The sequence below is a fragment of the Sorangium sp. So ce1153 genome, assembly GCF_051521595.1.
Classification (GTDB): domain Bacteria; phylum Myxococcota_A; class Polyangia; order Polyangiales; family Polyangiaceae; genus Sorangium.
The window spans coordinates 12,277,672-12,508,357 of the sequence record NZ_CP150361.1 but is presented as its reverse complement, the minus strand read 5'-3'; the positions used below and the strand labels follow the sequence as shown (position 1 = coordinate 12,508,357).

Below are 230,686 nucleotides of genomic sequence, written 5' to 3'. Positions count from 1 at the left end.
GGAGCGCCGCCGTGTCGCCGCGCTCCGCCGCGCTGCGCCCGTCGCGCACGAGCTTCTGCGCCCGGACCAGATCCGACGCCTGGTGCGCCTCGGAGGCGGCCTCCTCGAACATCCAGGCCCACGCCTTCGGGTGCCGCTGGAACGCCGCGCTGCTCAGGTTGCGGACGAGGCGGAGCTGCCGCTGCAGCTCGACCTGGTTCTTCTCGGCGCGCGCCCGCGCCACCCCCTGCGCGGCCTCCTCGAGGAGCGCCTTCTCGGTGGCCGAGCCGAGCTGCGAGATCCAGAGCGACGCGTTCGCGACGGCGGCCTGCGCCTCGGCCTCGAGCTCTGGCCAGCGCTTGTCGGCCTCGGCCTCCTCGAGCAGGACGTCGAGCTCGAGCAGCGCGCGCCGCGCCTTCTGCCCGGCGTCGGCGTCGCCGCCGCGCGCCGCGGCCACGTCGCGCTCCACCTCGACGAGCGCGCACTCGACGTAGGTGACCTTGCCGAGCGCGTGCGGCGCGTTCCTGCGCAGGGCGCTCTCGCGCACCGAGGCGAGCCGCTCGCGCATGGCGGCGAGCGAGGCGTCGAGCACCTCGGGCGCCGCCTCGGGGACGAGGAGGTGCGCGACGCGCTCGAACACGAGCCCCTGCGACGGGATCAGCGCGCGCGCCGAGAGGTGCCCGCCCCGGTCGAGCTCCAGCGTGAGCTCGATGGCCGAGCCCGCGGGCAGGGTCGCGGTGAGCCCGCTCCCGTCGATCTCGAGCGTCCCGACCACGCGGCAGAGGTGGGCGACGTCGAGCTCGCCCTGCACGATCGGGATCTTGAGCACGCACGCGCTCGATCCCCTCGGGACGCTCTCCACGCTGTGGTGCACGAACGTCCGCCGGGCCGGCAGCGGCGCGCCGCGCTCGAAGTAGACCCGCACGGTGTTGTCCGCGAGCGCGACCCCGATCGTGCGCGACAGCGGCGGATCGCTGATCGTGAGCCCCTGGACGATGGTGATCGCCTGCGGGTGCACCGGCACCCTCGCGCCGCCGGCCGAGGTCGCCTCGACGCGGAAGACGTTCGGCCGTCGCGGGAGCAGGTCCACGGTGACCACGAACGCCCCTTCGTCGTCGAGCGGGGCGTCGGCGCTCGTCCAGCCGTCGCCCTCCCGCGCGAGCCGGATCCGCTCGGGCGCGGGCCCCGGCCCCTCCACGACGCGGCCCACGACGTGCGGCGTCAGGTCGCTCGACATGGCCGGATACTGGAGCCATAGCCGGCGGCCTTCCTCCTTGGCCCGCGGAGCGGGCCGCGCGTCGAGCCCGGCCGTGGCCGCGTAGATCGCGGCCCCTTGCGCGACGAGGGTCATCGGATCGAGCCCCTCGCCGAACGGGGCGCCGAGCGCGTCCCGCACGCGCGCCCGGAGCGCCGGCATCACCGTCGGGCCGCCGACCAGCACGACGCGCGCGAGCTGCGACGCGTCGAGGCCGTGCGCGGCGAGCAGCCGCCGGCAGACCTCGATCGAGCGGTCGATGATCGGCGCGCAGAGCGCCTCGAGCGTCGACCTCTGCAGGACCAGGTCGACGTCGATCGGCTTGCCATCCACCTCGAACGCGGCGGGGAGCGCGAGCGCCGCTTCGTCGGCGCGGGTGAGCTCGATCTTGATGTCCTCGACGGCGAGCTTGAGCTTGCGGAGCGCGGCGGCGTGCCGCGGGTCGGCGCGGCTCACGGCGGCGCCCTGGGTGCGCGCGATCTCGGCGAGCGCCCAGTCGACGATGGCCCAGTCGAAGTCGCGCCCGCCGAGGAAGTTGTCGCCGTCGTGCCCGACCACGCGGAGCAGCCCGTCCCGCGTCTCGAGCAGCGACACGTCGAAGGTCCCGCCGCCGAGGTCGTAGACGAGCCAGCTGCCCGTGGACTCCTCGGCCGTCCAGCCGGCCGCGAGCGCCGAGGCCACCGGCTCCTGGATCAGCTCGACGCGCTCGAAGCCGGCGCGCCGCGCCGCCTCCGACGTCGCGGAGCTCTGGGGCAGCTCGAACAGCGCTGGCACGGAGATCACCGCGGCGGCCGGCAGGGCCCCGAGGTGCTCGGCCACGTCGGCGCGCAGCGAGCGGAGCACCTCGGCGGCGAGCTCCTCGGGCTTCTTCGTCACCTTCGCCGCCGCGAACTCGATCGGCTGGGCTGTCCCCATCAGCCGCTTGAACTCCGCGCGGGTGTTCTGCGGATCGCTCTCGAGGAACCGGCGCGCGCGCGCGCCGACCGTGACCGTCCCGCGCGCGTCGATCCGCACCACGCTCGGGGTGAGCGTCGCGCCCTGGGAGTTCCTGACGAGGGTGACCTTCTCGCCGTCAAAGGCGGCCGCGGTCGAGTTGGTGGTGCCGAGGTCGATGCCGACGTAAAGCGGGCGTGCAGCCATCGCGTGGAAGAATACACGCGCGGAACGGCGGCCGCCCGGACGAGCCCACAGAAGGCCCAGGGGCCGCGGACAGCGGCCGATCGTGAGGCCCTGGGCGCCTGCTCGCCGAGGGGGTGCGCAGGAGCTCGAATCGCGCCCGCGAGGAAGACGCCCGCGCCCGCGATCACCCCGCGAACAGCTGCGTCACCCAGACCCGCCCGCTCGGGTCGCGCACCACCGCCACGCCGGCCCTGCCGTAGCGCCGGTCGAGCAGGTTGCCCCGGTGCGACGGGCTCGCCCAGATCGCGCGGTGCGCGCCCTCGGTCGTGCTCGAGCTGGCCACGTTCTCCCCCGCGATCGTCGCCTTGTAGCCGACCGCCTTGAGGCGCACCGACGGGTCGCCCGAGCCCACGTCGTGCCCCACCATCTTCGCCTTGATCATCTCCTCGCAGTGCGCCCGCGCCAGCGCGCTGAGCGCCGCGTCGCGCGCGAGCGCCGGCGCGTCGTCCGACGCCCGCGCGGCGTTCATCATCCGCAGCATCGCGTCCTCGTCGTCCTTCGCCCCCTTCGCGGCTTCCTCCCCCGGCGCCGTCGCGCGGACGTACCGCCCCGGCGGCGCGCTCCCCGCGAAGATCATCGCCTCCAGCACGGGCCTCGGCCCGGTCGACACCGTGGCCAGCACCTGCACCAGCCAGCTCCCCGGCTGGTCGACCGCGAAGCTCGAGCGGAGCCGCGCGCCTGATCGCGCGCCTGATAGCGAGCTCACCACCGTCTTGGGCGCGCCCCGCGGCCCCAGCAGCACCACCTTCGCCGCGCTCGCGGGGACCCGCATCGTCCCCTCGAGGGTCACCCACTGCCCCACCCGCGCGGTCGTCGGCAGCGGCGACATGTCCGCGAGCGCGTCCACCCCGACCGCGGCCACGATCACCGTCCCGTCCGGCTTCTTCGCCTGGGCCACCCCACATCGCCGCACCCCGAGGGTGGGCCATCCCGACACCCACCCATCGATCCGCGCCCCGATCTCCGCCGGCCCGAGCCCCCGGCCGGAGATGGACCAGCCCCGCGGCCAGGCGTGCGGCGCGCCCGCGGCGCGCAGGGTGAAGGCGAGCTCGTCGGGAGGCATGATCTCCCCGCCCTGGAGCTGCCGCTCGACGTTGCGCCGGGCGACGGCGGCGAGCGCCGCGTCCGCGCTCCCGCAGTGCGCCCCGAGCGCGGCGACCTCCGGCGCGACCGCCGCAGCTTGCTGCGGCGATCGCGTGGTGGCCTCCCACGTGAGCGCCGGCGGCTCCGCTGCTGCCGCCCCGGCGAGGGTGAGCGCCGCGCCAGCTGCCCCAGTGGCCCACCACGACCGCATGCGCCTCGGCTAGCAGGTTTCCCGGCCGCGCGCTCGTTTTCGCCTGCCCACGGCCGCGAGCGTCGACGTGCGACGTGCGCCTCCCCGCATTCCCGCTTCGACGAGAAAGCCGCGAGGTCCCGCCGTCAGCTCGTGCTACCGTGGCCGTCGCGCAGGATGGCTGAGGTTTCCAAGGCCGCGAAGGTCGGCGTGATGACGATCGTGCTCGCAGGCGCGGCCTACGGCGGGTACCGCTTCGTGTCGCGCGATGTGGGCGGCGGGAGCGGCTACCGGGTCTGGGCCACGCTGCCGGACGCGATCGGCGTCTCCCCGCAGTCGCGGGTGATGATCTCGGGCATCCAGGTCGGCGTCGTCGACAAGATCTCGCTCTACAACGGCCAGGCGCGCATCGACATCAAGATGAGCCCCGACGTCCCGCTCTACGAGGACGCGGCCGTGGGCAAGCGCGCCACGAGCCTCATCGGCGAGTCGTTCGTCGTGCTCTCGCCCGGCACCGAGGGCAAACCGCGCATCCCCGACGAGGGGAGGATCACGTACTACATCGACGAGCCGACGATCCAGTCGATGCAGGGGCAGGTCGCCGAGATCCTGAAGGACGTCAAGACGGTCACCGAGACGCTGAGGAACACCGTCGGCTCCGAGAGCGGCCAGGAGCGGCTCGCGCAGATCCTCGACAACCTCGCGGACGTCACGGAGCAGATGAACGCGACCGTGCGCGAGAACCGCGCGGGCGTCACGCAGACGATCAACAACATCAACCAGATCACGGGCGAGTCGGGCCCGCGCCTGCGGGAGATCCTGCGCAACGTCGAGCAGGTGAGCCGCGACATCCGCACGATGACGGCCGCGGCCGAGGTGCCCGGCCGGAACGGGCAGCCCGGCGAGCTCCGCAGCGCCGCGGAGCGGGTGGGCCGCGCGACCGAGAGCCTCGAGTCGGCGCTGAAGCACGTCGACAGCGTCGCCGCGCGCATCGACCGCGGGGAGGGGACGCTCGGCCGCATCACCAAGGACGAGACGCTGATCAACGAGGTCGAGACGGTCGTCGAGGACGTCGGCGAGCTCGTCGGCGGGATCAGCCGGTTCCAGACCGTCGTCGGGCTCCGGACCGACTACAACTTCCTCGCGAACACGATCAAGAGCTACGTCGAGCTCAGGCTCCAGCCGACCGAGGACAAGTACTACGTCGTCGAGCTGGTGAACGACCCGCGCGGCAAGACGGACTTCCAGCAGATCGACATCGACACGACCAACCCGAACGAGCCGGCGCACTACCGGGAAGTCCGCACGATCACGACGAACGCCTTCCGCTTCTCGTTCCAGTTCGCGAAGCGGCTCGGCCCGTTCACGGGCCGGTTCGGCATCAAGGAGTCGACGGGCGGCCTCGGCCTCGACCTTCACCTGCTCGACGACCGCTTCGAGCTCCGCCAGGACCTGTTCGGGTTCGGCGAGGAGCTGTCGCCGCGCTGGCGCGTCGCGCTCGCGTACGAGTTCATCCGCAAGCTGTGGCTGCTCGGCGGCATGGACGACATCCTGAACACCGATCGCCGGGATTACTTCATCGGCCTGCAGCTCCGGTTCAACGACGCCGACCTGAAGACGGTCCTGCCCTTCGCGCCGTCGAGCTTCTGACGCCGCCGGCGCGGCCCGCGCCGGTCCGCCCGAGCGCCTGTGCTATAGCGCGGGCATGAGGCGCTCGCTTCCTCGCGGAGTGCGTCGGGGATACGCACTCGTGATTCCTTTCCTCGCGATCGCCGCGGCGGCTGGCGCCGCGGCCTGCCAGGGGTGCAAGGTCCCGGCGACGGGCGCCGTCGTCGCGGACGCGGACACGGAGGCGCCCGCGACGACGCCGACGGTGCGGCTCTACGTGCTCAGCACCGTCGCTGGCGCGCTGGAGCCGTGCGGGTGCACGAAGGATCAGCTCGGGGGCATCGATCACCTCGCCGCCCTCATCGAGAGCCAGCGCGACGAGGCGCCGAACCGCCTCGTGGTCGGCGCCGGGCCGCTGCTCTTCGCGGACCCCGAGGTGAAGGCGGAGCGCGCCACCCAGGACGCCTGGAAGGCCGAGGCGATGGCGCTGGCGGCGAAGGAGATCGGGCTCTCGGCGTGGGCGCCCGGCGAGAACGACTGGGCGCTCGGCGCCGAGGCGCTCGGCAAGTACAAGGAGCAGGCGGGGGCGCCGCCGCTCGCGAAGAACGTGGAGGGCGCGCAGGGCGTCGTGGTGCGCGACGTCTCGGGCGTGAAGGTGGGGCTCGTCGGCGTGAGCGAGCCGAAGGGTCGCACCGGCGCGTACCCGGCGGGTGTCAAGGCCGGCCCCGCGATCGAGGCGATGAAGGCGGGCATCGAGGAGGCGAAGAAGCAGGGCGCGAAGGTGCTGGTCGGGCTCGCGGCCTTGCCGAGGGGCGAGGCGCTGCGGCTCGCGGACAACGTGCCGGAACTGAACGTGCTGGTGCTGGGCAAGCCCAGCGAGCGCGGGGACATCAACGACGGCCAGAAGCCGCCTGTGGTGATCGGGTCGACGCTGGTCGTGGAGACGCCGAACCACCTGCAGTCCGTGGCGGTGGTGGATCTCTTCATCCGGGGCAGCGGCGACGGCCCGCTCGTGTTCGCCGACGCGGGCGGCGTCGCGAAGGCCGATGAGCTCATCAGCCTGTCGGCGCGGATCCGGGAGCTCGAGATCCGCCTCAACGCCTGGGAGGGCGACAAGCGGGTCGCGCCGAAGGACGTCGCCGACCGGAAGGCCGATCTGGAGAAGCTCCGCGCCGAGAAGGCGCAGCTCGAGGCGGCGGAGACGAAGGTGAGCGGCAGCTTCTTCCGCTACAGCGCGGTGGAGGTGCGCGAGAAGCTCGGCGCCGACAAGGACGTCGCCGGGCAGCTCCTCGCCTATTACAAGCGGGTCAACGCCCACAACAAGGAGGCCTTCGCGGATCGCGTCCCCGAGAAGCCCGCGAAGGGCGAGGCCAGCTACATCGGCATCGACGCGTGCACGAACTGCCACGACGAGGAGCGCAAGGTCTTCGACGGCACCGCGCACGCGCGGGCCTACGCGACGCTGCAGCAGGACTTCAAGGAGTTCAACCTGGACTGCGTGAGCTGTCACGTGACCGGCTACGGCAAGCCGGGCGGCTCCACGGTGACGCACAACGCCTCGCTGCAGAACGTGCAGTGCGAGGAGTGTCACGGCCCTGGCTCGCTCCACGCGAAGGACCCCGAGAAGAAGGGGCTCATCGTGCTCTCGCCCCCGCCCGAGAGCTGCGTCTCGCAGTGCCACCACCCGCCGCACGTCGAGGGGTTCGAGCCCATGTCCAAGATGCAGCTCATCCTCGGGCCGGGGCACGGCAGGGACTGACGCGCGGTGCGCCGCGCGGCGGTCGCCCGGCGGGCTGCAGCATTCGGGTGTCGACGGAGCAGGGCGCCGCGCGGCGGTAGTCCAGCCGGATGCATTTCCGCGCCGTATCGATCGCGCTACGGGAGGCGCCTGTGACGAATGTCCACGCCGTCGTCTCCCGTCTGGGCCCGGCCGAGAGCGCGATCCTCGCGGAGCTCGCCGCGGGCGCGCCCCCGTTCGCGGTGCACCGCCGCCCCGCGCTGAGCTCGACGCTGCGCTACCTGGACGGCGGCAGCGGCTCGCCGGTGGTCCTCCTGCACGGCCGCGGGAACGCCGCGACCACGTGGTTCCCGCTGCTCCCCGAGCTCGCGCGGCGCCACCGCGTCGTCGCCCTGGATCTGCCGGGCTTCGGTCACGCTTCGTCGCCCCCGTTCGAGGGCGGCGGCTTCGAGGAGGGCCTCCGCTTCTTCGTCGATCCGGTCGAGGAGCTCCTCCTGGAGATGGACCTCGGCCACGCCGCGCTCGTCGGCCACTCCCTCGGCGGGCTCGTCGCGCTCGAGATCGCGCTGCGCAAGCGCGCGCGCCCGCGGAAGCTCGCGCTCCTCGGCGCGATGGGGGTCGGGCCCGTCATGACCGCCTGGAGCCGCGCCTACTTCCGCGCCCCGCCGGAGCGCCTCGTCCGGGTGCTCGGCGCCGCGCTCTTCCGCCGCGTCCGCCCGCCGCAGCCCACGCCGCTCGGCGAGCGACTCGCCGCCCTGCACAGCGAGCTCTACGCCGTGCCCGACGGCCGGGTCGCGCCCGTCGCCGCGTTCAACGCGCTGTTCCCCGCCCTCGGCCCCGTTCCTCACCGCCTCGCGCGGCTCGGCGAGATCGACGTCGAGACCCTGGTCCTCTGGGGCGAGCGCGACGACGTGTTCCCGGCGCCGCTCGGCATCGCCGCGGCCGCCGCGATCCCCCGCGCCGCGCTGCGCGTCCTGCCGCTCGGGCACGCGCCCCACCTGGAGGATCCGGCGCTCGTCCTCCCGGAGCTCACCGCCTTCCTCTCGCCCGGAGCAACCCCGTCCCCGTAGCCCTCGCGCGGCGCCGTGACACAGCCGTGCCGTCCAGGCAGGGAGGACGGGTCGTCCAGGAAGGGAGGACGGGTCGTCCAGGCAGGGAGGACGGGTCGTCAGGCAAGGGAGGACGGGTCGTCCAGGCAGGGAGGACGGGTCGTCCAGGCAGGGAGGACGGGTCGTCCAGGCAGGGAGGACGGGTCGTCCAGGAAGGGAGGACGGGTCGTCAGGAAGGGGAGGGCCGCCGGCCCAGGAAAGAAGAAGAGGCTCGGCCCGGCCGCGAGCGCCCTCTACCCTCTCGATGTTGCTGCTGCATTGTCGACCAGAGGGTGAAATTTCGGGGAGGGTTCGCGCGAACTGTCTGGGTCCGTCATGATTCCAGCCACCACGCCGCGCTCTCCCCAGGCACCCGACGGGCTGGCCGCGGCGTCGCTCGTGACGGCGTCGCTCGACGAGACCGCCGCCCTGCGGTCGGTGGTTCGCGCGGCGATCGCCTGCGTGCTGGGTGAGCGGGCGGACCACCCCGACGTCGAGGATTGCACGCACGAGGCGCTCGCCCGGGCCCTCGAGGGGCGCAGCCGCCTCCGGGACGGCGAGCCGCTGCGCCCGTGGGTGCTCGGGATCGCGCGTCACGTGGCGCTCGACGTGCTGCGCCGGCGCCGCCGCACGCGGCGCGCCGAGGCGCCGCCGGCGGAGGACGCGGAGGAGCGGGGCGAGCTCCTCGAGTCGGTGGAGGACCCGGCGCCCGGGCCGGAGGAGCGCGCGGCCCAGACCGAGCGCGCCCGCCGGATCGATCTCGCTCTGCAGAAGCTGCCGGAGCCGCAGCGCCGCGCGCTCCTGGCCTTCCATGTCGAAGGGCTCAACTACCAGCAGATCTCGCGCCGGCTCGACATCCCGCTCGGGACGGTGGCGACGTGGATCGCGCGAGGCAGGCGCTGCCTGGCCGAGGCGCTCGGAGAGTGATCGATGCAAAACGACGACAAGCTCTCGCCGGATCTCGTTTGGCAGGCAGACGGCCACCTCACCGAGATCGCGCTCACGGCGCTGGGCGACGGCGAGGAGGCCCTCCTGCCCGAGGGCGCGTCCGCGCACGTCGCTCGCTGCGCGGCCTGCTCCTCGGAGCTCGGCCGGACGGCGCTCCTGTCGCTCCGCGCGGGGGAGCTGCTGCGCGCGCACCCCGCGCCGAGCGGCGCGCGCGAGCCCGCCGCGCTGCGCGACCCGCTGCCGATCCCCGCGATCGCCGTCGCCCTGGCGCTCTCGACGCTCGGCGCGGCGCCTTCGCTCGTGGCCGGGGCGGGCGGCTTGCGGGAACGCCTGGCGGCGCTCTGGCACGCCTGCGCGGTCGTGGTGCGGACCAGCTGCGCGGTCGCCGGGAGCGGGGCGCTGTCCGGGTGGCTCACGGCGCTGCCGTGGCTCTCGGCGGCGCTCCTCGTGATCGTGGGGGTGGGTGTCGCGTGGACCCGGGAAAAGCAGCTCTCGCTGCGCGGAGGGATGTGATGCGCATCGTCTCGACTGGTCTCTTCAGCTCCTCGCGCCTCGGCGCCGCGGCCCTTGGGGCCGCGGTCGGGATCTCGGTCAGCGGCGCCGCCACGGCGGAGGTCATCCGCAAGGGGTCCTGGCCAGAGGTCGAGCCGAAGGTGAGCCTCGAGGTGCGCGGGGAGCCGCGCAACGAAGCGCTCAGGCGCGTCGCGCGGGAGGCCGGGTGGAGCCTCGTGCTCAACATGCCGCCCGGCGAGGTCGTCGAGCTCCACGTCCAGGGCCAGCCGGCGGACAAGGTGCTGGAGCTCCTGCTGGCGGACGGAAGCTACGTGGCGACCCGCGACGGCGACCTGATCGCGATCGCCCCGGCTCCGGCGGCGCTGCGGTCGGCCGGGCCGCTGCCCGGGCTCCCGGCGCCGCCCGGGCTCCCGGCGCTACCCGGGCTCCCGGCGCCGCCTGGGCCACCAGCGCCGCCCGGGCCACCGGCGCTGCACGATGACGCAGAGGACGAGGACGAGCAGGCCCGGCCTGATGACGCACCTGATGACGGAAACGATGAGGACGAGCAGGCCCGCCCTGCGTCGCGTGGCCGCGATCGGTTCGTGACCGGCGGTAGTCTCCGGATCGAGCGGGGCGAGGTCGTTCACGACGTCTCGGTGATCGGCGGCTCGCTCGACGTATGGGGCACGGTCACCGGCGACATCGACGTGATGGGCGGCTCCACGCACCTCCACGAGGGCGCGCGCGTGCGCGGCGACGTGTCGACGGTGGGCGGACCGCTCACCGTGGCCGACGGGGCCCGCGTCGACGGCGACGTCGACGTCGTGGGCGGTCCGCTGCACCGGGGCGAGCGCGCGCGCATCAAGGGCGACGTGAACAACGAGGTCAGCCCGGTGGGCGGCGACGGAGCGAGCGCGAAGGGCTCGTCCACCCTCGCGCGCAGGGCCGGCAACGCGGTGACGCGCGCGGCGCTCCTGTTCGCCTTCGGCGCGGTGATGCTGGCGCTCTGGCCGCGGCGCATGGAGGCGCTCAAGGTCGAGATCGCCGCCCGGCCCATGAGGTCGTTCGCGCTCGGCGTGATGGGCGTCCTCGGCGCCCTCGCGGTCGCCGTCGCCCTCTGCGTCACGCTGATCGGCGTGCCGTTCGCGGTGATCGGCCTGCTGCTCGCCGTCATCGCCGTGGTCGCGGGCGGCTGCGCCGTGCTCGAGACCGCCGGCGCGGGGCTCTTCGGTCACCGGACCAAGAACCCCTATGTTCACCTCGCGATCGGCTGCATCGGCCTGCTGCTCGTCAGCGGTATCCCCTATGTCGGCCCCGCGCTCTGCGCGGCCGTCTCGCTGATCGGCGCCGGGGCGCTCGTCGCGACCCGGCTCGCGGGCCTCATCCGCCCGAGGCCGCGGGGCGACGCGGCGGCGGGCCCGTACCGCACCTCCCCCTGAAGCCTCGCCCAGCGTACCGCGGCCCGATGTAGAGCGTCTCTCCCCCCCGCGGATACGAGCGTCGCAGAGCGGCGGTCACCCGCACAGGAGACGGGCCCAGATCGGCGTTTTCGGCGCGCAAGCGCACTCCAGTGCGCTGAGCACCGAAAACGTCGAGATGGGCCCGTATCCGAAGCGGGTGCCCGCCGCTCTAGTGCACGCCGCCGACGAGCCACGCTTGCGCCGGGACGAGCACCTCTTCCGGTGAGCCTCCCCCCTGCGATGCGGGGCCGGTCGCGCTGCCGTCCCCCGTCATGCGGAACCCGTGGTCGCCGAACACGAGCAGCAGGGTCCGCGGCGGCAGGCTGTCCATGAAGCGCGCGACCACGTCGGCGACCTCCTCCGCGATGGCCTCGATCCGCTCGGCGAAGGGCGGCCCCGCGGCGCGCAGGCGCGCCTCCACGAGATCGAGCTTCATCAGCTCGCGCGACCCGACCCGCTCGCGCCGCAGCGTCGCCACGGCGCGCCCGCGGGCGATGGCCGGCTCCGCCTCGCTCGGGGGCATCGTCTCGCGGAGCCCGTCCGGCCCGCGGGCGAGCAGCGAGAGCTGCGCCGTCGTCGTGGGTGGCAGCGCCGCCCACAGGAGCGAGCGCTCCACCAGGATGGCCCGATCCGTCATGACCTCCTTGAGGTGCGCGGCGACCCGCTCGCCGAGGTCGAAGCGCATCGCGTCCACGAGCAGGAGCTTCACCCCGCGCGCGCCGTTGAGCCGGGCGAGACGGGCGGCGATGTCCGGCGCGTCGAACACCATCGGCGGCCGCTTGCCGGTCACGCGCAGCGCGGAGAACGCCTCCCGGTAGCTGTGCTCGAAGCTGGTCCTCCAGCTGTCGACGACGCCGCGCACGGCCGCGTCCGTCTCGCCCGCGAGCGTCGCGCCGAGCAGCGGCGTGTAGTGGGTCGCGAACAGCTGCTCGATGACCCGGACCGGCTTCGGACCGCGGGCGTTATCGAGCTCGAGGGCGAGCGCGCGCCACTCGGCCGCGCTCAGGATCCGGTTGCGCGGCACCTTCCGCTCCCGCCGCGTCGGCGGCAGCGCGTCGGCGTCCGCCTGCGCGGCCTCTGCGATCGGCGCGGCGTCGTGCGCAGCGCGCGGCGGCCTGAGCGTGGCTCCCGCGCCGCGATCCTCGGGATCCGCGCTGGCCGGGGCCACCGCGAGCGCCTCGTTCGCGGCGGGCGGCGCGCCTGCTCCCGGCGCTGGCGCCGCGCCGGGGCCTCTCGCCGCGGCGAAGGTGCCCGACGGTGCTTCCGGTCGGCGGAGCTTCGAGGAGCGCGGGGGCAGCACGCCACGCGGCCGCCCGTCGCTGCGTCCCTCGCTCGCGGCGGGCGACGGCGCCGCCCCGGGCGCCTCGGTCGCTCTCGCCTCCGGCGGGAGCGCCTCGTCCGGCGCCGCGGCGCTCGGCTGCGTTGGCCTGACGGGGCGCTCCGGCTCGCGCGGCGCGGCCAGCTCGCGCGGGGCGGCCAGCTCGCGCGCGGGCAGGCTGCGCACCTGCCCGCGCGGGGACGCGGCGCTGTGCGCCTCGGCCGCGCTCCTCTCGACGAGGTCCGAGAGGGGCACCGGCGCGAGCACCTGCGCGGACCTGTCGCCCTCGTCGAAGACGAGCGCCACGGGCGCCTCGCGCGCCGCGCCGAGCCAGGCGAGGAGCGTCGCGCTGTCCTCGGGGTGGAGCGCGCCCCGCGCCCCGCCCGTGAGCCTCGGCAGGGCGACGGCGAGCCCCGCGGCGCCGAGCGCCCTCGCGCGGAACACCTGATCGGCGATCACCGCCTCGAGCGCCGCGCCGTCCTGGACCCGCGGCGGCAGCGCGCCGCGCAGGGCCAGCGCGAGCTCGACGGCCTCCTCGAGGGCCGCGCGGAGCTGCCCTTCCGGCGCCGCCGGGGCGCTTGCCCACAGGAAGCGGCGCCCCCTGAGGTCGCGCTCGGAGTCGGCGCCTTGCCCGCTCGGGGCGAAGCGGGCCATGCCGGACGGGGGCACAGGGGGAGACGGCGGTCGGCCCTCCTCGGAGGCGGAGTCGAGGCGGGAGACAGGATCGAGGCGCATCGCGCGGCAACCTCGCAGAGCTCGCGGAAATGGGCCAAGTTTCGGCGCGCTCGCGCCCGCGCCCGCCCGCGCCTGCGCCCGCCCCCGGGCCGGGCGCCGGGCTCAGCGGGATTCGCGCGCGCTCTCGGCCATGAGCGCGAGCAGCGCGCAGGCGATGGCGAACCGGGCGTCGATCCTCCCCTGGTTCATCGACAGGTCGAGCGTGAACTCCTTCACGAAGAACCGGAACACCTGGGTCACCTTCGCGACTTCCTGCTGGTGGAGCTCGATGTGCCACTTGCCGATGAGGAGCGGGAACATGCGGCGGAGCATCGCGGCGCCGTCCTCTTGCATCAGCCCGACCGGCTGGTCGGCGGGGTCGAGGATGTCCCACGTATCGCGGAGGATCGACTTGAGACCCCGCGAGCGGATGGTCCCGACCCGCTCGCCCGTGCGCGCGTCGAGGACGTCCAGACACCGATTGAGGGCGACGACCTGCCTTGATCGGATCGTGAGCAGCGGCTGCGACTCCGATTCATCCGTGAAGAGGGTGAACTCCTGACGGAGCTTGAGCAGCGGGTGCTTGACGAAGCACACGAGGGAGCCGTCGGGCGCGAAGACATGAAATTTGCGGCCGAGGAGCGACCAGAAAGGCCGCTTGATGGTGTAGGTAGGATGCGCGAAGGGCTGAACCGCGAGGCCGCCATACGCGGCGGGGACCATGGGGCTGGCAGTCTGCATTGCAGCCGAGTAGGCCGGAGCGGGGCGCCTCGGTCAAGCGGCGTCTGGCGGCGTGTCCCGCTAGAGCGACCGATTTTCGCCGCCCGTGCTCGCCACGATGGCCTTCACGAGCTCTGGTTTGACGACCTTGCCCATCGCGTTGCGCGGCAGGCCGGGGACGATAACCGACTCACGGGGGACCTTGTAAGGCGCGAGTCGCTCCTTGGCCCAGGCGCGGAGCGGCGCGGTCGCGCACTCCGCCTCTCGCCCCGGCGCCGGGACGACGACCGCGACGACGCGCTCGCCCCACGCCTCGTCCGGGACGCCGATCACCGCGACCTCGGCGATCGCGCCGTGCTCCCGCAGCGCCTCCTCGATCTCGAGGGCGGACAGCTTGTATCCGCCGCTCTTCAGGATGTCGACGGAGGTCCGCCCGAGCAGCCGGAAGCACCCGTCGCTGGAGCGCTCCGCGACGTCTCCGGTGCGGAACCAGCCGTCCTGGAAGGCCGCGGCGGTGGCTTCCTCGCGCCCCAGGTACCCCTTGAAGACGCTCGGCCCGCGGATCCAGAGCTCGCCTCGCGCGACGGCGGCGCCGCCGTGCTGCGCCGGCGGCTCGCCCGGCGCCCACGCCGACGTGTTGCCCGCGTCGTCCGTGATGCGGGCCTCGACGGTCGGCAGCGGGAAGCCGACCCAGCCCGCCCGCCGCGCGCCTGGATCGAGCGGATTGCTCATGCCGACGCCGATCTCGGTCATCCCGAAGCGCTCGAGCGGGATCGTGCCCGTGAGGTCGCGCCAGCGCTCGGCCAGCGTCACCGGCAGCGCCGCCGAGCCGCTCGTGGCGAGCCGGAGCGCCCGCGCCCCCGCGGCGAAGTCCGGCGCTCCGCCGCGGTCGACGTGCTCGAACAGCCGCTGGTACATGGTCGGCACCGCCATCAGCGCCGTGGCCGAGCGGCGCGCGATCTCGGCGGCGACGCGCTGGGCGTCGAAGCGCGGCAGCATCTTCGTCGCGCTGCCCGCGAGCAGCGACGTCGTGAGCGCGATGACGACGCCGTGGAGGTGGTGCAGCGGCAGCGCGTGCAGCAGCACGTCCTGCTCGGAGAAGCCCCAGGCGGCGCGCAGGAGGTCCGTCTGAACGGCCAGGTTGCGGTGGGTGAGGAGCGCACCCTTCGGCTTGCCGGTCGTACCGCTCGTGTAGAGCAGGAGCGCCGGGTCGTCCGCGGCGATGTCGGTCACGGCCGACTCCGGCCCCGGGGCGGCGCGCTCGATGTCCTCCACGCGGAGCACGGCGCGGCCGTGCGCGATCGGGGCGGCCACGGCGGCGAGCTCGTCTCCGACCAGGATCCGCCGCACGCCGGCGTCGGTCGCGAGCCACTCGAGCTCTGCCGGCGGATACAGGCCCGACAGCGGCAGCGCGATCCCGCCGGCGAGGATGACGCCGAGGAAGGCCGAGACCCACGCCGCTCCGGGCGGCACGAGGAGCAGGATCCGCTCCCCCTCGAGCGAGGTCGAGCTCGCGCGCGCCTCCGCGCCCCGCGGCGCAGCCGAGTGCGTGAGCAGCGCGCCGCGGACGCGGAGGGCGCGCTCGACGAGCTCCGCGAACGTGGTCCGCCCCCGCTCGTCCTCGACGGCGGTCCGGGCGGAGGATCGGAGCTGCGCGAGCCGTTCGGTGAGCGGGGAGGCCATCGCGCGAACTCTCGCACGGCGGAGGTGCGCGGAGCCAGGCCGGTTGGTTACACTGCCGCGCCATGCGAGCTTCCTCTTTCCGGTCCAGCGCCTTGCCCCGCCTCGCGCTCCTCGTCGGCTCGATCCTGGCGGCCCCGGCCTGCGAGAGCGCGCCGAAGCCGCCCGAGCCCGGCGCCGCCGCCACGGCGGCCTCGGTCGCGGAGGCGCCCGCCGAGCCGCCGAAGCCGAAGGGCATGCCCGAGCTGCTGGTCGACTCCATGGGCCCCTACCTCGGCGGCCAGCGCGTCGATCTGGCGCAGAAGGAGGGGCCCGAGAAGCTCGCGAAGGCGATCCGGGCGCTTCCGATCGAGGGCAAGCCGGTCACGCTGATCGCCGACAAGAAGGCGAAGCCGAGCGCTGTCGCGGCCGTCGTGACGGAGCTCGGCGCGGCTGGCGCGCCGCAGGTCATCATCAAGACCGACGGGCGCGACGACCTCCCGAAGGAGATCACGGTGGTCCCCGAGGGGCGCGTGTCGAAGCCCCCCGCGTGCGCGGTCAGCACGATGGTGATGAAGGACCTCGCGACGGCGATCTGGCCGTTCGGCGGCGGCATGGGCAAGCGCCAGCGCAAGGGGCTCGCTGGTCCGGATCTGTCGAACACCGGCGAGCAGCTCACGAAGGACATCGCCGCGTGCAGCGCGTCGGTGGCCTTCTTCTCGGCCGATGACGAGGTGCCCTGGGAGATGGCGCACAACCTGGCGGGCACGGTCATCGCTTCGGACGCGAAGAAGAAGCTCAGCACCCTCGTCCTGCTCCGCGCTGCCCCGGTCGCGGGGCGGCCGGTCCAGCTGGGTGGCGGCTGACGTGCGCGGCGTCGGGGGGATCACCGCCCTGGATCGCTGCCGGCTCGGGGGCGCGCCCGCCGGGGAGGTGCCAGGGCGCGTCGTCTGGAACGGCGTCCGGCGCGCTCGCCGCGAGTGTGCTGTCAATTTCCAGCAGAGCGGGACACCATGCTCTCCTGTCGAGCGAGGGCATGGCCAGCCAGGGCAATACGGCACGATCCGGCACACGGGACAGCGCCACGAGCGCACGGAAATGCGCGGATGGGCGCTCGCCGTCGGCGCCGGCCTGGATCATGAATAGGGCGAGTCGCCGGTCCCCTGCGCCATCGGGGGCGTGACGATCACGGGAGGATGGTTCGGACATGTCGAAGCGACTTCTTGCATCGGCCCGCGCGAACAGGGGCCGCAGTCTCCGTCCCCGGGCCTCCCAGCCCCGCGTGTCGGCGGCGCCCGAGGCGCCGGACCTCGATACCCGTGATTCCGCGCCGCCGGTCGCGAGCGGCCCGGACGTTCACGACGAGGCGGTCGCGGCGCCGTCCGCTGCGCCTGCGCGGGCCGTCGAGCGAGCCGTCGATCCCGATGTCGCGTCGCCTGCTGCCCCGCCGGTCGGGGCGCCCTCGGCCGCGCTGCGGGCTACTGGCGCGCCTGCTGCGCCGGCTGTCGCGGCGGCGGCCGCTGCGCCGGCTGTCGCGGCGGCGGCCGCTGCGCCGGCTGTCGGGGCGACGGCTGCTGCGCCGGCTGTCGCGGCGGCGGCCGCTGCGCCGGCTGTCGCGGACAGGCCGGCCGCGCCGCTCGCCGCTCCGGGCAGCGCCAGCGACGCGACGCCGGTCGAGGCACTGGAGTCCGACCCGTCGAACGCCTCTCGGCGCGCCGGCGCTGACGATCAGCCGGCCGGCCTCGCGTCCGAGCCCGAGGAGCCGGCGCCTGACTCGGACGCGCTCGACCTCATCGATCCTTCTTCGCCCACTGCAGCGTTCTTCCGGCGCGAGGAGGAGTCGTTTCCGCCGCTCACCGATGTGGCCAGCGAGCCCGACGATCACGCCGACGAGCGCCTCGTGGTGGTGCATCAGCTGTCGCCCGAGACGCTCGCCCGCCGGGCACGCCTTCGTCGGATCGTCGCGGCGGTCGCGGGGCTCGCCGGGGTGATCTCCGTGGCGGTGGTCGCCAAATCGGTGCTCTCGAGCAAGCCGTCCTCGCCGGCGCCGGTCGCGATGGCGGCGCCTGCTCGGAAGTCGGCGCACATGGAGGCGCAGCTCTCGGCCATGGCGGGGCACCCTTCTCCTGCACGGGAGAAGGCGCCTTCGCCGGCCGAGCCCGCGCCGGCGGCTGCAAAGGCGGCGGAAGCCGCTCCCGACGCGGTGAAGGCGGCTGCCGAGGCGGAGAAGGCTGCGGCGGAGAAGGCCGAGGCGGAGAAGGCTGCGGCGGAGAAGGCCGAGGCGGAGAAGGCTGCGGCGGAGAAGGCCGAGGCGGAGAGGGCTGCGGCGGAGAAGGCCGAGGCGGAGAAAGAGACGGCCGAGGCGCCCGCGGCAAGCGCCGAGGACGCGAGCAAGCTGAAGAAGGAGGCGCTCAGCTTCCTCAACCGCGGCCGGTACAAGGACGCGATCGAGGTCTCCCGCGCGGCCATCGCGGCCGACCCTGCAGACGCGCTGCCGTATCTCTATCTGGGCTCGGCGCTCCAGGACACGGGGAAGTGGAAGGACGGCCTCGCGGCGTACAGCGAGTGCGTTCGCAACGCCACGAAGGGCCCCGTCCACGAGTGCAGGGCCATGGGCGGTCGCAAGTAGCGCTCAGCCCGGCCGGCGCGCGAGCTGCGCGACGAAGGCCGCGGCCACGGCGTAGCCGAAGGCCAGGCCCGTGGCGAGGCGGGTCGCGTGCCAGACGGGGCGCAGCCCGAGGTCCTGGGTCGCCACGTCGACCACCATCAGCGCGCTGATGGCGATGAGGATCGGGCGCCACGCCGCCATCTCCAGGCGGGGCCGCGCGAGCACGGCGCCCGCCGCGACGCCCGCGAAGATGCCAGCGCAGCGGCTGCAGAGCGGCATCATGACCCCTTCGAGCGCGAGGGACCGCTCGGGCAAGCGGTGGCACATCGGCACGAAGAAGCGGTCGAGCGCTGCGCCGAGCTCTCCGAGCGGCAGGCGGCTCCGCGCCAGCGGGATGCACCAGGGCAGGGCGCCGAGGAGCACAAGCGCGCAGCGCACGGCCCGGAGCGGCGCGGGCGGCCCCGCCGGTTCCGACGCCTTCGACGGACCCCGCGGCTGCGTCGGGGCGCCGGCGCGGAGGGGGGCGGGCGCCGGCGCGGCGGGGCTACCGCGTCCGGAGGCGGACGCGGTCACGTCAGCCTCTGTCGGGCGCGCTCTTGCCGAGGTGGCGCATCACCTCTTTCAGGTCGCTCCAGACCTCTCGCTTCGCGCTCGGCTGGCGCAGCAGGTAGGCCGGGTGGAACGTGGGCATGATCGGGATCGAGCCCTTGTAGAGCTTCCACGTCCCGCGGAGCTTCGTGATCCCCTCGTTCGTGCCGATCAGCCCCTGCACCGCGGTGGCGCCGAGCGCCACGATCACCTTCGGCTTGATCAGCGCGAGCTGAGAGGCGAGGTAGGGGCTGCAGGCCGCCATCTCGGCCGGCTCCGGCTTCCGGTTCTTCGGCGGCCGGCACTTCACGATGTTGCAGATGTAGACGTCGTCGCGGTGGTACCCCATCGCGACGATCATCTTGTCGAGCAGCTGCCCCGCCGGGCCGACGAACGGCTCCCCCTGCAGGTCCTCTTCCGCCCCCGGCCCCTCGCCGACGAACACGACCTCGGAGAGCGGGCTGCCGCGCGAGAACACCGTGTGGGTGCGGCCCTCGTGGAGCGGGCACTTCTCGCAGGTGCGGACCTCTTCCGCGATGAGCGCGAGCCTCGTCACGCGCTCCTCCGGCGTACCCGGCGGCGGTGCGTTCGCGCGTGCAGCCGTATCGGCCCGGGGCGCGGCGGCGGCGCTCACGGCAGGCCGCGGCGGCGGCTCGGGACCCCGCGGCGCCTGCGCCGGCGGCCGCATCGCCTGCGGCTCGGCGGCGCGCGGCTCCGGATGCGGCCCGGCGGCGGTGCGCGGCTCCGGAGGGCGGGGCGCGGAGGCGCTCGCAGCGGCGCTGCGCTGCTCTGGAGCATGGGGCGCCGGTGCGCTCGCAGCGGCGGTGCGCTGCTCTGGATGGTGGGGCGCGGGTGCGCCCGCAGCGGCGCTGCCTCCGCGCGGCACCGGCGGCGATGGCGCTTCCGGCCCGGGGAAGCCGCGATCCGCCCGCCGCGGGGCCAGCGCGCCTTCGGAGGGGGACGCGCCCAGCGCCTCGTGGAGCGCCGCGGGGTGGCCCGGCAGCCCGTCGGCGCCGGCCCCTGCGTGCCATTCCAGGAACGCTCGGACCGAGGCGGTCAGATCGGCGAGCTCTTCACGCAGCGCTTCGACCATCGTCGTCCCTCAGTGGCCGCCCTGCTGCGCGAGCCAGCGCTCCGCGTCGAGCGCGGCCATGCAGCCCGTGCCGGCGGCCGTCACGGCCTGGCGGTAGTTCCAGTCCTGGACGTCGCCCGCGGCGAAGACGCCAGGGATGTTCGTGCGCGTCGAGCCCGGCACCGTCTTCAGGTACCCGTTCGGGTGCGTCTCGAGCTGCCCGACGAAGAGGTCGGTCATCGGCGTGTGTCCGATCGCGACGAACATGGCGGCCGCCGGCACGAGGTGGCTGTCGCCCGTCCTCGTGTTCTTGACGCGGACGCCCGTCACCTGATCGGCCTTCACGTCGAGCACCTCCTCCACGACGTGGCTGTAGAGGATCTTGATCTTCGGGTTCTCGACCACGCGCTGGACCATCGCCTTCGACGCCCGGAACTCGTCGCGGCGGTGCACCAGCGTGACGCTGCTGCAGAGCCCGGAGAGGTACGAGGCCTCCTCCATCGCCGTGTCGCCGCCGCCGATGACCACGACGTCCTGGCCGCGGTAGAGCGCGCCGTCGCAGACGGCGCAGGCGCTCACGCCCTTGTTCTTGAGCTTCTCCTCGCTCTCCAGGCCGAGGTAGTTGGCGCGGGCGCCCGTCGCGACCACCACGGACTTCGCCAGGTACAGCGTGTCCTCCACCCACACCTTGAACGGGTGGCCCGTGAGCTCGACCTTGGTCACGTCCGCCGTCACGATCTCCGTGCCCTGATGGGCGGCCTGGTCGCGAAAGCGCTGCATCAGCTCCTGGCCCGTGACCTTCTCGGGGAAGCCGGGGTAGTTCTCGACGTCGGTCGTGAACATGAGCTGGCCCCCCGGGATCAGGCCGCCGGCGCTGAAGCCCTCGATGAGGAGCGGCTTCAGGTTGGCGCGCGCCGCGTAGATGGCGGCGGTGAGCCCGGCAGGACCGGAGCCGATGATGACCAGGTTGCGGACGTTCGATTCACTCATGGTGGAGCCATCTTATAGGCGCGACAGCCTTCCGCGTCGACCGCCCCGGCGCTCCGCCGCGGGCGCTGCGCCGCGCGGCGCACCCTTCCGGGCTGTGCGCCCGATCGGCCTGCATTCCCCTGACGGCGGTGCGTGTTCCCGCTGCGCTGCATTCCCCCGAGCTGCGCGGCAGCCCCGCGCTTCTGCTGCCCCACGTGGAGTGCCCCACGTCGAGCAGCCGCTCGCTCAGAAGCGCATCGTTCCGCTCATACCGAACTCGTCCAGGCTGCTTTCGAAGCGGCCGCCGTTCACGCTCTGGATGCTGCGGTAGCCGCTCGGCGCGGAGCCGGAGACGGCCTTGATGCGCCCCTCCCCGCCGTTGTCCAGCGGACCGAAGAACGTGTGCTGAAACGCAGCCGACACGTCGACCGGGCCCACGCGCGCGGTCACGCCGGCCCCGACGCCCACCCGGTAGCCGAGGTGGAAGTCGAGGTTCAGATCGGCGTCGTCCTGCCCCTTCTTCTCGAAGAAGCCGCCCGCCCTCAGCGCAAGGAGATTCTGGAGCACGACGAAATCGCCGCCGAGGCGGACTCCCAGGACGTCCCTCCAGCGGTGCGGGACATCGGCGTTGGTCGGCACCGTGCCGACGACCGTGCCGCGCACCGGAATGCCCTCGCGGAACCGGACCTTGATCGCGTCGACGGCGCTGTTGTTGGCCCACGTGAAGTCGAGCTCCACGTCGAAGAGGTCGTCGACCATCGGGTCGCGGACGCGGGGCTCGTCCGCCGCCGACCGCGCTGATCGCGCGGGCCGCGCGGCGCCGGCCCGGGGCCGGTGGTAGCGGAGGCCGAGCTTCGCCTCCATCGGGATCTGCATCTCGAGCTCGCCGGCGCCCTTCTCGTCGGTGACGTTACAGCCCGGCGCCTCGCCCTTGCAGGGGTCCTCGTTCTTGACCCCCGCCGCCGTCCAGTAGCGCGACTCGATGCGGAGATCGGTCTCCGCGCGCACGGCGTCCTGCCACTTGAACCACGCGCCCAGGTCGAGGTGATCCGTCGCCGCCCAGCGCGCGCCCAGGACGAAGCCTGGAATGAAGAAATCGTCCGCCCGCGCGCGGGTTCGCAGATCGTTGTGCGCGTTGAAGTCGTCGCCCCCCTCGGCCGAGGTCGCCTCGCTGAAGTTGACGAAATCGATGATCGCCGTGCCCCAGATGAGCCCGGCGCCGACCGATACCCCCTCCGCGGGCGTGAAGCCGACCGAGAGCGTTGGCATCAGCATCAGGGCGTCGAGCGACGTGAGCAGGTACCGCTGCGGCGACGGCTGCGTCATCGCGCCGAAGGTCGGGTGCGTGTACGAGAGCGACTCGGGCCAGGCGCGCTCGCCGACGCCGTGCGGGCCGAGCACCGCGACGCCGACGGCGAGCGCGTCGTTCACGCGGAAGGTCGCGCCGATCTGCGGGTTCGGGAACAGGCCGCTCTCCGCGCACACCTCCGCGTCGGGGCCGCCCTTGCTGCCGGGCGCCGGGATCGCGGTCGTGTAGCTGGGCGGGACGGGTTGTCCGTCGGGGCCGAGGCGCGTGAAGCACTGCGACAGCTGGATGAGGTGGACCCCGCCGTGCGCGCTGGTCCGCTGCGAGGCGAGCCCCGCAGGGTTGAAGTAAGCCGCGAGCGGATCGTCCGCCCGCGCCACCCACGCGCCGCCGCGACCGAGCTGGAGCACGCCGATGTCCGGCGAGTCGAGCCCCGACGACGCGCTCGCCGCGCCGGCGGCGACCATCGCAGCGAGCGCGGCGCCGGCGGCGCCGGCAGATCCTCGTTTCATGGAGTCTCTGTCCTCGCGCCGCGGCGCCCGCGGCTCACTTCACCGGCGACGCCTTGAGCGCCGCCTTGCCGTCCTTCACGTAGACCGTGAAGCGCACCCGCGAGCAGTTGTGGCGCGCCACGAGCGCGTCCTTGTTGCGCTGCAGCGTCCCCTTGAACTTCTCGAAGGTGAGGGCGTTCGTCGGCTCCCCGCACTGCTGCTTGACCGACATGAACTCCTCGTAGACGGCGTTCCACTCGGTGAGCTCGTCCGGGTCCCCCGCGCCGTCCTGCCGCGCGGCCGGCGCGCTCGTCGCGTCCGGGACCGCGCTCGTCGCCTCGGGGAGCGGGTTCGACGGGGCGGGCGCGCCCGGCGCCCGGGGCGGCGGCGGCGGCGGCGGACGCCGCGGCGGCGGGCGCCCGGGAGCGCCCGTCGGGCCCTGGGCGGAGAGCGCGATCCCCGCGTCCGAGACCTCCTCGATCGCCTCCACCGGCTCCTCGGACTCGCGAGGCGGCGGCGGCCCGCTGAGCGGGTGCGAGCCAGGCCGCCGCGTCGGGCCGCGCGGGCTCACCATGGGCTTCGGGTACGACGGGCGCGAGTCGGGGCGCGGCTCGCCGGGGCCGAGCGGCACCGAGAAGGCGCTCATCGCGGGCTGCGCCGGGATGGGGCCGAGCACCTGCTCGAGGTCGGCCGCCTTGCGGGGCGCGCCGCCCTTCGCGGCCACCTTCTCGACGCCGTCGTTGATGTCGGCCGCGATCTTCCGGTAGGGGCCGCGGAACCGGCTCGGCGCCAGCACGTCGACGTCGCCCTTGGCGAAGCGCGCCGCCTCGTTGCGGAAGACCTGGAGCGGCCGCGTGTGCTCCAGGAACGAGAACACCAGACCGATCGCGGCCACGGCGAGGACGCCGGCCAGGATCAGCGCCGTGGGCACCTGGCTCTTGTCCTCGTTGTTCGCCTTGTCGAGGAAGTTGAACGGCGATTCGACCGACGCCGCGAGCCGGCCGACCGCGTAGCCGGCGCCGAGCTCCCACGCCTCGCCGGGCAGCCGCGCGTAGACCACGCCGAGGTGCTCGCCGATGACGCGGACCTCCGAGCGCCCCTTCTCGAGGTAGTCCTTGTTGTCGTCGAGCAGCTTCAGATCTTGCGTGATCTGGTCGAGGTTCGCCTTGTCGAACCCCTCGGGCGCGCCGGACGCGACGCGCGAGCCCTCGGCGTAGAAGCCGACGGCGGCGCCGGTGCGCTTCGTGACCGCGCGGGCGAAGTTGTCGTCGATGATCTTGGCGCCGACCACGGCCCCGACCGGCTCGCCGTTGCCGTCCTGCTCGACCGGGCGCGCCACGACGCGCAGGATGCGGCCCTTCCAGACCCAGGCGTCGTCGCGGATCCAGCCGTGGAGGGCGTCGGCGACGACCGGGTAGCCGCCGAGCTCCCAGTCCTCGCGGTGCTCGAAGCCCACCGACGCGATCACGCGGCCGCTCGCGTCGACCGCCCACACGTGATCGAACTTGAGGTCGGCGGGCACCTCCTCGGCCGCGCTGCGCAGCGCGCCGCGGGCCTTCTCGCGCAGCTCGGCGCCCGGCTTGGCCTCGGTCGACGACTTGGCGAGCGCCCCCCGCAGGGCGGGGTTCAGCGCGACGCGGATGAGCGCGCTGGAGCGCTTCCGCGCGTCGTCGTTGAGGAACCACTCGACGGCGCTGGAGTCGGCACTGAGCGACTCGCTCATCGCGCGGTGGCTCGAGCGGTTGTACAGCTGCGCGGCCACGAAGAGGATGAAGATCGCGGCGCCGAGCGCGAGCGCGAGCACCCCGTACCAGAAGCGCGACAGCAGCATGGCCTACTTTCCTGGCTCCGCGTTCGGCCCGCCGGCCTCGCCCACGACGACAGCCTCCTTGATGAACTGCTCGTCCGGGCCGGGCTTCACGACCACCTCGAGGGGCTTTCCGACCGGCTCGCCGCTGAAGTAGCCCTGCAGCGTGTACTTGCCGGCCTCGACCTCGACCGCGAAGCTCCCCTGACGGTCCGGGTAGGCGATGGCCACGGCCCTCGGCTCGACGACGATCCACGACCGGATGCTCGGGGCGAGCTGGTCGCGGATCTCGTACTTGCCCGGCCCTGGCGGCGTCCAGGCGCGGCTCTTGGAGGCGGCGATCTCGACCGGCTGCAGCCCCTTGTTGCCGACGTCGTAGAGCTTGTGCGGGAACGGATCCTGGTTGTCGAACTGGAGCTGCTGGCCCTCGGCGACGACGAGGGTCACCGGCGAGGTGCGGCCGCCGGCGACGACGATCGTGCGCGGCGTCTTGAGCGGCGCCCCCTTCTCGCCGAGCACGGCCACGCACAGCTCCTTCGGGGCGTAGCCGACGAGCGTGCGGACATCAGCGCGGACGGTCGGCGACGGCTCGCGGAACGTGTACCGGTTCGCCTTCGGGTCCTTGGCCTCGTTCCAGACCGGGTTCAGGAGCTTGGGCATGCCCGTGGTCCTGCCCTTGATGGTCACCGCGGCGAGGGCCGCCCCGGGCACCGTGAGGATCGCGAGCGTCAGGGCGAGGCGCCGGACGAAGCGCGAGCCGCCAGGGACGCCACGCCTGAGGTGGCCTGATGACCCAAACCGCACTGCGCCGGCGAGCGGACGCTGCTCGTCGTGCTGCGCTCCTGCAGATCGAGGGGATCTCGTATCCATCGCAGGCCCGAAGCTACCGGAAGGGGGATGAGAACGGAAACAAAAGCCGGGCCGTCGTCCGCGCCCGGATGCCGCGCGCCGCGTTTCGCTGCTCGGCCCCCGGGCATCACCGGCGCGCGACCTTCGCCCTGGCGGCGCCGCGGTGCGGCAGACGCGGCGCGACGCCTCGGCGCACAAAAAAACTGCGGGCCGCGTGGGCGGCCCGCAGGGGAGAGATGTTCCGTACCGCCGAGGACGTGGGCCGAAGGACTTGAACCCCTAGCATAGCTGCTAGGTGGGAGCCTAAGTACCGCTTCAGGCTTCCCGGTGAATGGTTCCGGGCCTAGCTCACCACGGTATCGTTGTTGGCTCCCTGGTTCTCGCTTACTCGGGATTCAATCGTCCAGCGCCTCACGAAGTCGGCAGAGGGAACGACCCTAGAATAGTTCCCGCGGCGGCTCAGTCAACCACTCTTCGTCTCGGTCTCGTCGGTCTCGCTCTCGCGTTCACGCAAGGAGGGATCGCGCCATCGGGCTCGCCCTGAGCTTGTCGCCGCGACACGCCTAGGACACCGAACAGGTTGAAACCCCGAGAAAATGAACCACAGAGGCACAGAGGGCACAGAGTTTTTTTGTTGTTCCTCTGTGTCCTCTGTGCCTCTGTGGTTCAAATCTCTTCGTTCCCTGGCGTTTCAAGCTGATCGATGCTCTAGCGGACGGGCGGGCTTGCGTGGGAGAAGAGCGCGACGATGGGGGCGTGGACGAGCCCGTTGGACGCCACGATGTTGCCTACGTGGTAGTCCGGTGGACCGCCGTCGAGCGAGGTGATGACGCCGCCGGCGCCGCGAACGATCGCGCTTCCGGCCGCGACGTCCCAGGCGTGCAGCCGGCGCTCCCAGTAGGCGTCGTACGTCCCGTCGGCGACCATGCAGAGATCCATCGCCGCGCTGCCGCAGCGACGCACGGCCTGGGCGTTGCGCTTGACGGTGATGAAGGCGTCGAAGTTGTTGTCCGGAGCCCGATCGCGCACCGTCGGGAAGCCGGTCGCGATCATCGCGCGCTGCAGCGACGCCGTGGCGCTGACCGCGCAGCGCTCGCCGTTGCGGCGCGCCTCGCCGGCGGTCGACGGCGGCTCCGGCCCGGCGCCGGGCGGCTGCGGATCGCGGGGCCTGAAGCCGGTCCAGCGGAGCCCGAGCGCGGGCGCGACGACGGCGCCGGCGACGGGCGTGTCGTCGTCCATCAGGCCGATGGAGACGCACCAGAACGGGTGGCCATGGACGAAGTTCGTGGTGCCGTCGATCGGATCGACGTACCAGACGAGGCCGCCGCGCGCCGAGGTCGCGCCCGAGGCGCTCTGCTCCTCGCCGACGACGGCGATGCCGGGCGTGAGCGCGCCGAGCCGCGCGATGATCAGCGCCTCGCTCGCCCGGTCGAACTCGGTCACGAGGTCGTGCGGTCCCTTCTCCTCCACGCGCGCCCCCGCGCGGAACCCGGTCTGCGTGAGCGCCGCCGCCTCCTCGGCGACGCGCAGCGCGACGCCGGAGAGCTCGGCCAGCTCCGCGGGGCCGCGGCCGCTCACCGCGACCTCGCCGACAGCGCGCCGCGGAGCTTCTCGTAGATGCCGCCGAACGCCCCGTTGGACAGCAGCGCCACCGTGTCGCCCTCCCGCGCGTCGCGCGCGATCGCGGCGACGATCGCGTCCACCGAGGCCGCCGCCTCGGCGCGCTTGCCCGTCTCCTCGAGCTCGCGCACCAGCCGGTCGAGGTCGAGCCGCTCGCCCGCGGCGATGTCCGGCCGCCCGAGCGGCGCGAGCACGACGCGATCGGCCGCGCCGAAGGCGCGCGCGTAGGGCTCCTGGTGGAGCGCGCGGCACGCGGTCGCGCTGCGCGGCTCGAACACCGCCCACAGCGCGCCCTCCGGGTGCCGGGACCGGAGCGCGCGCAGCGTCTCGTCCACGGCGGTCGGGTGGTGCGCGAAGTCGTCGTAGACGCGCACGCCGCGCGCCTCGAAGAGGAGATCCTGGCGGCGCCGCACGCCCTCGAAGCTCGCGAGCGCCGCGGTCGCGGTCGAGAGCGGCACGCCGAAGCCCTGCGCCGCGGCCGCGATCGCGGCGACCGCGTTGCGCACGTTGTGGTGTCCCGGCATCTGCAGGGCGACGCGCCCGGCCATGACGCCGCCGGCGTACAGATCGAACGACTGGCCAGTTGCGCCGGCCTCCGCGGGGGCGGCGAGCCAGTGCGGCGGCCTCCCGTGCGTGTCGTCGCCCTCGAGCGCGAACCAGGCGACCTCGGCGCGCGCCGATCGCGTCACCACGTCGACGACCCTCGGATCGTGCGCGGCCGCCACGAGGAGCCCCGTCTCCGGGATCCGCTCGACGAACCCGCGGAACGCCGCCTCGTACGACGCAGCGTCGGGGTAGATGTCGATGTGGTCGTGCTCCATCGAGGTCACGATGCCCACCTCGGGCCGGTAGTGCCAGAACTTCGGCGTCTTCTCGAAGAAGGCGGTGTCGTACTCGTCGCCCTCGACGACGAACGGCGTCCTGCGCAGACCCGAGCCCGCCTCGTTGAGGAGCGGGAGGCCGCGGCGGTCGCTCGCCGAGGAGGCGCTCCGGGGGAGCCGGAAGCTTCCCTCGAAGTTCTTCGGCAGGCCGCCGATGAGGAACCCGGGGTCCCTGCCTGCCTCGTGGAGGAGCCACGCGCACATCGAGCTCGTCGTCGTCTTGCCGTGCGTGCCGGCCACGACGAGCGGAGAGCGGCCGGCGAGCATGTGGTCCGCGAGCGCGTGCGCCATCGTGGTCACCCGCAGGCCGCCGTCGATCGCGGCGCGCGCCTCCGGGTTCGTCGGGCGGCAGACGTTGCCGATCACGACGAGGTCGGGGCGCGGATCGAGGTGCGCGGGATCGAACCCGGTCATGAGGCGGATGCCCCACCGCTCGAGGGCCGGCCCCATGGGCGGGTAGAAGGAGACGTCGGAGCCCGAGACCTCGTGCCCCGCGGCCTTGAAGAGCCCCGCCAGCGCACCCATGCCGGTGCCCGCGACGGCGACGAAGTGGACGTGCATCGCGGCGCAGTGTGCCCGAGCGCCCCCGGAGGGCAAGGGGGCTCCCGCGGCGGGCTGTCGGGCCGGAAGGCGCCGCGTCGCCGGGCCGCGGCGCCTTCCGGCCCGACAGCCCGCAGGACGAGCAGACGATCGCCGCGGACTCGCGGACTCGCGGACTCGCGGACTCGCGGACTTCGACCGATCGGTGATCCCTGATCGGCACCGGGCCTTCAGGGACCCTCCGGCGACCCGCAGACACCATATCTGCACGGCCCGCCGAGCGTGCATGTCGTGAGCTGGAGGCGGCCCAGGGGGGGCTGGCCGCAGCGCCGCACGCTCCCCCCGAGGCGCTCTCCGCTCCTGCACAGCGCTCTCTCTGGACAGCGTGCCGCGCGGCGGCTCGAGCGAGAGGACTCGAGGCAGCTCGGCGCGCGACGCGCCCTCAGGGCGGATCCACGAGCACGAGCGGTCTCAGCCGTTTCAGCGACCGCCGGCCGAGCCCCTTGACCCGGAGCAGATCGTCGACCTTCCGGAATCGCTTGATCCTGGCGCGGAGCGCCAGGATCGCGGCCGCCTTGGCCGGGCCGACGCCAGGAAGGCGCATGAGGTCTGCCTCGGTCGCGAGGTTCAGCACGACCTTGCCGTCGGCGGTCACGCCGCCGCCCGGCGGGGCGCCCGCGCCGCCATCGCTGGGCGACGGTGGCTCTGCTGCTGCGGCCCCTGCGTCGGCGATCGGCGCGGCCGTGGGGTGCGCCGGCGCGCTGCCGGCGTCCCCGGCGTCCCCGGCGGCGCCGAACGGCGACGGATCGCCGGCGACCATCGCCAGCTCGGCGGCGGATGGATCCGCGCGACGTCCCGGGAGCAGGCTCTGCGCGTGGCCGGAGCCCACGAGCGCAAGCGCGAGGAACCCCGCGCCGTAGGCCACCACCTTGCCGCCCAGCGCGGTCCACGCCGACTCCCTCAGCGCCTCCTGCGCCCGTTCGCGCCACGAGCGCCTTGCCTCCGTGGCGTGTCCTGCGTCCGCCATGGCTTGCCCTTCACCAGCTTCATCAGCCCGCTCGGCGAGCGAGCCCTTCCGTTTCGATGTCGCTTCCACGTGCCGCGCCTCCTCGCGCAAAGGACGTCGCCTCCGCGCCCCAGCGCGCGGCGTTCGTCTCCCCGCGCTGCCGCCAAGCGAGCGGCATGCCGGCGCGCGCTGGCCTGAAGACCCGCGCCAATCGTGGGTACCCGGCGCGCCCGGGCGCGGCGCCGCCATGGCGGATCCGGCTTCGCCGACGAGCCCGCCACCCGCGCGGTCCGGTCGCCGTGTCTCGAGCGAGAAGCTCGGCTACCATCACCCCCCCGGGCGCCCGGCGACCCGGCGGCATTCCACCCGCCCCAGGGCGCTCACCACGAGGTCTTATGCCCCACGATCCCCGTCGCTTTGTTGATCCCGGCCCCTCGGGTCGCTCGCGCCGAGCCTTTCTGGGCGGGCTCGCCGCCGGCGCCGCGGGCGCCGCGTTCCTCGGCCCGCGCGCGGCGTTCGCGGAGGAGATCCCGAGCCTCGCGGCCATGCCGCCCCCCGGCTTCACGCCGCTCTCCATCCCCGGGAAGATCGTGAAGGTCACGAAGTCGAACTCGCTGCAGCCGAACGGCCTCTGGCCCGAGGCGTCCGCCGCGAAGGCGATGCTCGAGCGCGCCATGGAGGAGCTCACCGGGAAGGCCGACCTCGGCGCCGCCTTCGGGCGGTTCGTCCACAAGGACGACCGCGTGGCGATCAAGGCCAACGGGATCGCCGGCCAGAAGGGCGCGACCATGGCCACCAACAAGGAGCTCGTGCTCGAGATCGTGCGCGGCGTGATCGCGGCGGGCGTCCCCGCCGAGAACGTCATGATCTTCGAGCAGTACCCGTCCTTCCTCGCCGGCACCCGCTGCGCCGACCGCACCGCCAAGCCGGCCGCCGAGTTCCCCGCCGGGATCCGCGCCGCGGTGCACGAGAACAAGGACGCCGTGATGCCGAGCATCTCGGTCTGCGGCATCCCCACCAAGTTCGTGCGCCCCTTCACCGACGCGACCGCCGTGATCAACGTTTCGCTGATCAAGGACCACTCGATCTGCGGTTACACGGGGTGTCTCAAGAACATCACCCACGGCTCGACCATCAACCCGCATTCGTTCCACGAGCACACGGCGAGCCCGCAGATCGCCGAGCTCTACGCTCAGGACGTCGTGAAGAGCCGAGTCCGCCTGCACATCACGGACGGCTTCAAGCTCATCTACGACCAGGGCCCGCTCGACAAGAACCCGAAGCGGCGCGTCCTCCACGAGTCGGTCTACGCCACGACCGATCCGGTCGCCATGGATGTGATCGGCTGGGGCGTGGTCGAGACGTGGCGCAAGGAGAACGGGCTGCCCACGCTGAAGGAGGCGAGCCGGGAGCCGTCGTACATCCGCATCGCGGGTGAGCTCGGGCTCGGGGTCTTCGACAAGAATAAAATCGCGATGCGCGAGGTCCGATTGTAGCGGCGCCGCGGGATCCGCTCGCGGGGCTTTCGTCGATGAGAACCGCCAGCCAAGGCTCGTGTTGCCCATGCCCTGCTCCACGCCGATAGCGCGCTCGTCCACGCGCGCGGGGACCGCGTCGGCGGTCCCCCTCCTCGTCCCGCTCGCGATCGCGTCCCTCGCGCTCACGGCGTGCAGCGGTAGCCCGCCGGCGCGGGCGCCCGGGTTGCCGCCGACGCCGGCCTCCGTCACCCGCGAGAACCCGGGCGGCGACGCGGCCGACCCGGAGCGCGCCGCGCTCGAGCGGCTGCTCAGCGAGCCGTGGGGGCGACGCCGGGACCGGTTCGAGACGCTCGACGTGCCCCTGGTCGACTGGCAAAGCTGGCGCCGGGTGCGGATCTGGAGCCACCCGACGCGCGCGACCTTCCAGTACGGCGACGAGCACTACGCCGCCCTGGCGGTCCTCTACACGAACACGACCGGGCCGAGCGATCCCGACAGCTGCCTCGACGAGTTCTGGGCGAAGCACGCGCCGCTCGCCGACGGCTATGGCGTGCGGCTCGGGGAGGCGCAGCTCATCCGGACGACGCAGGAGATCGACGGCGAGGTGCGGCCGCTCGTGTTCAAGGTCCTCCAGGGCAACATCGAGTCGGTGTTCGCCAGCGACGAGTACGCTGGCGCGATCGCGGCCTATGAGTCATGGCCGGGGACATGCCTCGTGTCCGTGCTGGCCGTGAAGGCGGGCCAGCACCCCGACCTCGCGCGCCGCGTGCGCGACCGCTGGATCGACGAGGGCGCCCCGAAGCTCAGGTGGATCTCCGGCGTCACCGAGGCGCCCAGGCCCGAGGCGCGCTAGGCCCTGCCTGGCGGCGCCGCTGCCCAGCCGCGCGGCGCAGGCGAGGTGATCGCCGTGAGGAGGCGCCGCGGCGGTGCCGGATCAGGGGTCGCTCGGCGCCGGGCTCTCCGCGGCCTCCGGCGCCCAGAGCGCCCCCTGGGCCATGCCGTGGCAGACGACGGACGCGGCGGCGAGGAGCAGCGCGATCGCGACCAGCCACGGAACACGGAGCGGCGGCAGGACGCGGCTGTCCAGCACGACCTCGCCCTGCTGATCGCCCAGGTCGGGCTCGGGGGCCGCGGCCGCCCGGTGCGCGCCGCCGAGGTCGTTCGCTGGCGGCGGCGCCAGCATGTCGGTCATGGTCGTCTCATCCATCCCGTAGCGAGGCGGGGCCGCGGGCAGGCCCAGCGCGCCGCGCTTCACGATGATCGCGCTCTGCTCGAACTGCGCCGGGCCGGGGATAGCGCGCGGCGGCTGCTGGGCGGCGTGCGGCTGCGCGATCGCCGAGAACGCCTCCATCATCTCCTTGCCCGACTGGAACCGCGCGTTGGGATCGAACTCGAACGCCCGGGAGAAGAACGCGTCGAGCCCGGGCGGGAGCTCGGGCGCGACCTCGGACGCCCTGGGGAACGAGGTCTGGCAGATGCGCCGGACCATCTCATTGATGTTGTCGCCGGCGAAGGGGCACTGGCCGGTGATCGCGCGGTACAGGATCACCGCCATCGACCAGAGGTCGCTCCGGTAGTCGACCTGCCTGGGCGCCATGGTCTGCTCGGGGCTCATGTACCGCGGCGTCCCGAGGACCATGCCCGTCTTCGTGATCCGGTCGCGCGAGCAGGACGACTTCGCGACGCCGAAGTCGAGCACCTTCACCAGCTCCTCGCCGCCCGAGGACGTGATGAAGATGTTCCCGGGCTTCAGGTCCCGGTGGATCACCCCCGCGGCGTGGACCGCGTCGAGGGCCTTGCCGAGCTGCGTGAACAGGGCCATCGCCTGCGCGAGGGACAGCTTCTGCTCGCGGTCGAGGCGGCGATTCATGTCCTCGCCCTCGAGGTACTCCATGACGATGAACGCGCAGCCGCGGTCGACGCCGTAATCGTAGGTCTCGATGACGTAGGGGCTCCGGACCCGCGCGGAAGCGCGAGCCTCGCGCTCGAAGCGGGCGATCAGCTCGGGCTCCGTCGCCGCGAAGCTCCGGATGAACTTGATGACCACCCGCCGTCTGAGCTTGATGTCGAAGCCCAGCCACAGGTCGCCCATGCCACCGCCGCCGAGCCTGCGCTCGAGGCGGTATTTATCCATGACGGCCCGACCTTCAGCAGTCTCCTTCATGGCTCCGCACCTGCCACCCAACGCCCGAGCCTGGGACAAGTGATCACCCGATTCCTGTCGAAGGGTTCACGCCAATGGTACGCCCAAACGATATATATCGCAATCCGTCCGGACCGTGATTCGAAATCCGCACGAAACAGGGCGCCCACTACAGGCGATCAGCGAGATCCCGATGGAGATGCATGGGGCGCTGTATCCCGCGATATGCCTTGATGTCCTTCGGTGTCCCTCGGCGTCCCTGGATGTCAGCCGAGGTGAGGCGGGCTGCGATTACAGGATATCGAACGGGTAGGCGCGATCCGCATAGGCTCGCACCGCGACGGCCTTGCGCAGCTCGTCGTCGTTCTTCTGGAAGTCCGAAACATGCTGCCTGAGCCGCTTTTGTGCCATGCCGATGAACACCGTCGTGAGATCGATCTCCCGCCGCGCCCCGTCCTCGCCGCGCCGCTCGATGGCGCGGGTCGTGCGTGAGATGCACGCGGCCATACAATAGAGGTCGATGGCCATCTCCGCGATGCGGCGCTGCGCGTACTGCATCTCGGCGATCTCTCGCCCGTGCTTCCGGAGCATGTCCTCGCTGTGGGTGGCGAGCTCGGCGGTGTAGTCCTCGAAAATTACCGCTTCCCGGCTGAGCAGCGGGTGCGCCTTCGACATCCGCTCGCGCCCGAGCACCGACCGTGCCTTGCGGATCGCGAAATCGCTGAGCAGCCCGAAGCCCTTGATGGGCTCCCGCATCGCCTTCGCCACGTCCGCGAGCGCCTTGCCCGGGCCGCTCATCCCGGAGAGCGCCATGAAACAGCGCAGGATCTCGTTCGTCCCCTCGAAGATCATGTTGATCCGGGCGTCGCGCAGGTGCCGCTCGTAGGGGTAGTCCTGCATGTAGCCGATGCCGGCCGCGATCTGGAGCGTCTCGTTGACCACGAACCACAGGGTCTCGCTCCCCATGACCTTGCAGATCGCGCTCTCGATCGAGAAGTCCGGGACCTTGGCGTCGACGAGGCTCGCCGTCAGGTACGTGATGGACTCGAGCGCGTACGTGTGCGCCAGCATCGTCGCGATCTTGTCCTTGATGAGCCCGAAGTCGCCGATGCTCCGGCCGAACGCGCGCCGCTCCTGGACCCTGTCGAGCGCCAGCCGGATCAGCGTGTTGCACGAGCCCACGCACCCCGCCGAGAGCCCCAGCCGCCCGTTGTTGAGCACCTCGACGGCGACCTTGAAGCCCTTGCCGACCTCGCCGAGCACGTTCTCGCGCGGCACCTTCACGTCGTCGAAGAAGAGCTCCGTCGTCGAGGAGCCCCGGATCCCGAGCTTGTGCTCGCTCGGCCCGCTCTTCACGCCCATGCCCCGCTCCACGATGAAGGCCGTGAGCTTCGGCTTGCTCCCCTCCTCGAGCGCGGACGTCCGCGCGAACACCGTGAACACGTCGGCGAAGCCGCCGTTCGTGATCCAGATCTTCGCCCCGTTCAGCGTGTAGTACGAGCCGTCGGGCGACACCTCGGCGCGGGTCCTGATCGCCGCGGCGTCGGAGCCGGCGCCCGGCTCCGTCAGCGCGAAGGCGGCCATCCACTCGCCGGTCGCGAGCTTCGGGAGGTAGCGCTGCTTCTGCTCCTCCGTCCCGAAGAGCTGGATCGCCTTGAAGCCGATCGACTGGTGCGCGCCGAGCGTGACGGCGATCGACGCGTCGAGCCCGCCGACCTCCTGCATCACGCGCGCGTACGCCATGTTGCTGAGGTTGATGCCGCCGTGCTCGGCCGGGATCTGCAGGCCCATCAGGCCGAGCCCCTTCATCTGGTCGATCAGGCCGGGATCGATGGCGTGCTCTCGGTCGATCTTGTCGCTGTCGACGCTCGAGGCGAAGAACCTCCGCACGCTGTCGAGGATCATCGACGTCGTCTCCCGGTCCTCGGCGGGCATCTCGGGGTACGGGAAGATGATGTCCTCGGCGATGATGCCGTGGAAGAGGGCCTTCATGAAGCTCTGCTCGATCGTCGGGGGCATCGGACCGTCCTTTCAGGGGCAGGCCGCTGCTTGAGTGCGCGGCCAGCTCAGTGCGTCTTCTTCGGCGTCCGCGCGGACTCCGCTGGGCCCTCGTCCTTCGCGGCCCCCCCGCTGTCGTCAATCGTCACGGGCGTCGTCACGGGCGTCGCGGGCGCCGCCGCGGCTGAGCCCCGCGCGGTCGAGGCGGGCGGCGGGACGGCGCTCCCGTCGCGCCCCGCGACGCCGGACGGCGGCACGGGCGTGGGCGTGGCAGGGCGCAGCGGGTGCGGCGTGACCGTCGGCGGCGGCGGCGTGTGCCCGGCGCGATCGCTCTCGCGCTGCCACGGGTACTTGATGCGCCCGTGGTACATGTTGACCAGCGTCGAGGCCATCCGGCTCGTCATGATGCGCAGATCCTCGATCGTCAGCCCCGACTGATCGAGCTGGCCAGACGCGAGCTTCGAGAACATCACGCGCTGGATCATCTCCTCGAACTTCTTGTGCTCGGGCGGCCAGATGGTCCGCGACGCCGCCTCGATGGAGTCGACGAGCATCAGGATCGCCGTCTCCTTCGTCTGCGGCTTCATGCCGGGGTAGCGGAAGTGCTCCTGCGTCAGGTCCTTCGGGTTCCCGTGCTCGACGCACTTGTGCCAGAAGTACTCGACGACCTGCGTGCCGTGGTGGGTGTACGCGAACTCGACCACAGGCTCGGGGATGTTGCCCTCGCGCAGGATCTTCGTGCCCATCACGACGTGCGCCATGATGGCGTCGGCGCTCACCTCCGGCTCGAGGTCCTCGTGCGGCGAGCGCTCGCCGGGCGCGAGGTTCTCGATGAAGTACTTGGGCTGCACCGTCTTGCCGAGGTCGTGGTAGTAGGCGCCCACGCGCGTCAGCAGGGCGTCGGCGCCGATCGCCGCGGCCGACGCCTCGGCGAGGTTCGCCATCGCGCGCGCGTGCTCCCAGCTGCCCGGCGCCTCCGCCGCCATCTTCTTGAGCAGCGGCTGCTCCAGGTCGGTCAGGTCGAGCAGCTTGTCGCGGGGCACGTGCCCCATCGCCCGCTCGGCGGGCTCGCGCAGGCTCCGCCCGAGCAGGCCGACGAGCAGCCCCCCGCCGACGCAGGCCAGCACGTTGGACCCGAGCCAGCGCTTCAGATCGGCGCCCAGGTCGAAGCTGCCCTCGAACAGCACGGTCAGCGCGATGAACCCGATCGCGCCGGCGATGCCCGCGAGGCTCCCCGCGACGAGCAGCTGCCGCGAGCCCTTGCGCTTGAAGAAGAACATCGTCGCCGCGATGCCGCGCACGAGCAGCACCGACAGGAGCACCACGTCGAACCGGAGCAGCGACGCGGCGATGAACGCGACGCCCACCTCGACGAGGAACGCGGTCCGCCGGTCGAACGCGATCGCGACCCAGAGCGGGAGCGCCGCGACCGGGATCCAGAACTCGGGCAGCGCCGTGAAGAGCAGGAGGAGCTTCGCGACGAGGAACGAGCCCGTCATCAGGACGAACATGCCCACCTGGGTGCGGAGCAGCCGCACCCGGTTCTGCCCGAACCGGCGCAGGTAGACCGTCAGCATCAGGCAGACGATCAGGTAGATGACGTACGTGCTCGCGATCCGGGCGCCGAGCCCGGGGCGCCGCATGCGCCGCACCGTCTCGTACGCCATGGCGGCGTCGTGATCCTCGTTGCGCTCCGAGAGCACCGTGCCGCGCGGCACGATCACGCGCCTGTGCTCGTACGACAGCGAGAAGCCGCCGTCGTGCGAGTCGCGCACGATCCGCGGCCCGTACGGGACCCGCAGCGTCACGGGCGCAGGCTTGCCCATCTCCGGGCTGAGCGCGGGGATGAAGAGCTCGCCCACGCTGATCACGGCGAAGAGCGCCGAGAAGAGGACGCTCAAGACGAAGCCGGCGAGGGGACCTGCCCGGATACGCGTGCGCAGCATGGAACCGCTCGGTCTCGTCCGCTGGATGCAGCTTGAGAAACGGTTGACGGGGCACGCTCGCGCGTCACCCCGGCGCCACCGGCCGGCCGCGGGCGGCCACCGATGTCAAGGTGTGGTCGGGACCCTAGCAAAGAAGCGCGGCCGAGTCAGCGGCGCGCAGAGGGGCCACCCCGGCGGCGCGCTCCCGCCCGAACGAGGGGCAGCCTGCGGAGGCCGAGCCCGAGGCCGAATGTCGACATCGGCGCGCCGTCCAACGCTGGCGCGCGCTCGCCGGCCCCTCCCTTCAACCCTCCCCGCCGGCCCCGCCCACGGGGGCCGCCGCGCGCGGCGGCGCGTCACGTGGCCCCCCGCGATGTTCCAATTGCTCCCGGAAAACATCGATTGGAGCAGACAATTGCCGTTCGGCGCAAAAGTTGCTACCCACAGGAAATGTCCCCGCTGCGCATGCTGCTCGAACGCCGCAGGAGCGTGGTGATCATGGGGGTCCTCAACCGCACACCGGACTCTTTCTCCGACGGCGGTCGCTTCGCGGATGAAGACACGGCGCTCGCGCAGATCGATGCGATGCTCTCCGAGGGGGCGGACATGATCGACATCGGCGCGGAATCGACGAGGCCGGGCGCGCAGCCAGTGCCGGACGACGAGCAGATCGCGCGCATCGGCGGGAGCGTCCGCGACGCGGTGAAGAGGGGCGCGGTCGTCTCCATCGACACGACCTCCCCCGTCGTCGCGGCGCGCGCGCTCGACGACGGCGCGGCGGTGGTCAACACGATCTCGCTCGACAGCGCGGCTGAGCTCGGCGCCCTGTGCGCGCGGCGGGGGGCGTCGCTCGTGCTCATGCACAGCCGCGGGTCGATGTCGGCGATGGCCGGTTTCTCCGCGTATCCCGACGACGCCTACGGCGACGTCGTCGCCGACGTGGCGCGCGAGTGGTCGAGCGCGGCCGAGCGGGCGCTCGAGGCGGGCTTGCCCAGGGGCGAGCTCGTGCTCGACCCGGGCCTCGGCTTCGCCAAGAACGCGCGGCAGTCGCTCGATCTGTGCGCCCGGCTGGACGAGCTGTGCGCGCTCGGCTTTCCGGTGCTCGTCGGGCCGAGCCGCAAGTCGTTCCTCGCGCGCGCCGCGGCCTCGGAGCGCGGCGAGGGCGCGGCGCTCGCGCCGCCCTCCGAGCGCCTCGGCGGCACCGTCGCGGCCGCGCTCGCGTGCGCCGCGCGCGGCGCCGCGGCGGTGCGCGTCCACGACGTCGGCCCGGTGCGCCAGGCGCTCGACGTGATGCGCGCGATCGAGCGCGCGCTCGATCGCGTCGGCGGCCCCGATCGCGCGGGCGACCGGCGCCCCGGCGCCCCCCTCGCCCAGGGGGCGCGACGCGATGCTTGACGGGTTCCTCCGCCTCTTCGCGGCGCGGCCGGCGGCGCAGGTCCTCCGGGACCTGTTCGACATCTTCATCGTCGCCTACGTCGTCTACCGCGCGCTGCTCGTGCTGCGCGGCACCCGCGCGATGCAGATGGGCCTCGGGCTCGGCATCGTCTTTCTCATCTATCTCGGGGCGAAGATCTTCGGCCTGACCACGCTCCTCAACCTGCTCTCGTGGCTCCTCTCGTCCATCATCCTCATCGTCGTCGTCGTCTTCCAGAACGACATCCGCCGCGCCCTCATCCGCGTCGGCGGCAGCAACTGGTTCACGAGCGGCCGCGAGCAGCAGTCGCGCGTCATCGACGAGGTGGTCGCGGCCGCGACCGAGCTCGCCCGCCACCGCATGGGCGCGATCATCGCCTTCGAGCAGGACGCGAACGTGCTGGAGTTCGTCAAGAGCGACGGCATCCACATCGACTCGGTCGTGACCCGGGAGCTGCTCGTGTCGCTCTTCGTCCCCGAGTCGGTCAACAAGCTGCACGACGGCGCGGTGCTGATCCGCGACCTCAAGATCGCGCGCGCCGGCGTCTTCTTCCCGATGCCCGAGACCAAGATCCTCGACGCGAGCCTCGGCTCCCGGCACCGCGCCGCGCTCGGGATCACCGAGGAGACCGACGCGGTCGTGGTCGTGGTCAGCGAGGAGCGCGGCACGATCAGCTTCTGCTTCAGCGGCAACATCGTCTCGAACCTCGACGGCCAGTCGCTGCGCCACGCGCTGCTCGGGCTCTTCGGCCGCTCGTCGCGCCGGCGGCGCTTCGCCAAGAAGGTGGCTCAGGGCGGCCGCACGAGCCTCCCGACGCCGCCGCTGCGCAGCCCCGGGGTGGGCGCCGCGCCGGCCGCCGCGCCGGCCGCCGCCGGCCAGGGCCACGAGCCCGCGAAGCTCCCCGCCGCGAAGCCCGCGCCGATCGAGGCCAAGCCGGCGACCCCGGTCACGAAGACCTCCTCGATGATCAAGCCGGCCGCGGAGATGATCAAGCCGGCCACGGAGGTTGAGGCGCGGCCGATGTCGAGGATGTCGACCTCCACGCCGATGCGCTCCGGCGCCGAGGCGCGCGCCGCGCTGGGATCCAGCGCCGACATGCGGAGCCCTGCGGGCTCGCCCGCCCCGCAGGACGGCGATCGCCCCTCGTCCGAGCGCGGCCGGCAGGCCATGGTTGATGTCGCGGCGGGCGCGACCGACTCGCCGGTGCCGTCGCAGCGCACCTTCGTCCCGACGGGGCAGGCCGCGGCGACCGCCGCATCCAAGGGGAGCGCGGAGGGGATGCCCCCGCGAGATGAGCCATGACGCTGGCTGCCCTCCGCGAGGCGCTCCGCTCGGCGCTGCTCGACAACCTCGGCCTCAAGCTCCTCTCGATCACGTTCGCGCTGTGCCTCTACGCCTTCATCCACGGGGCGGAGAACGCGCAGCGCACCTTCTCGCTCGACATCGTCACGATCATCCCGCCCGACTCGAGCAACCGGCAGCTGATGACCCAGGTCCCGCAGGCTGTATCGGTGACGGTGCGGGGCTCCCGGACCCAGCTCGACGATCTCCGCGCCGACGACCTCGGGACGCTGCAGCTCGATCTACGGAACGGCACGGTGACGCGCATCGAGCTCGACAAGTCGATGTTCCACGTCCCGGCCGGGCTGACGGTCGAGCAGATCTACCCGCCGACGATCGACCTCCGCTGGGACGACGTCGTCGTGCGCCCCATCCCGGTGCAGGTGCCGCGCACGGGAGACGCGGCGCAGGGGTTCCTCGTGAAGGGGATGGTCTCGATCGATCCGGCCATGGTCAACGCCCGCGGGCCGCGCTCGGTCGTCGACGTGATGCAGCTCGCGCGCACGGCGCCGTTCGACATCAGCGGGCTCACCGAGGGCACCTACCAGCGACAGCTCGCCCTCGACCGGCCGCCGAAGCTCGTGACGTACGACGTCGACAGCGTGATGGCGACGCTCGAGATCGGGCGCGAGCTCGCCACGCGGACCTTCGATCGGAGGATCGAGGTGGTCGGGATCCCGCGCGCGACCGTGACGCCGGCCATCGTGCAGGTGAGGATCACCGGGACGCCGGAGGACGTGAGCGCCGTCAACCCCGACGCCATCCTGGCGCGCGTGGAGCCCAAGGCGGCGAACCTGGATCTCAGCCAGCCGGGCAGCGATTTCCTCGACGTCCTCGTCGAGGTCCCGCGCGTCACGGCCGAGGTCAACCCGCCGAAGGTCATGGTGAAGTGGTGAGCGCGCCGCGCTGACGCGCCGCCGCCCGCCGGGTGAATCGGCGGGCGGGCTCGCGCCGCACGGTCGGTCAGCCGGGCGGGCGCTCGCCGCCGTCGTCCCCGGACAGCCCGAGCTCACCGAGCAGCGCCCGCAGCTTCTCGGGCCCGCGCTTCGGATCGGCAAGCTTGAAGAGCGCGTAGCGCTCCTCCTCGTTCAGCTCCGCCAGCCGGCCGAGCGCGCCGCCGTCGAGCGCGCCGTCCGGGCCGAGCCGGTCGCGCAGCCGCGCGCTCACGGCGCCTGCGTCCCAGGCGGCGCGGCGCACCGGCGCTTCCGCGAGGGGGGTGAGGGGAACCCCGGCGCGGGCCGCGAAGCCGCGGAGCACCTCGGCGTACACCGCGACGTCGTCGTCCGTGTCCACCGGCAGGTGACACAGGGCGAGCCGCTCGGCGCGCGACAGCGTCTGCCACCCCGCGAGCGAGATCTTGAGCTCTGCGAGGTCGAGCTTCCGCCGCACCGCGAGCGGCACGCAGTCGAGCACAACGTGAACCTCGCCCTCGAGCGCGAACTGCCTGTACATATCCCCATCCTATCGCCGCGACCGAGCCGTCCGCGAGCTGTCGTTGCGCCTGGGACGCGCGGCGCTGTTGCGCTAGCCTGCCGCTGTGCGCCGCCTCGGGCTCCTCACGACGCTGCTCGCGCTGCTCGCGCTCGCGTCGCCGATCCGCGGCGCCCGCGCCCAGGACGCTCAGGTCGCGCCCTCGGCGCCCGTGCCGCTCGATCGTGTCGTCGTGCGCTGGCACTCGCCGGAGACGGGCGGCGTCGGGCGCCCTCAGTTCATCTTCGAGCGGGAGCTCGCCTTCGAGGCGCGCGTCGAGGCGCTCGCCGACCCGGATGCGGAGCCCGGGCTCTATCGGGACCGGCACATCCGCGCCGCGCTCGACCGGCACGTCGCGGAGACGTTGCTTGCGAGCCTGCCGATCTCGCCTGCGCCGACGTCGACCGAGGTGGCGCAGCGGGCCGAGGGGGCCCGCATCGCGCTGGAGCAGCGCGCCCGCGGCCGCGCGCGCCTCCTCGCCGCGGCGGCCGCCGAGGGGATGAGCTCCGACGAGCTCGACGCGCTCTTGCGCCGTCAGGCGCGCGCGAGCCTGTACCTGGACCGCATGGTCGCGCCGATGCTCGAGCCCAGCGACTTCGAGCTCAAGATCGTCCTGCGCTCGGGCGTCACGCCGTTCAAGGATCAGCGCTACGAGGACGTCGCGCCGGCGCTGAAGCGCTGGTACGTCGCGAAGCGGCTCGCCGAGGCGCTCGACGCGTACTACCAGAACGCGCGCGCCCGGGTCTCGCTGAGCATCGTGGCCGCGCGCTGAGCATCGTGGCCGCGCGCTGAGCATCGTGGCCGCGCGCTGAGCACCACCGTGGCCGCGCGCTGAGCATCGTGGCCGCGCGCCGAGCGCGTGAGGGCGCTGCGAGCGCGGCTCGGGCGAAGGGGCGCCGCTCGCGCGCCGCGCGCCACCTGGAGCCGAGTGAAGGAGATCCGCGCCAAACCTCCGATGGTGAGTCCCCGTGTGGTGCCGCTCTCCGCGACGGCCTCAGCCCGCGCGCGGCCTGCCAGCTGCTGCATGGCGGGCACGACCGCGCTGATGCTGATACCGAGCCGACACCGAGCTGAGCCACACAAACGACACAAATGACGCGAACCACGCGAACCACGCGAACCACGCGAACCACGCGAACGGCAACAGCGCTGGTGATTCTGACTCTTGATATCGAGGGATGATCAAGCAATACTACTTCGTTGCCTGGTGTTCACTCCAGGCAGCTTGGAGCGCGGGCGCTCCCGCGCTGGTCGCGCGGGAGGGGGGTCCAGTGCGCCGTATCCGTATGGGTATTCGCCGGTAGTACATGCCGGCGATCGGCGTTGGAGGACGCGTTCCAGGAGTCATGGGATAGAGCACCGGGCGCCGGGCGCGGCTCTCTTGCACGTACAGGCGCCCGGGATCGCGCTGCCGCCTCAGCGCCGCTCGAGGGGTCTTCCGGGATCGCGACGCGCTCACGCGCGCGGGCATCGATGTGTCGAGGCGCCGCTCGCTCAGGTCGCGCTCGCGCGCGGCGCCCCGTGTCGGGCGCGCGGCGGCCGCCCCCCGCGTCCGGGAGAGATCGGTGGGAGATCATGCGTTCGCCCCGCGGCGGCGTCAGCGACAGGCATCGTGCAAGGACCTCGCAAGGAGTTGTTGACATGGATACTGGAGATCGTTCCCTTCATCGCAGGCACCTGCTGCGGGGACTCGGTGGCATCGCGACGCTCACCGCCGTCGCGCCTGCGGTGCTCGGCAGCTCGTCGGCGGGCGCGATGACGTCGACCGTGCTCGCCTCCGGCATCCCGGAGGTCGTGGGCATGCACTCGGAGATCATCGAGGATGTCTTCGCGCGCGTGCAGCGCCGGGTGAACGACGGCCTCTTCCCGGGCGCGACCGCGCTCATCGCGCGGCGAGGGCTCATCGTGGGTCACCGGGCCTTCGGCAACAAGGTCGCCGGCTGCACCGAGCCGGTCACGCTCGACACGATGTTCGACGTCCTGTCGCTCACGAAGGTGCTGGCGACGGCGACGGCGATCATGGTGCTCGTCCAGCAGGGGAGGCTGAAGCTCTCCGACCCGGTGGCGCTGTACCTGCCGCGCTTCGCCACGAACGGGAAGGCGAGCATCACCCTCCTCGACATGCTCCGGTACTCGGCCGGGCTGCCCGTCGACAACCAGCGCCTCGACGAGCTCGACGACAAGGCGGTCTGGCACGCGATGGCCGAGACGCCGCTCGAGTACACGCCGGGCTCGTCCGTGCTCTACAGCGATCTCACGTACCGGTTGCTCGGTCGGGTGGTCGAGATCGTCTCCGGCACCGATCTGAGCACGTTCGCGCACGCCCACATCTGGGGCCCGCTCGGCATGCACGACACGATGTTCAAGCCGCCGCCGGAGCTCGCGCCGCGCGTCGCGGCGACCGGCGCCTCGAGCCGGCGCGGCCGCCTCGTGCGCGGCGAGGTGCAGGACGAGCAGGACCACGCGCTCGGCGGGGTCACGGGCTGCGACGGCGTGTTCTCGACCGCGATGGACATCGCGATCTTCTGTCAGATGATCATGAGCGGGGGCAGCTACGGCGGCGCCCGGGTGCTCACCCCGCAGTCCGTCTACAAGCTGACACGGAGCCAGACTCCTCAGGTCACCGCCGCGGCGACAGACACCTCGCCCCTCAACAACCTCCTCCTCACGCCGAAGGGCCTCGGCTGGGAGATCTGGACGCCGCGCTTCTCGCACGGCGGAACGCGGCTGTCGCCCGGGTCCTTCGGCAAGGCGGGGGGGACGGGCTCGTTCGTGTGGATCGACCCGGCACGCGAGCTCTTTGGCGTCTTCTTGACGAACCACGGTCTGCCAGAGCCCTTCGACGAGCCGGGCTGGAACCGCCTGATCGACAGCACAGGCGTGGTCGAGTTCTTCGACGGGATGATCGGCGCAGTCGCAAACGAGCGCTGAGCGCGCGGCGCACCCCGCTCCGCGCGGCTCCGGACATCGGGCCGCCTCAACGCGCCTCGCGCGCTCGGGGCCACGCCTGCCGGCGGGCACCGCGCGCGGCGCGCGCGAGGACATGCGGTGTGCCGAGGCGACCGCGTGACGCCTTCCCTGGACAAGAACCTGTCCACCCCGCAGTGCACTGCAGTCGAGACTAGGTCGCTCGGAGACTGCGTCGTCCATTACGCTCTGCAACGCGTCGCGTTATCTTGCCGTTCGGCGAGCAGGTTTCTCACGCGGTCGCGTCTTGCCTCCCGGCCCTGCGCGCGCGCGCAGGTCCTCTCCGCGTGCGTCCGCGCGCGGCGCCCCCCGCGGCGCGCCCCCGAGCGTCAATGACGCTCCCCGGACGCGGGGGCTCGCCAGGAGCTCAACCCCGGAGAGGGCGCTGGCGCTGCGGCGGATCCACGGCCTCGGCGCGGAACGAAGCGGAACGAAGCGGAACGAAGCGGAACGAAGCGGAACGAAAAACCGAGTTCGAGGTCCTGAAACACTCCGCGCTCTGTCGCTCGCCGCGGCCCCGACGCGGCACGAAAGCCCGCGCGGCCCTGGCTCGCCAATGCACCCTTGCAGTCCGCGGCACGCGTTCGGTGCACTCCCGGCAACGCACGAGGCACGCGCGTGGATTCTTTCGGCAACACTTTAGCCGGTACGAGCTGGTTTTGGTGCGACGCGTTATGAGCGCCCTGCTGTTCCCCAGCAGGGCGACCGAGGTCTATCTAAATCGAGTAATTCCGGTCACTTAATCATGACGCGACGCAGAAAGCAACAAACTGCTGTAGGTGCTTCGGAGACCTTTGACATGAACAGAACGTTCCTGTTAACTGTGCCCCCCGCAAGCCCCGCGAGTGTGGCAGCGGGCGGCTCCTTCGCAGAGAGCCAAACCTTAGATTCTCTTTACAAGCCGCTTCCTCTGCCGCGCTTGGCCACCTGGCCAGATCACCTCCCACCACCCAAGTACACTCCAAAGAATGGATAGGAGCGTCGTTCGATGACATCACTTAAGAGAGACAGGTCGTCGGTTCCCAGCAAGCGATTCGCGGGTCGGCGCGCCGCAGTCCGAGCCCTCGGGCTGGTTTCCGTCTCCGCCCTTTGCCTCACGGCGGCGCCGCGGTCGGCCCACGCCGTGTCGGGCGAGAACTTTGAGTGGCACTGGTACTCGCGCCTCGGCATGGCGTGGTCGGTCTACGGGCAGAACATCCAGGGCGCGTCGATGAACCTGCTCGGGTTCGGCATCGGCGGTCGCTACGAAGAGGACGACTACTCCGAGCCGTCGCTGGTCGCGCACGTGGTGAAGGGCGCGACGCCGGATGACTTCTACGTGAAGTCCGAGATGACCTTCGCCATCTGGCGTCAGTACGGCGGCGTGTTCATGCAGCCGTCCTCGAACGGCGGCCAGTCGATCACGATGCAGTTCAACCAGGCCTACATCGAGGCAGGCAACTTCCTCGTCCCGGGCCTCAGCGTCTGGGGCGGCGCGAAGTTCTTCCGCGATCAGTACGCGCCCATCGGCGACTACTTCTACCTCGACGACCTCAGCGGCCAGGGCGGCGGCCTCAAGTACGAGAACCTGAACCTCGCGATCCTCGGCTATCGCGGGTTCGGCGACACCCTCCCCGCGTACAACCTGGACACGAACGCGGATGGGAACGTCGACGTCGAGCGGTTCCGCACCGTCTTCGCCGGCAACTACAAGTTCGAGTTCGGCGGTGAGGCCAAGCACCACGTCAAGATCCACGCCGAGGCGCACGTCCTCCAGGCGGCGAAGCGGGGCGAGGGCTTCGCGGTGCCCGACAACGGCAAGGCCGACTTCGGCGGCGTCATCGGCGCGAAGCTCCACGTCGGCCTCGGCCAGGGCAACTGGAGCGACACGGCCGTGCGCTTCGGCACCGGCATCGCCAACGGCGCCGCCGGCGGCGCCAAGACGTACCAGACCTGGGGCCTCCCGAACGATGAGGGCACGTACGCGGGCTCCTTCGCCATCGAGGCCGTCGAGCACGCCGGCTTCCGGATCGGCGACGTCGCCGCCCTCGAAGGCCTCGCCACCTTCCACTACACCAAGGCGGCGTACGAGGCCCCCGCGGGCGCCGTCCCGACCCCCGCTGGCCCGCACGAGAAGCAGATGGACTTCTCGGTCCAGGCGAACGCCGCGATCTTCGCGCACAAGAACTTCCACCCCGTCATCGAGGCCTCGTTCCAGGGCCGGAAGGACGGCGAGAACGAGCTCGGGACCGCGGTCAAGGTCTCCGTCGTCCCGACCCTCGTCCCGACGGGCGAGCTGAGCACCGGCGCGCGGCCGCACTTCAAGCTCATCTACACGGCGGCCTTCTACAACGACGCCGCGAAGAATCAGGCGCTGTCTGCCTACCTCCAGAGGACGGGCGCCGGGTCGAACGTCGGCCACTACATCGGCGCGCGCACCGACTGGTACTTCTAGAGACCTGCGGCGACCGACTCCGCCGCTCCCCTCCGTTCCACCCTCAGGCCAGCGCCCCGGCGCCGCGATCGCGGCGCCGGCGGCGCGACCTCACGCCGTGTCGCTGCGCGACTCGCTCGCGATCTCCTGCGAGGCGGGCCCGGACTCCTCGTCGGACGGCCCCTGCGCCTCCTGGTAGTGGTGCGCGAACGACCGCGCCGCGCGGCGCGCCTTCAGGAACTCCGCGAACGCCGTCAGCGTGTCGAGGTCCCGCGGGCCGAGCGCCTCGGCGATGTCGCGGAGGTTCTTGCGCAGGCTCTCCACGCTCCTGCCGCCGCGGCGGGGCTCCCGCACCTCCTCGCGCTCCCGCTCTCGCTCGCGCTCGCGCACCGGCGCCTCGACCGCGGGCGCCGCCGGGGCGGCCTCCGGGCGGGCCGGCACCTCCGGCACCCACAGCGGGCGGGGGACCGGGTTCAGGGCGTGGGCGCTCAGCCACGCCTCCATGAAGATCCGCAGCCGCTCGCTCCGGAAGGCGAACCAGCGCTCCCGCTCCGGACCGTAGGACATCAACACATCCTTGAAGCGACGGAACGCGCCCTTGCCGTCGATGGCCTGGCTGAGCTTCGCCTGGAGCTCCATGTCTTCCACCATCGGGATGTAGCGCTCCATCCAGCGGTACTGCTCGCGCGAGCTCACCGGATCGATCCGGAGGTAGTTGGCATCGGCCGCGATGCGCGCGTGCATCTGCGGATCGGCCACGCCGTCGACCACCCGCAGCACGTCGCCCGTGCCGAGGTGCAGGTACGAGTGCACCTCTGGGGCGTTGTTCTCGAAGGCGTCCTCCAGCGCCTCCCAGTCGATCGGGATGTCGCGAACGGCCGTCCCGCCGGCTGAAGCATTCTCGGTAGTCGGCATGTCCTCCTCGTCTCCATCGAAAGCAGCGAGGCGGCGGTGGGCTGGCCGCGCGCCTCGGTTCAAGTGCACCAAGTTTGAACGGAAATGCGCCGTCGTCATAGCACTCTACGCTGGTTGGGGGCTTCTGGGCCTAACTCTCGCAACCTAGGGTTGATTCCTTGATCCGGAAGCCCGTTCGGCCGCCGAGCCGCGGCGCGATGACGACTCGGGAGAGAGCTTCGGGAGACCTGGGTTCAAGCGGAAAACAGCGTGGAAATTCAGGGGAATCGGCGAGTGCTCAGCTGCGCTGCGAGCGCGCGCGGGCCACGGCGTCGGCCCAGCGGTGGAGGTGGGCGGATCGATCCGCTTCGCTCATCGCGACCTGGAAGCTCTGCCCTACACGGGAGATGCGGGCCGAGTCCTCCTTCGTGCGGAAGAGGCCGGCCCCGACGCCGGCGAGCATTGCGGCGCCGCGCGCCGTTGTCTCCAGGTCCGTGGGGCGCTCGATAGCGACGTTCGCCACGTCCGCCTGGAACTGCATGAGCAGATCGTTCGCGGCGGCGCCGCCGTCCACGCGCATCCGGCGCAGCGGGTGGCCCAGGTCGTCGGCCATCGCCTGCACGAGATCCGTCACCGAGAGCGCGATTCCCTCGAGCGTCGCGCGGGCGAGGTGCGCCGCGGTCGTGCCGCGCGTGACCCCGGAGATGATCCCGCGAGCGTCCGGATCCCAGTAGGGCGCGCCGAGGCCGGAGAGCGCCGGGACGAACGTGACGCCCTCGCTCGACGGCACGCTGCGGGCGAGCGCCTCGATCTCCGCCGCGGTCTTGATCAGGCCCAGGCCGTCGCGGAGCCACTGCACCGCGGCGCCCGCGATAAAGGCGCTCCCCTCGAGCGCAAAGACCACCTCCGAGCCGATCTTCCACCCCACGGAGGTGAGCAGGCCGAAGCGGCTCCGGAGCGGGCGACCGCCGATGTTCGCCAGCACGAACGCGCCGGTGCCATAGGTGCACTTGGCGTCGCCCGCCGCGAAGCAGGCCTGCCCGAAGAGGGCCGCCTGCTGGTCGCCGGCGATGCCGGCGATCGGGATGCCGTCGGGCAGGTGAGGGAAGCCGCGAGTCGCCGCGATGCGGCCCGCCGAGGCGACGATCTCCGGCAGGAGCTGGCGCGGGATCCCGAGCACCGCGAGCATCGCGTCGTCCCAGCCCAGCGTCGCGAGGCTCATGAGCAGGGTGCGCGACGCGTTGGTGACGTCGGTCGCGTGCACCGGCGAGCCGCCGGCCACGTCGCCCGAGAGGCGCCAGACGAGGAAGCTGTCGACCGTGCCGAAGCACAGCTCGCCGCGCTCCGCGCGCGCGCGCGCGCCGGGCACGTTGTCCAGGATCCACGCGAGCTTGGTGCCGCTGAAGTACGGATCGAGCACGAGGCCGGTCGTCTCCTCGACCGCCTGCTCGTGGCCCGCGGCGCGGAGCTCGGCACAGCGCGCCGCCGTCCGGCGGTCCTGCCACACGATCGCGCGGTGGATGGGGCGGCCCGTCGCGCGCTCCCAGACGAGCGTCGTCTCGCGCTGGTTCGTGATGCCGATCGCCTTGATCGCGCTGCCGGCCACGCCCGCCGCCCGGAGCGTCTCGCCCACGGCGTCCTGAACGCTCTGCCAGATCTCCTCCGGGTCGTGCTCGACGAGCCCCGGCTCCGGGAAATGCTGGCGAAACTCGCGCGTGGCGCGGCCCAGCGTCGCGCCAGCCGTGTCCATGAGGAGGGATGTCGTTCCGGTGGTGCCCTGATCGATGGCGAGGAGGTACGCGGAATCCATGCGGCCGACTAACGCGGCGGGGTGTGGGCGCATAGCAGTTCCACGCGCCACGTCCACATGGACCGTGGACGAAATACTGATCTTATGATCAGGTGTACTTCTGTCGGGCCCTGGGGAGCGGCCGGTTCGGTCCGGGCGCCTCGGCCGGGGCCAGGGGCTCGTTTTTCTGCGGTCGGCGCGGCTCCTTACCTTGGCCAGCCCCGGACTTCGGCCGGAAAGATTGTCGGTCCGAGCCGGGCTGGGTAATCTCCCAGAACCGATGGCCCGCCTCATCCTGCAGACCGCCGAGGGCCAGCAGGCGATCGAGCTGCGGCCCGTGAACTCGCTGGGGCGCCACCCGAACAACTCCATCCAGCTGCTCGACAAGATCGTCTCGAAGGAGCACTGCATCATCGAGCAGCGGGGCGATCACTTCGTCCTGCGCGATCTCGGCAGCCTGAACGGCACGTTCGTCAACAGCGAGCGTGTCCGGGGCGAAGCGCCGCTGAAGCACGGGGACGAGATCGCCCTCGGGTCCACGCGTGGCCGGTTCGACGACCCGGGCGCCGCGGCGGCTCAGCCGCTCGGCCAGGGCTGGCCCCCCGGGGTCAACCACCCGGGCGCGATGCCGGCGCAGCCGCCGGCCCACGGCTACCCGCCTCGCGACGCCGGCTACCCGGCCCCGCCGCCGCCCCAGTACCAGCGCCCGCAGCAGCAGCCCGCGCCGCTCCCGGGCACGCCGGCGGCGCCGCCGGTGACGCGGCAGCCGCCGTACGCGCCGCCGCCCTCGCCGCCGCTCCCGGGGCCGGGCGGGACGGCGCCGCTGCCGGGGCGCTCGGGGGCGCACGGCGGCTCGTACGTCGCGCAGGGCACGCGCATCGACGTGAACGATCAGGCCCGGCAAATCGGGACGCAGATCGCCGCGGTCGACAAGGGGTTCCTGGCGTTCGACCGGATCGCCAACGACATGAACCAGCTGCGCGCGGACTACGAGCGGCTGCGCCTGTCGCACGAGCTGTCCCGCGAGATCGCCGCCGAGCGCGACACGACGAAGCTGCTCGAGAAGATCCTGACGAGCGTCTTCAAGTTCATCCGCGCCGACCGCGGGGTGATCTTCCTGCGCAACGAGGGCGGCGAGCTCACGCCGCAGGCCATGCAGCGGCGCGACGGGACGACGGCGCCGATCAGCGTGTCGTCGACGATCCTGAACCACGTCGTGCACGAGCGCGCGGCGGTGCTGACGCACGACGCGGCGATGGACTTCGCGGCGTCGAAGGGCAAGAGCATGATCCTGAACCGGATAAGCTCGGCCATCGTCGCGCCGCTCGTCGCCCCGCTGCAGCACAACAACGAGGTGCTCGGGGTGCTCTGGCTCGACTCCGAGACGCTCGCGCAGTTCCAGCCCAAGGACCTCGAGCTCGTGACCGCGATCGCCTACCAGGCGGCGATGTTCATCGAGATCAACATCCTCGGGAAGAAGATCGAGAACGAGATCGTCACGCGGGAGCAGCTCCGCCGGCTGCTCTCGCCGAACATCGCCGAGCGCGTCCTCAGCGGCCAGCTCGCGGTGAAGCAGGGCGGCCAGCACGTCGAGGAGTGCACCGTCTTCAACAGCGACATCCGCGGCTTCACGCGCATGAGCGAGAGCAAGCGGCCGGAGGAGCTCGTCGTCATGCTGAACGAGTACTTCGAGCGGATGGTCGACACGATCTTCCAGTTCGAGGGCACGCTCGACAAGTTCATGGGCGACGGCATCATGGCGCTCTGGGGCGCGCCGGTGGCCCACCGCGACGACGCCGTCCGCAGCGTGGAGTGCGCGCTGAAGATGGGCGAGGTGCTCGGCGAGTTCAACCGCGAGCGGCTCGAGAAGGGCGAGCAGCCGCTCGCGGTCGGCATCGGGATCCACACCGGGCCGCTCGTCGCTGGCTACATCGGGAGCTCGAAGGCGCTCAGCTACACGGTGATCGGCGACGTGGCGAACACGTCGGCGCGGCTCTGCTCCATCGCGCTGGCCGGCCAGATCGTCATCAGCGAGACGACGTACGCGCAGCTCGGGGGCAGGTTCGAGACCGAGGAGCTCCAGCCCGCGCGGGTGAAGGGCAAGGACAAGCCGATCCCGATCTTCAACGTGATCCGGAGCCGGCCGATGGCGCAGGTCCCGGCGAACGCCTTCATGAGCGCCGAGCCGACCAACGCCCTGAACGAGTGAGCGCGGGGGCGCGGGCTGTACGCCTGTCCGCCTACCCGCACGCGAGCGCGTGCGAGCGCGTGCGAGTGCGTGCGAGTGCGTGCGAGTGCGTCAACCGCGCGATGCAGCGCGGCAGCACAGCGCCGTAGCCGTCTGCCCGCTGCGGCGTTAGGGTCCGCGCCGTGGCTGCTTCCATTCTACCCTTTGAGAAACCTGTCGCAGAGCTCATCGAGAAGGTGCGGGAGCTGCGCGCGCTCGCCGCGGCCGACCCGCGGTTCGAGCCGGAGCTCGCCCAGCTCGAGGACAACACGGGCCGGCTGGCGCGCGAGATCTTCGCGGGCCTCACGCCGATGCAGAAGGTGCTGCTCTCGCGGCACGCGAACCGGCCGTACACGCTCGATTACGTCAAGCGGCTCTTCACCGACTGGGTCGAGCTGAAGGGCGACCGGCGCTTCGCCGACGACTGCTCCATCGTCGGCGGGCTCGCGACCTACCACGGGCGGAGCGTCGTGCTGGTGGGCCACCAGAAGGGGCGCGGCGCGAAGGAGAACGTGAAGCGCAACTTCGGGATGCCGCACCCCGAGGGCTACCGGAAGGCGATCCGGCTCTACGAGATGGCCGACAGGTTCGGGCTCCCGATCCTGACGTTCATCGACACGATGGGCGCGTACCCGGGCATCGGCGCCGAGGAGCGCGGCCAGAGCGAGGCGATCGGCGCCGCGCTCGCCGCGATGGCGCGGGTCGGGGTGCCGATCGTGGCGACCGTCATCGGGGAGGGGGGCTCGGGCGGCGCGCTGGCGCTCGGCGTCGCCAACCGGGTGCTGGTGCTCGAGTTCAGCTGCTACTCCGTGATCTCGCCGGAGGGCTGCGCGGCCATCCTCTGGAAGGACGCGGCCCGCGCCGACGAGGCCGCGGCGCGGCTCAAGATCACCGCGCCGGACCTCCTGCAGCTCGGCGTCGTCGACACGGTCGTCGAGGAGCCGACCGGCGGCGCGCACCAGGACCACGACGAGGCCGCGGCGCGGCTCGACAAGGCGCTCTGGGCGACGCTCACGTCGATGGACGGGCTCAGCCCGGAGGAGCTCGTCGACGACCGGTACCGCAGGTTCCGCGGCCTCGGGTCGTTCGTCGGTTAGCTCGCCGGGGGGCGCTGCGGCTGGCTCTCCCCGGGCGCCAGGGCTATACGGCTCGCGGATGGACTACGGCAAGGCGCTGCGGACGCTGCTGCTCGTGGGCACCAGCGCCGTCGCCGCCGGCGTGGTCCTCCGCGTGCAGTCGAGGTTCAACGCCTCGGACCGCAGGGCGGCGCTCGGCATCGTGCAGCAGTACCGCCCGGAAGGCGGCCGCAGCGTGCCGGAGGCGATCGGCGCGCGGCACCCGGCAAAGGCGCCCGCCTGGAGCGCCTCCACCGAGTCGGCCTGCTTCCAGCACGTCCGGGTGCGCGCGACGATCGAGGGAGAGCCGCCGGTGCGCTACGACTTCCTGGTCGACATCAACGGTCCGTCGATCCACCCGGGCAACCGCGAGGGCGAGGCGATCCTCGCCGAGCTGACGCGCGCGCCGGCAGCGGCGGCGGCGGGGGCGCCGTGAGCGTCCGCGTCGCGCTGGTGGGCTGCGGGCGGTGGGGGGAGAAGATCCTCCGCGCGCTGTCGGAGAGCGCGCGGGCGCGCGTCGTCGCGGTGGCGGACGTCGATCGCGGCCGCCTCGCGCGGGCGCGCGCGCTCGCCCCGCGGGCGCGGCTCGTCCGCACGGTGGACGAGGCGCTGGCCGCGCGCGTGGACGCGGTGCTCATCGCGACGCCGGCGGCGAGCCACGCCGAGCTCGCGCTGCGCGCGCTCGAGGCCGGCGCCGATGTGTTCGTGGAGAAGCCGCTGGCCCTCTCCGCGGCGCACGCCGACCGCTGCGCCGCCCGCGCGGCGGCGCTCGGCCGGATCGGCATGGTCGGCCACCTGCTCCGCTACCACCCCTCCGTGGTGCACCTGGTCGCGCTCGCGCGCGAGCGGCGCCTCGGCGATCTCGTGAGCTTCAGCGCCGCGCGCCTGTCCACCGGCGGCGGCGGGGCCGCCTCCGCGCTCTGGACGCTCGGGCCGCACGACCTGTCGGTGCTCGCGGCGCTCGACCCGAGCCCGCTCGCCGAGGCGCGGGCCCACCTCTCGCCGGGCGGCGAGCGCGTCACGCTGGAGGCGCGCCTCGAGAGCGGCCTCGCCGCGCAGATCGAGCTCTGCTCGTCGAGCGCGACCAAGGAGCGGAGGCTCCGCGTCGCCGGCAGCGCGCGCGTCGCGGTCTTCGACGACGTGCGCGCGCCCGACCGGCTGCTGTTCCTGGACGGCCGCGGCGCCGCGGCGGGCGGCGAGCGCGGCGAGCGCGGCGCGCTCGCGCCGGCCGCGCACGAGCTGGAGGTGCCGTGGCGCGAGCCGCTCTCGGTGGAGATCGAGCATTTCCTCCGCTGCGTCGAGGAACGCACGCCGCCGCTGACGCCGCTCGACGAGGGCGCCGCGGTGGTGCGGACCCTCGAGCGCGTCGAGGCGACGCTCGCCCCCGTCGAGGCGCGAGCGGTCGCGGCGGGGTAGCGCCGGGCCGCGATCGGATCCGTGTCGCGGCGGGCCGCGCCCGTGGACGCCGGAGAGACCCCGGAGAGGAGAGCCCGCGGGCGCCTCTCGGCGGGCCTCTCGGCGGGGCGCTGCGGCGCGGCGGGAGCCGGCGGCCGGGCTCCGGAGCGCGGGAGGACGGGAACGCAGGGGAAAGCGGAGGCGCGCGCGGCTGGCGCCCGGCTGCCCTTTGCAGCGCCGGATCGGCGTGGTACTGCCGTCGGCTGGAAGGGTACGATGCCGCAGGATCCGAAGACCACTCCCACCCAGGTCAAGGCGCCGCACGGAGCGCGGGTGATGGAGATCCACTGGGCCGACGGGCACCGCGGCGTCCTTCCGCACGAGATCCTGCGCGGGTACTGCCCGTGCGCGAACTGCCAGGGGCACGGCGGGACGATCAACTTCGTGCCCGGCGGCGACCTGAACCTCCGTGAGATCGAGCAGGTCGGCAACTACGCGCTCCAGTTCACGTGGGGAGACCGGCACGACTCGGGCATCTACACCTTCCGGTACCTGCGCTCGCTCTGTCAGTGCGACGAGTGCAAGCCGCAATTCCAGCCGCCCCACTCCAAGTGACAGCCCGCCGCGCGCCCAAGCCTCAAGCTGCTCCGAAGGCTCAAGCTGCTCCGAAGGCTCAAGCCGCTCCCCCGGCGCGCGCCGAGCGGCAGCTCGATCCGCTCCAGGTCGTCGACTCGTCCTTCGTCGCCGGCGCGGGCTTGCTCGCGTCGCTCCCCCCGCCCGTCAGCGCGGAGGTGGCGTTCGCGGGGCGCTCGAACGTCGGTAAATCGAGCCTCATCAACACGCTCGTCGAGCGCAAGGGCCTCGTCCGGACGAGCTCGAACCCCGGCTCGACGCGGCAGATCAACTTCTATGAGGCCCGGGCGCGCGACGGCGCGGTGTTCCAGCTCGTCGACCTGCCGGGGTACGGCTTCACCCACCGCTCGAAGTCCGAGAAGGCGGCGTGGGCGTCGCTGATCGAGGGATACCTGCGCGGGCGCGTCACGCTCGCCGCGGTGCTGCTCCTGGTCGACGCGCGGCGGGGGCTCGAGGAGGACGATCTCGAGCTCGTCCACTTCATCGAGGCGTCGCGCGACGCGGCCCGCCGGCCCGTGGAGCTGCTCCTCGTCGCGACGAAGGTCGACAAGGTGCCCCGCTCGTCGATCCGGCGCGCGCTGGATCAGCTGTCGTCCGCGGCCCCGCGGACGGCGGAGGGCGCCCTCCGCCGCGCGATCGGCTTCTCGTCGATCACCGGAGAGGGCAGGCGGGATCTGTGGCTCGCGATCCGGCGCGCGACGCAGCTCGGTGGCGTCGCGCCGCCGTCGAGCAGCGGTGCGCCCCCGCCGAGCGGCGGCGAGACGACCGGGGACGGATGAGCTTGCGCGGGTGCGAGACGTGCGCGGGACCAGCGCATCGCACCGCGGATCGGTGCCGATGGAGGTATTGACCCGCCCTCTGGCCCTCCATTAACGTGCGGCTCCTCCGGCTTCGCGGGGGAGTCACCAGAGCCGACAGTCACGCTGTCGCGCGGCGTTCGCAGTGCAGGGCGCGCGCGCCGGTCCAGGTACCCACCGGCTGACCCTACGATGCCCGACTACTCCGGCCAGGTCACGCACGTCCACGCGTCGCTGACGCCGCTCTGGTGGATCCCGCTCCTGCCGCTGCTCGGCGCGGCGGTGAACGCGCTGTTCGGCCGGGCCATGCAGCGGAGCGCGTTCGGTCGCGACGCGTCGAAGCGGCTCCACATCGGGAGCCTCGGCGTCACGCTCGTCGCCGTGGGCGCGATGCTGGGCGCGTTCCTGCTCGGGCTCGCGAACGTCATCCAGCTCGTCGGGCTCGCTCCGGGGGAACGCGCGCTCTACAGCTTCGCCTGGCAGATGGTCCGCATCGGGTCGCTCGACGCGAACTTCGCGTTCGTGATGGACCCGCTGAGCGGCCTCATGACGCTGATCATCACCGGCGTCGGCGCGCTCATCCACGTCTACGCGGCGTCGTACATGGAAGCGGAGCCGGCGTACTGGCGATTCTTCACGTACCTGAACCTCTTCGTCTTCTCGATGTTGCTCCTCGTCCTCGGGGACAACTTCATCGTGATGTTCTTCGGCTGGGAGGGCGTCGGCCTCTGCAGCTACCTGCTCATCGGGTTCTGGTACAGCGACTACAGGAAGGCCTCTGCCGGCATGAAGGCCTTTGTCGTGAACCGGGTCGGCGACTGGGGCTTCCTCTGCGGCCTCGCGCTCCTCTTCTGGGGTCTCGGCGCCAGGTGGCTCGACGACGGCCGGTTCCTCTCCGATTACCGCGCGCGCTTCATCGCGGTGGCCGCGGAGGCGCACGGCGAAGAGGGCGCCCCTGCCGCCCTCGCTGGCGACGGCGGAAGGGGCAAGGCGGGCGAGCGCAGGGCGGCGTCGCGCGCCGGCGCGAAGGGCTATCTCACCTTCACCGGCCACCCCGGCGCGCGCGTGTACCTCGGTATCGCCAGCGCCGCGCAGCTCGCCTCGAGCCCGCCGCCGTTCGCCGTCTCCCCCTTCCTCCGCAAGGAGATCGACGCCGGGGTTCACTCCGTGGTCATCGTGCCGGGCGACGGCGCCGTGGTCGCGGGCGACGGCCTCGAGATCGCGGCGATCGATCGCATGCGCGTCGAGCCGGGCCAGGAGGTCGTGGTGGCGACCGTCGGCTCGACGGTCACGTTCCGCGAGATCCACGACCAGCTCGTGATCAAGGACGCGAGCGGCAAGGCGTTCCTCAGGGATGCCCTCCAGTCGAAGACGGTGTGGGGCGGCGTCGCGCTGGTCACGCTGGCGTGCCTCTTCCTGTTCGTGGGCGCGGCCGGCAAGAGCGCCCAGCTCCCGCTCCATGTCTGGCTGCCCGACGCGATGGCCGGCCCGACCCCCGTCTCCGCGCTGATCCACGCCGCCACCATGGTCACGGCCGGCGTCTACATGATCGCGCGCCTCAGCTTCCTGTTCTCGCTGAGCCCGGCCGCCGGCGGCATCGTCGCGCTCGTCGGGGCCTCGACAGCGCTCTTCGCGGCGACGATCGGGTTCTTCCAGTACGACATCAAGAAGGTGCTCGCCTACAGCACGGTGAGCCAGCTCGGCTTCATGTTCATCGGGGTCGGCGTCGGGGCGTACTGGGCCGCCGTGTTCCACCTGATGACGCACGCCTTCTTCAAGGCCTGCCTCTTCCTCGGCTCGGGCTCGGTGATCCACGGGATGCACGCCGTGGAGCACGACGAGGCGGCGGCGCAGGACATGCGCAACATGGGCGGCCTCCGCCGCGTCATGCCGCGCACGGCGCGGGCCTACCAGGTGGCGTGTCTCGCCATCACCGCCGCGCCCATCCCGTTCTTCGCCGGCTTCTGGTCCAAGGACGAGATCCTCTGGAAGGCGTTCGGCGCCGAGAACACCGGCCCGATCCCGGGGCTGCTCCTCTACGTCATGGGCCTCGCCGCGGCGCTCGGCACCTCGTTCTACATGTGGCGGAGCTACTACCTGACGTTCGAGGGGCCGCACGCGCGCAAGGAGATCAAGAAGAAGGTCCACGAGTCTCCGGCGGCGATCACCTGGGTGCTCGCCGTCCTCGCGGCCCTGTCGGCGCTCTCCGGCGCGGTGTTCGGCTTCTCCAGCCACTTCGTCGGCGGCCACGGCGAGCCGCTGCTCGAGGCGTGGCTCCATCCGGTGTTCGCCCACGCGGAGGTCTCGTTCCAGCGCCACGGGCTGGGGCTCGAGCTCGCGCTGATGGCGCTCTCGGTCGGCGGCGCGATCTTCACCTTCTCGCTCGCCCGCTCTCGTTACGGCGAGCGGCGCTCGCCGCGCTGGGAGGCCGAGGAGCGGGGGCTCCCGGGCTTCCAGCTCCTCTCGAACAAGTACTACGTCGACGAGGTCTACGACGCGACGGTGGTGCGCGCCTTCCTGTCGCTGCGCCTCTTCTTCGCCGACATGGATCGGTGGATCGTCGACGGGCTCGTCAACGCCGTCGCGGTCGCGGCCCGCGCCGCGGCCTGGGTCACCGGCGCCATCGATCGGTACCTCGTCGACGGCGTCGTGAACGTCGTCGCCGAGGGCACGCTGAGCGCGGGAGAGAAGCTCCGCTCCCTGCAGACCGGGCGCATCCAGAGCTACATCTACTTCCTCCTGGGCGGCGTCGCCTTGTTCAGCATCGTTCATTATTTCCTGCGGTGAGCGGCGGATGTCGAACCTCTCCTTCGTCAACGTGCGCCGTGGATTCGCCCTCGCGACCCCGGCCAGGTCCACCTCGATGAAGCTCCTGCTCTCCCTCGTGGCCGCGCTCTCCGTCGTGCTCGGGGCGGCGCTGCCCGCGCTGGCGCAGGCGCTCGAGGCGCCGGGGGCGCTCGAGCCGCGCGGCCAGATCGCGCTGCGCGCGGAGGTCCCCGGCGCGCCGGTCGAGCTCACCGCGAGCGGGCCTGACCACGTCGGCTCGTTCGCGATCGAGAACCGCGGCGACGGCCCGCTCAGGGTGACGCGGGTGATCGTGCGCACGTCGCCCGACGATCCGCGCGTCCCGCCGGGCGTGAGCGCGGAGCTCGAGGGCGGCGGCACCGCGGCGACCGTCCCGCCGGGCGCGAGCCGGAACGTCGTGGTCCGGTGGAGGACCGCGGGCGTGCGCGCGCGCGAGCTCTACGGGCACGTCGTCGTCGAGTCGGACGCTGTCGGGGCCGGCGCGGCCGGCGTGCTGGAGACAGCGCGGACGCTCGCGATGGGCATCCACGCGGAGCGCGGGCGCGGCCTCGGCTTCGTCGGCGACCACATCCTCTCGATCATCACGTTCCTGCCGCTGCTCGGGGTGGTCGCGGTCTTCGTCGCGCACCTCCTGCGCTACCAGGACGACCGGAAGCTCCGGCTGCTGACCGTCGTGCTGATGGGCGTGAACCTCGTCCTCGCGGCCTGGCTCTACGCCCAGTTCGACCGGGGCTTCACCAGCGCCGACGGGAACGACGGCTACCAGTTCATCGAGCACGGCGTGTGGATCCGCTCGCTGAACGTCGAGTACTTCGTCGGGGTCGACGGCGTGTCGATCTCGATGGTGCTCCTGACCGCGCTGATCTCGTTCGTGGGCGCGCTCGCGAGCTACAGCGTCCACGATCAGCTCAAGGGCTATTTCGCCATGTACAACCTCCTCGTCACGGGGATGTTCGGCGTGTTCATCGCCCTCGACCTGTTCCTCTTCTTCGTCTTCTGGGAGGTGATGCTCCTGCCGATGTACTTCCTCATCGGCATCTGGGGCGGGCCGCGGCGCGAGTACGCGGCGATCAAGTTCTTCCTCTACACGCTGGCCGGCAGCGTCTTCATGCTGCTCGCGTTCATCTGGTTCTACCTGAACGCCGGCCACACCTATCTGGTCGACGGCCAGGCGACCGAGCGCATCTTCTCGATCCCGGAGCTCTCGCGCGTCGCCTGGACGGCGCAGGGGCTGGACATCCTCGGCGTCGCCGCGGTGAAGGTGGTCTGGATCTGGCTCTTCATCGGGTTCGCCATCAAGATCCCGATGTTCCCGTTCCACACCTGGCTGCCGGACGCGCACGTGGAGGCGCCGACGGCGATCAGCGTGATCCTCGCGGGGGTGCTCCTCAAGATGGGCACCTACGGCATCCTCCGCATCAACTTCACGCTGCTGCCCGAGGCGACGCAGTGGGCCGCGCCGGCGATGGCGGTGTTCGGGGTGATCAACATCCTCTACGGCGCCTTCTGCGCGATGGCGCAGAGCGACCTGAAGAAGCTCGTGGCCTACTCCTCGGTCAGCCACATGGGCTTCACCTTGCTCGCGCTCGGCGCGATGACGCCGCAGGGCATCCAGGCCTGCCTCGTCCAGATGTTCAACCACGGCCTGATCACCGGGATGCTCTTCACCCTGGTCGGCGTGGTCTACGACCGCGTGCACACCCGCGACATCGACAGGTTCGGCGGCCTCGCCTCGGAGATGCCGCTCTACACGGCGCTCGTGGGTTTTGCGTTCATGGCGTCGCTCGGCCTGCCCGGCCTGTCCGGCTTCTGGGGCGAGGCGATGACGTTCATCGGCGCCTTCCCGCGCTACCGCGGCCTCACGATCCTCGCCGCCGTCGGCGTGATCGTCACCGCGGCGTACCACCTCTGGGCGCTCCAGCGGATGTTCCTCGGCACGTTCCGCGCGTCGTGGCGGCAGAGCAAGTACCTCGAGCCGTTCGGCGGGAAGTTCCCGGAGATCAGCAGGCGAGAGCTCGCGTCCGTCGCGCCGCTCGCGGCGCTGGTCCTCCTCCTCGGCTTCTGGCCGCGCCCGCTGCTCAGCCTCATCGACCGCGGCGCCCTCGAGGTGCACCGCCTCGTCGACAGGCCGGGGCAGTCCCAGATCGCCGGCGTGCCCGGCACGCCCGGCGCGGACAGCGCCGCGTCCGCCCGCGCGGGCGCCCCGAGCGAGGGCGCCGCGGCGGGCCGGGGCGCCCTCGCCAGCGCCAGATAAGCCGTGGAAACCCGCACGCTCGACAACGTCACGCTCGACAACGTGGAGAGCCTCGCGTACTTCGCGCCGGAGCTCGGCCTCATCGCCGCCGTCCTGCTGCTCGTCGCGTGGGACCTCGCGGCGCCGGCGCGCCTGAAGATCGGCGGCCTCGTCGTCCTCAGCCTGGCGGCGCTCGGCTGGTCGGGCGGGGTGGGCGCGTACTTCCTGGCGAGCGACGCCGGCGCGCTCAACCTCTTCCACGGCCTGCTCGCGTTCGATCGCTTCTCGAACCTGTTCCGCGTGCTCTTCGCGCTCGTCACCGCGGCGATCGTCCTCTTCGCGGTGCCGCCCTCGAGGGAGCCGGGGGTCGAGCCCGAGCTCCGGCGCGAGCCGGGCGAGTTCTTCACGCTGATCCTCGTGCTCTCGCTCGGCATGAACCTGATGGCGGCGAGCCGCCACCTGCTGCTCATCTACCTGTCGCTCGAGCTCGTCAGCGTCATCAGCTTCGTGCTCGCGGGGTTCAAGATCAACGACGCGAAGTCGAGCGAGGCGGCGCTCAAGTACGTCATCTTCGGCGGTGTCGCGTCGGGGATCATGCTCTACGGGATGAGCTGGATCTTCGGCATCACGGCGTCGATGCGCCTCGGCGAGTGCGCGGCGCGGATCGCCGCGCTCACGGCGCAGCAGGGCAGGGTGCCCGAGGTCGTCTTCGTCGGCGTGGCCTGCATGCTCGCGGGCTTCGGTTACAAGATCAGCGCGGTCCCGTTCCACATGTGGACGCCGGACGTGTACGAGGGCGCGCCGACGCCGGTGACGGCGTTCCTCTCGGTCGGCCCGAAGGCGGCCGGCCTGGCGGTGCTGGTCCGCTTCTTCTGGGACGCGCTCGGCGCCGGGGGCGCGTCGCCCGCCGTCGAGACGCCGTGGCCGGTGCTCGCCGGGTGCCTGGCGATGGCGACCATGACCGTCGGCAACCTCTCGGCGCTCGGGCAGGAGAACGTGAAGCGCATGCTCGCCTACTCGAGCATCGCGCACGCCGGCTACATGCTGCTCGGCTTCTCGGTGTTCAGCGACGCCGGCGTCGCCGCGATCGTCTTCTACGTCGTCGCGTACTGCTTCATGAACCTCGGCGCGTTCCTCGTGGTGATGGCCGTGGCCGAGAGGAACGGCGGGGACGAGACGCTGGCCGCGTTCCGGGGGCTCGGGCGCCGCGCGCCGCTCGTCGCGGCGGCGATGGCCATGTTCCTCGTCTCGCTCACCGGCCTGCCCCCGATGGCCGGCTTCGTCGGCAAGTTCTACCTCTTCTCGGCGCTGATCTCCGCCGGGGGCACGTGGAACTGGGTCGTCGCGGTCGTCGGCGTGCTGAACAGCGTGATCTCGCTCTTCTATTACGCGCGCGTCCTCCGCGCGATGTACCTCGAGCAGGGCGAGCGCACCGAGACCGCGCCCGTGCGGCGTCTCCTTGGCGCGATGACGTGCGCGCTCGCGATTCCGACCCTGCTGCTCGGGATCTACTGGGGTCCCGTTTACGATCTCGTGGCCAGGTCCCTGACAATCGTGCGTTGACGGCGCGTTGACGGCGCGTTGAGGGCGCGTTGACGGCGCGTTGAGGGCGCGTTGAGGGCGCGTTGACGGCGCATTGACGACATGTTGACGGCACGCCGGCCGAGCGTTGACTGCTTGTTGACCGCGCGTTGCCGCGCGCCGAGCGCGCCCTGCGCTGCCGGCGCCCTCCGGCCGGCGCGCTCGCCGGAACGCACGCGGCGGTATCGATCTCCCGGCGATCCTTGCTAGTGTGCGCGCGCGTGGCCACGACGCAGGACGCGAGCTCTCCAGAGGAACGCTTCACGCGGGGGGTGCGCCTCGTTCCGGGCGGCCTCGACATCGGCGGCAAGCTGGTCCCGCTGTACGCCGGCAGCCTGCACTACTGGCGGCTCGACCCGCCGGACTGGCGCGCCTGCCTGGAGGCCACGCGCGCGCTCGGCGTCCGCCTGATCGACATCTACGTGCCCTGGGCCGTCCACGAGACCGGGCCGGGCCAGTTCGATTTCGGCGCGCTCGATCCGCGCCGCGACGTGGGCGCCTTCCTCCGCCTCGCGCACGAGCTCGGCTTTCACGTCATCGCCCGCCCGGGCCCGCACATCAACGCGGAGCTCACCGGGTTCGGCATCCCCGAGCGCATCCTCTGGGACCCGAGCTGCCAGGCGCGCTCGGCGCGGAACAACCCGGTCGTGCTCCCGATGCTGCCGTACGGGTTCCCGGTGCCGAGCTACGCGAGCGACGCGTTCCACGACGAGGTCGCCCGGTACTTCCACGCGCTCGCCCCGGTGCTGAAGCCGCATCTCTATCCGGACGGGCCGATCGTGCTCGTCCAGATCGACAACGAGGGCGCGCTCTACTTCCGCGACGGGGCGTACGACCAGGATTACCACCCCGACGCGATCTCCCTGTACCGCGGCTTCCTGCGCGAGAAGTACCGCACGATCGAGGCGCTCCAGCGCGCGTACGCGAAGCGGCCGGAGCCCCCGCCGGAGGGCGTCGCGGCCGAGGACGCCGGGGCCGCGCTCCTGCGCGCGGTCGCCCGCGAGCGCGCGCCGGTCGAGGAGGACGACCTGCGGTTCGCGACGATCACGCCGCCGGTCGCCTTCGACGCCGAGACGCCGGCCGACCTCGCGCGCCACCTCGACTGGAGCGAGTTCCACGAGCACCTGCTCGAGGTCGCCATGGGCCGCTTCGCGAAGGCGCTCTCCGCGGCCGGCGTCGACGGCCTGCCCACGATGCACAACTTCCCGATGGGACAGGAGGCGACGCCGCTCAACTCGGCCCGCATCTCGCGCGTCGTCGACCTCGTCGGCCTCGACTACTACAGCGTCGCGAGCCCGAGCAGCCGCCAGATCATCGCTCGCCGCACGAGCGAGCTCGCCGTGCGCTGCGAGGCGCTCTCGCTGCCGCCGTTCGCGTGCGAGATGGGCGCCGGCTTCCCGCCGTTCTTCCCGCCGCTCGAGGAGCGCGACAGCGTCTTCGTGATGATGGCCGCGCTCGCCTACGGGCTGCGCGGGTACAACATCTACATGGCGGTCGAGCGCGATCGCTGGATCGGCGCGCCGATCGATCCGCACGGCCGCCCGCGCCCGTTCGCCGCCTTCTGGCGGAAGCTCGCCGCGGCCCTCGAGGCGACGCAGTTCCACACGCTCCGCCGCCCCGCGCCGGTGCGCATCGTCACGCCGCGCACCGAGCGCCGGCTCACCCGCGTGATGCACGCGTTCGGCCCGCTGACGGGGGCTTTCTTCTCGATCCTGAACTTCGGCGCGCGCGATCGCTGCCTCGAGGACGACCTCGGCCTCGGCTACCCGCTCGCGGTGGAGTCCGACACGTTCGTGCGCGCCTTCGAGGAGGCGCTCGACGCGCGCGGCGTCCCTTACGCTCACGTGGGGGGCGAGGATCGCGACACCTCGCTCGCCGGGGCGCGCTGGATCATCTGCGCCACCTCGGGCGGCCTGAGCCCGGAGCTGTTCGCGCGGCTCGAGTCGGCGGCAGGGCAGGGGACGCTGATCACGCTCGGCCCGCGCGAGCCCGCCTTCGACGGCGCCTTCCGCCAGCTCCCGCAGCCCTACGACCTGAAGCGGCTCCTCGCCCCTGGCCAGAACCTGCCGGCGCTCCTCCAGGACGACCCTGCCGCGGCGGACTCCGCGGTGTCGCGCGCCATCGACGCGCTCGGCCTGCCGACCTTCGCGTGCGATCCCGGCAGCGTGTTCGCCACGCTGCACGAGGACGCCTCCGGCACCCCGCGGGTGCTCTTCCTGCTGAACCCCGAGGACGCGGACGTGGTGGCGCGCGTCACCGTGCGCGCGGCGCGCGGCCGCGATGTGCTGGACGACGCGCAGTTCGAGGCGCGGCGCGGGGCGCTGGAGGTGCGGCTCATGCCGCGCACCGTGCGCATGCTGGCGCTGGAGTAGCGGGCGCGCCGGAGCGCGAGCGTGGCTTTTCTCGATGCCTCCTCGCCGTGTCGAGGGGGCGTCGATCGGGCGCTTGCCTCCTGAGCGTCGGATGGCTTCGATGCAACGGTCTTCAGATGAATTGAACCATCAAGAACGCCAAGAGAAGAATTCTTGGGACCTTGGCGTTCTTAACGGTCTTCAGATGAAGAGGGTTTGAACCGCCAAGGACGCCAAGGACGCCAAGAAGAGATTCCTGGAGGAGCTCTTGGATCCTGGCGACCCAACCTTCATCTCTTGGTGTCTTGGCAGTTCAATCTTTCTCTCTTGGCGCCCTTGGCGCCCTTGGCGGTTCAATCTTCATCTCATGGCACCTCGACGGCCTCCGCCCTCCGGACCGCCGTGCCACGCGCCGCCTCCCGATCAGCGATCGAACCGCAGCGAGTTGCCCTCGGCGTCGCGGAAGCGGCCCATGCCGATCATGAGCATGTCGATCAACGACCAGATCCCGAGCCCGCCGCACGTGAGGAGCTTGGCGATGCCGAGCCCGGTCTGGCCGAGGTAGAAGCGATCGGCCCCCAGGGGCCCCAGGAAATAGGAGAGCAGGAAGAGCGTCGACTGGCTCCTGGTCGGGTAACCGACGGGCGCGTCGCGCTTGAGCACGAGGCCCTGGGCGTCTCGCATGGATCCCGTGCCGATCAGGACCATATCGATGAAGCTCCAGAAGCCGAATCCACCGCACGTGAGCAGCTTCAGGAGACCAAGCCCGGTCTGGCCGAGGTAGAAGCGATCGACGCCGAAGATCCCGAGAAACGTCGCGAGCAGGAAGGCTGTTGCCTGGTCCTTGTCGGAGTAGACCTGCATCGGGCCGGGCTGGGACGGTCCGCCGCCGTAGCCAGGCGGCGGACCCCACCCACCCCCCGGCGGCGCGCCCTGTCCTCCGGGCGGCGGACCCCACCCACCTCCCGGCGGCGCGCCCTGTCCTCCGGGCGGCGGGCCCCATCCACCCCCCGGCGGCGGGTATCCGCCTCCTGGCGGCGGGTATCCGCCTGCCGAGGAAGCACCGCCGCCGGGCGTCACGCCCTGGCCGCCTGGCGGGCTCGACCCCCAGCCCCCGCCGTTGCCCCAGCCTCCGTTCCCCCAGCCGTTGCCTCCGGGCGGGAGCCCGCCACCGCTCGTGCTCATCCTTGCTTCCTCCAGCTGACGTGGCGGCGGCGGCTGCCGTGAGCCTCCGCGGTCGTCGGCCGAGCTTGACTGTATCCCGGAATCCGCACGTTGCGCTCGTGTAACGCGGAAATCGCTGGTGTATGGCGGAGGCGCACCCTACCTTGGGCGCGCAACGAGCCGCCGAGGGCGGCGTGCAGACAAGCGCACACGACAATGCAGGATACCCAGTCCGATCGATGGCTGTCGTTTACCCTCCGGGCGGGGCTCGTCGCGCTGTTCTTCTGGATGGTGAAGGGACTGCTCGTCCCGGTCCTCCTCGGCGGGCTGGTCGCGCTCCTCGTCTCCCCGCTCCAGCGCCGCCTCGCGCCTCGACTCGGCCGCTTCCGCAAGTCCGCGCCGGCGATCTCGACGGTCGGCGTGATCATCCTCGTGTGTATCCCCCTGGCGGTCATCATCATCGAGGCTTCCGCCTCGATCAGCCGCTTCTTCTCCCGGGACTGGTCCAGCACCATCGAGCGCGTCCAGGGCCTCCTCAACGACGGGCGGATCACCGGCCTCCTCAACCGGGCCGGCCTCTCCGGGGATGACGTCCGCAACTACGTGAGCGACCTGTTCCAGCGGGTGGGCAGCTCCATCGCGGGCTTCGCGGGGGGCATGGTCGCCGCGGTGCCGCAGACGATCGTCGACGCCTTCCTGTTCACCGTGGCGCTTTACTACCTGCTCCGCGACGGCGGCCTGCTGCTGCGCTGGCTGCTCACGCAGTCGCCGTTCAGGCACGAGGAGACCGACGTCCTCTTCGCGTCGATCCAGGACACGGTGCACGGCGCGGTCCTCGGCCTGCTCGCGACGTCGGCCGTCCAGGGGATATTGACCACGATCGCGCTCTTCGTCTTCAAGGTGCCGGGCGCGTTCCTGTTCGGCCTCCTCGCCACGCTGCTCTCGCTCGTGCCCATGCTCGGGACCACGCCGGTGACGCTGGGCGCCGCCGTCTACCTGTTCATCGTCGGACGCGTCGGCGGCGGCATCGGCATGTGCGTCGCGGCCGCCCTGATCGGGCTCTCGGACAACGTGATCCGGCCGTGGGTCCAGAGCTCGCACGGCGGGATGCACCCGCTCATCGCCCTGCTCAGCATCTTCGGCGGCCTCGAGCTGTTCGGCGCCGCGGGAATCTTCATCGGTCCGGTCGTCGCCGCCATCGTGCTCTGGGCGGTCAACACCCGCGGGACCATGCCGCCGTCGAGCCTCCCGCCCGGGCTGCTCGCCTCCCAGCCGCCGCCCTCGTTCGGGCCGACCTCGCGGCCGCCGCCGGGCGGCTCGCGGCCGCCGCCGGGCGGCTCGCGACCGCCGCCGGCCTGAGGCGGGGCGCGCGCGCCGCCGGCCTGAGGCGGGGCGCGCGCGCCGCGCTCACCCGGGCGCGGGGCGGCGCGCCGATCGCCCATCGCGCTCACCGGGGCGGCGCGCCGATCGCCCATCGCGCGCCGCGCTCACCAGCGCTCGATCCGGTACCCGCGCCGCTCGGCGACCCGGCGCAGCCTGGGATCGGGGTTCACCGCGACCGGCACCGCGACGAGCTCCAGGAGCGGCAGGTCGCTGATGCTGTCCGTGTAGAACGTCGCGTCCTCCAGCTGGAACCCCTGCGCTTCGGCCAGCGCCCGGGCGCGCGCGACCTTGCCCTCCCCGAAGCAGAGCGGAGGCTCGGCGCGGCCGGTGAAGCGCCCGCGATCGTCGACCTCGAGCACGCTCGAGACGAGGTGCTCGATCCCGAGCCGCCTGGCCAGCGGGTGGGAGGCGTAGCGGGACGCCCCGGTCACGATGGCGCAGAGATCTCCTGCTGCCTTGTGCCGCCTCACGGCCTCGCGCCCCGCGTCGGCGATGTGCGGCTCGACGTGGAGCCGGAACCAGTCGTCGCAGCGGGCCGCGAGGACCGTCTCGGGCATGCCCCGGAACGCGAGCAGCGCCTGCTCGGCGACCTTCGCGGCGTCGAGCACGCCGAGCGTGTATTGCCCGACCCAGTAGAGGGTCTTCAGGAGATCGCGCGTCGTCGCCTCGCCGATCTGGCGCTGGTACTTCACGTAGAGGCTCGCCGTCTCCTTGCGCAGCAGCGTGCGGTCCATGTCGAACAGCGCCGCGCGCCGGCGCGCCGCGCGGCCGTCCCGCGGCGCGCCGCCGTCCTGCCGCCCCGGCGCGGGGTCGCTGCGCGGGCGGCCCGGCGCCGGCTCGTCGGACGAGGTGCTCACGGCGAATGACCGTAACCGGTGGCGAGGGTGAGGGAGAAGAGGTTGCACGCCGCGTGGAACAGGAGCGGCGCCCCGATGCCGCCGGTGCGCGCCCGCAGCCACCCGAAGAGCAGCGCGGGGAAGAAGACGGCGAGCCGGGCGGGGTGCAGGATCGTGAGCACGTGACCGAGCGCGAAGATCGCCGCCGAGATGAGCCATGCCGGGCCGAGCGTCGCGCCGAGGACGCGGACGCGCGGCGGGAAGACGCGGTCGAGGGCGCTCTGGAGGTAGCCGCGGAAGAACGCCTCCTCGGGCAGCGCGATCACGAGCAGCTGCGCGGCGACCTCGTCGGCGGAGGGCGGGCGCAGCACGAACGGCGAGGTCACGCCCCAGTACAGCCGGTAGCCGAGCCAGAACGGCGGGAAGACGATCGCGGCGACCAGGGCCGCCCAGGCGACGGCGCGGAGCGCGGCGCCCGCGAGGCGCGCTGCCGACAGCGGCACGGGCTCGAGGATCCCCCCGAGCGACAGGCCGTGGGCGCGGATCGTCACCTCGTCGTACCGCAGCACGAGCCAGAACGTCGCCGCGAGGAACGTGAGGCCCACGAGGGTGCCGGCGTAGCTCTTCGGGGCCGCGTAGGACACCGCCGTCACCGCCGCGGTGGTGATGGCCGCGGCGAGGAGCGCGCGCGGGGCGGTCGGCTCCGGGGGCCGCGCGCGCTCGCCGTCGAGCGCGCTCGCGTCGCTCGCACCGGGCGCCTCGCCGCCGGATTGGGGGGGCACGTCGCGGCTCGGGTCGATGGGCGTCGGCGGTTGCAAGGCGTGCTCGTCGCGGGGGGGGGCGCGCGCGGGGATCGCGGCGCTGCGGGGATCGCGGCGCTGCGGGTTTCGCGGCCGCGCGCCCAGCGTAGCCGCGACCACGCCGCTCCGCGACGGTCAGCGCTGCGGGGGCGCGCCGCGGGCGCTGCTCACAGGTCCAGCCTCCGCCCGATTTCTAGCCTTCCGACCCGGTCACGTTAGAGTGCGGCCGCTGTGGCGTTTTCCCGTCTTCGCTGCCTCCTGAAGCCGCTGGCCTGCGCGCTGCTCGCGTCCATCGCGACGCTCGGTCCGGCGTCCGCGACGGCCGCGTCGCCGTTCCTCGTGACGCCGGAGGCGAGCATCGCCGAGGCCTCGCCGGCGTACCGCTACGCCAACATGACGGACGACGAGGCGCTGGCCGAGCTGGATCGCCGGAAGATCCTGTACCTCAAGGTCGATCGCGCGCCCGGGGTGCGCGCGCCGATCCGGCTCACGGGCCGGCTGAACGGCGTGAACTTTCATTCGGTGCTCCCGCCCGAGCAGCGCGTGACGAGCGTCTTCGAGATCCTCGACGCGCGCCTCGCGCTGGCGCTCGACGATTTCGCGGCCGTGCTCGCGCGACACGATATCGACGAGGTCGTCCATTACACGATGTATCGGCCCAACGTGCCGATGCCGGGCCGTGAGGGCGCGGACGACGAGGGAGAGCACGGGCACGCGATCGCCCAGGCAGCGGGCGCGGACAGCGCCGTCCGCAAGGAATCGACGAAGCCCGCGACGCCCGTCTCGCTCGGCGAGAAGGGGGAGCTCGACGGGACATCGAAGGCGCCCGAGGAGCCGCCGCGGCGCCTCAAGGAGAAGGGCGCAGCGGAGGCCGCGCCGAAAGAGAAGGGCGCAGCAGCGGAGGCCGCGCCGAAGGGGAAGGGCGCAGCAGCGGAGGCCGCGCCGAAGGAGAAGGGCGCAGCAGCGGAGGCCGCGCCGAAGGGGAAGGGCGCAGCAGCGGAGGCCGCGCCGAAAGAGAAGGGCGCAGCAGCGCAGGGCGCACCGAAGGAGACGGGCGCAGCAGCGGAGGCCGCGCCGAAAGAGAAGGGCGCAGCGGCGCAGGGCGCGCCGAAGGAGACGGGCGCCGCGCAGGCCGCGCCGAAGGAGACGCGCGCCGCGGAGGCCGCGCCGAAGGAGAAAGCCGCCGCTCCCATGACGCCGGGCCCTCGGGCGCGGGTGACCGCGGCGCGCAGCGGCCCGGTAAAGACCGCCGGCAAGGCCGGAGCGCGGCGCGCCGGCCGCCGCAAACCCGCGGGATCGACCGGGGCCTCGGCGTCTCCGGTCAAGCGCCGTGGCGATGTCGCGCTGCGCACCGACGCTGGGCAGAAGCCGCGTGGATACGTCGCCCCGCGCACGGAAGCTGGGCAGAAGCCGCGTGGAGACGTGGCGCTGCGCACTGGCGCGGGACAGAAGCCCCGCGGCACGTGGGCTCCGCCTGGCACGCGTCACCCCGCGGGCCTGGCCATCGACGTCGGCGCGCTCAAGAAGCGCGACGGCACCTGGATCAGCGTGGCGCGCCACTTCCACGGCCGGATCGGGGACAAGACCTGCGGCGACGGGGCGCCCCAGCCCGAGCTCCCCGAGGCGCGTGAGCTCCGGTCGATCGTGTGCGAGGCGGCCGATCTCGGGATTTTTACCTACGTGCTGACGCCCAACTTCAATGCGGCGCACGTCGACCACTACCATATGGAGATCAAGCCGGGCGTCCGGTGGTTCCTCTATCACTGAGCGCAAGCCGCGCGCAGCATTCCGCTGTACAGCCCTGAAACGGCGCGCAGCGCGCGCCACTGCACATCCGTTGATTGCGCGTTTTTTGGTGGGTTGAGCGGTTTGTGCGCGCAACTTTCGCCGTGAGAGCGACGATCCCCTTCCCGAACGAAGGCGCCGGCTCTCCGCCGCGCGCCCCCGCAAGGGAGGTCGACGGACATGGTGCAAAAAAAAGAAGGACAGCCGCTCCCGGGGACCTCGTACCGCCTGCTCCGGAGGATCGGGTCAGGCTCGTGCTCCGAGGTCTTCGAGGTGCTCGGGCGCCGCGGCCAGCTGCGCGCGCTCAAGCTGCTCCGCGCCATGCACGAGGGGTCGAGCGAGATCGGCGCGCGCCTCGTCCAGGAGGGGCGCGCCCTCTCGGCGCTCAGCCACCCGCACATCGTGAAGGTCGAGGAGGTCGGCGTGACGAGCGACGGCCGGCCGTTCCTCGTGATGCCGCGCCTCTTCGGCGAGACGCTGCGCGAGCGGCTCGACGCGCGCGGGCCGCTCGCGACGCCCGCCGCCGTGCGCATCGCCATCCAGGTGCTCGGCGGGCTCGCGGCGACGCACCGGGCCGGCATCATCCACCGCGACATCAAGCCGGCGAACGTGTTCCTCGCGCAGGTGAGCGGCGATGAGCGCGGCGCCGACGACCTGGAGTGCGCGCCGGGCACGCCGGGCGCGCCCGAGATCGAGCACGCGGTGCTGATCGACTTCGGCATCGCGAAGGTGAGCTGCGACGGGCTGGAGCCGTCGACGGGCTCGAACGTCCTCGGCACGCCGCGCTACCTCTCCCCGGAGCAGATCCGCGGCGAGGAGGTCGACGCGCGCACCGACGTGTACGCGGTCGGGCTCTTGCTGTTCGAGGCGATCACGGGGCGCGGCCCGTTCCCGGTGGTCGACTCCATGGCGGTGATGCGGGCGCACCTCCACACGCCGGCGCCGCGGCTCCGCTCGCTCCTCTGGGTACCTCCGGCGCTCGACCACGCGGTCGCGCGCGCCCTCGAGAAGGACCCGGCGCTCCGCTGGCAGACGGCCGACGCGATGGCCGCCGCGCTGGCCGAGGCGCAGGGCGAGAACGGCGGCAGGGAGACGCCGGCCGACGGCGGCGCGGGGCGGCCGGCCCCGCCGGGCGGCGAGCGCAGCGCGCGGGCGCAGCTCGCGGTTGGGGCGGCGCGATGACCTGCTCGCTGGAAGCGCGCTCCGAGGCGGGCACCTTGCTGTACACGCGCGGCACCTTGCTCGCGCCGAGCGCTCCCCTCGCGGGGCAGCGCCGCGCGCTGGTCGAGGGCGAGCCGTCCGGAGACGCGCGGCGCGCGCGGCGCGCGCGGTGCCACGGCGCGCTGGTCGAGGGCGAGCCGCTCCCGGGCACGCCGTACGCCGTGGTGCGCCTGCTCGGTCAGGGCGGCATGGGCGAGGTGTACGAGGTCGAGCACCTCGAGCTCGGCCGGCGGTTCGCGGTGAAGCTGCTGCACCGGAGCCACGCTGGCCGACTCGACCTCTCGGCGCGCATGCGGGCCGAGGCGCGCGCGATCGCCCGGCTGCGCCACCGGAGCCTCCCGGAGGTGTTCGACCTCGGCGCGACCGAGGGCGATCGCCCCTACTTCGCCATGGAGCTCCTCGAGGGGCGCGACCTCCGGACCGAGCTCGCGCGCCTCGGCGTGGTCGCGGTCCCGACCGCGCTCGGCCTGGTCCTGCAGGCGCTGTCCGCGCTGTCGCTCGCGCACGCGGAGGGCATCGTCCACCGCGACCTCAAGCTCGAGAACCTGTTCCTGTGCGACGACGGCACCCTCAAGGTCCTCGACTTCGGCGTCGCGAAGCTCCTCCACGACGGCGCCTCGCTGACCGCCCCGGACGCGGTCATCGGCACGCCGAGGACGATGGCGCCCGAGCAGTGCGCCGCGCAGCCCATCGACCCGCGCGCCGACATCTACGCGATGGGCCTCGTGCTGTACGAGCTCGTCGCCGGGCGAGGCCCGTTCGACGAGCTGCGCGGCCGGCGCGACGCGCTCCGCCTCGCGCATTGCGAGCGCGAGCCGCCCCCGCCGTCGCGCCTCGCGCCGCAGCCGATACCGGCCGCGCTCGAGCGGCTGATCCTGCGCGCGATCGCGAAGGCGCCGGAGCACCGCTTCCAGACGGCCGCCGACATGGAGGCCGCCGTGCGCCGGCTGTACGAGGGCGCGCGATCCAGCGCGGCGCCGGCGCCTTGCCGAGCGCGCGAGCTCACGCCGACGGCGAGCGACGTCCCCGCGGTCGGCTCGAGCGCGGACGGAGAGACGCGCGTCGACGCGTCCGCGCCGCGCCGGCCGTCGCCCGCCCCGCCGAGCCGTGGCAGGGCCGTCGCCGCGCGGCTCGCTCACCGCCCGCGGGCGCGCTCGCGGTGGCGGGCGCGTCCAGCGCCGCGCGCTGCCCGCGCCGCGTCGCGCATCGCCGCGCTCGGGGTGTGCGCGCTCGCCCTCGCGTCCGCGGCGCTCGTGCTCGCGCTCGCGCAGCGCTGGCTTCCCGGGAGCGCAGACCCCGCGTCGGCGCCGCCTCCCGCGCGCGCCGCGGTGCAGGTGCGCTCGGCTGTAAGGTAGCCCCGCCGCGCTCGTTCTCCGGTCGACACCGCACTGCGGAGTGGAGGCACCATGAACCGGACGCGACGAATCGGGCTGGCTTGTTTGGCGATATCGCTCCTCGCGAGCGCTGCCTCGTGCGGCGGCAGCGCCCCGGCGCGCTCCGCGGACTCCGCGCCGACGGGGAGAGGCGCGACCGCGAGCGATCGATCGCCTGGGTTCGCGCCCTCCGGCACCTACGAGCCCTCGGACGGCGTCGCGTCCGACCCCGTCGCGCCCGCCGCGCCGGCGCCGCTCGACGCGTCGCCCGCGGCGCCCCCTTCAGGGTTCGACCAGCCCGCGGCGCCGTCTGCCAGATTCGAGCAGCCCGCCCCTCCGCGCGCCGGCCGCGCCGAGGGAGCGGCGCGCAAGGCGCCGAGCAGCCAGGTCGCGCCGGAGCCGATCGAGCGCCCGGGCCTCGGCACCGAGTGGGGTGAGACGCGCGTGTCCCGCATCTCCACCGCGCCGTTCATCCGGGCCGACGCCGAGCGTCCGTTCGCCGTCTCGAGCCTGTTCTACAACGATGCGGAGGGCGCCCGCGCCATGGCGAGCGCGTCCGGCTTCCGCCGCACGTCGCCGCAGACGTTCACGCTCGCCGGCGGCGGCGTCGCGGTCGGGCTCCGCGGCGAGGACGGCGGCTTCCTCAGCGGCTTCGTCGCGGGCGAGACGAGCCACGTCGTCGGCGAGGCCGGCCAGCGCTACAGCATCGTGCTGCGCAACCTCACGCCGAGCCGCGTCGAGTGCGTCGTCTCCGTCGACGGCCTCGACGTCATGGACGGCCAGCCCGCGGCGTTCGGCAAGCGCGGCTACCTGGTCGACCCGCACGGCGAGATCGAGATCGACGGGTTCCGTCAGACCATGGACACGGTCGCGGCGTTCCGCTTCGGCTCGGTCCGCGGCTCGTACGCGAACCAGAAGCACGGCGACACGAGGAACGTCGGCGTCATCGGCGTGGCCCTCTTCCACGAGCGCGGCACGGCGCCCTGGACGCTCGACGACGTCCGGCGCCGCCGGGAGGCGAACCCGTTCCCCGGGCAATTCGCCACGCCGCCCGGCCTCTGAGCCATTCCCGCGGGCTTCCGGGGCGCCGCTGCGCTCCGGGAAAATCAAGCTCCCGCTCCGGCCTCCTCCGGGCTAGGCCAGGGCAACGTGACGAGCCTATTGAACCCGTCTCAACGTGCGGCCGTCGAGCACGAGCTCGGGCCAATGCTGGTGCTCGCGGGCGCCGGGTCAGGCAAGACGCGCGTGGTGACCACGCGGATCGCCCGCCTGCTCGAGCGCGGCGTCCCGGCGCGCTCCATGCTGGCGATGACCTTCACCAACAAGGCCGCCGCCGAGATGCACGAGCGCGTCGGCAAGCTCGTCGGCTCCAAGGTCGCGCGCGAGCTCAAGGTCTGCACCTTCCACCGCTTCGGCCTCGACGTGCTCGGCGCGGAGACGCGCGCGCTCGGCCTGCGCGGCGGCTCCTTCGCCATCTTCGACCAGTCCGACGCGCTGGGCGTCATCCGCGAGATCCTCCGCGAGCTGCGCGCCGGCAAGAGCTACGACGTCGGCGCGATCCTCTCGCGCATCTCGAACGCCAAGAACGCGTTCCTCGACGCCGAGTCGTGGGCCGAGGCGCAGCGGCAGGGCAAGGGCATCGACGACTACGACGAGATCTCGATGCTCGTCTACCCGCGCTACATGGCGGCGCTGCGCTCGTTCCAGGCGTTCGACTTCGACGACCTCATCTGCGAGGTGGTGCGCCTCTGGCAGGCGCGCGCCGACGTCCTCGAGCGCTGGCGGATGCGCTACCGCTTCGTGATCGTCGACGAGTACCAGGACACGAACCGCGCCCAGCTCGAGCTCTTGCGCCTGCTCTGCGGCGAGCACCGAAACGTGGTCGTCGTCGGCGACGACGACCAGTCGATCTACGCCTGGCGCGGCGCCGACGTGCGCAACATCCTCGATTTCGAGGAGCACTTCTCGGGCGCGAAGGTCGTCAAGCTCGAGCACAACTACCGCTCTCGCAAGCCGATCCTCGACGTCGCCAACGCGGTGCTCGCGAAGTCCGGCGGCCGCAGGCACAAGAAGTCGCTCATCGCCACGCGCATGGAGGGCGACAAGGTGCGCTCCATCATCTGCGCCGACCCCGACGTCGAGGCGAGCTTCGTGGCCACGGAGGCGCAGCGCCTCCTCGAGCGCGAGGCCGCGCGGCCGAAGGACATCGCCGTGCTCTACCGCTCGAACCTCCAGGCGGCCGCGATCGAGTCGGCCCTCAAGGAGCGGCAGATCCCGATCCGGATGATCGGCGGCCAGCAGTTCTTCGAGCGCAAGGAGGTGAAGGACCTCATCGCCTACCTCCGCGTCGCGCTCAACCCGAACGACGAGATGTCGCTGCGGCGCATCCTGAACTACCCGGCGCGCGGCATCGGCGACGTCGCGGTCTCCAAGCTCAGCGCCTACGCGACGGCGCACGACGCCTCGCTCTGGACGGCGGTCTCGCGGCCGCACGCGATCAACGAGCTGAACGCCGCCGCGATCGAGGGGTGCCGCCAGCTGCTCCGGATCATCGAGGGCACGCGCGCGCGGTTCGAGCGCGGCGAGCCCTCCGCGGAGGTCGCCCGCGGGCTCCTCGCCGACGCCGGCTTCAAGGAGGACATCACGGCCGGCTCCTCGACGAACAACGCCGCGGCGCGCCGCTGGGGCAACCTCGAGGGGCTGATCAACGTCTTCGCGCGCCGCGACGAGAAGGGGAAGGGGGACCGCGAGAGCTTCGCCGAGTTCCTGCGGCTGCTCGCCTTGCGGCAGGACTCCGAGGAGGAGGAGGCGACCGACCGCGTGACGCTCACCACGATGCACGGCGCGAAGGGGCTCGAGTTCCCTTACGTCTTCGTGATCGGCCTGGAGGAGGGGCTGATGCCCCACCAGCGCAGCCTCGACGAGCGCGCCACGGACGCCGCCCCGGTCAGCGGCGAGGGGGGCGACACGGGCGGGCACAGCATCGAGGAGGAGCGGCGGCTCTTCTACGTCGCGGTCACGCGGGCCCGCGATCGGCTCTACCTCACGCGGGCGAAGCACCGCGGGTCGCGCGGCAAGATGGTGCCGAGGACGCCGAGCCGGTTCATGCTCGACATCCCCCCCGAGCTCATCGACGAGCGCGAGGAGGTCGCGCCCGTGGCTCCGGGGATGGAGAAGGTCAAGGCGGGCGCGGCGAGCGTGCTGGCCGCCCTGGCGATGAACCCCTTCGCCGGCGAGCCCCCTCTCATCCCGCGCCGCCGGTCCTGAGCGGGGCGCACCCGCTGCGGATACGGGCCCACCTCGACGTTTTCGGTGCTCGGCGTACTGGAGTACGCCTGCGCGCCGAAAACGCCGATCTGGGCCCGTCTCCTGTGCGGGTGAGCCCCGCTCGGCAACGGTAGGCCAGACGCCATAGGAGAGGCTCCTGCTGGCGTCCTGGCGGTCTTCTTTTGCGTTGTTGGGGAAGCGTCAGGAAGAAGGGCGGAAGATCAGATCGCGGCGCCCTGGGCGGCAGCGAAGCCGATGCGGGTGATCTCCGGCGCGCCCTTGCGGGTCACGAAGTCGCGGAAGCTCTCGCCTTCGGCGCGCTCGGCCACGTAGTAGCGCGCGATGGTCGCGATCACCTTGGCCGTCTCCTCCTCGGGGATGCGGCCGTCGAGGCGCTCGCCGATGCGGGCGTTCGGGCCGCAGCCGCCGCCGACCCGGAGCGAGTAGTGCGGGCGCTCGACGCCGTCCTTGCCCTTCACCATCAGCCCCGTCATCCCGATGTCGGCGACGTGGTGCTGCCCGCACGAGTTCGGGCACCCCGAGATCTTGATGTCGAACTCGCCGAGCGCGCTCACGAAGTCGTCGGCCTCCTGGCGGCTGCCGTTCGGCACCAGGTGCTCCCGGATGCGCGCCCCGACCTCCATGCTCTTCGTGATCGCGAGCGTGCAGTAGTCGCCGCCGGGGCAGGTCACCACGTCGGTGATGTGCCCGGCGTCCGCCTCGGCCAGCCCGATCTGCGCGAGCTCGCGGTGCAGGCTGAGGAGCTGCCCTTCCGGCACCCAGCGCAGCACGAAGTTCTGGGTGTTCGTCGCCCGCACCTCGCCGTTGCTGAAGCGCCGGGAGATGTCGGCCAGGCTCTTCAGCTGCTCGCTGGTGATGTCGCCGAGCGGCAGCTTGACCGTCGCCACGCGGTAGCCGGGCTGCGTCTGCGGGATCGTGTTGGTCCGCTTCCAGCGCGCGTAGGCGCCGTCGCCGAGCGTGTCCCGCGAGGGCGCGAGCGGGGGCGGATCGCTCTCCCGGTACTCGGACACGCGGCGCGCGATCTCGGCCGCGAGCGCGTCGCCCCGGGCCGCCTTGATGCGGTCGAACTCCTCGTCGAGCCGGCGCAGGAACTCGGCCTCGCCGATCTTGCGCAGCAGGAACTTGAGCCGCGCCTTCTTGCGGTTCTTCCGCTCGCCGTCCCGGTGGAACACGCTCACCACCGCCTCGCACACGGGCAGCAGGTCGGACACCGGGATGAACTCCCGCCACAGGTGCGCGATCTCGGGCGTCGAGCCGAGCCCGCCGGCCACGTAGACCGCGAAGCCCTGGCCGAGATCCCCGACCTTGGCCAGCAGGCCGATGTCGTTGATCATGATCTGCGCGTGATCGCGCGCGCTGCCCGACAGGCCGATCTTGAACTTCCGCGGCAGGCGCCGGTTGTGCTCGTGGAAGAGGAAGTGATCCGTGAGCGCGTGCGCGTACGGCGTCACGTCGAACACCTCGTCTTCGACCACGCCCGCGAGGTGGGACGAGGTGATGTTGCGCAGCGTGTCCGCGCACGCGCCGACCGTCGTCACCCCAGCGCGCGCGAGCACGCGCTGCAGGTCGATCGTCTCCTCGATCTCCAGGTAGTGGAGCTGGATGTCCTGGCGGGTCGTGACGTGCGCTAGCCCGCGACCCCACCGCTCAGTGACTTCCGCGAGAGCTTCCAGCTGCGCTGCCGTGAGCTGCCCTCCGGGAATCTTGATGCGTTGCATGTGCTTCACGTGCGCGAGCTGCGCGTAGACACCCATGGCCAGCCGCAGGGGGCGGAACTGGTCAGGGGTCAGCTCACCACGTTTGAATTTGGCGACGTTCTCGGCGTGTTCGTCGATGGCCGCCGCAAGGCGCTCGACTCGTTGCGACATGCCCGATGCTATTCCCTATATTTCCGACGCGTCAAGTGCGACAATTATCTGGGCCGGTGACCGAGGTCCCTGGCCCTCCAGCGCCATGAAGATCGACCTGCCGAACTCGACTGATGCTGTGCACGCTGGCGTACTCCGCCGGCGTCCGTCCCACACCCTCGCGCCCGCGATCGCGCAGACGGCGACCTACACGTTTGCGGACACGGCGGATCTCGAGCGCTACTTCGCCGGGGGCGACGACGATCCCGAGCGCCAGGAGTACGGCCGCTACGGCAACCCCACGGTGCGCGAGGTGGAGCAGCGCGTCGCGGCGCTCGACCGCGCCGAGGACGCCGTGCTCTTCGCGAGCGGGATGGCGGCGGTGACGACCACGGCGTTCGCCCTCCTCAAGGCGGGCGACCACGTGATCCTGTTCCGCGACGTCTACCGCCGCACGCGGCAGTTCGTGATCAACGTGCTCGCGCGGCTCGGCGTCGAGCACACGCTGATCGATCCGGGCGCGTTCGACCAGCTCCAGGCGGCCTTCAAGCCGCGCACCCGCTTCGCGCTGAGCGAGTCGCCGACGAACCCGTACCTGCACTGCATCGACCTGTCCCGGTTCGCCGAGATCTGCAAGGCGGCGCGGGTCAAGACGATCGTCGACGCGACGTTCGCGACCCCCTGCAACTCGGACCCGATCGGGCGCGGCATCGACCTCGTGGTCCACAGCGCCAGCAAGTACCTGTCCGGCCACAACGACGTCCTCGGGGGCGCGGTCTCCGGCTCGAGCGCGCTGATCTCGCTGGTCCGCGACATGCGGAGCGTGCTCGGCGGCGTCATCGACCCCCACGCCGCGGCGCTGATCGGCCGCGGGATCAAGACGCTCGCGCTCCGCGTCGAGCGGCAGAACGTGACCGGGCTCGCGGTGGCGCGCGCGCTCGAGGCGCACCCGGCCGTGGAGCGGGTCTTCTACCCGGGGCTCCCGTCGCACCCGGATCACCGGGTCGCGGCCGCGCAGATGCGCGGGTTCGGCGGCGTCGTGAGCTTCATCGTGCGCGGCGGGCGCGAGGCGGCGGCGCGCGTCGTCGACGGCACGCGCATCGCCGCGATCGCCCCGAGCTTCGGCGGCGTCGAGACGCTGATCGAGCAGCCGTGCCTCATGAGCTTCCACGAGCTGAGCGACGAGCAGCTCGCGGCCATCGGCATCTCCCCCGCGCTGATCCGCCTCTCGGTGGGCGTGGAGGAGACGGAGGACGTCGTGAAGGACGTCCTCGGCGCGCTCGACGCGCTCGGCAAGTCCTAGCTCCCCGAGCTCCCGGACGGCCGTCCCCGGCGCGCTCCTCGGCGGGCCCTAGCTCCCGATCTTCCGCAGCTTCCGCTGCAGCGTCCGCCGATCGATCCCGAGCAGCTTCGCCGCGGTGGCCACCACGCCGCCCGACTCCTTGAGCGCGGCGCGGATCGCCTCGCGCTCGAGATCGTCCAGCTTCAGGCTCCCCGGCGGCGGCGTCGGGGCCGCCGAGGGCGGGGGCCGCTGCCGCTCGCGGAGGCTCGCGGCCTCGCGCAGCAGCTTGTCCGCGTCGACGGGCTTGCTGAGCAGCGTGTCCGCGCCCTCGCGCATCGCCGCCACCGCGAGCGGGATGTCCCCGAACCCGGTCAGCATCACGATCGCCGCGTCGGGCTGCAGCTTGCGGTACTGGGCGAGCGCGCTCAGCCCGTCGCCGCGCGGCATGCGGTAGTCGATCACCACGAGGTCGACCGGCTCGTACTCGAGCGCCACGAGCCCCTCGTCGATCGTCGCCGCCGTCCTCGCCACGACGCCGCGGCGGCGCAGCGCGCCCTGCAGGGTCGTGCGGAACGCGTCGTCGTCGTCCACGAGGAGCGCAGTCTCGATCCGTCGCGTCATCTTCACCTCAGGCGGCCCCGGCGCGCTTCAGCGCGGCGGGGAGCTCCGCGTCCGTGGGGCCCGTGGTCCCGTCGAGGCGGAGGCGCAAGGTCGCCTTCGCCCCGCCGGTCTCGACGCTCTCCATGCGCAGCACCGCGCCCATGCGGGAGGCCATCATCGAGCTGATGTAGAGCCCGAGCCCCATCCCTCCCTGCGACATCTTCGTCGTCTGGAACGGCTCCCCGAGCCGCCCGGCGATCTCGGGGCTCAGCCCCGGTCCGCTGTCGGAGACCGCGATCTCGCAGACGTCGCCGCGCTCGACGACGCCCACCTCGATCCGCTGCTCGGCCGCCTCCGCCGTCGCCTCGGCGGCGTTCGCGAGCAGGTTGACGAGCACCTGGCGGAGCGCCGGCCGGAGCACGTTCGCCTGCACGGGCCGCGGCGTGTCGAACGCGAGCTCGCCTCGGTAGCCCAGCCGCGCGAGCTCGACCTTCGCGAGATCGCGCACGTAGCGGGTGAGCTCCATCGGCTCGAGGCGCTGGTCGAGCCGGATCTGGCCGCGCATCAGGCTGATGATGTCGCTCGCCCGGCGCGCCTCGCCGGCCACCGTCTCGGCCATGCGCGCCGCGTCCTCCGAGCCCGTCTCGCGCGCCACGTCGACGAGGTCCTTGCTCGCGAGGAGGATCGTCGCGAGCGGCGTGCTGAGCTCGTGCGACATGCCGCCGACCATGCGCCCGAGCATCGCCAGCCGCTCGTTGCGCTGGCTCTGCTGGCGGAGCTCCTCGAGCCGGTGCGCGTAGACGATGACGAAGAAGCCGAGGAACAGCGTCAGCGACGTGAGCGACACGAGGTCGCCGAGCTGCCGGATGCTGTCGCTGCCGAGCGGCGCGGACCCGAGCGGCAGCGGCGCCGCGTGCGTGAGCACGCCGATCGCGGCCAGCGTCACGAGGCCCACGAGCACCGTCGTGCGCCGCGGGCAGAGCAGGCCGGAGAGGGCGATATGGAAGGCGAGGAAGACGGCGAACGGGTTCTCCAGCCCGCCCGAGAACCAGAGCATCCACGCGCTCGCGATCACGTCGCCCACGAGCTGGGCGCGCGCGAGGTCCTGCGCGGGCTCGCGCGCCGACGGCTCGCCCCCGGCCCGCTGACGCGCCCGCCGCACCCAGAACGTCCACGCGACGTTGGCCAGCGTGATCGCGGCGATCCCGAGGATCAGCGGCCCGAGCCGGAGGTCCGGCACGAGCTTCCGGCTCGCGACCGTCGTCGCGACCATCCCCGCGATCGCCACCCAGCGCAGCTGGATCAGCCACCGATCGGCGGTCTCCCACGACGGGGGCTTCGGCCCGGAAAGCAGCACCGCGAGGCGGCGCCGCGCCGCCGGCGGGGCGCCGCTCTTGGTGGGGTCGGGACCCGCGTCAAGCGACCATGGCTGGAAGGAGGATTGCATCCGCGCGCGGACAGGGGGGCGTTCCAGGGCGCGTTCGACGTGCCCGAGGTTCAGCCCCGGAGCAACCTTCCGACGTTGCCCTTACCCGCTCCCTTGTACCGCGCACGAAAGCCGCGAGCACGCGCGAGGTGCGCCCCGGCCCACACCCGCGAACCGGCAGGCGAAAATTTTCTGGTGTCAGCGACTATGAACTGTTAGCTGGCTCACGTTGAGCCGCTGCGGCGGGGGCGCTCGGGCCCCCGCGGCCGGTCAGTGGACGCCTTCGGTCCCCTGGTGGACCTGCGTGGGCGGCGGGGCCACCTTGTGCGGCCGCTTCACCACCCAGTTGTCGGCGGCGCGCTTGCCGTCGAACGGCGCCTTCAAGTCCGCGGGCCGCTCGGCCTCGATCTGCTCCGCTCGGCCGCGGTTGTTCGTGTCGAACATGGTGAAGCCGATGAAGATCGCCAGGAAGATGAGCGACGACGCGAAGATCAGCAGGTGGAATTTGTGGTCCCACTTGAGGTGCATGAAGATGAGGGCCACGACGCCCGCCTTCACCGTCGCGATGAGGATCGCGATGGCGAGGTTGGCCGCGCCGAGGTCGATGTAGCTCGCCCCCACGGTCACGACCGTGAGCACGAGGAGCGCGAGCCACGTGGCGATGTAGACCTTGAGCGGCAGGACGTGCGGCACGTGGTCTGCGCCGTGGCCGTGCTGCACGTGGTCGTGCGCGCCGATGATTTCTGCTTCTGTCGACATGCTGTCCTCTGCGCCTCAGCCCACCAGGTAGAGGAGGGGGAAGAGATAGATCCAGATCAGGTCGACGAGGTGCCAGTACAGCCCCACCCCTTCGACCGGCGAGTAGTAGCGGCTCGAGAACTCGCCGCGCTGGTTGCGGAGGAGGATCCACGTGATGAGCCCCATCCCGATGATGACGTGCAGGCCGTGGATGCCCGTCATCATGAAGTAGATGGCGAAGAAGGTCCCCGCGTGGGCCGTCGTGAAGCCCTCGGCGGTGAAGTACTTCCCGGGCAGGAGGCCGTCGTGGAACTTGTGCTGGTACTCGAAGTACTTGATGACGAGGAAGATGGCGGCGCAGACGAGGGTCACCGCGAGCAGCGCGGTGGTCTTCTTCTGGTCGTTCTTCTGCGATGACCGGACGGCGAGCGCCATCGTGAGGCTGGAACAGATGAGCACGATCGTGTTGATGCCGCCCATCACCTTGTCGAGGTGGTGGTGGGCCTCGACGAAGGAGTCGAAGAACCAGGTCCGGAAGACCGCGAACGCGCAGAACAGCCCGCCGAAGAGGAGGATCTCGGTGACCAGGAAGAGCCAGATGCCCATCCTTCCGGCGTCGAACTGCGTGTCCGCGGAGTCGAAATGGTGGGCGACGTGGAAGTCGGGGGACAGGACCGGGCCTGCCTTGTTCGGCCGCTCGACGGCCTCGGCGTGCGCGCTCATGTGTTCTCCGTGTTGAAGTCGTATGCGCCCTTGGTCACGATCGGGGTGCGGACGAAGTTCTCGGTGATCGGCGGGGAGGCGGTGGTCCACTCCAGGCTGAGCCCGCCCCAGGGGTTCTTCGGCGCCGGCGCGCCGGAGCGCAGGGAGCGGACGAAGCAGACGAACATCACGATGACGCCGGCGCCGAGGATCCACGAGCCCACGGTCGAGAAGGCGTGCAGCGGCTGGAACTGGTCCAGGTAGTTGTAGTAGCGCCGCGGCATCCCGCGGCTGCCCATGATGAACTGCGAGAAGAACGTGACGTTGAACCCGACGAACACGAGCGCGCAGGCGATGGAGGCGAGCCTCTCGGAGTACATCTTCCCGGTGATCTTGGGCCACCAGTGGTGCAGCCCGCCGAAGTAGGCGATGACGGTGCCGCCCACCATGACGTAGTGGAAGTGCGCGACGACGAAGTACGTGTCGTGCAGGTGCAGGTCGACGCTGAGCATCCCGAGGAAGACGCCGGTGAGGCCGCCGATCGAGAAGAGGACCAGGAACGACAGCGCGTACAGCATCGGGGCGTTGAAGCTGATCGAGCCGCGCCACAGCGTGGCGGTCCAGTTGAAGATCTTCACCCCGCTGGGGATGGCGACGAGGAAGGTCAGGAACGAGAAGATGATCGCCGCGAGCTCGCTCTGGCCGGAGGTGAACATGTGGTGGCCCCACACGAGGAAGCCGACCAGGGCGATGGCGACGCTGGAGAAGGCGATCGCCTTGTAGCCGAAGACCCTGCGCCGCGCGTGGACCGCGATGAGCTCGCTGATGATGCCCATGCCCGGCAGGATCATGATGTAAACGGCCGGGTGGCTGTAGAACCAGAAGAAGTGCTGGTAGAGCACCGGGTCGCCGCCGAGCGCCGGGTCGAAGATGCCGATGTGGAACGCGCGCTCGGCGATGAGCAGGAGGAGCGTGATGGCGAGGACCGGCGTCGCGAGGATCTGGACGATGCTCGTCGCGTAGATCGCCCAGAGCATGAGCGGCATCTTGTACCAGCCCATCCCGGGCGCCCGGAGCTTGTGCATCGTGACGATGAAGTTCAGCCCCGTGAGCACGCTGGAGAAGCCGAGGATGAAGACGCCGAACGTCACGCTGATGACCGACGTCGTGGTCACCGTGCTCGAGTACGGCACGTAGAACGTCCAGCCGGTGTCGATGCCGCCCGTGAGGAGCGACGAGAGCGTGAAGAGGGCGCCGATCCAGTAGAGGTACAGGCTGAGGAGGTTCAGCTTGGGGAAGGCGACGTCCTTCGCGCCGATCATGATCGGCAGGAGGAAGTTGCCGAGCGCGCCGGGGATGCTCGGGATGATGAACAGGAACGTCATCACCGCGCCGTGGAGCGTGAACATCTGGTTGTACGCGTTCGCGCTCATGATCGTCGTCTTCGGCGTCAGGAGCTCGAGGCGGAGGATGAGCGCGAACAGCCCGCCCATCAGGAACGCGACGAAGGTGCTGGCGAGGTACATCAGGCCGATCCGCTTGTGATCGACCGTGGTGAGCCACGACATGATCCCGCTCTTGGCCCGGATGTAATCGGTTCCGTGGCCGGCGTCGGGCGCCGTATTGACGTCGAGGGTGGTTACGGTCTGCGACATGACTGCTTCTCCCCAGCGCTCACTTCACCGTCTTCAGGTAAGCGATGAGCGCATCCACTTCTCTGTCCTTGAGGAGCCCTTTGAAAGACGGCATGACCGGCGGATAGCCGCGGACGATCTGCCCTTGCGGGTTGAACACGCTCTCGCGGAAGTAGTTCTCGTCCACGACGACCTTGGCCCCGCTCGCGAGCTCCTCCTCGCGACCGAAGAGCCCCTTGAGCGACGGGCCCTGGAGGCGCGTGCCGTCGAGCGAGTGGCAGGTGATGCAGCTCCGCTTCGCGAAGAGCGTCTTGCCGAGCTCCTCGGGCGGGAGATCGCTGTTGTTGTTGCCCTCGAGCCACTTCTCGAAATCCGACGGCTCCAGCACCTTCACGGTGGCCATCATGTCGGAGTGGCCGTAGCCGCAGTACTCGGTGCACAGGAGCACCGTCTCCCGCGTCTCCGTCGCCTCGAACCACAGCGACGTGTACGAGCCCGGGACCACGTCCTGCTTCACCCGGAACTCCGGGATGAAGAAGCTGTGGAGGATGTCCTTCGAGCTCATGATGAGCCGCACCGGGCGCCCCCGCGGCACGGCGAGCTCGTTCACGGTCGTCGTCCCGTCGGGGTAGGTGAACGTCCACAGGTACATCTCGCCCGTGACGTTGATCTCGTAGGACTCGGCCGGCGCCACGGAGGCGTGCACGTAGCCGCGCATGCCCACGAAGAAGAGCGCGATCACGATGGCGAGCGGGATCAGCGTCCACACGACCTCGACCGTCGTGCTGTGGTCGATGGGGCTCGTCTTGTCGTGCTCGGTGCGCCGCCTGTACTTGATGGCGAACAGCACGATCGCCCCGGTGACCAGGACGAAGAAGAGGACGGAGACCCAGTAGGCCGCGTCCCAGCCGGCGTCGATGCGCTCAGCGAGCGTCGAGCCCTGGCGGGGCAACCAGAAGGAGCCGAGTTCGATCGGGTTTTTGTTCACCATAGTTGTGGCTCCGCCACCTTGTATCCTAGGAAGCCTCGTTTACTCGCGCCCTCGTGTGGGAGCGTTCAGTCCGCCAGAAGCGCATGAGCCAGAGCCCGAGCAGCACGACGGTGACGGCGCCTGATGCCATCATCAGCCGCTTCGTCGCCAGGACGTACCCACGGGCGTTGGGATCGTAATGGAAACAGAACAGGAGCACCCGATCCCAGGCGCTCCCCACCTTCCCGCTGCCCGCTTCGCGCAGCGCGAGGCCGAAGTTCTTCTGTGGAAAAGCGATGCCGTACAGCGTACGCGACAGGCGTCCGTCTGGTGTGAAGACGAACGCGCCTGCCGCGTGTGCGTACTGCTTCGTTGTCTCGTCCCATCGGTAGCCGAAGCCCACGGTGTTGGCGAGCGTACGCACCGCCGCCTCGTCCCCCACAAGGAAGTCGAAGCCGTCGCCGGTGACCGGCCTGCCGTAGGCCTCAATATAGTTCGCCCGCTTCTTGCGCGCAGCTTCGGGCGTGTCGCGCGGATCGAAGCTCACGACGAGGGCGCGGTACTCCTTGCCCGCGCTCCAGTCGTTCTCCTTCATGGCCTGCAGCACGCCGTTCAGGACCAGCGAACACAGCATCGGGCACTCGAAGTAACCGAGCACCAGGACGAGGGGCTTGTCTCCCGTCGCGTACCGGCCGAGCTCGACCTCTTGCCCTGACTGGTCCCGGAGACGGAGCTCGCGCGGGAGCATGGCCCCCGGCCGCTCCTCGATGTCTATTCCAGTGAGCTCGGGCGGTATGGTTGTGTCCGCCGCCCGCGCGCTCCGCGCCGGGGTGACCGTGGCCACCACGAGCGCGAGAACGGCGAGCAGGGCGGACAGCGGGCGGGACATCACTGCACCGGCGCAGAGGAGGCCGGGCTGGCGGGCTTCGGCGCCGCGCCTCCAGGCTGGGCGGGCTGGGCGGGCTTGGCGGCGTCCGCGGGCTTGGCTGCGTCGGCCGGCTTGGCCGGCTTGGCGGCGTCGGCGGGCTTGGCGGCGTCGGCGGGCTTGGCCGCGTCGGCCGGCTTGGCGGCGTCCGCGGGCTTGTTCGCGTCGGCCGGCTTGGCGGCGTCGGCGGGCTTGTTCGCGGCGTCGGCGGGCTTCGCTGCGTCCTGTCCCTGGAGCGGCGCGCCGCTCTCGGCGTTCGGCGTCGAGGCCTCGTCGGGCTTCGCGCTGCTGCCCTCGGGCTGGGCAGCCTGCGCGCCCTGCTGCCCGGGCGCTGTCGCGCTGGGAGCGACAGCGTTCCCGATGCGCTTCTCCTGGTAAGCCTTCAGCGTGAGCGGGACGGCCTGGTCGAGCGGGATGCGGACGACGCCGTCCTTCTCGCTCGCCCACTGGTAGCGGCTGAGGCGCTCCTGCTCCACGGCCCGCAGGCCGCGCAGCGTGCTGTTCGGCGGCTCGAGCACCTTGCTCGAGATCTCCCGCTCCATCGTCGCCTTGAAGATCTCGTTCACGAACAGGACGGTCACCACGAGGGACGCCAGCGTGGCGATCACGATCACGAAGATGAGCGGGATGTTCGGCCGATCCGCTTCGGCGTGCTCGGTTTCCTCGTGATCGGTCGCTGTGTTGTCGGTCGCTTCGCTCATGGCCGGCTCCTTACGGGTTGTCGATCCGAGCCGCTTCGGCAAGGTGAGGGTCGTTCAGAGGATACAGCGGGCTCTTGGCCGCTTGAAGGGCGAGCACCCAGGCTCCCACCCCCAGCGGGCCGAGCAGGCCGGCGAGGTCGATCCAGCTCAGGTGCAGGTGGTGATCCACGTTCGGCATGACGAGCCAGTAGAGGTCGACATAGTGCATCACGAGGAGGAGCACCGACGCCGCGCCGAGGACGAGCGGGCTCCGCTTCGCGTGCCGCGACAGGAGGACGAGGAACGGAATGATGAAGTGCCCGAACAGCAAGGCCAGGCTCACGACGTGCCACTCGCCTTCCCAGCGGTGGCGGTAGAAGATCGTCTCTTCCGGGATGTTGGCGTACCAGATCAGGATGAACTGCGAGAACGCGATGTAGGCCCAGAAGATCACGAAACCGAAGAGGAGCTTGCCGATGTCGTGCTGGCGCTCGACGTTGCTCACCTTGCGCAGGAGCCCCGCCTTGTGGAGCGCGATCGTGACCAGCGCGAGCGCCGAGAGGGAGCTCGTCGCCGCGCCGGCGAACACGTAGACGCCGAAGATCGTCGAGTACCAGTGCGGGTCGATGCTCATCAGCCAGTCGAAGGCCGCGAACGAGAGCGTGAGGGCGAAGACGATGACGGCCGGGGCGCTGGAGGCGCGCATCCGCGCCGTGGGCCTGAAGTCGGCGCTCTTGTCCTGCTCCCGGGAGGTCTTGATGAACCACACCGACAGGCCCGCCCACGCCGCGAGGAACACCGCGGCGCGGATGTAGAAGAATGTCGGGTTCAGGTACGCCGCCTTCCCGTGGAGCACGTGATCGTTCGCGGCCTCGGGGCCCATCCAGTGGTGGTAGATGTCGTGGGCGAGCACCGCGATCGGCAGGAACAGCACGACACACGCGGGCAGGACGCCGCTCACCCACTCCATGTGGCGGCGCGCGGCCGCCGACCAGCGCGCGCGCGTCAGGTGCTGGATGATCACGAAGAACAGCGCGCCGAGCCCGATCGTCGCGAGCCAGGTGAAGCCGGTGAGGTACGAGAACGCAAAACGCTTCGCGTCGGTGACCGCCGCCGCCGCCGAGAGCACGACGCCGACGATGGCGAGCGCCATGCCCCTCGAGACGAGCCGCTTCGCGACCGCCTTATCGAGGACCTTCGCGTCCTCGGCCAGAGCACTTCCGTGGGACTTCATGGAGTTCCGCTCTCCTTCGCGATGTTGCCCCGCTGAGCCTCCGGGACGTCGTCGATGCGCCCGTGCTGGCTCTGCTGCAGCACGCGCACCCACGTGACGATCGCCCACCGGTCCCGGACCGGGATCTGCTTCCGATAAGAAGGCATGTTCCGCACGCCGTTCGTGATGACGTTGAAGATCTCGCCGTCCGGCAGGCCCCGCGCCCGGTCGCCCGCGAGGTCGATGGGCGGCGGGTACCCGCGCTTCACCACCATGCCCTGCCCGCTCCCGCTCTGGTCGTGGCAGGGCGCGCAGTAGATGTTGAAGCGATCCTGGCCGCGCCGGATCACCGCCTCGTCGACGTTGACGGGCGCCTGGGCCAGGAACGTCTCGCCTTCCTTGCCGGTCCGGTAGGCCTCGCTCTCGTCGAGCGCCCCCTGCGGGACCGTGCCCTGCACGAGCGGCCGCATGGCCCGGCCGTCGGGGAACAGCCGGGTGCCCTCCTCGGGCTGGAACTTCGGCTGCCAGTCCATGTCCCCGAAGACGTGGAGCGGCGGATCGCTGCTCGCCTGTCCGCGGCAGCCCGCCAGGACGACGAGGAGGGGAATACACCAGCGTTTCACGAGTAGACCTCCCTGATGCCCTGCGCGCCCACGCGCTGGAGGAGGTTGCGCGTCTCCGTGGCATCGAACTTCGGGTCGTTCACCTCGACGCTGATGAAGAAGGCGTCGTCGGTCGCCCGCGGGAAATTGGGGTGAGTCATGGTCGGGTGGAAGAAGGACGGCAGGCGCGAGATCACGAAGAGCCCGAAGAAGCACGTGAGCGCCGCGAAGAGGACGGTGAGCTCGAAGAAGATCGGGATGAACGCCTGGTACGAGAAGGACGGCTTGCCGCTGATGATGAGCGGGTAGTCGTACAGCTGCGTGTACCAGGCGAGCAGGATGGCGCTGACGAGCCCCGTGACGCCGCCCACGAGCACGAGCCACGGCATGGGCGACGGCTTGAGCCCCATCGCCTTCTCCAGCCCGTGCACGGGGAACGGCGTGTGCGCGTCGAAGCGGCTGTACCCGGCGTCCCGGAGCGCCTCGCACGCGTGGTAGATGTCCGCCGGGGTCGTGAAGTAGCCCATGAGCGCGAACGGCGGCGACTCGCCTTCCGCCTCCAGCCGGGCTTCCACCTTGGCCTCCGCGAGCCGGTGCTCCACGCGGCGCTCGATCCCGAGCGCGGCCAGGCCGCCGTGCCCCTGGTCGTCGTGCGGGTGGGGCGCGTTCGCGTACTCCTCCTCGGTCGGGTTCTCGGGCACATAGCCCTGCGGCTCGAGGTCGGGCTCCCGGTCGCGGGTGTCGGGCTCGGGGACGTGAACGGCCTTGTGGTGCCCGCCTGCCGTCTCGGCCGGGGCGTGCTCCTCGGAGCGGTCCTTCGCGCTCGGAGGGTCGCTGTCACGCTGCATGGTGAGCCTCCTCTTTGCTGTGCGAGCCGTGCGGATCGGCCGCCGCCGTGATCCCCTTCACCTCGCTGATCGCGACCATCGGGAGGTAGCGAACGAACAGCAGGAAGAGGGTGAAGAAGAGGCCGAACGAGCCGAAGAACGTGGACATGTCCCAGATGGTCGGGCGGAAGTAGGTCCAGCTGGAGGGGAGGAAGTCCCGGTGGAGGCTCGTCACGATGATGACGAAGCGCTCGAACCACATCCCGACGTTGACCAGGATCGAGATCACGAACATCGCCGGGATGCTGGTGCGCACCCGCTTGAACCAGAAGAGCTGCGGGAAGATCACGTTGCAGCTCACCATGGTCCAGTAGGCCCAGGCGTACGGGCCCATGATGCGGTTCGCGAAGGCGAAGCGCTCATAGCCGTTGCCGCTGTACCAGGCGATGAAGAGCTCCATCGCGTACGCGTAGCCGACCATGGTGCCCGTCGCGACGATCACCTTGTTCATGTTCTCGAGGTGCCGGATGGTGATGAGCCCCTCGAGGCCGAACGCCTTGCGCGCGAACACCATCAGCGTGACGACCATCGCGAACCCGCTGAAGATGGCGCCTGCGACGAAGTACGGCGGGAAGATGGTGGTGTGCCAGCCGGGGACGATCGAGACGGCGAAGTCGAACGACACGATCGTGTGCACGCTGAGCACGAGCGGCGTCGAGAGGCCGGCGAAGATGAGGTACGCCTTCTCGTAGTGGAGCCAGTGGCGGTGCGAGCCGCGCCACCCGAGGCTGAAGATCCCGAAGACGATCTGCTTCGTCCGCGTGGTGGCCCGGTCGCGGAGCGTGGCGAGATCGGGGATGAGCCCGATGAACCAGAACAGGGCCGAGACCGTCGCGTACGTCGAGACGGCGAACACGTCCCAGAGCAGCGGGCTCTTGAAGTTCGGCCAGATGCTCATCTGGTTCGGGATCGGGAACAGCCAGTGGGCGAACCAGATCCGGCCGAGGTGGGCCACCGGGTAGATGGCGGCGCACGCGACGGCGAAGATCGTCATCGCCTCCGCCGCGCGGTTGATGCTCGTCCTCCACTTCTGGCGGAAGAGGAAGAGGATGGCGCTGATGAGCGTGCCGGCGTGGCCGATACCGACCCAGAACACGAAGCCGGTGATGTCCCACGCCCAGTTGACCGTGGTGTTCAGCCCCCAGATGCCGATACCGGTCCCGACGAGGTGGACCAGCGAGCCGCCGAGGATGAGCAGGATGCTGATGGCAAGGCACAGCAGGATGAACCACCCCGAGGGCGGCTTGCTGAGCACGATGCCCGAGATCTTGTCGGTGAGCGAACGGAAGTCGTCCTTGCCCTGCACGAGGGGCGCCTCGTCCAAGAGGGCGGCGCGCTCCGTGAGCCGGGGGTGGTCGACCTGGAGGGGTGCTGTGGCGCTCATGCGTCGGCGAGCTCCGGGTTCTTGTTGCGGATCTTCGCGAGGTAGGTGACCCGCGGCTTGGTGTTGATCTCGTCGAGCAGCCGGTAGCCGCGCGGGCTCGCGGACGTCACCGAGACCTGGCTCTGCTGGTCGTTGAGGTCGCCGAAGACGATGGCCCGCGTCGGGCAGGCGCCCTGGCACGCGGTCACGATCTCACCGTCCTTGATGTGCTCCCGTCCCTCTCTCTTGGCCTCGATCTTGGCGTGGTTGATCCGCTGCACGCAGAAGGTGCACTTCTCCATGACGCCCCGCGACCGGACGGTGACGTTGGGGTTGAACTGCATCTTCCGCTGCTCGGAGTCCGGCCGGCCGTATTCGAAGAAGTTGAAGCGACGGACCTTGTACGGGCAGTTGTTGGCGCAGTACTTCGTGCCGACGCACCGGTTGTACGCCATGTCGTTCAGCCCCTCGGGGCTGTGCGTCGTGGCGGCGACCGGGCACACCTGCTCGCACGGCGCGTTCTCGCAGTGCTGGCAGGGGAGCGGCTGCTGGATGCTCTCGGGCTCGTTCGGGTCCGTGCCCTGGTAGTAGCGGTCGATCCTGAGCCAGTGCATCTCGCGGGTCTGGCGCACGCCCTCGGCGCCCACGACCGGGATGTTGTTCTCGGACTGGCAGGCGACCACGCACGCGTTGCAGCCGATGCACGCGTTGAGGTCGATGCTCATGCCCCAGGCGTGCCCCTGCCTGCGGTTCGGCTCCTTGAACAGGCTGAGGAGCGGCGGCACGTGGACCTGCTTCTGGGCGAACGCCGGGTCGCTCTGGAGCTCGGCGAGCGTCCCCTCCCGCGCGAGCGGGCGGCCCTCCATGACGAAGTGCTCCTGGGTGCGCGCGAGCTCCGCCACCTCGCCGGACCTCTCGAGCGAGAAGCCGCCGGCGAGCTCGAAGGCGTCGCTCTTCCGGAGCGGGGTCGTGTCGACGCCCACGCCGCGCCCGACGCGGAGCTGCGCGCGCCGGCCCTGGCCGACGCTGATCGCCACCGAGTCGTCCGCCTGCCCCGGCGCGATGACGACGGGGATCCGGACCGAGGCGCCGCCGCCCGACAGCGTCACGACGTCGCCGTCCTTGACGTTGAGCCGCGCCGCCGTCGACGGCGAGAGGCTCGCGCCGTTGCCCCAGGTGAGCTTGGTCATCGGGTGGGGCAGCTCCTGGAGCCACCCGTTGTTCGCGAACCGCCCGTCCCACGCGTGCACGTCGGGCCGGAAGGTCACCTCCAGGCCCTCGGCCGCTGCCGGGGCGAACGCGCGCAGCGCCTCGATCGCGCCCTGCGGCGCGGCGGCGACCTGCTCGTCCGCGAGCTCGCTCCCGGCCAGGACGCCGTCGTGCAGCGCGCGGCGCAGGTCCTGCTCGGTGCGCTTCGCGCCCTCGGCCGTCAGCCAGGTCGCCCGCACCAGGTCGTAAGCGGTCCGCGAGCCGCCGAGCAGGAGCTCGATGACCTCGGCGTCCGTCCTGCCGCCGAACAGCGGGGCGATGAGCGGCTGCACGATGCTGGCCGTCCCGTCCTCCGCCCGGACGTCGCCCCACGACTCCAGCGGGTGGGCGCGGTTCAGGTGCCAGCGGGAGCGCTCGCTCGTCTCGTCGACGTGCGTCGAGACGTGCACGCTGACGGGCACCTTGGCGAGCGCGTCGGCGAAGCGCGCGTCGGCGGGCGCGTCGAAGGCCGGGTTGCCGCCCAGGATGAGCAGCGTCTCGACCTCGTTGCGCTCGATGGATCGCGCGAGCTCGACGATGGCCTCGGGCCCCTCGCGCGACTCGTCGAACGGCGCCACGAGCCGGACCGCCTTGCCTGTGTTGTCGAGGGCGGCGTTGATGAGGTGCGCGAGGGCGTGGACCTCCTTCGGCTGCGAGCGGCCGGCGACGACGGCGCCCTGCCCGCGGCTCGCCGCGAGGTCGGCGGCGATGGCCGCCGCATACTTGGTCGCCTTGGCGTCGAGCCCGCCCGACTTGCCCTCGATCGCCTTGAGCAGGTCCGCGTCGAGCGCGACCCCGCGCTTGCCGAGCTCGGCGGCGATCGCGAACGTGAAGGCGGGGATCTTGCGGCTCTGGATCCGGAGCCGGTGGTCCGCCGAGGCGCCGGTGATCGTGAAGGTGCTCTCGACGGCGTAGAGGCGGTTCATCGCCTTCGGGTCCTTGTCGACCGGGCGGCCCGCCGCGAACCCGCGCGCCTGCTTGACCGGGCTGCCGTCGGTGCCGAACAGGTCGGCGTCGAGCGCGACGATCACGCGCGCCTTGGTCAGGTCGAGCGCTGTCTCGAGCGGCCTGCCGAACGCGAGGCGCGCGCCCTCCCGGGCGGCGTCGCGCGAGAACGGCTCGTACCGGACGACGCGCGCCTCCGGCAGCGTCTTGCGGAGGTCAGCGAGGCGCGCGGCGAGCGTGGGCGACCGGTGCGCCTCGGTGAGGATCGTGAGGCCCTTGCCGCCGCGGCCGCGGAGCTTGTCGCCCTCGGCGCGCAGGAACGTCGCCGCGTCGTCCCAGGACTTCGCGTTCGCGCCTTCGCGCGGCGTGGTGCTGCGATCCGGATCGTAGAGGTCGAGGACCGCGGCCTGGGTGTAGATGGTGGTCGCGCCGAGGCTCTCGGGGTGCTTCGGGTTGCCCTCGATCTTGGTGGGCCGCCCCTCGTGGCTCTCGACGAGGACGCCGAACGCCGTGCCCATCATCGGCAGCGCCGTCGCGAAGAAGAGCGGCTGGCCGGGGATCACCTCCTCCGGCGCGCGCGAGTACGGCAGGATCTGCTCGACGGGCCGGCGGCAGCCGACGAGGCCGCCGAGCGCGAGCGACGCGCCCATGAGGGAGAGGAACGTGCGCCGACCGACGCCGTCCCCGTCCGCCGGCGGCTCGATCGCGCCCGGAGGGAACTCGCGCCCGAGCGCGTCGACGAAGTCGGGCGAGCCGGCGAGCTCGTTGAGGCTGCGCCAGTAGGTCTTTCCAGAGAGGTCCTGGGCGAGGGGGAGAGGAGTTCGTTTCATCGGTGGCACCCCGAGCAGTGGAGCGGCGCCTGCACCTGCCGCCCGGAGGTAGTGACCGCTGGCACGCGATCTTGATAAGGTTCCGGGCTCGCGGGGACCCCAGCCGCCATGACGGCCGTCGAGGGCGCCATATCCATCTTGGTGACGTCGGCGGGATTGCGGAGGTGGGGACCCGGATTGCGGTGGCAGTCCAGACACCATCCCATCGAGAGCGGCGCGACCTGTCGGACCTTGGGCATCTGGTCGACGCGGCCGTGGCAGCTCACGCAGCCGACCCCTGCAGCCAGATGGGCTGAGTGGTCGAAATAGGCGTAGTCGGGCAGGTTGTGGACGCGCACCCAGGGGATGGGTTGATCGTTCGCCCAGCTCTCCTGCACGAGCAGAAGCTTCTCGCTGTCCCTCCGCACCTTGGCGTGACAGTTCATGCACGTCTCGGTCGGTGGAACGGCGGCAAAGGCCGATACTTCCACGGTGTTGTGGCAGTACCGGCAGTCAATTCCGAGGTCGCCGGCGTGCAGCTTGTGTGAGTAGTCAACCGGTTGTTCCGGTTGATACCCGACCTCGATATGTTTGTTGGTACCGTAGTACCAGAATCCGCCGACCACAGCGGCACCGAGGGGCAGAACTCCGAAGAGGAGCCCCAGCGGGACCACTTTGTTGGCCCATCGTGGGAACAGGAACCGAGCCATAGGGTTTGTGTAGCGTCGGAGCGACGCGCGGGCCCAGTTATGGCCTAGTGGCGGGGTGCGACAAGACGGCAAAGTGCCGCGTGACCGCGGCAGATTGCCGCGGGGGAGGGCGGTAGCCCGGCGGCGCGGCAGATCGCCGCCTGCCGCGGCAAACTGCCGCGGGCGCCGGGGTTCATCCTTACGGTGCGCGGGCGGTACAGCGCCGTCACCGCAGCGAAAAATCGTCGGAACGCAGGGCGGGGGCGGGGCGGGGGCGGACCCGGAGATCGGCGGGGACGGTGTCCGGCGACACCGCGGCGGGCGCCTCTCCCGGGGCGCGCTCAGAACACCGGGGTGAACGCGCGGGGCGCCCTCTTCTTCCGGAGGCAGCGGGTCGCCCTGCTCATGTAACAGATGGTGACCGCGCGCCGCGGCCGGCCGCTCCGGTTCACGGCGGAGCAGTGCCAGAGGTAGTTGTGGATCAGCAGCGCCTCGCCCGCGCGCGCCGGCAGCGCGACCTTGCGGGCATCGGCGTCGGCGCCGCGCACGCGATCGCTGGGGACGACCCCGCCGAGCGGCGTCGCGAGCCCGGCCAGATGGCTGCCCTCGAGCACCTCGACGCAGCCGCCGTCCAGGGGGGCGTCGTCGAGCGCCGTCCAGATCTGCAGCTCGGGGTCGCGATCCAGGCCCCAGTAGCTGCCTCCGTCCTGGTGCCAGGGCAGCGGCGTCCCTCCGGAAGCGGCCTTGTTGAAGAGCACGGCGCGGTAGATCGAGATCTCCCCCTCGATGAGCGACCGCGCGATCCGCTCGAAGAGCGGGTTCTCGATCCAGGCGAGGAACAGCGGGTCCTTCTCGAGCTTCTCGAGCTTGCGGTACGACGTGCTCGGCCCCTGGTAGCCCTTGCCGTACGGCAGGTCCTCGTAGCGGCCCGACCCGGCGTCGTGCTGGAAGAAGAGGCCGGGGTACGTCACGCGCCCGAGCATCAGGTCGTCGGAGCGCGCGCGGAGCGCCGCGAGCCCGGCGTCGCTCATCACGCGGCCGAGCCGCGCGTAGCCGCGGGCGGCGTAGTCGGCGAGGGGGCCCGCGAGGTCGAGCCCCGTGGCCCCGGGCAGCAGGAGGTCCGTCACCGCGCGTAGCTCGCGTCGGTGCCGACGTGGTCGCGGTAGAGCGCATCCATGCGCCGCGCCGCCTCGGGCGACAGCGCCCGCCGGGTCGCATCCGCGGCGGCGTCGAGGTGCTCCGCCCGCACGGGGCCGACGAGGATGGAGTCGACCACGTCCCGCCCCGCCAGCCAGGCATACGACAGCTCGAGCAAGCTCATCCCCTCGTCCGCCGCCACGGCCGCGTAGCTGGCCGCGAGCTCGAACATGCGCCCGCTCCAGTACCGGCGCTGGTAGAGGCGGTTGCCCTCGAAGCGCGAGCCCGCCTGCGGCGCCTCCGGCCCCGCGTGCCGCCCGGCGAGGAGCCCGCCGGCGAGCGGGTTGTACACCGCGGTGGGCACCGAGTACCGCCGCGCGAACGCGGCGTACTCGACGTCGAGCTGGCGGATCAGCGCGTTGTAGAGCACCTGAGACACCGCGGGGCGCGCCTTCTCGCCGGCGTCCCGGCGCGCGATGATCTCCAGGATCTGCCACGAGGCGTGGTTGCTGACCCCGTAGCGCAGGATCTTCCCCTGCTCGAGCAGCGCGTCGATCGCCGAGAGCGTCTCGTCCACGGGCGTCTCCGGATCCGGCGCGTGGAGGTAGTAGACGTCGACGTGGTCGGTGCCGAGGCGCTCGAGGCTCTCTTCGAGGGCGCGGATCACCTGCTGGCGCCCGAGGCCCTCGGCCTTGCCGCGGCTCCGGCGCAGGCCGACCTTGGTGGCGATCTGCACCTCGGCCCGGCGGCCCCGGAGCGCCCGGCCGAGGATCCGCTCGGACGCGCCGTCCGCGTAGAGGTTGGCCGTGTCGAACGCCGTGATCCCTCGCTCGAGCGCGCGGTCGACGATGCGCTCGGCCTCCTCGGGCGGCGTGCGACCGCCGAAGTTCATCGTGCCGACGACGATGCCGGGCGGCGCGCCCGGGCGCCGCTTCGCGGCCATTCCAGCCTTCACGTCAGATCCCACGCCGCGCTCCTCACGCGCGCGCGACGACGAGCGCGAGCACGTACACAATGAGCCACACCAGCCACAGGGTGCTCATCCGCCGCCACCCCTGCCGGAAGCCGTACATCGGCGCGAGCGGCGGCACCACCAGCGCGATGAGCCCGCGCCAGCGGGGCTGGCTCCGGAGCACCAGCCGCGCCGCCAGCGCGACGTGGACGGTCACCCAGGTGGCGAACGCCAGAATGAGCGTCGCGGTCACCGCGATATCCTTCACCGGCACGGGGCGAAGCCTAGCGTCACCGGCGCGCCTCGCCGCTGGAAATCTGCGACCCGGGAGAGCGCGGCGACCTCTCCCCCGCCGCGCCGTCGTCGAGGCGCCCTGGCTCTGTCCCGCTACCAAATCCGGGCTAAGCTGGGCCCGTGCCTCTGCGCGAATCACCGTGTTTTCGTCCGGGTTCCTTCCTCGCCGCGCGCGCCGTCCCGCTCGCGGGCCGCTGCGGGAGAGCGCTCGCGGGCGCCGCCCGCGCCCTCGTCGATAGCGAGGGGCGCCTCATCCCGATGAGCCTGCTCGTCGGCGCCGCGTGCAGCATCGCTGTCGGCCTCGGCACGGCTCAGGCGCTCTCCACCCCGCCCGATACGATGCCCGTCTCCGAGGTGAAGCCGGGCATGAAGGGATACGGCCTGACCGTCTTCTCCGGCACCACGCCCGAGAAGTTCGATGTCGAGGTCATCTCGACCCTCCGCAATTTCCGCCCGAACCAGGACCTCATCCTCATCAAGACGCAGCACCCGCGCCTCGAGGTCGCCCGCACCGTGGCGGGGATGAGCGGCAGCCCGATCTACGTGAACGGCAAGATGATCGGCGCCTACGCGTACGGCTGGCTCTTCGGCGCGGAGGCGATCGCGGGCGTCACCCCGATCAAGTCGATGCTCGACGAGCTCGCGCGGCCGCTGCCGCCGGCGATCGCCCCGCGGGGCCGCGGCCCGCTGCCCGCGCCGGTGGCCAGCGTCAGCGGCGCGCCGCCGCGCGCCGCCGCGCCGGCCCGGCTGCACGGGGGCCGCGGCTTCCTGGGGGCGGTCGACGCCTACGACCTCGCCGGCCACGCCCGCCAGATCGCCGCGCGCGTCGCGCCGGCGATCGCCCCGCCCGAGTCGACGGGGCTCGCGCGCGCCTCGACGCCGGTGATGCTCGGCGGGCTCGGGGGGACGTCGCTGCGCATCGCGAGCGACCTGCTCGGCCCCATGGGGCTCGACCCGATGCAGGCCGGCGGCGGCTCGTCCATGAACCCGGATCCGGGCGCGCCGACGAAGTACGTCGACGGCGGGGCGATCGGCGTCGAGCTCGTGCGCGGCGACATCTCCGCGATGGGCATCGGCACGGTCACGCGGGTGTCGGGCGACAAGCTGGTCGCCTTCGGTCACCCGATGATGAACGGCGGCGTGACCAACCTCCCCACCGCGATCGCCCGGGTCCACTGGATCCTCGCGAGCCAGAACCGGAGCTTCAAGATCGGCGAGGCGGTCCGGTCGGTCGGCACGCTGGTCAACGATCGGCAGGCCGCGATCGTGGTCGACAGCGCGGCGAAGGCGCCGGTCTTCCCGATGCGCATCCAGATCGACGGCGTCGAGGGCGCGCCGCACCCGACGTGGAACGTCGAGGTCGCGCACGATCAGTTCCTGGCGCCTTCCTTCGTGTCGATGGCGATCGGCAACGCCGTCGAGGCGACGACGTCCGAGCGGCGCGACATGACCTGGCGGGCGGTGAGCCAGCTGAAGATCGGGCGCTACGGCACCATCTCCCTCGTCGACTTCGGCGCCGGCAACGGCACCCCGCTCAGCGCCGACGACTTCGTCCGCAGCCGGGTCGTCCGGGCGATGGGCTCGCTCCTCAACAACCCGTGGGAGGACGTCTCGATCGAGCGCGTCGACACCCGCGTGAAGGTCACCTTCGATCGCGAGGTCGTCCTGCTGCGCGGCGCCAAGGTGCTCGAGCCGGAGATCGACGCGGGCGCGCCCGCGCGGATCCGGCTGGACCTCCAGCCGCACCAGGGGCCGATCGAGTCGCGCGTCATCGAGGTGCCGGTGCCGCGCGAGCTCGCCGGCAGCCAGGTGGACATCGATCTCTCGCCCGGCTACGAGGTGGAGCGCCCGATGGCGACGCCGAACAACGTCGCGGAGCTCGTGGCGATGCTCCCGAACCAGAGCCACGATCCGGAGAGCGTCGTCGCGACGTTCAAGCTCCGGGAGAACGGGGCCGCGTACCGCGGCAAGGTCGCCTCGCGGCTCCCGCCCGGCGCGATGGACACGCTGCGCCCGAGCTCCGCGTCCGACGCGCCCGAGGCCTTCGGCGCGCAGGTGCAGGTGCCGGTCTCCCTCAAGCGCTTCCTGGTCGGGAAAGACACCGTGAGCGTCACGGTCCGGCCTATCCTCCGCTGAGCCGCGCCGGCTCGCCGCCTCCCCCCCTCCGCCCTGACCCTCTTCTCCCTGCGATTCCCTGCGATCCCATGAGCACCACGCGCTCTCCTGCCCATCTCCGATCGTCACGCCCTCACGCCCTGCCCTCCCTGCGCCGGTTCCTCGCCGCGGCCGTCGCCGCCGCCGGGCTCGTGGCCGTCCCAGCCCACGCGGTGGGCACACGGACCTTCGAGCTCCGATCGCTCGAGGACCTCAAGGACGGGGATCTCACCGGGGTCAGCGTGGACTCGAACGGCAACGTGCGCGCCGGCCTGACGCTCGGCGCGACGCCGCTGCCGGACGCGACGTCCGTCTGGAGCTCCGCGGTGCTGCCTGACGGGACGGTGCTGCTCGGGACCGGCAACGAGGGGAAGATCTACAGCGTCTCCAACGGCCGGGTGGCGGTCGCGGCCACGACCGGGCAGATGGCGGTCAGCGCGCTCGCGCTCGCGTTCGACGGCGACGTCATCGCGGGGACGTTCCCGGAGGGCAAGCTCTACCGCCTGCCGCGCGGCGCCGGCAGCGGCGGCCCGGCGAAGCTCTTCGCCGAGCTCCCGCAGACAGAGGACGTCTGGGGCCTCGCCTACGACCCCAGGGCCAAGGCGCTCTACGCGGCGACCGGCCCGGACGGGAAGCTGTTCCGCATCGACGCCGCGGGCAAGGCGCAGGTGTACTTCGACAGCGACGAGCCGCACCTCGTGAGCGTCGCGGTCGCGGACGACGGGGCCGTCTACGCCGGCTCGAACGGCAAGGCGCTCCTCTACAAGCTCACGGCGCCCGGGCGCGCGACCGTGCTCCACGACTTCGACGCCGACGACGTGAAGGCCATCGCCATCGCGCCGGGCGCGAAGGGCGGCGCGATCTACGCCATCGCCAACAAGTACGCCGAGGCGTTCGCGCCCCCGAAGCGCAACCGGAGCGGGCCGCCGTCCCCGCAGCCGGCGCGCGCGCAGAAGCCCGGCAAGGGCTTGCTCGTGCGCTTCGATCGGAGTGGCGTCGCGGAGCGGATGATGAGCGACGACGAGACCCACTACGTCTCGCTCGGCCTCGGCGACGACCTGGCGCCGTTCGTCGGCACCGGCGCGGAAGGCCAGCTCTACACCGTGAGCGACAACCACGTGGCGCGGCTCGTCGCCGACACCGACGAGCGCCAGGTCGGCGCCTTCGTGATGGCCGGGCAGCGCAGGTTCGTCGCCACCACCGATCCCGCGGTCTTCCACGAGGTGAAGGGCGTCGGCGGCGCCTCGGCGGTGTGGACGAGCAAGGTGCTCGACGCCGGGCTGCGGGCCACGTACGGGCGCCTGACGTGGCGCTCCGACGGCGCGCTGGAGCTCGAGACCCGCACCGGGAACACCGACGCGCCGGACAGCACCTGGAGCCCCTGGTCCCCGGCGCTCGCCGCGCCGGGAGACACGAAGAGCCCGCCGGCGCGCTTCGTGCAAATCCGCGCGCGCTGGAGCCGGGATCCTGGCGCCGTGCTCCGCGAGGTGAAGCTCGCGTTCGTCACCGACAACGCGCGCGCCGTGGTCACCTCGATCGAGGCCGCGCCGAAGGGGCAGACGAAGCCCCCGCGCGCGAGCCTCCCGCCGTCGGGCGGGGAGGCGCCGAAGCCGGTGAGCTCGCTCCAGCTCACGTGGAAGGTCGACAACCCGGACCAGGACGACCTGCGCTACCGCCTCTCCTACCGGATGGAGGGCCAGAAGACGTGGCGCAACATGCTGAAGCCGGGCGAGAAGGTGACACGCGCCGAGCACGTATGGGACACGACCGCCCTCCCGGAAGGCGAGTACCGCATCCTCGTCGAGGCGAGCGACGAGCTGGCGAACCCGCCGGAGCGCACGCTGCGCCATAGCCTCGAGTCGGGCACCATCCTGGTCGACACGACGCCGCCGGTGTTCCGGACGCTCGCGCTGCAGGGGCGCCGGCTCACGGGCGAGGTCGTCGACGGCCTCGGCCCTGTCGCGCGCGTCGAGGTGTCGATCGCCGGCCTCGAGGAGTGGCGCCCCATCTTCCCGAGCGACGGCATCTTCGACGAGGCGGCCGAGCCGTTCGACGCCGACCTCGCCGCGGTCGTGCCGCCCGGCTCGCACCTGCTCGCGGTCCGCGCCTACGACAGCGCGGGCAACGTGGTCACGCGCGACGTCGAGGCGCGGTAGCCGCCATCGCGCGCCGCTTTGCGCCGGGCGCGCCCGCGCGGCGTCTGGCACGACACCGGCGTCATGCTTGCGCCAGGAGCGCGGGCAAGCGAGGCGTCGCCGCGTCCCGCGTGCGCTCGCGTGGCGCGCATCGCTGCGCCTCACCCAGGTTGATGCCATCCTCCGGATCCGACACACCGGTCCGGCACATTCTGTGGATACCGAAAGGGGACATGATACGTTCACTCCGCTTGCTCTTTTCTAGTGATCCTGGAATGAGCCCCTCCCGTGCCCTGCTGTTTTGTTGTCTCGCGACGATCCCGATCGCCGCGTCCTCCGCGTGTGGGATGGCCGACGCGGACAGCGGCGGCGATGCAGCGTGGATCTCGGAAGACGACGACGGCGGGGTCGTGTCGGCTGGGTCCGGCGGCACCCCTCCGTCCGTGAGCTCCGGCGCCGGCGGCGGCGGCGCCGTGGAGGAGGACTTCAACATCCCCGCGCCCACGGGGGCGCCGGACCCCTACACGCGCTTCGCGCACCTGTGCGGCGAGGGCTGCACGCCAGGGGGCGATCCGACCGAGTGCTCGTCAAGCGGCGGCGCGGACAGCAGCTCGAGCACGGGGGGCACCTCACCACAGACGCTCCATTGCCAGCTCACGCTGGTCGACGGTAAAGCGGCGCCGGGCTGCGGGCCGGTGGGCCGCTTCGGGGCGGGCGGCCCCTGCCATCGGGGCTCGGACTGCGCTTTCGGGCTGGGCTGCGCGGCGCTCGACGGAGAGGGCGGCGTGTGCCGGCAGTACTGCTGCGGGAACGTCGAGAGCTGCGCGCCGGGAACGTACTGCGACGAGCGGCCCATGGCCGAGTCGGTCGTCGAGGGGAGCGATCCGGTCCCGATCCCGGTCTGTGTCCCCGCGGTGAACTGCGAGCTCCTGAACGACAGCGCCTGCCCCGCGGGCCTCACCTGCACGATCGTCCGCGAGGACGGGACGACGAGCTGCGTGGCGCCGGGGGTGGGGCGGGCCGACGAGGTTTGCCCGTGCGCGCCCGGGTTCGTTTGCTCGATGCTGACGAATCAGTGCAAGCAGCTCTGCCGGGTCGACGGCGGGGCGCAGGACTGCGGTACGAACGCCAAGTGTCAGGGCGGCAGCGCGGTCTACCCTGCCGGGTTCGGCGTGTGCGTCAGCACGTCCTAGGGGGCTGCGCGCCGCCGGCCCGCCGCGCCCGCCGCGGCGCTCGTTAAAAATTGTTGGCGAGTCCCGCCCCGTCGTGGATCGGGGCGGCGAGCGCGCGCTGCCGTGGTCATGCTGGAAGCGTGCAGCGTCCCCTCCTCTCGTTCGTCCTTTTCATCGGCATCTTCAGCGCCATCGTGGCCGGCGTTCACTACTACCTCTGGCAGCGCCTGATCCGCGCGCCCGAGCTCGGCCCGGTCTGGCACCGCGTCGGCAGCGTCGCCCTCGTCGTGCTCGCGCTGCTGGTGCCGGTCGGTCTCTTCGTCACCCGCGCGCTCCCCCGGCACATCGGCGGCGTCGTGGCCGGCGTCGTCTACACGTGGGTCGGTCTGGCCGTCCTGCTCTTCTTCCTCCTGCTGACGTCGGAGCTCGTTCGCCTCGGCGCCCACGGCGTCACGGCGCTCCTGAGCCAGCCGCTCGACAGCGGCCGCCGCACGTTCCTGTCGCGCGCCATCGCGGGCGCGGTCGGGGCGCTCGCTGTCGGCCTCGGCTTCGCCGGCGCCGCGAGCGCCCTCGGCGAGGTCGCGGTCCGCCCGGTGCGCGTCCGCCTCCGCCGCCTCCCCGCCGCCCTGTCGGGTTTTCGCGTGGTCCAGTTGACCGATCTGCACATCGGTCCGACGATCGGACGAGAGTGGCTCGAGCGCGTGGTCGCGCGCGTGAACGCCCTGGAGCCGGATCTCATCGCGATCACGGGAGACCTCGTCGACGGCTCCGTGGAAGAGCTCCGCGAGCACACGGCTCCGCTCGCCGCCCTGCGCGCCAGGCACGGGGTCTTCTTCGTGACGGGCAACCACGAGTACTACTCCGGCGCCGAGGCGTGGATGGCGGAGCTCCGCCGGCTCGGCGTGAGGGTGCTGCGCAACGAGCGCGTCTCGATCGGCGACGGCGAGCACAGCTTCGATCTGGCCGGCGTGGACGACTGGAGCTCCCGCGGCATGGGGCGCGGCCACGGCCCCGATCTCGCGCGCGCGCTCGAGGGGCGGGACCCTTCCCGGGAGCTCGTGCTGCTCGCGCACCAGCCCAAGCAGATCCTGGAGGCCGCGGAGAATGGGGTCGGCCTGCAGCTCAGCGGCCACACGCACGGCGGCCAGATCTTCCCCTGGGGCCTCTTCGTGCGGCTCGATCAGCCCTACGTGGCCGGGCTTTCGTCGCACGGTGAGACGCAGATCTACGTGAGCCGCGGCACCGGCTACTGGGGGCCGCCGATGCGCCTCGGCGCGCCGTCCGAGATCTCGCTGATCGAGCTCGAGGGCGACGCCGCGAAGGAAGCCGTGGCATAGCGCGGCCGGGCGATCAAGGGAGCGGGCGCGCTGGGTCCTTGTCGCAGTTGATGACGGGCGCCGGGTAGCTGTCCGGATCGGTGATGCGCTGCATGGCGAACGTCGACCCCTTGAGATTCAGGCTGAGCGGCCTCGTCACGGTGCCGGTCACGTCGCCACAGACGAAGTCGGCGGGCGCGCAGAGGGCGCCGCTCAGCGTGATGGTGGCCTCGAGCTCGCTGCCCGAGATGGGGTTGGCGTTGCCCGGCACCACGATCGTGGGCAGCTCCGCGGTGAACCGCCCGTCGGCGGACACCTCATAAGGACCCACATCGACCGGCGTGCCCGTGGGCGTCTTGCGATCGGCGGCCTCCAGCGCCTGGAAGCTCAGCGAGATGCTCAGGCCGTCGTCGCGCGCCTCGGTGGTCAGCGTGCTCAGGAAGATGATGGGGGCCTGTGGGTTGAGATACGCCGAGAGGCTGAAGAAGAAGTCGCCGTCGGGAGCGCCTGCCTCCGGCAGACAGCTGCCGCCGCCCCCGCCACCACCGCTCCCGTCGCTGCCGCCTTCGCCGCTGGCCTGCTCTTCACGGATCGTTGTGTCGCGAGCCTGGAAGTCATTGAATCTGCCCTCCGGATCGGCGCACCCGAGGAGGAGTGAGGCGAGCGGGAAGGTCGAGAGGAGGGCCAAAGAGGCGAGCGTTGTCCGTAGGGAGCGGGAGAAAAGCATTTGACACCGTGCGAAAGGTGACATTTGACTCGATCGGTCGAACGTCCCGCGCGCTGGCAGGTGATGCCACCCTACCACGCGGGTCTGTCGCAGGCGCCGCATTCCTCCGCCCCGAACCCGAGAACACCCGGCCATGCCCACCCACCGCCACTGTCTCGCGCTCTCCGCCGGCCTCCTCGGCGGCCTTGTCTGGACCGGGACCGCGCTCGCCGGCGGCTTCGCGACCGCGCGCTTCGGCGGCGAGCACGGCAACCCGATCACCAGCAATCCGACCGCCGTTTATTACAATCCCGCAGGCCTCGCCGAGAGCGAGGGGATTCACCTGTTCCTGGACGGAAACATCGCGCTGCGCGCCGCGTCCTACGCGCACGCGCAGGCGGCTTCGGACGACGTGACGGTGCCGGCCGCGAACACGGGTGAGGCGGACCTGCTCAACGTGGCCGCCTCGCCCATGCTGGGCGCGTCGGCGAGGGTCGGCGATCTGGCGTTCGGCGCCGGCGTCTACGTGCCCTTCGGCGGCGCGGCGTCCTGGGACAAGAACGGCGCCTTCGAGGGCAGTCGCGACCTCGCCGGGCCGGTCGACGGCGTGCAGCGCTGGCACTCCATCGAGTCCTCGCTCCAGGCGATGTTCTTCACGCTCGCCGCGGCGACCAGGATCCCGGCGCTCCGCCTCAGCCTGGGCGTCTCGGGGAACCTGATCCGGACTCAGGTGAACACCGTCCGCGCCCGCAACGCCTCCGGCGACAACCTCCTCGCCACCGAGGGGCGCTCGCTGCTCGAGGTGAGCGGGCTGCACGCGAGCTTCGGCGTCGGCGCGCTGATCGAGGCGGTGCCGGAGAAGCTCTGGGTCGGCGCGTCGTACCAGTCGCGCCCGAACGTCACGGGAGGAGAGACGCTCGAAGGCACGCTGACCAACCGCTTCAACGGCGTGTCGAGCGCTCCGGACGACGTCGAGCTCCACCAGGGGCTGCCGGACATCGTGCGCCTCGGCGCCCGCTTCATCCCGGCGGAGCGCCTGGAGGTCCGCCTCTTCGGCGACTGGACGCGGTGGAGCTCGATGGAGAACCAGTGCCTCACCCAGGTGGGCGCGGCGTGCGAGATCAGGAGCGACGGCTCCGCCGCCGATCCGGCCGGCGTGGTGCAGAACATCGCCCGCCGCTGGAACGACACGTTCGGCGTGCGCGGGGGCGTCAGCTACTGGCCGAAGCCCGCGGTCGAGCTCTTCGGCGGCGTCGGTTACGACTCCAACGCTGTCCCTGACGAGACCCTGGACCCGTCGGCCACGGACTTCCACGACGTCTCGTTCGCCGTGGGGGGGCGCTTCGAGCTCGCGAAGCAGCTGCACCTCGGGGCGTCGTACACGCACCTCTTCTACGCCAGCCGGGACACGACCGGGAAGAGCATCACCGCTGGCCTGGCGGGCAACTCGAGGGCTCCAGACTCCGGTGGGCTCTACGCGCAGACGATCGGCGTGCTCAACGTCAACGTGGACGTCGGCTTCTGAGCGCGCCGGGGCCGGCGCGGCGCCGCGTCAGGGGGCGTCGCGCCGGGTGCGGCGGAGCAGGCTGAAGATGCGCGCCCTGAGCTCGGGGGCGCGGAAAGGCTTCACCATGTACTCGTCGGCGCCGCTGGCGAAGGCCTGGACCATGTCCTGCGACGAGGCGTTCGCGGTCAGGAAGAGGACGGGCAGATCGCGGAGCCCTGGCTCCTGCCGCAGCGTCCGGCAGAGCTCGATGCCGGTCATCCTCGGGAGGTTCCAGTCGAGGACCACGAGCTGAAACGCCGAGCCGCGGACGAGCTCCAGCGCTTCCTCCGCGCTCGCGACGGCGACGACGGCGAGCTCGACAGCCTCGAGCATCGCCGACAGCAGCTCGCGGAGGTGCGCCTCGTCGTCGACGACGAGGACCCGCGCTCCCTTGCCGCCCAGCCGCGGCGGCGCTGGCTGTGAGGGCGCCGGGACCGCCGGGCCAGCGCCCTGGTCGCGCGGGGGCGAAGCGGGTCGGGCCTCGCCGGCGGCGAGGGGGAGAGCGGCCGCTTCGGTGTCGGGGATGGACCCCGGGCGGGTCGCCTCCGTCTGGGCGAAATGGGCGAGGCGACGCCAGTCGCGGGGCTCGAACGTGAGCCGCGCGCCCTCCGGCGAGACGGAGGCGCACGCCGCCGCCGACGTGGCGCGGCGGTTTTCGCCCAGCTCGAAGATGGCGAGCACCCACTCGCCGTCGGCGACGACCTCCCCCGCGGGTAGCCCGAGCTCGAGGTCGCCCTCCTCGGGGCTGCACACAATTTGCTCGAACTGTTGCAGATCCGGGAAGCGGTAGAGGACGCTCCGCACGCCGTGACGCTACACCCGCGCTAGCATCTCGCAAAGGGTCCGACTAAGCTCGCGCCGCGATGTCATTCCTGCGCTGGATGCCGCCGCTCCTCGCGCTGTTCTCGATCAGCGTCACGGGCTGTCCTGGGAATTCCGCTTCGAACGAGCCCAAACCGGCCCCGAGCCCGGAGGTATCGGTCTCGCTCGCCGGCGTGGACACCTCCTCGCTCACGCCTCGTGAGCGTCGAGAGTGGGCCGCCCAGGTCTCGGAGCTCCTCTCCCCTTGCCCGGACACGCCCGTGAGCATCGCGCAGTGCGTGAAGGAGCAGCGGCCATGCAAGGCGTGCCTTCCTGCCGCACAGCTCCTGCTCAAGCAGGTCAAGGAAGGCCGGGCGAAGAAGGAGCGCGAGGACGCGTTCCACATGCGCTTCGACGCGAACAAGGTGCGGACGCTCGCCACCGACGGCTCGCCCGACATGGGGCCGCCGGACGCGCCGGTCACGATCGTCGAGTGGGCCGACTTCGAGTGCCCGTTCTGCAAGCTCATGTCGCCGGTGCTCGAGGAGCTCGTGAAGCGCTTCGACGGGCAGGTGCGGCTTGTCTTCAAGTTCTACCCGCTCTCGGCGCACGTCCACGGGGAGCCCGCTGCGCGCGCGGCGGTCGCCGCGCTCAACCAGGGCAAGTTCTGGGAGATGCACCACCTCCTCTTCGACAACCAGGAGCGGCTGGAGCAGGCGGACATCGAGCGCTACGCGCAGCGGCTCAAGCTCGATCCGGTGAAATTCCGCGCCGATCTCGTCTCGACCGAGACCAAGTCGCGCATCGACAAGGACAGGAAGCAGGCGGACGAGGTCGGCCTCGAAGGGACGCCCCTCGTCTTCATCAACGGCCGCGAGGTCAACCTGCAGCTCCTCACGAACCCGCCCGAAGATCTCGAGGAGTGGGTGAAGGTCGAGCTCGAGCTCCTCGGCCAGACGCCGCGTCCTGCGCCGCCGAAGCCGGTCGGCGCCCAGCCGGGCGCGACCGACGCGCCCGCTTCGACCAGCGCGACGCCAGCCGCCAGCGCGGCGCCAGCCGCCGGCAGCGCCGCGGCGCCCGCCGCTGGCAGCAGCGCGGCGCGCCCCGCGCCCTCTGCCGGACCGGCCCAGCCCGCTCAGCCGAGGAAGCCTTGAAGGTCGCCGACCCGTGCGGCTGCTTCCCGACGGGCCGGCACTACCCTGGGATCGCGCACCTGCTCAAGGTGCGCGCCGTCGGCGTCGCCTCCGAGATCGACGCGGGCAGCGCCTGGATCGACCAGCCCATCGCCTTCATCGACGTCGAGACGACGGGGCGCGACCCCGCAGGGGACAGGATCATCGAGCTCGGCATCGTCATCGGCCGCGCCGGGGAGATCTTGACCCGCTACAACTGGCTCATCCATCCGGGGCGGCCGATCCCCGCGGAGAGCACCGCCATCCACGGGATCAAGGACGCGGACGTCGAGGGCAAGCCGTCGTTCGCCGAGGTCGCGGAAGAGATCCTCGCCTGCTTCAAGGGGGCGATCCCCGCGGCATACAACGCTTCATTCGACCGCTCGTTCATCCTCGCCGAGCTCGAGCGCGTGGGCATGCGCCCGCGCGAGCCGCCGCCCGCCATGCGGCGGGAGGTCGACTGGATCGACCCGCTCACGTTCGCCCGCGAGCTCTACAAGAACGAGGAGAGCCGGGCCCTCGGCGACATGGCCGCGCGGCTCGGGATCACGCTGGACAAGGCGCACCGCGCGACGGATGACGCCGAGGCAGCGCTCCAGGTGCTCTACGCGCTGGCGAAGGATCCGCGGGTGCCCCGCGCCTACGGAGGCCTGATCCAGGAGCAGCGGCGGCTCGTCCGCCTGCAGGACGAAGCGCGGAAGCTCTGGCGAAAGGCTCCTGCCGCCGCCGTGCCGCCGACCTCGAAGCCCAGCTGACGTCATGGTCGACGGACCGAAGCGGCGCCTCCCGCTCGCTGGCGGCGGCGCGCCGGGCGCGGCGCCTCCTCGCGGCGCGGCGCCGGGACCGGAGAAGCGCAGGCTCCCCGTGCTGCAGAGCAGCGGCGACGACGAGGGCGAAGACCGCCCGCCGTGGCACTGGATCGCGCTCGGGACGGTGGCGATGTTCATCGCGTGGCTGCCGCTCGCGGGCCTCGTGAACACGCTGCTGCGCCGGATGCTCGAGCGGGCAGGGGACGCCGAGGCGCCGACCTCGGTGCGGTTCGCGATGGTGGGGCTCAACGTGGTCGCGTTCGCGCTCGCCGGCGTCGCCGGGGGCTACCTCGTGGGGCGGTTCGGCGGGCGCGCCGGGCGGCGCGAGGCGGCCGCGAGCGGGGCGGTCGTCGCGACGCTCGCCTGGGCGCTCGCCCTCGCCGAGGGCGCGCCGGCGGGCGCGCTGGGGTGGGCGCTGCTGCTGGTCGTCATGGTCGCGATCGGCAGCGCGGCGTCGTACGCCGGCGGCAGCGCCGGCCTCCGCGCCCGCTCCGCCGGGTCGCCTCGCCCGGGCTGAACGTCGCGCGCCGTTCGGATCGGCGCGCGGCTCGCGCCGTTGAGATCGCCGCGCGGCTCGCGCGGTTCAGATCGCCGCGCGGCTCGCGCGGTTCAGACCGGAGCGCGCCTCGCGCCGTTCAGATCGGATCGAGCCGGTGAATGGGCGCGCTCGCCTCGGGCAGCGAGGCGTACGTGAGGGCCGTGCGCGGGTCGCGCGCGTCAGGCGCCACGTCGAGCAGCGGCCTCAGCGCGAAGACGCGCTCGCAGAGCCGCGGGTGCGGCACCTCGAGATCCGGCTCGGCGACAGCTTCGCCCTCGATCCAGAGCAGATCCAGGTCGATCGTGCGCGGCCCCCACCGCACCGGATCCGGGCGCGTCCGCCCGAGCGCGCGCTCGACGGCGAGCGTGCGATCGAGGATCTGGCGCGCGGGCAGCGACGTGGCGACGAGCACCGCGGCGTTCACGTAGTCGCCTTGCGGCGGGCCGCCTGCAGGCGGCGACTCGTAACGCGACGACTCGCGCACCACATGGAGATCGGGATCGGCGCCGAGCGCCGCGATGGCCGCGCGGATCGTCCCCAGGCGATCGCCCAGGCTCGACCCCAGCCCGATGACCACGCGTCGATGGGACCTCATGGTGGGAACCTACCACGCAAATCGAGGCAGCTCGCGGCGCTCCGTCGCGAGATCAGCGAGCGCCGCGCGGCGAGGATCGCGCTGCGCGAGCCGAGCGCCGCGCGGAGGTCGGCGCGAGCTGCGCGATCACTCCCGCGGATCGGTGGCGCGGCGCCCTGCGCCGAGCCGCCGGCCTTCCGGCCGCGGGGGAAAGACGCGCCGGTCCTCGGGGTTGCGGCGCGCGATCGGAGAGCGGCGCTCGACGGGCGGATCGCCCTGCGCCGGCAGCCCGACGCGCTGGAGCCCGACGAACAGGGCGCGCATCTCCTCGAACGTCTCCGGCATGGCGGCGGCCACGGTCGCCGCGTGCGAGCGGCACAGGCTCAGCGAGCGCCCCTGGATGACGACGCGTGCCATCCGCGTCCTCGCGCGAGCATCCCCGGACGCCCCGGTCTCCCGGCCGTCCAGCTCGCGATCTTCACATACGGCACATCGCTCGAATGACTCGCCCATGGGGGAGCCTTCGCAGAAACCGGACCTCCGGGCCAACTTCCCGACGCCCGGGGGCGACCGGTCACGCGCGCAGGGCCCGGCCGCGCGCCCGGTCCTCGGCCCAGGCGATGACCCTGTCCGCGGGATCCGAGCCGAGGAAGCGCCCGAGCTCCTGGATGCCGGTCGGGCTCGTGACGTTCACCTCGGTCAGGCGCTCGCCGATCACGTCGAGGCCGACGAAGTAGAGGCCGTCGGCGCGCAGGCGAGGCGCGACCGCGCGGACGAGGTCGCGCTCGCGCGCCGTCAGCTCCGTCGAGACCACGCGCCCGCCGACATGGATGTTCGAGCGGTGATCGTCGTCGCGCGGCACCCGGAGGATGGCGCCGAGCGGCTCGCCGTCGAGCAGCAGCACGCGCTTGTCGCCCTCGACGACGGCGGGGAGGTACTCCTGGACCATCGCGAGGCGGTGCCCCTCGCTCGTCATCATGTCCGCGATGGCGCGCGCGTTCTTGTCGCGCTCGCTGATCTGCAGCACGCCGAGGCCGCCCGCGCCGTCGAGCGGCTTGATCACCGCCGTGCCGCCGAGGGAGCGCACGAACGCGTGGATCTGCTCGCGATCGGCGGTGACCAGCGTCTTCGGCGTCCACTCCGGGAAGTTCAGCGCGTAGAGCTTCTCGTTGGCGTCGCGCAGCCCGCGCGGGTCGTTCACGATGAGCGGGCAGCGCCGCGCGCGCTCCAGGAGCAACGTCGCGTAGAGGTAGCTGCGGTCGAACGGCGGGTCCTTGCGGATGAAGATCGCGTCGACGTCCGCGAGGCGGAGCCGGCGCGCGCCCCCCGCGAGGTCGAGCGAGATGAACGGGGGCGCGTCGCCGATGATCACCGGGGTCGCCGAGGCGTGCGCCTCGCCGCCCTCGACCGAGAGGTCGCGCGGCAAGCAGTGGTAGCTCTCGTGTCCGCGCGCCTGCGCTGCGCGGATGAAGGCGAACGACGTGTCCTTGTCGTGCGCCACGCGGCTCAGCGGATCCATGACGAAGACGAAGCGCATGCGGTCTCTCGCGGGTCGTGGGGGGTCGAGGGGAGGGGAGCCTAGGGGAGGGGAGCAGAGGGGAGGGAAGTGGAGCAGAGCGCCCGCTCAGGCGGACGCCGTCACTGCATCGCAGCGAGGACGAGCTGCGTGCTGAGGTCGTCACCGAGGTCCGAGGCGAGCGCGTAACCGACGCCGCTGCGCTCGGCGGCCACGACCGAGTAGCCGTTGATCATGCCCACGTAGACGGGGCGCTCGCGCACGACGCGCGGCTGGAGGATCGGCTGCGCCTTCTGCACGGGGACGGCGCGCGAGTTGAAGAGGTACACCGTCACGCGGTGGTTGCCTCGGACGATGTACTGGAGCAGCGCGGCGCGCCGATCGCGCATCGTGTGCACACGGGCTCCCATGAAGTTCACCGGCATCGACTGGAACTCCGGCCTGCGGACCGGCACGCCGACGAACGGATCGAAGCGCGGGAGGTCCTCCGGGTTGGTCGTCTCCGGCGGCAGCGGCTGCGCGTGCTGCGTGACGAGATCGTCGAGGAGGATCTCGACGCTCTCGGCGCGCGCAGCGTCGAGCTCCACCTTCGCGGTCTCCTTCGGGGCGTCCGGCGCGGCGGCCCGCTGCCGCGTCACGCCCACCATGAACGCCACGCCCGCGGCCACGGCGAGCGCCGCCGCGTACCCCTTGTGCATGAGGCGCGGCCTCGCCTCGAACGACTGCGCCGCCTCGCGCGCCGCCCCGCGCGCGTGCTCGTGCGCGATGGTGGCGGCGATGCGCGCCCGCAGCGCGTTCGGACACTCCGGCGGCTTCGCCCGCCTGAGGCTCGCCCGCAGCGAGCGCAGGAGCTTCACCTGCTCGAAGCACGGCGGGCACTGGACGAGGTGGGACTCGAGGTCGACCGCGTGATCCGGGTCCAGCTCGCCGTCGACGTAGGCCGACAGCGCGTACTCGAACTGCGCGCAGCTCTCGATCGACTTCGCGGCGCTCATGCGACACCCCGCTTCCTCTTGCGGTACGCGTCCAGGTCGGCGGGCGCCTCTTTCGCGGCGTCTTCGCTGACGATCCCCATCAGGACCGCGTGCTCGCGCAGCGTCTTCTGGAGGAGCTTGCGGCCCCGGTGCAGCCGCGACATCACCGTGCCGATCGGGCAGCCCATGGCCTCGGCGATCTCCTTGTAGGAGAGCTCCTCGATGTCCGACAGCACCACCGCCAGGCGGAACTCCTCGGGCAGCTCGTCGAGGGCGCGCTGCACCTCCGCCTCGACGAGCGGCGTGAGCGCCTGGGTCTCCGGATCGCGCATCGCGCGCATCGTCGTCGCCCCGACCCACCCGTCGGTGAGCGGCTCGGCGTCCGGGCCGTCGAAGATGCCTCGCTCGAGGCCCCCGCGCCGGTACCGGTTGATGAACGTGTTCGTGAGGATCCGGAGCAGCCAGGCCTTGAGGTTGGTGCCCGGCTCGAACTGATCCCGGGCGCGCATCGCCTTGACGATGGTGTCCTGGACCAGGTCCTCCGCCTCGGTCGAGCTCTTGGTCATCCGGCAGCTCACGGCGTACAGCGTGTCCAGATGACCGAGCAGCTCGACCTCGAAGGCGTCGGCGCGCCCCCCCTCACTGCTGGATAACGACAGGTCCTGCGCTACGGACGCAGGTTTCTTGCTGAAGAAGAACGGCATGGGATCGACGGGGGAACAGGGGAGCGGTCAGGACTATTCCGGCCTGCTCTCGCCCCCCTGACCCTCGCCAGCGGCTTCATCCGCGACGGAGCCAGCCTGGAGGGGAGCCGTGGCCTCGCTCTGTTCACCCGTGCGTTCCTGGAGCTTCGCCTCCAGCTCGTCAATACGCTGCGAAAGGCGCTTGACATCGGCCTGGAGATCCCGGACGAGCCCGAGGCCCGGCAGGATCGAGAGGACGCGCTCGTCGACCGCCTGCTGCCACTGATCGAGCGTCTGCTTCGAGCTCTCGACGATGCCGCTCAGGCGCCCCTTCGCGTGGCTCGACCTGTCCGCGTCGAGCGCCGGGGGCGGCTGGGACGGCGACGCGGAGGCCGCGGGCTCAGCCGCGGGCGCCTGCGCCGTTCCCGGCGCTACCGCCCCGCCCTCCCCAGGGACCGCGCCAGGGATGAGCCGGCCGATCGGCCCTTCGCGCAGCTGCGACAGCAGCCGCTCGCCGCGCTCCTGGATCAGATCCCTCAGCGTGCCGAGCGGAACCGAGCGCGGCTGCGACTTGAGATCCTCCGAGATGATCAGCGCCAGCGTGACCTCGGTCTTGTCCTCCTTGGTCGCGTTGTCGATGATCTGGACCTCTTCGCCAGCCCGGACCATCTCCCCGATCTGCTGCAGGGTGACGTAACGACTGTCCTTCGTGTCGTAGAGCTTCCGATTGGAGTAGCGCTTAATAACGCGACGCGGTACCTCGCCGCCGCCTCCCAGGGTCTCCTTCGCCGTTTCCATCTCCTCTACGCCTCGAGTCGATTGGACCACTGCCAGAAACCTCGCGCAAGGAAAGATCACTCGATATCACTCGATAAAAAGGGGAGGCGTGCAGGAGCCGGCGATCGAGCTGCGTGACGTGACCGCGAGCTATCCCACCGGGAGGCTGGCGCTGGAGGGGATCTGCCTGGAGGTGCGCGCGGGCGAGCTCTGCGCCGTCCTCGGGCCGAACGGCGCCGGAAAGTCGACGCTGGTCCGGGTCCTCTCCGGGACCCTGCGGCCGGCGCGGGGGGAGGCGACCCTGCTGGGGAGGCCGCTCGGCGGCATGGACCGGCGGGCGATCGCGCGGTGCGTGGCGGTCGTGCCCCAGGGGATCGCCTCGGCGCCCGGGTTCACGGTGCGCGAGGTCGTGCTGATGGGCCGCGCGCCCCACCAGGGGGCCTGGATGCGCGCCTCCGACCGCGACGAGGAGGCGGTCGCCCGCGCCCTCGGCGCCTGCGACCTCGTGGAGCTCTCGGGGCGGCCCGTGGCCGAGCTCTCGGGCGGCGAGCAGAAGCGGGTCGCCATCGCCCGCGCGCTCGCGCAGGAGGCGCAGGTGCTGATCCTCGACGAGCCCGGGGCCCACCTCGACATCCGGCACTCGATCGAGGTCCACGAGGTCGTGCGCCGGGAGGTCGCCGAGCGGCGCCTCGCCTGCGTCGCGGTGCTGCACGACCTCAACGCGGCCGCCCAGTACGCCGACCGCGTGGCGCTCCTCAAGGCCGGGCGGCTGGTCGCGCACGGCACCGTCGAGCAGGTGATGACCTACCGGCGGCTCAAGGACGTGTTCGAGGCAGAGCTCTACGTGGGGGTGAACGAGCTCGACGGAAGCCGGTACTTCCTCCCCGTCCGGCCGCGCGATCCTCCGCAATCTCGACCGCCTGAGCCGCGCGGTTTATAAGCGGCGCCATGCGCGGATCTCCACCCCGGAGAGCTCTCCCTCGCGGCTTGCTGCCGTGCCTCGTGGCCATCCTCGCCCTCCTCGCGCTCCTCGGCGCGGCCGGCTGCGCCCGGAGCAGGACGGCGCCGGAGCTCCTGAGCGTCATCGACGTCGTGCCGCGCGAGGTCGACCTCGGCGACCGCATCGAGATCCTCGGGACCAACCTGCCCACCGCGGAGGCGAAAGAGGCGGTCGTCACGTTCCGCGGGACGCTGAGGCGCCCCGGCCAGGCGCCGCTCACCGATCAGAGCATCGAGATCGACGACGCGCAGGTCAGCAGCAACAAGGTCTCGCTCGTCTTCTCCGAGGGGCTGCAGGCGCGCTTCGCCGGCCGCGGCGACGACGCGGTGCACACGACCTTCCAGGGGGACGTCGTCGTCGAGATCCCCGCGACGACGCAGGGGGCGCTCCCCGTGGCCGGCACGGTGAGGGGCGTCACGATCGACTTCATCCCGCCGACGCCGCGGCGCGCCGTGATCGAGGCGCGCGAGAAGGAGGGGACGCGCGCGCTCGCGTTCTTCGGCGTCGAGGTCGCGGCCGAGTCGCCCCCGGCCGGCGGGCTCGTCGTGACGACCGTGCGCGGCGGGAGCCCCGCGAGCCAGGCGCAGATCCTCCCCGGCGACGTCATCACGAGCTTCGAGGGCGTGAAGGTCCTCTCGCGGGGCGACGTGATCCCGAGCGGCCACGAGCGGCTGTCGACGATCGGGATCAGGCGGGGGGCCGCGGCGCCGTCCGAGCTCCAGCTCTCGACCGAGGGGTTCCACGCGAGCGCGCCGACCGACCTGCTCGGCGCCGGGATCATCCTCGGCGTGGCCGCCGCGATCATCCTGCTCTTCATGGCCCCCACCGCGGGGATCATCACGTGGGTCGAGCGCCGCGTCTCGGCGCGCATGCAGTCGCGCATCGGGCCGAACCGCGCCGGGCCGCAGGGCTTCCTCGTGTGGATCGCCGACGGCATCAAGTCGATCCTCAAGGAGGACGTCATCCCGGCCGAGAGCGACAGGGCGCTCTTCCGGCTCGCGCCCTACCTCGTCTTCGTCGGCGTGTCGGCCACGTTCGTCGTCATGCCGTTCGGCCAGTACCTCATCGCGGCCGACCTCGACATCGGCATCCTCTTCGTCATCGCCGTGACCTCGCTGGTCACCATCGGCCTCATGACCGGCGGCTGGGCGTCGAACAACAAGTGGTCGCTCCTCGGCGGCGTCCGCTCGGCGGCGCAGATCATCAGCTACGAGATCCCCGGCGCTGTCGCGATCGTGTGTATCGTCATGATGACCGGCTCGTTGCGCCTGCAGGACATCATCGGCGCGCAGGGCGGCGCCGGGGCCTCGTTCCTCGACGTGGGCGGCTGGCCTTGGTACTGGTTCGTCTTCCGCAACCCGATCACGTTCGCGCTGTTCTTCCTGTACTTCACGACGGCGCTCGCGGAGGGCAACCGCGCGCCGTTCGACCTGCCCGAGGCGGAGAGCGAGCTCGTCGCCGGCTACTCGACCGAGTACTCGGGGATGCGGTACCTCTTCTTCTTCTTCGCCGAGTGGGCGAACGTCTTCGTGATGTGCGGCATCGCGAGCGCGCTCTTCCTGGGCGGCTGGCAGATCCCCGGCGTCTCGCCGGCGCAGCAGGAGGCGAGCTTCGGGCTCCAGCTCCTCGGCGTCTTCCTCTTCTTGCTGAAGAGCTGGCTCCTCGTGTTCGTCGTCATCTGGATCCGCTGGACGCTGCCGCGCGTCCGGATCGACCAGATGATGAACCTCTGCTGGAAGTGGTTCGTCCCGCTCTCGTTCGGGGCCTTCCTCCTGACGGCGCTCTGGATGGTGATCGGCGTCAGCAAGACGGTCCAGCTCGTCATCAGCGTGGTCACGTTCGCCGTCTGGGCCTACCTGCTCATCCACTTCATCCGCAGGGTCCAGTACAACCTGCGGCAGGCCAAGGTCGCGCTCCACCTGAATCCGTTCCTGTGAGAGCAAACCGCGGTGCCACCTCGGCCCTGCGCTGAGGTATGCTGTCGCCGTGGCGGTTCCGTCGAGCCCGGCCTCCGATTTCTGCGCGGCGTGCGGTTATCCGCTGCGCGGGCCGCGGTGCGAGGCGTGCGGGGTCGACCGGTCGCCGGCGCTCTCGCGCCGGCCGCCCCCCGCCGACGCGGACTGGGACGAGAGCTCGATCGACGCCTGGCGCACGCGGGATCCGGTGCGCTTCGTGGCCCACTGCGCCTCCGCAGAGGCCGGGACGAGCGTCCAGGCGACGACGCTGCAGGACGGCGTGGGGTGGATCGTCCCGCTCGCGGCGGTGACGCTGTTCGTCGCGCTCGACGCGCCGCTCGAGCGGGTGTCGATCGACGTGCCCGTCGCGCGCGTCGCGGAGCGGCACCGCGTGCCGCTGCTCCGGACGGCGCTGGAGCTCTCCGGCGGGCCCGAGCCCTTCCGGCTCTGCCTCCGGGACGATCTGCTGCTGCTCCGCCGCGTCGGTCGCGTCGCCGCGTTCACGCCGGAGGCGCTGCGCCAGGCGCTCCGCGAGAGCGGCGAGGCGGCGCAGCGGCTCGGCGCGACGATGGCGGCGTGGTTCGACGCGCGGCCGCCGTTCTCGGAGGAGCAGCGCGCGAGCCTGACCTGGGCCTCGGCCGGCCGCGCCCGGCCTCTCAAGAGCTTCTCCATTCCGCCGACGCCCGGCCGCTCGCAGGGCGCCCCGTCGGTGCGGGCGGCCGCGCCCCCTTCGCCGATCTCGGCGGTGCGGACGCCGCACGAGGAGCACTCCGCGTGGGCCGCGCCCCCCTTGCCGCGCCTGCCGGAGTCGGTCGCGCGCCCGATCCGCGACGCGGACGCGATCCCCGACATCCTTTCCCCCTCGCTCGCGTCCGTCCCGGCGCCGACGTCCCTCGGCGCCGCGTCGGGCGCGTCGGGGAGGAACGGCGGCGTGCCCGCCGCGAAGGCCGGCATCCTCCCGCCGGCGCACGACGGAGGCGCCGCGTCGAAGGCGATCAGCAGCATGGCGATGCCCGGACCCGACGGCGGCGCCGCGAAGCCGGCCGCGCCGAGCTCGGCGACCGCGGCCCCGCTCTCGGGTGAGCACGCGCCGGCCGCGGACACGCCCCCGCAGATCAGCGATCGCCGCAGCGCGCGCACCGTCCCCTTTCGCCGCTCGACGTCCAGCATGGCCGCCGTGACGACGCCGGTGTCGGTGCGCCCGCCCGCGCTGCCGGAGGTCGAGATCGATCCTCCGTCGCGCCAGAACATCCCGTCCCGCCCCGAGTCGACGAACACGCCGGCCGATCGGTTCTGCCAGCTGCTCCGGGACGCGCAGGTGCTCGGCACGGCGCTCAGCTTCCAGGAGCGGCCGGGCGTCATGGTGCTCCTCATCCGGTGCACCGTGTTCCGCGCGATCTACGAGTACGGCGACACGATGCCGGACGCGGTGGCGCACCTCTACCGGTGCACGGCGGCCGCGACCCGCGAGCTCATCCAGGCCGACGGCGCGCGCCGCGGGAGCACGGGCGGCGTCGCGGAGCCGGCGTTCCTCGCGATGGAGCGCCTCGTCACGCTGCGCGGGCAGGTGCCCGAGGAGAAGCCGCTCCACGTCGACCCGCTCACCACGGCGGCGCTCGCGCGCGAGCACCTCGGCCGCTACCTGCGCGAGATCGAGCGCGCCCCGGCCGACCCGATGCTCCGCCACTTCCTCGCGATCGGCGCGCTGTCGGAGCTGCTCGTGCGCACGAAGCTGCCCCTCAAGACGGAGCAGCGGCTGCGCGACATCGTCGCCTACGCGCAGCGCGACGGCGCCAAGCCCGGCACGATCGATCTGCTGATGACGGCGCTCTCGAGGATCGTCGCCCAATGACGTCGCAGCTCGCGGCGCACGGCGACGGCGATCTGGCCCTGCTCCACGAGCGCGTCGCCCGCGCTCGCCGATCGATCGTGGCGATCCGCGCCGGCGTGCTCGTCACGACCGGCTGGGTGGCGCTCGGCAACGGCGTCGTGGTGACGAGCCGGCGCGGGCTCGGCTACCCGACGGAGGTCGCGCTGACGTTCGAGGACGGGCGGAGCATGGCGGGGCGCGTGATCGTCGCCGACGTGGGCCGGGACGTGGCGCTCGTCGCGCCGGGCGAGCCGCCCGGCGTCGGGGCGCTCGCCGTGCGCGCCCCGGCCGAGCCGCGGCTCGGGGAGCGCGCCGCGGTCCTGAGCTGCCTGCCGGGGCAGAGCCTGCGCCTCGCCGTCGCGAGGGTGTGCCACGTGGCGCGCAAGGTGGACGGGCAGCTCCCCGCGTTCGAGCTCGACGTGGCGGCGCCCCTCGGCGCGCCGGTGCTCGATCCGGAGGGGCGCGTGCTCGGGGTGGTCGCGGCGCCGTCCGGCGTCGGAGGAGAGCTCCCGGGCCACAGCGTCGTGCTCCCGGCGGGCGCGTTCCAGCCGCTGCTCACCTCGGCGGATCGGCCGCTCGGCGAGCTCCGCGACAGGGCGCCGGTCTACCGCTGCCCGGCGTGCGAGGAGCCGTTCGACATCGAGAGCGATCGGTGCCTGGGCTGCGGCCGGCTGCTGCCGCACGCGTTCGCGCCGTCGCCGGCCCGCGCGGGCGTCGAGCGGGTGATCCGCCAGGGCCTGTCGGCGCTCGGGATCATCGCGAACCGGGCGCGCGTCGGCCCGAGGGCCTGGCGCATCGCGCAGCGGCCGTTCCCGGCGGCGGAGACGGCGACGCAGGTCGACGTCGAGATCGACGAGGCGGGGCGCCTCTTGACCCTGCGCGCGCCGGTCGTGGGCTTGCCGGCGGCGAACCACGAGCCGTTCTATCGGTTCTTGCTCACGATGAACGACCAGACCACGGGGGAGTTCCGCGTGTCGATCACGGGCGACGAGGTCTCGGTGTCGTGCGTGGCGTCGCTGGAGGGCTTCTCGGATCACGACGCGGCGCTGCTCATCGACGGGCTCGTTCAGATGGCCGACGAGTACCGCCGCACCCTCGCCGAGACCTTCGAGGCGGCGCCGCGCTTCGAGTCGGGGTCGCGCTGAGGGACGCCGCGCTGGTAGCTTACCCGCGCCAGCACGATGCGTGCGGCCACCCCCGTCCCAGAGGAGATCATGAAGCGAGAAAAGCGACTGACCAAGCGCGAGCGGAAGGCGCTCGCGCCGGCGCGCCCGGCGGCGCCCCATCAGCACAAGCACATCCACTGCGTCGCCTGCGGCAGGCACCTCGATGAGGTGGAGTTCGGCGTGCAAGGGACGGCGACATGGCTCCAGTGCCTGCACCGGTCGCGCTTCGCTTCCTGCGTCGAGTGCGCCGAGATCTCGAAGCGCCTCCTCGCCGAGCACGACCGCACCGGGCAGCCAGTGCAGTCCGCCCAGGCGTGGCACTGAGGGCGGAATCACCGGCCGCGAGCCGCGAGCCTGATCGATAACGCCTCGGAGCTACCGCGCGCAGGCGGACGCTCTGGACAGGTGACTTCATAACCCCGCGCTCCACCGCCCGATGCATTCATCGCAGGCGCGTGGGGCACCCTCGATCACCGGAAATCAGAGGAAGAAGCTCACTGTCTGTACTCCAGGGTACGCTGACGTGTTCGCTTCCGGCGTGCCGCCCACGCGTCACCCTTCACGCCGCTTGCTCATCGCAGCTGTCGTTCTTCGCCGTACACCCGCGCTGGCGCGTGCGGTGTCACACAGCGCTCGCCGTCGCTCACCGCTCCTCGCCGCTCGCCGCGCCAGCGACGCTCAACCTCGCCCGTTCACCCCGCGGCCGTCCACCCCGGATACGCTTGCGCTCGGCGCCCTTTGCGCCAATGGTTTGCGCCCCATTCATCTCGGAGGATCTGCATGACGAAACCAATCCGCCGCGCGGGCGTCATCGGCGCGGGCGTCATGGGCAGCGGCATCGCCGCCCACTTCGCGAACGCCGGCATCGAGGTCTTGCTCCTCGATATCGTGCCCCCGAACCTCAGCGACGCTGAACGGCAGGACCCGGCCGCCCGGAGCCGCTTCGCCGCGGGCGGGCTGGAGAAGGCGCTCAAGGCCAGGCCCGCCGCGTTCTTCCACCCGTCGAACGCCCGCCTCGTGCGCACCGGCAACACCGAAGATCACTTCTCCGAGCTCGCGCAATGCGATCTCGTCATCGAGGCCATCATCGAGAAGATGGAGCCGAAGCGCGCCCTCTTCGCGCGCCTCGAGCAGGTCATGCGGCCGGACGCGATCGCGGCGTCGAACACCTCCGGGCTGCGCATCGAGGAGATGATGCAGGGGCGCTCCGAGGACTTCCGCAAGCGATTCCTCGTCATGCACTTCTTCAACCCCGTCCGGTACATGAAGCTCCTCGAGCTCGTCGCCGGCCCCGATACCGATCCGGCCGTCGTCGCGCGCGTGCGGAGGTTCGGCGAGGACGTGCTCGGCAAGGGCATCGTCTTCGGGAAGGACACCCCGAACTTCGTCGGCAATCGGATCGGCACCCACGCGATGCTCACGGCCATCCACCTCATGGTCGAGGAAGGGCTCGCGCCGGAGGACGTCGACGCCATCACCGGCGTCGCCATGGCCCACCCGAAGAGCGCGAGCTTCAGGACGGGCGATATCGTCGGGCTCGACACCTTCGCCCACGTCGCCGAGAACTGTCACGCGTCGCTCGAGCGCGACGAGGACCGCGAGGTCTTCAAGCTGCCCGCCTACATCCGGAGCATGATCGAGGCGAAGCTCCTCGGCGACAAGACCAAGGGCGGCTTCTACCGCAAGACCAAGGACGGGCTCGAGACGCTCGACCCCGCGAAGCTCCAGTATCGCCCGCACGGCGGCGACGAGGCGATCAAGAAGGCCACCCGGTCGTGCGAGAAGATCGAGGACCCGGCCGCGCGCGTGAAGAAGCTCGCGAGCGACCAGGGCAAGGCAGGGCAGTTCGCCTGGAAGGTGCTCTCGCGCTCGCTCGCGTACACGGCGCGGCGGGTCGGCGAGATCGCCGACAGCATCGTGGCCATCGATGACGCCATGCGCTGGGGGTACAACTGGGAGCTCGGGCCCTTCCAGACGTGGGACGCGCTCGGCTTCGCCGAGACCGTCGAGCGCATGCAGAAGGACGGCCTCAAGCTGCCCGAGTCGATCCTCCGCATGAAGCAGAGCGGCGCGACCTCGTTCTACCGCGCCGATGGAGCGGTGTTCGACCTCCTCAAGGGGGAGTACGTCGCCCAGAAGGTCGATCCGAGGAACGTCACGCTGGCCGGCGCGCGCGCGGCCGCGAAGGGCGTGAAGGCCGTGCTCGCCAACGACGGCGCGGAGGCATGGGACCTCGGCGACGGCGTGCTCGGCGTCACCTTCAAGACCAAGGCGAACAGCCTCGATCCGGACTCGATCGGGATGCTCTCGCTCGCCGCGGAGAAGGCCGAGCAGGACTTCCGCGCGCTCGTGGTCTTCAACCAGGGCGAGCACTTCTGCGTCGGCGCCAACCTGTTCCTCGTGGTGATGGCCGCGGGCAACAAGGACTGGGACGCGATCCGCAAGATGGTGAAGGGGTACCAGGACGCGACGCAGCGGCTGAAGTACGCGAGCGTCCCGGTCGTGGCCGCGCCCTACGGGATGACCCTGGGCGGCGGGCTCGAGCTCTGCTTCGCCTGCGACGCGGTGCAGGCCTCGGCGGAGACGTACGCGGGGCTCGTCGAGGTCGGCGTCGGCCTGATCCCGGGCGGCGCCGGGACGCTCAACATGCTCTGGCGCGCGTTCGAGGGCATCCCGGAGGGCGTGCCGGTGAACTCGTACGACCTCGTGACGCAGGTCTTCAAGAACATCGCCCTCGCCAAGGTCGCGACCAGCGCGGACGAGGCGAAGGCGCTCGGCTTCTTCCGCAAGACCGACGGCGTCTCGTTCGACCGGGCGCGCCAGCTGTACGAGGTGAAGGCGCGCGCCGTCGGGATGGCCGAGGCCGGGTACCACGCGCCCGTGCCGCGCGCCTACAAGCTCCCGGGCGAGAGCGGGATCGCGACGCTGCAGATGATGATCGACACGCTCGTCGCCGGCGGCCACGCCAGCGAGCACGACGCGAAGATCGCGCGCAAGCTCGCCGAGGTGCTCTGCGGCGGCGCCGGGGGCGCGGCGCGCGAGGTGACCGAGGAGGAGATCCTCGAGCTCGAGCGCGAGGCGTTCGTCAGCCTGTGCGGTGAGCCCAAGAGCGCTGAGCGAATGCAGTACATGCTGATGAACAACAAGCCCCTTCGGAACTAGGTGAACGCCATGGTCGACGTCGTAATTGCAGAGGCCGTCCGCTCGGCCGTTGGCCGGGCCCACAAAGGGTCGCTCGCGCAGAAGCGCCCCGACGAGCTCGCGGGCGAGGTCGTCGCCGCGCTGCTCCAGCGCGTCCCCCAGGTGAAGCCGGAGGACGTCGAGGACCTCGTCCTCGGCTGCGCCATGCCGGAAGGCGAGCAGGGGCTCAACGTCGCGCGACCCGTCTCGCTCCTCGGCGGGATGCCGCAGGAGGCGTCCGCGATCACCATCAACCGCTTCTGCTCGAGCGGGCTCCAGGCGATCGCCATGGCCGCGGGTAGCATCGCGATGGGATCGGTCGACATCGCCATCGCCGGCGGCGTCGAGTCGATGACGATGGTCCCGATGACCGGGAACAAGCTCAGCGCGTCGCCGGAGGCGATGGAGCGGTGTCCGACGGTGTACACGCCGATGGGCATCACCGCGGAGAACGTGGCGAACAGGTTCCAGGTCAGCCGCGCCGACCAGGACGCGTTCGCGCTGAAGAGCCACCAGAAGGCGGCGGCCGCGCGCGCGGAGGGGCGGTTCGAGGACGAGATCGTCACCGTGAAGGGGGTGCGCTACGAGAACGGCAAGCGCGCGACGTTCGACTTCCGCACCGATGAGCTGATCCGCAAGGAGACCACCGCGGAGGCGCTCGCCGGGCTGAAGCCGTCGTTCGCGGCGAAGGGGAGCGTCACCCCGGGCAACAGCTCGCCGCTGTCGGACGGCGCCGCCGCCGCGCTCGTGATGAGCAAGGCCAAGGCGGACGCGCTCGGCGTGAAGCCGCTCGGGTTCTTCCGGTCGTTCGTGACCGTCGGCGTCGACCCGGCGATCATGGGCATCGGCCCGGTGCCCGCGGTGCGGAAGCTGCTCGCGAGGACCGGGCTGAAGATCGCCGACATCGACCTCTTCGAGGTCAACGAGGCGTTCGCCTCGCAGGCGGTCTACGTGCAGCGGACGCTCGAGATCCCGGAGGAGAAGCTCAACGTGAACGGCGGCGCGATCGCGCTCGGGCACCCGCTCGGGTGCACCGGCGCGAAGCTCACCGCGACCGCCCTCTACGAGCTGCGCCGTCGCGGCGGCCGGTACGCCATCGTCACGATGTGCATCGGCGGCGGCATGGGCGCAGCCGGCCTCGTCGAGCTGGCCAGCAGGGCCGCGAGCACCTGAGCCCCGCCCGCCGGTTCCGCCCCGCTAATCCCGCCCCGCTAATCCCGCCCCGCTGATCCCTCGTTGCCGGCCGCATTCACGGCGCGCCCCGCCGGGGCCCGAGCCCCGCGCGCCGGCTTTCCCGCGGCGGGGCGATGACCTATAGATCGCCCCATGTCCATCCACCTGACCACCTTTCAAGGGTCGATCCCGGACGCCCTGAAGCGCGCCATCGAAGAGAAGATCGAAGGCTCCACCGCCGAGGTGACCGGCGGCGGAGGGCACTTCAACCTCGTCGTGACCTCGCCGGTGTTCGCCGGCAAGAGCATGCTGGAGAGCCAGCGGCTGGTCTACGGGGCGATCGCGCACCTCATGGCCGGCGACCAGGCGCCCGTCCACGCGATAGACAGCCTGAAAACCCGCACCCCTTGAGCGGGGCGCACCCGGAGCGGGGCGCACCCGCGGCGGATACGGGCCCACCTCGACGTTTTCGGTGCTCGGCGTACGAGAGTACGCCTGCGCGCCGAAAACGCCGATCTGGGCCCGTCTCCTGTGCGGGTGTGCCCCGCTCGGCGAGCGCAGATCAGCGGGTAGGGGACTGGGGCGGGTCGATCAGCGGGCGGGGGACTGGGGCGGGTCGATCAGCGGGCCGGGGACTCGGGCGGGTCGATCGGCGGGCGGGGGACTGGGGCGGGTCGATCAGCGGTGGGGGGCGGAGGGGCGGCCTCGGACGCCATCGCCTTCCGGCTCGCAGGTGCCGCTGCAGCCGTCGCCGTCGAGGGTGTTGCCGTCGTCACAGCCCTCCCCGGCGGTGAGGATGCCGTCGCCGCACACGGGGACGCACGCGCTGGGCTCGCCACTGCAGGTGTAGCCGTAGTTGACGTCGCAATCGACGCTGCAACCGTCAGCGCCGACCGTGTTTCCGTCGTCGCACATCTCGCTGCCGATGAGCAGGCCGTCGCCGCAGAGCGGGCCGCAGGCGCTCGGCTCGCCGTTGCAGTCGTAGCCCGCCTCGATCACGCAGACCGCGCTGCAGCCGTCCTCGTCCTCGACGTCGCCGTCGTCGCAGGACTCGGCGCCGCGCACGAGGCCGTCACCGCACATCGTCGAGCAGATGCTCGGGGCGTCGGCGCAGGTGTAACCCGCCTCGACAGCGCAGTCCGCGTCGCAGCCGTCCTCCGCCGCGGTGTCGCCGTCATCGCACTCCTCGGCGCCGGCCACGACGCCGTCGCCACAGACACCGCCGCCCTCGCCGCCACCGTCACCGCCGCTCCCGCCGCTCCCGCCGCCACCGTCACCGCCGCTCCCGCCACCGCCGCTCCCGCCGCCGCCGTCACCGCCGCTCTTCCCGCCGCCGCCCTCGCCGCCTGCGCTCGTGGTCCCGCCGGCGCTCGCCGACGTCGCGCTCGACACGGAGCTCGCGCCGCCCGTGCCGGAGGCGCCCCCACCGGACCCGCCGCCGCCGTCGGAGCCGCCGCCTCCACACGCCGACAGCCCCATGATCGCGGTCGCCGCGGCCACCCTCGTCCACTTCGCTTGCAGCATCCATCCCCTCCAGGCGCGAGGTCCTCGCGCGACGGTGGCCTCCCCTGAGCGCCCTCCGAGCACCTGTTGCAGCAATCCTTCCACGGAATACCCGCCTCCGATCGGCAGGACAACTCTGGCTCCACGCGCCCCATCGCGCTCGCCGTGCCATCGCCGCCGGCGGCGACGCCGGACGCCAGCCCGCGCTCCCCGCCGACAGGTCCACGATCGCGCCCGCCGAGGGGCGGCGATCGCGCACCGCGCCCTCCACGCCCGCCGCGCCCGCCGGGACGCGCGGCGCGTGGACATTTCTGATCCAGGTATCCGGCCCGCGCCGCCGCGGAGACCCGCCGCGCCGTCTGTTTGACACCGGAATTCACGCGGTGGTACGTGGCGCCAAGCGCCACATCCAGGCGCGCTTGCCCGATCGCGACCTCACGAACCCGAGGACCTTGCCATGATGCCTCGTTCCCCGTTGCTCCCCGCCGCCCCGCCCCCAGGCGGCCCCGGCGCGCCAGACGACCGGCGCGCGCTGCCCGCCCACGGTCGCCCCAGCCGCCCCGGCCGCGTCGGCGTCGGGCTGCTCTCCATGCTCCTCGGCGCGGCGATCACCGCCGCCGCGCCGGACGCCGCCGCGCAGGCCGCGGACAGCACGCGCACGGGCAACGGCGCCAACGGCGACGGCATGGACCTGCACCTGTTCCGGCCGGCCGTCGACTCCAAAGGGCTCTTCTCGGTCAACGGCGCGGACATCCTCGGCGCCAACGACATCAGCCTGGGGCTCGTGCTCGATTACGGGCACAACATCATGCCGCTCGCCGACAACGAACGGCAGACGAAGGTGATGCTGAATCACGCCTTCCAGGGGACATTCCAGTTCAATTACGGCATCGCCAACTTCCTCGTCCTCGGGCTCTCGGTCCCGGTGGTGCTCAACGGGGCGAAGGCTGTCGACGACATCGGCCCAGGGCCCGGCGCGAACTACAACGACAACGCGCTCGACGCCCAGACCCTCGGCAACCTGGCGATCCACGCGAAGCTGCGCCTGCTCCGCCCGGATCAGGACGTGATCGGGCTCTCGCTGATCGCCCAGGCCGGCGTCGGCGTGGGCGGGTCCGAGGATTTCGCCTCGGACCCCGGGTTCTTCTTCTGGCCGCAGATCGTGCTGGAGAAGCGGCTCGGCATCACCAACCCGTTCCGGATCGCGGTGAACGCCGGCTACCGCGGCCACACCGGGAAGAACCCCGCGTTCGGCCTGCGCCAGGACGGCATGACCTTCCAGCTCAAGGAAGGAGACTTCGAGTACTCCGACCTGCTCACCGGCGGGTTCGGGATGAGCTTCCGCGTCCTCACGCCGCTCGATCTCGTGGCCGAGACCTACCTGACGCAGCAGGTCGGCGGCGGCGACAGCAGCAAGCAAAAGCTGTCGGCCGAGGCGCTCGGGGGCATCAAGCTCTTCATCGAGCGGAACAGCTTCCTCATGCTGGGCGCCGGCTTCGGGTACACGCCCGGGTTCCAGTCGGCGGAGCAGCGCGCGACGCTCGGGTTCGTCTTCGAGCCGTCCATCGGCGACCGCGACGGCGACGGGATCAAGGACGACCAGGACGACTGCCCCGACGAGCCGGAGGACTTCGACGGCTTCCAGGACACCAAGGCGGACTCGCCCCCCGGCAAGTACGGTTGCCCGGACCCCGACAACGACGAGGACGGCATCCTCGACGTCGACGATCGCTGCCCCAACAACCCGGAGGACCGCGACGGCGACGAGGACGACGACGGCTGCCCGGAGGGGAGCGACGGCGATCGCGACGGCGACGGCATCCTCGACTCGCGCGACAAGTGCCCGGACGACCCGGAGGACCGCGACGGCTTCCAGGACAAGGACGGCTGCCCCGACCCCGACAACGACAAGGACGGCATCCCCGACAAGTCCGACCAGTGCCCGAACGACCCGGAGGACAAGGACGACTTCGAGGACGAGGACGGCTGCCCCGACCCCGACAACGATCGGGACGGCATCCCGGACGTGGCCGACAAGTGCCCGAACGATCCGGAGACGTTCAACGGCCTCGAGGACGAGGACGGGTGCCCGGACAAGGGCAGTGTCGTGATCGAGGAGAACAACATCGTCATCCTCGAGAAGATCCAGTTCGCGACCGGCAGCGCCGAGATCCTCCCGGAGTCGTTCGGCATCGTGCAGGCCGTCGCCGAGACGCTCAAGCACCACCCGGAGTTCTCGATGATCGAGGTGCAGGGGCACGCCGACGAGCGCTCGGCCGACGCCTACAACCTCAAGCTGACCCAGTCCCGCGCGGACGCTGTCGTCGCGGCGCTCGTGCAGCGCGGGGTCAACAGGAACGCGGTGCGCGCCATGGGCTACGGCGAGTACTGCCCCCTCGACCCGGCCCACAACGCGCCGGCCTGGGAGAAGAACCGGCGCGTCGAGTTCAAGGTCGTGCGCACCGACAAGGGGCCGACGAACGTGGAGCTCGGCTGCGCCCTGGCCCGATCCAAGGGCGTCGTCCCGCCGCCGCCCTGAGCGGAGCTCGCCGCGCGCGCCGCTTGCCACCGGCCCCCAGCCGCGCGCGCGGCGCCGCCGATCTGGACAGGACAGGTCGGCCCGGGAGAGAGTGAGACCACCATGAAGGCCCGCGCCAGGCTCTCCGCCGCCGCAGCGACGCTCGCCGCCGCGGCGAGCGGCTGCATCGACACAGACGCCGCCGTGTTCGTCGCGCCCTCCATCGCCGCGCCCGAGGCGACCGTCTCCGCGGGGGCGCTCGGGACCGGCCTCCAGGCGACCTTCACGCTGCAGCTGCACCTCGGCTCGCGGGCGAGCGGCCCCAGCCGCGTCGCGGTCCGCACCTTCGAGATCGCGAGCGCCGATCAGAAGACCTCGATCGTCGCGCCCCTCACCGTCGAGACCACGACGGCGCTGCCGGTCGAGGTCGCTCCGGGCAGCGACGTCGCCGTGGCGTTCACCGCCGACACGAGCGCCGAGGGCGGGACCCTCCCGAGCGAGGCCGCGGCGGCGCTCTGCGCCGCGGAGGGCATCCGCATCACGGGCTCGATCGAGGACTCGCTGGAAGACGGGGCGACGCCGGTCGCCTCCGACGTGTTCCACGCGCGCTGCCCGTGACGCGCCGCGTGCGCTCCGCGCCGGCGCGCCCGCGGCGGCGTTTCCCGCGTTGCACGGCGCCATCGCGCGCGGGCCGCGCTAGATAGAGTCCATGGCGTACGAAGAGCGCACCCACCCTCCGGAGGCCGAAGCGGACCGCGCGCACAGGTCGCCGGCTCCAGCCGACGAGAGCAGCGCCGACGCGCTCCGTTCCACGAAAGCTTCCACGACAGCTTCCACGAACGGTTCCGCGAACGATTACACGAACGGCGGAGGCGGCGAGGGGCTCGGGCTCGACGAGGGCGGGCTCGCCGCGCTCCGGCGCGCGGTGGCCGCGTGGCGCGAGGGCCCGGTCGCCGAGGCGTCGGCGCGCTTCCCGCCGCGCAGCGAGCGCTTCTCGACCTGGAGCGGCGTCGACGTGCCCGATCTCGTGACGCCCGCCGACGCGCCGCTCGACTACACGAAGGAGCTCGGGCTGCCCGGGGAGTACCCGTTCACGCGGGGCGTCCAGCCGACGATGTACCGCGGCAAGCTCTGGACGATGCGGATGTTCGCCGGCTTCGGCACGCCGGAGCAGACGAACGCGCGGTTCAAATACCTGCTCGCCGAGGGGCAGACGGGCCTCTCCACCGCCTTCGATTTCCCGACGCTCATGGGCTACGACTCCGACTCTCCGCGGTCGCTCGGCGAGGTCGGGATGTGCGGTGTCGCGGTCGACACGCTCCGCGACATGGAGGTGCTCTTCGACGGCATCCCGCTCGACCAGGTGACGACGTCGATGACCATCAACGGCCCGGCCGTCGTGCTGCTCGCGTTCTACATCGCGCTCGCCGACAAGCGCGGGATCCCGCGCAAGCGGATCGGCGGCACCGTGCAGAACGACTGCCTTAAGGAGTTCATCGCCCAGCACGCCTGGCTCGTCCCGCCGCGCCCGGCGATGCGCATCGTGACGGACATGATCGAGTTCTGCGCGCGCGAGGTGCCGCGGTGGAACTCCGTGTCCATCAGCGGCTACCACATCCGCGAGGCGGGCTCGACCGCCGCGCAGGAGCTCGCGTTCACGCTCGCGGACGGGCTCGCGTACGTCGAGAGCTGCATCGAGCGCGGCCTCGACGTCGACTCCTTCGCGCCGCGCCTCTCGTTCTTCTTCGACGTCCACAACGACTTCTTCGAGGAGATCGCGAAGCTCCGCGCCGCGCGCCGCATGTGGGCGCGGTTCCTCAAGGAGCGTTACGGGGCGAAGCGGGCCGAGAGCATGAAGCTGCGGACGCACGCGCAGACGGCCGGCGTCTCGCTGACGGCGCAGCAGCCCTACAACAACGTGGTCCGCGTCTCGCTCCAGGCGCTCGCCGCCGTGCTCGGCGGCACCCAGTCGCTCCACACGAACTCGCTCGACGAGACCTATGCGCTCCCGACCGAGGAGAGCGTGACCATCGCCCTCCGGACGCAGCAGATCATCGCCCACGAGAGCGGCGTCGCGAACACGATCGATCCGCTCGGGGGCAGCTACTACGTCGAGTGGCTGACGGACCGCCTGGAGCAGGAGGCGCTCGCGTACATCCAGCGGATCGACGAGATGGGCGGGATGGTGCCCGCCATCGAGAAGGGGTATCCGCAGCGCGAGATCGCCGCCTCGGCTTACCGCTTCCAGCGAGAGCTGGAGTCGGACGAGCGGATCATGGTGGGCGTCAACCGCTATGCCGCGGCGGGCGAGAAGACGATCCCCCTCCTCCGCATCGACGAGGAGGTGCAGCGCGTGCAGTGCGAGAACCTCGCCCGGGTCAAGGCCGAGCGCGATCAGGACCGGGTGCGGCGCGCGCTGGCCGAGGTGCGAAACAGCGCACGCGGCGGCGACAACCTCATGCCCCCCATCATCGCGGCGGCCAGCGTGTACGCGACCGAGCAGGAGATCTGCGACGTGCTGCGGGACGTCATGGGAACGTACAGCGATCCGGCAGAATTCTGATCTGGCTCGCTCGACTCCGGGGCGCCCGCTCCGGCGTGCGCATCCGATCAGGTCGCGCACCGCACCGGCGGCCCAGGAACCCCCCTCAATTCGTCAGGTTGACACTTCTCTACGTCGGCCGGTAGAGTGCGCCGGCGTCAGGGTGCCGCAGTCGCGGCTCATCCGTGGCGCCGCCGTACGGTCTGCTGTTGTCGCTGCGCTGCGGCGCTGCGTGCTGTCGGTCGAGTGAGAGGATCGTCGCGGGCGACCGAGGTCGCCGCGAGGGAGCAAGCTTATGAAGAGTCGATCCATGTCGCGCCGCATTTTTGCCCTGTCGGCGCTACTTCTGTCCGTCGGCGCCACGGCGGCTTGTGGCAACAAGGAAGGGACCGAGAACGCCGGCAAGGAGCCGGCGGGCGCGAACTCGGCCAATCCCGGGGCCGGGGCCGCGGGGGCGAAGAACGCCGGCTCGAAGTTCGTCACCATCTCCAGGGAGCAGCAGGCGTCCTGGGTGCGCAACTTCAACCCGCTGCTCGGCGAGGGCAGCGTGCGCTTCCCCACCGTCGCCGGCATCTACGAGCCGCTCATCGTTTACAACACGATGAAGGGCGAGTTCATGCCCTGGCTCGCGACGAAGTACGAGTGGAGCGACTCGAACAAGAAGCTCACCTTCACGACCCGCACCGAGGTCAAGTGGTCTGACGGACAGCCCTTCTCGGCGAAGGACGTCGCGTTCACGTTCGGGCTCCTCAAGAAGTTCCCGGCGCTCGATCTCACGGGCGTCTGGAAGCTCGTCGACTCGGTCGAGGCCAAGAACGACACCACGGTCGAGTTCATCTTCAAGGAGCCCTTCGTCCCCGGGCTCAGCTACATCGGCCACCAGCCGATCGTGCCGGAGCACAAGTGGAAGGACGTCGCCGACCCGGTCACGTTCACGAACGAGAACCCCGTCGCGACGGGGCCCTTCACCGAGGTGAAGACGTTCCAGAACCAGATCTACGAGCTCGGCAAGAACCCGCACTACTGGCAGAAGGGCAAGCCGGCTGTCGAAGGGCTGCGGTTCCCGGCATACCCGGGCAACGACCAGGCGAACCTGGCGCTCATCAACGGCGAGGTCGACTGGGCCGGCAACTTCGTCCCGGACATCGACAAGACCTACGTCTCCAAGGACCCTGAGAACAACCACTACTGGTTCCCGCTCGTCGGCGGCACCGTGACGCTCTACCCGAACGCCACGAAGAAGCCGTTCAACGACATCAAGCTGCGCAAGGCCATCAGCATGGCCATCGACCGGGCCCAGATCGCCAAGATCGCGGTCAATGGCTACACGGTCGGCGCGGACGCGACGGGGCTCGACGACGCCTACGCGCGCTGGCGGAACGAGAAGGCGGCGGCGGCGGACTGGACCACCTACGATGTGGCCAAGGCGAACGCCCTCCTCGACGAGGCCGGCTACGCCAAGGGCGCGGACGGCATCCGGGCGAAGGACGGCAAGCCGCTGAAGTTCGACATCAACGTCGTGACCGGCTGGTCCGACTGGGTGCGCGCGGTCCAGATCACCACGCAGAACCTGAAGGCGGTCGGCATCGAGGCGACGCTGAAGACGTACGACTTCAGCGCGTTCTTCGAGGCGCTCCAGAAGGGCACGTTCGACATGTCGATGGGCTGGACGAACACCGAGCCCACGCCGTTCAACTTCTACCGCGATCTCATGGGCACGGAGTTCGTGAAGCCCGTCGGCGAGGCCACGACGCGCAACTGGCACCGCTTCGGCGCCAAGGAGGCCGAGCCGCTGTTCAAGCAGTTCGCGTCCGCGACGGATCCGGCCGATCAGAAGCGCATCATCGACGAGCTGCAGATGATCTACTCGCAGCAGGTGCCGGTCATCCCGCTGTTCAAGAACCCCTCCTGGGGCGAGTACAGCACGAAGCGCTTCGTCGGGTGGCCCAGCAAGGAGAACCCGTACGCCAAGCTGTCGCCGAACAACCCGCCGGACTACCTCATCGTCCTGACCGAGATCAAGCCGAAGTGAAGGCTGCTCGCGCTGCGCGCCGGCTACCCGGCGCGTAGCGCCGTCGCCGCGCGCGCATTGCGTACCTGGCGCGTACCTGGCGCGCACCCGGTGTGTACTTGGTCCGTGCCAGGCGCGCGCAGCGGCGGCTCCCCTCCTCTCGGCATTCAGCACAAACCTTGGCCGTCGCCGGCGCCGGTGCGAAGATCGCGCCGTATGCTCCACTCGGGCGTCCGACTCGCACGCTTCGCTGCGCTCCTCTCCGGAGTCGCCCTCGCCGCTTGCAGCGGTAACCAGCACGCAGGCGCCGCCGCGTTCTGGGAGGGCGGCACCATCGAACCGTCCGCGCGGGTGGATGATCAGCAGGGGGCGAAGCAGAAGGCGCCGCGGCGCGCGGTCGGCACGCCCGACGACTTCAGCGGCGCCCCGAGCGCGCCGCAGGAGCGGGTGTCCTCCTGGGTCGGCGTGCGGCACGACCTCGCGCTCGCGCGCGCCGCGGCGCCGAAGGAGCGCTGCAGCTGCCTGGCGGTGGAGGTGGGGGAGGCCCGGGATCCCAGGTTCCAGTGGGCGGCCGGCGCCCCGGAGACCGGGGCCGACACGCTCGCCGTCGCCCTGAGCGCGCGCGGGGTGTCCTGCCCGGGCGGCCCTGCGGACGAGGAGAGCCGGCGGCCCTCGATCTCCGCGGTCGATCAGGAAGGGAACGACGTGATCGTCGAGGTCGAGGAGCTGCCGCCCGGGCGGCCCCTCGCGACAGGCGCGGTGATCCCGAGGCCGGCGCCGGGCGGGGCGATCTACGTGAAGGCGCGGAGCGCGAAGGTGCCCTATGCGCGCGCCGCCACCGGGGCGCGCTGCAAGGTCTACTGAGCCGGCCGCACCTCAGTCGGCGGGGGCGCCCGCGCAGATCCAGTCGTTGATGGTCTTGATGTCGGCCGCGGGGAGCGGCGTGCCCGGGGGCATCCTGCTCTCGTCGGGGTCGCACAGGCCGGTGTCGTTCAGCTTGTTCATGAGGTAGCTGCTGCTCGGCGAGCCCGGCACGACCAGCGCGTGCTCGCTGGAGCAGGAGCGGGCGTCCTGATCGACGAGCGCGCCGACCGCCATGGCCTGGCGGAGATCGAGCCCCGCCGGAGCGGCGGGGCTACCGTGGCAGCCCGCGCAGCTCCGCGTCAGGATCGGGTGCACATCGGCGAAGGTCGCGGTGTCCGGGCCGCAGGCCGGATCGATCGAGCTCCCGCCGCCCTCGCCGCCCGCGCCGCCGACGCCAGCGGTGGTGGTGCTGCCGGCGCCCTCGCCGCCCGCGCCGCCGACGCCAGCGGTGGTGGCGGTGGTGCCGGCGCCCTCGCCGCCCGCGCCGCCGACGCCAGCGGTGGTGGTGGTGGTGCCGGCGCCCTCGCCGCCCGCGCCGCCGACGCCAGCGGTGGTGGTGGTGGTGGCGCCCTCGCCGCCTGCGCCGCCGACGCCAGCAGTGGTGGTGCTGGTGCCGGCGCCCTCGCCGCCTGCACCAGCGGTGGTGGTGGTGCCGGCGCCCTCGCCGCCTGCACCAGCGGTGGTGGTGCCGGCGCCCTCGCCGCCCGCGCCGGCGGTGGTGACGTCACCTCCCTCGCCGCCCGCGCCGCCGGTCCCCGTGGCGCCGCCCTCTCCACCGCCGCTGCTCGCGGACGTGCTCGAGCTGCTGCTGGAGGAAGCGCTCGTGCTGGTGGTCGAGCCTCCGGGGCCGTTGACCGATACGAGCGCAGGCCTCCCGGTCCCGCTCCCGCAGAACCCCCACACCGTCGAGGCCCCGGGCTTCAGCGTGTTGTAGCTCTCATTGATGGCGGTGAACTGCTCCCCCGACGGGGTGACGCGCACGTTCCATGCGTTGTTCAACGTCGAGCCGTTGAGCCCGATGACCACGCCCCAGCTGGCGGGCGGGACGTCGCGCCCGTCATTTACCGTCGTGTTCTTTACCGTCACGCTCGCGCAGTACCCGTTTCCCCACTGAGCGGGGAGCGTGAGCTCCGCCTGGATCGTGCCATCCGGGCTGCTCAGCGCGGAGTGCAAGGAGTCGCCCTGCTCGTCGCCGCCAGTTCCAGGGCTGCAAGCGAGCAAAAAGCATGCGAACGAAGCGGAGAAGCTGCCAAGTAAGCGAGTGGTACGCATCAAGTCTCTCCAGGTAAGATCGGCGGAATCGCAGGTTCTGTTCTAAGTGAATAAGTGAATAAGGAGACCTGCAAATTCGGCCGATTCATTGGTTTGGGCTCCACATTCCCGGCCGGTGATCTGTTGATCACGGCTGTGTCCGCCATTCATGCCGATTTCTTCGAGTATGTCTGTGTCTGCCACGGTGTACAGGCCTCGTTGAGCAGGACTGTGTCCGTCCCTGTGTACCTACCTCATCAAACATGGTTGTGCTGGCAGGTTTGGTGTCCGGAATGCCCCGCTATCGTTGTCGGAGCGATCCTTGTACACAGGCGCGACAGCGCGCGGTGCGGTCCATGTCATCTGCCGGTGGAGGGCAGACGCGCCTTTCGGAGCTCGTCGAGCTCGCTGTCCCTTCGAGGCGCTCCGGAAGGCACGTTGCTACCGAGCCGGTCGCATCTCAGTCGGCGGGGGCGCCCGCGCAGATCCAGTCGTTGATCTTCTTGATGTCGGCCGCGGGCAGCGGCGCTCCCGGGGGCATGCTGCTCTCGTCGGGGTCGCACAGACCGGCGTCGTTCAGCTTGTTCATGAGGTAGCTGCTGCTCGGCGAGAACGGCACGACGAGGGCGTGCTCGCTGGAGCAGGAGCGGGCGTCCTTACCGACGAGCGCGCCGACCGCCATGGCCTGGCGGAGGTCGAGCCCGGCCGACGGAGCGGTAGGGCTACCGTGGCAGTACTGGTTCGCGCAGCCCTCCAGGACTGGCCGCACATCGGCGAAGGTCGCGGTGTCCGGGCCGCAGGCGGGATCGACCGGAGGCGCGCCGCCGGCGCCGCTGCCGCCCGTGCCGGCGGTGGTGGTGCCGCCGCCCGCGCCGCCCGCGCCGCCCTCGCCGCCCGTGGTGGTGCCGCCGCCCTCGCCGCCCTCGCCGCCCGCGCCGCCCGTGGTGGTGCCGCCGCCCTCGCCGGTGCTGGCGGTGGTGCCGCCGCCCTCGCCGGTGCTGGCGCCGCCGCCCGCGCCGCCCGTGCCGGCGGTGGTGGTGCCGCCGCCCGTGCCGGCGGTGGTGCTGCCCTGGCCGGAGCTGCTGGCGCTGCCGGTCGTGCTGGCGGCGTCGCCGCCGCCCTCGCCGATGTTGTCTTCGATGTAGTCCTTGATCTCGTCAGCGGAGCAGGCCATCGCCGAGAGGCCGATGGTCAGACAAAAGACCAGTCGAAGCGGAGTGTTGAAGTAAAGCAAGGTACCTCTTCCTGGTGTTGGTCGCGCGACGTCCGCCGCGCAAGCGATTCAAGGAGAGGATAGAAAGCATGCCGGCGCTCACGATGCAATGCGTGATGACGGGCGAGCAGGTCGCTTTGTGCATGGAATCACTGCAATGCAATGGCATCGCTGAAATACGATGTCCGTCATGGCCTTGTTTGTGGTGTGTAGACGGGGGTCGCTGTCGTATACCCAGGGACGCCTCGCATCCTGGTGACGTTTGGAAAATGTCAGTCGAGGTTCATCCCTGTGTTCTCGCAACGTGCTCGAATGGCAGCATCGTGCGCAGATGGGATTGAATGACAGGCGAGGATCGAGAAATTCTCTCTCTCGCTTGGCGTCCCGACGGCTTTTTCCTCCGTTCCGCCGCCAAAAGCACGGCCTGGGCCATGATCTGCCTGGCGTATGTCGTCGACATACGCCGCGAGTCCTTCGCGTCTGGAGAGCGAGCGAGGAATCGAGTACTGCAAACTTCCGAGCGGACCCGACTCTCAGCTCGCTCCGTGCAGCAGATCGCCAGCCAGAGCCCAGCTCCGCGTCGCCGTCGCTCTCCGGCCAAGCGCCCCACGGTAGGCCCCCGGAGAGGGAGCTCTCCGCGCGGGGTGGGGGATGGGCCGATGTCTGAGCCCGATAGGCTCTCTCTTCCGGCTCCGCCGGAAGAGAGAGCCTATCGGGCGAGTTCGGCGGGGCCCCCACCCCGCGCGGAGAGCTCCCTCTCCGGGGGCCGGGCAACCCGGCACTACCCCGCGAGCGCCTTGGAGAAGAGCAGCTCCCCCGCGTCGCGCTCCGCGATCTCCGCGAAGCGCGGCAGCTCCGCGAGCCGGCGCGCCGTCGTGGCGGAGGTCTCCGGATCGCGCTCGAACGCGATCGCGCGGCTGAGCCCCTGCTTGGAGACCGCCCTGAGCAGCGCCGGCGAGTGCGTCGTCGCCACGATCTGGCAGACCGACGGCCGCGCCGCCCCCTCGAGGAGCTGCGCGAGCACGCCCGCGCGCTCGGGGTGCAGCCCGGCGTCCGGGTCCTCCACCAGGAGGAGCGAGCCCTCCGGCGCGGTGAGCACGCCGGCGATCTTGCCGAGCGCGCGCAGCGCGCCGTCCGGCAGGCTCGGCGCCGGCACGCGGGCGCCGTCCTTCTCGACGAGCACCATCATCACATCGCCGAGGCCCGTCTCCGCAAACTCGATATCGCTGATCTCGGGCGCGAAGATCGACCGCACCCACCCGAGCACGTCGGCCTTGTGATCGGCCTCCTGGCACAGCCAGCGGAGCACCGCGGAGAGGTTCTGCCCGCCGGCGCCGAGGTTCTCGATCTCGTGCGGCACGTAGCCCCTCATCCGCGAAGGATCGATGTCGAGCGACAGCGTGCTCCGCATCGCGACCTGGAGCGCGTTGCAGAGCGCGATGACGTCCGCGAGGCTCACGTCATCCGCGCGCCCGCGGTGGTGCTCGATCTGGCCGAGCAGGCTGCGCCGCGCGGGGTTGCGATCCATCGAGGCGATCCGCATCGAGCGGCCCTTCTTGGACGCCGCCTTCATCGCGTGGCCCGCGGCGAACCCCTCGAGCCCCTTCAGCGCCGATGTCGGCGTGTCGAAGAGCAGCCCGCCCGCCGACCGCGCCTCGAGCGACTCGTGCTCCACGATCACGTCGGGCTCGACCTGACACGTGATCTTGTGTGTGAGCTCCTCCTTCCCGATCATCCATCGGCTCTCGATGGTGAACGATTTGGCGCCCCTGTGCGTGGCCCCCTGCGTGCCGCCGCGCAGGCCCGGCCAGACCTCGCGCTTGCCGTCGACTCGGCCGCGGAAGATGTCGCACAAGGGGAGGTCCAGCCCGACACCCTGCAGGAAGCGCAGGGCGTCGAGGAAATTGCTCTTGCCGGAGCCGTTCGCCCCGAGCAGCAGCGTGAAGGGGGAGAGCTCCACCGTTTGATCGGCGAAGCTCTTGAAGTTCTTGAGTCGAATGGATGTCAGCATGCCTGGCCGCTCGCATCGTCCATGTAGCCAGGCAGTCGGCCGGATGTAAAGCGCCGGCCGACGTATCAGCGAAAGTCGATGAGCTCGATGTCGAACACGAGCGTGCCGGCGGGTGCGCCGGGGCGCGTCGGCTTCTCGCCGTACGCGAGCTCCGCCGGGATCCAGAAGCGCGTCTTCTCGCCTTTCACCATCAGCTGTACGCCCTCGGTCCACCCCTTGATCACGCCGCCCACCGGGAAGGTGGCCGGCTCGTCGCGCACGATGGAGCTATCGAACATCTTCCCGTCGGTCGTCCATCCCGTGTAGTGCACGGTGACGCGGCTCGTCGGCTTCGGGTGCTCCGTGCCCGTGCCCTTCTGGAGGACCTGGTAGGCGAGCCCCGAGGCGGTCTTCTTGGCGCTCTTGGGCGCCGCCTTCACGTCCTTCGGCGCGGGCGGGGGCTTCGGCGCGGGCGCGAAGTCGAGCAGCTCGACGTCGAACACGAGCATTCCAGCGGGAGCGCCCGGGCGCGTGGGCCGGTCGCCGTAGGCGAGGCTCCCGGGGATCCAGAGGCGGCGCTTCTCGCCCTTGCTCATGAGCTGGAGCGCCTCCGTCCAGCCCTTGATCACGCCGCCCACCGGGAAGGTGGCCGGCTCGTTGCGCACGATCGAGCTGTCGAACATCTTCCCGTCCGTGGTCCACCCCGTGTAGTGAACGGTCACCTTGTCGTCGGGGCCGGGGTGCGCCTGGTCCTTGCCCGGCGTCAGCACCTTGAACGCGAGGCCCGATGCCGTCTTCTGCGCGTCCGCGGGCGGCGCGGCGACGTCGGGCGGCGCGGGCAAGCCGGCGGGCTCGGCAGGCGGCGCCTGCGCCGCGGTGGGATCGTCGGTGGGCGCGGCCGGCGCGGAGGGAGCGGCCGAGGCGGGCGCCGGGGATTCGGCGACCGGCTGGGGGCTTGGCTTCTGGTCGCAAGCCCCGAGAGGGAGGGTGAGGATGGCGAGGAGGATGGCGCAGCGCTTCATGCGACGCTTCATAGCTCGTCCGCCGTCAAAGGCAGGTATTTTTGGCGAGGTGCGGGCTGCGCCACGCGCTTCCGTCGGTCGCGGATCCAACAGGCGCCGCGCGCCGCCCAACAGGCGCCGTGCGCCGTCCTCGCCGCCGTTCGAGGATCTCGACCGGACTGCGCGGACGATCTAGCGTGCGCCCGCCATGGCGAGATCGATTTACTTCTTCGGCGCAGGGCAGGCGGACGGGGACGCACAACAGAAGGACCTGCTCGGCGGCAAGGGGGCGGGCCTCGCGGAGATGACTCGACTCGGCATCCCGGTGCCGCCGGGCTTCACGCTCACCACCGAGGTCTGCAACGCGTATTACGCCGCGGGCAAGGTGCTCCCCGCCGGCGTCGAAGACGAGATCGAGGCGGCGATCGGCCGGCTGGAGTCGCTGCTCGGCGCGAGGTTCGGGAGCCCCGAGGCGCCGCTGCTCGTGTCGGTCCGCTCGGGCGCGCGCGCGTCGATGCCGGGAATGATGGATACCATCCTGAACCTCGGGATGAACGACGAGATCGCGGCCGGGCTCGCGCGGCGCACGGGCAGCGAGCGATTCGCGCTGGACGCTCATCGGCGGTTCATCCTGACATACTCCGATATCGTGCTCGGGGTGCCTCGCGACCGCTTCGAGGAGGCGCTCGGCCGCGCGCGCAGGGACGCTGCGGCGCGGCTCGGCGTCGACGCGACGCGGCTGAACTCCGCGGAGCTCGAGCGCAAGGTGCCCGACTCCCTGCTTGATCCGGCGTCGCTCGCGGCCCTGGTCCAGCGGCAGAAGGAGATCGTCCTCGGGGCCACGGGGAACCCGTTTCCCGATGATCCGCGCGCGCAGCTCGGGGGCGCGATCCGCGCCGTATTCGACAGCTGGAACAACCACCGTGCCCAGGTATACCGGAAGATGCACGATATCCCGGAGGCGTGGGGGACTGCGTGCAACGTCCAGGCGATGGTGTTCGGCAACCTGGGTGACGACTCCGGCACCGGCGTGGCGTTCACGCGCGATCCGTCGACGGGAGAGCGGCGCTTCTACGGCGAGTGGCTCCCCAACGCCCAGGGCGAGGACGTCGTGGCGGGCGTGCGCACGCCGCACCCGCTGTCGAGGGCCGGTTCGGGCGGCGGGGCCGGTTCGGGCGGCGTGGCCACGCCGGGCGGCGGGGCCACGCCGGGCGGCGGGGCGACGTCGGGCGGCGGGGCGACGTCGGACGACGCGCCCACGTCGGACGACGCGAGCTCGCTCGAGGCGCGGATGCCGGAGGCCTACGCGCAGCTCGTCGCGGTGCAGGCCAGGCTCGAGCAGCACTTCCGCGACATGCAAGACCTGGAGTTCACGATCCAGCGGGGCGAGCTCTTCCTGCTCCAGTGTCGCACCGGCAAGCGCACGGGCCGGGCGGCCGTGCGCATCGCGGTCGAGATGGCCAGGGAGGGGCTGATCTGCCAGCGCGAGGCGATCCTGCGGGTGGATCCGGGCTCGATCGATCAGCTGCTCCACCCGAGCATCGACGAGGGCGCGCCGAAGCGGCTGCTCGCGCGGGGCCTGCCGGCGAGCCCCGGGGCGGCGACGGGGCAGGTCGTGTTCAGCGCGGACGAGGCGGAGCGGCGCGCTGGCCAGGGCAAGGCGGTGATCCTCGTGCGCTCCGAGACGTCGCCGGAGGACATCCACGGCATGAAGGCGGCGCGCGGCGTCCTGACGGCCCGCGGCGGCATGACGAGCCACGCGGCCGTGGTGGCGCGCGGGATGGGCAAGAGCTGCGTCGCCGGCTGCTCGGCCGTCAGCGTGAGCCAGGGCCAGATGGCGGTGACGATCTACGACGATCACGGGCACGCGACCGGCTCGATCACGGTGAAGGCGGGCGACCTGATCACGCTCGACGGCGGCACCGGCAGGGTCTACCTCGGGGCGGTGCCGACCGTGCCGGCGGCGCTGAGCGGCGAGTTCGAGGAGCTCATCGGCTGGGCCGACGCGGTCCGGCGCCTGCGCGTGCGGTCGAACGCCGACACGCCCCACGACGCCCGGACGGCGCGCAACTTCGGCGCGGAGGGCATCGGGCTCTGCCGCACCGAGCACATGTTCTTCGACGAGGAGCGCATCCAGGCGGTGCGCGAGATGATCCTCGCCGACGGCGAGGCCGGGCGGCGGCGCGCGCTCGCGAAGCTGCTCCCCTTCCAGCGCGGCGATTTCGTGGGTGTTTTCCGGGAGATGGCCGGTCTGCCCGTCACCATCCGGCTGCTCGATCCGCCGCTGCACGAGTTCCTGCCGCAGGACGAGGCGCAGCTCGAGCAGCTCTCGAAGGCGGTGGGGGTCAGCGCGAAGGAGCTCCGGCGCAAGAGCCAGGAGCTCGCCGAGTACAACCCCATGCTCGGCCACCGCGGCTGCCGGCTCGCGATCACGTCGCCGGAGATCTACGAGATGCAGGCGCGCGCCATCCTCGAGGCGGCGTGCGAGGTCGCGGCGGCGGGCGTCGAGGTCGAGCCCGAGATCATGATCCCGCTCAGCATGACCCGGCGCGAGCTCGCCATCACGCGCGCGCTCGTCGAGGGCGTCGCGGAGCAGGTGTTCGCCGAGAAGGGGCGGAGGGTCGATGTCCGGTTCGGGACGATGATCGAGCTCCCGCGCGCCGCGATCATGGCCGGCGAGCTGGCCGAGGAGGCGGAGTTCTTCAGCTTCGGCACGAACGACCTCACGCAGACGACGCTCGGCATCTCGCGCGACGACGCGGGCCGGTTCCTCGGCGCGTACGTCGAGGCCGGCATCTTCGCGAAGGATCCGTTCCAGTCGCTGGACGTGCCTGGCGTCGGGGCGCTGGTCGAGCTCGCGCGGGATCGCGGGCGCGCGGCGCGGCCGGGGCTGAAGCTCGGTATCTGCGGCGAGCACGGCGGCGACCCGAGCTCGATCGGGTTCTTCGAGCGGGCCGGGCTCGATTACGTCTCGTGCTCTCCTTTCCGCGTCCCGGTCGCCCGGCTCGCCGCCGCGCAAGCCGCGCTCACGGCCGAGTCCGCGAGGGGTCCGCGCGCGACGGACTGAGCGGCTCGGGCGCGAAAACGTCAGCCGACGTCAGCAGACGTCTGCTGACGGCGGCGGGACGGCAGCAGACGTCTCCAGAGGACGCGGTGACATCCGTTCTCACGAGCGTGCATTGACGCGCTCACGAGCGTGCTTTGGAGTCTCTCCGGGTCTGCTAAGACAGGAACCTCGCTGTTGAACGCGGGTGTCTGGCGGGGCGCTCCTCCTGGCCCACGCCGCTCCACCGCGCGCTGGCGACTGGAGGTTTCATGCGTCATCTCGGCGTCTCCTCTGCGCTCCTCGCTGTTCTGGGGGCCGCGGCCTCGGGTGCGTTCGTCGCGGTCGGCTGTAATGCCTCGGGCCCGCGCCCGGATCTCGGCGCCGGCGGCTCATCGTCCGGCGGCGCCGGAGGACAGGGCGGCGCCGGAGGACAGGGCGGCGCGGGGGGCGGCGGGGCCGCTTCTCCGGGGGACGCTCCGGGCGGCGTCATCCCTTCCGGCGGCGACGCGGGGGTCGTCGACGGGGCGGTGAACCCGTGCGGCACCCAGTGCGGCCCCGAGGAGCTCTGTGACGTGAACCACCTCGGCCTCGACGACGACTGCGACGGTCAGGTCGACGAGACGTGCTCCTGCGTCGCGGGTCAGGCGCGCGCGTGCTTCATGGGCGATCCCTCGTACCGCGCGGTGGAGGGGTGTTTTCCGGGCACCGAGCTGTGCAACGAGGTCGGCGTGTGGGGGCCGTGCCTCGGCGGCCGGCACGCGACCGAGAGCTGCTTCAACGAGAGCCCCGCGGGCTGCCACGCGCTGCAGGCGCCCCCGTTCGCCGACGTGGACCTGAAGGAAGGGACAGGCACGTTCAGCGTGGACGCCGAGCCTGGCTCGGAGACCTGGACCGTCGTTTGCCCCACCGGCATCGATCCGTGTCCGTCGGTGTCCGGCACGAGCCCGGCGGATGACTACAAGCCGCTCCAGTCGGGGGAGTACAAGGTTGTTTACACGAAGCGCCTCGCGGACGGCACGACCGACTCGTGCGAGTACGCGCTCTACGTCGGCGCGCCCGGCCTGCGGGTCGAGCTCGAGTGGGAGCACGACCTCGGCGGGAACGGCGTGGATCTCGATCTGCACCTGCACCAGCCGGACGACACGCAGCCGTGGCGGGTGGCCGGCTCGCCGAGCGACTGCGGTTACAACAACTGCACCGTGGACATGCTGGCGGAGGATCCGGAGCTCCGCTGGTTCAGCGACACGGCGGCGCCGCCGGAGCCGGTGAGCTGGTACGCGGACCCGGTGGAGGCCAAGAACACCTGCTACCACGCCCCTCGCGGCGCCGGGCAGGCGTGGCGCGACCTCGGCCGCGGGTGCCATAACCCGCGGCTCGACATCGACAACATCACCTGCGACCCCGGCGTCACGGACCCGAACCGGGACGACTTCTGTGCGCCCGAGAACATCAACATCGACTTCCCGCCGCTCGGGAAGTGGACGCGGATCGGCGTCCATTACTACTCGGGGCACGGGCGTGACTACGCGGTCCACCCGCGGATCAAGATCTTCTGCCATGGCGCCCTCGGGGCGGATCTCGGCCCGGCGGGGTTCCACGACCCGGAGGCGCCCGTCACGTTCGCGTCGAGCGACGGGAGCACGCGGTACTGGCTCGTCGCCGACGTCGCGTTCGTCGACGGGGGCGAGTGCGGCGAGGACACCTGCGTGGTGAGGCCGCTCTACGAGGACGAGGCGACGAGGACCCCGCTGCTGACGACGCGGTCGTCCGTGGAGGCGAGCTTCGGTCCGGCGTACCTGCCGCCGCCCTGATGCCGGTCTTTGCCCTGGGGCCGCGGGCGCTCCGGGGTCGCGGGCGCCCTCCCCGGGGGCGCTCGCGGCCGGGCGCGCGGGCGCTTTACAGGGGCGGCGGGGCGGTGCACGCTACCGGCATGGGCATCTTCGACCGCATGGGGAAGGTCATCTCGAGCAACGTCAACGCGCTCCTCGACAAGGCGGAAGATCCGAAAAAGTCGCTGGATCTCATCGTCGAGGAGATGAAGGACCAGGTCCGCGCGGCGCGGAAGGAGCTGGTCGACGCGGTAGCGGCCGAGAAGGTGCTGCGCAAGAAGGTCGACGAGCTCGACGCTGAGGCGGAGAAGTGGGAGAAGCGCGCGGAGCTCGCGCTGAAGGCGAACGACGAGAAGCTCGCGCGCGAGGCGCTGGTCCAGAAGAAGCGGGTCGTGGGCGAGCGCGACAGGGCCGAGGCGATGCGCGCCGAGCAGCGCTCCGCGGTGATCTCGATGAAGGGTGAGCTCGAGCGCATGGAGGCCAAGCAGGAGGAGTTCCAGGCGCGCAAGGGCACGCTCGCGGCGCAGATCCAGCAGCAGCGCGCGGGCGGCGGCGCCGAGGGGCTCGGGTCGAGGGGCGGCCAGAGCGCCTTCTCCGAGTTCCGGCGGATGGAGGAGCAGGTCGAGGGGCAGGTGGCGCAGGTCGCGGCGTCGCGCGAGGTGGAGGAGGCGATCTCCGGCGGCGGGCTGTCGGCGGCCGAGCTCGAGGCGAAGTTCGCGCAGCTCGAGCACGGCCGAGGCGGCGTGGGCAGCGCCGGCGGCGCGGACAGGCCCGGCGGGTCGGCGGTCGATGATGAGCTCGCCGCGCTGAAGAAGAAGATCCGGATCGGCTAGCTATAGGTTCGTCCTCCGCAACTTCGTCTACGAGGAGCTCTTCTCCGGCACCCGTTCAGCGGTAGTGCTCAAATCTGGCCGGAGAGAGTTCACATGAAGGCGGGAAGACGGGAAGATCATTGATCTTTTCTTCCCGCTTTCCCGCCTTCATGTTCAATTTTGAGCACTACCCGTTCAGCGAGGGGCCTTGACGGGCTGGAGGGACTCGACGTGGAGCTTGCGGGTGGGGGCGGAGCTGCCCTTGTAGCTGCGGGCGGTGGCGGAGATGCGGTAGGTCTTCCCGGCCTGCATCTCGGAGGAGAAGGAGACGGCGGGGCCAGCGCAGAAGCCGCCGTCGAAGAAGGGGGTCCAGCTGCCGAGCGACTCCTTGCTGGTCTTGTGGACCCAGCTTGAGCCGACCTTCTCGAACAGGTCCGCGGCGACGTAGGTGCTCTCGCACCTGGCTTCGTGGCCTTCGTCCTCGAAGGCGGGGAGGCTGTCGGCCCACTCGACGGTGGTGCGACCCGGGAAGACGGAGCCGCTGGGGTTCTGCGCGTAGAGCGAGGAGTAGCTGGAGACGTCGAGGACGACGCCCTTGTAGCAGCTGCTGGTGTTGTAAGTCTGAGGCGAGTTGTAGTTGATGCCGCCGACGAACGTGGCGGTGGCGGCGGCATTGGCGCACTCGACGCCCATGGCCTGCTCGGCCTGGTCCACGTCCTCTTCCACCACGTCGTCGAGGAGCGAGTCGTCGCCGCCGGCGCCGACGGCGCAGCCCGCGAAGGCGAGGGCAGCGACGCTGAAGCAAACAAAAGCGAGCCCGTTGACGATGCGATAGGTATTCATGAGAATCTCCTGATTCTGCCGCTGGGCGCAGCGTGGCTGCCGGGCCGAAGGTGCTCGGACCGGGCGTGCTCGCTGCGCGCCGCGAATGCGTTGCTTTTTCGTCCGGCGGCCTCGTTTGCGCGCCGGACGCCAGCCTGTTGAGCAACCGATGTGCCAGCGAGTCGGCGCGGCGCGCTCGCCCGAAGAGGCCCTGTCCGGCGAGGCGGGCGAGGCGCGTCCTCGCGCGGCGGCGATGTGGCTAAGTATTCGTAATTAAATATATTTTTGAGCCACGCCGGCGGCGCGTCGCGCCTCATCACGGGACGGCGCAGGCACCGGCCCGCCCCGGACCGCGGGCCGCCGCGGCGCATCGTCTGGAGGCGCCGCCCTCTACCTGGAGGCGGCAGCCGCCATGACCCCCGCAGGCCGGTCCCCCCGGGCGCGCCGCCCTCGACCTGCGCCGGGCTCGCCCTCCCGATCGCGAGGACGTCCTGCGCTTCCGGCGCCCCGCCCTCGTGCGTGGCCACGCCGACCTCGACATGGCCGGTCGCGCTCGCGCCCTGCCCGGCTCGCACGCCCACCGCGTCACCCGATCGGGCTGCTCCGCCGCCATATCGCGAGCTCGCGCGCGACAGGCGCGCTCTCGTGTTCGAATGGCGAGAAATCGTCGCCTCAAAAAGGAACGCACACTTCTCCCGCGGGGCCTGTTGCGACTCCAGGGCGGCTGCGGCAAAGCTGCGCCGTGCGCCCTGCCTCGCTCGAGCCGATCCGCTGGAATGCCCCGCAATGTGATGATTACGAGGACCCCGACGCTGTCTGCCGGTACGAGCGTGACGTGCGTGTCTATCGGGCGCACACCGAGCCGTTCAGCGTCACGCCGCTCAGCGGTCGAGTCGACGGCGACTACGAGGTGGCGAGCAAGAGCGGCGGCCGGTACGTCGTCGACCTCGTGGACGGCAGCGCGCGCCACGACACCTGCACCTGCCTTGATTTCCTGGGCAATCAGCTCGGCACGTGCAAGCACCTCGAGGCGGTGCGCCGGGCGGTCGCGGAGCACCCGGCATGGCGCCGCGCGTTCGGCCGGCTCGCCGCGCCGGCGCGGCCGACCCTGACGGTCCACGCCCAGGGGGGCCTGCGCCTGCTCGCGGTCGGGGTGTGGCCCGAGGCGCTCCGCGAGCAGCGCGCGCAGCTCGTGCAGGCGGGCGGTCTGCTGAAGGCCTTGTCGGCGAGGGGCGCCGGGGAGCAGGCGCTCGGGCCGCGCGTCGTCCACGCGGCACTGCCGGCGGCGCGGCGGCTCGCGGAGGCGATCTGGCGCGATCGCCGCCGGCGCGCGCTCGAGGCGCGGGCGGGTCGAGGGAAGGACGCGCTGGAGGAGCTCGGGCTGCCGCTCTTCCCCTACCAGCGCGAGGGCGCGCTGCACCTCTTCCGCCACGGGCGGGCGCTGCTCGCCGACGACATGGGCCTCGGCAAGACGGTCCAGGCCATCGCGGCGTGCGAGCTGCTCCGCCGCCGCGGCGAGGCGCGGCGCCTGCTCATCGTCACGGCGGCGTCGCTCAAGCACCAGTGGGCGCAGGAGATCGCGCGGTGGACCGGCGAGCGCGCGGCGGTGCTCGGCGGGTCTCCGATGAAGCGCACGGGGGCGCTCGCCCTGGGCGCGGCGTACACGGTGCTGAGCTACGAGATCACCTGGCGCGAGCTCTCGCGGCTCCAGGCGCTCGAGGCCGACGTGCTGGTGCTCGACGAGGCGCAGCGCGCGAAGAACTTCCGCACGAAGACGGCCGCGACCCTCCGCGCGCTGCCGTCGCGGTTCCTGTTCATCCTCACGGGGACGCCCGTCGAGAACCGCCTCGACGACCTGTACGCGCTCCTCCAGCTCGTCGATCCCGCGCTCCTCGGGCCGCTCTGGCGGTTCAACCTCGACTTCCAGCGCCAGGACGACAGGGGCCGGGTGGTCGGCTACAAGAACCTCGGCGAGCTGCGGCGCCGCATCGCGCCCGCGGTGCTGCGGCGCGAGCGGGCCGAGGTGCTGCTCGACCTGCCGCCGCTCCTCGAGCAGACGCGGTACACGCCGCTCTCCCGGGAGCAGCGCGAGCTCGACGCGGACTACCGCGCGCAGGCGGGCCGGCTGATCGCGATCTCCGAGCGCCGCCCGCTGCGCAAGGAAGAGCTGGATCGGCTGATGATGCTGCTCCTCAAGGCGCGCCAGGCGTGCAACGCGCTCGAGCTGTGCGATCCGAAGCGCGGCAAGAGGGCCTCGTCGAAGCTGGACGAGCTCGAGGCGGTCGTCGCGGAGATCACGGCGCAGCCCCGGAACAAGGTCATCGTGTTCTCCGAGTGGGTGGGGATGCTCGCCCTGGCCGCGGAGCGGCTCGACCGGCTCGGCGTCGGGTACGTGGTGCTGCACGGCGACGTGCCGACGGAGCGGCGCCCGGCGCTGCTCGACCGGTTCCGCGAGGACGCGGCGGTGCAGGTGCTCCTGAGCACGGACGCGGGCGGCGTGGGGTTGAACCTCCAGGCGGCGAGCTACGTCGTGCACCTCGACCTGCCGTGGAACCCGGCGCGCCTCGATCAGCGCACGGGGCGCGCGCACCGCATGGGGCAGGCGCGCGGCGTCAGCGTGACCTACCTCTGCGCCGAGGAGGGCATCGAGCGAGGCATCGAGGGCATCCTGAACGAGAAGCGCAAGGTGCTGATGGCGTCGCTCCGCGCGGATTGCGAGGTGGAAGAGCTCGCCGCGCCGAGCTTCGCCGTGGTGCTGCGCGAGATGCGGGAGGTCCTCGCGGCGGCGGAGGGGAGCGCGGGCGAGGGAGGGGCCGCGGCGGCGGAGCTGGACGTCGCGCTGCCCGCGGAGGGCGGAGGAGCCGGCGGGCCAGCGCTGCTTTCCGAGGGGCTCGCGAGCGAGGCTGTCCCGGCGAATGACGCCGTGGCGGAGGGCGCCCCGGTAGGCGAGGCCGTGGCGAAGGCGGCGGCCGGCGAGACGGCCGCGGAGGCGAGAGGCGACGGTGGCGGGGACGCGCGCCCGCGAACGGAGGGCCCGCGGGCGATGGCAGCGCGGAGGGCGGCCGAGGAGAGGCTGCGGCTCGCGCGGGTGGTGCTGGAGGCCGGCTTCGCCGCGGACGCCGCGCGTGCGGCCTACGAGGCCCTCGCCGGGACCATCGCGGGCATGCTGGAGGGGCCGGCGCCCGAGTCGCACGCGGCCCTCGTGACGGTCGTGTACCGCGACCTCGTGCCGGCGGGCGGGCTGCCCATCGAGGCCCACGCCGTGCTCGCGCGGCTGCACGATCTCGGCTCCCTCGCGCGCGCGGGCGTGCCGCTCGACGCCGCGCTCGCGCGGTCGGCGGTCGACGAGGCGGCGCGCTGGATCGGCCAGCTCGGGGGCGCGGCGCCCGGCTGACCCTCTGCGGCAGCCGCGGGGCAGGCCTGGCTGCGGCTGGCTCCCCGGATGAGCCGATGGGGGCACGCTGCGCGCGGAGCTCGACGGCCCCGCGCGGAGCGTTCAGCGAGGGGCCTTGACGGGCTGGAGGGACTCGACGTGGAGCTTGCGGGTGGGGGCGGAGCTGCCCTTGTAGCTGCGGGCGGTGGCGGAGATGCGGTAGGTCTTCCCGGCCTGCATCTCGGAGGAGAAGGAGACGGCGGGGCCAGCGCAGAAGCCGCCGTCGAAGAAGGGGGTCCAGCTGCCGAGCGACTCCTTGCTGGTCTTGTGGACCCAGCTTGAGCCGACCTTCTCGAACAGGTCCGCGGCGACGTAGGTGCTCTCGCACCTGGCTTCGTGGCCTTCGTCCTCGAAGGCGGGGAGGCTGTCGGCCCACTCGACGGTGGTGCGGCCCGGGAAGACGGAGCCGCTCGGGTTCTGCGCGTAGAGCGAGGAGTAGCTGGAGACGTCGAGGACGACGCCCTTGTAGCAGCTGGTGGTGTTGTAAGTCTGAGGCGAGCTGTAGTTGATGCCGCCGACGAACGTGGCGGTGGCGGCGGCGCTGGCGCACTCGACGCCCATGGCCTGCTCGGCCTGGTCCACGTCCTCTTCCACCACGTCGTCGAGGAGCGAGTCGTCGTCGCCGGCGCCGACGGCGCAGCCCGCGAAGGCGAGGGCAGCGACGCTGAAGCAAACGAAAGCGAGCCCGTTGACGATGCGATAGGTATTCATGAGGATCTCCTGATTCTGCCGCTGGGCGCAGCGTGGCTGCCGGGCCGAAGGTGCTCGGACCGGGCGTGCTCGCTGCGCACCGCGAATGCGTTGCTTTTTCGTCCGGCGGCCTCGGTTGCGCGCCGGATGCCAGCCTGTTGAGCAACCGATGTGCCAGCGCGTCGGCGAGGAGGAGTCAACGCGTGAGGAGCCTGTGCGGCCAGCCGATCGAGGCGCGCTCCCGGGCGCTGGTTGCGCGCTATCTTGCTGAAACTATTATGATTTGCGACTGCTCCGGCGCGCGTGGCGCGCCCGCACACCTCGGATCGAGGCGCCAGCCGGCGCCGGACCACGGGATGTCGCGGCGCGTCCCCCTGGTGGCGCCGCCCTCGAGGATGGAGGCGGAAACCTCCATGTCTCGAGGGACGTGCCCAGCGCCGCCCTCGACCCGCACCGGCCCCCAGCGCGTCGAGGGCCGGCCCGTCGTCGACGCCGGGCGGTTCGCCTCGATCGGCACGAGCTGCTGGGGGCGGTCCGAGCGCAAGCTCTCGGAGGCCCGTAGCGCAGTCCTCGGCCACGGTTGCGCGCCTCGGGTCGGCGCCTGCCCTCCGGCGGGCTGGAGCGGGTCACGGCCTTGCGCCCGCTCGGGGCCATGAGGTAGCTGACGACCTTCATGGACACGCTCACGCACGGGCTCCTCGGCCTGGCGGTCGGCGCAGCGCGTCGCCCCGACGTGAGGCCCGGCGAGAGGCGCGCGTCGCCGACCGATCGCGCCGTGCTGCTCGCGTGCGTGATCGCCGCCGAGCTGCCGGATCTCGACTACTTCTGGCCGGCGGGGGACGCGGTGCTGCGCACGCTGCGCGCGCACCGCGGGCCTTCGCACGCGCTCCTCTTCGCGCCGGTGGTGGCGGCGGTGGCCGCCGGGATCGCCTGGCTCGTCCTGCGGCGGCGGGCTCGGTTCGGCCCGGTCTACGCGTTCAGCGTTCTCTCGGTCGCCCTCGCGCACCTCTTGCCGGACCTCTGGACCGGGTGGGGGACGCGCCTGCTCCTCCCGTTCTCGGACGCGCGCCTGACGCTCGACTGGACCGGCGTGCTCGACCCGCTGGTCACGCTGCCGCTCGCCCTCGGCGCGCTCGTCGCGCGGCGCCGGCCGGCGCGCTGGCGCCGCGCGATCCTCGCCGGGGCCGCCGTCGCGGCCGTGTACGTCGGCGGTCGGATCGCGACGCAGCAGGTCCTCGTCGCCCGCGTCGCCGCCGCCCATCCCGAAGCGCAGCGCGTCGCCGTCTTCCCCGCGCTGCTCGGCGTGACGACATGGCGCTTCATCGCGGCGCACGAGGACGCTTACGCCGCCGGCACGGTCAGCCTGCTCGGCGGCGCGCCGACCGAGGAGCGCCGGGTCGCGCGCGCGCCCAGCGGCCCTGTCCCCGCCCGCGTCGTGGCGGTCCCCACCGTGCGTGAGGCGCTCGCCTGGGCTCGCTTCCCCGTGGTCCGCCACGCCCCCGCCGGCGACGGCGGGACCACCGTGCGCGTCGCCGACCTCCGCTACCACCTGCGCGGCGACCCGACGCTCGAGTTCATCGTCGACATCGCCCCCGACGGCGCGGTGACGCGCGCCCGCCTCGAGCGCGGCGGCTCCGCCCGCGAGCTCCTCGACCGCTGGCGAGAGTAGCTCCCCGCAGCCGCCATCGCATGGCGGCGGGCTTGCTCGATCTCGTCGGGCTCCGTCGCGAGGTCCAGCACCGCCTCGCCACGCTGTCGCGACTGGCGTCATTCGATGCGCGCTACCTCCGAGAACGTGAGGCGCGGGTTGCGGGGGTAGAGCTTCTCCGGATCGCCGTACCCGAGGTTGACGAGGAAGAGCACCTTCCACGGCAGGTCGCCGAAGAAGGCCTCCTCGACCCTGGCGGCGTCGAAGCCGCCGATCGGGCCGCAATCGAGGCCGAGCGCGCGCGCCGCCAGGATGAGGTACCCGGCCTCGAGCGCGGCGTTCGCCAGGGCATGCCCGGCGCGAACGTCGTCCGGCATCGCCGCGAACTGGGCTCTCTTGTCACCCATCGGGAAGAGCCTGGGCAACCGTTCGTGGAACGTCAGATCATAGGCGAGGAGGACGGTCACCGGCGCGCTCATCGTCTTCTCGACGTTGCCCGGGTAGATCGCCGGCCTCAGCCGCTCTTTCGCGGCGGCGCTCTTCACGAACACGAAGCGCGCCGGGCTGGAGTTGGCGCTGGTCGGGCCCATGCGAACGAGATCGAAGAGCTCGTGCAACACCGCGTCGGGCACGGGCCGGTCCAGCCAGCCGTTGTGCGTACGGGCTTGAAGGAACAGCTGGTCGAGGGCGCTCGGCGGCAGGACGGGCATGTCAGACTCCTTCGTTGATGGCAAAGCCACGGAAGAACGGATAAGATCGGCGCGCCTCTCTCGCCATGCGGCAGCGTCCAGACAAATTGTCGAAGCGTCCAGATAGAGCGGCCGATCCGCTCGATCCGCTCTCGGATCTCATCGATACGCTGCGTCTCTCGACAGAGGTGCAGGGCGCCTTCGAGCTGACGGCCCCCTTCGCGCTCTGCGCCCGGCGGCACGCGGACATCCACGTCCTCCTGCTCGGCGTCGTTCGAGGGAGCGTGACGGTCTCCACCGAGGGAGCGCGCCCGGCGACGCTGACCGCCGGCGACGTGCTCCTTCACACCTCCTCCAGGCCCATCGAGCTGCGTGATTCACCAGGGACGCGAGCGGAGTTGACGCGAGCGTCGAAGTGTCCCTGGCTGTCGCTGGCCACGCTGCGCGACGATGGCGACGAGGCTCGCAGCGCGTTCGTGGGCGTCGGCTTCCGGTTGGCGACGCCGCTCAAGGGGCCGCTCTTGGCCCAGCTGCCGCCGATGCTCGTGGCGTCGCCGGCGGCGAGCCGCACCCTCGACGCGGCGCTGACCTTGTTCCGCGCGGAAGCGACCGCGATCCGCAGCGGCGGTCGCGCGCTCCTGCGTCGCATGGCCGAGGTGCTCTTCATCGAGCTGCTTCGTCAGCAGGGGGAGGCCCCTGACGGCGCCCGCGGCGATCTCAAGGCGCTCACCGATCCGGCGCTCGCTCGCGCCCTCGCGGCCATACACGGTGATCCCGCCGCGGCGTGGACGATCGAGTCGCTCGGCCGGGTGGCGGGCCTCTCGAGATCCGCCCTGGCCGCGCGCTTCGTCGCGAAGGTCGGCGAGACGCCCATGCAGTACCTCACGCGATCGCGCATGACCCGGGCGGCGCAGCTTCTGCTCGAGAGCGAGGGTGGGCTCAACGAGATCGCGGCGCGGGTCGGGTACCGGAGCGAGGCGTCGTTCCACCACGCATTCACGCGCTTCATCGGCGAGACTCCCGGGGCGTTCCGACGCAAGCAGCGCGGAACCCGCGCGCCGTGAGCAGCCACGACCTGCGCATCGTTGCCTGTCGCGCGAAAAAACTAGACGGCAAAAGACGATCTCGGCAGCTTTGCCGGCTTCGCGCCCCCGGGAGGATGACCCACCATGGAAACATCGTTTGCTCCCTCCAAGATCCAGACGAAACAAATCAAACACCCCCGGGCCTGGGACGGAAAGAACCTGACCAAGGACGAAGTTGCCTTCGATCTCGGGCCCAGACACCTGGAGGCCTTTGACCGCGTGATCCAGGAAGCCCGGAAACGCAGCGTCACGCTCGAGAGCGCTTCCGACGAGGATTTTCAGCTCGAGGACATCCAGGACGACGTGCAGCTTATCGCCGACAGAATCCTGAATGGCCGCGGCGTGGTCATCGTTCGCGGATGGCCGATGGACCGCTGTACGGAAGCGGAAATTGCTCTCCTTTACTGGGCATTGGGCAAGCAATGGGGCCAGCCCATCGTCCAAAGCTGGAAAGGGGATCGTCTCGGCTATGTGACCGATGTTCCCCAGCTGGCACCGGGGACGCGGGGCAAAGGTTTCACCTCCGAGAACGCGATGACGATCCATACCGACTACGGTGGCATCATGGGGCTGATGGCCATCCGGCGAGCCAAGTCGGGGGGATTGAGCGGCCTGGTCAGCGGTACAGAAATTCATAACCGCATTGCCGCCGCGCATCCAGAATATCTGGCGCCTCTGTACGAAGGATATTATATTCACTGGACGGGCAACGAGAAGAAGGGTGAACGTCCAATAACACCCGACTACCGCGTGCCCATTTTCAGCGAGCTCGACGGGCAGGTCAGCGTTTCCTTCATGAACAAAAGGGTCGTCGAGCAGGCGGTCGCGGAGCGGAAAGAACCGCTCACGGAGCTGCAGCGCAAGGCGCTCGAATACTTTCATGCCGTCGGCGACGAACTGAAATTCACCTTCATGCTGGAAGCGGGCGAGGCGCTGTTCGTCAACAACTACGCCATTCTGCACGACCGCGCTCCCTTTGAGGACTGGCCGGAACAGGAACGCCGCCGCTTTCTCCTGCGGCTGTGGCTGAGGACTTCCCAGGAAAAGCAGCCGGTCCATTCGAACATCCGTCGCTTTTACGACACAGTTGCTGGAAACTTCTCCCCGTCGCCGGCGAAGGTTATCTAGTGGTCATTGACCCATTGCTCTGCAATACTTCACGCGGGAAATCGACATGTCCAACAGCCTTGCAAGGTACACTGGCCATCCCGGAGCCTGGAAAGCCTCGGACCTGACGAAAGAAAAAATCTCCTTCGATCTCGAACCCCGGCACCTGAGAGCGTTCGAAAGGATCATGGATGAGGCGCGGAAACGCGGCCTCACGCTTCGGACCGCTTCCGAGAGCGATTTCCCCCTCGTCGAGATTCACGACGATATCCGCCGGATCGCCGACGAGGTCCTCCACAAGCGCGGCGTCATCGTCATCCGCGGCTGGCCGGTCGATACCTATACGCCGGAGGAAATGGGACTGTTGTTCTGGGCCGTGGGCAAGCAGCTCGGAGTGCCGGTGGAGCAGAGCCATCACGGCGACCGGCTGAACCAGGTCATCGATCGCGGGGGCGGGCGGGCCTACAACTCCAATATCCCCCTGGACATGCACAGCGACTTCAGCGCGCTGGTCGGTCTTCTGACGATCCGCAAGGCCAAGCTGGGCGGCCATAGCGGAATAGCGAGCGCCCTCGCCATTCATGACAAGATCGTCGAGACCCATCCCGAGTATCTCGCCCCGCTCTATGCCGGCTACTACGTCCATTGGCAGGGAGAGGAGGCGAAGGGCGAGCGGTCGCTGATAACCGATTACCGCGTTCCGGTCTTCAGCGAAGCCGAGGGCCAGCTCAGCGTCTTCATGGTCAAGCCGTTCCTCGAGCAAGCCGCGAGGAACAAGGGAATGACCCAGCTTCAGCGGGACGCGCTCGACTATTTCCAGCAAGTCGCCGACAGCGACGAGTTCGCCTACAAGTTCATCCTGGAACCAGGAGAAGCGTCGTTGATGAGCAACTACACGGTCCTTCATTCGCGCTCCACCTTCGAGGATTGGCCCGAAGTCGAGCGGCGCCGGCTCCTCCTGCGGCTCTGGCTCAAGTTGCACCCCGGGGACCGCCGTCCCCTCCACCCCGGTTTGCAACGCTTGCACACCCATGACGGGTTCTACGTGTCGGCCAAGAACGGCGAAGCGCCGCAGGTGTCGGCCACGTGACGGAACCTCTACCTGAGAGGCGTCGATGATCGACCTGGCAATCGTCGGACTCGGGCGGTGGGGCACCTTCCTCGTGGATGCCGTGCAGGGCGTCAGCCCCAAAGTCCGTTTTGCCGCCGCGGTCAGCCGTACTCCCGGCCGCGTCGAGCAGGCGGCCGCCTCGCGGGGAATCAAGGTCCTCGCCTCGCTGGAAGAAGCGCTGGCCCAACCGACGATCGCGGGCATCGTGCTCGCCACACCTCATTCCCTCCATGCCGCGCAGATCGAGGCCTGCGTCCGCGCGGGGCGCCCCGTCTTCGTCGAAAAGCCGTTCACGCTCACTTCGTCCAGTGCGGTGCAGGCTTCCGCTGCCGCCTCGTCGGCGGGAGTTGTGGTGGCCGCGGGGTTCAACCGTCGGTTCCTTCCCGCGATGCGCAAGCTGAAGAGCATCGTCGGGGAGGGCGGCCTGGGCACCCTTCGTCACATCGAAAGCAACTTTACCGCGAACCTCATCGGGCGATTCTCCCCCGGGCAATGGCGTTTGACAGCGGAGGAAAATCCGGCGGGCGGCTTCGCCGGGGGTGGCATTCATATGATCGACGCGATCATCCATCTCGGCGGTCCCGTCACCGGCGTGTTCGCGGTGGGCTCCTCGCGCATCGCGGCCCTGGCGCCTCTCGAGGACACCGTCTCCGCCCTCCTCACCCTGGCCTCCGGAGCCACGGCCTCGGTGACGACGATGATGGCCACGGCGCCGACATTTCGCCTTCAGGTGTTCGGGACCCAGGGGAGCGCGGAGATTCGTGACCCGAACACGCTCGAAATTGTCGACCTCGCAGGCAAAGGCCGTTCCTTTTCCTTCGAGGCTGCTTCCACGGAGCGCGCCGAGATCGAGGCTTTTGCCGATGCCATCTCCGGAGAGGCCCCGTATCCCATTCCCATGGATGACGTGCTCAACGGCGTGGCGGCTTTCGAGGCCGTCGGCCGATCCCTCTCCACGGGCGGCCCTGTTTCCATTGCTGAGGGTGGATGCCTTGAATTCAGAATGAATCGCCGACACGACCACTACCTGCTCACGCCGGGGCCCCTTACCGTCCCGCCGGAAATCCGTGAGACGATGCTGCTCGACCGGAACCCCTACGCGGGCGACTTCGTCGACATGACCGCCGCGATCCGCCGCTATCTGCTCGAGATCGCCAACGGCACGGAAACGCATGCCTGCGTTCCCCTGCAAGGCAGCGCCAGCTACGCCATCGAAGCGGCCATGCAGACCCTGGTGCCGCATACCGGCACGATCCTGATCGTGCAGAATGGCTTCTACGGAATCCGGCTCAGGGAAATCGCCGAGGGCATTCGCCTCAAGGTCGCGACCCTCGACCTTCCGATGCTGCCGTTACCGACGCGCGAGGATCTCGAAAGAGCCCTCGACGCCGACCCCTCCATCACGCACATCGCCATGTGCCACGCGGAGACCGGCACCGGCGTGCTCAATCCGGTCGAGATGGTAGCGGAAGTGGCCCGGCGCAGGGGCAAGCGCCTCATCGTCGATGCCGTCGCTTCCTTCGGCGGCTTTCCCATCGACGTGGCCGCGCTCGATCTCGAGGCGCTCATCATCTCTCCCAACAAATGCCTGGAAAGCGTCCCGGGCATCGGCCTCGTCCTCGTCAACAAGGACGCCCTGGCCGCCTCGGCGGGCAGGTCCATGTCGCTTTCGCTCGATCTCCATGCCCAGTGGAGCACGATGGAAAAGAGCGGCACCTGGCGCTGGACGCCGCCAACCCACGTTGTCGCGGCCCTGGCCAGCGCCTGCGAACGACACCGGCGGGAAGGCGGCGTGGCCGCCCGCGGGGCACGTTACCGGCGCAATTGGCGCATCCTGATCGATGGCTTCCGCCAATGGGGATTCCGGACCTTGATCCCCGACGAGGTGGCCATCCCCATCATCGCGACCTTCCACGTTCCCGAGCCGTTCGCGCATGACTTCCGGCCCTTTTACGAAGCGCTGGAGCGGCGCGGGATCACCATCTTCCCGGGACGGCTGACCGCCGCTGGAACGTTTCGAATCAGTGTCATGGGCGATCTGGTCGAGTCGGACATCCGCATGATCATGAACGTCATCCGCGAAGTCCTCGGCGAAATCGATTCGCGCTACAAGGACCTGCCGCGGATCAGCTAGGATGTAGTGCCGCCACGATGGCGTCCGCCAACGCATTTGCCGACGCGGGGGCCATGTCGAGATAGAGCGCGGGGTCGATGACCTCAATCTCCATCAGGACGAACTGGCCACCGCGCAGGATGCCGTCGATCCGCGCGTAAACGGGGCGACCAGGGACATGCCGCAAGACCTCCTCCGCGGCCGCCACATGCTCCTTCTCGGGAACAACGGACACCGGAGCAAGCGGGCGGTAGCGCCCGTTCACCCGAAATTCATCGGGATTGGGGCGCTTCCTCACTCCATGGGCGAAACGTCCGTCGATGAACACGAGCGACAATTCGCCTTCGCGGATTTCGGGCATGAATTCCTGGAGCAAGAGCTCGTTCCGGCCCGTCTCGGCGCGCAGGGCCTCGGCCTGCGCGGCCACCTGGCGGCGCTCAACGAGGGTCACGCCCACGCCGCTCTCCCCGATGCAGGGCTTCAAGACGAGCCGATCTCCAGGAATTTCGGACGCCGTGGTTTCTATATCTGGATTCTGGTCGACGATGCGCGTGACCGGGCAGGGTACTCCGTGGGCGATGAGGTCGAGCAGATACCGCTTGTTCGCGTTCCATAGGAGCAGGTTGACCTCATTGATCACGGGGATCGCCTTGTTCCGCAGTCCATGGAGCCATCGGAAGAATTTCTCACTCTGTTCCGTGTAGTCCCACACGGAACGGACCACCACGCCCGCCGTGTGGCCTTTGGCCTCCTCCTGCGGGTTGATCTGGTCCCAGGGACGCAAGACGGTTTCCACCCCCCGATGTTCCAGGGCCTTCTTGAGCGCCAGATCGCAGCCGATTGCCTCGGGAGGGATCTTCGCGCAGGTCGCCAGCAGCAGCTTCACGGCACACCCTGCTCCTGGTCGACGGCGGCGACCACGCCCGTCTCGCTTCCATTGCGTCGCTCAAGAAGTACGGCGTCATAGACCGCCCCGGTATGGATAAGCGGGGTGACGCGCCAGGACCCTGAAAGCTCCTTCTCGAACGGATAATTGCAGAGCGATTTGATGCCGTTGCCGTAGCGAAGGATGATCTTCGCCTGCCCGTGCATCTGGCTGCCTAGTTGCCGAAGAATGGCGGCCTTCTCCTTGACCAGCGCGGCGATGATGAAATGGCTCGCCTGTCTGACACAAGGGATCGCCTCGAGCGGATGGGAGCTACACCGGATCCGCTCCGCTAGACCCTGACGCATCACAAGATTGTTCGCGAGACGGGTCGCTTCAGGATCGATATCGTGACACAGCAACTCCGCCTCGCTTTCCCGGGCGAAGAGCAGGGCCGTGACCGGCAGCGCGCCGGCCCCTATGAAAACAATCCTGGATCTCGGGCCTACCCCGGAAGCCGCCAATTCCACCCGGAACGGCCTCTGGAACTCCGTGTACGTCGCATCCAGGTAGGCTTCCGCAGGCAAGGTCCCCTCTGCCAGTCGCTCGCAAAGGCGGCGGGAATGGTCCTTTTCCAGGTCGCAGAGAGCGCGATCCAGAACATCGCGAAGCACCGTGGCCTCGTGAAGAAGCTCGAGATCGCCTTCCCAGCGCCGCCAGCACGAGGCGTTCTCCGCATCCAGGACGAACTGGCGAACGGCGCCCAGCTTCTTTTCCAAGGGATCGAAATTGCCGCAACGGCCGGCTTCCTGGCGAAGCTCTTCAAGCTCGGAGCTCAGGGCGCGTAATTCGGCCAAGAGAAGATTTTTGTTTGAGCGCATGAACCTTCTCGCCTGAAACCGTGTTGGGGCGATGTGTCGGAGGTTGGCAACAACGATGTGGTCCACGACTGGGGCCAGCTCGGCCCCCATGGGCGTCAACCATGGGTGTCCGGACGAGCTTCGGGTGCGGCTCTTCTCGAATGAGGGCGTTTTGCTCATATCACTCGGCGCAGCTTGGGTCGAGGCGGCGGCAGCGGTGAGGGGACATCGCCCCCCGCATGACGTGCACGGTGCGTTCGGTCATGCTCCTGTCGCAGGTGGAACGCCCAGCAGGCTTCACGCGGTTCGTCCCGAGTTTATGCTGATGGACATGAACGGCAACGCTCGAGTCGACATCGTGGTGACCGAACGCTGCAACGACGACGCGACCGGCACGACGCGCTGGCTGCTCGGACGCCTCCACCTGCAAGTGGGCAGCGAGCCACGGGGCGCTTTACCCGAAGCCGGTATGCTGGGGTGACCGGCTCCGGCTATGTAGGGTGGCTCCCTGCGCTCTCGGTCGAGAGCGGCAGCTCGACGCAGAAGGTCGAGCCCCGGCCGACCTCGCTCGATAGGCCGATTCGCCCGCCGTGCGCCTCGACGATGGTGCGCGCGATATAGAGGCCGAGCCCGAGCCCTCCGTAGTGCCGCGACGAGACGCCGCGGCGAAATCGCTCGAAGAGATGCGCTTGCACCTCAGCCGGGATCCCGATCCCATGGTCCGTCACCGAGAGCCGTGCGACCCGATCTTCCCCGGTGATGGCGATCTCGATCGGCGAGTGTTCCCCGAACTTGATGGCATTGGTGAGGAGGTTGGTCACGACCTGCTCCAGGCGGTACGGGTCCCACCAGCCGATGACCGGCTGCTCCGCGAGCACCGCGAGCGTGCTGCCCGACTGCGCGAGCTGGTCGCCGAGGTGGGCGACCAGCTCGGTGACCAGCTCGCGCAGATCGACGGGCGCCCTGTTCAGATCGAGCCTTCCCGCCTGGATCCGGGAGACGTCGAGGAGCATGTCGATGAGGGTGGCGAGGCGCTTGATCTGGCGGCTGGAGAGGGCGACCGCGGATCGCACGCGCGCGACGTCCATGCCCCGCGAGAGCCTTTGTTCCAGCGATTGAATGGAGAGCTGCAGGCTGGTGAGCGGGGTACGGAGCTCGTGCGAGGCGACGAGGAGGAACTCGTCCCGCAGACGGGTAGCCTCCTCCGCCGCCGCGCGCGAGCGCCGCTCCTCTAGCAGGAGCCGATCGCACTGCTGTTCGGCGTGCACGCGCGCCGTCATGTCGCGGAAGCTCCAGACCCGCCCGACCACGCGCCCGCCGAGGCGTTGGGGCTGCGAATAACGCTCAAAGACCCGCCCGTCCAGGAGCGCGAACGTGTCGACGGCGCTCACCTCGGGCTCGGCACAGAGGTCATGGACGCCCTGCACGAAGCGCTCGGGCTCGCGGAGCTGGCCGCAGGCGAACGCGAGGCACACGTCGGCCGATCCGCTGGCAAGGACGTCGTCGGGGATGCTCCACATCTGCGCGAGCCTGTGGTTATGGCGCACGACGCGCCTCGCGCTGTCGACGACCAGGATGCCGTCCGCCGTCGATTCGAGGGTGGCCTCGAGGAGTGAGTAGGAATGGCGCAGCACGTCCTCGGCGTGCTTGCGGCTGGTGATCTCGGTCGAGATACCGCAGACGCCTTCAGGTTCTCCGGCGGGGCCGCGGAGCGGGAACTTGACAGACAGGTACGTGCGTGCGCCGTCGCGCTGGGGGGCCGCCTCGTCGAGCTCCATGGCCCGATTCTGCTGCAGGACGAGCAAGTCGTTGGCGCGATACCCGTCGGCCTGCTCGCGCGGGAAGAGGTCGTGGTCGGTCTTGCCGATGACCTGCTCGCGGCGCAGGTGGAAGAGCTCCTCGAAGCCGCAGTTGACGAGCATGTAGCGGCCCTCGATGTCCTTCGCGAAGACGACGGCGGTCGTGTTGTCGACGATGGCCTGGAGCAGGTGCTGGCTCTCGCGGAGAGCGGCGTTCGATCTGGCCAGCTCGACCGTGCGCTCTTGCACCCGTTGTTCCAGCTCTTGATGGACGCGGCGCAGCTCCGCGTTCTTTTCTTCGAGCTCCTTTTGCGCCTCGCGCAGGCTCAGGTGCGTCGTGACCCGCGCTATCACCTCTCCAATCTCGAATGGCTTGGTGATGTAATCGACGCCCCCCGCCGTGAACCCCACGAGCTTGTCGGCCGCGTCGTTGAGACAGGTCATGAAGATCACCGGCGTGTCTCGGGTGTCTTCAGCCGCTTTCAGGCGCCGGCACGTCTCGAAACCGTCGATGTCCGGCATCAGCACGTCCAGCAGGATCAGGTCGGGTCTCATGAGGCTGGCCCGCTCCAAGGCCTCTTCACCGTCCTGAGCGATGAGTATCTGATGACCCACGCGTTCCAGGTGGTCCACCAGCACGCCGAGGTTGGCCGGCGTGTCATCCACGATCAGGATCGTGCGGGGGCGAGCGCTGGGGGCCGTGGCTCTGCTCATGGTCGCTGGCCGCCCCCGACGCGCCGCCGCTTCGGGCCCAGCGTCGCGTTCGGCTCGAGTCCATGCAGGTGCTCCTCGGCGAGGTGGCGGATCGCCTTGGACTGATAGCCCTGGGCCAGGCGATGCAGGCGGTCGGCGAAGGGGCGGTAGCGTTCGTCGAGGGTGGTCAGGTAGGCCGCCAGCTGTTGGATGTCGCGCATGTTGCCCTTCAGGGCCAGGGCGTGCAGAGCTTCCATCTGCTCGCGGGGCGGCACCACGAGCTCCGCGGCGTCCCCGTCCCCGGCTTGCTCCTCGGCCGGTCTGCCATAGATCCAGGTCAACCCGAGCTGGGCTCCGATGATCTGAAGCAGACTCTCCCAGTCGATCGGCTTGGTGAGGAAGGCGTCGGCACCGGCGGCGACGCTCTCTGTCTGGTCCTCGTCGCTGGCGCTCGCGGAGACGACGATGAACGGCAGCCGCGCGAGCCCCCGAGCCTGGCGATTGCGACGAATGCAATGGATGGTCTCCAGGCCGCCCATCACCGGCATGACCAGATCCATCACCGCCAGATCCGGCGACGCCGCCATCTCCTGCTCAACGGCCTCCTGGCCATTGGCCGCCTCGCAGACCTCGAAGCCCAGGCCGCTCATCAGGTCCGAGAGCATCGCCCGATTGCCCACCACGTCGTCGGCGACCAGCACCTTCCGTCGCGGCCCCTCGTAGCCGACGGCGACCCGCTCGGAAGGCCGGAGGGGCGCTGCGAGCTCGGTCACCGGCAGCGTCACCTCGAACCAGAACCGGCTGCCTTGATCGGGCCGGCTGTCCACGTGGATCTCGCTGCCCATGAGGTGCACCAGCTGGCGGCTGATCATCAGGCCGAGGCCGGTACCCGCGCGGCGCCGCACATCCCCTACCCGCCCGAAGGGCTGAAAGAGCTTGGCCAGCTGCTCCGGCGTCATTCCGACGCCGGTATCCTCCACCTCGAAGCGCAGGCGCGCCCCGGTCTCGTCCTGGGCGAGCACCTGCACCCCGAAGCGCACCCGCCCCCGATCGGTGAATTTCACCGCGTTGCCCAGGAGGTTGAGCAGCACCTGGCGCAGGCGCTTCTCGTCGGCCAGCACCGCCTGAGGCAGGTGGGGGGTGACCTCGTAGACGAAGTGAAGGCTCTTCTGCTCCGCCCTGACGCGGATGATGTCGGCGACGACCGTCAGGAAGGCCGAGAGATGGATCGGTCTGGGGTAGAGCTCGATCTTGCCCGCCTCGGCCTTGGCCAGGTCCAGAAGGTCGTTGATGAGGGTCAAGAGGTGCTGGCCGCTCTGCTGGATGGTATCCAGCCCCGTCGCCTCGCGGCCATCGAGCCCCGGGGAGCGCTTGAGGATCTGGGCGTAGCCGAGGATGGCGTTGAGCGGCGTGCGCAGCTCGTGGCTCATGTTCCTCAGGAACTCGGTCTTCGCGCGGCTCTCGGCCTCGGCCGTCTTGCGGGCCTGGCGCTCCGCCTCGGCCTGCTTGCGCTCGGTGATGTCGGTGGAGATGCCGCAGACGGCATAGGGCTGCCCCGCCGCGTTGCGCAGGGGATACTTGAGGGAGATATAGGTGTGCAGCCCATCGTCCTGGGGGGCCACCTCCTCGGCCTGCAGCGCCGTGCCGGTGGCCAGCACCGCCCGGTCGACGGCGCGGAAGGCGTCGGCCCGCTCCCTGGGGAAGATGTCGTAGTCGGTCCTGCCGACGATCGCTTGCTCGCTGACGTGGAACACCTCGGCGTGGCGCCGGTTGCTCATCAGGTAGCGACCCTCGAGATCTTTGATGTAGATCACCGCTGTCGAGTTGTCGATGATCGACTGCAGCAGCTCCTTGCTGTCCCGCACGGCCTGCTCCGCTCGCCGGCGCTCGCTGTTCTCCTGGAGCAGGTCGGCGTAGAGCGTGGCGTTGGCGATCGAGATGGCGGCCTGGGCCGAGAGCAGCTCCAGCATTGAGAGCCGCTCCGGGGTGAACGCGCCGGCGATGAGGTCGTTTTCCAGGTAGAGCAGCCCCACGAGCTCCGCCTGCCGCAGGATGGGCAGGCAGAGGGCGGATCTGGGGTAACGATAGAAGTCGCCGCTGGCGATGATGGGACTCTGTGCCGTCCCGTCGTCCAGGATCACCTTCTCCCTGCTGCGCCTGACGTAGTTGAGGAGGGACGCCGGCAGATCCGAAGGGGAGGCCTCGGGCTCGTGAGGAATACGCACCTCGATCTGGGTCCCCTCCGCCCTCGCCTCGGCCGCCAGGAGCAGGGTCTCGGCGCGGGCGAGGAGCAGGCAGCCCCGCCGCGCGCCGGCGTTCTTGACCAGGATGCGCATGAGCGCGTCGAGCAGGCGGTCGAGGACGATCTCGCCCGAGATGGCCTGGGAGGCCTTGAGCACCGAGCCGAGGTCGAGCGCGGTGGTGGCGGGCGCGGCGGCCTCCGGAGGCGTCGCGGCGCGGAGGATCTCGCTGGGGACGAGGTCTGGGTACGCACGCTCGAGGCGCCGCATCGCCTCGGTCGCGCCCCATCGGCCGTAGGCCCTGTGCGCCTCGGTGAGGTAGGCGCGGGCGACGGTGGTCTTGCCGAGGGCGCGGAAGAAGAGGCCAGCGAGCTCGTTGGCGAGCGCCTCGTCGTGGAGGTAGCCGCCGCGCTGCGCGAGGGCGATCGCCTCGTCGTAGCGATCCCCGGCGGCGGCGCGCGCGTCCCCGCGGACGCGCGCGAGCTCGGCGCGGAGCAGGGCGCTGCGGTGCGCCAGGTTCTCCGGGCAGAGGTCCGCCCAGCGCGAGAGTTTTTCAGCAAAGAGCTCCGCGCGGGCGAGGAAGAGCGCGCGCTCGTCCGGGGATACGGTGTCCGCCGCCCGCGTGAACGCGACGCCGGCGTAGAAATGGAACGCGGAGGTGCCGTGCCAGGCCACCCCGTTCGGGATCTCGATGTTCAGCGGGAGCGCGGTGCGCGCCGCTTCCTCGAACACGCCCTGGAAGACGCCGAGGAGAACGACATAGAAGGTGGCGAAGAAGAGCATGCCCTGGCTGTCGATCCGGCGTGCCTCCTCGATCACCTCGTCGATGTCGACCCATGCGCCTTTGAGCTGGGCCGGGCACGCGGTATCGTTCGAGAGCTGGTGCGCGAGCTGCCCGACCGCGCCGACCATCCAGGTGATGGCGTTGAACTTGTCGAGCTTTCGTATCGGCTGGTAGCTCTGCACCTCGGCGAGGAGGTCGGCGAGCGGCAGGCCGCGGAGGAGGCTGTTCGTGACGCAGTTCGCCGAGCTGTAGAACGCCCAGATGTACTGGCCCGCCTCGAGCCCGGCGTGCACCCCTGCGAACAGCGACTCTTTGCAGGCGGCATAGCCTTCTCTCCAGTGCTGCACGAAGGCGCCCCACATGTCGCGGAGCATCGCCTCGGACTTCTTGTCCGGGTAGCGCTCCCAGAGGTCGACGGCGGCGCGGCCGAAGCGGTAGCCGAGCGCGATGTCGCCACGGCCGCAGAGGAACATCCCGAAGTTAAGGCAGCCGTAGAGCGCGTGCTTCGACAGCCCGTGGCGGAACGCGTTTTCGAGGACCTTCGCGACGACGATGCCGAGGTGGTTGGGGCTCAAGAACCAGCAGGGAGAGGAGAGCTCCTCGAGCACGTCCTGCATGGCCCGGATCTCCGGGTCCGCGAGCGGCGGCAGGTCGGGCAGCGCCTCGAGCGTCTTTTCCCGGACGACATCCAGCGTTGCCCGGATCTGGGCGTCGACCATGGCCTGATCGGGGAGCGCGGGCAGGTCGAGCCCGAACGGGCGCAGGGCCGCGAACCCCTCCGCGAGCGCGGCGGGCAGGTCGTTCTTGAGCACCTGCACGTTCATCTTGAGCCGCAGCACCTCGGTGCGATCGAGCCGGCCCACGGCGCGCGCCAGGCCATCGGAGAGGGTCGCGATGGCGTCGTCGTGCTGGCCGCAGATCGAGAGCATGAGCGCGGTCTTCATCGCGTACTTGAGTCGGAGCGGGTACTGCGACGCCCAGGCGTCCTCCGGGAGGCGCAGGAGACCGAGCTTCAGGTAGCGCAGGGCGGCGCCGAAGGCGGCCGAGTCCTCGGCGCGGCAGGCGGCCTCGAGGCTCATGCGGGCCAGGAGCAGGCGCTCCGCGGGGTCCGACACGAGCTCGCCTGCGCTGTTCAGTTGGCCGACGACATCGAAGAGGCTCTGGCTCTCGGAGAGGTCCAGCTTGCCCGCGAGCAGCCGGCCGATCCGGAGGTGGAAGGCGGGCCGGTCCGCCTCCGGGATCATGGCATAGGCGCCCTCCTGGACCTTGTCGTGGGCGAAGCGGTAGCCCTCGCGCCCGGCGCTCACGAGCCCCTCGCACACGGCGGGATCGAGGCGGCCGTACGCCTCTTCCGGCGAGCACTCGCTCACGGTGGCGAGCACGTCGAGCTCGAACCGGTTGCCGATCGCCGCCGCGAGCTTCAGGGCCGCCTGGGTCGTCGCTGGTAGCCGCACGATGGCGCGCACCATGAGGTCGACGACGTTGTCCGTGTACGCGAGCGCGTCGAGCCGGGCGAGGTCCCATCTCCAGCCTGACCCGGCAGCGAAGGTGAGCGCGCCGTGATCGTGCAGCGACCGGACGAACTCCTTGACGAAGAACGGGTTGCCACCGGCCTTCTTCTGCACCGCATCGGCGAGCGGCCCGCAGTCGTCGCGCTTGAGGCTGTCCGAGAGCATCTCGAGGAGGTGCGGGCGCGCGAGCGGGGCGAGGACGATGTCGCGCACGACGAGCCCTGTGTGCTTGAGCTCGTCGATGACACGGACGAGCGGGTGCCCGGGCGACACCTCGTTGTTGCGGTAGGCGCCGCAGAAGAAGAGCGCCTCGAGCGAGTCGTCGGCGAGCAGCGCGCGGAGCAGCCCGAGGCTCGCGGCGTCGATCCACTGGAGATCGTCGAGGAACAGGACGAGCGGGTGCGCAGCGCGCGCGAACACGGAGACGAACAGCAAAAAGCACCGGTTCAGGCGGTTCTGCGCCTCGAGCGGGCCGAGCGCCGGCACGGGCGGCTGGGCGCCGACCACATGACAGAGCGAGGGGATGACGTCGCAGACGACCTGCGCGTTCGGCCCGAGCGCCTCGAGGATCGCGCTGCGCCAGCGCTCGATGCGCGCCTCGCTCTCGGTGAGGATCTGCCGCACCAGGCCGTCGAACGCCTGGATCATCGCGCTGTAGGGCGCGTCGCGGTTGTACTGGTCGTACTTGCCGCTCGTGAAATAGCCCTTCTGCCGCGCGAGCGGCTTCAAGATCTCATGCACGAGCGAGGACTTGCCGATGCCCGAGTAGCCGGAGACGAGGACGCCCTCGCGGCTGCCCTCGCGCGCGCGGGCGAACGCGGCGGTGAGCGCCTCGATGTCCTGCTCGCGGCCGTAGAGCTTCTGGTGGATCCGGAACAGGTCGTGGCGATCGTGCTGGCCCGCGACGAAGGGCTCGATCGTCCCCGCGCCGCGCAGGGCTTCGCGGCAGCGTTCGAGGTCGGCGAGCAGGCCCTCGGCGCTCTGGTAACGGTCCTCTGCGTTCTTCGCGAGCAGCTTGAGCACGACGCCGGAGAGGGCCTCGGGGATGGTCGGGTCGGCGCGGGACGGCGGCGCGGGAGCGAGGGCGAGGTGCGCGTGGATGAGCTCCATCGGGTCCAGGGCCTCGAAGGGGCGCTGACCCGTGAGCATCTGGTAAAGGGTGACGCCGAGCGCGTAGAGATCGGTCCGGTAGTCGACACCGCGGTTCATGCGGCCTGTCTGCTCGGGGGAGACGTAGGGCAGCACGTCGGCGATCACCTCCGGCGCGTAGAGCCGTTCGTGCGCGCGGGTGATCTCGGCGTCAACGCCGAAGCTCGTGATCTTGACCGCGGCGCGCGCGCCGACGAGCACGTTGTGCGGTCGCAGATCGCGGTGGATGAGCCCCGCCGCGTGCACGGCGGCGAGGCCTTCGGCGAGCGCGGCCGTGAGATCGAGCGCCTCGCTGATCGGTACTGTGCGCGACGGGCGCGCGGCGAGGAGCCGCGCGAGATCGCGGCCGGGGAAGTCCTCGAGAACGACAATCAGGGCGCCGGCGCGCTCCTCGACGCCGCGCAGCGCGACGAGGCGGGGTGAGGCGAGCTGCGCGATGCGCTCGTACTGGTGCTTGAAGCGCGCGACCTCGGCGCGGGTCGCTCGTTCCGCGCGCAGGACTTTCAGCAAGACGGGGACACCGTCGCCCTCGCGGCACGCGCGGATCAAGCTGAAATCAGCTTTTTCCTCGATCTTCTCGAGGCGCGAGTAGCCTCTTTCGGCGATCATCGATGGCCTGACCTTGCTCGCCTGCCCGCGAAGGGTCGTGCGTGCAACCGATCATATCTCCGAGGGGCAGGTCTGGCACCGAGCAGTGCCGCCAGGGGGGCCGCCCACGCCCCCCAGCCCGCCAGCACCATGGCAACGAGTTCAGGTGCAGTCGCCGAACGGGGCGACCCACTGGGAGCCCCCGCAGGCGACGCGGCGCCCAGCCAGCCGCTCCGAGCTCGACGCGCTGAGCCAGCACCTATTCGATTGACGAGGACGAGCGGCGGAACGAGCTCCACAGAGGTAGCTTACGAGTCGGCGGACGACGCCAACAACAACCACCGCGCGTCGCCCTGCGGGAGCGGGAGAGCGAGTCCGTCGAATCGACTCAGGACGGAGGAGGGCAGCACAATGTATGTCCGAGCTGCAGTGAGGTGTACTGATGCGCAGTCTGCAGAACCAGGCGACCAGGGGCGTCCCGAGGGCGAGCCGCCGACCGACCCTCGATCTCGCCGAACGCGATGAGCGGGACCACGACCGCCGGCATGTCCTGCTTCGTCAGGAACCAGGCCGGTCGTTCCAGAACCGGAGGTGCCAGCTGCCCGCGGGCAGCTCCGCGACGAGCACGAGGTCGGCCGGGTGCGCCTGCTCCGCGAGGCGCGCCACGCGGGGCCAGAACTCCTCGTCCGGCAGCGTGTGGACCCCCTGCGTGCGGAACAGCGCGGCGCGCTGGATGTGCTCCGCGGCGCGATCGACGGCGCGCTGCACGCCGAGCCCGCAGAGGATCATCACGCCCGCGAAGGCTCTGCTCCTATTCGCTAACCGCCTCCCGTGCGCCGCGGCTCCAGCCCTAGTCTCGCTGTCGGCTCGACCCCCTGCAAGTGCTCCTCGACCAGGCGGCGGATCGCCTTGGATTCGTAGTCCTGCGCCAGGCGACGCAGGCGGTCGGCGAAGGGGCGGTAGCGTTCGTCGAGCGTGATCAGGTAGGCCGCCCGCTTTCGGATGTCGCTCATGTTGCCCTGCAAGGCCAGGGCATGCAGGATTTCCAGCTCCTCCCCGGGCGGCACCACGAGCTCCGCGGCTCCCACGCCCCCGGTTTGCTCCTCGGCCGGTCTGGCATAGACCCAGGTGAGCCCCAGCTGGGCGCCGACGATCCGCAGCAGGCTCTCCTGGTCGATCGGCTTGGCGAGGAAGGCGTCGGCGTCGGCGGCAATGCTCTCCGCCTGGTCCTCCTCGTTGGCGCTCGCGGACACGACGATGACCGGCAGCCGCGCGAGCCCCCGAGCCTGGCGATTGTGACGAATGCAATGGATGGTCTCCAGGCCGCCCATCACCGGCATGACCAGATCCATCACCGCCAGATGCGGCGACGCCGCCATCTCCTGCTCGACGGCCTCCTGGCCATTGGCCGCCTCGCAGACCTCGAAGCCCAGGCCGCTCATCAGGTCCGAGAGCATCGCCCGATTGCCCACCACGTCGTCGGCGACCAGCACCTTCCGTCGCGGCCCCTCGTAGCCGACGGCGACCCGCTCGGAAGGCCGGAGCGGCGCTGCGATCTCGGCCACCGGCAGCGTCACCTCAAACCAGAACCGGCTGCCCTCGCCGGGCCGGCTTTCCACGTGGATCTCGCTGCCCATGAGGTGCACCAGCTGGCGGCTGATCATCAGCCCGAGGCCGGTACCGGCGCGGCGCCGCACCTCCCCCACCCGCCCGAAAGGCTGGAAGAGCTTGGCCAGCTGCTCCGGCGCCATTCCCACGCCGGTATCCTCCACCTCGAAGCGCAGGCGCGCCGCGGTCCCGTCCTGGGAAAGAGCCTGCACCCCGAAGCGCACCCGCCCCCGATCGGTGAATTTCACCGCATTGCCCAGGAGGTTGAGCAGCACCTGACGCAGGCGCTTCTCGTCGGCCAGCGCCGCCCGGGGCAGGTGGGGGGTGACCTCGTAGACGAAGTGAAGGCTCTTCTGCTCCGCCCTGACGCGGATGATGTCGGCGACGACCGTCAGGAAGGCCGAGAGATGGATCGGTCTTGGGTAGAGCTCGATCTTGCCCGCCTCGATCTTGGCCAGGTCCAGAAGGTCGTTGATGAGGGTCAAGAGGTGCTGGCCGCTCTGCTGGATGGTGTTCAGTCCCGTAGCCTGGCGCTCTTCGAGCCCCGGGGAGCGCTTGAGGATCTGGGCGTAGCCGAGGATGGCGTTGAGCGGCGTTCGCAGCTCGTGGCTCATGTTCCTCAGGAACTCGGTCTTTGCACGGTTCTCGGCCTCGGCCGTCTTGCGGGCCTGGCGCTCCGCCTCGGCCTGCTTGCGCTCGGTGATGTCGGTGGAAATGCCGCAGACGGCATAAGGCTGCCCCGCCGCGTTGCACAGGGGGTACTTGAGAGAGATGTAGGTGTGCAGCCCATCGTCCTGGGGGACCTCGTCCTCGGCTTGCAGCGCCGCTCCGGTGGCCACCACCTCGTGGTCGACGGCGCGGAAGGCATCGGCCAGCTCGCTGGGAAAGACATCGGAGTCGGTTCGGCCGACGATCGCTTGCTCGCTGACGTGGAACACCTCGGCGTAGCGCCGGTTGATCATCAGGTAGCGACCCTCGAGGTCCTTGAGGTAGATGACCGCTGTCGAGTTGTCGACGATCGACTGCAGCAGCTCTTTGCTGTCGCGCACGGCCTGCTCCGCTCGCCGGCGTTCGCTGTTCTCCTGGAGCAGGTCGGCGTAGAGCGTGGCATTGGCGATCGAGATGGCGGCCTGGGCCGAGAGCAGCTCCAGCGCGGAGAGCCGCTCCGGGGTGAACGCGCCGGCGACGAGGTCGTTTTCCAGGTAGAGCAGCCCCACGAGCTCCGCCTGGCGCAGGATGGGCAGGCAGAGGGCGGATTTAGGGTACCGATATTTGGGGTACCGATAGAGGTCGTCGCTGGCGACGATGGGGTTCCGTGCCGTCCCGTCGTCCAGGATCACCTTCTCCCGGCTGCGCCGGACGTAGTTGAGCAGGGACGCCGGCAGGTCCGGAAGGGAGGCTTCGGGCTCGCGGGGAATACGCACCTCGATCTGGGGCCCCTCCGCCTTTGCCTCGGCAGCCAAGAACAGGGTCTCGCCGCGGGCGAGGAGCAGGCAGCCTCGCCTCGCGCCGGCGTTCTTGACCAGGATGCGCATGAGCGCGTCGAGCAGGCGGTCGAGGACGATCTCGCCCGAGATGGCCTGGGAGGCCTTGAGCACCGAGCCGAGGTCGAGCGTGGCGCCGGCGGGCGCGGCGGCCTCCGGGCCCGTCGCGCCGCGGAGGATCTCGGTGGGGACGAGGTCGGGGTACGCGCGCTCGAGGCGCCGCATCGCCTCGGTCGCGCCCCATCGGCCGTAGGCCCTGTGCGCCTCGGTCAGGTAGGTGCGGGCGATGGTGGTCTTGCCGAGCGCGCGGAAGGAGAGGCCCGCAAGCTCGTTGGCGAGCGCCTCGTCGTGGAGGTAGCCGCCGCGCTGCGCGAGGGCGATCGCCTCGTCGTAGCGATCCCCGGCGGCGCGCGCGTCGCCGCGGATGCGCTCGAGCTCGGCGCGGAGCAGGGCGCTGCGGTGCGCCATGTTCTCCGGGCAGAGGTCCGCCCAGCGCGAGAGTTTTTCAGCAAAGAGCTCCGCGCGGGCGAGGAAGAGCGCGCGCTCGTCCGGGGAGACCACGTCCGCCGCCCGCGTGAGCGCGACGCCGGCGTAGAAATGGCACGCGGGGATGCCGAGCCAGCCCGCCACGCTCTGGATCTCGACGTCCATCGAGAGCGCGATGCGCGCCGCTTCCTCGAACGCGCCCTGGAAGACGCCGAGGATCACGATGTACGTCTGGGCGGAGGGAGGCGAGACCACGTTGCCCATCCGGCGGGCCTTCTCGATCACCTCGTCGATGTCGATCCACGCGCCCTTGAGCTTGGCCGGGTGCTCGGTCTCGACCGAGAGCTGGTGCGCGATCTGTACGACCGCGTCGACCATCCAGGAGATGGCGTTACCCCTGTCGAGTTTGCACACAGGCTGGTAGCTCTGCGCCTCGGCGAGGAGGTCGGAGAGCGGGAGGCCGCGCAGGAGGCTGTTCATCACGGCGTTGACCGCGGTGTAGAACGCCCAGATGTACTGGCCCGTCTCGAGCCCGGCGTGCATCCCCGCGAGCAGCGACTTCTGGCAGGCGGGGTAACCCTCCCTCCAGTGCTGCACGTAGGAGCCCCACATGTTGCGGAGTATCGCTTCGGACTTCTTGTCCGGGTAGCGTTCCCAGAGGTCGATGGCGGCGCGGCCGAAGCGGTAGCCGAGCGCGATGTCGCCGCGGCCGCAGAGGAACGTTGCGAAGTTGATGCAGCCGAAGATCGCGTGCTTCGATAGCCCGTGGCGGAGCGTGTTCTCGACGAGCTTCGCGACCGTGATGCCGCGGTTGTTGGGGCTCAAGAACCCGCAGGGGAGGAAGAGCGCCTCGAGCACATCCTGCATGGCGCGGATCTCCGGGTCCGCGAGCGGCGGCAGGTCTGGCAGCGCTTCGAGAGTCTTTTCCCGGACGAGATCCACCGTCGCCCGGATCTGGGCGTCGACCATGGCTTCGTCGGGGAACAGGGGCAGGTCGAGCCCGAACGGGCGCAGGGCCGCGAGCCCCTCCGCGAGCGCGGCGGGCAGATCATTCTTGAGCACCTGCACGTTCATCTTGAGCCGCAACACCTCGGTGCGATCGAGCCGGCTCGCGGCCCGCTCCAGGCAGTCGGAGAGGACCGCGAGGGCATCGTCGTGCTGGCCCGAGAGCGAGAGCATGAGGCCAGTCTTCATCGCGTACTCGAGGCGAAGCGGGTACTGCGACGTCCAGGCGTCCTCCGGAAGGCGCAGGAGGCCGAGCTCCAGGTAGCGCAGGGTGGCGCCGAAGGCGGACGCGTCCTCGGCGCGGCAGGCGGCCTCGAGGCTCATGCGGGCGAGGGAAAGCCGCTCCGCGGGGTCCGACACGAGGTCGCCGGCGCTGTTCAGTTGGCCGACGACGTCGAAGAGGCTCTGGCTCTCGGAGAGGTCCAGCTTGCCCGCGAGCAGCCGGCCGATCCGGAGGTGGAAGGCGGCCCGGTCCGCCTGCGGGATCATGGCGTAGGCGCCCTCCTGGACCTTGTCATGGGCGAAGCGGTAGCCCTCGTGCCCGGCGAGCACGAGCCCCTCGCGCACCGCGGGATCGAGGCGGCTGTACGCTTCTTCCAGCGAGCACTCGCTCACGGTGGCGAGCACGTCGAGGTCGAACCGGCTGCCGATCGCCGCGGCGAGCTTGAGCGCCTCCACCGTCGAAGACGGCAGGCGCGCGATGGTGCGCACCATGAGGTCGACGACGTTGTCCGTGTACGCGAGCGCCTCGATCCCGGCGAGGTCCCAGCGCCAGCCTGACCCGGCAGCGAACGTGAGCACGTCGTGAACGTGCAGCGACCGGACGAACTCCTTGACGAAGAACGGGTTGCCGCCGGTCTTCTTCTGCACCGCATCGACGAGCGGCCCGCAGTCGTCGCGCTTGAGGCTGTCCGAGAGCATCTCGAGGAGGTGAGGGCGCGCGAGCGGGGCGAGGACGATGTCGCGCACGACGATCCCTGTGCGCTTGAGCTCCTCGAGGGCACGGAAGAACGGGTGCCCCGGCGACACCTCGTTATCGCGGTAGGCGCCGCAGAAGAAGAGCGCCTCGAGCGAGTCGTCGGCGAGGAGCGCGCGGAGCAGCCCGAGGCTCGCGGGGTCGATCCACTGGAGATCGTCGAGGAACAGGACGAGCGGGTGCGCACCGCGCGCGAACACCGAGACGAACAGCAAGAAGCACCGGTTCAGGCGGTTCTGCGCCTCGAGCGGGTCGAGCGCCGGCAAGGGCGGTTGCGCGCCGACCACATACGAGAGCGAGGGGATGACGTCGCAGACGACCTGCGCGTTCGGCCCGAGCGCCTCGAGGATCGCGCTCCGCCAGCGCTCGATGCGCGCCTCGCTCTCGGTGAGGATCTGCCGCACCAGGCCGTCGAACGCCTGGATCACCCCGCTGTAGGGCGCGTCGCGGTTGTACTGGTCATACTTGCCGCTCGTGAAATAGCCCTTCTGCCGCGCGAGCGGCCGCAGGATCTCCTGCACGAGCGAGGACTTGCCGATGCCCGAGTAGCCGGAGACCAGGACGCTCTCGCGGCTGCCCTCGCGCGCGCGGGCGAACGCGGCGGTCAGCGCCTCGGTGTCCTGCTCGCGGCCGTAGAGCTTCTGGTGGATCCGGAACAGGTCGTGGCGATCGTGCTGGCCCGCGACGAAGGGCTCGATCGTCCCCGCGCCGCGCAGGGCCTCGCGGCAGCGTTCGAGGTCGGCGAGCAGGCCCTCGGCGCTCTGGTAACGGTCCTCTGCGTTCTTCGCGAGCAGCTTGAGCACGACGCCGGAGAGGGCCTCGGGGATGGTCGGGTCGGCGCGGGACGGCGGCGCGGGAGCGAGGGCGAGGTGCGCGTGGATGAGCTCCATCGGGTCCAGGGCCTCGAAGGGGCGCTGACCCGTGAGCATCTGGTAAAGGGTGACGCCGAGCGCGTAGAGATCGGTCCGGTAGTCGACACCGCGGTTCATGCGGCCTGTCTGCTCGGGGGAGACGTAGGGCAGCACGTCGGCGATCACCTCCGGCGCGTAGAGCCGTTCGTGCGCGCGGGTGATCTCGGCGTCGACGCCGAAGCTCGTGATCTTGACCGCGTCGCGCGCGCCGACGAGCACGTTGTGCGGTCGCAGATCGCGGTGGATGAGCCCCGCCGCGTGCACGGCGGCGAGGCCTTCGGCGAGCGCGGCCGCGAGATCGAGCGCCTCACAGATCGGCATTCTGCACGACGGGCGCGCGGCGAGGAGCCGCGCGAGATCGCGGCCCGGGAAGTCCTCGAGAACGACAATCAGGGCGCCGGCGAGCTCCTCGACGCCGCGCAGCGCGACGAGGCGAGGCGAGGCGATCTGCGCGATGCGCTCGCACTGGTGCTTGAAGCGCGCGACCTCGGCGCGGGTCGCTCGTTCCGCGCGCAGGACTTTCAGCAAGACGGGGACACCGTCGCCCTCGCGGCACGCGCGGATCAAGCTGAAATCGGCGTTTTGCTCGATCTTCTCGAGGAGCGCGTAGCCTCTTTCGACGAACATCGATGGCCTAACCTCGCTCGCCTGCCCGTGGGAGGTGGTGCATTCAACCAGTTATATCTCCGCGGGGGAGGTCTGCTCCGAGCTGTGCCGCCAGGGGGTTGGCGCTGCCGACGCCCCCCGGCCCGCCAACATCATAGCGAACCAGGTTCAGGCGCGGTTGCCTCGACCGCCACGATCAGCCGGCCGAGCGGCTCCAGGCCAGCCGGCGCGGAGCCAGGGGCGGTGAGCACGCGCTGGAGCGCCGACTCGGGCAGCCCCAGGCCGAAGCCGACGTCCAGGACCGACAGCTGCACGCCCCGGGGCGCCTCGCGCACCGACACGACCGGGCCGTGGCCAGGGAGCCCGCGGCCCGCGACGTCGGTCAGGAACGCCTCGAGCACCTGCCCGAGCTCGCCGCGGTGCCCGAGGGCGTGAATGTCTCGGCTGCGCGCGGCATCGGAGGGACACGCACCGTATCGATTCGTGGTGCCCGGCGGGGACCCTCGGGCATCGCCTGGGCTCGAGGAGATCGCGATGGGTCGCAGCCGATTCCGCTGGGAGCGCGATCGATCGGGCCGGCCGGTTCGCGCTGGAAGCGCTGTTGATAGACAGGAGCAGGGCGGGGGCGCGCGCGGCGCGCGGTGGGACATCCGGGGGGCTTCGCCTGCAGCCTGGACCATCCCGTCCCGACTAAAATGCGACGACTTACTAAATTGTGTTGCCATAGTCGACTGACCCAACTACAGAGTTAATCGTGGGAGACCGCGCGTCCATGGCGCCTCCGCGTCGCAGGGGTATCAGGGCGTCGGCGGACTCTCATGATCATTGGACCAGTCGCTCGGAGTCCGACCGCGCATGATCCTGCGGTGCTCGGCCAAGGGAATCGCGGAGGCTCACGGCCTGATCTCTGCGGCCTGGCCCATCTCGTCGGACCAAAATGTGCCAAATGCAACTCGCTTACTAAATTGTGTTGCCATAGTCGACTGACCCAACTACAGATTTAATCGTGGGAGATCGCGCGTCCCTGACGCCCCCGCGTCGCAGGGGTATCAGGGCGTCGGCGGACTCTCATGACCATTGGACCAGCCGCTCGCGGTCCGACCGCGCATGATCCTGCGGTGCCCGGCCATGGGAACCGCGGGGGCTCACGGCCTGATCTCTGCGGCCTGGACCATCTTGTCCGGACCAGAATGTGCCGGACCAATTTGCGCTAAATTACTAAATTGTGTTGTCGTGATCGACTGATTCATCTATAGATCTAATCGTGGGGGACTGCGCGCGCATGGCGCTCCCGCGTCGCGGGGGTATCAGGGCGACGGTGGGCTCTCATGACCATTGAACCATTGGCGGAGGGTACGATTTATGGACAAGCACATTCAATATGCTCTATCGACCCTGCTCGTGGCTACGTCGCTGGGCGTGGCGGGAACAGCGCATGCCTACGTGACCATCACAGGGGATGTGTCGCCCGGGAACCCGAGCGACCCGTGGGATCTGGGGTCGGGCACCCTCCGCGTGGGCGGCGCGAGCAACCCCTGGGAGCCCACCTTCAATAGCGGAGAGGTGATCGTCGCGAGCGGCGGGCAGCTGTTCAGCGCGGGCGCGTTGGTAGGAAATGATCGCTGGGGCACAGTTCAGGTCATCGGGTACGGCTCGAAGTGGACCAACAGCGGATCCATCCAGCTCTGCGTCAAGGGCTCCAATGGTCAGGGGCAGCTCGTCGTCCGGAACGGCGCCGAGGTGCTCACCGATGATCTCGTGGTGGGTAATCGAAGCTCCGAGAGCTATGGTGGCAACGTGCTCGTCGAAGGGTATGACGCCACCCTGACGAGCCAGGTGAATACGTACGTCGGCGTCGGAGCGCGCGGTCGGGTCGACATCAAGCAAGGGGCGAGCTTCTTCTCGAACAATGTCTACATCGGCGGCGGCAGCGGCGCGTCGGGCTGCTCGAGCTGCAATGGCCACGTGACCGTGACCGGCTCCGCGACGAGGTGGGTGAGCACGGGAGAATTCATCTTGGGCGTGAACAGTCAGGGCACGCTGGACATCGATCGGGCCGAGGTCTTCACGAACAATGCGAGGATCGGTCGCAGGGAGACCCTGTCGAGAAGCAAGGCCAGCGTGCACGGTTGGGGTGGTACGTGGACCAACCAGGGGCTCTTTCGCGTGGGGACGGTGGAAGGAAGTGGCGAGCTCACCATCGGGGCGTACGGGACCCTCGTGACGGAAGATACCGAGATCCATTCCGAGCTTGGCCACGCCTTCATCAAGGTGAATGACGTCTATGCGTCATGGCTCAACAGCGGCGACGTCACCGTCTTTGCCAGCGGCAATGCGTCTCCGTCGGTGGTGGTCGGCAAGGACGCCTTCGTGAGCATCGGCGGCCTCCTCCGGACCGCGCCGAAGGCCGTCGGCCTCTATCCCTACCTGGGCCCCTCCGTGCGCATCGAGGACGGCGACCTCATCGCGGGCGCCATGGAGATCGAGGCGGGAGACTTCGACTTCGCCGGCGGGCGCCTCGAAACCGGCAGCTTCGTGGGCGATCTCGCCAACATGGAGTCCGGCGAGCTCTCGGTCGGAGAGGCTCACCCGGCGACGGACATCGTCGGCAGCTACAGCCAGGGGCCGGGGGCCACCCTGAGGATCGTCGTCGGGGGAGCGAGCCCCTCGCCGCTCCTCCAGGTCGACGGGGACCTCCTCGTCGATGGGGCGCTGGAGGTCGTGCCGGCCGACAGCTCCGTGTCGTTTCAGGTCGGGGACACCATCGCCCTGCTGGGCTGGGGCGGTGACCTCGAGGGGACGTTCGCCGCAGTGAACGTCGCCGTGCCGCTCGCCCCAGGCCTCGCCTGGGACACCTCGGCGCTCTACACCACCGGCGAGATCACCGTCGTTCCCGCGATCTGAGAACGCGACGCCGGACCCTCACACCCCCACCTCGCCCCCGGACCAGGGCAGCGGCGGCGTTGTCCCAGGTGACGAAGCGATCGAGTCAGCTCGGCTCCACCTCCTCTGGCAGCGTGCACCCGAGCCGCCCCGGTGCGCTCGCGTCCCGGCGCCCGCCCCCTACTTCGGGCTCGCCCTGCCGATCGCGATGACGTTCTGCTGCGCCGCCGGCTTGCCCCCCTCGTGCACGGCCGCGCCGACGCGCGGGTGCGCCCGCAGCAGCGTCACCGTCAGCGTGATCCCCCAGCCGTCGTTCGTCTTCAGCTCCGCCTGACCATGGCTGTCCTCCACCGCCAGGATCAGCCGGCCGAGCGGCTCCAGCCCCGCAGGCGCAGAGCCAGGCGCGGTCAGCACCCGCTGGAGCGCCGACTCCGGCAGCCCCAGGCCGAAGCCGACGTCCAGGATCGACAGCTGCACGCCCTGCGGCGCCTCGCGCACCGACACCACCGGGCCGTGGCCAGGCAGCCCGCGGCTCGCGACGTCGGTCAGGAACGCCTCGAGCACCTGCGCGAGCTCGCCGCGGTGCCCGAGGGCGTGCGTCGCGCCGCGGATCGGCTCGAGCCGCACCGCGCGGCCCGTCGCGCGCGCCGCGCTCGCCACCGCGTCGGCCACGACGTCGCCGAGCTGGAAGGCGCAGAGCGGATCCGTCGCGTCGCGCGCCGCGAGCGGCCGCACGTTCCCGGACACGGGCGCCGGCTGCTTCACCGGGATGAGCGCGGCCACGTAGCCCGCGATCCACGAGGAGCCGTCGGACTCGCGGCGGAGCGGGCGCACCGAGAGCACCGCGGGCTCGGGCGCGGTGACGCTGAGCTCGATGCCCTCGTCGCTCGACATCACGCTGGAGAGCGACACAGCGGCGCCGCTCGCGGACGTGGCGCCGAGCACGTCGCCCAGCGTGAGCGAGCCCGGCGGGAGCGCCGCGCTCGCGCTCTCCACCGGCACCGTGACGTCGCGCGCGCGCAGCCACTTCGCGAACTCCGGCGCCACGAAGCGGACGTCGCCGAACGCGTCCGCGTACAGGAGCCCCACCGGCGCGTTGCGCAGCATCGACCCGAAGAGCTGGAGGTCGTCGAGCGCGACGCGCGCGCCCTCGACCAGATCGTCCGTCGGCGTGTGGCCGGCCCGCGCCTCGCCCGCGCCCGACTCGGCCGTGCGCGCGAGGCGCTTCCTGCGCAGGAGCAGCGCGAGCTCGCGGCCGACGTTCTCCGCCCGCTCCGGCTCGCGCGAGAACGTCTGCTCCGCCACCGGGCCGCAGAAGAACACGTAGCCCTCGATCTCGCCGAACGCGATGAGCGGGACCACGACCGCCGGCATGTCCTGCTTCGTCAGGAACCGGCGCGCCAGGCGGATCGCCGGGACGCCCTGCTCGCTGCTGTACGGCGGGCGGCGGACGTCGTGGCGCCGCTCGGCGACGAGGCTCTCGCCGTCGCGCCTGTCGTTCCAGAACCGGAGGTGCCAGCTGCCCGCGGGCAGCTCCGCGACCAGCACGAGATCGGCCGGGTGCGCCTGCTCCGCGAGGCGCGCCACGCGCGGCCAGAACTCCTCGTCCGGCAGCGTGTGGACCCCCTGCATGCGGAACAGCGCGGCGCGCTGGATGAGCTCCGCGGCGCGATCGACGGCGCGCTGCACGCCGAGCCCGCGGAGGATCATCACGCCCGCGAACGCGATCCCGAGGCCGAAGAGGATGCTCGGCAGCGGCAGGAGGCTCGCCTCCACCCGCGCGGCGAGCGCGCTCTGGCCCGCGGCGAGCGCGAACGTGGCGAGGAACAGCGCGCTCGTGGCGACCAGGCTCCCGTAGCGGCGGCGCGCGAGCCACACGAACCCGCCCGCGAGCAGGACGAACAGCGCCGGCGCCCAGGCCGGGGCCGCGGCGCGCCGCCCGCCGTCGAGCAGCCCGCCGAGCACCGCGGCGACGCCCTTCGCCGGCGGCAGCGCCGACGTGGCGACGGCCTGGGGCGGGACGCCCCCCGAGCCCACCGCGACGACAGCGATGCGGCCGGCGAGCGCGTTCGCCGGCACCTGGCCGTCCGCGAGGTCGCGCAGGCTGACCGCGGGCACGCTCTGCGGCGCCTTCTTGAGGACCCAGGGCGCCGCCGAGACGCCGAGCGCCCCGAGCTCCGCCGCGCGCGCCTCGTTCGTCAGCGCGAAGAAGCCGACGACCTCGCCCGCGCTCAGGCGCAGCAGCCCCGGCGGCAGCCGGACGGCGGGCGCGGCCGCCGTCGCCGGCGCGCGGGCGCGATCCGCCGCGTCGCCGCCGCAGAAGGCGTCGGCCGGCGGGACGAGCAGCGCGCCGCGCGCGCCCCCGCGCTCGAGCAGCCCGGGGAGCGAGCGCTCGCAGAGCCCGTCGCGCAGCGCCTCGGGCGAGGCGGTGACCAGCAGCACCTGCGCGGAGGGCGCGTCGTCGGCGAGCGCCGACGCCGTGAGGCCGCGCGCGACGTAGTCGAACCGCTCGAGCGGCGCCACGGCGGCGAGCAGCGCCCCCGCGGCGATCGACAGCACATCGGGCTTGAGCCACCCGAAGCGCGCCGCCTCGGAGTGCGAGGTCATCGGTCGCGGGATGCGAAAGGGCTTGGGGATCCGCGGACGGTAAGTCTTCGCCATAATCGCTGGAGAACGCAGCGCGCCAGGGGTCGCGAGGCGCCCAGGCAGACTGAGCGTCGCATCGAGGTCGCACCAATACAATTGTCTACCGGGGCGCGCCGCGCCAAAAACGTCTGTTTTTCAAGAAGAAGGACGCCCCCTACAGCCGGTCGCGCAGCGCCTCGGCTGCCAAGCGCGCCGCGCGCGTCGCGTCCGCGGCGCTCCCTCGTCCACGAGAGCGCGCGCCGCCCGCTCGTACACGAGACCGCTCGCCGCGGCGCAGCAGCCGATTCTGTTCGAGACGAGGTGCGATGTGGTGCTCCGCACGCGCCGCCGAGGCGCGTTGTGTTGCGGGCGGCGTGCGTGTCATGCGACGTCGGCGAGCGGTGTCGATTGGGCTGGATCGGCCTGTCGGAAGGGGATTGAATCGATCCTGCATATGCGTCGCTCTTCATCTGTTCTCCGGGTCGCTCCTGTCCTCGGGTTGTTCGCTCTGACCAGCAGCGTCGTCTTCTCGGCCTCGAGCTGTGGCTGCGATTCGGGTGCACAGCTCGCAAATCCGCCGGGCAGCGGCGGGGCCGGCGGGGCCGGCGGCGGCGGGGCCGGGGGCGCGACGGCGAGCGGCACCGGGGGCGCGACGGCGAGCGGCACCGGGGGCGCGGCGGCAGGCGGCGGCGAGGCCGGGGCCGGCGGGGTGCCGCTGCCGGACGAGCTGCCGGACTTCACCGAGGAGGAGCTCGAGCCCACCGAGGCGAAGGACGGCATCCCGAGCCCGCTGCCCGGCGTGTACACCGACAAGGGCGTCGCCGGGGGCGACGAGGTGGTCCGCGCGCTGATGGGCTTCCCCATCCGCAACTCGGGGCGCCTCGAGCAGGCGATCCAGGAGATCTACGACCCGGAGAGCCCGCGGTTCCGCCAGTACCTCACCCCGGAGGCGTGGGTCGCGGCGTACGCGCCGCGCGAGCTCGACGTGCACCTCGTGAAGCTCTGGCTCGAGGAGCAGGGGTTCCAGGTGAACTTCACGGCCTCGAACCGGCTGCTGATCCAGTTCACCGGCACGGTGGCCCAGTTCAACGAGGCGTTCGAGACCGAGCTCAGGGTCTTCGAGCGGGCGAACCCGCAGGCGGGGAACCCGCCGTTCGACGTCTTCGGCTCGCTGGAGCAGCTCACCGTGCCGACGTGGGTGTCCGAGCGCACGACCGGCATCATCACCGCGGATCTCGCGGCGAGCACCAAGCCGCTGCCCGCCGAGGCCGGGGACATCGTGTCGGAGCCGCCCGGCGACGTCGATCGCGGGTTCACCCCCGCGCAGATCGCGGCCGCGTACGACCTCGATGACCTCTACGAGCTCGGGTTCACGGGCCAGGGCGTGAAGCTCGGGGTCACGATCGGCGCCACCTTCAAGCTCAAGGACCTGCAGTCGTTCTGGCGATCGTTCGGCCTGCAGCGGGCGAATCCGGAGATCGTCCTGACCATGGAGCCGGTCTCGACGCGCTACACGGAGTCGACGCTCGACGTCGAGTGGTCGGCGGGCCTGGCCCCGGGCGCAGACGTCGTCGTCTACCAGGGGCCCGACGCGCGCAACACGTCGATGGTCTACACGTTCAACGAGGCGATCGCCCGCGGCGAGGTGTCGGTCATCACGGACTCGTTCGCCCACCGCGAGGACTCCGAGCCGCCGGCCGTGCGGCTCCAGTACCACTACGCGGCGCAGATGGCCGCCGCGCTCGGGATCACGGTGATCGCGGCGACCGGCGACTCCGGGCAGACCGACACGCCCTCGGCGAGCCCGTACGTGACCGGGGTCGGCGGGACGCAGCTCTGGCTGACCGGCAACGGCGAGGTCGAGAGCGAGAACGCGTGGACCTGGTCCGGCTCCGGCCCGACGCTCTCGTTCCCGATCCCCGCGTGGCAGGTCGGCGTCGTGGAGGGGTCCGACGGCAAGCGGGCGGTCGCGGACCTCGCGATGCACGCCTCGAGCTCGCCGAACCCGTACTGGGTCTACTACCTCGGCGAGTGGCAGCGCTACGCCGGGACGTCGTTCTCCTCGCCCGCGTTCGCGGGGATCGTCGCCGTGGTGAACAGCTACCGCGCCGCGCAGGGCCTGCCGCGCGTCGGGTTCCTGAACTCGATCCTCTACACGACCCCCGAGGTGCAGGCGACGTTCCGCGACGTCGTGACCGGCGCGACGGAGATGTTTGCCGCGGGGCCGGGCTGGGACTACCCGACGGGCTGGGGCGCGCCGAGCGCGCTCGGCCTGGCCACCACGCTGCCGTAGCGGCGCGCCACGCCGGGTCGGGCGGCGGCGCGCGCCGACCTGATCCGGCGGACCGCCGCCGTCCGCCGCCGTCCCGCCGCACCGCCGCATGCTCGCCAACCTGCCGCTCTTCCCACCGAACGGGCTCGACCGCAGCCTCCACACCGCGGTCCTGATCGGGCTCGTCTTCGGGACGCTCTTCACCGAGACGCTCGGGTGGACGTACGCGGGGCTCGTCGTGCCCGGCTACCTCGCGACGGTGTTCTTCGCGGCCCCGGTGACCGCGGTGTTCATCATCGCGGAGTCGGTCGTGACGTACCTGTTCGTCGCGCTGATCGGCCGCTGGATCACCCGGACCGGCGCGTGGTCGACCGCCTTCGGGCGCGAGCGGTTCTACCTGTTCATCATCGGCGCGGTCATCGTGCGGCTCTTCGTCGAGGGCTTCGTCGTGCCCGAGGTGGCGGCGCGGTACGACTTCGTGCACTCGCGGGAGCTCTACAGCATCGGGCTCGTGCTCGTGCCGCTCATCGCGAACGCCTTCTGGAACAGCGGCCTCGTGCGCGCGGCGCCGCGGCTCGCGGTGGTCACGGCGCTGACGGCGCTCGTGCTCGGCGTGCTGCTCCGGACCACGAACCTGTCGGTCTCGCGCTTCCAGGTCCTCAACGAGAGCCTGTCGCTCGAGTTCCTCGAGCTGCCGAAGGCCCACATCATCCTGGTCATCGGCGCGCTGATGGGCGCCCGCAACAACGTCCGCTACGGGTGGGACTACAACGGCATCCTCGTGCCGGGCCTGCTCGCGGTGGCCTGGTACGAGCCGACGAAGCTGCTCACGACCACGATCGAGGCGCTGGTCGTCTTCTATCTGTCGCGCTGGATCACGTCGGTGCGCCCCTTCTCCCGGATGCTGCTCGTGGGCCCGAGGCGCATGATCTTCGTGTACGTGCTCGGCTTCCTCGTGAAGATGGCGATCGGCTTCGCCATGGTGCGGTACGCGCCGGGGCTGCAGATGGTCGACTACTTCGGCTTCGGGTACCTGCTCCCGAGCCTGCTCGCCGTGAAGATGTGGAACAAGGAGCACGTCGGCATCGTGATCATGCCGACGATCCAGGTGTCGTTCACGGCGTTCCTCGCGGGCAACGCGGTCGGCTACGCGCTCGTCGCGCTCGGCTGGGGCAGCGCGCCGCCGCCGCCTGCGGCCGAGGCGAGGCCGCCGCCGCGCGTCGAGAGCGCGGCGCTGTCGCTCGTGCTCGCGGACACGGTGCCGCGGCCCGGCCCGCGCCCGCGGGCGGCCGCGATCGCGGCCGACATCGAGTCGCGGCGGGTCGCCTACCGCCTCGCGCGCAGCGTGCTGCGCGACGGCCGGCCGGCGGACGAGCTGCTCGGCGTGGCGGAGCGCGCGCGGATCTCGGTTGTACAGGAGGGCGCGCAGGAGGGCGCGCGGGAGGGCGACGGCGACAGGCCGTGGTACGTGATGACCGCGCGGTTCGAGGACGCGGAGGACGCGCCGAGCGCCCCGCGGGCGGCGCTCCGCAAGCGCGTCGGCCGGAGCCCGACGTCCGCGCCCGAGTGGCTGGTGCTGGCGGCGCCCGCGGAGATCGGCTCCGCGCTGCCGGCGGTGGCGCTCCGGTTGGCGGAGCTCCTCGACGCGTCGGGGGTCGTGCTGCTGTCGCGCCACGGCGCGATCCGGCGCCACGACGAGGCGTTCGCGGCCGCGATGATGGAGGCGATGGAGGACCCGCAGGTGCTGATCGTCGAGCCGGGCGGCGGCGACGGGCCGGAGCTCAGCGTCGTGGGCTCGCCGGCGGGGCTGCCGGTCGTGTCGATCGGCGAGGCGCTCGGCGCCGAGACGGCGATGACGTTCCGCCCGGCGGCCGAGCAGTCGACGCTCCTCGCCGACGCCCCGCGCCTGCGGGTGCCGCGGAAGGTCGCGGAGGCGGTCGGCGCGCGCGTGCTCGGCGTGCCGGAGGTCGTGCGCTGGAGCGGGACGCTGGAGGAGGAGCTCTCGAAGCGGATGGTGTCCCTGACGGAGGTCCAGCCGGGCCGGTTCCGGCCGCCGTCGATCGAGGAGCTCCGGCTGTTCGACAGCGTCGTGGCGCCGCGGCTGATCGCGGCGGCGACGCGCGGCGGAGGCGCCGCCGCCGCGCCGGCGCCGACCGCGTGGGAGCGGGCGATCCTCGGGCGCCTCGGGTACCGCGAGGTGCGCATCGGCGGCACGGACGCCGCGCCGGCGGCGTGGGGCATCGCGGAGCCGGGGCCGGAGGAGGGCGGCCCGGAGCGCCGCGGGAACCCGGCGTGGCTCGTGCTCTCGCACCCGCCCGCGCCCCCGCCGCCGCCCGGGCCGGCGGCGCGCCGCGCGGGGCCCGCGGCCTCCATCGGCGGGATCTTGCCGACGGCGCCCTCGCCGGGCGCGGTGAGGTCGCCGCTCACGGGCGCGATGCTCGTCGAGGTGCCCGCGCCGCGGTGGCAGATCGGGGTGTTCGGCGCGGGGCTCGCGCTCGCGGACGCGCTCTCGGCGCAGTCGCTGCTGCTCGCGGGGGCGGTGCCCACGGCGGAGCCGAGCGGCGCGGCCGACGTGCGGCGCGCGGAGGGGCTGCGCAGCTTCTTCCAGCGGGCGCACGAGGTGTGGGTCGGGGACGGCGGCAATGCGCTGTCGGTCCAGGCGATCGAGGCGGAGCGGAGCTACGAGCGCGACGCGGTGGTCTCGTTCGGGTACGAGGTCGTGCGGCCGGAGCACGTGCCCACCTTCGCGGGGCCGCTGCTGGAGACGCTGCGCGATCTGGAGCTGCGCGTCGGGATCTTCGACGGCACGCGCGAGCAGGTGCCGTTCAGCGGCGCGACGGACATGGCGATGAGCTACGCGAAGCGGTTCGCCGAGGGGCGGTTCGCGATCGTGTATCTGGGCAGCGCGATCCGGCGCTTCTTCGAGCTGCGGCGCTTCGCGGCGCCCGGGCAGGGCGAGACGCGCCTCGAGGCGCGGCTCACGCGGCTCGGGGTGGCGCCCGCGCCGCTCGACGTGGCCGAGCGGGCGCGGGCGCTCGCGACGTGCGCGGCGCCGGGCGCGGGGGCGAGCGGGGACGAGGCGTGCCCGACCCGGGGCGTGGCGGCGGAGTGCGATCTCGCCGCGTCGATGGAGGGCTTCCGGCGCTACACCGTCGAGCGGAACCCGTACTACCTGAGGGCGCACTTCGCGGCGCAGGCGGCGCTGGCCGGGGGCGCGCAGGCGGCTGCGGCCGGGGGCGCGCAGGCGGCTGCGGCCGGGGGCGCGCAGGCGGCTGCGGCGGGGGGCGCGGGCGCGCAGGCGGCGCTGGCGAGGGGCGCGCAGGCGGACGGGCTGCGCGCCGGGGCCGCGACGCGGTGCCATGTGGAGCTCGGGCGCGACGTGATCACGGGGCGACCGTGGGTCATCGCGGCGCGGCCGGGCGAGGCGCAGCTCCTGCCGATCGACGGCGCGCTCGTCGCGGTCCCGGGCCCGGCCGTGCCCGGCGAGCTGCGGCTGCGGCGCGCGGTCACCGTCGGCACGAGCGCCCTCCGGGTCCAGGCGGGCGCGTCGAGCGCGGGGGGCGCGGCGGGCGCGGGGGCGCCGGCGTCCGGGTCGGCGTCGCCCGGCGCGGGGGCGCCGGGGTCGGCGTCGCCTGGCGCGGGGGCGCCGGGGTCCGCGTCGCCCGGCGCGGCCCCGCAGGAGGCGACCCCGTGAGCGCCCCGGCGAAGCGCCGCGAGCCCTCGAGCCACGAGGCGGCCGCGCCGCCGCGCCCCGCGCGGCCGCCGGCGAGGGCGCGCCAGGCGACGGGGGGCTTCCGCGCGCGGGTGAACGCGCCGCGCAAGGGGCTGAACCCGCGCTGGCTGATCGCGATGTCGCTGCTCGGGGTGACGGCGGCGGCGCTCTCGCTCCTGCCGAGCGCGCCGCCGCTCGGCAGCTCGCTGCCGGCCGAGGACGAGATCCTCGCCTACCACATCGAGCCGCAGCGGGATCTCGTGGTCAAGATCCCGGCCGAGATCGACGCCGTCGAGGTGACGACCTGGGGGAGCGTGAAGGCCGACGTCTGCGACTCGGCGAAGCGCTACCCGTACGGGTTCGTCGCGGCGTTCGTGAACGAGCGCGGCAAGGAGGTCGCGCGGCACGTGTACGACCTCGAGAGCCGGGTGAGCTGCGATCCCGATCGCCCGCTCGGCGAGGGCGAGTACGCGGCGCGGCTGGCGGGCGGCGGGGGCGCGGTGACGGATCCGCGCTCGACGCTGCTCATCACGCACGACGTGCTCCCGCAGGGCGGCCAGGTGCGGCTCCGGGCGAAGCCCGCGGTGGGGACCGACGGCGCGCCGATCGAACTGACGATCCTGTCGCGGCTGGAGGGCCGCTACGAGCGCAGCGAGGCGTCGCGCGCCGTCTTCGAGCAGAGCCTCGACGCGGAGGAGCGGCGGCAGCTGGGGCGCCGGGTGTCGGCGCTCGGCTTCGCCGACCTGCCGGAGCCGGCGCGCAAGGAGCTGCTCCGCGGCTGGGCGCGGCGGCTCGAGGCCAGCGGCCGCGAGGGGCTCGACTACGAGATGTCGCGGCTCCTCCTGCGGCGGTTCCGCATGCCGTACCCGCGCGCCGAGGGCCGCGGCGCGTCCGAGTTCGTGGTCGGCGAGCGCCACGCGGCCGCGCTGAACTTCCGCGGCCCGCTGTCGCTCGACATCGAGGGCCCGCCGGGCCGCACGGTGCGGGTCGCGGACGGCGCGAGCTCGTCCGCGAGCGTGGCGCTCGGCCCGCTCGGGCGGGCGACGGTGCGGCTCGCGCGGGAGGACATCCGGACGGTGGTCATCGACGGCGTCGGCCCGGATTTCGGCGTGCGGTTCGGCGCGCCGGAGGCGCAAGCGATGCAGCAGGTCGGCGAGATCGTCCACCCGGCGATGCCTCCGCCCGCGGTCGCGGACGAGGGCGCGGCCGCGCCCGGCGCGGCGGAGGCTGCGCCCGGCGCGGCGGAGGCTGCGCCTGGCGCTGCGTCCGCGACGATCTCGCCGGCCGCGCCGGCGCGGCTCCAGACGCCGCCGGACGTGCGCATCGTGCGCTACCTGGCGCTGGATCCGAGCGACCCGGTGATCGCGCGGATGGCGCCCGGGCAGGAGCTCCTCGGGCTGCTGATCCGGACCGAGATCGAGGCGAGCGGCGGCGCGAACCAGGGCGACGCGACGGTGGTGGCGCGGTGGGGCCCGGGGCCGTCCGAGCGGGCCGAGCTCAAGGTGACGCTCCCGCGATCGCGCTTCGAGTGGTGGAACGACGGGTTCGATTCGTCCGAGCCGCGGCTCGCGATCCTCCGGCCGCCGGCGGGGGTGGAGCGGATCGAGATCACGGGCGACGCGCGGACGCGCGTGCGGCTGCGCACGATCGAGCCGGGGGTGAACGAGACCCTGTACCGGCTGCCGTACCGGGTCGCGCTGGCCGAGGACGAGACGTGGCGTTACGCGCCGTTCGACGTGAGCACGTGGACCGACGTGCGGGCGGTGAACCTCGACGACCTCGAGCGGAAGGAGCGCTTCTCGGACCTGCGCGAGCAGGTGCGGATCGAGCGTTCTGGGGAGGGCGCGAGGTCGGACGCGGATCGGCCGGAGCGCACCCTCACGCCGGAGCACGCGCCGGTGCGCCGGCGGCTGCTCATGCCGGCGTGGCAGTCGGCGGGGGAGCCGTCGCCGGGGGACGCGTGGACGCCGCTGCTCGTGCCGAAGGACGTGCGCGTCGACGGCGAGGGGGCGCGAGCCGGGCGGCTGTCGGTCATCTACCGGGCCGCGCGCGCGTCGCTGGGCAAGGAGGTCGCGGTGCGCGTGGACGGCGAGGTGGCGCTGCAGGAGCCGATCGTGGCGCTGTCGGGCGCGCTGCGCGTGACGGCGCCGGCGGGCACGCGCAAGATCGAGATCGAGGGGCTCGGCGACGCGGGGGCCGCGTACACGGACGCGCCGCCGGCGAACGGCGGGGCGATCGTGCGCCGGCGCGACGTGTTCGAGCTGACGCGCGGCCGGCCGATGACGTACCGCTTCCGGCAGGAGGCGGGCGAGACGCTGCACCTCGTGCTGTTCGTGGTGACGCCCGGGGAGAACGCGGACTACCGCATCCGGTACCGGATCGAGGGCGCGAAGCCCGCGTCGCGCGAGGCGGCGTTCTTCCGGCGCGTGACGCTCCCCGACGGCGTGCTGGCGGGCCGGGGCGGCGATCTCACGCGCGCGACGCTGTGGGAGGCGGCGACCGACCAGCGCGGCACGGACGGGGTGGGGCGCTCGGTGATCCGCCTGGGCGACGACCTCGCGCCGGGCGAGCGCGTTGTGAGGCTATCGCTGCTCGGGCCGCAGGCGGGCGACGCGGGGGAGACGGCGAAGGAGGTCTGGATCGGGGCGGTGCTGGTCGGCCAGAAGGGGCCGGGGCGGGACAGCGGGCCGAGGCTGTGGGTGGAGGACGATCCCTGAGGCGGGCTCGGGTGCCGTGGTCGGCGCCCGGGCGTTCATTCTGGAACGAGCGGTCCAGAACGAGCGGCGTCCGGGCGTGGAGAGGGTCCGATGATAGGCTACGGCGTCGGGCACGAGCCGAGCAAAGCGAACGAGGGGCCGTATGAGCGTCGACGACGTGTACGAACAGCATGTGCGCGGGCTGCCGCTGGCCGATCGCCTCCGCCTGGCCGAGCGCATCGTGGCTCAAGCGGCGGCGGAGGCGCAGGGGAGCAGCCGCGCGGCCGGTGCCAGCGCAGGAGCCGAGGCGCTCGGTAGCACGCTCGGTAGCAGGCTGCGCGCCATCCGGGCGCGCATCGAGCGCTCGGGGGAGCCACTGCTCGACGAGGCTGGTTTGCGCCAGGAGCTGGCCGGTCGCCGGGGCGGCGCCGCGGCGCTGGAGCTGGAGGGCGATGAGGGCGATGCGCACCTTCGTTGATGCGGGGGTCTTGATCGTCGCGGCGCGAGGTACTGGCGAGCACGCAGAGCGCGCTCTCTCCGTTCTCGAGGATCCGAGGCGAGAGTTCGTCGCCAGTGTGCTGTTAAAGCTCGAGGTGCTGCCGAAGCCGCTCTACTTCCGCCGCACGGAAGAGGTCGAGTTCTACGAGACATTCTTCTCGGCGGTATGCGCCTGGACGCCGCTCTCCGCTGAGCTTTCGGAGCAGGCGTTCGCTCTGGCCTCGCGGCATGGCCTTGCTGGTATGGATGCATTGCATGTCGCGGCGGCGCTCTCGCTCGGTGCGGACGAGATGATCACAACCGAGCGCAAAACCAGCCCGCTATTCCGCGTGCGCAGCCTGGCTATCTCCAGCATTTTCGCAGAGCAATCCTGACCGTCGGGAGGTCGTCGAGGGCGCGCCCGGGCGTTCACCCTGCACCTCGCGCCACGGGCGCGGGCGGCGTCATTGCGTGAGCTCGCTCGCGCGACCCCTGGTCTCCGCCCCCCTGGCCGCATCGCCCCCCGAGCTCGCGACCGGGATCTCCAGCGTCGCCGTCGCTCCCTTGCCAGGCCCGTCGCTCTTCAGCGTGAGCGAGCCCCCGAGCACCCTGGCGGCCAGCGCGCTGGAGTGCAGCCCGAAGCCGTGCCCGCCCTCGCGCGTGGTGTAGCCGTGCGAGAAGAGCCGGGGCAGCACCTCCGGCGCGATCCCCACGCCGCTGTCCACCACCTGGATGCGCGCCACCTGCCCGTCGCGCCGGAGCCGCACGACGAGGCGCCGATCGCCCTCGGGGACCCCGGCCACCGCGTCCGTCGCGTTCGCGAGCAGGTTGACGAGGATCTGCAGCACCTTGTGCTTGTCCAGCTGCAGCGCCGGCAGCGCGTCGAGCTCCCGCGCCACCGAGACGCGGTGGCGCCGGAGCGCCGCCTCCTGGATGCGCAGCGCGTTCTCGATGACCTCGCCGAGGCAGCACTCCTCGGCGAACAGCGTGCTCTTCGCGTAGAGCTGCTGCACCTGGATGATCGTGCGGATGTGCTCGATGTGCTGCTGCGTGTACTTCAGGCTGCCGAGCAGCGACTCCTGCTGCCCGGCGAGCTCGCTCGCGAGCGCGGTGAGGTACTCGGTCAGCCGGCTCCCCCGCGGGTCCTTCGTCAGGAAGTGGGCGAGATCTCCGCGGTTGTCCTGGAGCATCGCCGCGATCTGCCTCAGCCGGCCGACGCGTGAGCCGGCCAGCGACTCCTGCATCATCTGCGCGTCCGCGGTGATGCTCGTAAGGACGTTCCCCACGTTGTGCAGCACGTTCGAGGCGATCTCGGCCATGCCTGCCCCGCGCGCGGACTCCGCGATCTGGGACTGCGCTTGCTTGAGCTCCCGCGTCCGCTCCTCCACGCGCTTCTCGAGCTCGTCGTTGGCCTGGCGCAAGGCCGCCTCGGCCCGCTGGACCTCCGCGTAAAGCCGCGCGTTCTCGATCGAGATCGCCGCCTGGGAGGCGATGTGCTCGAGCAGCGCGATGCGGTCCGGCGTGAACGCCTGCGAGGCGAGCCCGTTCTCCAGGTACAGCACCCCGTGGAACTCCCCCTTGCGCATGAGCGGTAAACACAGCACCGACTTCGCCCTGCCGCTCGCGAGGTAGGCGTCCGACGAGAACGGGTGAGGCCCGAGCGCGTCGCCGATGAGCACGTGCTCGTGCGTGCGCCTGACATACGCGACGATGCTCCAGGGCAGCGCCTGGCCGTCGTCGCCCGGGGCGACGACGACGCCGCCCCGCTCTCGCCCGGCGTCGGCGACGGCCTCGACCGCGAGCCGATCGCCCTTCGGCAGCAGCAGGGCGCCGCGCTGCGCCCCCGCGTTCTCGATGGCGACCTGCATCAGCGTGCTCACCAGCCGCTCGATCACGATCTCGCCGGAGACGGCCTGCTGCGCCTTCACCAGCGCGAGCGCGTCGATGTGCGTCACGATCGTATCGCACGTGGCGGTCGCCGGCCGAGCGGCCACGGGAGAGGCGAGCTGAGGCCACTGGGCCTCGAGGTGCCTGACCTTGCCGTCGGCCCCCCACTGCCGGTAGGCGTCCTGCGCCTCGCGCGCGTACGCCGCGGCGATGAAGGGCAGCTTTCGCTCGCGCCAGAAGCGCGCCGCGAGCTCGTTGGCCAGGCCGACGTTCTGGACGAAGCTGTGCTCGCGCGCCGACTGGATCGCCTCCTCGTAAAGGTGCATCGCCTCGTCCTGCCTGCCGCCGACGCGCGCGAGCTCCGCGGAGATGAGCCGCTCGGGCGCGCGGAAATTCTCCGGACAGTGGCTCGCCCACTCCTCGAGCTGCCGCTGGCTCTGCCGCATCGCCTCGAGGTGCTCTCTCTGCTCCTCCGGCGTCGCGTCATGAAAGCAGGCGGCGAGGGTCAGGGAACGATAGAGGTGGAAATCGAGGAGCTGAATGTGGCTGGTAGAGGCCCAGAGCAGCTCCCCGGCCCTCGGCGCGACGCGCCCCGCCTCCTCATAAGCGCCCGCCATGTACCTGGATTGCATCTTGAGGATCCAGTACCAGCACCGCATGGTGCTCATGCGGTCCGGCGTCAGCGCCGCCTCGAACGCGGCCTCGTCGAAGCCGTCGCCGTCCATCGTCTCGAACGATCGCGTGAGCCCGCGCATCTGCTGCACGAACCGCTGCGCAGGGAGCGTGATGTCCTGCACGTCCCGGAACCCCGCATTGCGCTGGAAGTCCAGGCGGGCCACCGATTCGCGGTACACATCGGCCAGGTCGTGCCCGAGGCTGATGCGGTCCGTGACGATGTGGTTGCAGCAGTAGCAGGCGACCTGGAAATCACCGGACAGGACCGCGTGGTGGAAGGCGCTCCGCGCGAGGTCGAGCGAGATGGAGATGGGCCGAGTCCAGTAATTGATGATCTCCATGGTGTAGAGCACCTTGCCCCGGCACGCGGCGTAGTTGTGTCGCTCGACCAGGTCGCAGGCGAGCTTGCCGAAGGCGTAGCCCAGCTGGTACTTGCGGAAGGCGGCGCCGGCCATGACGCCGTACCAGGCGTATCCCGGCGCGGCAGCTTCGGTGTTCCCGTGGCGGAGGGAGAGAGAGACCATCCGGCAGAGGTGGAGCACGAGCAGGTTGCCGTCCGTGAAGAACGCCGGCGCGAACAGCGCCGCGAGCAGGTCCATCGCCGCCTTCACGTCGGTGTCGGCCGCGAGCGGCAGCTCGACGAGGCTGTCGATGGCGCGGTCGCCGAGGAGCGCTGTCACCTCCTCGTTGGCCGCCGCGACTTCGTCCCACGAGGGGCGGGGCGGCATGTGCATGCCAAAGAGATCCAGCCCCGCCAGGATGCTCGCGACGGCCGCCTCGTTCTCGCTGGAGGCGACGTGGAGGTCGCTCTTCAGCCGATGGACCGTCGCCTTGTCGACGCGCGTGCGCGCCCGGTCGAGGAGCTCGTCGGCCAGCCGGCGCGCCTCGGCGGCGTGGCCGAGCATGAACTCGCTGCTCGCGCGGTCGAGGCGCAGCTTGAAGGCGAGCTCGTGGTCGGTCTCCCACGGATCGCCGGGGATGAGCGCGAAGGCCGCGGTGAGGTACGAGATCGCCGACCGGTGCGCGGCGGACGCCTTGGCCTTCCAGCCGGCCTCGGCGTTCAGGCGCGCCGCGCGGTGGCGCTCGGCGCCGTCCTCCATCAGGTCGGCCGCGGCGTTGAGCTGGTTCACCACGTCGAACAGCCGCTCCCGGACCTCCTCCGGCGCCAGGCTCCCGAGCAGCAGGCGGCCGATGCGCAGGTGCACGGCCTTGCGCTCGTCCGCCGGAGTGAGGACGTAAGCCGCCTGATGGATGCGGTCGTGGAGGAACCGGTACTGGTCCGCCGCGCCGCGCACCAGCATCCCTTCCTGGAGCGCGGGATCGAGGTGCCGCTCCACCTCGCCCGTGTCCTGGCCGGAGATGATGGCCAGCGTCTTCAGCGAGAACGTGTTGGCCACGCACGCCGCGAGCCGCAGGAGGTGCTGTGTCTCGACCGGCAAGAGGCGCAGCCTCCCCGCCATGAAGTCGACGACGTTATCGGAGTAGTCCTTCGCCCTCACGCCCTCTGCGTCCCACCGCCAGCCCCCGTCGGGCACGCGGCAGAGGAGCCCGTCCCGGTTGAGCGTCGGCAGCATCTGGACGAGGAAGAACGGGTTGCCGCCGGTCTTCTCGTGGACGAGCGCCGAGAGGGGCGCGACGACGTCCGCGCCCGCGCCCGGGAGCGCGTCGGCGACGAGCTCGCGCGTCTGCTCGGCGCTGAGCGGGCCGAGCTGCACCTCGCTCACCCGCGCGCCCGCCTTGCGCAGCTCGTCGAGCGCGAGCAGGAGCGGGTGGGAGGGCCCGACCTCGTTGTCGCGGTAGGCGCCGATCAGCAGCACCGGCGGGATGTCCGGGTGTGTGGTGAGGTGCTGGATCAGCTTGAGGCTGGCCAGGTCGGCCCACTGCAGGTCGTCGAGGAAGATGGCGAGCGGCTGCTCGGACGTGGCGAGGACGCTGAGGAACTGCTGGAACACGAGGTTGAAGCGGTTCTGGGCCTCGGCGGCCGGCAGCTCCTGGACCTTCGGCTGCTCGCCCACGACGAGCTCGAGCTGCGGCACCAGGTCCACCATCACCTGTCCGTTGTCGCCCCACGCCTCCCGCAGGCGCTGGCGGAAGCTCCCGAGCCTCTCGTCGGTCTCCGCCAGGAGGTGCTGCACGAGCTCGCGGATGGCCTGCGCCATCGTCGCGTAGGGCACGTCTCGCTGGAACTGATCGAACTTGCCGCTCAGGAAGAACCCGCGCCGCGCCAGGACCGGCCGGTGCAGCTCGTGGACGACCGAGGACTTCCCGATCCCCGAGTAGCCGCTGACGAGCAGGAGCTCCGGCCGCCCGCCGCGCGCGGTGCGGCCCCACGCCTCCACCAGGGTGGCGACCGTCGCCTCGCGCCCGTAGAGCCGCTGCGGCATCTGGAGGTGGGTGGAGACGTCGCGCGCGCCGGGCTGGAAATCCTCGATGCTGCCGCGGCGCAGGCCCTCCCGGCACCGCTCGAGGTCGGCCTTCAGGCCCTCGGCGCTCTGGTAGCGCTCGTCGGCGGTCTTGGCGAGGAGCTTCATCACGATGGCGGAGAGCGCGGGCGCGAGCCCGGGGACGAGCTCGTGCGGGAGCCCGGGGACGCGGGCCATGTGGGCGTGGAACCACTCGAGCGCGTCGTCCCCCTGGAACGGCAAGGTGCCAGTCAGGAGCTCGTAGAGCGTGACGCCCAGCGAGTAGAGGTCCGTGCGGTGGTCGATCGCGCGGTTCATGCGCCCGGTCTGCTCGGGTGACATGTACGCCGGCGTGCCCTCGATGAGGTTGGCCGGCATCGCGTCCACGTGCTCCACCTTCTGGGACGCGGCGATGCGGAAATCGATGATCCACGGCTCGCCCGACGGCGCGACGACGATGTTGCCTGGCTTGATGTCCTTGTGGATCACGCCGTGATAATGAATCTGCGCCAGCGTCGCGGTGAGCGGGATGGCCAGGTCGAGCAGCCGGCCGACGTCGAGCGGCTCGCCCGTGAGCTCTTGCAGGGGCTGCCCTTCCACCACGCGCGTGAGGACGAGCGCCGGACGCTCCTGCGAGAGCTCGCACGCGAGCGCGCCGATGACGCCGCGCACGCCCTGGAGTCGCCGCAACGTGCCGTGTTCCCGGCGGTAGCGCTCGCGCTCGCGCGGCCCGGGGCGCGGCGCCGCCGGCGTCTTGACGAGCACGGGGAGCCGGTCCCCGTCGCGCACGGCCTCGTACACCACGTCGGCGTCTGTCGCCCTGATGACGTCGAGAAGCGTGTATCCGTGAACCTCGAGCATGGCGGTGGCCTCGTCCCTGTCGGCTGGGTCACGTTCTGCGGATCGGCGCGTCGCCGCTCCGGTCGAGCAGCCTTTGCACCCGGTCGAGCGGATGACGCGCGCGCCGGCAGTTTCAGCGCTCTGCCGCGACGCGCAGCCTCGAGGATCATTGGAGCTACTTCGTCGATGCCTTGCAACAGCAAACCGCTCATCGCGCTCGCGAGTGCGATGAGGGGACGCGTCGCTCCTCGAGGTCGACGGGTCGATCGACGTCGCACGCCGCACGCCGCACGCCGCACGCCGCGCGCCGCGCGCCGCACGCCGCGCGGAGCGCCGGGAGCGCTGGAGACGGTCGCGTGGTGTGCTCGCGTACCGATTCTGCCGCTGCGCAATCGGCGTGCCGCGGGGTGGGCGCTTTCCTTGCACGGCGTCGGGTGTGCTCGCGTAGCTTTCTTCGCGCGAAGCGCGCAGGCATACTGCGGGCTGAGCTGTAGCGCTCCGCTCCGCCGCGCTGGCGAGCTGCCAGCCGTCATGTCGACATCGGTCTTCATGTGCTCGCATGGGTGCGACGGTGGGAGCCATCCACGATGGGAGATCGCTGAACACAGAGGTCGATGATGTGTGGTCGCTCTCAGGAGGCCCCGAGCCAATGGACGGAGTGAGCGCGAAGAACAGGAGAGTCCTCATCGTCGACGACACCGAGAGCATCCACAGGACGTTCCGGGACGTCCTCGCCCCTGCCGTGAGCGCCGCCGAGCTCGACACGCTGGATGCGTTGATCTTCGGGGGCGGGGACGGCGGGGCGGCTCGCGGGCCGAGCTTCGAGCTGACGTCGGCCTATCAGGGCGAGCAGGCGCTGGCGGCGGTCCGCCGGTCCTTGCAGGCCGGCGCCCCCTTCGCGGTGGCGTTCGTGGACGTCCGCATGCCGCCGGGGTGGGATGGGGTCGAGACGCTCTCTCGCCTGTGGGCGGAGGACCCGCTCCTTCAGGCCGTCCTCTGCACGGCTTACTCGGACTGCTCCTGGGATGACGTGATGGAGCGGTTCGGGCAGACCGATCGCCTGCTCATCCTCAAGAAGCCGTTCGATGTCGTCGAGGTCCGGCAGATCGCCTGTGCGCTCACGGAGAAGTGGAGCCGGGAGCGCGAGCTCGTCGACGCGGTCGCCCGGATGCTGGCGCAGGAGGAGAAGCACCGCCGGCTGATCACGTCATTGCCGGACATGGTCCTGCGCGTGGACAGGGAGGGCAGGTGCCTCGAGGTCAAGCCGCCGCGCGGGCTCGCCCCGGCCGTCCAGCCGGGGTTCTCGCGGGGCGGCCCGGTCGGCGACGCCCTGCCGGACGACGTCGCGCGGCGCTTGCTGCGCGAGCTCGAGCGGGCCCTCGCCGACGACGCGACGCAGGTCTTCGAGTACGGGCAGCAGGTGGGCGGCGAGCTGCGCCATTACGAGGCGCGGATCGTCGGCCTGGACGCGGCGGAGGCGCTGGTGCTGCTCCGCGACATCACCGAGCGCCGGCGCGCCGAGGAGGCGGCGGCCGCGCAGCGGGAGCAGCAGGAGATCATCCGGGAGCAGGCCCGGGCGCTCGAGGCGCTGTCGATGCCGCTCATCCCGATCACCGAGGACATCACCGTGATGCCGCTCATCGGGCACATGGATCGGCGCCGGATGCAGCAGGTACAGGCCACGCTGGCCGAGGGCATCTCCGCCCGGAAGACCCGTGTCACGATCGTCGACTTCACGGGCGTGCCGAGCCTCGGCCCGGACGTGGGCGACGAGATCGTCAAGGTGGCGCAGGCGGCGCGGCTGCTCGGCACCGCCGTCGTCCTGACCGGGATCGGCCCCCGCATCGCGCACGAGCTCACGCGCGTGGGGCGCGATCTGAGCGGCGTGACGACGCGGCTGACGCTGCAGAGCGGGGTCGCCTTCGCCATGGCGCGCTGAGCTGCTGACGTGGCGCCGCGGCGCCGCGACGCCGCGGGGCTGCGGTAGTCCGCTGGTCGTCCGCCTGTTTTTGTGTAGAGTTCCCCCGCGCGCCCCCCGCGGCTCGCCGCACCGGAACGAGCACCATGGCGGACACGGCGGACATGACAACGAGCTTGCCAGGCGAGCACCTCCTCTCGGTGCACAGCACCCATCGCGCCGGCGCGCGCCGCGGCGCTGGTCTCGCGCCGCGCCTGCGCGCTTTCGCCGGGCTCGCGTTCGCCGCGGCGGTCGCTCTCGGCGGCTCGGCGGCGCGCGCGCAGCAGCAGCCACCGCGTGATCCGGTGGCTGCTGAGGCGCTCTTCAAGTCCGCGCGCGCGCTCGTCGACAAGGGCGATTATGCGGCGGGGTGCCCGAAGTTCGAGGCGAGCCTGGAGCTCAACCCCTCCGCGAGCACGATGATCAACATCGCGCGGTGCCACGAGCGCGAGGGCAAGGTGGCGACGGCCTGGCACGATTACAATCGCGCCATCGTCCTGAACCGCGAGACGGCGGGGGAGCAGCGGCGGCGAGGGCTCGAGGAGATCGCGAAGAAGGGGATCGCGGACCTCGACGCGCGCGTGCCGAAGCTCCGCGTCGTGGTGAAGAGCGCGCCCTCCGGCGTCGAGGTGCAGCGCGACGGCACGCCGGTCCCGGCGGCCGCGCTGGGCGAGCCGCTGCCGGTCGATCCGGGCCCTCACGACGTCCGCGCGAGCGCCCCCGGGCACGAGACGGAGACCCGCTCGGTCACGCTGCGGGAGGGCGAGTCGGTGACGGTCGAGCTCACGCTGCGGCCGGTGGCTGGGCCTGTCGCGGCGACCGGGCCCACGGCGGCGACGGGGCCTGACAAGCCGAAGGAGGCGCCGGGCGGGGGCGTGCCGACCTGGGCCTGGGTCTCGGGGGCCGCGGGGCTCGCGCTCGCCGGCGCGTCGGTCGGGTTCTTGATCGACGACCTCTCCGCGATCGGCGCATTGCGAGACAACTGCCGCGAGGTGACGGGCGGGACGTACTGCAACCCCGGCTATGACTTCGCCGCCGACAACGCGCGCAAGAACCTCGATTTCGGCCTCTTCGTGGGCCTCGGCGGCGCCGGGCTCGTCGCGCTCGGGGCGGCGGCGTACGGGATCGCGGGATCGGGCGGCGAGAAGGCGCCGGCGCCGGCGGCCGTCGCGCTGCCCTGGGTCGCGCCTTCCGGCGCTGGCGCCAGCCTCTTCGGGAGCTTCTGATGCGCACAGGTGAGGGCGTGCGAATGCATTGGTCCAGACCTCTCGTCGGGCTCGCGATCTCGCTCGTCGCCGGGAGCGCGTGCGTCCCTGACGTGGAGCCCGACGTGTTCGTCCTGCCGCGCTGCGACCAGGTCGCGCCCGCGTGCGGGCCGGAGGCGGAAGAGAGCTGCTGCGCCGAGAGCAACGTGGTGGGCGGCACGTTCAACCGCCTGAACGACGCGGCGTTTCCGGCCACCGTCGCCGATTTTCGTCTCGATCGTTTCGAGGTGACGGTGGGTCGATTCCGGCAGTTCGTCGCAGGGTATCCGGCGACCAGGCCGAAGGCGGGCGCGGGCGCGCACCCGCTCGCCAAGGACGGCGGGTGGGACCCGGCATGGGACTCGAGCTTGCCTGAGGGGCAGGAGGAGCTGCGCGCCTCGCTGGAGTGCGACGCCAATTTCCGGACGTGGACCGACGAGCCTGCCGGAAACGAAGCGGTGCCGATCAACTGCGCGAGCTGGTATCTCGCGTTCGCCTTCTGTGCCTGGGACGAGGGCCGGCTGCCCACGGAGGCCGAGTGGAACTATGCGGCCGCGGGCGGGAACGAGCACCGAGAGTATCCGTGGGGAGCGGCGGCCCCGAGCCAGGACCTGGCCGTGTTCGAGTGCGAGACGACGACCACGGTGTGCCCGGTCCCGCGCGTCGGGTCGAAGTCCCCGGCGGGGGACAGCAAGTATGGGCAAGCCGACATGGCGGGCAGCTTGTTCGAGTGGGTGCTCGACTATCACGTCGGGCTCTCGGGGAACTGCGACAACTGCGCTGCCCTGGAGGACGGGGACCTCGGGAGGGATGCCCGCGGCGGGGCCTTCTCCCACGGGGCAGAGACGCTGAGCACGGCGTTTCGGGTCGGCGAGCTGCCCGAGAGGCGGCTTTCCTTTTACGGGTTTCGCTGCGCGCGCGACGAGTAGGGGGGTGGAGTCGGCCCGGTGCGGCCGGGCTGTGCGCGACACGCTCCTTGTGGCTCGGCGCCTTCAGGGAGCGTATCATCGCTCCTGTCCGTGCCTGGCTCGATCGCTGACGACCGGGAGGCACCCGGCGCTCGTTGCGCCGATGTGGAGCGTCGGTTCTCGCGGGATCTTGGAGGACGAGACGGAGGATCGCACCCGTTCGGAAGTCGAACCGGTGGCTCTGGACCGTTTGCGGTGCCGGGAGGTGGTCGAACCGGTGGCTCTGGACCGTTTGCGGTGCCGGGAGGTGGTCGAACCGGTCCCTCGGAACCATTTCCGGTTGTGCTGCACTTTGCCCCGAAGTACAGCACTCGCTATTACCGCGCCCTCCCGGAAGTGGAGTTCGTCCCGATCTCGATCCATGTTCGTGATGACTATCTCCTGAGTGGTCCGTGCCCCGCCATCATGGAGTCGGCGCGGACCAGTGAAAGGAAGCCGGCGTGGATGCAGCAGCTCCACCGGTAGCGGCGGCGGCGGCAGCTCCAGCAGCAGCAGCTCCACCGGCAGCGGCGGCGGCAGCTCCAGCAGCAGCAGCTCCACCGGCGGCGGCGGCGACGCTTGTGGCCCCCGCTCATCCATGTATCCTCTTTCTGTAGTCGACCATAGCGTGCCCGAGTGCGGCCTTGTCGCGGCCGCTGGGCGGGCACAGAAGGGTAGGCAAGGATGCGCCGCAAATGGATGGGACTCTGCGCGCCGTTGTGTGTGACGTTAGCCGTTGCAGCTTGCAGCTCGGATGATTTTCCGGCGGGGGTCGAGGCGCCTCGGGGGCAGGATGGCCGAGGGATGCAGCCTGCGACGGGATCGGATCGGATGCCTTCGGATCTGCGCGCGGCGTACATCGCTGCGGTTCAGCGGGATGCTCCGCCGGAATACCACATCGTCAGGGGAGGCGCGCTCGAGGCGCCGAACCAGGCCCAAAGGTTTCTATCGGAGTTCACGAACACGGGCGTCCGCGTCGCCCCGCAGCAAGGTGCGGGCGCGTGGAGCTTCCAAATGTCAGCTTCACGTTACGGATGCTCCGATGTTCTGACGCAGCTTCCGGTGGCCGAACCCGATGCTCGACAAAACCGAGTCGAATATCGTCGTGAGGGAACGGCCTCGAGCGCCCCGGTCGTTGAATGGTATCACAATGGATCGCTCGGGCTCGAGCAAGGTTTCACCTTGGCGTCAGCGCCAGGCTGCCGCCAAAACGGCGGAGGCGAAGTCACCATCGAGATCGCCGTCGGAGGCAATCTATCCGCCGAGCTCGTGAAGGAAGGGACCGAGGTCCATCTGCGCGACGAGACGGGCCATGTCGCGCTCCGGTACACGGATCTCCACGTGAGCGACGCATCGGGCAAGGTGCTCCCTGCGCGCCTCGACACGGGGCCTTCTACCATCACCATCCGCGTGGACGATACCGCCGCTGCGTATCCGATCGTCGTCGATCCGCTGGTATGGGTCGAGCAATCCACCCTGCTGGCGAGCGACGGCATGATGTACGATGCGCTCGGCTACTCGGTGGCGATCGACGGCACGACGGCGCTCGTGGGCGCCATCGGAGGCGACGGCATCGGAGTAAACAGGGGCGCGGCCTATGTGTTCGAGAAAGTCGGCGGCACATGGACGCAGACAGCGAAGCTTTGGGGGAGTGATAGTACAACCCAGGCACAGTTCGGCTGGTCGGTTGGGCTCCGCGGGGACACGGCGCTCATCGGAGCTCGGTACGACAGGCCGCTTGGAATTTCCGTCGGAGCCGCCTACATTTTCGTGCGGAGCGGGGGAACATGGACGCAGGAAATGAAGTTCCAGCCGGTCAACCTGTCTTCAGCCGAGAATTTCGGCTATGCGGTGGCGCTGCCCTCGGCGGACAGGGCGATCGTGGGTGCCCCTGACGCGGATGCGAACAAGGGCGCGGTTTACGTTTTCGCCAAGAGCGGCGGGGTATGGACGCAGGAAGCGAGGTTGTCCGCGAGCGACCCCGGCACCCATGACCGTTTCGGTCATGACCTCGCAGCGGACGGGGACACGATCGCCGTCGCCGCCCCCACGGCCCAAGACTACGGCTATATTCACGGAAAGGCTTATATCTTCGACAAGGTTGGCGGCGTGTGGACGGAAACCAAGAAGCTTCTGCCCGCCGATCTGACCCAAACATCCCATTTTGGCACTGGGATTGCCATGTCCGGCGATACGGTGGCGGTCGGGGCAAGCGCGGATCAAACGCTCGGCTATGCTTCCGGCGCAGTCTACGTCTTCGATCGCAATGGCGGCGCGTGGCCGCAGACTGGCAAGCTGCTTCCCTGGGATACGGCATGGGTCACCAATAACTATTTCGGTACCGCGGTTTCGATGCTCGGGGATACGCTGCTGGTAGGGGCCTACAACAATTCGCAGCAAGCCGCGGGCGCAGGTGCGGCATACGTCTTCGACAAGGTCGGTGGTGCATGGACGCCGAGGCAGAAGCTCCTCCCATCTGCGGGAGAAGCGAACCGCATGTTCGGTTTTTCGGTCGCCATGAGCACGAACACCATGGTCATCGGCGCGCATGGCGATGGCCCTTCAGGGCATGCGCCCGGCCGAGCTCACATATTCGAATCGCAGTTCGCTTTCGCGGACGGCGATGCCTGCGCGCAGAGCGCAGAGTGCGCCAGCGGTTATTGCGTCGACGGCGTCTGCTGCAACAGCGCATGTGGCGGAAACGTCGCCGGCGATTGCCAGGCATGCAGCGTCGCGGCCGGCGCGTCGGAGAGTGGCGTCTGCGCGATCTTCTCCGCCGGGACGCTCTGCCGGGTGGCGACCGACGTATGCGACGTGGCGGAGACCTGCAGCGGGGTCAGCACAGCCTGTCCAGCCAATGGCTGGGCCTCTGCCGGCACGGTCTGCAACACCTCTGCCAATTCGTGTGATGCCGCGGAGACGTGCACGGGCTCGTCGGCCTTGTGCCCACGGGATCTCGGTCCAGTCTTCACCTGCGCTACGCCGTGCGCGGCGCCGAGCTTCGGGTCGGCGACCACCATCTCGACCGGCGCTCATAGCCCGCAGGCGGTCCGATTGGGCGATTTCGACGGTGACGGGGACGTGGACATCGTCACCGCCAATTACAGTGGCAACTACCTCAAGATCTTCCTCGGCAACGGCAGCGGCAATTTCACGGCTTCTAGCACGATTACCGTCACAGGCGCTCCCCGCGAAGTGGTCGTCGCCGATTTCAACGACGATGGCAAGCTCGACCTCGCGACGGCCAACTACGACGGGAACAACGCCGCGGTCCTCCTCGGCAACGGGAACGGCACCTTCGGCGCCCCGACGTATCATGCCGCGAGCGTGAACCCTGCGGACATCGTAGCGGCGGACTTCGACGAGGATGGTCACCTCGACCTCATTACAGCGAACCGAGGGGACAGCAATGCCACCGTCTTTTTCGGCACGGGAACAGGGAGTTTCCCCAGCTCCTCGACCTTCGCGACCGGTGGACTGCCGCGGAGCGTGGCGGCTCGAGACTTCAACGGCGACGGTCGAATCGACGCGGCCACGGCAAATACCTACTCGAGCAACCTCACGATCTTCCAGGGCTCGGGCACGGGAAGCCTGTCGTCCAAGCAGACGATTGCGGTGGGCGCGAACCCGAGGAGCGTCGCGGTACACGATTTCAACAGCGACGGGAGGGTGGACATCGCCACGGCCATCGACAAACAAAATGTCGTCAAGGTGATGTTGGGTAATGGCGATGGCACCTTTGGGTCATCGACGTCGTTTGCGACGGGCACGGCGCCCTACTTCGTGACGCCGGGTGACTACAACGGTGATGGGGTAACGGATTTCGCGATAGCGAACGAGAAGTCGAACGACGTCTCGATCCTGCTCGGGAACGGTGACGGCACCTTTGGCGCGGCCACGAATTTCGCTGTCGGTGCGGCGCCGCATTCCCTCCGAGCGGCGGATTTTGATGGTGATTCGGATCTCGACCTCGTTGTCGCGAACAGCTCTGGCAAGAGCATTTCGGTCTTGCTCAATACCTGTAGCTGCTCTCTCGCCTGCGTGCCCTGAACGATTTGCGCCCCTGCCCTGCCCGCGATTATCGCGACGTAGCACCAAGCGGAAGGCATCCTACCGTATAGCTGTACCCTACTGAGCTCGGGAACGCCGCGGCGACATACGTCTTCTCGACCTTCGGCGACTCGACGCCCAGGATCAGCATGTGCTCGGCCAGCCACCCCTGCTCCCGGCCGAGCACCGAGGCGATGCGCAGCGCGAAGCACTTCTTGCCGAGCAGCGCATTGCCGCCATAGCCGCTCCCGAGCGACCAGACGTGCGGTACGTCGCCGATGCTGTACTCTCCCGCAGGGATCCCGAAATTGTTTCCTTCCGGGAAGACGAGATTGGGCAGCTCCTGGAACGAGATCTGCCCCTCGTCCAAGAGGACCACTCGGTTCTTCACCCGGCGCGGGTAGGCGTCCTGGAACGCGAGGACCTGAAAGGCGCCCACGGAGTGGCCGACGAAGTATGCCCTGCGGATCCGCTCGTAGTCCATGAACTGGCGGATCACCTCGTTCATGAACGGCACCAGGTCGGTGACCACGTCGTGAGCCGACTGACCTTGGTTCAGCGGATCGATGGAAAGGACGCCGTACTTCCTGAACTGTCCCCGAAATAGGCGCCCTCGCGCTCGGTGTACTCCTCGCGCTCCTCCCTCGTGCTCGCGAGCGCGTTGTCCTTCCCCCGGACCGAGATCCTCAGAGCTCATCGCCGCTCCGACCGATCCCGCACAGACCCAGGCCCCCGCACCCGACCCCCGCGAACCCGCCCCCACGCCGGCCACGGCGCCTCCGCCTTCTCCGGCAGCCACGGCTTCTCCGGCAGCCACGGCGCCGGACCTCCCGTCCCCGCGCCCCGACCAGCGCGGGCCCTTCCGCGCCGAGCACGTCCGGCCAGGCGACCCGTGCGAGCTGTCGCATGGGCACCCGGTCTTCTGCCTGCCCAGCGGCGGGCGTGCCTCGGGCGCCCTCTTGCTGGGCGGCGCGGTCGTCGCCTGGGACCCCGCCGTCTCCGAGGCCGGCGCCGGCACCGGGTACCGCCCTGCGCCCGAGGTGCTGCGCGCGCCGCGCGTGGCCGTGGGCAACGTGCCCGATACACCAGGCTGGGTCCCGGGCGCGCCAGCGCTCGCCATCGAGTACGCCGACGCCGACAACGACGAGGCGCGCCTGGCCTGGACGATCGACGATCTCCTCGGCGCAGGGACGCGCTGGGTCTGGGTGGTGCGGCTCGCAGCGCCGCGGCACGTCGAGGTGCACGCGCCCGGCGAGCCGCCGCGGCGCGCTCTCCCGGGAGAGTTGCTGCACGCGCCCGGCGCGCTGCAGAACCCGGTGCAGGTCGAGGCGCTCTACGATCGCGCGGCGGCGCAGCGGGCCATCCTCACCAGCCTGCTGCAGCGCGAAGGGCACTCGAGCCTGGAGTCGCTCCGCGACAGAGGCCTCCGCGAGGGACGCAACGAGGGCCTCCAGCAGGCCGTGCGGGACGTCTGCGACGTGCTCGGCATCGCGCTGTCGACCGACGAGGACGCGTCGCTCCTCGAGCTGGACGGGCCGGCGCTCGCCGCGCTGCTCGAACGGCTGAAGCGCGAGCGGCGCTGGCCGCTCCCGTAGGCCTCGGTGATCCGCCAGTGACGGCTGCGGTGCGCCGTGCTGCCCGAGGCCTCGACGATCCGCCCCTGTGGCGACCGCGGTGCGCCGTGCTGCCGTAGGCCTCTGACGATCCTCCCCTACAGCGGCTGCGGCGCGCCCTGCCCCCGCGAGGGGCGCGGCGCGCCGTCGCCGATCGTGCGCTTGCGCTCGCCACCGGAAATCGGCTAGCCCGATAGCCCACGGCGCACGGGGCGCACGGTGGGCATGGGACAAGGGTAATCGCCGTGGATCTCGACGCCTTCGTCGCATCCGCTGCCCGCCGCGCGCTGCTCGGCGCGGCGCTCGCGCTCGCCCTCGGAGCCGCCCCCGGCCTCCCGGGCGCGCGCGAGGCCGCCGCCGCGACGCCGCTCGCCTGGGTGGCGCCCGACAGCGCGCGGGTCGTCTCGTGGAGCGACGGCCGGCCGCAGGGCGCCTCCGCGCCGGCGGGGACGCGCGCCGCGCCCACCGTAGCCGACCCGACCGCGCCCGTGGCGCTGACCGAGGAGCAGCTGCTCCTCGTGCCCGTGGAGCCCGGCGATCGCCTGGAGGTGCGCGGCGAGGTCGCGGGCATCGGCCTCGGCTCCGGCGTGGGCGACGCGCCCGACGTGATCACCTGGATGCCGCTGCCCCCTCTCGAGGCGGGCGCGCGCGACGTCGCGGTGCCGGCGTGGTCCAGCGCGCGCTTCCTCGCCGTGCGCGCGGCCGTCCCGCGCGGCGCCGAGCGCGCGCCGGTCGCCGTGCGCGTCGCCGTGCGGGAGAGCGCGCCGCTCGCCTGGTACCGCCTCGACGAGGACGTCGCGGCGTGGCTCGGCGGCCGCGCGCCTGCGCCCGCCACCGCGCCGGGCGAGGCGGGCGCGCTGCTCCGGTGGGTCGACGCAGCGCGCGCGGCGCTCTCCGCGCCGGGCGGCGCGGGCGCGGCCTCCACCCGGGGCAACGCGGGCGCGCCGTCCGCGCGGGGCAGCGCGGGCGCGCCGTCCGCGCAGGGCAGCGCGGGCGCTCCCCCCGCGCCGGCCGCCGCGCGTCTCGAGCCCGCCGCGGCCGCCTGGCTCACCGCGCGGTACCTCGAGGAGTCGCTGCTCCTCCGGCCGCTCGTGGAGCCGTACTTCGTCGCGCGGGATGTCGAGGTGCGCGGCGGCCGCGAGGGGCCCGACCTCCCAGCCGTCGAGCGCGCCACGCCCTGGCGCTCGCTCGGGGCCGGGGCGCGGCTCGCGCTCCGCGCGCCCGGCGCGGACGTGCTGCGCATCGCCCTCCGGCCCCGCGCCTTCGGGGCGACGCGCGTCATCGTCCGTGCAGGCGGCGCCGTCGTCCGGGAGCTCGCCTGGCGCACCGGGCCGCGGCTCGCGGACGCCGCGCGCTGGAGAGAGCCGCGCTGGATCCGCGTGCCGCTGCCCGTCGACTCGCGCGAGGCGACCGTCGACGTGGTCGAAGGAGAGCTCGCCGTCACGGCCAGCGGCTACCGGCAGCGCGCCGGCGTCGCCGAGCTCGTCGCGCCCCAGCGGGACCGCGCCGCGCTGCTCGACCGCGCGGCGCAGCGCGATCGCGCCGGCGCGGGCGACCGCGCGCCGGCCCACGCCGAGGCGCCGCGGCTCCTCGCCGCCGCGGACCGCGCCGCCGCCGCCGAGCCCGCGAGGACGGCGCTAGCCTTCGCCGCGCTTCCGGCGGTGTCGCCGCCGCTCCGGGCGCTCTTCCTCGCGGAGTCGGTGCGGTGGGCGCCGTCCCCGGCCGTGGCGTTCACGCGCGCCGCGCGGGCCTATGCGGCGGCGCAGGGCGGGGCGGGAGCGAGCGCCGCGCCCCTCCAGCGCGCCGCCCTCGCGCGGCTCGCCGCCGCGCACGCGGATCCGGGCGCCGCGACCGCGCCCTGGGCCGCGCCCGGCGGGGCTGCGCCGGCTGCCGCCGCGCCCGGCGGGGCCGCGCCGGCTGGAGCCGCGCCGGCTGGAGCCGCGCCGGCTGGAGCCGCGCCGGCTGGGGCCGCGCCGGCTGGAGCCGCGCCGCCGCGCGATGTCGCCGGCGGCCGCGCGCACCCGGACGACCTCGCGGCGGTCTCCGCCCTGGGCGCGGCCCTGTCGCCGGCGATCGATGGCCGCCGGCCGGTCGGGGCGCCGCTCGCGGAGCGCTACGCGCTTGGCCATGGCGACATCGAGAGCGCGGCGCCCCTCGCGCGGACCGCCTGGGCGCGCGAGGCGCCCTGGGACGCGCTCGAGATCCCCGAGGGGGTGACCGCGTGGAGCTCGATCGCGCCGCCGCGCGACGCGCCTCCCCCCGCCGCGGGCAGCGCCGCCCCGCGCGACGCCGCGGACGCGCTCTGCGAGGTGAACGCCGAGTCCGGGCTCCGCTGGACGCTCCTCGACCAGCCGCGCGCAGAGGTCGCGGTCGAGGCGCCGCCGGGCGCCCACGCGCGCGTGCTCCTCCGCAGCGCCTCGACCGAGGTGGTCCCCGAGTCGTCGGTGCTCATCGACGGCACGCCGGCCGCGGTGCACGGCGGCGCCGGGCTCACGTCGGTGGTCGCCGTGGCGCCCGGCGCGCGCACCTTCGAGCGCCGCGCGGGCGCCCCGCCGGTGCTCGCGCGCATCCCGCGCAGCGGGCGCGCGCCCTGCGCCTCGCTGCGCGAGATCATGCAGTGGGCCTGGGTCGACGGCGCCGTCACCTTCGCGCTCCCGGACCCGGAGCGCGCCACGGTGGCGCGCGTCGTCCTGGCGCCCGCCGCCGTGCTCGGCGAGGCAGAAGGCGCCCCGGAGGCCCCCGGCGGGGCCGCGCGCGCTGCGCGGTCCCCTGGCGCGCCGTCCGCCGCGCGCGTGCTCCGCGTGAGCGCCGGCGCCGCCGTCCACGAGGCCTGGGTGAGCGCGGGCGCCACGGGGACGATCGAGATCCCGGTCCCCGCCGGCGCCCGCGAGCTGCGCGTCGAGACCGCCGCGCCGGCGCTGCTGCGCGCCGCCGTGCGGCTGCACCCCGCTCCGCCCTCCGCGCCGCGGGTCGTCACGCCGGCGCGGCCGCCGTCTGGCGCGCCCGTCGACGGCACGCTCGACCAGATCCGGCGCGCCACGCGCGCCCTCCGCGCCGCGCCCGCGCCCGCCCGCGCGGCGCTCCGCGCGCAGCGCGCCGCCGCGCTCGACTCCCTCGGCTTCCCGGCGCTCGCCGCGCTCGACAGCGCCGCCGACGACGACCCCTGGGACGCCGCGCAGCTTCCCGGCGCGTCGAGCGCGGGCGCGCCGCCGTCGACGGTCTTCTCCCTGCCGCCGGGGAGCCCGCCCGCGGTCCCGCTCGGCCTGCCTGCGCGCGTGCCGCCGCTCCCGCTGCCCGCCGACCGCGCGCCCCTCGCCGACGCGCGCGCGGCCCGCATCGCCGGCGACCCGCGCCGCGGCGTCGCGCTGCTCGCCGGCCCGGCGGCCGACAGCGCGGGCGCGGACGCGCTCCTCCTCGGCCTGCTCGCCGAGCGCTCCGGCGACGTGCGGATCGCCGCCGACGCCTTCACCCGGATCGGGCTCGCCCACCGCTCCGCCGCCGCGCTCGCCCGCGCCGCCAACCTCGCGACCGACGTGGCCGCCGGCGCCGAGAAGCCCGATCGGCTGCTCACCCTGCGCGCTCTCGCGCTGGCCGAGCTCGCCGTGCAGACGGCGGTCCGCGAGGCTGCCGGCGGGGACCAGGGCGCCGCGCCCGCAGCTCCCGCGAGCTCCGCGCCCGCAGCGCCAGGCGCTGCTTCTCCGTCCGGCTCCGGCAGCACGCCAGCGGGGTCAGCTCCCTCCGGCTCCGGCAGCACGCCAGCGGGGTCAGTTCCCTCCGGCAGCACGCCGTCCGGGTCCGTGCAGCCGCTCCAGCTCCCGCCGGCCGCCCTCGCGCGGCTGGCTCCGGTGACTGGCTGGGCCGTGCCGCCGCGCGCTGACGCCACGGCCGGCTCCGCCACGCTCGAGCTCCGGGCCAGGGCCGACCGCGACCTGCCGCTCCGCGTGCGCGTGCGCCGCGCGCTCGTCGACGCCCCGGAGGCGGCGCTCCTCATCACCGACGGCGCGCGCGCCGAGTTCCGGCTCGACCGCGCCGCGCCGGGCGCCATCGTGCTCGACGGCTCCTGCCGGGCGCTCGACCGCGACGAGACGCCCTGCGCGTTCTCCGTCGCGCTCGACGGCGCCCCGGTCGCGTGTACCGCCGCGGCCGCGCCCATGACCGACCGCTGCGTCGTGCAGGTGCCGCGGGGCAGCCACCGCGTCGAGGTGCGGCCGCCGGCGGACCAGAGCGTCCTCGGCTGGATCCGCGCGACGGCGGCCGGCGCGGCGCAGCCCTTCTCGGGCCGCGTCCTCTCGACCTGGCACGACATCGACCCTGCCCGCCCCCTGGAGCTCGCGTTCGCCGGTCCGACCGTGGTGCGCATCCGGGCCCACGCCGCCTACGAGTGCGCCGCGTCCCCTCGCGCGCGCGCCGCGCTCGCGAACGGCGACGATCCCACCTGCCACCCCGAGGTCGCCTCCGCCACGCCCGCCGGCGTGCTGCGCTTCTCGGTGTCGCCGCTCGACGGCGCCCCCGGCGCGGCCAGCCCCGGCGCCGGCGCGGCCAGCCCCGGCGCCGGCGCGGCCAGCCCCGGCGCGCCCGGCGCGGTGGAGGAGGGGACGATCGCCCTCGACGCCACCGAGGACCGCGCCGCGCGCCGCCTCGGCGTCACGCGCGAGCCGTTCTTCTGGCTCGGCGGCGAGGTCGAGGCTCGCGTGGCGGTCCTCCCCGAGGGCCCGCACGTGCTGCGCGTCGCCTCGCCGGGCGGCCGCGCGCTGCTCCGCGTCGAGCTCGCCGTCGCCACCGGCGCGCCCCGCCCGCGCGTGCCGCCGCCCGCGCCGCCGCCGCCCGCGCCCGTGTCGCCCGCGGACGAGCTGCTCCGGCCGGCGCCCCCGGTGGGGGAGGACCCGGACGCGGGGCCGCTCTCGATCGGCGCGTACGCGCGCCTCGTCGACAGCGAGCTCACCGAGGAGGACCTGCGCCTGCCGCTCCGCTTCCTCGAGCTCGGCGTCGACGTGCACCGCGAGCTCATCGAGCGCCGCGCCTGGATCTCGGCCGCCGGCTTTGGCCGGCTCCGCGACGGGCCGGAGAGCTTCGGCGCGGAGGCGCGCTTCGATCTGAGCTCGAGCGGCTGGGTGCCCGGCGCGGCGCTGAGCGGCCGCGTCGTGTTCCAGCCGGGCGCCGGGGACGCGGTGGGCGGCAGGGCGAGCGCGAGCGCTTTCTGGTCGATCCCGCTCGGCGGCGAGCTCACGCTTTCGCCCTGGGCGGGCTTCACGCTGCTCGCGGTCGACGAGTCGCTGCGGGGCGTCCCCGGCGCCGACAAGGACATCTTCACGCCGTACGCCGACGAGCACTGGACGCAGGCCTCGCTCGGCGCGCGCCTGCGGCACCGGCCGTTCGTTGACGCGCTCGTCACGGCGGGCACGTCGCTCCGGCTGAGCCCCGTGCCCTCGACGCTCGACCGCCTCGACGCGACGCTCGACCTCGACCTGATCCCGGGCCGCGGCCTGTGGCCGTGGATCCAGCTCGGCTGGCTCGCGAGCTACCGTCCCGTGAACGAGACGCGCGACGAGGCGTTCCTGCGCGACGCGTTCACCGCGGGCCTCACGTTCTGGAGCTGGCTCTCGCGCGGTCACCGGGTCTCGCTCGGCGCCGAAGGGACGTTCCTCTTCGACATCCCGAGCCCGGCCGAGACCTCTCCGCGCCTGTCGGCACTGCTCTTCGCCCGCTACGACTACACCGCCGGCCGCGGCCTCCGCGACTTCCCGCCGCACGCGACGCCGTTCCGCGACAGGCAAGAGGAGGGGAGCGGGGTCATCGAGCGGGAGCGGCCCGCGGTCGAGCCCTCGTGGGAAGACCCGTAGGGCAGGAGAGCGGCTGGCGCCGGCGCGCTCCGCGGAGGGGACGAGCCAGCGCGCGCGGCGCGCGCGAGACGCCAGGGCAAACAGGCCTTCTGGGACATCTCCCAGTCGATGTCGACACGCCCGAGAGATCGTCAGTCGCCACATTGCGATGCGAGAGACGGTGCGTCGCGCGATCCGCTCCGCATGGAAAGCGACGCTATCTCAGCATCATCAACCACGTAGGGACGCGGCTTCCTTCACACCACAGCCACCCTGCGGGTCCCCGCACGGCCCTGCCGATCGTCGCCCCTCCCCAGGCCCCAGGGGTGTCGGGTTTGTCACTCCCCCGCCTGACCTGGGCCACGCTACTCTGCGGAGGTCCACGAGACTTTCTCGTCAAACCTCATGACAGTCGAGCTGATTCACGCCATCGTTCGCCAGACCACTGTCCTCATCGCCCAGCTGGCGACCTCGGGGGGCTGGCGTGCCCCCCTGGCCCAGCTCGCGGACCAGGTGTTCCAGGACCTGGTGACCGAGCTCGAGCGGCAGGGAGTCAGCCGCAAGGTGGGCGCCGACATGTTCGGCATGGGGCTCCGGAGCTATCAGCGCCGGGTCCGGCGGATCACGGAGAGCTCGGTCGAGCGGGGACGCTCGCTCTGGGAGGCCGTGCTGGACCACATCCGCAGCCGGGGGATCACGCCGCGGGCCGAGATCCTGAGGGCGTTCGCCGCCGAGGACGATGTCCTGCTCCGCGGGGTGCTCTTCGACCTCTGCGAGAGCCGCCTGATCTTCCAGGCGGGGCAGGGGGCTCAGGTGGTGTATCGCGCGGTGTCCGACGACGAGCTGGGCGCGCTCCGCGCGCTTCGATCGGGCGAAGGCGTGGACGAGCTCGTCTGGGCGATCATCTATCGAGAAGGCCCGCTCACGCGCGACGAGCTGTTGCAGCGGGCGCACCTCGAGCGCGTGGAGCTCGACTGCGCTCTCGGGCGTCTCGTGGAATCGGCGCGCGTCGAGCGGACCGGAGAAGGCGCCGGAGCGACGTACAGCGCCGCGAGCCTCTACGTGCTCCTGGGCTCGCCCGTGGGGTGGGAGGCGGCGATCTTCGATCACTACCAGGCGATGGTGAAGACCATCCTGTGCCGGTTGCGCGAGGATCGCACCGCGCCCGGCCTCGCGGACCGCGTCGGGGGGAGCACCTACACGCTCGACGTGTGGCCCGGCCACCCGTACGAACAGCGGGCCTCCGAGACGCTGGGGCGCCTGCGCGCCCAGCTGGTCGAGCTGCGCGAGCAGGTCGAGGCCTACAACGCGGCGCACGAGACGCCAGACAGGTACACGCAGGTGGTTCTGTACGTCGGACAGTGCTTGATCCAGCAGGACGTCGAGGGCGGCGATGAGGGCGGCGATGAGGACTAGAGTGGTCGCGACGGCGTGCCTCGTCGCGGGCGTGGCGGGCGCGGCGCTCCTGGCCTCGGCCTGCAGGAACATAGGCCCTCAGACCGGCAGCGAGACCAACTTCCTCAGGACCTGCGATGCCAGCTGCGGGGACGGCCTCGCCTGCATCTGCGGCGTCTGCACGCAGGCCTGCTCGGTCGCCGACGAGTGCGCGGCGCTCGCCTCCGGCGCCGAGTGCGTGGCCGTGACGGCGCGGCCCGCCGAGGCGGCCTGCGCCGCGGCCGACAGCGCCGCGTTCTGCGATCTCTCCTGCAGCGGCGACGCCGACTGCGAGCCGCTCGGCGCGCCGTTCCGCTGCCAGGGCGGCTTCTGCCGAGCGCCCGCCGAGGGCGACACGGCGGCCGTCTGCCCGGTCACCACCCTGGCGCCCGGCGACAACGAGCGAACGGTGACGGTCGGGGACACGACCCGCAGCTACGTCGTTCGCCTCCCTGCGAGCTATACGGGCGGGAGCGCCATGCCCCTGGTGCTCGACTTTCATACGCTCGGCGGGACGCCGGCGGCGGAGGCCGAGGCCTCGGGGTACCGCGAGCTCGCCGAGGCGGAAGGGTTCATCGTCGCGTGGCCGCAGGGCATCGACGGCGCGTGGAACATCGGTCCGTGTTGCACGACGTCGCGCGACGTCGACGACGTGGGGTTCGCGCGCGCCCTGGTCCAGCAGGTCCAGGCGGAGGCGTGCGTCGATGTAAAGCGCGTCTATGCCGTGGGCGTCGCGAACGGCGGCGGGATGGCATACCACCTGGCCTGCAACGCGGCGGACGTCTTTGCGGGGGTCGCTCCAAGCGCCTTCGACCTCCTGGCGGAGTCGGAGCAGCCCTGCGATCCGGTGCGGCCGGTGACCGAGGTCTCGTTCCGGGGCACCGCGGACGTGCTGGTACCCTACGAGGGGGGGCCGCAGCAGGCGCCGAACGGCGAGGACATCACCCTGCTCGGCGCGGTCGGCACCTTCGAGCGGTGGGCCGAGCTGAACCAGTGCACGGGAACCCCGAGCGCGGAGGACAGCAACGGTTGCTCGACCTACTCGAGCTGCGCGGGCGGCGCGGAGGTGACGCTGTGCACCGCGCAGGGCGGCGGCATGGCCTGGGGGAGCCCCGAGATCGGGTGGGCCACGCTGAAGCGGCATTCGCTGCCGTGAGCGCGTGACCAACGAACGCCGTCGTGAGGGCCGGGCGCGGCGCGCGGCGCGCCGTCCTCCTGCGAGCCTCCATCGCGTGTCCGAGCCGCGCCATCCTCGGGCTGCGCGAGCGACGACCATCGCGTTCCGACTGGCGACAGGTCGTGATCGATAGCATGTTGACCAGGGATTGTAGACCGCCAACCTGACGGAACGGTCGAGCTCGCAGGCGTACTCCTGATTTACTTATCTGCCTTAAGCGGAAACCTGCGAATCGATCGGTCCAGATGCGGAGAATTTTGATGCGTATGAATCGCTTGCTTGGGTCCGTATCCCTCTCGCTCGTGTGCGGCCTGCTCGCATGTGCGATGGATCCGGGTGTTCAGGAGGACAGCGACTCCCTCGAGTCCGGGGTGACCAGCCCGGACGGCATGATCGACGCGACGCTCGCGCTCCAGTCGCAGTGGGGCAGCGGGTACTGCGCGAACGTGACGGTCAAGAACCTGAGCCGCACCGCGGCCACGACCTCCTGGGGCATGGTCGTCGATCTCGGCGGCTCGACGGTGGCCAACCTGTGGAGCGCGCGCTCCACGTCATCGGGAGGGCGGCTGAACGTCACCAACGAGGGCTACAACGGGGCGATCGCGCAGGGGGGAACGGCGTCGTGGGGGTTCTGCGCGAACGGCAGCGGGCGGCCCACCATCGTGTCGGCCAGCAGCACGGGAGGCGCGACCAGCTCCTCCTCGAGCAGCAGCGCGAGCTCGTCCTCCAGCTCCTCCTCGAGCAGCAGCAGCGCGAGCTCGTCTTCCAGCTCCTCGACGGGCAGCGGCGGCGGCGCGGGCGGCAGCGGCGGCGCGGGCGGCAGCGGCGCGGGCGGCGGCGCCACGACAGGAACAGGGGGATCGAGCGCGTTCTCGCCGTGCCCGACGAACGGGGATCCTTGCAAGATCCTTCCGCTGGGCGACTCCATCACGGATGGGGTCGGTGTGTCGGGCGGTGGCGGCTATCGGATCGAGCTGTTCAGGAAGGCGCGCGCCGCTGGCCAGAGCATCACGTTCACGGGCTCTCTGCTGAACGGGCCGGCGACGGTCGACGGTGCTCCGTTTCCGCGCAAGCACGAGGGGCACAGCGGCTGGAAGATCAACCAGATGGCGGGGCTCGTGCCGACGCCTTCGATGCAGGAGACCCCGCACATCGTGCTGCTCATGGCGGGGACCAACGACGTGACGCAGGGCGATAACCTCGCCACGGCGCCGCAGCGGCTGGGGTCGCTCCTGGACAAGATCTTCGCCGCGGCCCCCGACGCGCTCGTGGTCGTGGCGAAGCTCATTCCGATCAGCTTCAACGACGCCGCGGTGGTCGCGTACAACAACGCGCTGACGCCTGTCGTGCAAGCCCGGGCGTCGGCGGGGAAGCACGTCGTGCTGGTGGACATGCACACCGGGTTTCCGACGTCGGAGCTCGCGGACGGGGTGCACCCGAACGCGGCCGGCTATGCCCGCATGGCGAACACGTGGTACCAGGCGATCGACGACATGCTGCCGTGAGGCGCTGGCGAGGCAGGTCGTCGAGGGCCGTCGACGACCTGCCTCGGAGCGCCCGGGAGCACCGGCCATAGCGCTCAGCCTGACTTGAGCCCGCCGCAGCCGTTCTCACCTGCTGCGTCGCGAAGCCGACATCGCCGCCCGCAACGTGCTCTTGACGCAGAGCGCCCTGGTGACGGGCAAGCTTGGCGTCCTCCACGTGGTGCTTCACGCCCGCCCACGCCACCTGAAGGCGCATGGCACGCCGTACACCCTGGAGCAGCTGCGCGAACATTCTTGACGCTCGACGGGAAGGTCGGGCCTCTCCTCGGGTTCGCTGAGCTGAACTCCTTCATGCGCGCCTTTCGCGGTTGGGAGCGGACGACGCCGCTGCGCTGGCGTCAAGCGGCGGTCGAGGCGAAGCCGCGCGAGATCTAGCCGAGGTCGACGAGGGGGGATGACAGATCTGTCCACGGGGGGAGACGGCGATCTCGCCGTCTATTCGCGCAAGTCGCAGCGGCGATAGAACAACGACGGTCGGACGCGAGCCGAGAGTCCGCGCAGGTCCTGACCAAACGCCCCCTAACAGAAGGTGACGACGATGAATTATCCTGTTCTTTCCTGCCGAGTGGTGGTCCGCTGCGCCCTTGGGATAGCCGCGCTCTGCCTCGGCGCTTGCGGTTCAGAAAGTGACCCGGTCGACGGTCCGGGGTCGGGAGGCGCCACGAGCGCAGGGACGACGGGCACCGGCAGCTCCACGACCGTAGGTCCGACCGGTGGTGGGACAGGTGGTGGCGCCAGCACGGGCGGTACTACCGTCGGTACTACGGGCGCTACCACCGGCACCGGCGGAGCTGGCACCGGCGGCGCAGGCGCAGGCGGATCGGCGCCGGGGACCACTGCGGGCACGGGCGGCGATGCCGCAACCGGCGGAGGCGATGACGGCCTGCCTCCAACAGGAGACAACTCGGTCGCGTACACTGGCTGCTCGATGGCCAACAACATCGGCACTGGCTACAAGCGCGTCGGCGGCAGGATCATGTGGAACGCGGACAGTTATCAAACGGGCGCCATGGTGGTCCAGAACTGGACGAACCCCACCAGCTCCTCCTGGCAGCTGTTCGACCGGAAGCTGGAGTCGATCGGGGGGAAAGACGTCGTCAAGGCCATCATGGTCCAGATCTGCATCCTGTCCCAGAGGGCGACCGATCAGGAGCTCCGTGACATGGTCAATGCGGCGCGCCAGCACGTCAACCCGGGCACGCATATCTACATCGTGGGCCAGCCGGTGTACAATGAAGGGCACGATTGCTTCATCGCGGGAGCGGGCGGCGCCGACTGGACTGACATGAAGGCGCAAGAGCTGGCCAACGACCCGAGCATCAACGAGAACATGAGCTACCTCGGGAAGTTCATCCTCAACAATGACGCGGGCGAGGTCAGCGACGGCTGCCACGCCAGCAGCCCGAAGGGCGAGGACGTGCTGGGAGAACAGGCAAAGGCGTTCTTCGGGGGCTGATCGGGGCACAGACCCAGCGGAACCGGGCTGCGATGTCGACGGGCGCGCGCCATGCGGAGGGCGCGCGCCCTGGCGGCGAAGCCCGGCGGCGGAGAGGTTGATGATGAGGCACTTGCGCACCATGCGCTGCGTCGGGGCGACGGCTGTGGCGGCTTTGTTGCCGTTCCTCTCGGCAGGTTGCACCTGCGGAAACGATGAAGGGACCGCGGCGGGCGAGACGATCGCGGACGACCGGAGCAGCGGCCACGCGGGCGCCTGGGCTGGAACGGCGCCAAGCTGCGCCGGGCTGCCGGCGGCCTGCGGGCCGTCGGCGAACGAGGACTGCTGCAAGAGCTTGCTGGTCCCCGGCGGAACTTTCGCTCGAAGCTACGACGGCGTGGACTATCTGGACCGGAGCTACCCGGCGACGGTGAGCGACTTCTACCTCGACAGGTACGAGATCACCGTGGGTCGGTTCCGGGCGTTCGTGAACGCAGGCATGGGCACGCAGGCCAGCCCGCCTGGGGATGGCACGGGCGCACATCCGAAGATCCCAGGCTCTGGCTGGGACCCAGCGTGGAACACCAGGTTGCCCCCGAACACGGCTGCGCTGAAGAGCGCCCTGGCTTGCTTTGTCCATCAGAGCTGGACGGACGCGGCGGGGAGCAACGAGACCAAGCCGGTCAACTGCCTGGACTGGTACATGGCGTTCGCGTTCTGTGCGTGGGACGGGGGACGGCTGGCGACAGAGGCGGAGTGGAACTACGCGGCCTCCGGCGGCAGCGAGCACAGGTACTATCCGTGGTCGAAGCCAGCGACCTCCACGACCATCGATGACAGCTACGCGGTCTACTGCGGCGGCACCTGCAGACTCCAGAACGTCGGAACGAGGTCCCCGAAAGGCGACGGGAGGTGGGGGCAGTCCGACCTGGGCGGGAACGCGTGGGAATGGACGCTGGACTGGGACCCGGTCCAGTACCCGATGCCGTGCCATGACTGCGCCGCTGTGACAGCAGGCTCCTACCGGGCTTTCCGGAGCGGCAGCAACGACGATCTCGCCCCGACCCTGCGGTCAGCCACCCGCCACGTCTACTACCCCGAGCACCGAGGCAACATCGGGTCGCGTTGCGCCAGGACCCCTTGGTCCTACACCCGAAACCCGTCGCGCTGATCGGCTTGCTGCTATCTACGACGGGAGATGGGAGCGCCGATTCCGGCTGCGCTCGCGGGCTGCTACCCGGAGCTCTTGCCCCGCGGAGCACCCGTCCCCGTGTTCGACCTCGACGGCGACCGGCGCTCGAGTTCGCCATGAGGGTTGCGGTCGCCGGCCGCGGCGGCCTCTTCCCGGACGCCGCGACCCTGCGTGAGCCCGAGCTCGCCCCGACCTCGCCTGGAAGGTCCTCCAGCGGCATGCGCTTCCGTGGGCGCACGGCGATCTCCGTCAACGGAGCCGCTCGAGCTCGCCCTTCACGGCCTCGAGGCGCGCCTCGCGCTGCGCCTCGAGCTGCTCGACGCGGCGCTGGGCGCCGGAGAGCTCGTCCTCCAGCGCGAGGATGCGCACGACGAGCGGGTTCGCGCCGGCCGGCGAGCCGCTCTTGTCGCCGAGCGCCTCGAGGTGATCGCGCAGCCGCCCGAGATCCTTCTCGAGCCGGCCGATCGTCGACTTCTCGGTCGCCGTCTCCCGGTCGGCCTTCTCCACCTCGTCGAACAGCTTCGCCGCGGCGCCAAGCGTCGCGCGCTCCGCGGCGGACAGCGCGGCGATGTCCGACTTCTCCCGCAGCGCGCGCGCCGAGAGCGAGCGCACGTCGAACGCGTGCAGGAGCGCCTCGTCGATGGTCACCTCGCGCTCCAGCTTGCTCCTCGGCGCGACCCGCAGCACGCCGAGCGGCCGATCGCTCGCCACGTCGAAGTCCACCGCGTCGAAGCCCCGGACGCTGGCGTTCTTCACGATGTCGAGCGCCACGTAGACGCGCCGCTCCTGGCCGCCGCGGTTCTTGACCGCGTACCTGCGCCGGTGCTTGCGGACGAAGTGCTCCGTGAGGTACCCGCTCTGGAAGGCGATCCGCTGCGTGACTTCCTCGGGCTGCTCGCTCGCCGTCCGGAGCTCGACGTCGAGATCGAGGCCGAACAGCAGGAACGCGCGCTCCCTCGGCTTGAGGCGCGGCAGCCCGGTCTCGCCGGCGAAGCCGCTCGCCTCGTAGACGGCGACGGGCCCCGAGGGCAGCGTCTGCGCGGTGGTGTTCGCGAGGCGCGCGCCGCTGCGGCCCCGCTCCTCGTCGCCCTCGAACCACGTGAGACGCTGCGCCTCGACGTCCTGCTGCGTGAAGGGCACGAGCGCCGAGCCGTGGGCCCGCAGGTGGAGCCCCCCGGCCAGCCGGTACGTGAACAGCGCGCCGTTCTCGACGCCGGCCGCCTGCGCGAGCTCCGCGAGGTTGCCGATGCTGAGGGCGTCGCTCTCCTCGGTGCTCCCGCCGCGGGTCGTCGTCCCGTCGCGGAACTGCGGCGGCCGCACGACATGGCTACCTTCCATGCGCCCTTCGCCGCTGCCGAAGCCCATGCCGGTGATCGACCCGTCGGCGTTGTCGCCCCAGAGCTGGTCAGGGGTCCTGTCGGCGAGCTGCGGGACGGTCGAGAGGCTCTCGGCCGGGTGGGCGAGCTCTCGCCGCGCGTAGCGCGGGGCGCTCAGCGGGAACAGGAACGAGTCCGGCCGGCCGTTGACGAGCTCCACGCTGACGCCCGCCCAGGGCTCGTCGGTGTCGTTGTGCAGGAGCGCCCAGCCCTGCAGCCGCGCGCGCCCGCCGTCGAGCAGCAGCCGGTACGTCGAGCGCCACACCGGCGTCTCGGCGATGTAGCCGAGGCGCACCGGCGCCGCGCTCTGCGCCAGCACGCGCAGGCTGCGGCGGAGCTGCGCCGCGCGCCCCGACAGCGCGCCCACGGCGGCGCCGAGGCGATCGGCGACCGCCGGGTCGACCGGGCGCACCTGGTCGACGCGCGAGGCGCGGAGCCGCCGGACCGCGCCGCCCCGCTGGATCAGCGTGAGGTGGAGGTCCCCCTGGGTATCCGGCGCGACGGGGCCGCGCTCCGCGGGGGCGGCCTTCTCCGCGGCCGAGCTCCCGCCGTCTCCGGCGGCCGCAGCCGGGGCGGCCGGCGGCGAGAGGAACATCGGGGGCGCCTCCGTCACCTCGGCGAGCTGACCGATCCACGTCTCGTCGCCGGCCGTGACCTCGACCTCGATGCCGCGCAGGCTCTCCAGCACGTCCCGGTACGTCACCGGCGTGTCCGCATCGGACGGCAGGGCGGCGAGCGAGCGGCTGAGACCACCGCTCAGCACGCTGTCGAACTCGATGCCAGTCACGCGCGCTTTCCCGTCCGAGAGCACGATCAACGTCTTGAGCGCGTCGTCGACGTGGGAGGCGGGGACAGGCAAGGAATCGCTGCTCGAGGAGATATTTCCGCTGCGCTCGAAGTATCCGACGCCGGTCTCGTAGAGCCGCAGCTTCTTCAGGGGGAGCGCCGACGCCGCGGCCGGCGAGGCCGCGGGCGTCACGTGACACCCGGCGCTCAGGGCGAGGATCCCGAGCGCGGCGGCTCGACGGCAAACCAGGGCCAGATCGGGAAGCATTGGAGTCAGGACATCGGGGCTCCCTCGAGGTTCCTGGGCGCCGGGTCGAAGCGCTGTTTCGCCGCGTCCGCGCGGACGCTGACGTCGACACCGCCCGGGCTCGTGCTACGGACGGGCCCCACCCGGGCCAGCGACCGAGAGCGCCTGGGCCTGTGGGGGGATCGCACCGCGCTCACCTGATGACCTTCGTCCCGCTGCAACCTCCCGATCTGCCCCCGATCCGCGCGCGAGGGACGCCGCGCTGCCGGGGCTGCGGCTTGCCGCAGGAGATGTGCCTGTGCGGCGCGCTGCCCCGGCTGTCCGTGCGCACGCGGGTCGTGCTGCTCACCCACCGGATCGAGCGCACCCGGAGCACCAACACGGGTCGGCTCGTCGCCCGCCTGCTCGAGGGCGCGGAGGTGCGCGTCCGCGGCGAGGTCGCGCCGCAGCCGCGCTCGCCGCTGCCCGAGGGGCGCCGGCTGATGCTCTTTCCGTCACCCGGGGCGCGCGCCCTCTCGCCCGACGACGCGCGCGGCGAGCCGGTGGTGCTGCTCGTCCCCGACGGCAACTGGAACCAGGCGCGCCGGGCCTTCCACCGCGACCCCGACGCGCGCGGCGCCGAGCCCGTCACCCTGCCGGAGGGCGCGCCGAGCCGCTATGGCCTGCGGCGCGCCCCGCACGAGGGCGCCCTGTCGACGCTGGAGGCCGTCGCGCGCGCGCTCGGGTTGCTCGAGGGCGCGGCGGTCGAGCGGCGCATGATGGAGGCGTTCGACGTGTGGGTGCACCGCGCGACCTGCGTGCGGCTCACCGGAAAGCTCGACGAGCGGGCGGCGCCCCGGCGCGAGGGAGAAGGCGCGGAGACCGCCCTGGATGGGGAGCTTCGTGGACCCGACGGCCCGTGAGCCGTCGCCGCGGCGATCAGCGGAAGTTCTGCACTGCCCAGACGCTGCCATCCGGGAAGGTGTGGAACCCGCAAGCCACCTTCGTGAACGAGGTGCTGCTCATGTTGATGTAGTGGCCGTGCTTGTTGAAATCCTCGCCGGGCCCCTCGTCCCACATCAGCTGAAGGCAAGAGCCGATCATGGATTCCGGCGGTCCAGGCCAGCCGGGACATTCGTTCTGCGCTCGCTCGTCGCAGGCGCCGAACGCGCCGTGCGCCGTGTTGGTGTTCCCGTCGGACTCGGACTCTTCGTCGGAGCACGACTCCGCCTCGGTCCAGCGCGCCAGGGGCGCCAGGCCGAGCGTGGCGCGGTGCTGGTTGATCGTGTCCACGCACAGCTGCGCCGCGCCCGTCGGGCCGCCGGTGCCGCTGCTGCCACCGGTGCCGGGGCCATCGTCGCCGCCGGCGCCGCCGGTGCCGCCAGCAGGCGAGCCGCCGGAGCCCGCGGTGGTCGCGCCGTCGCTGCCGCCGGCGCCCGCGGTGGTCGCGCCGTCGCTGCCGCCGGCGCCCGCGGTGGTCGCGCCGTCGCTGCCGCCGGAGCCCGCGGTGGTCGTGCCGCCGCTGCCCCCGACGGGTGGGCCGCCGGAGCCATCGCTGCCCCCGGAGCCCGCGGTGGTCGAGCTGCCGCTGCCGGTGCTCGGTCCACTTCCCGGCGCGCCCGTGCCGCTCCCGACGCCAGCGCCGCTCGACGGCCCGCTGGCTTCGCTCTCGATCGGCGCGTCACCCAGCTCGCCAATGCAGCCTGACAGCGCAGGGGTGAACCACGTCGCGGCGAGCGCGATGGCAACTCGGTGAGTCCAGGGGTTAAGCATGAGCCGAGTCTATGGGGCTTTGGACTCGTGCTCAACATCTACCGATCCTGCTGAATTTTTGAATGCATGATCGGTTGTGGCGCAGTCTGTGGACTTGAAGCGTCCCTGTGCGCGGAGAAGTGCGTGTGTCGCACAGAGTTGCGCCCGCCGACTTCGATTTTCACTCGAGCGGGACGGTGCGCTGCGGGCCTTCGAGCGCGCTCGAAGGGTAAAAATCCTCTCTCGGCGTCCTTGGCACCCTCGGCGTCCTTGGCGTCTGGCTCTCTCTTCGTCCCGCGACGCACCTGCCGTGCGGAACCCCGTGCCCCGGGCCCGCGGCGCGGTGGTGGGGTCATTTGAACATGAAGGCGGGAAGGGGGGAAGAAAATCATCAATGATCTTCCCGCCTTCCCGCCTTCCCGCCTTCATGTGACATCTCTCTGGGCAAATGCCCCCACCACGCGCGGCGCGCCCTTGCGGCGCTACGAGGACGACGCCGTCTCCAGCGCCCTGCGCAGCTTGCCGCCGCCGCGCGACCGGATCGAGGAAGCGAGCGGCCGCACGCCGCGGGCTCGACCTGCGGCCATGACGCCGCGGGGGAGCGGCCCGTGGAGCCTGGAGGCCCGCCGCGCCTTCGCCCCGTCCCCCTCCTCGGCGCGCGGCGCCCCGCGCCTCCGCTGGAGATAGACGATCAGCGCGCCGGCGAGGGCGTTCGCGACCATGAGGGAGTTCGTCGCCACGAAGACCCAGTTCTCGACCAGCCAGCTATAGACGACGAACCCGATCGAGGCGGCCAGCTGGCCGATGAAGAGCCATTTCGAGACGCCCTCGCTCGTCCTGGTCTTCCACTGCTTGTAGACCTGCTTGCCGACCGTCAGGACGAGGATGCCCGAGCTGATCCAGCCGATTGCTTCTTCCATGGTCGACCGCCCAGCCGCCGCTCGCGTACCCAGGCCGGCGCGCTCCCGGCGGCGCGTCGCGCGCCCTGCTCATCAAAAAATGAAAGCCACGGGGGCGCGGGGGGCCAGAGATCGCTGTCTCCGCGCCCTCCTCGCCTCCGTGGCTCGAGCCCGTCGTGCGTGCTGCCGCTCGCTCGCGCTCGGGCCCTCGTCAGCCCAGGTTCGCGCCGTTCGCGTGCTTCGCGTGGCTCGTCTTGTCCGCGGACGTCTTCTTGTAGCCCGCGGGGAGGAGCGCCTCGTAGCCCTCGGCCAGCCGCTGCTCGAACTCCGCCTTCAGCTCCTTGCCGAGCTCGGTGAGCCGCTTCTCGTCGACGGCCTCCTCGACCTTGGGGAAGAGCTCTTCTTCCTCCTCCTCGACGTGGTGCTGGATGAGCTCCTTCAGCGTGGTCACGCGCGCCTTGAAGGAGATGTCCTCCGGATCGGTCGCGAGCAGCCGCTTCAGCGCGAGCTCGGCGATGGCGTGCTCCTCGTAGCTCTCGAGGATCAGGTCCTCCTTGATCTGCCGCACGGCGGGATAGAAGCTCTCCTGCTCGATCGCCATGTGCGCGACGAGCTCGTTGGCGAGCTCCGCGAGCAGGGGCGCCGGCTCCGACTTGCCGCTCTCGATCTGCTTGAAGAGGGACTCCACCTTGCGATGCTGCTTCTCGAGCAATGAGGTCGCTTTCATCGTTCTGCCTCCAACGTGCGAGCCGCGCCTTGGCACGGCCGGGGTCTCTGGTTTTCATTGCCGACCGCGGAGCGCCTCGCGCGCAGACCCTCCGGCCAGCTCTCTGCAAGGCGCGCCGAGCGTGGGGGCGAGCGGAACGGCTCGACCCCACGCTCGGTCAACCTGAGCGATTCAGATGCGCTGCGGGCGCGCCAGCCGGGGGCCAGCGCGATCGGCGCGTCAGTCCGTCTTCTCCTCGACCTTGTCCCCCGCCTTCTCGGCTGCGTCGCCCGTCTCCTCGGCCGCGTCCTTCGCCTCGTCCTTGACGTCGGTCGCGGCGTCGTCCACGGCCTCGCCTGCCTTCTCGGCCGGCCCCTGCGGCTCAGGCTTGCTGCCACCACAGCCGACGGCCAGGGCGCCCAGGACCAGCGTCAGATACACTGTTTTCACGGTAACCTCTCCTCCACGTTCCATGGCTCCCGGCGGCGTCCACCCCCGGGCTTGTTCAATGTTCTTCCAATGTGTTCAGCGCTTTGCTTCAGCCCCTCTCGTTCAGCATTCAGCATTCAGCAACGCCCGGGCCAAGCGCGACCATGAGCTCGCGCGTCCTGCTCGACGTCTTGCCCCGGCGCAGGGATCGCCCGGGCTGAGACATATCGCCTCGACCGTGGCGTCCTGCGACGCACAACGGTGCCTGCTCGCGCGCCGCGGAATGGCCGCCCACGGGCGGCCGCCAGGTCGCGCGCCGTGACACGGGCGCATTCGCTTGGCCCCGGTGCAGATCGGAGCAAGAATCCGCCCGGGTAACGCGAGACATGATCCACGACATCGCCAGCGCGCTCAGCGCCATCTTCACGGGCGAGCGAGCCCGCCTGCTGCACGCCGTGGTTCCGGCGCACGTGCACGGTCACACGCTCGCGCTGCTGCGGGCGCTGGGCGAGGCAGGGCCGTCGCCCCGCGCGGTGTGGGTCCTGGCAGATCCTGTGTACGGGCCGAGCCGGGGCTGGGCAGCGCGCGAGCGATCGCTGGCGCGCGAGCTCGGCGCGCGGTCTGCGACGGAGGCCGCGATGGAGGTCGCGACGGGCGCCGCGACGGAGGCTTCGCCCGAGACGCCCGAGCCCGGTCGGATGCGCGAGCCGCTGAGCGCGTTCGCGCGCGCCCTCGCGGCGCACCTCGCCGCCCGCGCGCCGGACTCGGGACCTGTCCTCGTGCTCGCGCCACAGCACATCGACGACCCGCCCGCTTACGCGCGCGACCTCCTCTGGCTCACCCAGCGCGCCGAGCTCGCGCCCGCGCGCTGGGTCCTCGTGGATGCGGTCCACTCGAGCGTCGGCGACCTCTTGGCGCGCGTGGGCGAGGGCGCCTCCCGCGTCCTGTGGCCGGAGGCCGACAGCGCCGCCCTCGTCGAGCTCGACCGCCTTCTCACCGATCTATCGGCGCGCGGACAGCGCCTTCCAGCTGATCTGGAAATGCGCATCGCGGCCGCCTCGCCGCTCCGCGCTCCGGAGCTCCTCCCCCTGCGGCGCCTCCTGCACGAGGCAGACAGGTGTTTTCAGGCGGGACGGCACTCCGAGGCTGCGCAGCTCCAGCAGCAGGCCGAGGAGATGCTGGCGGGCCGCGGGCTGGTCGAGGAGGGGATCCACGTCGCCATGCAGCGCGCGCGCTCGCTGATCGGCGCGGGCGTGGTCGACGAGGGGCACCGGGTGTTCGTCGCGGCGCTGAAGGAGGCCGAGCGGCGCGACCTGCTGGCCGTCGTGCCCGAGGCCTACGCGTCGCTCGGCAGCCTCCACAGCAAGCAGCGCCGCTTCCTGGACGCGTCGGAGGCGTATTCCCGCGCCGGAGAGCTCGCGGACCGCCGCGGCAGCCGCGAGTTCGCGGCGGACATGCACCGCTGCGCCGGGCACGCGGCGCTCAACGCCGACATGCCGGACGCCGCCGCGAAGGCGTGGCGGCGGGCCTTCGAGCTGCTCGGCTCGCTGGCCCCGGCGGTCGGGGCGCTGGAGAAGCCGCAGCAGATCGTCATCCTCGGGCTCGCGCTCGCGGACATCTTCGAGACGCACGGCAACCTCCCCGCGGCCCGCGGGCTGAGGGGACACGCCGAGGCCATCGAGACCCGCAACCCGCGACGCTCGGAGACGTGGAGCTGAGGCGGCGGGCTCGGCGCCAGGAGATGTGGAGTCGGGGCGCCGCGCTCGGCGCCAGGAGATGTGGAGTGGACCGAGCGGGTCATCACCTCGCCCACGCGCGACGACGCCCTGACCGAGCGCTGACGCGCACCGCAGCGAGCGTGTCGCGCCGCTGCCCCAGGTGCCCGGACCGCGTCGCGCGGAGGCCACGACAGCATCGCTGATGTCGGCGCATGTCACCTCGCGATACCGCACCTCCGCCTGCGCCAGCGCGCCGCCCGCTCGGCCGCGCCTCGAGCGCCGCTCGCGTCTTGCGGATCCCGAGGCGATCAGGTACCGCAGGATCCACGGTGAGCTCCCTCGAGACCCCCGTGGACATCGCGACGCGCCCGCCGCGCGGGCTGTTCTCCATCGTCCACACGCCGCCGCCGCTGCGAGGCGCCTCATGAGGGAGCGGCTCGAGAGCCTGCTCCTCGTCCTGGCCGTCGGCTCCGCCGTCGCCATCGGCGCCAAGCGCGTCGCCATTCCCTACAACGTCGCCCTCGTGCTCGTGGGGCTGCTCCTTGTCGTCGTCGACGTGCTCCCGAACGCGCCGATGGACCCGGAGGTCATCCTCATCGCCTTTCTCCCGGTGCTCGTCTTCGAGGGCGCCCTGTTCGCCGACGCCGACAGCCTGAAGGGCGCCAGCCGGCCCATCCTCGCGCTCGCCGTGCCGGGGGTGCTCATCTCCCTGCTCGGCACCGCCGCGGTGGCGACCCTCGTGCTCGACCTGCCGTTCGCCGCGGCGCTCCTCCTCGGCGCGCTGCTCTCGATCACCGACACCGTGAGCGTGCTGCTCGCCTTCCGCAGCGTCCGCGTCCCGCACCGGCTCGCCGCCATCATGGAAGGCGAGAGCCTCTTCAACGACGGCACCGCGCTCGTGCTCGTGGTGCTCGCGTCGCGCGTCGTCGCGAGCGGCACCTTCGACGCCGCCGACACCTTCCGCTCCCTCGCGCTGGCCATGATCGGCGGCGCCGCCCTCGGCGGCGCGTTCGGCGCCGTCGGCGCCGCCTTCCTCCGCCGCACGCCGGACCACCTGACCGCGATCCTCGCGTCCATCGTGCTCGTGTTCGCCACGGCCCTGCTCACCGAGCGGCTCCACGCCTCGCCGGTCATCGCCGTCGTGGTCGTCGGCGTGATCGTCGGCAAGGCCGCGCGCCGCGTCCTCGAGCCCTCCCGCGTGCTCGCGCTCCAGGGCTTCTGGGAGACGAGCGGCTTCGGCCTCAACGTGCTCCTCTTCCTGCTCGTCGGCATGCAGATCCAGGCGGAGATGCTCGTGCGCGAGGCCGCCTCCATCGGCCTCGCCCTCATCGCCCTGCACGCGGGCAGGGCCGTGGCCGTCTACGGCTGCTTCGGCGTGCTCCGGGCCCTCACGGGCGAGGTCGTGCCCCTCCGGTGGCAGCACGTGATGCTGGTCGGCAACATCAAGGGCGCGCTCTCGATGGCCGCCGTCCTCAGCCTCCCGAGCGACCTGCCGTTCCGCGACCGCCTGATCACCATCGTCTTCGGCGTGACCTTCGTCACGCTCGTCGCGCAGGCGCTGCCGTTCGCGCGGCTGCTCAAGTTCCTGCGGGTCGCGACCCCGAGCGCCGACGCCGCGCTCGACGCCGCCAAGGCGACGCTCATCGCCGCGCGGCGCGGCCAGGCGGAGCTCGACGACCTGCTCGCCGCCGGCCTCCTGTCCCGCAAGGAGCACGCCGAGCGCCGCGCCGCCTTCCAGCGGCGGGTCATCCACGCCGAGGCGGCGCTCCAGACCCCGCAGGGCGAGGTGGTCCGCGACCACCTCACGGATCTCGCCCTCCTCACGGCGCAGAAGGCGGCCGTGCTCGACGCGGCGAGGCGCGGCCTCATCGCCGCCGACACCGCCAACGCCCACGCCAACGAGCTCGACCGGGCGATGGTGGAGCTCCCCACCGCGCACGATCACGAAGGAGGAAGCTGACATGCGCGTGCTCATCGCGGGCGCCGGGCGCGCCGGGCTGAGCGTCGCCGTCCACCTCGCGAGGACGGGACACGACGTGACCATCGTCGACCGCGACGAGTCGATCGCCAACAGCGCCTTCGAGCGCCACGGCCTGATCTCGCTCGTCGGGGACGCGACCGACGCCGGGCTCCTCAAGGAGGCCGAGGTGGGGCGCGCCGACGTGGTCGTGGCCATGCTCCGCCGCGACGCCGACAACCTCGCCGTCGCGCTCCTCGCCCAGGCCGCGGGCGCCAAGCGCGTGATGGTGCGCATGCGCGACTCCGACTACCGCGGCGTGTACGTCCGCGCGGGCGTGCACCGGATCCTCTCCGAGATCGACGTCTTCATCGGCGCGATGGCCACCGCCATCGAGCACCCGGGCGTCCGCCACGCGATGGTGCTCGGCACCGGCGAGTCGGTGGCGTTCGAGCTCGACGTCCCCGTCGACTCGGTGGTCGCGGGCCGCTCCGTGAGCGTCATCGCGGGCAGCGCCGGCTTCCCGGCGTCGTGCGTCTTCGCCGGCGTCTACCGCCCGGATGGCCGGGTCGAGGCGCCGCGCGGCTCATCCATCGTCGCGGGGGGCGCCACGGTGCTCCTCGTGGCCGCGCGCGACGAGCTCGCCGGCGTCATCGCGTTCTTCCTCCGGCGCGAGCCGGCGGGCGGCGGGTATCACGACCGGCGCTGACACAAGGCAGGTGTTTCATGGCGAGGTGTGCGGTCGACACGGGCTCGTGGGCATGGCTGGGCGTCGCGCTCGGCGCGTTCATCACCGCGTGCGGCGGCGATGAAGGCGCCGGCGCTGGCGCCGCGTCGAGCGGCGGCCAGGCCGACGCCGTGACGTATTACCGGGACGTCAAGCCCATCTTCGACGCGCGGTGTACCGGGTGCCACAGCGGCACCGGCATCGCGCCTTTCTCTCTCGAGGCCCACGACGCCGCGGCGGCCTGGGCCCCGCACATCAAGCGGGCCGTCGTCGACCGGACGATGCCCCCCTGGCCGGCCGACAGCGCCTGCGCCGAGTACGTGGGCGATCGCTCCCTGTCGGAGCAGCAGATCCAGACGATCGCCGCGTGGGCCGACGGCGGCGCGGCCGCGGGCGACCCGGCCGAGGAGGGCCCGCCGCTCGAGCCGCTGAAGATCAGCGAGCTCGCGCGGGTCGACCTGACCCTCGAGATGCCCGTCGAGTACACCCCGCAGGAGGAGCCCGACGACTACCGCTGCTTCGTGATCGACTGGCCGGAGGAGAGCACCCGCTACGTCACCGGCTTCGGGATCAGGCCCGGCGCGGAGCGCGTCGTCCACCACGTGATCGCCTACGCGGCGGCGCCCGAGCAGCTCGCCGACGTCGAGGCGCTCGACGCGTCGGACCCGGGCCCCGGCTATTCGTGCTTCGGAGGCCCGGGGATCAGGCCGCGCTGGCTGGGCGCCTGGGTCCCTGGCGCGGGGGACACGGGCTTCCCGCCGGGGACGGGCATCCGGATCGAGCCGGGCTCCCAGCTCATCGTGCAGGTCCACTACAACACGCTGGCGGCGGGCAAGCTGCCGGATCGGTCGGCGATCGACCTGATGCTGGAGAGCTCGGTCGAGCGCGAGGGCGCGGTGCAGCCCTGGACGAACCCGGCCTGGCTCAGCGGCGACTCCATGATGATCCCCGCGTTCGAGGGCGACGTCGTCCACCGCTGGGGGGCCGAGCCCGCCCGGGCCCTCGCGGGCGGCGAGCCGATCGAGATCCACATCGCGGGCCTCCACATGCACACGCTCGGCCGCCGCGCGCGCCTCGAGATCGAGCGCGCGGACGGCAGCTCGGAGTGCGTTGTCGACATCCCGCGCTGGAATTTTCACTGGCAAGGAAGCTACAAGTTCGTCGAGCCCAAGGTGCTCAACCCCGGCGACAGGCTGTCGCTCGAGTGCCACTGGGACAACACCCCCGAGAACCAGCCGTTCATCGATGGACAGCCGCGGGTCCCGAGGGATGTGGTCTGGGGCGAGGGCACGAACGACGAGATGTGCCTCAGCACGTTCTACATGACGCCGCGCTGACCGCGCGCTGCGCCGCGCTGCCGCGGTGCGCGAGCCCACGAATCGAGCGCGCGTGCAGTGACGGCGGCAATTGCCCACATGGCGGACATCCTCTGAGCGGCGCTGCGCGCCGCGTCGCGACAGGCGCCCTCGTCGGCGACTTCGCCGCAGAATCTGTCCGCGCCTGAAGGGTATATTCGCCAGGCCACGCTGAGCGAGGCGTGACCCCGTGAAACAGAAGACCGCCCCCACCCTCTCGCAGGCCGTCCTGCGCCCCGGCGCGGCGGACACGCGGGCGGCCGACGCGCCGCCGCCGTCGGCCTCGAGCCCGCCGAGCCTCGACCCGCCGAGCCTCGGCCCGTCGAGCCTCAGCCCGCCGAGCTTCAGCCCGCCGAGCCGGCTCGAGGAGTACCGGCTCGTCCAGAAGCTGGGCAGCGGCGGCATGGGGGACGTCTACCTCGCGCGCGACACGCTGCTCGACCGGATGGTCGCCGTGAAGTTCATCCGCGCGGCGACGACGGACGCCGAGGTGCGCGCGCGGCTGCTCGCCGAGGCGCGCGCGGCCGCCCGCATCCAGCACCCGAACGTCGTCGCCGTCTACCGCGTCGGCGAGCTCCGGGGGCAGCTGTTCATCGTCTCGGAGTTCGTCCGCGGCCAGAGCCTCGACCGCGTCAGCATCCCGATGCCCCCGGAGCGCGTGCTCGAGCTCGGGGCGGGGCTGGCGAGGGGCCTCGCGGCGGCCCACCGCCGGGGGGTGCTGCACCTCGACATCAAGCCGGCCAACGCGGTGCTCACCGAGGAAGGCGAGGCGAAGCTCCTCGACTTCGGCCTCGCCAAGCTCCTCGAGCCGGCCGCGCGGCCCGAGCTTGCCGGGCGCGCGCGCGGGCAGGAAGAGCGCCGCAGGCCCGGCGCGCTCGCCG

General features: G+C 71.6%; 159 protein-coding genes, 1 other RNA gene and 2 pseudogenes (2 of these 162 running past the window's edge). 88 read left to right on the top strand and 74 right to left on the bottom strand.

Annotated features, from left to right (window positions below):
- Positions 1-2,374 carry the 5' portion of an Hsp70 family protein gene (locus WME85_RS45490; RefSeq protein WP_437830608.1) on the bottom strand. It extends 83 nt beyond the left edge of the window, so the window shows 2,374 of its 2,457 coding nt (coding positions 1-2,374); its start codon is at positions 2,372-2,374; its stop codon lies beyond the left edge, outside the window.
- A 163-nt stretch (positions 2,375-2,537) separates the two neighbouring features.
- The gene (locus WME85_RS45485) at positions 2,538-3,707 is read right to left on the bottom strand and encodes a CAP domain-containing protein (protein ID WP_437830605.1); all 1,170 of its coding nucleotides are present in this window, start codon (positions 3,705-3,707) and stop codon (positions 2,538-2,540) included.
- 156 nt (positions 3,708-3,863) lie between these two features.
- Here WME85_RS45485 and WME85_RS45480 point away from each other — a divergent pair, with 156 nt between their 5' ends.
- From WME85_RS45480 to WME85_RS45455, 6 genes are all read left to right on the top strand, one after another.
- Positions 3,864-5,336, top strand: coding sequence for an MlaD family protein (locus tag WME85_RS45480; protein WP_437305325.1), 1,473 nt, complete (start codon positions 3,864-3,866; stop codon positions 5,334-5,336).
- 100 nt (positions 5,337-5,436) lie between these two features.
- On the top strand, positions 5,437-7,053 hold the full coding sequence (locus WME85_RS45475; RefSeq protein WP_437830603.1) for a multiheme c-type cytochrome: 1,617 nt from the start codon (positions 5,437-5,439) through the stop codon (positions 7,051-7,053).
- A gap of 131 nt (positions 7,054-7,184) precedes the next feature.
- Complete coding sequence (locus tag WME85_RS45470) at positions 7,185-8,102, top strand: alpha/beta fold hydrolase (protein WP_437830601.1); 918 nt, start codon at positions 7,185-7,187, stop codon at positions 8,100-8,102.
- 354 nt (positions 8,103-8,456) lie between these two features.
- Positions 8,457-9,047 carry an RNA polymerase sigma factor gene (locus tag WME85_RS45465; RefSeq protein ID WP_437305322.1) on the top strand — a complete coding sequence of 197 codons (591 nt, stop codon included), beginning with the start codon at positions 8,457-8,459 and terminating at the stop codon, positions 9,045-9,047.
- Positions 9,048-9,050: 3 nt separating this feature from the next.
- Positions 9,051-9,581 carry a hypothetical protein gene (locus WME85_RS45460; RefSeq protein ID WP_437830599.1) on the top strand — a complete coding sequence of 177 codons (531 nt, stop codon included), beginning with the start codon at positions 9,051-9,053 and terminating at the stop codon, positions 9,579-9,581.
- Positions 9,581-11,002 (top strand): hypothetical protein, encoded by a 1,422-nt coding sequence (locus WME85_RS45455; protein WP_437830597.1) that lies wholly within the window; start codon positions 9,581-9,583, stop codon positions 11,000-11,002. Before WME85_RS45460 ends, WME85_RS45455 begins: the two co-directional genes overlap by 1 nt.
- A 190-nt stretch (positions 11,003-11,192) precedes the next feature.
- Here WME85_RS45455 and WME85_RS45450 read toward each other — a convergent pair whose 3' ends face one another.
- The 3 genes from WME85_RS45450 to WME85_RS45440 all read right to left on the bottom strand — a co-directional run bounded on the left by WME85_RS45450 (position 11,193) and on the right by WME85_RS45440 (position 15,458).
- Positions 11,193-13,076, bottom strand: a complete 1,884-nt coding sequence (locus tag WME85_RS45450) for a hypothetical protein (RefSeq protein WP_437830595.1) — start codon at positions 13,074-13,076, stop codon at positions 11,193-11,195.
- 102 nt (positions 13,077-13,178) lie between these two features.
- Positions 13,179-13,778, bottom strand: a complete 600-nt coding sequence (locus WME85_RS45445; protein WP_437830593.1) for a hypothetical protein — start codon at positions 13,776-13,778, stop codon at positions 13,179-13,181.
- Between the two features lie 78 nt (positions 13,779-13,856).
- Positions 13,857-15,458, bottom strand: coding sequence for an AMP-binding protein (locus WME85_RS45440; protein WP_437830590.1), 1,602 nt, complete (start codon positions 15,456-15,458; stop codon positions 13,857-13,859).
- A 62-nt stretch (positions 15,459-15,520) separates the two neighbouring features.
- Here WME85_RS45440 and WME85_RS45435 point away from each other — a divergent pair, with 62 nt between their 5' ends.
- Both WME85_RS45435 and WME85_RS45430 read left to right on the top strand, forming a co-directional pair.
- Positions 15,521-16,300 carry an ExbD/TolR family protein gene (locus tag WME85_RS45435; protein WP_437830587.1) on the top strand — a complete coding sequence of 260 codons (780 nt, stop codon included), beginning with the start codon at positions 15,521-15,523 and terminating at the stop codon, positions 16,298-16,300.
- A 341-nt stretch (positions 16,301-16,641) separates the two neighbouring features.
- Positions 16,642-18,063 carry a hypothetical protein gene (locus WME85_RS45430; RefSeq protein ID WP_437830584.1) on the top strand — a complete coding sequence of 474 codons (1,422 nt, stop codon included), beginning with the start codon at positions 16,642-16,644 and terminating at the stop codon, positions 18,061-18,063.
- A 3-nt stretch (positions 18,064-18,066) separates the two neighbouring features.
- Here the strand turns inward: WME85_RS45430 and WME85_RS45425 are convergent, their stop codons facing one another.
- From WME85_RS45425 to WME85_RS45380, 10 genes are all read right to left on the bottom strand, one after another.
- On the bottom strand, positions 18,067-18,480 hold the full coding sequence (locus WME85_RS45425) for a DUF2085 domain-containing protein (protein ID WP_437830581.1): 414 nt from the start codon (positions 18,478-18,480) through the stop codon (positions 18,067-18,069).
- A 136-nt stretch (positions 18,481-18,616) separates the two neighbouring features.
- On the bottom strand, positions 18,617-19,723 hold the full coding sequence (locus tag WME85_RS45420) for a uracil-DNA glycosylase (RefSeq protein ID WP_437830578.1): 1,107 nt from the start codon (positions 19,721-19,723) through the stop codon (positions 18,617-18,619).
- Between the two features lie 9 nt (positions 19,724-19,732).
- Positions 19,733-20,692 carry an NAD(P)/FAD-dependent oxidoreductase gene (gene trxB, locus WME85_RS45415; RefSeq protein ID WP_437305312.1) on the bottom strand — a complete coding sequence of 320 codons (960 nt, stop codon included), beginning with the start codon at positions 20,690-20,692 and terminating at the stop codon, positions 19,733-19,735.
- 225 nt (positions 20,693-20,917) lie between these two features.
- Complete coding sequence (locus tag WME85_RS45410) at positions 20,918-22,489, bottom strand: OmpP1/FadL family transporter (RefSeq protein ID WP_437830574.1); 1,572 nt, start codon at positions 22,487-22,489, stop codon at positions 20,918-20,920.
- 34 nt (positions 22,490-22,523) lie between these two features.
- Positions 22,524-24,299: an MXAN_5187 family protein gene (locus tag WME85_RS45405; protein ID WP_437830571.1), complete on the bottom strand. Its 1,776-nt coding sequence runs from the start codon at positions 24,297-24,299 to the stop codon at positions 22,524-22,526.
- Positions 24,300-24,302: 3 nt separating this feature from the next.
- Positions 24,303-25,145: a hypothetical protein gene (locus tag WME85_RS45400; RefSeq protein WP_437830568.1), complete on the bottom strand. Its 843-nt coding sequence runs from the start codon at positions 25,143-25,145 to the stop codon at positions 24,303-24,305.
- 218 nt (positions 25,146-25,363) lie between these two features.
- Positions 25,364-25,556: non-coding RNA, 6S RNA (gene ssrS, locus WME85_RS45395), on the bottom strand.
- A gap of 276 nt (positions 25,557-25,832) precedes the next feature.
- Positions 25,833-26,702, bottom strand: coding sequence for an inositol monophosphatase family protein (locus WME85_RS45390; RefSeq protein WP_437830565.1), 870 nt, complete (start codon positions 26,700-26,702; stop codon positions 25,833-25,835).
- On the bottom strand, positions 26,699-28,186 hold the full coding sequence (locus WME85_RS45385) for a UDP-N-acetylmuramate--L-alanine ligase (RefSeq protein WP_437830563.1): 1,488 nt from the start codon (positions 28,184-28,186) through the stop codon (positions 26,699-26,701). Before WME85_RS45385 ends, WME85_RS45390 begins: the two co-directional genes overlap by 4 nt.
- A 421-nt stretch (positions 28,187-28,607) precedes the next feature.
- A complete protein-coding gene (locus WME85_RS45380; RefSeq protein WP_437830560.1) occupies positions 28,608-29,192 on the bottom strand; it encodes a ComEA family DNA-binding protein in 585 nt (194 codons plus the stop codon).
- Between the two features lie 374 nt (positions 29,193-29,566).
- Here WME85_RS45380 and WME85_RS45375 point away from each other — a divergent pair, with 374 nt between their 5' ends.
- Together WME85_RS45375 and WME85_RS45370 are read left to right on the top strand one after the other, a co-directional pair.
- Positions 29,567-30,667 (top strand): DUF362 domain-containing protein, encoded by a 1,101-nt coding sequence (locus tag WME85_RS45375; protein ID WP_437830557.1) that lies wholly within the window; start codon positions 29,567-29,569, stop codon positions 30,665-30,667.
- Between the two features lie 67 nt (positions 30,668-30,734).
- The gene (locus WME85_RS45370; protein ID WP_437830555.1) at positions 30,735-31,502 is read left to right on the top strand and encodes a hypothetical protein; all 768 of its coding nucleotides are present in this window, start codon (positions 30,735-30,737) and stop codon (positions 31,500-31,502) included.
- An 81-nt stretch (positions 31,503-31,583) separates the two neighbouring features.
- Here WME85_RS45370 and WME85_RS45365 read toward each other — a convergent pair whose 3' ends face one another.
- The 3 genes from WME85_RS45365 to WME85_RS45355 all read right to left on the bottom strand — a co-directional run bounded on the left by WME85_RS45365 (position 31,584) and on the right by WME85_RS45355 (position 36,736).
- Positions 31,584-32,813 carry a serine/threonine protein kinase gene (locus WME85_RS45365; protein ID WP_437830552.1) on the bottom strand — a complete coding sequence of 410 codons (1,230 nt, stop codon included), beginning with the start codon at positions 32,811-32,813 and terminating at the stop codon, positions 31,584-31,586.
- A 270-nt stretch (positions 32,814-33,083) separates the two neighbouring features.
- On the bottom strand, positions 33,084-34,811 hold the full coding sequence (locus WME85_RS45360; RefSeq protein ID WP_437830549.1) for an acyl-CoA dehydrogenase family protein: 1,728 nt from the start codon (positions 34,809-34,811) through the stop codon (positions 33,084-33,086).
- Between the two features lie 47 nt (positions 34,812-34,858).
- The gene (locus WME85_RS45355; protein ID WP_437830546.1) at positions 34,859-36,736 is read right to left on the bottom strand and encodes an HDIG domain-containing metalloprotein; all 1,878 of its coding nucleotides are present in this window, start codon (positions 36,734-36,736) and stop codon (positions 34,859-34,861) included.
- 444 nt (positions 36,737-37,180) lie between these two features.
- Here WME85_RS45355 and folP point away from each other — a divergent pair, with 444 nt between their 5' ends.
- Genes folP through WME85_RS45340 form a run of 3 tightly spaced genes read left to right on the top strand, consistent with a single transcriptional unit; the run spans position 37,181 to position 40,366 of the window.
- Entirely contained in the window at positions 37,181-38,110 is a 930-nt protein-coding gene (gene folP / locus WME85_RS45350) for a dihydropteroate synthase (RefSeq protein ID WP_437830543.1), read from the top strand.
- Complete coding sequence (cdaA, locus tag WME85_RS45345) at positions 38,103-39,431, top strand: diadenylate cyclase CdaA (protein WP_437830540.1); 1,329 nt, start codon at positions 38,103-38,105, stop codon at positions 39,429-39,431. Before folP ends, cdaA begins: the two co-directional genes overlap by 8 nt.
- Complete coding sequence (locus WME85_RS45340) at positions 39,428-40,366, top strand: CdaR family protein (protein WP_437305298.1); 939 nt, start codon at positions 39,428-39,430, stop codon at positions 40,364-40,366. Before cdaA ends, WME85_RS45340 begins: the two co-directional genes overlap by 4 nt.
- A 67-nt stretch (positions 40,367-40,433) precedes the next feature.
- Here the strand turns inward: WME85_RS45340 and WME85_RS45335 are convergent, their stop codons facing one another.
- A complete protein-coding gene (locus tag WME85_RS45335; protein ID WP_437830537.1) occupies positions 40,434-40,922 on the bottom strand; it encodes a nitrate reductase associated protein in 489 nt (162 codons plus the stop codon).
- Positions 40,923-41,007: 85 nt separating this feature from the next.
- Here WME85_RS45335 and WME85_RS45330 point away from each other — a divergent pair, with 85 nt between their 5' ends.
- From WME85_RS45330 to WME85_RS45320, 3 genes are all read left to right on the top strand, one after another.
- Positions 41,008-41,712, top strand: coding sequence for a hypothetical protein (locus WME85_RS45330; protein ID WP_437830535.1), 705 nt, complete (start codon positions 41,008-41,010; stop codon positions 41,710-41,712).
- A gap of 869 nt (positions 41,713-42,581) precedes the next feature.
- Positions 42,582-43,871, top strand: a complete 1,290-nt coding sequence (locus WME85_RS45325) for a serine hydrolase domain-containing protein (protein ID WP_437830532.1) — start codon at positions 42,582-42,584, stop codon at positions 43,869-43,871.
- Between the two features lie 1,159 nt (positions 43,872-45,030).
- The gene (locus tag WME85_RS45320) at positions 45,031-46,341 is read left to right on the top strand and encodes a carbohydrate porin (RefSeq protein ID WP_437830529.1); all 1,311 of its coding nucleotides are present in this window, start codon (positions 45,031-45,033) and stop codon (positions 46,339-46,341) included.
- Positions 46,342-46,431: 90 nt separating this feature from the next.
- Here the strand turns inward: WME85_RS45320 and WME85_RS45315 are convergent, their stop codons facing one another.
- Positions 46,432-47,235 carry a UPF0158 family protein gene (locus WME85_RS45315; RefSeq protein ID WP_437305293.1) on the bottom strand — a complete coding sequence of 268 codons (804 nt, stop codon included), beginning with the start codon at positions 47,233-47,235 and terminating at the stop codon, positions 46,432-46,434.
- 277 nt (positions 47,236-47,512) lie between these two features.
- Positions 47,513-49,024 carry a glycerol kinase GlpK gene (gene glpK / locus WME85_RS45310; RefSeq protein WP_437830525.1) on the bottom strand — a complete coding sequence of 504 codons (1,512 nt, stop codon included), beginning with the start codon at positions 49,022-49,024 and terminating at the stop codon, positions 47,513-47,515.
- 259 nt (positions 49,025-49,283) lie between these two features.
- On the opposite strand from glpK, the gene WME85_RS45305 reads away from it, so the two are divergent.
- From WME85_RS45305 to WME85_RS45260, 10 genes are all read left to right on the top strand, one after another.
- Positions 49,284-51,212, top strand: coding sequence for an adenylate/guanylate cyclase domain-containing protein (locus WME85_RS45305; RefSeq protein ID WP_437830522.1), 1,929 nt, complete (start codon positions 49,284-49,286; stop codon positions 51,210-51,212).
- Between the two features lie 161 nt (positions 51,213-51,373).
- Positions 51,374-52,327 (top strand): acetyl-CoA carboxylase carboxyltransferase subunit alpha, encoded by a 954-nt coding sequence (locus WME85_RS45300; protein WP_437830519.1) that lies wholly within the window; start codon positions 51,374-51,376, stop codon positions 52,325-52,327.
- Positions 52,328-52,385: 58 nt separating this feature from the next.
- Positions 52,386-52,781, top strand: a complete 396-nt coding sequence (locus WME85_RS45295; protein WP_437830516.1) for a hypothetical protein — start codon at positions 52,386-52,388, stop codon at positions 52,779-52,781.
- Positions 52,778-53,761: a Gfo/Idh/MocA family protein gene (locus WME85_RS45290; RefSeq protein WP_437830513.1), complete on the top strand. Its 984-nt coding sequence runs from the start codon at positions 52,778-52,780 to the stop codon at positions 53,759-53,761. The genes WME85_RS45295 and WME85_RS45290 overlap by 4 nt, the downstream gene beginning before the upstream one ends.
- 255 nt (positions 53,762-54,016) lie before the next feature.
- Complete coding sequence (locus WME85_RS45285) at positions 54,017-54,355, top strand: gamma-butyrobetaine hydroxylase-like domain-containing protein (RefSeq protein ID WP_436620287.1); 339 nt, start codon at positions 54,017-54,019, stop codon at positions 54,353-54,355.
- Positions 54,352-55,152 (top strand): ribosome biogenesis GTP-binding protein YihA/YsxC, encoded by an 801-nt coding sequence (gene yihA / locus WME85_RS45280; RefSeq protein ID WP_437830511.1) that lies wholly within the window; start codon positions 54,352-54,354, stop codon positions 55,150-55,152. The genes WME85_RS45285 and yihA overlap by 4 nt, the downstream gene beginning before the upstream one ends.
- 210 nt (positions 55,153-55,362) lie before the next feature.
- The gene (locus WME85_RS45275; RefSeq protein ID WP_437830508.1) at positions 55,363-57,957 is read left to right on the top strand and encodes an NADH-quinone oxidoreductase subunit L; all 2,595 of its coding nucleotides are present in this window, start codon (positions 55,363-55,365) and stop codon (positions 57,955-57,957) included.
- Between the two features lie 7 nt (positions 57,958-57,964).
- Positions 57,965-60,229, top strand: a complete 2,265-nt coding sequence (locus WME85_RS45270) for a complex I subunit 4 family protein (protein ID WP_437830505.1) — start codon at positions 57,965-57,967, stop codon at positions 60,227-60,229.
- Between the two features lie 3 nt (positions 60,230-60,232).
- Positions 60,233-61,771 (top strand): NADH-quinone oxidoreductase subunit N, encoded by a 1,539-nt coding sequence (locus WME85_RS45265; RefSeq protein WP_437830502.1) that lies wholly within the window; start codon positions 60,233-60,235, stop codon positions 61,769-61,771.
- A 290-nt stretch (positions 61,772-62,061) separates the two neighbouring features.
- The gene (locus WME85_RS45260) at positions 62,062-64,161 is read left to right on the top strand and encodes a beta-galactosidase (RefSeq protein ID WP_437830500.1); all 2,100 of its coding nucleotides are present in this window, start codon (positions 62,062-62,064) and stop codon (positions 64,159-64,161) included.
- Between the two features lie 402 nt (positions 64,162-64,563).
- Here the strand turns inward: WME85_RS45260 and WME85_RS45255 are convergent, their stop codons facing one another.
- The gene (locus WME85_RS45255) at positions 64,564-65,325 is read right to left on the bottom strand and encodes a TM2 domain-containing protein (RefSeq protein ID WP_437830497.1); all 762 of its coding nucleotides are present in this window, start codon (positions 65,323-65,325) and stop codon (positions 64,564-64,566) included.
- Positions 65,326-65,520: 195 nt separating this feature from the next.
- Between WME85_RS45255 and WME85_RS45250 the strand changes: the two genes are divergently transcribed.
- On the top strand, positions 65,521-66,663 hold the full coding sequence (locus WME85_RS45250) for an AI-2E family transporter (protein WP_437830495.1): 1,143 nt from the start codon (positions 65,521-65,523) through the stop codon (positions 66,661-66,663).
- 128 nt (positions 66,664-66,791) lie between these two features.
- Here WME85_RS45250 and WME85_RS45245 read toward each other — a convergent pair whose 3' ends face one another.
- Both WME85_RS45245 and mrtC read right to left on the bottom strand, forming a co-directional pair.
- Positions 66,792-67,544 carry an HAD family hydrolase gene (locus WME85_RS45245; RefSeq protein WP_437830493.1) on the bottom strand — a complete coding sequence of 251 codons (753 nt, stop codon included), beginning with the start codon at positions 67,542-67,544 and terminating at the stop codon, positions 66,792-66,794.
- Complete coding sequence (gene mrtC, locus WME85_RS45240) at positions 67,541-68,341, bottom strand: myxosortase MrtC (protein WP_437830490.1); 801 nt, start codon at positions 68,339-68,341, stop codon at positions 67,541-67,543. Before mrtC ends, WME85_RS45245 begins: the two co-directional genes overlap by 4 nt.
- Before the next feature lie 213 nt (positions 68,342-68,554).
- Between mrtC and WME85_RS45235 the strand changes: the two genes are divergently transcribed.
- The 5 genes from WME85_RS45235 (at position 68,555) to WME85_RS45215 (ending at position 75,969) form a co-directional block, all read left to right on the top strand.
- Positions 68,555-70,090, top strand: coding sequence for an extensin family protein (locus WME85_RS45235; protein ID WP_437830487.1), 1,536 nt, complete (start codon positions 68,555-68,557; stop codon positions 70,088-70,090).
- Between the two features lie 198 nt (positions 70,091-70,288).
- Positions 70,289-71,290: a serine/threonine-protein kinase gene (locus WME85_RS45230; protein WP_437830485.1), complete on the top strand. Its 1,002-nt coding sequence runs from the start codon at positions 70,289-70,291 to the stop codon at positions 71,288-71,290.
- On the top strand, positions 71,287-72,684 hold the full coding sequence (locus tag WME85_RS45225) for a serine/threonine-protein kinase (protein WP_437830484.1): 1,398 nt from the start codon (positions 71,287-71,289) through the stop codon (positions 72,682-72,684). Before WME85_RS45230 ends, WME85_RS45225 begins: the two co-directional genes overlap by 4 nt.
- An 84-nt stretch (positions 72,685-72,768) precedes the next feature.
- A complete protein-coding gene (locus tag WME85_RS45220; protein WP_437830482.1) occupies positions 72,769-73,764 on the top strand; it encodes a hypothetical protein in 996 nt (331 codons plus the stop codon).
- A gap of 87 nt (positions 73,765-73,851) precedes the next feature.
- Positions 73,852-75,969: an ATP-dependent helicase gene (locus tag WME85_RS45215; protein WP_437830480.1), complete on the top strand. Its 2,118-nt coding sequence runs from the start codon at positions 73,852-73,854 to the stop codon at positions 75,967-75,969.
- A gap of 221 nt (positions 75,970-76,190) precedes the next feature.
- Here WME85_RS45215 and WME85_RS45210 read toward each other — a convergent pair whose 3' ends face one another.
- A complete protein-coding gene (locus tag WME85_RS45210) occupies positions 76,191-77,858 on the bottom strand; it encodes a nitrite/sulfite reductase (protein ID WP_437830478.1) in 1,668 nt (555 codons plus the stop codon).
- A 118-nt stretch (positions 77,859-77,976) separates the two neighbouring features.
- Between WME85_RS45210 and WME85_RS45205 the strand changes: the two genes are divergently transcribed.
- A complete protein-coding gene (locus tag WME85_RS45205; RefSeq protein ID WP_437830476.1) occupies positions 77,977-79,140 on the top strand; it encodes a trans-sulfuration enzyme family protein in 1,164 nt (387 codons plus the stop codon).
- Between the two features lie 48 nt (positions 79,141-79,188).
- On the opposite strand, the gene WME85_RS45200 is transcribed toward WME85_RS45205, so the two are convergent.
- The 17 genes from WME85_RS45200 to WME85_RS45120 all read right to left on the bottom strand — a co-directional run bounded on the left by WME85_RS45200 (position 79,189) and on the right by WME85_RS45120 (position 96,913).
- Positions 79,189-79,740 carry a response regulator transcription factor gene (locus WME85_RS45200; RefSeq protein WP_437305271.1) on the bottom strand — a complete coding sequence of 184 codons (552 nt, stop codon included), beginning with the start codon at positions 79,738-79,740 and terminating at the stop codon, positions 79,189-79,191.
- A gap of 7 nt (positions 79,741-79,747) precedes the next feature.
- Positions 79,748-81,166, bottom strand: a complete 1,419-nt coding sequence (locus WME85_RS45195) for a sensor histidine kinase (protein ID WP_437305270.1) — start codon at positions 81,164-81,166, stop codon at positions 79,748-79,750.
- Between the two features lie 249 nt (positions 81,167-81,415).
- Positions 81,416-81,904, bottom strand: coding sequence for a cytochrome C oxidase subunit IV family protein (locus WME85_RS45190; RefSeq protein ID WP_437830474.1), 489 nt, complete (start codon positions 81,902-81,904; stop codon positions 81,416-81,418).
- Positions 81,905-81,919: 15 nt separating this feature from the next.
- Positions 81,920-82,606, bottom strand: a complete 687-nt coding sequence (locus tag WME85_RS45185) for a cytochrome c oxidase subunit 3 family protein (protein ID WP_437830471.1) — start codon at positions 82,604-82,606, stop codon at positions 81,920-81,922.
- Positions 82,603-84,240 carry a cytochrome c oxidase subunit I gene (gene ctaD, locus WME85_RS45180; protein WP_437305267.1) on the bottom strand — a complete coding sequence of 546 codons (1,638 nt, stop codon included), beginning with the start codon at positions 84,238-84,240 and terminating at the stop codon, positions 82,603-82,605. The genes WME85_RS45185 and ctaD overlap by 4 nt, the downstream gene beginning before the upstream one ends.
- A 19-nt stretch (positions 84,241-84,259) precedes the next feature.
- Positions 84,260-85,210 (bottom strand): cytochrome c oxidase subunit II, encoded by a 951-nt coding sequence (gene coxB, locus WME85_RS45175; RefSeq protein ID WP_437305266.1) that lies wholly within the window; start codon positions 85,208-85,210, stop codon positions 84,260-84,262.
- A 25-nt stretch (positions 85,211-85,235) separates the two neighbouring features.
- Complete coding sequence (locus WME85_RS45170; protein WP_437830469.1) at positions 85,236-86,078, bottom strand: SCO family protein; 843 nt, start codon at positions 86,076-86,078, stop codon at positions 85,236-85,238.
- A complete protein-coding gene (locus tag WME85_RS45165; RefSeq protein WP_437830467.1) occupies positions 86,078-86,815 on the bottom strand; it encodes a hypothetical protein in 738 nt (245 codons plus the stop codon). The genes WME85_RS45170 and WME85_RS45165 overlap by 1 nt, the downstream gene beginning before the upstream one ends.
- Before the next feature lie 10 nt (positions 86,816-86,825).
- A complete protein-coding gene (locus WME85_RS45160; RefSeq protein ID WP_437830466.1) occupies positions 86,826-88,028 on the bottom strand; it encodes a hypothetical protein in 1,203 nt (400 codons plus the stop codon).
- Complete coding sequence (locus WME85_RS45155) at positions 88,025-88,630, bottom strand: c-type cytochrome (RefSeq protein ID WP_437830464.1); 606 nt, start codon at positions 88,628-88,630, stop codon at positions 88,025-88,027. Before WME85_RS45155 ends, WME85_RS45160 begins: the two co-directional genes overlap by 4 nt.
- Positions 88,627-89,457, bottom strand: coding sequence for a DUF3341 domain-containing protein (locus tag WME85_RS45150; protein WP_437830462.1), 831 nt, complete (start codon positions 89,455-89,457; stop codon positions 88,627-88,629). Before WME85_RS45150 ends, WME85_RS45155 begins: the two co-directional genes overlap by 4 nt.
- Positions 89,447-90,880 (bottom strand): NrfD/PsrC family molybdoenzyme membrane anchor subunit, encoded by a 1,434-nt coding sequence (gene nrfD, locus WME85_RS45145; RefSeq protein ID WP_437830460.1) that lies wholly within the window; start codon positions 90,878-90,880, stop codon positions 89,447-89,449. Before nrfD ends, WME85_RS45150 begins: the two co-directional genes overlap by 11 nt.
- The gene (locus WME85_RS45140) at positions 90,877-93,882 is read right to left on the bottom strand and encodes a TAT-variant-translocated molybdopterin oxidoreductase (protein WP_437830457.1); all 3,006 of its coding nucleotides are present in this window, start codon (positions 93,880-93,882) and stop codon (positions 90,877-90,879) included. Before WME85_RS45140 ends, nrfD begins: the two co-directional genes overlap by 4 nt.
- A complete protein-coding gene (locus WME85_RS45135) occupies positions 93,879-94,571 on the bottom strand; it encodes a cytochrome c3 family protein (RefSeq protein WP_437830455.1) in 693 nt (230 codons plus the stop codon). The genes WME85_RS45140 and WME85_RS45135 overlap by 4 nt, the downstream gene beginning before the upstream one ends.
- Positions 94,572-94,891: 320 nt before the next feature.
- Positions 94,892-95,677: a phytanoyl-CoA dioxygenase family protein gene (locus tag WME85_RS45130; RefSeq protein ID WP_437830453.1), complete on the bottom strand. Its 786-nt coding sequence runs from the start codon at positions 95,675-95,677 to the stop codon at positions 94,892-94,894.
- Positions 95,674-96,654 (bottom strand): aldo/keto reductase, encoded by a 981-nt coding sequence (locus WME85_RS45125; RefSeq protein ID WP_437830451.1) that lies wholly within the window; start codon positions 96,652-96,654, stop codon positions 95,674-95,676. Before WME85_RS45125 ends, WME85_RS45130 begins: the two co-directional genes overlap by 4 nt.
- 10 nt (positions 96,655-96,664) lie before the next feature.
- Positions 96,665-96,913 carry a hypothetical protein gene (locus WME85_RS45120; protein WP_437305255.1) on the bottom strand — a complete coding sequence of 83 codons (249 nt, stop codon included), beginning with the start codon at positions 96,911-96,913 and terminating at the stop codon, positions 96,665-96,667.
- A gap of 278 nt (positions 96,914-97,191) precedes the next feature.
- Here WME85_RS45120 and WME85_RS45115 point away from each other — a divergent pair, with 278 nt between their 5' ends.
- The 4 genes from WME85_RS45115 to WME85_RS45100 all read left to right on the top strand — a co-directional run bounded on the left by WME85_RS45115 (position 97,192) and on the right by WME85_RS45100 (position 103,731).
- Positions 97,192-99,069, top strand: coding sequence for a SpoIVB peptidase S55 domain-containing protein (locus WME85_RS45115; RefSeq protein WP_437830448.1), 1,878 nt, complete (start codon positions 97,192-97,194; stop codon positions 99,067-99,069).
- A gap of 68 nt (positions 99,070-99,137) precedes the next feature.
- Positions 99,138-101,243, top strand: a complete 2,106-nt coding sequence (locus tag WME85_RS45110) for a hypothetical protein (RefSeq protein WP_437830446.1) — start codon at positions 99,138-99,140, stop codon at positions 101,241-101,243.
- Between the two features lie 326 nt (positions 101,244-101,569).
- The gene (locus WME85_RS45105) at positions 101,570-102,415 is read left to right on the top strand and encodes a hypothetical protein (RefSeq protein WP_437830444.1); all 846 of its coding nucleotides are present in this window, start codon (positions 101,570-101,572) and stop codon (positions 102,413-102,415) included.
- Positions 102,416-102,534: 119 nt separating this feature from the next.
- Positions 102,535-103,731 (top strand): metallophosphoesterase, encoded by a 1,197-nt coding sequence (locus WME85_RS45100; protein WP_437830443.1) that lies wholly within the window; start codon positions 102,535-102,537, stop codon positions 103,729-103,731.
- A 13-nt stretch (positions 103,732-103,744) separates the two neighbouring features.
- Here WME85_RS45100 and WME85_RS45095 read toward each other — a convergent pair whose 3' ends face one another.
- Complete coding sequence (locus tag WME85_RS45095; RefSeq protein WP_437830441.1) at positions 103,745-104,398, bottom strand: hypothetical protein; 654 nt, start codon at positions 104,396-104,398, stop codon at positions 103,745-103,747.
- A 172-nt stretch (positions 104,399-104,570) separates the two neighbouring features.
- Between WME85_RS45095 and WME85_RS45090 the strand changes: the two genes are divergently transcribed.
- Positions 104,571-105,941, top strand: coding sequence for an OmpP1/FadL family transporter (locus tag WME85_RS45090; protein ID WP_437830439.1), 1,371 nt, complete (start codon positions 104,571-104,573; stop codon positions 105,939-105,941).
- 27 nt (positions 105,942-105,968) lie between these two features.
- Here the strand turns inward: WME85_RS45090 and WME85_RS45085 are convergent, their stop codons facing one another.
- The gene (locus tag WME85_RS45085) at positions 105,969-106,766 is read right to left on the bottom strand and encodes a response regulator transcription factor (RefSeq protein WP_437830436.1); all 798 of its coding nucleotides are present in this window, start codon (positions 106,764-106,766) and stop codon (positions 105,969-105,971) included.
- Between the two features lie 59 nt (positions 106,767-106,825).
- Between WME85_RS45085 and WME85_RS45080 the strand changes: the two genes are divergently transcribed.
- Genes WME85_RS45080 through WME85_RS45070 form a run of 3 tightly spaced genes read left to right on the top strand, consistent with a single transcriptional unit; the run spans position 106,826 to position 109,261 of the window.
- On the top strand, positions 106,826-107,917 hold the full coding sequence (locus WME85_RS45080) for a DsbA family protein (RefSeq protein ID WP_437830434.1): 1,092 nt from the start codon (positions 106,826-106,828) through the stop codon (positions 107,915-107,917).
- The gene (locus tag WME85_RS45075) at positions 107,914-108,690 is read left to right on the top strand and encodes a 3'-5' exonuclease (protein ID WP_437830433.1); all 777 of its coding nucleotides are present in this window, start codon (positions 107,914-107,916) and stop codon (positions 108,688-108,690) included. The genes WME85_RS45080 and WME85_RS45075 overlap by 4 nt, the downstream gene beginning before the upstream one ends.
- 4 nt (positions 108,691-108,694) lie before the next feature.
- On the top strand, positions 108,695-109,261 hold the full coding sequence (locus WME85_RS45070) for a hypothetical protein (protein ID WP_437830431.1): 567 nt from the start codon (positions 108,695-108,697) through the stop codon (positions 109,259-109,261).
- Positions 109,262-109,379: 118 nt separating this feature from the next.
- On the opposite strand, the gene folK is transcribed toward WME85_RS45070, so the two are convergent.
- The 6 genes from folK to WME85_RS45040 all read right to left on the bottom strand — a co-directional run bounded on the left by folK (position 109,380) and on the right by WME85_RS45040 (position 113,827).
- A complete protein-coding gene (folK, locus tag WME85_RS45065; RefSeq protein WP_437830430.1) occupies positions 109,380-109,877 on the bottom strand; it encodes a 2-amino-4-hydroxy-6-hydroxymethyldihydropteridine diphosphokinase in 498 nt (165 codons plus the stop codon).
- A gap of 126 nt (positions 109,878-110,003) precedes the next feature.
- Positions 110,004-110,273, bottom strand: coding sequence for a hypothetical protein (locus WME85_RS45060; protein WP_437830428.1), 270 nt, complete (start codon positions 110,271-110,273; stop codon positions 110,004-110,006).
- 157 nt (positions 110,274-110,430) lie between these two features.
- Positions 110,431-111,393: a glutathione synthase gene (gshB, locus tag WME85_RS45055; protein WP_437830426.1), complete on the bottom strand. Its 963-nt coding sequence runs from the start codon at positions 111,391-111,393 to the stop codon at positions 110,431-110,433.
- A 101-nt stretch (positions 111,394-111,494) separates the two neighbouring features.
- Entirely contained in the window at positions 111,495-112,367 is an 873-nt protein-coding gene (locus WME85_RS45050; RefSeq protein ID WP_437305241.1) for an anti-sigma factor family protein, read from the bottom strand.
- A complete protein-coding gene (locus WME85_RS45045; RefSeq protein ID WP_437830425.1) occupies positions 112,364-113,050 on the bottom strand; it encodes a sigma-70 family RNA polymerase sigma factor in 687 nt (228 codons plus the stop codon). The genes WME85_RS45050 and WME85_RS45045 overlap by 4 nt, the downstream gene beginning before the upstream one ends.
- Before the next feature lie 33 nt (positions 113,051-113,083).
- Complete coding sequence (locus WME85_RS45040) at positions 113,084-113,827, bottom strand: polyhydroxyalkanoate synthesis regulator DNA-binding domain-containing protein (protein WP_437830423.1); 744 nt, start codon at positions 113,825-113,827, stop codon at positions 113,084-113,086.
- Between the two features lie 88 nt (positions 113,828-113,915).
- Here WME85_RS45040 and WME85_RS45035 point away from each other — a divergent pair, with 88 nt between their 5' ends.
- The 8 genes from WME85_RS45035 to WME85_RS45000 all read left to right on the top strand — a co-directional run bounded on the left by WME85_RS45035 (position 113,916) and on the right by WME85_RS45000 (position 124,561).
- The gene (locus WME85_RS45035; RefSeq protein ID WP_437830421.1) at positions 113,916-114,746 is read left to right on the top strand and encodes an ABC transporter ATP-binding protein; all 831 of its coding nucleotides are present in this window, start codon (positions 113,916-113,918) and stop codon (positions 114,744-114,746) included.
- Positions 114,747-114,808: 62 nt separating this feature from the next.
- Positions 114,809-116,743, top strand: coding sequence for an NADH-quinone oxidoreductase subunit NuoH (nuoH, locus tag WME85_RS45030; protein ID WP_437830420.1), 1,935 nt, complete (start codon positions 114,809-114,811; stop codon positions 116,741-116,743).
- Positions 116,744-116,792: 49 nt separating this feature from the next.
- Entirely contained in the window at positions 116,793-118,613 is a 1,821-nt protein-coding gene (locus tag WME85_RS45025; RefSeq protein WP_437830418.1) for a hypothetical protein, read from the top strand.
- Positions 118,610-119,776 carry a trypsin-like peptidase domain-containing protein gene (locus WME85_RS45020; protein ID WP_437830416.1) on the top strand — a complete coding sequence of 389 codons (1,167 nt, stop codon included), beginning with the start codon at positions 118,610-118,612 and terminating at the stop codon, positions 119,774-119,776. Before WME85_RS45025 ends, WME85_RS45020 begins: the two co-directional genes overlap by 4 nt.
- A gap of 69 nt (positions 119,777-119,845) precedes the next feature.
- Positions 119,846-120,121: a hypothetical protein gene (locus tag WME85_RS45015; protein WP_436620341.1), complete on the top strand. Its 276-nt coding sequence runs from the start codon at positions 119,846-119,848 to the stop codon at positions 120,119-120,121.
- 456 nt (positions 120,122-120,577) lie between these two features.
- The gene (locus WME85_RS45010; RefSeq protein WP_437830415.1) at positions 120,578-122,959 is read left to right on the top strand and encodes a 3-hydroxyacyl-CoA dehydrogenase/enoyl-CoA hydratase family protein; all 2,382 of its coding nucleotides are present in this window, start codon (positions 120,578-120,580) and stop codon (positions 122,957-122,959) included.
- Positions 122,960-122,968: 9 nt separating this feature from the next.
- The gene (locus tag WME85_RS45005; RefSeq protein WP_437830414.1) at positions 122,969-124,150 is read left to right on the top strand and encodes a thiolase family protein; all 1,182 of its coding nucleotides are present in this window, start codon (positions 122,969-122,971) and stop codon (positions 124,148-124,150) included.
- Between the two features lie 153 nt (positions 124,151-124,303).
- Positions 124,304-124,561, top strand: coding sequence for a BolA/IbaG family iron-sulfur metabolism protein (locus tag WME85_RS45000; protein WP_437305231.1), 258 nt, complete (start codon positions 124,304-124,306; stop codon positions 124,559-124,561).
- A gap of 267 nt (positions 124,562-124,828) precedes the next feature.
- On the opposite strand, the gene WME85_RS44995 is transcribed toward WME85_RS45000, so the two are convergent.
- On the bottom strand, positions 124,829-125,674 hold the full coding sequence (locus WME85_RS44995) for a DUF4215 domain-containing protein (RefSeq protein ID WP_437830412.1): 846 nt from the start codon (positions 125,672-125,674) through the stop codon (positions 124,829-124,831).
- 436 nt (positions 125,675-126,110) lie between these two features.
- On the opposite strand from WME85_RS44995, the gene WME85_RS44990 reads away from it, so the two are divergent.
- From WME85_RS44990 to WME85_RS44970, 5 genes are all read left to right on the top strand, one after another.
- A complete protein-coding gene (locus tag WME85_RS44990; RefSeq protein WP_437830410.1) occupies positions 126,111-128,192 on the top strand; it encodes an OmpA family protein in 2,082 nt (693 codons plus the stop codon).
- Between the two features lie 102 nt (positions 128,193-128,294).
- A complete protein-coding gene (locus tag WME85_RS44985) occupies positions 128,295-128,789 on the top strand; it encodes a hypothetical protein (RefSeq protein WP_437830409.1) in 495 nt (164 codons plus the stop codon).
- Positions 128,790-128,880: 91 nt separating this feature from the next.
- Positions 128,881-130,734 (top strand): acyl-CoA mutase large subunit family protein, encoded by a 1,854-nt coding sequence (locus WME85_RS44980; protein WP_437830408.1) that lies wholly within the window; start codon positions 128,881-128,883, stop codon positions 130,732-130,734.
- Positions 130,735-131,008: 274 nt separating this feature from the next.
- Positions 131,009-132,745, top strand: coding sequence for an ABC transporter substrate-binding protein (locus WME85_RS44975; RefSeq protein ID WP_437830407.1), 1,737 nt, complete (start codon positions 131,009-131,011; stop codon positions 132,743-132,745).
- Positions 132,746-132,940: 195 nt separating this feature from the next.
- Positions 132,941-133,588, top strand: a complete 648-nt coding sequence (locus WME85_RS44970; RefSeq protein WP_437830406.1) for a hypothetical protein — start codon at positions 132,941-132,943, stop codon at positions 133,586-133,588.
- Between the two features lie 12 nt (positions 133,589-133,600).
- Here the strand turns inward: WME85_RS44970 and WME85_RS44965 are convergent, their stop codons facing one another.
- From WME85_RS44965 to WME85_RS44950, 4 genes are all read right to left on the bottom strand, one after another.
- Positions 133,601-134,761, bottom strand: a complete 1,161-nt coding sequence (locus WME85_RS44965) for a cellulose binding domain-containing protein (protein WP_437830405.1) — start codon at positions 134,759-134,761, stop codon at positions 133,601-133,603.
- Between the two features lie 538 nt (positions 134,762-135,299).
- Positions 135,300-136,013, bottom strand: a complete 714-nt coding sequence (locus WME85_RS44960; protein WP_437830404.1) for a hypothetical protein — start codon at positions 136,011-136,013, stop codon at positions 135,300-135,302.
- Between the two features lie 820 nt (positions 136,014-136,833).
- Positions 136,834-138,063: an AAA family ATPase gene (locus WME85_RS44955; RefSeq protein WP_437830403.1), complete on the bottom strand. Its 1,230-nt coding sequence runs from the start codon at positions 138,061-138,063 to the stop codon at positions 136,834-136,836.
- Positions 138,064-138,128: 65 nt separating this feature from the next.
- Positions 138,129-139,064 (bottom strand): FKBP-type peptidyl-prolyl cis-trans isomerase, encoded by a 936-nt coding sequence (locus WME85_RS44950; protein WP_437830402.1) that lies wholly within the window; start codon positions 139,062-139,064, stop codon positions 138,129-138,131.
- A gap of 187 nt (positions 139,065-139,251) precedes the next feature.
- Between WME85_RS44950 and ppdK the strand changes: the two genes are divergently transcribed.
- The 3 genes from ppdK to WME85_RS44935 all read left to right on the top strand — a co-directional run bounded on the left by ppdK (position 139,252) and on the right by WME85_RS44935 (position 144,751).
- Positions 139,252-142,110 carry a pyruvate, phosphate dikinase gene (gene ppdK, locus WME85_RS44945; RefSeq protein WP_437830401.1) on the top strand — a complete coding sequence of 953 codons (2,859 nt, stop codon included), beginning with the start codon at positions 139,252-139,254 and terminating at the stop codon, positions 142,108-142,110.
- Between the two features lie 248 nt (positions 142,111-142,358).
- Positions 142,359-143,900, top strand: coding sequence for a hypothetical protein (locus WME85_RS44940; RefSeq protein WP_437830400.1), 1,542 nt, complete (start codon positions 142,359-142,361; stop codon positions 143,898-143,900).
- A 119-nt stretch (positions 143,901-144,019) separates the two neighbouring features.
- Positions 144,020-144,751 (top strand): PspA/IM30 family protein, encoded by a 732-nt coding sequence (locus tag WME85_RS44935; protein WP_437830399.1) that lies wholly within the window; start codon positions 144,020-144,022, stop codon positions 144,749-144,751.
- Between the two features lie 174 nt (positions 144,752-144,925).
- Here WME85_RS44935 and WME85_RS44930 read toward each other — a convergent pair whose 3' ends face one another.
- Positions 144,926-145,573, bottom strand: coding sequence for a hypothetical protein (locus tag WME85_RS44930; protein ID WP_437830398.1), 648 nt, complete (start codon positions 145,571-145,573; stop codon positions 144,926-144,928).
- An 814-nt stretch (positions 145,574-146,387) separates the two neighbouring features.
- Here WME85_RS44930 and WME85_RS44925 point away from each other — a divergent pair.
- On the top strand, positions 146,388-148,946 hold the full coding sequence (locus WME85_RS44925) for a DEAD/DEAH box helicase (protein ID WP_437830397.1): 2,559 nt from the start codon (positions 146,388-146,390) through the stop codon (positions 148,944-148,946).
- Positions 148,947-149,048: 102 nt separating this feature from the next.
- Here the strand turns inward: WME85_RS44925 and WME85_RS44920 are convergent, their stop codons facing one another.
- Positions 149,049-149,696 carry a hypothetical protein gene (locus WME85_RS44920; protein ID WP_437830396.1) on the bottom strand — a complete coding sequence of 216 codons (648 nt, stop codon included), beginning with the start codon at positions 149,694-149,696 and terminating at the stop codon, positions 149,049-149,051.
- A 652-nt stretch (positions 149,697-150,348) separates the two neighbouring features.
- Between WME85_RS44920 and WME85_RS44915 the strand changes: the two genes are divergently transcribed.
- The gene (locus WME85_RS44915) at positions 150,349-151,344 is read left to right on the top strand and encodes a metal-dependent hydrolase (RefSeq protein WP_437830395.1); all 996 of its coding nucleotides are present in this window, start codon (positions 150,349-150,351) and stop codon (positions 151,342-151,344) included.
- A 98-nt stretch (positions 151,345-151,442) separates the two neighbouring features.
- Here WME85_RS44915 and WME85_RS44910 read toward each other — a convergent pair whose 3' ends face one another.
- The gene (locus WME85_RS44910) at positions 151,443-152,033 is read right to left on the bottom strand and encodes a malonic semialdehyde reductase (RefSeq protein WP_437830394.1); all 591 of its coding nucleotides are present in this window, start codon (positions 152,031-152,033) and stop codon (positions 151,443-151,445) included.
- 86 nt (positions 152,034-152,119) lie between these two features.
- Here WME85_RS44910 and WME85_RS44905 point away from each other — a divergent pair, with 86 nt between their 5' ends.
- The 4 genes from WME85_RS44905 (at position 152,120) to WME85_RS44890 (ending at position 157,449) form a co-directional block, all read left to right on the top strand.
- Positions 152,120-153,076, top strand: coding sequence for a cupin domain-containing protein (locus WME85_RS44905; RefSeq protein ID WP_437830393.1), 957 nt, complete (start codon positions 152,120-152,122; stop codon positions 153,074-153,076).
- Positions 153,077-153,181: 105 nt separating this feature from the next.
- Positions 153,182-154,225 (top strand): TauD/TfdA family dioxygenase, encoded by a 1,044-nt coding sequence (locus WME85_RS44900; protein WP_437830392.1) that lies wholly within the window; start codon positions 153,182-153,184, stop codon positions 154,223-154,225.
- A 46-nt stretch (positions 154,226-154,271) separates the two neighbouring features.
- Complete coding sequence (locus tag WME85_RS44895) at positions 154,272-155,294, top strand: TauD/TfdA family dioxygenase (RefSeq protein ID WP_437830391.1); 1,023 nt, start codon at positions 154,272-154,274, stop codon at positions 155,292-155,294.
- Positions 155,295-155,319: 25 nt separating this feature from the next.
- Positions 155,320-157,449, top strand: a complete 2,130-nt coding sequence (locus tag WME85_RS44890; protein WP_437830390.1) for a 2-aminoethylphosphonate--pyruvate transaminase — start codon at positions 155,320-155,322, stop codon at positions 157,447-157,449.
- On the opposite strand, the gene WME85_RS44885 is transcribed toward WME85_RS44890, so the two are convergent.
- Entirely contained in the window at positions 157,442-158,314 is an 873-nt protein-coding gene (locus tag WME85_RS44885) for an ATP-grasp domain-containing protein (protein WP_437830389.1), read from the bottom strand. The two genes, WME85_RS44890 and WME85_RS44885, sit on opposite strands and share 8 nt — an antisense overlap.
- Positions 158,311-159,174 carry a nicotianamine synthase family protein gene (locus WME85_RS44880; protein WP_437830387.1) on the bottom strand — a complete coding sequence of 288 codons (864 nt, stop codon included), beginning with the start codon at positions 159,172-159,174 and terminating at the stop codon, positions 158,311-158,313. The genes WME85_RS44885 and WME85_RS44880 overlap by 4 nt, the downstream gene beginning before the upstream one ends.
- A 310-nt stretch (positions 159,175-159,484) precedes the next feature.
- On the opposite strand from WME85_RS44880, the gene WME85_RS44875 reads away from it, so the two are divergent.
- Entirely contained in the window at positions 159,485-159,634 is a 150-nt protein-coding gene (locus tag WME85_RS44875) for a hypothetical protein (protein ID WP_437830386.1), read from the top strand.
- A gap of 10 nt (positions 159,635-159,644) precedes the next feature.
- On the opposite strand, the gene WME85_RS44870 is transcribed toward WME85_RS44875, so the two are convergent.
- From WME85_RS44870 to WME85_RS44850, 5 genes are all read right to left on the bottom strand, one after another.
- The gene (locus WME85_RS44870; RefSeq protein WP_437830384.1) at positions 159,645-161,666 is read right to left on the bottom strand and encodes an ATP-binding protein; all 2,022 of its coding nucleotides are present in this window, start codon (positions 161,664-161,666) and stop codon (positions 159,645-159,647) included.
- Positions 161,663-167,938, bottom strand: a complete 6,276-nt coding sequence (locus WME85_RS44865; RefSeq protein WP_437830383.1) for an AAA family ATPase — start codon at positions 167,936-167,938, stop codon at positions 161,663-161,665. The genes WME85_RS44870 and WME85_RS44865 overlap by 4 nt, the downstream gene beginning before the upstream one ends.
- A 537-nt stretch (positions 167,939-168,475) precedes the next feature.
- Positions 168,476-168,709, bottom strand: a complete 234-nt coding sequence (locus WME85_RS44860; RefSeq protein ID WP_437830381.1) for a hypothetical protein — start codon at positions 168,707-168,709, stop codon at positions 168,476-168,478.
- Positions 168,710-168,735: 26 nt separating this feature from the next.
- The gene (locus WME85_RS44855; RefSeq protein ID WP_437830380.1) at positions 168,736-175,014 is read right to left on the bottom strand and encodes an AAA family ATPase; all 6,279 of its coding nucleotides are present in this window, start codon (positions 175,012-175,014) and stop codon (positions 168,736-168,738) included.
- A 131-nt stretch (positions 175,015-175,145) separates the two neighbouring features.
- Positions 175,146-175,394: a hypothetical protein gene (locus WME85_RS44850; RefSeq protein WP_437830379.1), complete on the bottom strand. Its 249-nt coding sequence runs from the start codon at positions 175,392-175,394 to the stop codon at positions 175,146-175,148.
- 961 nt (positions 175,395-176,355) lie between these two features.
- Here WME85_RS44850 and WME85_RS44845 point away from each other — a divergent pair.
- Positions 176,356-177,897, top strand: a complete 1,542-nt coding sequence (locus WME85_RS44845) for a hypothetical protein (RefSeq protein ID WP_437830378.1) — start codon at positions 176,356-176,358, stop codon at positions 177,895-177,897.
- Positions 177,898-178,056: 159 nt separating this feature from the next.
- Here WME85_RS44845 and WME85_RS44840 read toward each other — a convergent pair whose 3' ends face one another.
- Positions 178,057-180,483, bottom strand: coding sequence for a hypothetical protein (locus WME85_RS44840; protein WP_437830377.1), 2,427 nt, complete (start codon positions 180,481-180,483; stop codon positions 178,057-178,059).
- Between the two features lie 472 nt (positions 180,484-180,955).
- Between WME85_RS44840 and WME85_RS44835 the strand changes: the two genes are divergently transcribed.
- From WME85_RS44835 to WME85_RS44815, 5 genes are all read left to right on the top strand, one after another.
- Positions 180,956-182,794: a S53 family peptidase gene (locus tag WME85_RS44835; protein ID WP_437830376.1), complete on the top strand. Its 1,839-nt coding sequence runs from the start codon at positions 180,956-180,958 to the stop codon at positions 182,792-182,794.
- Between the two features lie 88 nt (positions 182,795-182,882).
- Positions 182,883-186,467, top strand: a complete 3,585-nt coding sequence (locus tag WME85_RS44830) for a poly-gamma-glutamate biosynthesis protein PgsC/CapC (RefSeq protein ID WP_437830375.1) — start codon at positions 182,883-182,885, stop codon at positions 186,465-186,467.
- Positions 186,464-189,202, top strand: coding sequence for a hypothetical protein (locus WME85_RS44825; protein WP_437830374.1), 2,739 nt, complete (start codon positions 186,464-186,466; stop codon positions 189,200-189,202). Before WME85_RS44830 ends, WME85_RS44825 begins: the two co-directional genes overlap by 4 nt.
- A 142-nt stretch (positions 189,203-189,344) precedes the next feature.
- On the top strand, positions 189,345-189,659 hold the full coding sequence (locus tag WME85_RS44820) for a hypothetical protein (RefSeq protein WP_437830373.1): 315 nt from the start codon (positions 189,345-189,347) through the stop codon (positions 189,657-189,659).
- The gene (locus WME85_RS44815; RefSeq protein ID WP_437830372.1) at positions 189,643-190,053 is read left to right on the top strand and encodes a type II toxin-antitoxin system VapC family toxin; all 411 of its coding nucleotides are present in this window, start codon (positions 189,643-189,645) and stop codon (positions 190,051-190,053) included. The genes WME85_RS44820 and WME85_RS44815 overlap by 17 nt, the downstream gene beginning before the upstream one ends.
- Positions 190,054-190,122: 69 nt before the next feature.
- On the opposite strand, the gene WME85_RS44810 is transcribed toward WME85_RS44815, so the two are convergent.
- Positions 190,123-195,483 (bottom strand): trifunctional serine/threonine-protein kinase/ATP-binding protein/sensor histidine kinase, encoded by a 5,361-nt coding sequence (locus WME85_RS44810; RefSeq protein ID WP_437830371.1) that lies wholly within the window; start codon positions 195,481-195,483, stop codon positions 190,123-190,125.
- Positions 195,484-196,111: 628 nt separating this feature from the next.
- Between WME85_RS44810 and WME85_RS44805 the strand changes: the two genes are divergently transcribed.
- From WME85_RS44805 to WME85_RS44785, 5 genes are all read left to right on the top strand, one after another.
- Complete coding sequence (locus WME85_RS44805) at positions 196,112-197,401, top strand: PAS domain-containing protein (RefSeq protein ID WP_437830369.1); 1,290 nt, start codon at positions 196,112-196,114, stop codon at positions 197,399-197,401.
- Positions 197,402-197,526: 125 nt separating this feature from the next.
- On the top strand, positions 197,527-198,645 hold the full coding sequence (locus WME85_RS44800) for a PEGA domain-containing protein (RefSeq protein WP_437830368.1): 1,119 nt from the start codon (positions 197,527-197,529) through the stop codon (positions 198,643-198,645).
- 23 nt (positions 198,646-198,668) lie between these two features.
- Positions 198,669-199,592: a formylglycine-generating enzyme family protein gene (locus tag WME85_RS44795; protein ID WP_437830367.1), complete on the top strand. Its 924-nt coding sequence runs from the start codon at positions 198,669-198,671 to the stop codon at positions 199,590-199,592.
- A 321-nt stretch (positions 199,593-199,913) separates the two neighbouring features.
- Entirely contained in the window at positions 199,914-200,096 is a 183-nt protein-coding gene (locus WME85_RS44790; protein ID WP_437830366.1) for a hypothetical protein, read from the top strand.
- Positions 200,097-200,414: 318 nt separating this feature from the next.
- Positions 200,415-203,660, top strand: a complete 3,246-nt coding sequence (locus tag WME85_RS44785) for an FG-GAP-like repeat-containing protein (protein ID WP_437830365.1) — start codon at positions 200,415-200,417, stop codon at positions 203,658-203,660.
- A 76-nt stretch (positions 203,661-203,736) separates the two neighbouring features.
- Here the strand turns inward: WME85_RS44785 and WME85_RS44780 are convergent.
- Positions 203,737-203,922, bottom strand: a pseudogene (locus tag WME85_RS44780) (phosphoenolpyruvate carboxykinase domain-containing protein); the annotation flags it as partial.
- A gap of 126 nt (positions 203,923-204,048) precedes the next feature.
- Positions 204,049-204,357, bottom strand: a pseudogene (locus tag WME85_RS44775) (alpha/beta fold hydrolase); the annotation flags it as partial.
- Between the two features lie 262 nt (positions 204,358-204,619).
- Between WME85_RS44775 and WME85_RS44770 the strand changes: the two are divergent.
- The 7 genes from WME85_RS44770 (at position 204,620) to WME85_RS44740 (ending at position 217,853) form a co-directional block, all read left to right on the top strand.
- Positions 204,620-205,255 carry a hypothetical protein gene (locus WME85_RS44770; RefSeq protein ID WP_437830364.1) on the top strand — a complete coding sequence of 212 codons (636 nt, stop codon included), beginning with the start codon at positions 204,620-204,622 and terminating at the stop codon, positions 205,253-205,255.
- 263 nt (positions 205,256-205,518) lie between these two features.
- Positions 205,519-211,113, top strand: coding sequence for a hypothetical protein (locus WME85_RS44765; RefSeq protein ID WP_437830363.1), 5,595 nt, complete (start codon positions 205,519-205,521; stop codon positions 211,111-211,113).
- A 384-nt stretch (positions 211,114-211,497) separates the two neighbouring features.
- Positions 211,498-212,508 (top strand): hypothetical protein, encoded by a 1,011-nt coding sequence (locus WME85_RS44760; protein ID WP_437830362.1) that lies wholly within the window; start codon positions 211,498-211,500, stop codon positions 212,506-212,508.
- Positions 212,498-213,682 carry an alpha/beta hydrolase family esterase gene (locus tag WME85_RS44755; protein ID WP_437830360.1) on the top strand — a complete coding sequence of 395 codons (1,185 nt, stop codon included), beginning with the start codon at positions 212,498-212,500 and terminating at the stop codon, positions 213,680-213,682. The genes WME85_RS44760 and WME85_RS44755 overlap by 11 nt, the downstream gene beginning before the upstream one ends.
- Positions 213,683-213,969: 287 nt before the next feature.
- The gene (locus tag WME85_RS44750) at positions 213,970-215,208 is read left to right on the top strand and encodes a GDSL-type esterase/lipase family protein (RefSeq protein ID WP_437830357.1); all 1,239 of its coding nucleotides are present in this window, start codon (positions 213,970-213,972) and stop codon (positions 215,206-215,208) included.
- A gap of 967 nt (positions 215,209-216,175) precedes the next feature.
- Positions 216,176-216,703: a hypothetical protein gene (locus tag WME85_RS44745; protein ID WP_437830356.1), complete on the top strand. Its 528-nt coding sequence runs from the start codon at positions 216,176-216,178 to the stop codon at positions 216,701-216,703.
- Between the two features lie 121 nt (positions 216,704-216,824).
- Positions 216,825-217,853: a formylglycine-generating enzyme family protein gene (locus WME85_RS44740; protein ID WP_437842542.1), complete on the top strand. Its 1,029-nt coding sequence runs from the start codon at positions 216,825-216,827 to the stop codon at positions 217,851-217,853.
- Positions 217,854-218,123: 270 nt separating this feature from the next.
- Here the strand turns inward: WME85_RS44740 and WME85_RS44735 are convergent, their stop codons facing one another.
- A complete protein-coding gene (locus WME85_RS44735) occupies positions 218,124-220,304 on the bottom strand; it encodes a hypothetical protein (protein WP_437830355.1) in 2,181 nt (726 codons plus the stop codon).
- Between the two features lie 179 nt (positions 220,305-220,483).
- Between WME85_RS44735 and WME85_RS44730 the strand changes: the two genes are divergently transcribed.
- Positions 220,484-221,185 (top strand): tRNA-uridine aminocarboxypropyltransferase, encoded by a 702-nt coding sequence (locus WME85_RS44730; RefSeq protein ID WP_437830354.1) that lies wholly within the window; start codon positions 220,484-220,486, stop codon positions 221,183-221,185.
- A 16-nt stretch (positions 221,186-221,201) separates the two neighbouring features.
- On the opposite strand, the gene WME85_RS44725 is transcribed toward WME85_RS44730, so the two are convergent.
- The 4 genes from WME85_RS44725 to WME85_RS44710 form a co-directional block, all read right to left on the bottom strand.
- Positions 221,202-222,035, bottom strand: coding sequence for a CAP domain-containing protein (locus WME85_RS44725; protein WP_437830353.1), 834 nt, complete (start codon positions 222,033-222,035; stop codon positions 221,202-221,204).
- Between the two features lie 461 nt (positions 222,036-222,496).
- Complete coding sequence (locus WME85_RS44720) at positions 222,497-222,934, bottom strand: hypothetical protein (protein ID WP_437830352.1); 438 nt, start codon at positions 222,932-222,934, stop codon at positions 222,497-222,499.
- Between the two features lie 190 nt (positions 222,935-223,124).
- On the bottom strand, positions 223,125-223,640 hold the full coding sequence (locus WME85_RS44715; protein WP_437830350.1) for a hemerythrin domain-containing protein: 516 nt from the start codon (positions 223,638-223,640) through the stop codon (positions 223,125-223,127).
- Between the two features lie 219 nt (positions 223,641-223,859).
- Positions 223,860-224,069 (bottom strand): hypothetical protein, encoded by a 210-nt coding sequence (locus WME85_RS44710; protein ID WP_437305179.1) that lies wholly within the window; start codon positions 224,067-224,069, stop codon positions 223,860-223,862.
- 365 nt (positions 224,070-224,434) lie between these two features.
- On the opposite strand from WME85_RS44710, the gene WME85_RS44705 reads away from it, so the two are divergent.
- The 5 genes from WME85_RS44705 to WME85_RS44685 all read left to right on the top strand — a co-directional run.
- The gene (locus WME85_RS44705) at positions 224,435-225,766 is read left to right on the top strand and encodes a hypothetical protein (protein WP_437830349.1); all 1,332 of its coding nucleotides are present in this window, start codon (positions 224,435-224,437) and stop codon (positions 225,764-225,766) included.
- 424 nt (positions 225,767-226,190) lie between these two features.
- Positions 226,191-227,726: a cation:proton antiporter gene (locus tag WME85_RS44700; RefSeq protein WP_437830348.1), complete on the top strand. Its 1,536-nt coding sequence runs from the start codon at positions 226,191-226,193 to the stop codon at positions 227,724-227,726.
- Position 227,727: 1 nt separating this feature from the next.
- The gene (locus WME85_RS44695) at positions 227,728-228,432 is read left to right on the top strand and encodes a potassium channel family protein (protein WP_437830347.1); all 705 of its coding nucleotides are present in this window, start codon (positions 227,728-227,730) and stop codon (positions 228,430-228,432) included.
- Between the two features lie 17 nt (positions 228,433-228,449).
- Positions 228,450-229,787, top strand: coding sequence for a monooxygenase (locus WME85_RS44690; protein ID WP_437830345.1), 1,338 nt, complete (start codon positions 228,450-228,452; stop codon positions 229,785-229,787).
- A 208-nt stretch (positions 229,788-229,995) separates the two neighbouring features.
- Positions 229,996-230,686 carry the 5' end (the start) of an nSTAND1 domain-containing NTPase gene (locus WME85_RS44685; RefSeq protein WP_437830344.1) on the top strand. It continues 3,350 nt past the right edge of the window, so the window shows 691 of its 4,041 coding nt (coding positions 1-691); the start codon lies at positions 229,996-229,998; its stop codon lies beyond the right edge, outside the window.

Excerpts from the sequence above, each read along its gene's own strand:
- WME85_RS45445 (WP_437830593.1), bottom strand. The coding sequence starts at position 13,778 with ATGGTCCCCGCCGCGTATGGCGGCCTCGCGGTTCAGCCCTTCGCGCAT.
- WME85_RS44830 (WP_437830375.1), top strand. The coding sequence starts at position 182,883 with ATGCTCGCCAACCTGCCGCTCTTCCCACCGAACGGGCTCGACCGCAGC.
- WME85_RS45230 (WP_437830485.1), top strand. The coding sequence starts at position 70,289 with ATGGTGCAAAAAAAAGAAGGACAGCCGCTCCCGGGGACCTCGTACCGC.
- WME85_RS44795 (WP_437830367.1), top strand. The coding sequence starts at position 198,669 with ATGCATTGGTCCAGACCTCTCGTCGGGCTCGCGATCTCGCTCGTCGCC.
- WME85_RS45170 (WP_437830469.1), bottom strand. The coding sequence starts at position 86,078 with ATGTCCCGCCCGCTGTCCGCCCTGCTCGCCGTTCTCGCGCTCGTGGTG.
- WME85_RS44845 (WP_437830378.1), top strand. The coding sequence starts at position 176,356 with ATGGACAAGCACATTCAATATGCTCTATCGACCCTGCTCGTGGCTACG.
- WME85_RS45115 (WP_437830448.1), top strand. The coding sequence starts at position 97,192 with ATGAGCCTGCTCGTCGGCGCCGCGTGCAGCATCGCTGTCGGCCTCGGC.
- WME85_RS44895 (WP_437830391.1), top strand. The coding sequence starts at position 154,272 with ATGTCCAACAGCCTTGCAAGGTACACTGGCCATCCCGGAGCCTGGAAA.
- WME85_RS44755 (WP_437830360.1), top strand. The coding sequence starts at position 212,498 with ATGAGGACTAGAGTGGTCGCGACGGCGTGCCTCGTCGCGGGCGTGGCG.
- WME85_RS44700 (WP_437830348.1), top strand. The coding sequence starts at position 226,191 with ATGAGGGAGCGGCTCGAGAGCCTGCTCCTCGTCCTGGCCGTCGGCTCC.
- WME85_RS44715 (WP_437830350.1), bottom strand. The coding sequence starts at position 223,640 with ATGAAAGCGACCTCATTGCTCGAGAAGCAGCATCGCAAGGTGGAGTCC.
- WME85_RS45465 (WP_437305322.1), top strand. The coding sequence starts at position 8,457 with ATGATTCCAGCCACCACGCCGCGCTCTCCCCAGGCACCCGACGGGCTG.
- WME85_RS44870 (WP_437830384.1), bottom strand. The coding sequence starts at position 161,666 with ATGAGCAGAGCCACGGCCCCCAGCGCTCGCCCCCGCACGATCCTGATC.
- WME85_RS45140 (WP_437830457.1), bottom strand. The coding sequence starts at position 93,882 with ATGAAACGAACTCCTCTCCCCCTCGCCCAGGACCTCTCTGGAAAGACC.
- WME85_RS44990 (WP_437830410.1), top strand. The coding sequence starts at position 126,111 with ATGATGCCTCGTTCCCCGTTGCTCCCCGCCGCCCCGCCCCCAGGCGGC.
- WME85_RS45005 (WP_437830414.1), top strand. The coding sequence starts at position 122,969 with ATGGTCGACGTCGTAATTGCAGAGGCCGTCCGCTCGGCCGTTGGCCGG.
- WME85_RS45480 (WP_437305325.1), top strand. The coding sequence starts at position 3,864 with ATGGCTGAGGTTTCCAAGGCCGCGAAGGTCGGCGTGATGACGATCGTG.
- WME85_RS44705 (WP_437830349.1), top strand. The coding sequence starts at position 224,435 with ATGATCCACGACATCGCCAGCGCGCTCAGCGCCATCTTCACGGGCGAG.
- WME85_RS45485 (WP_437830605.1), bottom strand. The coding sequence starts at position 3,707 with ATGCGGTCGTGGTGGGCCACTGGGGCAGCTGGCGCGGCGCTCACCCTC.
- WME85_RS45080 (WP_437830434.1), top strand. The coding sequence starts at position 106,826 with ATGTCATTCCTGCGCTGGATGCCGCCGCTCCTCGCGCTGTTCTCGATC.
- WME85_RS45060 (WP_437830428.1), bottom strand. The coding sequence starts at position 110,273 with ATGGCACGCGTCGTCATCCAGGGGCGCTCGCTGAGCCTGTGCCGCTCG.
- WME85_RS45255 (WP_437830497.1), bottom strand. The coding sequence starts at position 65,325 with ATGAGCACGAGCGGTGGCGGGCTCCCGCCCGGAGGCAACGGCTGGGGG.
- WME85_RS44955 (WP_437830403.1), bottom strand. The coding sequence starts at position 138,063 with ATGCTGACATCCATTCGACTCAAGAACTTCAAGAGCTTCGCCGATCAA.
- folP (WP_437830543.1), top strand. The coding sequence starts at position 37,181 with ATGCTGCTCGAACGCCGCAGGAGCGTGGTGATCATGGGGGTCCTCAAC.
- WME85_RS44855 (WP_437830380.1), bottom strand. The coding sequence starts at position 175,014 with ATGTTCGTCGAAAGAGGCTACGCGCTCCTCGAGAAGATCGAGCAAAAC.
- WME85_RS44740 (WP_437842542.1), top strand. The coding sequence starts at position 216,825 with ATGCGCTGCGTCGGGGCGACGGCTGTGGCGGCTTTGTTGCCGTTCCTC.
- WME85_RS45335 (WP_437830537.1), bottom strand. The coding sequence starts at position 40,922 with ATGTACAGGCAGTTCGCGCTCGAGGGCGAGGTTCACGTTGTGCTCGAC.
- WME85_RS45380 (WP_437830560.1), bottom strand. The coding sequence starts at position 29,192 with ATGGCGGACGCAGGACACGCCACGGAGGCAAGGCGCTCGTGGCGCGAA.
- WME85_RS45435 (WP_437830587.1), top strand. The coding sequence starts at position 15,521 with ATGCGAGCTTCCTCTTTCCGGTCCAGCGCCTTGCCCCGCCTCGCGCTC.
- WME85_RS45200 (WP_437305271.1), bottom strand. The coding sequence starts at position 79,740 with ATGACGCGACGGATCGAGACTGCGCTCCTCGTGGACGACGACGACGCG.
- cdaA (WP_437830540.1), top strand. The coding sequence starts at position 38,103 with ATGCTTGACGGGTTCCTCCGCCTCTTCGCGGCGCGGCCGGCGGCGCAG.
- WME85_RS45370 (WP_437830555.1), top strand. The coding sequence starts at position 30,735 with ATGCCCTGCTCCACGCCGATAGCGCGCTCGTCCACGCGCGCGGGGACC.
- glpK (WP_437830525.1), bottom strand. The coding sequence starts at position 49,024 with ATGGATTCCGCGTACCTCCTCGCCATCGATCAGGGCACCACCGGAACG.
- WME85_RS44810 (WP_437830371.1), bottom strand. The coding sequence starts at position 195,483 with ATGCTCGAGGTTCACGGATACACGCTTCTCGACGTCATCAGGGCGACA.
- coxB (WP_437305266.1), bottom strand. The coding sequence starts at position 85,210 with ATGGTGAACAAAAACCCGATCGAACTCGGCTCCTTCTGGTTGCCCCGC.
- WME85_RS45365 (WP_437830552.1), bottom strand. The coding sequence starts at position 32,813 with ATGAAGGAGACTGCTGAAGGTCGGGCCGTCATGGATAAATACCGCCTC.
- WME85_RS45225 (WP_437830484.1), top strand. The coding sequence starts at position 71,287 with ATGACCTGCTCGCTGGAAGCGCGCTCCGAGGCGGGCACCTTGCTGTAC.
- WME85_RS45090 (WP_437830439.1), top strand. The coding sequence starts at position 104,571 with ATGCCCACCCACCGCCACTGTCTCGCGCTCTCCGCCGGCCTCCTCGGC.
- WME85_RS44785 (WP_437830365.1), top strand. The coding sequence starts at position 200,415 with ATGCAGCCTGCGACGGGATCGGATCGGATGCCTTCGGATCTGCGCGCG.
- WME85_RS44995 (WP_437830412.1), bottom strand. The coding sequence starts at position 125,674 with ATGCTGCAAGCGAAGTGGACGAGGGTGGCCGCGGCGACCGCGATCATG.
- WME85_RS45340 (WP_437305298.1), top strand. The coding sequence starts at position 39,428 with ATGACGCTGGCTGCCCTCCGCGAGGCGCTCCGCTCGGCGCTGCTCGAC.
- trxB (WP_437305312.1), bottom strand. The coding sequence starts at position 20,692 with ATGAGTGAATCGAACGTCCGCAACCTGGTCATCATCGGCTCCGGTCCT.
- WME85_RS44940 (WP_437830400.1), top strand. The coding sequence starts at position 142,359 with ATGCGTCATCTCGGCGTCTCCTCTGCGCTCCTCGCTGTTCTGGGGGCC.
- WME85_RS45440 (WP_437830590.1), bottom strand. The coding sequence starts at position 15,458 with ATGGCCTCCCCGCTCACCGAACGGCTCGCGCAGCTCCGATCCTCCGCC.
- WME85_RS44835 (WP_437830376.1), top strand. The coding sequence starts at position 180,956 with ATGCGTCGCTCTTCATCTGTTCTCCGGGTCGCTCCTGTCCTCGGGTTG.
- WME85_RS44805 (WP_437830369.1), top strand. The coding sequence starts at position 196,112 with ATGGACGGAGTGAGCGCGAAGAACAGGAGAGTCCTCATCGTCGACGAC.
- WME85_RS44890 (WP_437830390.1), top strand. The coding sequence starts at position 155,320 with ATGATCGACCTGGCAATCGTCGGACTCGGGCGGTGGGGCACCTTCCTC.
- WME85_RS45195 (WP_437305270.1), bottom strand. The coding sequence starts at position 81,166 with ATGCAATCCTCCTTCCAGCCATGGTCGCTTGACGCGGGTCCCGACCCC.
- WME85_RS45355 (WP_437830546.1), bottom strand. The coding sequence starts at position 36,736 with ATGCTGCGCACGCGTATCCGGGCAGGTCCCCTCGCCGGCTTCGTCTTG.
- ctaD (WP_437305267.1), bottom strand. The coding sequence starts at position 84,240 with ATGTCGCAGACCGTAACCACCCTCGACGTCAATACGGCGCCCGACGCC.
- WME85_RS45460 (WP_437830599.1), top strand. The coding sequence starts at position 9,051 with ATGCAAAACGACGACAAGCTCTCGCCGGATCTCGTTTGGCAGGCAGAC.
- WME85_RS44760 (WP_437830362.1), top strand. The coding sequence starts at position 211,498 with ATGACAGTCGAGCTGATTCACGCCATCGTTCGCCAGACCACTGTCCTC.
- WME85_RS44910 (WP_437830394.1), bottom strand. The coding sequence starts at position 152,033 with ATGCCCGTCCTGCCGCCGAGCGCCCTCGACCAGCTGTTCCTTCAAGCC.
- WME85_RS45385 (WP_437830563.1), bottom strand. The coding sequence starts at position 28,186 with ATGCACGTCCACTTCGTCGCCGTCGCGGGCACCGGCATGGGTGCGCTG.
- WME85_RS45285 (WP_436620287.1), top strand. The coding sequence starts at position 54,017 with ATGCCGCAGGATCCGAAGACCACTCCCACCCAGGTCAAGGCGCCGCAC.
- WME85_RS45020 (WP_437830416.1), top strand. The coding sequence starts at position 118,610 with ATGACGTCGCAGCTCGCGGCGCACGGCGACGGCGATCTGGCCCTGCTC.
- WME85_RS45450 (WP_437830595.1), bottom strand. The coding sequence starts at position 13,076 with ATGCGCCTCGATCCTGTCTCCCGCCTCGACTCCGCCTCCGAGGAGGGC.
- WME85_RS44690 (WP_437830345.1), top strand. The coding sequence starts at position 228,450 with ATGGCGAGGTGTGCGGTCGACACGGGCTCGTGGGCATGGCTGGGCGTC.
- WME85_RS45305 (WP_437830522.1), top strand. The coding sequence starts at position 49,284 with ATGGCCCGCCTCATCCTGCAGACCGCCGAGGGCCAGCAGGCGATCGAG.
- WME85_RS45010 (WP_437830415.1), top strand. The coding sequence starts at position 120,578 with ATGACGAAACCAATCCGCCGCGCGGGCGTCATCGGCGCGGGCGTCATG.
- WME85_RS45420 (WP_437830578.1), bottom strand. The coding sequence starts at position 19,723 with ATGGTCGAAGCGCTGCGTGAAGAGCTCGCCGATCTGACCGCCTCGGTC.
- WME85_RS45045 (WP_437830425.1), bottom strand. The coding sequence starts at position 113,050 with ATGCCGTTCTTCTTCAGCAAGAAACCTGCGTCCGTAGCGCAGGACCTG.
- WME85_RS44880 (WP_437830387.1), bottom strand. The coding sequence starts at position 159,174 with ATGCGCTCAAACAAAAATCTTCTCTTGGCCGAATTACGCGCCCTGAGC.
- WME85_RS45150 (WP_437830462.1), bottom strand. The coding sequence starts at position 89,457 with ATGCAGCGTGACAGCGACCCTCCGAGCGCGAAGGACCGCTCCGAGGAG.
- WME85_RS45275 (WP_437830508.1), top strand. The coding sequence starts at position 55,363 with ATGCCCGACTACTCCGGCCAGGTCACGCACGTCCACGCGTCGCTGACG.
- WME85_RS44985 (WP_437830409.1), top strand. The coding sequence starts at position 128,295 with ATGAAGGCCCGCGCCAGGCTCTCCGCCGCCGCAGCGACGCTCGCCGCC.
- WME85_RS44920 (WP_437830396.1), bottom strand. The coding sequence starts at position 149,696 with ATGAATACCTATCGCATCGTCAACGGGCTCGCTTTCGTTTGCTTCAGC.
- WME85_RS45050 (WP_437305241.1), bottom strand. The coding sequence starts at position 112,367 with ATGAGCGCCGCGAAGTCGATCGAGAGCTGCGCGCAGTTCGAGTACGCG.
- WME85_RS44970 (WP_437830406.1), top strand. The coding sequence starts at position 132,941 with ATGCTCCACTCGGGCGTCCGACTCGCACGCTTCGCTGCGCTCCTCTCC.
- WME85_RS44720 (WP_437830352.1), bottom strand. The coding sequence starts at position 222,934 with ATGGAAGAAGCAATCGGCTGGATCAGCTCGGGCATCCTCGTCCTGACG.
- WME85_RS45135 (WP_437830455.1), bottom strand. The coding sequence starts at position 94,571 with ATGGCTCGGTTCCTGTTCCCACGATGGGCCAACAAAGTGGTCCCGCTG.
- WME85_RS45410 (WP_437830574.1), bottom strand. The coding sequence starts at position 22,489 with ATGAAACGAGGATCTGCCGGCGCCGCCGGCGCCGCGCTCGCTGCGATG.
- WME85_RS44900 (WP_437830392.1), top strand. The coding sequence starts at position 153,182 with ATGGAAACATCGTTTGCTCCCTCCAAGATCCAGACGAAACAAATCAAA.
- WME85_RS45160 (WP_437830466.1), bottom strand. The coding sequence starts at position 88,028 with ATGAAGTCCCACGGAAGTGCTCTGGCCGAGGACGCGAAGGTCCTCGAT.
- WME85_RS45455 (WP_437830597.1), top strand. The coding sequence starts at position 9,581 with ATGCGCATCGTCTCGACTGGTCTCTTCAGCTCCTCGCGCCTCGGCGCC.
- WME85_RS44930 (WP_437830398.1), bottom strand. The coding sequence starts at position 145,573 with ATGAATACCTATCGCATCGTCAACGGGCTCGCTTTTGTTTGCTTCAGC.
- WME85_RS45070 (WP_437830431.1), top strand. The coding sequence starts at position 108,695 with ATGGTCGACGGACCGAAGCGGCGCCTCCCGCTCGCTGGCGGCGGCGCG.
- WME85_RS45360 (WP_437830549.1), bottom strand. The coding sequence starts at position 34,811 with ATGCCCCCGACGATCGAGCAGAGCTTCATGAAGGCCCTCTTCCACGGC.
- WME85_RS44695 (WP_437830347.1), top strand. The coding sequence starts at position 227,728 with ATGCGCGTGCTCATCGCGGGCGCCGGGCGCGCCGGGCTGAGCGTCGCC.
- WME85_RS44725 (WP_437830353.1), bottom strand. The coding sequence starts at position 222,035 with ATGCTTAACCCCTGGACTCACCGAGTTGCCATCGCGCTCGCCGCGACG.
- WME85_RS44935 (WP_437830399.1), top strand. The coding sequence starts at position 144,020 with ATGGGCATCTTCGACCGCATGGGGAAGGTCATCTCGAGCAACGTCAAC.
- WME85_RS45400 (WP_437830568.1), bottom strand. The coding sequence starts at position 25,145 with ATGGATACGAGATCCCCTCGATCTGCAGGAGCGCAGCACGACGAGCAG.
- WME85_RS44735 (WP_437830355.1), bottom strand. The coding sequence starts at position 220,304 with ATGCTTCCCGATCTGGCCCTGGTTTGCCGTCGAGCCGCCGCGCTCGGG.
- WME85_RS44980 (WP_437830408.1), top strand. The coding sequence starts at position 128,881 with ATGGCGTACGAAGAGCGCACCCACCCTCCGGAGGCCGAAGCGGACCGC.
- nrfD (WP_437830460.1), bottom strand. The coding sequence starts at position 90,880 with ATGAGCGCCACAGCACCCCTCCAGGTCGACCACCCCCGGCTCACGGAG.
- WME85_RS44950 (WP_437830402.1), bottom strand. The coding sequence starts at position 139,064 with ATGAAGCGCTGCGCCATCCTCCTCGCCATCCTCACCCTCCCTCTCGGG.
- WME85_RS44960 (WP_437830404.1), bottom strand. The coding sequence starts at position 136,013 with ATGGCCTGCTCCGCTGACGAGATCAAGGACTACATCGAAGACAACATC.
- WME85_RS44840 (WP_437830377.1), bottom strand. The coding sequence starts at position 180,483 with ATGACCTCGCACTCCGAGGCGGCGCGCTTCGGGTGGCTCAAGCCCGAT.
- WME85_RS45185 (WP_437830471.1), bottom strand. The coding sequence starts at position 82,606 with ATGAGCGCGCACGCCGAGGCCGTCGAGCGGCCGAACAAGGCAGGCCCG.
- WME85_RS45325 (WP_437830532.1), top strand. The coding sequence starts at position 42,582 with ATGGATACTGGAGATCGTTCCCTTCATCGCAGGCACCTGCTGCGGGGA.
- WME85_RS45210 (WP_437830478.1), bottom strand. The coding sequence starts at position 77,858 with ATGTCGCAACGAGTCGAGCGCCTTGCGGCGGCCATCGACGAACACGCC.
- WME85_RS45000 (WP_437305231.1), top strand. The coding sequence starts at position 124,304 with ATGTCCATCCACCTGACCACCTTTCAAGGGTCGATCCCGGACGCCCTG.
- WME85_RS44815 (WP_437830372.1), top strand. The coding sequence starts at position 189,643 with ATGCGCACCTTCGTTGATGCGGGGGTCTTGATCGTCGCGGCGCGAGGT.
- WME85_RS45015 (WP_436620341.1), top strand. The coding sequence starts at position 119,846 with ATGAAGCGAGAAAAGCGACTGACCAAGCGCGAGCGGAAGGCGCTCGCG.
- WME85_RS45270 (WP_437830505.1), top strand. The coding sequence starts at position 57,965 with ATGTCGAACCTCTCCTTCGTCAACGTGCGCCGTGGATTCGCCCTCGCG.
- WME85_RS44975 (WP_437830407.1), top strand. The coding sequence starts at position 131,009 with ATGAAGAGTCGATCCATGTCGCGCCGCATTTTTGCCCTGTCGGCGCTA.
- WME85_RS45190 (WP_437830474.1), bottom strand. The coding sequence starts at position 81,904 with ATGTCGACAGAAGCAGAAATCATCGGCGCGCACGACCACGTGCAGCAC.
- WME85_RS45295 (WP_437830516.1), top strand. The coding sequence starts at position 52,386 with ATGGACTACGGCAAGGCGCTGCGGACGCTGCTGCTCGTGGGCACCAGC.
- WME85_RS44745 (WP_437830356.1), top strand. The coding sequence starts at position 216,176 with ATGGCCAACAACATCGGCACTGGCTACAAGCGCGTCGGCGGCAGGATC.
- WME85_RS45405 (WP_437830571.1), bottom strand. The coding sequence starts at position 24,299 with ATGCTGCTGTCGCGCTTCTGGTACGGGGTGCTCGCGCTCGCGCTCGGC.
- ppdK (WP_437830401.1), top strand. The coding sequence starts at position 139,252 with ATGGCGAGATCGATTTACTTCTTCGGCGCAGGGCAGGCGGACGGGGAC.
- WME85_RS45315 (WP_437305293.1), bottom strand. The coding sequence starts at position 47,235 with ATGCCGACTACCGAGAATGCTTCAGCCGGCGGGACGGCCGTTCGCGAC.
- WME85_RS44820 (WP_437830373.1), top strand. The coding sequence starts at position 189,345 with ATGAGCGTCGACGACGTGTACGAACAGCATGTGCGCGGGCTGCCGCTG.
- WME85_RS45165 (WP_437830467.1), bottom strand. The coding sequence starts at position 86,815 with ATGAGCGAAGCGACCGACAACACAGCGACCGATCACGAGGAAACCGAG.
- WME85_RS44915 (WP_437830395.1), top strand. The coding sequence starts at position 150,349 with ATGGACACGCTCACGCACGGGCTCCTCGGCCTGGCGGTCGGCGCAGCG.
- WME85_RS44875 (WP_437830386.1), top strand. The coding sequence starts at position 159,485 with ATGAACGGCAACGCTCGAGTCGACATCGTGGTGACCGAACGCTGCAAC.
- WME85_RS44800 (WP_437830368.1), top strand. The coding sequence starts at position 197,527 with ATGGCGGACACGGCGGACATGACAACGAGCTTGCCAGGCGAGCACCTC.
- WME85_RS45430 (WP_437830584.1), top strand. The coding sequence starts at position 16,642 with ATGTCGAAGCGACTTCTTGCATCGGCCCGCGCGAACAGGGGCCGCAGT.
- WME85_RS45040 (WP_437830423.1), bottom strand. The coding sequence starts at position 113,827 with ATGGAAACGGCGAAGGAGACCCTGGGAGGCGGCGGCGAGGTACCGCGT.
- gshB (WP_437830426.1), bottom strand. The coding sequence starts at position 111,393 with ATGCGCTTCGTCTTCGTCATGGATCCGCTGAGCCGCGTGGCGCACGAC.
- WME85_RS44730 (WP_437830354.1), top strand. The coding sequence starts at position 220,484 with ATGACCTTCGTCCCGCTGCAACCTCCCGATCTGCCCCCGATCCGCGCG.
- WME85_RS44865 (WP_437830383.1), bottom strand. The coding sequence starts at position 167,938 with ATGATCGCCGAAAGAGGCTACTCGCGCCTCGAGAAGATCGAGGAAAAA.
- WME85_RS45375 (WP_437830557.1), top strand. The coding sequence starts at position 29,567 with ATGCCCCACGATCCCCGTCGCTTTGTTGATCCCGGCCCCTCGGGTCGC.
- WME85_RS45250 (WP_437830495.1), top strand. The coding sequence starts at position 65,521 with ATGCAGGATACCCAGTCCGATCGATGGCTGTCGTTTACCCTCCGGGCG.
- WME85_RS45110 (WP_437830446.1), top strand. The coding sequence starts at position 99,138 with ATGAGCACCACGCGCTCTCCTGCCCATCTCCGATCGTCACGCCCTCAC.
- WME85_RS44750 (WP_437830357.1), top strand. The coding sequence starts at position 213,970 with ATGAATCGCTTGCTTGGGTCCGTATCCCTCTCGCTCGTGTGCGGCCTG.
- folK (WP_437830430.1), bottom strand. The coding sequence starts at position 109,877 with ATGAGGTCCCATCGACGCGTGGTCATCGGGCTGGGGTCGAGCCTGGGC.
- WME85_RS45105 (WP_437830444.1), top strand. The coding sequence starts at position 101,570 with ATGGCCGACGCGGACAGCGGCGGCGATGCAGCGTGGATCTCGGAAGAC.